At 59.4% G+C, this 230686-nt stretch carries 201 protein-coding genes, 1 tRNA gene and 13 pseudogenes (1 of these 215 cut by a window edge); 71 read left to right on the top strand and 144 right to left on the bottom strand.

From position 1 onward, the window contains the following. The 5 genes in view from J3P95_RS11385 to J3P95_RS11365 are tightly spaced (at most 53 nt apart) and all read right to left on the bottom strand, a layout consistent with a single transcriptional unit that may run on beyond the window. Positions 1–124, bottom strand: partial view of a type III secretion protein gene (locus J3P95_RS11385; protein WP_434577231.1) — the start only. It extends 512 nt beyond the left edge of the window; the window shows 124 of its 636 coding nt (coding positions 1–124); it begins with the start codon at positions 122–124; the stop codon falls past the left edge of the window. Continuing rightward, positions 121–903 carry a type III secretion system inner membrane ring lipoprotein SctJ gene (gene sctJ, locus J3P95_RS11380; RefSeq protein WP_434577233.1) on the bottom strand — a complete coding sequence of 261 codons (783 nt, stop codon included), beginning with the start codon at positions 901–903 and terminating at the stop codon, positions 121–123. The genes J3P95_RS11385 and sctJ overlap by 4 nt, the downstream gene beginning before the upstream one ends. A 3-nt stretch (positions 904–906) precedes the next feature. After that, positions 907–1347: a hypothetical protein gene (locus J3P95_RS11375; RefSeq protein WP_434563130.1), complete on the bottom strand. Its 441-nt coding sequence runs from the start codon at positions 1345–1347 to the stop codon at positions 907–909. 9 nt (positions 1348–1356) lie between these two features. After that, complete coding sequence (locus J3P95_RS11370) at positions 1357–1575, bottom strand: hypothetical protein (RefSeq protein ID WP_434563128.1); 219 nt, start codon at positions 1573–1575, stop codon at positions 1357–1359. A gap of 53 nt (positions 1576–1628) precedes the next feature. Further along, positions 1629–2234, bottom strand: a complete 606-nt coding sequence (locus J3P95_RS11365) for a type III secretion protein (RefSeq protein WP_434577235.1) — start codon at positions 2232–2234, stop codon at positions 1629–1631. A gap of 175 nt (positions 2235–2409) precedes the next feature. On the opposite strand from J3P95_RS11365, the gene J3P95_RS11360 reads away from it, so the two are divergent. Continuing rightward, the gene (locus tag J3P95_RS11360) at positions 2410–3186 is read left to right on the top strand and encodes a tetratricopeptide repeat protein (RefSeq protein ID WP_434577236.1); all 777 of its coding nucleotides are present in this window, start codon (positions 2410–2412) and stop codon (positions 3184–3186) included. 11 nt (positions 3187–3197) lie between these two features. Here J3P95_RS11360 and J3P95_RS11355 read toward each other — a convergent pair whose 3' ends face one another. From J3P95_RS11355 to J3P95_RS11325, 7 genes are all read right to left on the bottom strand, one after another. After that, complete coding sequence (locus tag J3P95_RS11355) at positions 3198–3605, bottom strand: hypothetical protein (RefSeq protein WP_434563122.1); 408 nt, start codon at positions 3603–3605, stop codon at positions 3198–3200. A 13-nt stretch (positions 3606–3618) separates the two neighbouring features. Then, positions 3619–4938 carry a type II and III secretion system protein family protein gene (locus tag J3P95_RS11350; RefSeq protein ID WP_434577238.1) on the bottom strand — a complete coding sequence of 440 codons (1320 nt, stop codon included), beginning with the start codon at positions 4936–4938 and terminating at the stop codon, positions 3619–3621. Next, positions 4935–7076 carry a type III secretion system export apparatus subunit SctV gene (sctV, locus tag J3P95_RS11345; protein ID WP_434581227.1) on the bottom strand — a complete coding sequence of 714 codons (2142 nt, stop codon included), beginning with the start codon at positions 7074–7076 and terminating at the stop codon, positions 4935–4937. Before sctV ends, J3P95_RS11350 begins: the two co-directional genes overlap by 4 nt. Then, a complete protein-coding gene (locus J3P95_RS11340) occupies positions 7076–7426 on the bottom strand; it encodes a tetratricopeptide repeat protein (RefSeq protein ID WP_434563119.1) in 351 nt (116 codons plus the stop codon). Before J3P95_RS11340 ends, sctV begins: the two co-directional genes overlap by 1 nt. Continuing rightward, positions 7426–7785: a hypothetical protein gene (locus J3P95_RS11335; RefSeq protein ID WP_434563117.1), complete on the bottom strand. Its 360-nt coding sequence runs from the start codon at positions 7783–7785 to the stop codon at positions 7426–7428. Before J3P95_RS11335 ends, J3P95_RS11340 begins: the two co-directional genes overlap by 1 nt. Then, positions 7782–8726 (bottom strand): SctD/MshK family protein, encoded by a 945-nt coding sequence (locus J3P95_RS11330; RefSeq protein WP_434577240.1) that lies wholly within the window; start codon positions 8724–8726, stop codon positions 7782–7784. The genes J3P95_RS11335 and J3P95_RS11330 overlap by 4 nt, the downstream gene beginning before the upstream one ends. Before the next feature lie 119 nt (positions 8727–8845). Further along, positions 8846–9010, bottom strand: coding sequence for a hypothetical protein (locus tag J3P95_RS11325; protein ID WP_162835389.1), 165 nt, complete (start codon positions 9008–9010; stop codon positions 8846–8848). Between the two features lie 724 nt (positions 9011–9734). On the opposite strand from J3P95_RS11325, the gene J3P95_RS11320 reads away from it, so the two are divergent. Next, on the top strand, positions 9735–13136 hold the full coding sequence (locus tag J3P95_RS11320; protein ID WP_434577242.1) for a type III effector HrpK domain-containing protein: 3402 nt from the start codon (positions 9735–9737) through the stop codon (positions 13134–13136). A 142-nt stretch (positions 13137–13278) separates the two neighbouring features. Here the strand turns inward: J3P95_RS11320 and J3P95_RS11315 are convergent. The 4 pseudogenes from J3P95_RS11315 to J3P95_RS11300 form a co-directional block, all read right to left on the bottom strand. Then, positions 13279–13620: pseudogene (locus tag J3P95_RS11315) on the bottom strand (ATP-binding protein); the annotation flags it as partial. A gap of 519 nt (positions 13621–14139) precedes the next feature. Then, positions 14140–14475, bottom strand: a pseudogene (locus tag J3P95_RS11310) (response regulator transcription factor); the annotation flags it as partial. 213 nt (positions 14476–14688) lie between these two features. Further along, positions 14689–15078 (bottom strand): annotated as a pseudogene (locus J3P95_RS11305) (sensor histidine kinase); the annotation flags it as partial. A 130-nt stretch (positions 15079–15208) separates the two neighbouring features. Further along, positions 15209–15496, bottom strand: a pseudogene (locus J3P95_RS11300) (ABC transporter substrate-binding protein); the annotation flags it as partial. A 222-nt stretch (positions 15497–15718) separates the two neighbouring features. Here J3P95_RS11300 and J3P95_RS11295 point away from each other — a divergent pair. From J3P95_RS11295 to J3P95_RS11285, 3 genes are all read left to right on the top strand, one after another. Then, the gene (locus J3P95_RS11295) at positions 15719–16243 is read left to right on the top strand and encodes a transporter suffix domain-containing protein (protein WP_434563111.1); all 525 of its coding nucleotides are present in this window, start codon (positions 15719–15721) and stop codon (positions 16241–16243) included. A 70-nt stretch (positions 16244–16313) separates the two neighbouring features. Next, the gene (locus tag J3P95_RS11290; protein ID WP_434577244.1) at positions 16314–17435 is read left to right on the top strand and encodes an HlyD family secretion protein; all 1122 of its coding nucleotides are present in this window, start codon (positions 16314–16316) and stop codon (positions 17433–17435) included. After that, positions 17425–18465: a DUF2955 domain-containing protein gene (locus tag J3P95_RS11285; protein ID WP_434563108.1), complete on the top strand. Its 1041-nt coding sequence runs from the start codon at positions 17425–17427 to the stop codon at positions 18463–18465. The genes J3P95_RS11290 and J3P95_RS11285 overlap by 11 nt, the downstream gene beginning before the upstream one ends. Here J3P95_RS11285 and J3P95_RS11280 read toward each other — a convergent pair. Both J3P95_RS11280 and J3P95_RS11275 read right to left on the bottom strand, forming a co-directional pair. Further along, positions 18462–19784 (bottom strand): APC family permease, encoded by a 1323-nt coding sequence (locus J3P95_RS11280; RefSeq protein WP_434577246.1) that lies wholly within the window; start codon positions 19782–19784, stop codon positions 18462–18464. The two genes, J3P95_RS11285 and J3P95_RS11280, sit on opposite strands and share 4 nt — an antisense overlap. 100 nt (positions 19785–19884) lie before the next feature. Next, positions 19885–21318, bottom strand: a complete 1434-nt coding sequence (locus tag J3P95_RS11275; RefSeq protein ID WP_434577248.1) for an HD domain-containing phosphohydrolase — start codon at positions 21316–21318, stop codon at positions 19885–19887. A 114-nt stretch (positions 21319–21432) separates the two neighbouring features. On the opposite strand from J3P95_RS11275, the gene J3P95_RS11270 reads away from it, so the two are divergent. Together J3P95_RS11270 and J3P95_RS11265 are read left to right on the top strand one after the other, a co-directional pair. Then, entirely contained in the window at positions 21433–22194 is a 762-nt protein-coding gene (locus J3P95_RS11270; protein WP_434577250.1) for an alpha/beta hydrolase, read from the top strand. A gap of 163 nt (positions 22195–22357) precedes the next feature. Further along, complete coding sequence (locus J3P95_RS11265) at positions 22358–23917, top strand: GMC family oxidoreductase (protein WP_434626559.1); 1560 nt, start codon at positions 22358–22360, stop codon at positions 23915–23917. Between the two features lie 3 nt (positions 23918–23920). Here J3P95_RS11265 and J3P95_RS11260 read toward each other — a convergent pair whose 3' ends face one another. Beyond that, positions 23921–24847, bottom strand: coding sequence for a LysR substrate-binding domain-containing protein (locus tag J3P95_RS11260; RefSeq protein WP_434563787.1), 927 nt, complete (start codon positions 24845–24847; stop codon positions 23921–23923). 116 nt (positions 24848–24963) lie between these two features. Here J3P95_RS11260 and J3P95_RS11255 point away from each other — a divergent pair, with 116 nt between their 5' ends. Further along, positions 24964–25740, top strand: coding sequence for an SDR family oxidoreductase (locus J3P95_RS11255; protein ID WP_434563098.1), 777 nt, complete (start codon positions 24964–24966; stop codon positions 25738–25740). A 10-nt stretch (positions 25741–25750) separates the two neighbouring features. On the opposite strand, the gene J3P95_RS11250 is transcribed toward J3P95_RS11255, so the two are convergent. The 6 genes from J3P95_RS11250 to J3P95_RS11225 all read right to left on the bottom strand — a co-directional run bounded on the left by J3P95_RS11250 (position 25751) and on the right by J3P95_RS11225 (position 32734). Beyond that, positions 25751–26050: a hypothetical protein gene (locus tag J3P95_RS11250; protein ID WP_434563096.1), complete on the bottom strand. Its 300-nt coding sequence runs from the start codon at positions 26048–26050 to the stop codon at positions 25751–25753. A 137-nt stretch (positions 26051–26187) separates the two neighbouring features. After that, the gene (locus J3P95_RS11245; protein ID WP_434577254.1) at positions 26188–26538 is read right to left on the bottom strand and encodes a hypothetical protein; all 351 of its coding nucleotides are present in this window, start codon (positions 26536–26538) and stop codon (positions 26188–26190) included. Positions 26539–26650: 112 nt separating this feature from the next. Further along, complete coding sequence (locus tag J3P95_RS11240; protein ID WP_434563093.1) at positions 26651–28291, bottom strand: RopAA-2; 1641 nt, start codon at positions 28289–28291, stop codon at positions 26651–26653. 112 nt (positions 28292–28403) lie between these two features. Beyond that, positions 28404–30056: a N,N-dimethylformamidase beta subunit family domain-containing protein gene (locus J3P95_RS11235; RefSeq protein ID WP_434577256.1), complete on the bottom strand. Its 1653-nt coding sequence runs from the start codon at positions 30054–30056 to the stop codon at positions 28404–28406. A gap of 52 nt (positions 30057–30108) precedes the next feature. Further along, positions 30109–31434: an MFS transporter gene (locus J3P95_RS11230; protein ID WP_434577258.1), complete on the bottom strand. Its 1326-nt coding sequence runs from the start codon at positions 31432–31434 to the stop codon at positions 30109–30111. Positions 31435–31483: 49 nt separating this feature from the next. Further along, on the bottom strand, positions 31484–32734 hold the full coding sequence (locus J3P95_RS11225; protein WP_434577260.1) for an MFS transporter: 1251 nt from the start codon (positions 32732–32734) through the stop codon (positions 31484–31486). A gap of 100 nt (positions 32735–32834) precedes the next feature. Here J3P95_RS11225 and J3P95_RS11220 point away from each other — a divergent pair, with 100 nt between their 5' ends. Beyond that, a complete protein-coding gene (locus J3P95_RS11220) occupies positions 32835–33797 on the top strand; it encodes an AraC family transcriptional regulator (RefSeq protein WP_434563085.1) in 963 nt (320 codons plus the stop codon). Here the strand turns inward: J3P95_RS11220 and J3P95_RS11215 are convergent. Then, entirely contained in the window at positions 33794–34789 is a 996-nt protein-coding gene (locus tag J3P95_RS11215) for an MBL fold metallo-hydrolase (protein WP_434563083.1), read from the bottom strand. The genes J3P95_RS11220 and J3P95_RS11215 overlap by 4 nt on opposite strands. Before the next feature lie 220 nt (positions 34790–35009). On the opposite strand from J3P95_RS11215, the gene J3P95_RS11210 reads away from it, so the two are divergent. Beyond that, the gene (locus J3P95_RS11210; protein ID WP_434563081.1) at positions 35010–35528 is read left to right on the top strand and encodes a YkgB family protein; all 519 of its coding nucleotides are present in this window, start codon (positions 35010–35012) and stop codon (positions 35526–35528) included. A 41-nt stretch (positions 35529–35569) separates the two neighbouring features. On the opposite strand, the gene J3P95_RS11205 is transcribed toward J3P95_RS11210, so the two are convergent. The 4 genes from J3P95_RS11205 to J3P95_RS11190 all read right to left on the bottom strand — a co-directional run bounded on the left by J3P95_RS11205 (position 35570) and on the right by J3P95_RS11190 (position 39867). Next, positions 35570–36082, bottom strand: coding sequence for a MarR family winged helix-turn-helix transcriptional regulator (locus J3P95_RS11205; RefSeq protein WP_434577262.1), 513 nt, complete (start codon positions 36080–36082; stop codon positions 35570–35572). Positions 36083–36130: 48 nt separating this feature from the next. Beyond that, complete coding sequence (locus J3P95_RS11200; protein ID WP_434563077.1) at positions 36131–37375, bottom strand: serine hydrolase domain-containing protein; 1245 nt, start codon at positions 37373–37375, stop codon at positions 36131–36133. 64 nt (positions 37376–37439) lie between these two features. Then, positions 37440–37613: a hypothetical protein gene (locus J3P95_RS11195; RefSeq protein WP_434563075.1), complete on the bottom strand. Its 174-nt coding sequence runs from the start codon at positions 37611–37613 to the stop codon at positions 37440–37442. Positions 37614–37878: 265 nt separating this feature from the next. Next, positions 37879–39867 (bottom strand): M10 family metallopeptidase C-terminal domain-containing protein, encoded by a 1989-nt coding sequence (locus J3P95_RS11190; protein ID WP_434577264.1) that lies wholly within the window; start codon positions 39865–39867, stop codon positions 37879–37881. Between the two features lie 265 nt (positions 39868–40132). Here J3P95_RS11190 and J3P95_RS11185 point away from each other — a divergent pair, with 265 nt between their 5' ends. Beyond that, a complete protein-coding gene (locus J3P95_RS11185; RefSeq protein ID WP_434577266.1) occupies positions 40133–41035 on the top strand; it encodes a bestrophin family protein in 903 nt (300 codons plus the stop codon). A gap of 128 nt (positions 41036–41163) precedes the next feature. Next, complete coding sequence (locus J3P95_RS11180) at positions 41164–41775, top strand: transferase (RefSeq protein ID WP_434563069.1); 612 nt, start codon at positions 41164–41166, stop codon at positions 41773–41775. A gap of 343 nt (positions 41776–42118) precedes the next feature. On the opposite strand, the gene J3P95_RS11175 is transcribed toward J3P95_RS11180, so the two are convergent. Beyond that, entirely contained in the window at positions 42119–42289 is a 171-nt protein-coding gene (locus J3P95_RS11175) for a hypothetical protein (RefSeq protein WP_434577268.1), read from the bottom strand. Between the two features lie 179 nt (positions 42290–42468). Here J3P95_RS11175 and J3P95_RS11170 point away from each other — a divergent pair, with 179 nt between their 5' ends. Continuing rightward, positions 42469–42684, top strand: coding sequence for a hypothetical protein (locus tag J3P95_RS11170; protein WP_434577269.1), 216 nt, complete (start codon positions 42469–42471; stop codon positions 42682–42684). A gap of 40 nt (positions 42685–42724) precedes the next feature. On the opposite strand, the pseudogene J3P95_RS11165 reads toward J3P95_RS11170, so the two are convergent. Next, positions 42725–42883, bottom strand: a pseudogene (locus tag J3P95_RS11165) (transposase); the annotation flags it as partial. Between the two features lie 265 nt (positions 42884–43148). Here J3P95_RS11165 and J3P95_RS11160 point away from each other — a divergent pair. Next, positions 43149–43694 carry a sterol desaturase family protein gene (locus J3P95_RS11160; protein ID WP_434577271.1) on the top strand — a complete coding sequence of 182 codons (546 nt, stop codon included), beginning with the start codon at positions 43149–43151 and terminating at the stop codon, positions 43692–43694. Here J3P95_RS11160 and J3P95_RS11155 read toward each other — a convergent pair. From J3P95_RS11155 to fni, 5 genes are read right to left on the bottom strand one after another with little or no spacing between them, the layout of a single operon-like run. Beyond that, a complete protein-coding gene (locus J3P95_RS11155) occupies positions 43576–44577 on the bottom strand; it encodes a phytoene/squalene synthase family protein (protein ID WP_434577273.1) in 1002 nt (333 codons plus the stop codon). The two genes, J3P95_RS11160 and J3P95_RS11155, sit on opposite strands and share 119 nt — an antisense overlap. Continuing rightward, positions 44574–46064, bottom strand: a complete 1491-nt coding sequence (locus J3P95_RS11150) for a phytoene desaturase (protein ID WP_434577275.1) — start codon at positions 46062–46064, stop codon at positions 44574–44576. Before J3P95_RS11150 ends, J3P95_RS11155 begins: the two co-directional genes overlap by 4 nt. Continuing rightward, on the bottom strand, positions 46061–47239 hold the full coding sequence (gene crtY, locus J3P95_RS11145; RefSeq protein WP_434577277.1) for a lycopene beta-cyclase CrtY: 1179 nt from the start codon (positions 47237–47239) through the stop codon (positions 46061–46063). Before crtY ends, J3P95_RS11150 begins: the two co-directional genes overlap by 4 nt. Continuing rightward, positions 47236–48534, bottom strand: a complete 1299-nt coding sequence (locus J3P95_RS11140; protein ID WP_434577278.1) for a glycosyltransferase — start codon at positions 48532–48534, stop codon at positions 47236–47238. Before J3P95_RS11140 ends, crtY begins: the two co-directional genes overlap by 4 nt. Continuing rightward, positions 48531–49586, bottom strand: a complete 1056-nt coding sequence (gene fni, locus J3P95_RS11135; RefSeq protein WP_434577280.1) for a type 2 isopentenyl-diphosphate Delta-isomerase — start codon at positions 49584–49586, stop codon at positions 48531–48533. Before fni ends, J3P95_RS11140 begins: the two co-directional genes overlap by 4 nt. A 217-nt stretch (positions 49587–49803) precedes the next feature. Between fni and J3P95_RS11130 the strand changes: the two genes are divergently transcribed. Beyond that, positions 49804–50721 carry a polyprenyl synthetase family protein gene (locus J3P95_RS11130; RefSeq protein ID WP_434577282.1) on the top strand — a complete coding sequence of 306 codons (918 nt, stop codon included), beginning with the start codon at positions 49804–49806 and terminating at the stop codon, positions 50719–50721. 3 nt (positions 50722–50724) lie between these two features. On the opposite strand, the gene J3P95_RS11125 is transcribed toward J3P95_RS11130, so the two are convergent. Continuing rightward, a complete protein-coding gene (locus tag J3P95_RS11125) occupies positions 50725–51225 on the bottom strand; it encodes a hypothetical protein (protein ID WP_434577284.1) in 501 nt (166 codons plus the stop codon). A gap of 692 nt (positions 51226–51917) precedes the next feature. Then, positions 51918–52547 (bottom strand): TetR/AcrR family transcriptional regulator, encoded by a 630-nt coding sequence (locus J3P95_RS11120; RefSeq protein ID WP_434577286.1) that lies wholly within the window; start codon positions 52545–52547, stop codon positions 51918–51920. 97 nt (positions 52548–52644) lie between these two features. On the opposite strand from J3P95_RS11120, the gene J3P95_RS11115 reads away from it, so the two are divergent. Beyond that, positions 52645–53373, top strand: a complete 729-nt coding sequence (locus tag J3P95_RS11115; protein WP_434577288.1) for a nitroreductase family protein — start codon at positions 52645–52647, stop codon at positions 53371–53373. A 177-nt stretch (positions 53374–53550) separates the two neighbouring features. Here J3P95_RS11115 and J3P95_RS11110 read toward each other — a convergent pair whose 3' ends face one another. From J3P95_RS11110 to J3P95_RS11090, 5 genes are all read right to left on the bottom strand, one after another. Further along, the gene (locus tag J3P95_RS11110) at positions 53551–54858 is read right to left on the bottom strand and encodes an outer membrane protein transport protein (protein ID WP_434577290.1); all 1308 of its coding nucleotides are present in this window, start codon (positions 54856–54858) and stop codon (positions 53551–53553) included. Between the two features lie 178 nt (positions 54859–55036). Then, positions 55037–56941, bottom strand: coding sequence for an acyl-CoA synthetase (locus tag J3P95_RS11105; RefSeq protein WP_434577292.1), 1905 nt, complete (start codon positions 56939–56941; stop codon positions 55037–55039). Further along, positions 56941–57897 carry a fumarylacetoacetate hydrolase family protein gene (locus tag J3P95_RS11100; protein ID WP_434575557.1) on the bottom strand — a complete coding sequence of 319 codons (957 nt, stop codon included), beginning with the start codon at positions 57895–57897 and terminating at the stop codon, positions 56941–56943. Before J3P95_RS11100 ends, J3P95_RS11105 begins: the two co-directional genes overlap by 1 nt. Before the next feature lie 94 nt (positions 57898–57991). Continuing rightward, positions 57992–59083: a VOC family protein gene (locus tag J3P95_RS11095; protein WP_434577293.1), complete on the bottom strand. Its 1092-nt coding sequence runs from the start codon at positions 59081–59083 to the stop codon at positions 57992–57994. A gap of 84 nt (positions 59084–59167) precedes the next feature. Continuing rightward, positions 59168–59782: a TetR/AcrR family transcriptional regulator gene (locus tag J3P95_RS11090; protein WP_434575553.1), complete on the bottom strand. Its 615-nt coding sequence runs from the start codon at positions 59780–59782 to the stop codon at positions 59168–59170. Between the two features lie 266 nt (positions 59783–60048). Here J3P95_RS11090 and J3P95_RS11085 point away from each other — a divergent pair, with 266 nt between their 5' ends. Then, positions 60049–61284: an NADH:flavin oxidoreductase/NADH oxidase family protein gene (locus J3P95_RS11085; protein ID WP_434575551.1), complete on the top strand. Its 1236-nt coding sequence runs from the start codon at positions 60049–60051 to the stop codon at positions 61282–61284. 16 nt (positions 61285–61300) lie between these two features. On the opposite strand, the gene J3P95_RS11080 is transcribed toward J3P95_RS11085, so the two are convergent. From J3P95_RS11080 to J3P95_RS11070, 3 genes are all read right to left on the bottom strand, one after another. Next, positions 61301–61954, bottom strand: coding sequence for a TetR/AcrR family transcriptional regulator (locus J3P95_RS11080; protein ID WP_434577295.1), 654 nt, complete (start codon positions 61952–61954; stop codon positions 61301–61303). Positions 61955–61956: 2 nt separating this feature from the next. Beyond that, positions 61957–63615 carry a bifunctional 3-(3-hydroxy-phenyl)propionate/3-hydroxycinnamic acid hydroxylase gene (locus J3P95_RS11075; protein ID WP_434577296.1) on the bottom strand — a complete coding sequence of 553 codons (1659 nt, stop codon included), beginning with the start codon at positions 63613–63615 and terminating at the stop codon, positions 61957–61959. Between the two features lie 1581 nt (positions 63616–65196). Next, positions 65197–71034 (bottom strand): DUF3320 domain-containing protein, encoded by a 5838-nt coding sequence (locus J3P95_RS11070; RefSeq protein WP_434577298.1) that lies wholly within the window; start codon positions 71032–71034, stop codon positions 65197–65199. Between the two features lie 367 nt (positions 71035–71401). On the opposite strand from J3P95_RS11070, the gene J3P95_RS11065 reads away from it, so the two are divergent. Next, a complete protein-coding gene (locus J3P95_RS11065) occupies positions 71402–72226 on the top strand; it encodes a DUF6216 family protein (protein ID WP_434577299.1) in 825 nt (274 codons plus the stop codon). Positions 72227–72777: 551 nt separating this feature from the next. Here J3P95_RS11065 and J3P95_RS11060 read toward each other — a convergent pair. The 3 genes and pseudogenes from J3P95_RS11060 to J3P95_RS11050 all read right to left on the bottom strand — a co-directional run bounded on the left by J3P95_RS11060 (position 72778) and on the right by J3P95_RS11050 (position 73530). Next, a complete protein-coding gene (locus J3P95_RS11060) occupies positions 72778–73179 on the bottom strand; it encodes a hypothetical protein (RefSeq protein ID WP_434581329.1) in 402 nt (133 codons plus the stop codon). Positions 73180–73192: 13 nt separating this feature from the next. After that, positions 73193–73246, bottom strand: a pseudogene (locus J3P95_RS11055) (hypothetical protein); the annotation flags it as partial. Continuing rightward, positions 73243–73530, bottom strand: a complete 288-nt coding sequence (locus tag J3P95_RS11050; RefSeq protein WP_434581330.1) for a hypothetical protein — start codon at positions 73528–73530, stop codon at positions 73243–73245. The pseudogene J3P95_RS11055 and the gene J3P95_RS11050, both read right to left, overlap by 4 nt. 253 nt (positions 73531–73783) lie before the next feature. Between J3P95_RS11050 and J3P95_RS11045 the strand changes: the two genes are divergently transcribed. After that, positions 73784–75061, top strand: a complete 1278-nt coding sequence (locus J3P95_RS11045) for a DUF5623 domain-containing protein (RefSeq protein ID WP_434577301.1) — start codon at positions 73784–73786, stop codon at positions 75059–75061. Between the two features lie 265 nt (positions 75062–75326). On the opposite strand, the gene tnpC is transcribed toward J3P95_RS11045, so the two are convergent. The 3 genes from tnpC to tnpA form a co-directional block, all read right to left on the bottom strand. Continuing rightward, positions 75327–76895, bottom strand: a complete 1569-nt coding sequence (gene tnpC, locus J3P95_RS11040; protein WP_434577303.1) for an IS66 family transposase — start codon at positions 76893–76895, stop codon at positions 75327–75329. A 61-nt stretch (positions 76896–76956) separates the two neighbouring features. After that, positions 76957–77292, bottom strand: a complete 336-nt coding sequence (gene tnpB / locus J3P95_RS11035; RefSeq protein WP_434577305.1) for an IS66 family insertion sequence element accessory protein TnpB — start codon at positions 77290–77292, stop codon at positions 76957–76959. After that, positions 77289–77621 (bottom strand): IS66-like element accessory protein TnpA, encoded by a 333-nt coding sequence (gene tnpA, locus J3P95_RS11030; protein ID WP_434577307.1) that lies wholly within the window; start codon positions 77619–77621, stop codon positions 77289–77291. The genes tnpB and tnpA overlap by 4 nt, the downstream gene beginning before the upstream one ends. 63 nt (positions 77622–77684) lie before the next feature. Between tnpA and J3P95_RS11025 the strand changes: the two are divergent. After that, positions 77685–77966 (top strand): annotated as a pseudogene (locus J3P95_RS11025) (transposase domain-containing protein); the annotation flags it as partial. Between the two features lie 259 nt (positions 77967–78225). On the opposite strand, the gene J3P95_RS11020 reads toward J3P95_RS11025, so the two are convergent. Together J3P95_RS11020 and J3P95_RS11015 are read right to left on the bottom strand one after the other, a co-directional pair. Then, the gene (locus J3P95_RS11020) at positions 78226–78939 is read right to left on the bottom strand and encodes an RES family NAD+ phosphorylase (RefSeq protein ID WP_434577309.1); all 714 of its coding nucleotides are present in this window, start codon (positions 78937–78939) and stop codon (positions 78226–78228) included. Further along, positions 78932–79603 (bottom strand): hypothetical protein, encoded by a 672-nt coding sequence (locus J3P95_RS11015; protein ID WP_434577311.1) that lies wholly within the window; start codon positions 79601–79603, stop codon positions 78932–78934. Before J3P95_RS11015 ends, J3P95_RS11020 begins: the two co-directional genes overlap by 8 nt. 152 nt (positions 79604–79755) lie before the next feature. Between J3P95_RS11015 and J3P95_RS11010 the strand changes: the two are divergent. Further along, positions 79756–80031, top strand: a pseudogene (locus J3P95_RS11010) (AAA family ATPase); the annotation flags it as partial. 8 nt (positions 80032–80039) lie between these two features. Here J3P95_RS11010 and J3P95_RS11005 read toward each other — a convergent pair. The 29 genes and pseudogenes from J3P95_RS11005 to J3P95_RS10865 form a co-directional block, all read right to left on the bottom strand. After that, positions 80040–80747 (bottom strand): sigma-70 family RNA polymerase sigma factor, encoded by a 708-nt coding sequence (locus tag J3P95_RS11005; protein ID WP_434577312.1) that lies wholly within the window; start codon positions 80745–80747, stop codon positions 80040–80042. 19 nt (positions 80748–80766) lie between these two features. Then, positions 80767–81489 (bottom strand): flagellar type III secretion system pore protein FliP, encoded by a 723-nt coding sequence (fliP, locus tag J3P95_RS11000; protein ID WP_434577314.1) that lies wholly within the window; start codon positions 81487–81489, stop codon positions 80767–80769. A gap of 10 nt (positions 81490–81499) precedes the next feature. Further along, on the bottom strand, positions 81500–81844 hold the full coding sequence (locus tag J3P95_RS10995) for a hypothetical protein (protein ID WP_434577316.1): 345 nt from the start codon (positions 81842–81844) through the stop codon (positions 81500–81502). Beyond that, positions 81841–82146: a FliM/FliN family flagellar motor switch protein gene (locus tag J3P95_RS10990; RefSeq protein WP_434577318.1), complete on the bottom strand. Its 306-nt coding sequence runs from the start codon at positions 82144–82146 to the stop codon at positions 81841–81843. Before J3P95_RS10990 ends, J3P95_RS10995 begins: the two co-directional genes overlap by 4 nt. Before the next feature lie 14 nt (positions 82147–82160). Beyond that, positions 82161–82898, bottom strand: a complete 738-nt coding sequence (locus tag J3P95_RS10985; protein WP_434577320.1) for a FliM/FliN family flagellar motor C-terminal domain-containing protein — start codon at positions 82896–82898, stop codon at positions 82161–82163. A 3-nt stretch (positions 82899–82901) separates the two neighbouring features. Then, positions 82902–84080, bottom strand: coding sequence for a flagellar basal-body rod protein FlgF (flgF, locus tag J3P95_RS10980; protein ID WP_434577322.1), 1179 nt, complete (start codon positions 84078–84080; stop codon positions 82902–82904). Continuing rightward, positions 84080–84502, bottom strand: a complete 423-nt coding sequence (locus tag J3P95_RS10975) for a flagellar hook assembly protein FlgD (RefSeq protein WP_434577323.1) — start codon at positions 84500–84502, stop codon at positions 84080–84082. Before J3P95_RS10975 ends, flgF begins: the two co-directional genes overlap by 1 nt. After that, positions 84492–85265, bottom strand: coding sequence for a hypothetical protein (locus J3P95_RS10970; protein WP_434577324.1), 774 nt, complete (start codon positions 85263–85265; stop codon positions 84492–84494). Before J3P95_RS10970 ends, J3P95_RS10975 begins: the two co-directional genes overlap by 11 nt. Next, a complete protein-coding gene (locus J3P95_RS10965) occupies positions 85255–85716 on the bottom strand; it encodes a hypothetical protein (RefSeq protein ID WP_434577325.1) in 462 nt (153 codons plus the stop codon). Before J3P95_RS10965 ends, J3P95_RS10970 begins: the two co-directional genes overlap by 11 nt. Further along, positions 85706–87025, bottom strand: coding sequence for a FliI/YscN family ATPase (locus tag J3P95_RS10960; RefSeq protein ID WP_434577327.1), 1320 nt, complete (start codon positions 87023–87025; stop codon positions 85706–85708). Before J3P95_RS10960 ends, J3P95_RS10965 begins: the two co-directional genes overlap by 11 nt. A 10-nt stretch (positions 87026–87035) precedes the next feature. After that, the gene (locus J3P95_RS10955) at positions 87036–87764 is read right to left on the bottom strand and encodes a FliH/SctL family protein (RefSeq protein WP_434577329.1); all 729 of its coding nucleotides are present in this window, start codon (positions 87762–87764) and stop codon (positions 87036–87038) included. Continuing rightward, positions 87751–88200 (bottom strand): hypothetical protein, encoded by a 450-nt coding sequence (locus J3P95_RS10950; RefSeq protein ID WP_434577331.1) that lies wholly within the window; start codon positions 88198–88200, stop codon positions 87751–87753. Before J3P95_RS10950 ends, J3P95_RS10955 begins: the two co-directional genes overlap by 14 nt. Before the next feature lie 4 nt (positions 88201–88204). Then, complete coding sequence (gene fliF / locus J3P95_RS10945; RefSeq protein WP_434577333.1) at positions 88205–89575, bottom strand: flagellar basal-body MS-ring/collar protein FliF; 1371 nt, start codon at positions 89573–89575, stop codon at positions 88205–88207. A 3-nt stretch (positions 89576–89578) separates the two neighbouring features. Then, positions 89579–89884 carry a flagellar hook-basal body complex protein FliE gene (gene fliE, locus J3P95_RS10940; RefSeq protein ID WP_434577335.1) on the bottom strand — a complete coding sequence of 102 codons (306 nt, stop codon included), beginning with the start codon at positions 89882–89884 and terminating at the stop codon, positions 89579–89581. 1 nt (position 89885) lies between these two features. Next, complete coding sequence (locus J3P95_RS10935) at positions 89886–90281, bottom strand: flagellar basal body rod protein FlgC (protein WP_434577337.1); 396 nt, start codon at positions 90279–90281, stop codon at positions 89886–89888. Position 90282: 1 nt separating this feature from the next. Further along, positions 90283–90660 carry a hypothetical protein gene (locus J3P95_RS10930; RefSeq protein ID WP_434577338.1) on the bottom strand — a complete coding sequence of 126 codons (378 nt, stop codon included), beginning with the start codon at positions 90658–90660 and terminating at the stop codon, positions 90283–90285. A gap of 9 nt (positions 90661–90669) precedes the next feature. Then, on the bottom strand, positions 90670–91779 hold the full coding sequence (locus J3P95_RS10925; protein WP_434577340.1) for a flagellar basal body P-ring protein FlgI: 1110 nt from the start codon (positions 91777–91779) through the stop codon (positions 90670–90672). Continuing rightward, positions 91776–92354 (bottom strand): flagellar basal body L-ring protein FlgH, encoded by a 579-nt coding sequence (locus J3P95_RS10920; protein ID WP_434577342.1) that lies wholly within the window; start codon positions 92352–92354, stop codon positions 91776–91778. The genes J3P95_RS10925 and J3P95_RS10920 overlap by 4 nt, the downstream gene beginning before the upstream one ends. After that, complete coding sequence (gene flgA, locus J3P95_RS10915; RefSeq protein WP_434577343.1) at positions 92341–92931, bottom strand: flagellar basal body P-ring formation chaperone FlgA; 591 nt, start codon at positions 92929–92931, stop codon at positions 92341–92343. Before flgA ends, J3P95_RS10920 begins: the two co-directional genes overlap by 14 nt. 115 nt (positions 92932–93046) lie before the next feature. Beyond that, the gene (locus J3P95_RS10910) at positions 93047–93820 is read right to left on the bottom strand and encodes a flagellar hook-basal body protein (protein ID WP_434577344.1); all 774 of its coding nucleotides are present in this window, start codon (positions 93818–93820) and stop codon (positions 93047–93049) included. Positions 93821–93835: 15 nt separating this feature from the next. After that, entirely contained in the window at positions 93836–94546 is a 711-nt protein-coding gene (locus J3P95_RS10905; RefSeq protein WP_434577345.1) for a flagellar hook-basal body protein, read from the bottom strand. Beyond that, positions 94543–96627 (bottom strand): flagellar biosynthesis protein FlhA, encoded by a 2085-nt coding sequence (locus J3P95_RS10900; RefSeq protein WP_434577347.1) that lies wholly within the window; start codon positions 96625–96627, stop codon positions 94543–94545. Before J3P95_RS10900 ends, J3P95_RS10905 begins: the two co-directional genes overlap by 4 nt. Continuing rightward, positions 96624–97697, bottom strand: coding sequence for an EscU/YscU/HrcU family type III secretion system export apparatus switch protein (locus J3P95_RS10895; RefSeq protein ID WP_434577349.1), 1074 nt, complete (start codon positions 97695–97697; stop codon positions 96624–96626). The genes J3P95_RS10900 and J3P95_RS10895 overlap by 4 nt, the downstream gene beginning before the upstream one ends. Continuing rightward, positions 97694–98404 carry a flagellar biosynthetic protein FliR gene (locus J3P95_RS10890; RefSeq protein WP_434626674.1) on the bottom strand — a complete coding sequence of 237 codons (711 nt, stop codon included), beginning with the start codon at positions 98402–98404 and terminating at the stop codon, positions 97694–97696. Before J3P95_RS10890 ends, J3P95_RS10895 begins: the two co-directional genes overlap by 4 nt. A gap of 55 nt (positions 98405–98459) precedes the next feature. Then, entirely contained in the window at positions 98460–98723 is a 264-nt protein-coding gene (locus J3P95_RS10885) for a flagellar biosynthetic protein FliQ (protein WP_434577351.1), read from the bottom strand. A 298-nt stretch (positions 98724–99021) separates the two neighbouring features. Next, positions 99022–99310, bottom strand: a pseudogene (locus J3P95_RS10880) (DUF3077 domain-containing protein). 564 nt (positions 99311–99874) lie between these two features. Beyond that, on the bottom strand, positions 99875–100291 hold the full coding sequence (locus tag J3P95_RS10875; RefSeq protein ID WP_434577353.1) for a hypothetical protein: 417 nt from the start codon (positions 100289–100291) through the stop codon (positions 99875–99877). A gap of 35 nt (positions 100292–100326) precedes the next feature. Beyond that, positions 100327–100668: a hypothetical protein gene (locus J3P95_RS10870; protein ID WP_434577354.1), complete on the bottom strand. Its 342-nt coding sequence runs from the start codon at positions 100666–100668 to the stop codon at positions 100327–100329. Next, entirely contained in the window at positions 100665–112811 is a 12147-nt protein-coding gene (locus J3P95_RS10865; protein ID WP_434577356.1) for a LysM peptidoglycan-binding domain-containing protein, read from the bottom strand. Before J3P95_RS10865 ends, J3P95_RS10870 begins: the two co-directional genes overlap by 4 nt. A 250-nt stretch (positions 112812–113061) precedes the next feature. On the opposite strand from J3P95_RS10865, the gene J3P95_RS10860 reads away from it, so the two are divergent. The 3 genes from J3P95_RS10860 to J3P95_RS10850 are packed head-to-tail and all read left to right on the top strand — an operon-like array spanning position 113062 to position 115189. Continuing rightward, entirely contained in the window at positions 113062–114246 is a 1185-nt protein-coding gene (locus tag J3P95_RS10860; RefSeq protein ID WP_434577358.1) for a tetratricopeptide repeat protein, read from the top strand. A 26-nt stretch (positions 114247–114272) separates the two neighbouring features. Next, positions 114273–114815, top strand: coding sequence for a hypothetical protein (locus J3P95_RS10855; RefSeq protein WP_434577360.1), 543 nt, complete (start codon positions 114273–114275; stop codon positions 114813–114815). Continuing rightward, positions 114815–115189, top strand: a complete 375-nt coding sequence (locus tag J3P95_RS10850) for a hypothetical protein (protein WP_434577362.1) — start codon at positions 114815–114817, stop codon at positions 115187–115189. The genes J3P95_RS10855 and J3P95_RS10850 overlap by 1 nt, the downstream gene beginning before the upstream one ends. 432 nt (positions 115190–115621) lie before the next feature. Here J3P95_RS10850 and J3P95_RS10845 read toward each other — a convergent pair whose 3' ends face one another. From J3P95_RS10845 to J3P95_RS10815, 7 genes are all read right to left on the bottom strand, one after another. Beyond that, positions 115622–122998 (bottom strand): S8 family serine peptidase, encoded by a 7377-nt coding sequence (locus J3P95_RS10845; RefSeq protein WP_434577363.1) that lies wholly within the window; start codon positions 122996–122998, stop codon positions 115622–115624. A 13-nt stretch (positions 122999–123011) separates the two neighbouring features. Next, positions 123012–123692, bottom strand: coding sequence for a hypothetical protein (locus J3P95_RS10840; protein WP_258637275.1), 681 nt, complete (start codon positions 123690–123692; stop codon positions 123012–123014). 46 nt (positions 123693–123738) lie between these two features. Beyond that, entirely contained in the window at positions 123739–124125 is a 387-nt protein-coding gene (locus J3P95_RS10835; RefSeq protein WP_258637273.1) for a hypothetical protein, read from the bottom strand. Between the two features lie 26 nt (positions 124126–124151). Beyond that, positions 124152–125576, bottom strand: a complete 1425-nt coding sequence (locus J3P95_RS10830) for an HlyD family type I secretion periplasmic adaptor subunit (RefSeq protein ID WP_258637271.1) — start codon at positions 125574–125576, stop codon at positions 124152–124154. Between the two features lie 5 nt (positions 125577–125581). Further along, on the bottom strand, positions 125582–127726 hold the full coding sequence (locus tag J3P95_RS10825; RefSeq protein WP_434577366.1) for a type I secretion system permease/ATPase: 2145 nt from the start codon (positions 127724–127726) through the stop codon (positions 125582–125584). Between the two features lie 54 nt (positions 127727–127780). Beyond that, positions 127781–129199, bottom strand: coding sequence for a TolC family outer membrane protein (locus J3P95_RS10820; protein ID WP_258637268.1), 1419 nt, complete (start codon positions 129197–129199; stop codon positions 127781–127783). Between the two features lie 667 nt (positions 129200–129866). Continuing rightward, complete coding sequence (locus tag J3P95_RS10815) at positions 129867–130127, bottom strand: hypothetical protein (protein WP_258637267.1); 261 nt, start codon at positions 130125–130127, stop codon at positions 129867–129869. A 50-nt stretch (positions 130128–130177) separates the two neighbouring features. On the opposite strand from J3P95_RS10815, the gene J3P95_RS10810 reads away from it, so the two are divergent. Then, positions 130178–133408 carry an AAA domain-containing protein gene (locus J3P95_RS10810; protein WP_258637264.1) on the top strand — a complete coding sequence of 1077 codons (3231 nt, stop codon included), beginning with the start codon at positions 130178–130180 and terminating at the stop codon, positions 133406–133408. Between the two features lie 148 nt (positions 133409–133556). Here the strand turns inward: J3P95_RS10810 and J3P95_RS10805 are convergent. From J3P95_RS10805 to J3P95_RS10780, 6 genes and pseudogenes are all read right to left on the bottom strand, one after another. Further along, a pseudogene (locus tag J3P95_RS10805) lies at positions 133557–133820 on the bottom strand (Arm DNA-binding domain-containing protein); the annotation flags it as partial. 224 nt (positions 133821–134044) lie between these two features. After that, positions 134045–134120, bottom strand: a tRNA-Gly gene (locus tag J3P95_RS10800). 62 nt (positions 134121–134182) lie between these two features. Next, positions 134183–134743, bottom strand: a complete 561-nt coding sequence (pgsA, locus tag J3P95_RS10795; protein WP_039589536.1) for a CDP-diacylglycerol--glycerol-3-phosphate 3-phosphatidyltransferase — start codon at positions 134741–134743, stop codon at positions 134183–134185. A 32-nt stretch (positions 134744–134775) separates the two neighbouring features. Then, positions 134776–136599, bottom strand: coding sequence for an excinuclease ABC subunit UvrC (gene uvrC, locus J3P95_RS10790; RefSeq protein WP_434577369.1), 1824 nt, complete (start codon positions 136597–136599; stop codon positions 134776–134778). 2 nt (positions 136600–136601) lie between these two features. Beyond that, positions 136602–137243 (bottom strand): response regulator transcription factor GacA, encoded by a 642-nt coding sequence (gene gacA, locus J3P95_RS10785; protein ID WP_003200277.1) that lies wholly within the window; start codon positions 137241–137243, stop codon positions 136602–136604. Between the two features lie 126 nt (positions 137244–137369). Next, positions 137370–137804 (bottom strand): GNAT family N-acetyltransferase, encoded by a 435-nt coding sequence (locus tag J3P95_RS10780; protein ID WP_434562829.1) that lies wholly within the window; start codon positions 137802–137804, stop codon positions 137370–137372. Positions 137805–138445: 641 nt separating this feature from the next. Here J3P95_RS10780 and J3P95_RS10775 point away from each other — a divergent pair. Beyond that, positions 138446–139516, top strand: a complete 1071-nt coding sequence (locus J3P95_RS10775) for a 3-deoxy-7-phosphoheptulonate synthase (protein ID WP_434577371.1) — start codon at positions 138446–138448, stop codon at positions 139514–139516. Positions 139517–139555: 39 nt separating this feature from the next. On the opposite strand, the gene J3P95_RS10770 is transcribed toward J3P95_RS10775, so the two are convergent. Further along, on the bottom strand, positions 139556–140599 hold the full coding sequence (locus J3P95_RS10770) for a hypothetical protein (protein ID WP_434577373.1): 1044 nt from the start codon (positions 140597–140599) through the stop codon (positions 139556–139558). Between the two features lie 327 nt (positions 140600–140926). Here J3P95_RS10770 and J3P95_RS10765 point away from each other — a divergent pair, with 327 nt between their 5' ends. The 6 genes from J3P95_RS10765 (at position 140927) to J3P95_RS10740 (ending at position 147850) form a co-directional block, all read left to right on the top strand. Beyond that, positions 140927–141811 (top strand): esterase/lipase family protein, encoded by an 885-nt coding sequence (locus J3P95_RS10765; RefSeq protein WP_434577375.1) that lies wholly within the window; start codon positions 140927–140929, stop codon positions 141809–141811. Positions 141812–141885: 74 nt separating this feature from the next. Next, the gene (locus J3P95_RS10760; RefSeq protein ID WP_039758565.1) at positions 141886–142167 is read left to right on the top strand and encodes a peptidylprolyl isomerase; all 282 of its coding nucleotides are present in this window, start codon (positions 141886–141888) and stop codon (positions 142165–142167) included. A 127-nt stretch (positions 142168–142294) separates the two neighbouring features. After that, positions 142295–144163 carry an extracellular solute-binding protein gene (locus J3P95_RS10755; protein ID WP_434581232.1) on the top strand — a complete coding sequence of 623 codons (1869 nt, stop codon included), beginning with the start codon at positions 142295–142297 and terminating at the stop codon, positions 144161–144163. After that, positions 144163–145221 (top strand): microcin C ABC transporter permease YejB, encoded by a 1059-nt coding sequence (locus J3P95_RS10750; RefSeq protein WP_434577377.1) that lies wholly within the window; start codon positions 144163–144165, stop codon positions 145219–145221. The genes J3P95_RS10755 and J3P95_RS10750 overlap by 1 nt, the downstream gene beginning before the upstream one ends. After that, positions 145221–146243 carry an ABC transporter permease gene (locus J3P95_RS10745; RefSeq protein WP_434577378.1) on the top strand — a complete coding sequence of 341 codons (1023 nt, stop codon included), beginning with the start codon at positions 145221–145223 and terminating at the stop codon, positions 146241–146243. Before J3P95_RS10750 ends, J3P95_RS10745 begins: the two co-directional genes overlap by 1 nt. A gap of 26 nt (positions 146244–146269) precedes the next feature. Further along, positions 146270–147850: an ABC transporter ATP-binding protein gene (locus J3P95_RS10740; protein WP_434577380.1), complete on the top strand. Its 1581-nt coding sequence runs from the start codon at positions 146270–146272 to the stop codon at positions 147848–147850. A 5-nt stretch (positions 147851–147855) separates the two neighbouring features. Here J3P95_RS10740 and J3P95_RS10735 read toward each other — a convergent pair. From J3P95_RS10735 to J3P95_RS10725, 3 genes and pseudogenes are all read right to left on the bottom strand, one after another. Then, a pseudogene (locus tag J3P95_RS10735) lies at positions 147856–148305 on the bottom strand (methyl-accepting chemotaxis protein); the annotation flags it as partial. 105 nt (positions 148306–148410) lie between these two features. Continuing rightward, positions 148411–149190: pseudogene (locus J3P95_RS10730) on the bottom strand (PAS domain-containing protein); the annotation flags it as partial. Between the two features lie 137 nt (positions 149191–149327). Further along, entirely contained in the window at positions 149328–149543 is a 216-nt protein-coding gene (locus tag J3P95_RS10725; protein WP_434562815.1) for a TIGR02450 family Trp-rich protein, read from the bottom strand. 168 nt (positions 149544–149711) lie between these two features. On the opposite strand from J3P95_RS10725, the gene J3P95_RS10720 reads away from it, so the two are divergent. The 4 genes from J3P95_RS10720 (at position 149712) to J3P95_RS10705 (ending at position 155729) form a co-directional block, all read left to right on the top strand. After that, positions 149712–151127, top strand: coding sequence for a sigma-54 interaction domain-containing protein (locus J3P95_RS10720; RefSeq protein WP_434562813.1), 1416 nt, complete (start codon positions 149712–149714; stop codon positions 151125–151127). Positions 151128–151420: 293 nt separating this feature from the next. Next, positions 151421–152812 (top strand): GntP family permease, encoded by a 1392-nt coding sequence (locus J3P95_RS10715; protein WP_186609110.1) that lies wholly within the window; start codon positions 151421–151423, stop codon positions 152810–152812. A gap of 7 nt (positions 152813–152819) precedes the next feature. Beyond that, positions 152820–153596: a 3-hydroxybutyrate dehydrogenase gene (locus tag J3P95_RS10710; protein ID WP_434562809.1), complete on the top strand. Its 777-nt coding sequence runs from the start codon at positions 152820–152822 to the stop codon at positions 153594–153596. 177 nt (positions 153597–153773) lie between these two features. Continuing rightward, entirely contained in the window at positions 153774–155729 is a 1956-nt protein-coding gene (locus tag J3P95_RS10705) for an acetoacetate--CoA ligase (RefSeq protein WP_434562807.1), read from the top strand. Positions 155730–155754: 25 nt separating this feature from the next. Here the strand turns inward: J3P95_RS10705 and J3P95_RS10700 are convergent, their stop codons facing one another. Then, entirely contained in the window at positions 155755–156870 is a 1116-nt protein-coding gene (locus tag J3P95_RS10700; protein WP_434562805.1) for a PilT/PilU family type 4a pilus ATPase, read from the bottom strand. Positions 156871–157002: 132 nt separating this feature from the next. On the opposite strand from J3P95_RS10700, the gene J3P95_RS10695 reads away from it, so the two are divergent. Together J3P95_RS10695 and J3P95_RS10690 are read left to right on the top strand one after the other, a co-directional pair. Beyond that, positions 157003–159540, top strand: coding sequence for a PAS domain-containing protein (locus tag J3P95_RS10695; RefSeq protein ID WP_434562803.1), 2538 nt, complete (start codon positions 157003–157005; stop codon positions 159538–159540). A 48-nt stretch (positions 159541–159588) separates the two neighbouring features. Then, positions 159589–159864, top strand: a complete 276-nt coding sequence (locus tag J3P95_RS10690; RefSeq protein ID WP_019690952.1) for a peptidylprolyl isomerase — start codon at positions 159589–159591, stop codon at positions 159862–159864. A 173-nt stretch (positions 159865–160037) separates the two neighbouring features. Here the strand turns inward: J3P95_RS10690 and J3P95_RS10685 are convergent, their stop codons facing one another. The 8 genes from J3P95_RS10685 to J3P95_RS10650 form a co-directional block, all read right to left on the bottom strand. Then, positions 160038–160952 carry a sugar kinase gene (locus J3P95_RS10685; protein WP_434562801.1) on the bottom strand — a complete coding sequence of 305 codons (915 nt, stop codon included), beginning with the start codon at positions 160950–160952 and terminating at the stop codon, positions 160038–160040. Positions 160953–161002: 50 nt separating this feature from the next. Then, positions 161003–162220, bottom strand: coding sequence for an amino acid deaminase (locus J3P95_RS10680; protein ID WP_434562799.1), 1218 nt, complete (start codon positions 162218–162220; stop codon positions 161003–161005). A 29-nt stretch (positions 162221–162249) separates the two neighbouring features. Continuing rightward, complete coding sequence (locus tag J3P95_RS10675; RefSeq protein WP_434562797.1) at positions 162250–163014, bottom strand: IclR family transcriptional regulator; 765 nt, start codon at positions 163012–163014, stop codon at positions 162250–162252. A 165-nt stretch (positions 163015–163179) separates the two neighbouring features. After that, positions 163180–163569: a RidA family protein gene (locus J3P95_RS10670; protein ID WP_434562795.1), complete on the bottom strand. Its 390-nt coding sequence runs from the start codon at positions 163567–163569 to the stop codon at positions 163180–163182. Positions 163570–163593: 24 nt separating this feature from the next. Then, complete coding sequence (locus tag J3P95_RS10665) at positions 163594–164382, bottom strand: amino acid ABC transporter ATP-binding protein (RefSeq protein WP_434577384.1); 789 nt, start codon at positions 164380–164382, stop codon at positions 163594–163596. Beyond that, the gene (locus tag J3P95_RS10660) at positions 164379–165041 is read right to left on the bottom strand and encodes an amino acid ABC transporter permease (protein WP_434577386.1); all 663 of its coding nucleotides are present in this window, start codon (positions 165039–165041) and stop codon (positions 164379–164381) included. Before J3P95_RS10660 ends, J3P95_RS10665 begins: the two co-directional genes overlap by 4 nt. A 9-nt stretch (positions 165042–165050) precedes the next feature. Beyond that, positions 165051–165713: an amino acid ABC transporter permease gene (locus J3P95_RS10655; RefSeq protein WP_186609149.1), complete on the bottom strand. Its 663-nt coding sequence runs from the start codon at positions 165711–165713 to the stop codon at positions 165051–165053. Between the two features lie 54 nt (positions 165714–165767). Beyond that, the gene (locus J3P95_RS10650; RefSeq protein ID WP_434577388.1) at positions 165768–166616 is read right to left on the bottom strand and encodes a transporter substrate-binding domain-containing protein; all 849 of its coding nucleotides are present in this window, start codon (positions 166614–166616) and stop codon (positions 165768–165770) included. A 354-nt stretch (positions 166617–166970) separates the two neighbouring features. Between J3P95_RS10650 and J3P95_RS10645 the strand changes: the two genes are divergently transcribed. Together J3P95_RS10645 and J3P95_RS10640 are read left to right on the top strand one after the other, a co-directional pair. Next, the gene (locus J3P95_RS10645) at positions 166971–167393 is read left to right on the top strand and encodes a thioredoxin family protein (protein ID WP_434577390.1); all 423 of its coding nucleotides are present in this window, start codon (positions 166971–166973) and stop codon (positions 167391–167393) included. Positions 167394–167593: 200 nt separating this feature from the next. Then, a complete protein-coding gene (locus J3P95_RS10640) occupies positions 167594–169042 on the top strand; it encodes an aldehyde dehydrogenase family protein (RefSeq protein ID WP_434577392.1) in 1449 nt (482 codons plus the stop codon). Positions 169043–169047: 5 nt separating this feature from the next. Here J3P95_RS10640 and J3P95_RS10635 read toward each other — a convergent pair whose 3' ends face one another. Further along, on the bottom strand, positions 169048–169440 hold the full coding sequence (locus tag J3P95_RS10635) for a GFA family protein (protein ID WP_434562777.1): 393 nt from the start codon (positions 169438–169440) through the stop codon (positions 169048–169050). A 28-nt stretch (positions 169441–169468) separates the two neighbouring features. Further along, the gene (locus J3P95_RS10630; RefSeq protein WP_434577394.1) at positions 169469–170395 is read right to left on the bottom strand and encodes a LysR substrate-binding domain-containing protein; all 927 of its coding nucleotides are present in this window, start codon (positions 170393–170395) and stop codon (positions 169469–169471) included. A gap of 140 nt (positions 170396–170535) precedes the next feature. On the opposite strand from J3P95_RS10630, the gene J3P95_RS10625 reads away from it, so the two are divergent. Beyond that, a complete protein-coding gene (locus J3P95_RS10625; RefSeq protein WP_186637513.1) occupies positions 170536–170937 on the top strand; it encodes a RidA family protein in 402 nt (133 codons plus the stop codon). A gap of 60 nt (positions 170938–170997) precedes the next feature. Here J3P95_RS10625 and J3P95_RS10620 read toward each other — a convergent pair whose 3' ends face one another. The 4 genes from J3P95_RS10620 to J3P95_RS10605 form a co-directional block, all read right to left on the bottom strand. After that, positions 170998–171477 carry a VOC family protein gene (locus J3P95_RS10620; RefSeq protein WP_434577396.1) on the bottom strand — a complete coding sequence of 160 codons (480 nt, stop codon included), beginning with the start codon at positions 171475–171477 and terminating at the stop codon, positions 170998–171000. A gap of 67 nt (positions 171478–171544) precedes the next feature. Further along, complete coding sequence (locus J3P95_RS10615; protein ID WP_434562771.1) at positions 171545–172846, bottom strand: Nramp family divalent metal transporter; 1302 nt, start codon at positions 172844–172846, stop codon at positions 171545–171547. Positions 172847–172988: 142 nt separating this feature from the next. Continuing rightward, entirely contained in the window at positions 172989–173228 is a 240-nt protein-coding gene (locus J3P95_RS10610) for a hypothetical protein (RefSeq protein ID WP_434562769.1), read from the bottom strand. Continuing rightward, entirely contained in the window at positions 173221–174006 is a 786-nt protein-coding gene (locus tag J3P95_RS10605) for an MlaA family lipoprotein (RefSeq protein WP_434562767.1), read from the bottom strand. The genes J3P95_RS10610 and J3P95_RS10605 overlap by 8 nt, the downstream gene beginning before the upstream one ends. Before the next feature lie 331 nt (positions 174007–174337). On the opposite strand from J3P95_RS10605, the gene J3P95_RS10600 reads away from it, so the two are divergent. The 4 genes from J3P95_RS10600 (at position 174338) to kefC (ending at position 178831) form a co-directional block, all read left to right on the top strand. Further along, entirely contained in the window at positions 174338–175048 is a 711-nt protein-coding gene (locus tag J3P95_RS10600; protein ID WP_434577398.1) for a response regulator, read from the top strand. Next, positions 175045–176391, top strand: coding sequence for a sensor histidine kinase (locus tag J3P95_RS10595; RefSeq protein ID WP_434577400.1), 1347 nt, complete (start codon positions 175045–175047; stop codon positions 176389–176391). The genes J3P95_RS10600 and J3P95_RS10595 overlap by 4 nt, the downstream gene beginning before the upstream one ends. Before the next feature lie 90 nt (positions 176392–176481). Then, entirely contained in the window at positions 176482–177003 is a 522-nt protein-coding gene (gene kefF / locus J3P95_RS10590; protein ID WP_434562761.1) for a glutathione-regulated potassium-efflux system oxidoreductase KefF, read from the top strand. 1 nt (position 177004) lies between these two features. Next, on the top strand, positions 177005–178831 hold the full coding sequence (gene kefC, locus J3P95_RS10585; protein ID WP_434562759.1) for a glutathione-regulated potassium-efflux system protein KefC: 1827 nt from the start codon (positions 177005–177007) through the stop codon (positions 178829–178831). Here the strand turns inward: kefC and J3P95_RS10580 are convergent. Both J3P95_RS10580 and J3P95_RS10575 read right to left on the bottom strand, forming a co-directional pair. After that, entirely contained in the window at positions 178828–180069 is a 1242-nt protein-coding gene (locus tag J3P95_RS10580; protein ID WP_434562757.1) for a cytochrome P450, read from the bottom strand. The genes kefC and J3P95_RS10580 overlap by 4 nt on opposite strands. A gap of 98 nt (positions 180070–180167) precedes the next feature. Then, positions 180168–181031, bottom strand: coding sequence for an aldo/keto reductase family oxidoreductase (locus J3P95_RS10575; RefSeq protein WP_434562755.1), 864 nt, complete (start codon positions 181029–181031; stop codon positions 180168–180170). 100 nt (positions 181032–181131) lie between these two features. Here J3P95_RS10575 and J3P95_RS10570 point away from each other — a divergent pair, with 100 nt between their 5' ends. Next, the gene (locus J3P95_RS10570; protein WP_434577403.1) at positions 181132–182037 is read left to right on the top strand and encodes a LysR family transcriptional regulator; all 906 of its coding nucleotides are present in this window, start codon (positions 181132–181134) and stop codon (positions 182035–182037) included. A gap of 46 nt (positions 182038–182083) precedes the next feature. Here J3P95_RS10570 and J3P95_RS10565 read toward each other — a convergent pair whose 3' ends face one another. From J3P95_RS10565 to J3P95_RS10550, 4 genes are all read right to left on the bottom strand, one after another. Further along, a complete protein-coding gene (locus tag J3P95_RS10565) occupies positions 182084–183850 on the bottom strand; it encodes an ABC transporter ATP-binding protein (RefSeq protein ID WP_434577405.1) in 1767 nt (588 codons plus the stop codon). An 18-nt stretch (positions 183851–183868) separates the two neighbouring features. Beyond that, positions 183869–184975: a beta-glucosidase gene (locus J3P95_RS10560; protein WP_434581236.1), complete on the bottom strand. Its 1107-nt coding sequence runs from the start codon at positions 184973–184975 to the stop codon at positions 183869–183871. 65 nt (positions 184976–185040) lie between these two features. After that, a complete protein-coding gene (gene glf / locus J3P95_RS10555; RefSeq protein ID WP_434562749.1) occupies positions 185041–186213 on the bottom strand; it encodes a UDP-galactopyranose mutase in 1173 nt (390 codons plus the stop codon). Continuing rightward, positions 186201–187355, bottom strand: a complete 1155-nt coding sequence (locus J3P95_RS10550) for a glycosyltransferase family 1 protein (RefSeq protein WP_434577407.1) — start codon at positions 187353–187355, stop codon at positions 186201–186203. Before J3P95_RS10550 ends, glf begins: the two co-directional genes overlap by 13 nt. A gap of 342 nt (positions 187356–187697) precedes the next feature. Here J3P95_RS10550 and galE point away from each other — a divergent pair, with 342 nt between their 5' ends. Continuing rightward, positions 187698–188744 (top strand): UDP-glucose 4-epimerase GalE, encoded by a 1047-nt coding sequence (galE, locus tag J3P95_RS10545; protein WP_434577409.1) that lies wholly within the window; start codon positions 187698–187700, stop codon positions 188742–188744. Between the two features lie 486 nt (positions 188745–189230). Here galE and J3P95_RS10540 read toward each other — a convergent pair whose 3' ends face one another. From J3P95_RS10540 to J3P95_RS10525, 4 genes are all read right to left on the bottom strand, one after another. Next, complete coding sequence (locus tag J3P95_RS10540; protein WP_434563987.1) at positions 189231–189431, bottom strand: nucleoid-structuring protein H-NS; 201 nt, start codon at positions 189429–189431, stop codon at positions 189231–189233. Between the two features lie 123 nt (positions 189432–189554). Further along, positions 189555–189821, bottom strand: a complete 267-nt coding sequence (locus tag J3P95_RS10535) for a hypothetical protein (protein WP_434562743.1) — start codon at positions 189819–189821, stop codon at positions 189555–189557. A gap of 71 nt (positions 189822–189892) precedes the next feature. Beyond that, positions 189893–190618, bottom strand: a complete 726-nt coding sequence (locus J3P95_RS10530; RefSeq protein WP_434577412.1) for a ferritin-like domain-containing protein — start codon at positions 190616–190618, stop codon at positions 189893–189895. Beyond that, positions 190615–191790 (bottom strand): hypothetical protein, encoded by a 1176-nt coding sequence (locus J3P95_RS10525; RefSeq protein WP_434626534.1) that lies wholly within the window; start codon positions 191788–191790, stop codon positions 190615–190617. The genes J3P95_RS10530 and J3P95_RS10525 overlap by 4 nt, the downstream gene beginning before the upstream one ends. A gap of 292 nt (positions 191791–192082) precedes the next feature. Here J3P95_RS10525 and J3P95_RS10520 point away from each other — a divergent pair, with 292 nt between their 5' ends. The 4 genes and pseudogenes from J3P95_RS10520 (at position 192083) to J3P95_RS10505 (ending at position 195591) form a co-directional block, all read left to right on the top strand. Then, positions 192083–192766, top strand: coding sequence for an SOS response-associated peptidase family protein (locus tag J3P95_RS10520; protein ID WP_434562737.1), 684 nt, complete (start codon positions 192083–192085; stop codon positions 192764–192766). 115 nt (positions 192767–192881) lie between these two features. Further along, positions 192882–193262, top strand: a complete 381-nt coding sequence (locus J3P95_RS10515) for a RidA family protein (protein WP_434562735.1) — start codon at positions 192882–192884, stop codon at positions 193260–193262. A 172-nt stretch (positions 193263–193434) separates the two neighbouring features. Continuing rightward, positions 193435–193596, top strand: a pseudogene (locus J3P95_RS10510) (DUF6124 family protein); the annotation flags it as partial. 231 nt (positions 193597–193827) lie between these two features. Further along, a complete protein-coding gene (locus J3P95_RS10505) occupies positions 193828–195591 on the top strand; it encodes an L-lactate permease (RefSeq protein WP_434577415.1) in 1764 nt (587 codons plus the stop codon). 72 nt (positions 195592–195663) lie between these two features. Here the strand turns inward: J3P95_RS10505 and J3P95_RS10500 are convergent, their stop codons facing one another. Further along, positions 195664–195999: a hypothetical protein gene (locus J3P95_RS10500; protein WP_434562731.1), complete on the bottom strand. Its 336-nt coding sequence runs from the start codon at positions 195997–195999 to the stop codon at positions 195664–195666. A 248-nt stretch (positions 196000–196247) separates the two neighbouring features. Here J3P95_RS10500 and J3P95_RS10495 point away from each other — a divergent pair, with 248 nt between their 5' ends. Beyond that, on the top strand, positions 196248–196904 hold the full coding sequence (locus J3P95_RS10495) for a polysaccharide lyase family 7 protein (RefSeq protein WP_434577417.1): 657 nt from the start codon (positions 196248–196250) through the stop codon (positions 196902–196904). 18 nt (positions 196905–196922) lie between these two features. Here J3P95_RS10495 and J3P95_RS10490 read toward each other — a convergent pair whose 3' ends face one another. The 3 genes from J3P95_RS10490 to J3P95_RS10480 all read right to left on the bottom strand — a co-directional run bounded on the left by J3P95_RS10490 (position 196923) and on the right by J3P95_RS10480 (position 200620). Further along, positions 196923–198155 (bottom strand): nucleoside permease, encoded by a 1233-nt coding sequence (locus tag J3P95_RS10490; RefSeq protein WP_434562727.1) that lies wholly within the window; start codon positions 198153–198155, stop codon positions 196923–196925. A 207-nt stretch (positions 198156–198362) separates the two neighbouring features. After that, a complete protein-coding gene (locus J3P95_RS10485; protein WP_434581238.1) occupies positions 198363–199385 on the bottom strand; it encodes a sugar phosphate isomerase/epimerase family protein in 1023 nt (340 codons plus the stop codon). 59 nt (positions 199386–199444) lie between these two features. Then, entirely contained in the window at positions 199445–200620 is a 1176-nt protein-coding gene (locus J3P95_RS10480) for a Gfo/Idh/MocA family protein (RefSeq protein WP_434562725.1), read from the bottom strand. Between the two features lie 175 nt (positions 200621–200795). On the opposite strand from J3P95_RS10480, the gene J3P95_RS10475 reads away from it, so the two are divergent. From J3P95_RS10475 to J3P95_RS10460, 4 genes are all read left to right on the top strand, one after another. Continuing rightward, positions 200796–201806, top strand: coding sequence for a LacI family DNA-binding transcriptional regulator (locus tag J3P95_RS10475; RefSeq protein ID WP_434562723.1), 1011 nt, complete (start codon positions 200796–200798; stop codon positions 201804–201806). Between the two features lie 92 nt (positions 201807–201898). After that, positions 201899–202849, top strand: a complete 951-nt coding sequence (locus tag J3P95_RS10470) for a TAXI family TRAP transporter solute-binding subunit (RefSeq protein WP_434626532.1) — start codon at positions 201899–201901, stop codon at positions 202847–202849. Between the two features lie 79 nt (positions 202850–202928). Next, complete coding sequence (locus J3P95_RS10465; protein WP_434577420.1) at positions 202929–204956, top strand: TRAP transporter permease; 2028 nt, start codon at positions 202929–202931, stop codon at positions 204954–204956. Continuing rightward, entirely contained in the window at positions 204953–205336 is a 384-nt protein-coding gene (locus J3P95_RS10460) for a DUF1850 domain-containing protein (protein WP_434562719.1), read from the top strand. Before J3P95_RS10465 ends, J3P95_RS10460 begins: the two co-directional genes overlap by 4 nt. Before the next feature lie 3 nt (positions 205337–205339). Here J3P95_RS10460 and J3P95_RS10455 read toward each other — a convergent pair whose 3' ends face one another. Next, on the bottom strand, positions 205340–205957 hold the full coding sequence (locus J3P95_RS10455; RefSeq protein ID WP_434581240.1) for a TetR/AcrR family transcriptional regulator: 618 nt from the start codon (positions 205955–205957) through the stop codon (positions 205340–205342). Between the two features lie 161 nt (positions 205958–206118). Here J3P95_RS10455 and J3P95_RS10450 point away from each other — a divergent pair, with 161 nt between their 5' ends. Then, positions 206119–206559, top strand: a complete 441-nt coding sequence (locus tag J3P95_RS10450) for a hotdog fold domain-containing protein (protein WP_434577422.1) — start codon at positions 206119–206121, stop codon at positions 206557–206559. Between the two features lie 47 nt (positions 206560–206606). Here J3P95_RS10450 and J3P95_RS10445 read toward each other — a convergent pair whose 3' ends face one another. Both J3P95_RS10445 and J3P95_RS10440 read right to left on the bottom strand, forming a co-directional pair. Beyond that, positions 206607–207695: an SMP-30/gluconolactonase/LRE family protein gene (locus J3P95_RS10445; protein ID WP_434577424.1), complete on the bottom strand. Its 1089-nt coding sequence runs from the start codon at positions 207693–207695 to the stop codon at positions 206607–206609. 95 nt (positions 207696–207790) lie between these two features. Beyond that, positions 207791–208921 (bottom strand): sensor histidine kinase, encoded by a 1131-nt coding sequence (locus J3P95_RS10440; protein ID WP_434577426.1) that lies wholly within the window; start codon positions 208919–208921, stop codon positions 207791–207793. 300 nt (positions 208922–209221) lie between these two features. Here J3P95_RS10440 and J3P95_RS10435 point away from each other — a divergent pair, with 300 nt between their 5' ends. Then, positions 209222–210184, top strand: coding sequence for an EamA family transporter (locus J3P95_RS10435; RefSeq protein WP_434626528.1), 963 nt, complete (start codon positions 209222–209224; stop codon positions 210182–210184). Positions 210185–210267: 83 nt separating this feature from the next. Here the strand turns inward: J3P95_RS10435 and J3P95_RS10430 are convergent, their stop codons facing one another. The 4 genes from J3P95_RS10430 to ggt form a co-directional block, all read right to left on the bottom strand. After that, entirely contained in the window at positions 210268–210900 is a 633-nt protein-coding gene (locus J3P95_RS10430) for a Vgb family protein (RefSeq protein ID WP_434562711.1), read from the bottom strand. A gap of 33 nt (positions 210901–210933) precedes the next feature. After that, positions 210934–212154 (bottom strand): helix-turn-helix domain-containing protein, encoded by a 1221-nt coding sequence (locus J3P95_RS10425; protein ID WP_434577427.1) that lies wholly within the window; start codon positions 212152–212154, stop codon positions 210934–210936. 176 nt (positions 212155–212330) lie between these two features. Further along, positions 212331–212864, bottom strand: coding sequence for a cysteine hydrolase family protein (locus tag J3P95_RS10420; RefSeq protein WP_434562707.1), 534 nt, complete (start codon positions 212862–212864; stop codon positions 212331–212333). Positions 212865–212882: 18 nt separating this feature from the next. Then, positions 212883–214610, bottom strand: coding sequence for a gamma-glutamyltransferase (gene ggt / locus J3P95_RS10415; RefSeq protein WP_434577428.1), 1728 nt, complete (start codon positions 214608–214610; stop codon positions 212883–212885). Between the two features lie 161 nt (positions 214611–214771). Between ggt and J3P95_RS10410 the strand changes: the two genes are divergently transcribed. Beyond that, a complete protein-coding gene (locus tag J3P95_RS10410; RefSeq protein WP_434562703.1) occupies positions 214772–215200 on the top strand; it encodes a GNAT family N-acetyltransferase in 429 nt (142 codons plus the stop codon). Here J3P95_RS10410 and J3P95_RS10405 read toward each other — a convergent pair. Next, positions 215197–215547 carry a hypothetical protein gene (locus J3P95_RS10405; RefSeq protein WP_434577431.1) on the bottom strand — a complete coding sequence of 117 codons (351 nt, stop codon included), beginning with the start codon at positions 215545–215547 and terminating at the stop codon, positions 215197–215199. The two genes, J3P95_RS10410 and J3P95_RS10405, sit on opposite strands and share 4 nt — an antisense overlap. A gap of 142 nt (positions 215548–215689) precedes the next feature. Here J3P95_RS10405 and J3P95_RS10400 point away from each other — a divergent pair, with 142 nt between their 5' ends. From J3P95_RS10400 to J3P95_RS10365, 8 genes are all read left to right on the top strand, one after another. Then, complete coding sequence (locus J3P95_RS10400; RefSeq protein ID WP_109755533.1) at positions 215690–215950, top strand: hypothetical protein; 261 nt, start codon at positions 215690–215692, stop codon at positions 215948–215950. Between the two features lie 2 nt (positions 215951–215952). Next, positions 215953–216288, top strand: coding sequence for a DUF6388 family protein (locus J3P95_RS10395; RefSeq protein ID WP_434577433.1), 336 nt, complete (start codon positions 215953–215955; stop codon positions 216286–216288). 114 nt (positions 216289–216402) lie between these two features. Next, positions 216403–216795 (top strand): sulfurtransferase complex subunit TusD, encoded by a 393-nt coding sequence (gene tusD, locus J3P95_RS10390; protein ID WP_434577435.1) that lies wholly within the window; start codon positions 216403–216405, stop codon positions 216793–216795. Then, complete coding sequence (gene tusC, locus J3P95_RS10385) at positions 216795–217157, top strand: sulfurtransferase complex subunit TusC (RefSeq protein ID WP_434577436.1); 363 nt, start codon at positions 216795–216797, stop codon at positions 217155–217157. Before tusD ends, tusC begins: the two co-directional genes overlap by 1 nt. Next, a complete protein-coding gene (gene tusB, locus J3P95_RS10380) occupies positions 217157–217450 on the top strand; it encodes a sulfurtransferase complex subunit TusB (protein WP_434577438.1) in 294 nt (97 codons plus the stop codon). Before tusC ends, tusB begins: the two co-directional genes overlap by 1 nt. Beyond that, the gene (locus tag J3P95_RS10375; protein ID WP_434562691.1) at positions 217447–217782 is read left to right on the top strand and encodes a TusE/DsrC/DsvC family sulfur relay protein; all 336 of its coding nucleotides are present in this window, start codon (positions 217447–217449) and stop codon (positions 217780–217782) included. The genes tusB and J3P95_RS10375 overlap by 4 nt, the downstream gene beginning before the upstream one ends. Beyond that, entirely contained in the window at positions 217779–218780 is a 1002-nt protein-coding gene (locus J3P95_RS10370; RefSeq protein ID WP_434562689.1) for a glycosyl transferase family protein, read from the top strand. The genes J3P95_RS10375 and J3P95_RS10370 overlap by 4 nt, the downstream gene beginning before the upstream one ends. Before the next feature lie 88 nt (positions 218781–218868). Then, positions 218869–219864, top strand: a complete 996-nt coding sequence (locus J3P95_RS10365) for a glutathione S-transferase family protein (protein ID WP_434577440.1) — start codon at positions 218869–218871, stop codon at positions 219862–219864. A gap of 43 nt (positions 219865–219907) precedes the next feature. Here the strand turns inward: J3P95_RS10365 and cysG are convergent, their stop codons facing one another. From cysG to J3P95_RS10335, 6 genes are read right to left on the bottom strand one after another with little or no spacing between them, the layout of a single operon-like run. Then, a complete protein-coding gene (cysG, locus tag J3P95_RS10360; RefSeq protein ID WP_434577442.1) occupies positions 219908–221302 on the bottom strand; it encodes a siroheme synthase CysG in 1395 nt (464 codons plus the stop codon). Further along, entirely contained in the window at positions 221303–222583 is a 1281-nt protein-coding gene (gene serS, locus J3P95_RS10355) for a serine--tRNA ligase (RefSeq protein ID WP_434577444.1), read from the bottom strand. A 15-nt stretch (positions 222584–222598) separates the two neighbouring features. Further along, entirely contained in the window at positions 222599–222973 is a 375-nt protein-coding gene (crcB, locus tag J3P95_RS10350) for a fluoride efflux transporter CrcB (RefSeq protein ID WP_434577446.1), read from the bottom strand. Then, on the bottom strand, positions 222970–224295 hold the full coding sequence (locus J3P95_RS10345; protein WP_434577448.1) for a replication-associated recombination protein A: 1326 nt from the start codon (positions 224293–224295) through the stop codon (positions 222970–222972). The genes crcB and J3P95_RS10345 overlap by 4 nt, the downstream gene beginning before the upstream one ends. A 28-nt stretch (positions 224296–224323) precedes the next feature. Beyond that, entirely contained in the window at positions 224324–224947 is a 624-nt protein-coding gene (gene lolA / locus J3P95_RS10340; protein WP_434562679.1) for an outer membrane lipoprotein chaperone LolA, read from the bottom strand. Between the two features lie 58 nt (positions 224948–225005). Then, positions 225006–227411, bottom strand: a complete 2406-nt coding sequence (locus tag J3P95_RS10335) for a DNA translocase FtsK (protein ID WP_434562677.1) — start codon at positions 227409–227411, stop codon at positions 225006–225008. 318 nt (positions 227412–227729) lie between these two features. Here J3P95_RS10335 and trxB point away from each other — a divergent pair, with 318 nt between their 5' ends. From trxB to infA, 4 genes are all read left to right on the top strand, one after another. After that, on the top strand, positions 227730–228689 hold the full coding sequence (gene trxB, locus J3P95_RS10330; RefSeq protein WP_434577451.1) for a thioredoxin-disulfide reductase: 960 nt from the start codon (positions 227730–227732) through the stop codon (positions 228687–228689). 67 nt (positions 228690–228756) lie between these two features. Further along, complete coding sequence (aat, locus tag J3P95_RS10325) at positions 228757–229437, top strand: leucyl/phenylalanyl-tRNA--protein transferase (protein WP_434577453.1); 681 nt, start codon at positions 228757–228759, stop codon at positions 229435–229437. Positions 229438–229494: 57 nt separating this feature from the next. Beyond that, positions 229495–230202, top strand: coding sequence for an arginyltransferase (locus J3P95_RS10320; protein ID WP_186609286.1), 708 nt, complete (start codon positions 229495–229497; stop codon positions 230200–230202). A gap of 158 nt (positions 230203–230360) precedes the next feature. Continuing rightward, positions 230361–230579, top strand: coding sequence for a translation initiation factor IF-1 (gene infA, locus J3P95_RS10315; protein WP_002553999.1), 219 nt, complete (start codon positions 230361–230363; stop codon positions 230577–230579). Positions 230580–230686 lie beyond the last annotated feature (107 nt).

Raw genomic sequence — 230686 nt, 5'->3', positions numbered from 1 at the left:
CCTGCTGTTGAGCGGTTAGCGGCTGCGACCAGCACTCACGCAGATGGCGCGTATTGACGAAGCTCAACGGTTGCTCGAGCAAGGTTTGCCAGGCTTGCTGCTGGGGGCTTGGAGCTGCTGTCATTGCGCGTCTTCCAGCACGTACACCGACTGGGCGCCGCGCCGCTGCCAGTGCTGCCAACCGATAACGCCGGCAAGCCCCAGGGTGCAGAGCAGCAGCAAACCGAAGATCAGCCGCGCCCGGGGCAGATTGTCTTCCAGCATCCACATGCCCAGGAAGCTCGCCAGGCGCGGCTGGGCACCGCTGCGTTGGCCGGCGGCAGCGGCCTTGATGGCCGTCACCGAAACGCCTTCGTAGCTCAGGCCGGAGATCCCGTTGGCGACCAGCGTCTTGATCTGCGGGATCAATTGATTGATATCGGTGGCCGGGTCATAGCGCACCAGCACGGATGCCGAGGAAGGCGATATCACGCGCTTGAGCAAGTCGTTGTCCGGCAACACGACGTGCACCCGAGAGGAGATGATGCCGTCGATTTCCGACACGCTGTGGGACAGTTCTTCGCTCAAGGCGTAGACCATTTGCGCCCGCTCCTGGACCGGCGATGACACCAGGCCATTGCTCTTGAAGACCTGGCCCAGGTTGGAAAACGACTGGCCCGGCAACCCTGCTTCATCGAGCAACGCCATGGCTTGGGCGAAACGTTTTTCGTCCACCACCACCGTCAGTTGGCCGTTTTCCTGCACCTTGCGCGAGGCCGGAACGCCGTCGCGCAACAGGACGGCAACCATGGCATTGGCCTCGCGCTCGCCCAGGTTGGTGTACAGGTCGATATCGCAGGCCTGCAACAATCCAGCAAAGGCAACGACGATCGTCAAACGCAGGGCACGGCAGCGATGGGACATGGCTTATTGACCTTTCAAAAGCGTGTTGGCGGAGCCGGATATCTGCGTTGCACCGCGCACCACCATTTGCGTCTCGATGGAATAGTCGAACATCTTGCCCAGCGAATGGACGATCTGATCGACCTGTTGTTCGCCGACCTTTTTCGGCGGCTGCCCGCTGTTGGCGTGGTTTTGTGCCGACGCCACCGCTGGTGTATTACCCGGCCCCGAGGCAGCGCCGGGCGGTGAGCCATTGGTGAGCGCATCGGCCCGTTCGGAGAAACTGCGCGAGCGGTCGATGAATCCGTTCAGGCGCTCCATCAAGCCTTCGCCGATCTGATGCGGGCTAGCGCCTTGGGGCATGCCCTTGGCATTGCCGGCCATGTGTTCGAAGAGGTTCTGCGAGGTTTGTACGCCTGACGGCGGCAATGCCGCCGTGGCGGGTGCTGCAAGACTTGCGGTCATGGCGGCGGCCTACTCTTCGTCGTCTTCGGACGACTGGGCTTCGTTCAGCATTTCCTGGGCCTTGGGCATGATGATGAACTGCCCGGCGACGGTAACGGCTTGGGTGATCAGGGCTTCGGTGAGTTCGTCATCGCTCATTTCTGCCTTGGATTTGTCCACTGCGGCATTGAACTGCGCTTCCGGCGTCGGGGGAACATGGGTGGTGCTGTCGACAGGGCTGACTGACATCGTATTGCTCCTTACCAGTGGGTTATGGGCTTGCTGTTTTTGCTTTTCGGGTTTCAGTGGCTGGCTTCCAGGGTCACCACGCCCCCACGAAATACGCGCACACCGCGCTCCCGCGCGACGGGGGCAGTGACGTGGCGTTGCTGGTGGTCGACATGCTGCTGGACCATGCCCAGGTACGCCGGTGGTCCCGAGACGAACAGCTCATCGCCATCGGGGCCTGCACGGGACGACAGCTGCTTGCCGTAGACGTCCAGGCTGCCCAGGTAATCTTCAAGCTGCTCAAGGTCGTGCCCCTGGGCCTTGAACAGGCGCGTGGCGTTTTCAGCGTCGGCGCTCAGGTACAGAATGTTGCCGTCGAAGTACCAGCTCAGGCCGTTGACGTTGCACAGCTGCGTCAGGAAATCCCCCGCTGACTCGCCGCGAACCTTGCTGCGAGACTTGCCACGAACCTTGTCCGACATGACCACGATGAGCCCCAGGTTGTGGCCGAACTCCTCCAGCGCGGCGCGCACATCCTGCTCGACCAGCACGTAGGCATACGGCTCGGCGAACCACTGCGGCGCATCGCCGGTCGGCGCGTCTGCGGCGCGTACGCCGGTCGAGGCCAGAACCGCCGTCAGTGCCCAGAAAAACCAGTTTTTGAATGAAGGATTACCCATGACGGCGTCCCCCACATCTGCCGACGGTGGAACGGGAAACACCGCGCACATAACGTTCGCTATTGCGCTTCAACTCGATAAAATGAAGCGCGCGCCGGGTGAGCCGTTTCGGTTGGTCGGCCCCCGCCGCTGATCGAGCCATTGCCCCGCCGTCCTCGAACCAAGAGTCTTTCCCATGCCCAGTCGCTTTGCCCCCACGTTGATCTTGCTTGGCAGCGTCACGCTCGCATCCTGCAGCACCCCGCCCGCCTCCGACGGCAGTTACGAACGCTTTATGGGGCTGGCAGCCGACCTGCAACAACGCGGCGACACCGTGACCGCCGCCGGGCTTTATGAAAAGGCCACGCAGCTGCCGCAGGCGCAAATCGAGGCCTGGCTCAAACTGGGCGAAGCACGACTGGCCAACGGTGATGCGCGAGGCGCCGAGCGCGCCTATCAACAAGCGCTGGAACGCCAACCAGACAGCGCAGCCGCCTTGCTCGGCCTGGGCAGCGCACAACTGCGCCAAGGTAAACTGGACCGCGCGGTGACGGTGCTGACCCAGGCCAGTGCGCAACCCGATCAACCCGAAGCGTTCAACCGGCTGGGCATCGCGCAGATTCTGCGGGGCCAGCCCGACGCGGCCCAGGCGGCGTTCAGCCAGAGCCTCACGATGGCTTCCAACGACCTCGACACCCGTTGCAACCTCGCCCTGGCCTACGCCCTGGGCGGCAAATCGCAACGGGCGCTGGACACTATCCATAGCGTCGTCGAGTCCGCACGCGCCCTGCCCCGTCACCAACGCAACGCGCTGCTGATCAGCGTGCTCGCCGGCCGCGAAAATGACATCCGCACCCTGGACGACATTTCCAACGAAGAGCGCAACAACCTGTTGGTTGAAGCGCGCCGTATCAAGGCCATAAAAGACCCGCAAGCCCAGGCGCGCGAGTTGGGGCTGGTCGATACTCAGTAGGCGAAGGACAGTCATTGGCGCTCCTGCTTGTCGGCCCTTGCCTGCTGCTCGGATTGGCGCCGGCGCAGCTCCTCGCGGTCATAACCGTCAATGTAGACCTGCGCCGCACGCCCCACGGGCGCGGCCATGGTCGGACCGGTCGCCCTGCCCTGGAACAGATCCGAACGCTGCTCGACCATCTGCAAAAGCGTAAGGTTGTTGGCGCAGCCGGGTGGCAATAACGGCACGTGCGCTTCTTCATCGTTGCCCGATTGATCCTCGACCGAAGGCTTCAAGCACTCCACCGGCACCAGTTCGACCCGGCCGTCGGCGCGGGTCAGCGCCTGGTAATCCGGCGAGTAGCTCGCGGGTGTCAGCTGGGTCTTGCAACCCGCCAGCAGCGTCAACGCCAGGCCTATCAGCAGCAGTACACGATTCATGGTTGCTCCCTGTTCAATTCATGTAGAAGCCGAACATCCCGCCGTTGCGCGGCCCCGCCGATGCCGTGGTGGTGTCCGCAGGTCGAGCGTCGAGTGGCGTGGCAAGGGTTCGCCCACGCACCGGTTGCACCAGATACGGCGTGATCAGAATCACCAGTTCGGTTTCATTGCGCTGAAAGCGCTTGGAGCGAAACAGATTGCCGAGGATCGGCATGTCGCCAAGCATGGGGACTTTCTCGACGTCCTGGCTGCTTTCGCGCTGGAACAGCCCGGCGATCGCGAAGGTCTGGCCGCTGCCGACCTCAACCCGCGTATCGGCGCGCCGCACCCTGAACGACGGCACTTGATAACCGCCCACCCTGACCGTACTGGAGGCCATCAGACTGCTCACTTCAGGACGCACCTGCAGGGCAATTCTGTCGTTGGGCAAGACCGTCGGGCTGAACAGCAGCGACACGCCGTATTGCTTGTATTCGATGCCGACCAGATCGCGGTTTACCGGCACCGGCACGGCGACTTCACCCCCGGCCAGGAAACTCGCGGTCTGGCCGGTCATGGCCGTGATGTTCGGCTCGGCAAGGATCTCGAGGATGCCGTTGCTCTGCAGCGCCTCAAGCATCGCGTCGATATTCACATTGCCCGACGCCAGCCCGGCGCTGATCACGTTGGAGCCACCGCTGGCCGCCTCTGCCGCCAGCGCCCCGCCCGTGAGCAGGCCGAAGGAGAACGTGCCGTTGTTGAACAATGCGTTCCAGTTGACGCCGTAGCGCAGCAGTTCCGAGCGCGACACCTCGGCAAACCGCACGCGGATGTTGACCTGCGCCGAGCCCTCGTATGACGCACCGTTGATTGCGCTCTTGAAATCCTGGCCTTCGGTACTCAGCAGCGCGTTCAAGTCAGTGGCCTCGCCCACGCTCTTGACGCTGCCTTTGGCCACGACTCGATTACCGGTTGCCGAGATCTGCGCGCTGCTGCCGGGATGCAGCGCCTTCAACGGGCGACTGATGGCCTGGGTACCGCTGCTGACGGACAGGCTCAACGCCGCCAGTTGCTCGCCATCGGGGCTCAAGGCGATCAGGCTGGTCTGCCCGGGGGCTTTGCCAAACACGTAGATCAACCCGGGCGACACCACCTGCAAATCGGCAATGTCGGGGTCTGCGACGAGCACCGAGTCAACCGGTGCCGTGAAGTTCAAGATGCGCCCTTCGCCGGACGCCAGGTCGAGGTTGCCAGTACTGCCTTCAGCGATGGTCCGCGCGCAGGCGATCACGGGCAGCGTCAACGCTGCAACGGCGGCTATCCAGAAGCCACGAAACTGCATAAAACACGTCATGAGGCGCTCGCCATCGGAGTAATCGGGACGCCGCTGGCTGGGCGTCGATGCGTAATTTCATTCAGGCTGACGGTGCCAAGCGCTTGCAGGTTGTACTCGCCGGCCAGCTCGCGAAACGACAGGACCGCCAGTTCCAGCTCGCCGCGCACCACCAGGCGACGCATGCCACGCCGCAACTCGGGATGCACCAGCAATACCGCCTGGCCTTCTTCAGGCAAGCGCTCACAGGCGTGACGCATTTGTGTCAGCAACGCGCGGTTGGTGTGTTCGGGCCATGAGTCGCCAGGGTTCTCCAGACGCCGCGTGCTCGCGCGCAATTGTTCTTCCAGGCCCGGGGTGAGCACGAAGGCGCTGATGACCCGGTTGCGGTCGGCGAACTGGTGGCTGATCTGGCGTGCCAGCGCGGCGCGCAGTTGTTCGGCCAGATCCGGTGCATCGGTGTGCCGCGCGCCCCATTCGACCATGGCCTCGAGCAACGCGCGCTGATTGCGGATCGAGACACCTTCAGCGACCAGCAAGCGCAGGGCCTCGGCGATGCGTTGCAACGGCACGATGCGCAGCACTTCCTTGACCAACTCGCTGTACAGGCCTTCCATGCGCTCGAGGATCGCTCGGGTCTCCTGGATGCCGAGAAAATCCGCGGCGTAACGGCGCACCGTGCGTTCGACCATGGCACGCAGCACCTCGTCAGGCAGCATGAAACCGATGCCGGCCTCTTGCAGGCTGTCCCGATGATGCCGTTCTATCCAATGCGCCGGCCGACGGCTGAGGGGCGAATCGTGTTCCAGCAGCGCAATGTCGAGCAAGTGCGCATGCACCGGGTCGTCCTTGAGCAACAGGCAGTCGGGGGGCAAGTCGCCTTCGTTGACCGGCACGCCCTCGAGCTCAATGACAACGCGGTTGGCCGGCATCGACGGATCGACATACAGCTCCGGCACGGGCACTTCGATCCCCAGGTCAGCGCGGATGGCATGACACAAGGCTTCAAGTCGCTGGCCCAGCGGCAACTCCGGCGCCGCCAGGCCCAACGCCGAGCCCATGCTGAGCAACAGCCGGCTATCCAGCGGCTTGCCGAGCACCGGGGAGGGTTCGGGCACGGGTGCTTGATCGTCAGCCGCTTCGCTGACAGTTTCAACGGCAGGCACCTCGACCACCCGGCCACGGCGATACATGACGAATGCCGCGCCCCCAAGCACCGCTGCCAGGCCTATGAACACCAGCGCCGGGAAACCTGGCAGCAACGCAACGCCCAGCAGGATCAACGCCGTCAACCCCAGCGCCATGTGACTGGCGCCCAGTTGCTGGAGAATTTCCGTGCCGAGATTGCCTTGGGCGTTGTCACTGTTGACGCGGGTGACCACCGTCCCCGCCGCCACTGAAATCAGCAGCGCCGGAATCTGCGCGATCAGCCCGTCGCCCACCGTCAACAGCGAGTAGGTGTGCGCCGCGTCGCCGAATGACATACCCCGCTCGAGCATGCCGATCAGCATGCCGCCCAGTAGGTTGACCGAGAGAATCACCAGCCCGGCGATCGCATCGCCTTTGACGAATTTCATTGCGCCGTCCATGGCGCCGAACATCTGGCTTTCGCGCTCAAGTCGCGAGCGACGGCGACGGGCTTCGGGCTGATCGATGTCGCCGTTACGCAGATCGTTATCGATGCTCATCTGCTTGCCTGGCATCGCGTCCAAAGTAAAGCGCGCCGCGACCTCGGCCACGCGCTCGGCGCCTTTGGTGATCACCACGAACTGCGCAACTGTGATGATCAAGAACACCACCAGGCCCACCACCACCTGGCCTGCGATGACAAAATCGCCGAAGGCCTTGACGATGTGACCTGCGTTGCCATCCAGCAGAATCAAGCGCGTGGTGGTGATTGACAAGGACAGGCGAAACAGCGTGCTGAGCAGGATCAGTGGTGGTAGCGCGGAGAACTCCACCGAGTGCGAAATATAAAACGCGACGATCAGGATCAGGATGCTCAGCGCAATGTTCATGCCGATCAGCGCGTCGACCAGCCAAGTGGGCAGCGGGATGATCATCATCACGATGGCCATCAGCATGAACGCAACAATGATCACATCGCTGCGCGTGGCGGCGGCGCGTGCCAGGGCATTCAGGTGGTTCATGACCCGCATCATCGAGCGGCCCTGCGGGCGGTCAGATAGCGCTTGAAGCACTGGCGCGCCTCTTCCTTGCGCGCGGCGCCCCACAACGCGCGGCTGCGTAGCAACAACGCGCCCGGCGATTCGCCTTCGGCCGCCACCAACCGGTCCAACGCATTCAATGCGCGGGCCGGCTGGGCGCTGTCGGTGAAGGCCATCGCCAGCCCCCGCAGCAGCATCGGATCGGCCGGCGCTAGATGTGCCGCGACCAGCAGCATCACCAAGCCTTTTTGCGGCTGGCCGCCACGGCGATAGAGCTCGCCCATGCCCTTGAGCAACTCGACGGCATCCTGCTCTTGGCGGCTGAGCATTTCGTGGCGCATCAGGCCTGCACCTCGGCGCGCTGTTGCTCCAGGCTGCGGCGCATGTCGATTTCCTCGCTGATCAGTTCATGGGCCAGGGTCTTCACCTGCGTCTCTGCGTCCAGGCCCGGCAGGACGTTGTGCAGGACGTATTCGAGAATCTCCAGGGAACGGGTGCTGCCGAACAGCTGTGCAGCGATACCGTCGACACTTGAAGACTGCTCGACATCGCCGCGCAATGAGCGACGCGCCAGGACTTCACGCTTGCTCAGGACCGTTTCGAAACGCGCGCCCTGACGCAGGTTCGCCGGTTGGACAGGGTCGGTCGCGGGGGTTTTCCCGGTGGTGGTCGGCAGCAGTGGACGCGGGTCGATTTTCATAGGGTGAAGGTGAACCGTTCTTCGCCCCGGGCGAGAATCACTTGGTCGTTTTCGATGCGCTCCAACGTCCAGTCATCGGCCAGGGCGGCGCCTGGGTACAAGCGCTTGCCACTCTCATTGACGACATAAGGGTTAGTGCCGAACCAGACTGCCTGGAAACGTACCCGTGGCGTGGCGACCTCGGCGCGAGGAGCGACATCGGAATGCAGCACCACTTGCTGGCCAAAGCGACCGTCATAGGCTTGTTGCACGCCCATCCACTGGCTTTTCTGTGCCGGATCGTAGCGGCCCTGCACGTCGAGCTGGCCATCGGATTGGCTGACTTTTATCTGGTTCAGACGGGCTGCCGCCAGTTGTTGCTCAAGCCAGGTCGCGGCTTGCGCTGCCGTTGCGGTGTTCGGCTGTTTTGCCTCGACGGGCGCACTCAGATGGCTGCGCGTCGGCGGCTCCAGGGATGAAACGGGTTGACCACGAAAGGCAAACGCGCCGAGGCATAAGAACATCAACAGCAACGCGATGATCCATTGCGGCGCACGTCGCGAGGCGCGCATGACGGGGTCCACGGGTTTGGATAGATCGCCGGCATCGTTCAGGGTCAGGCGAGCATCGCCGATGCGCACAGCCAGAGGAAAACGCGTGCGGTGGCCGCTGCCGATGGGAATCCTGAGCGCCTGGGCATCACTCCCAATGACGATGACGTCGCCGCCAAGGGCTTCGACCGCCACTTGGCCGTTAGCGAAACGCAGGGCCATGTGTCGCTCAGCAATGCCGGCGTCACTGAGCAACAGATCAGCGCTACCGGCACTGCCAATAATGTAGGCGGCTTTGTCGAGGGAGAGCGTTACCCCTTGATGCAGGCCGTGGGTGATGCTGAGCAGTGGAGCGCTCTTTCCCGCAGCGGATGAACCAGGCGCGGGGGTCAGGGAAATCAGGGCTGTCATATCGGGTTACCCGAGTGGTGCGCGCAGGCAAGGGCGAGTCAGACACCGAAAAACGTAGAGTGAAATGCAGCGTAAGGGCCAGGTAGGCGAGCAGCCTTGCGGCTGCCCGCGCAGCGACGTCAGTTCTGCGGACGTTGCTTGGTCGCATCGAGCTCAGCTTTTTTGGCTGTGGTCAGCTCGGTGATCTTTGCCGACTTCTCGATAGCCATGTTGAACGTGGCTTCCATTTTCGCGATTGCTGCATCTGCGCCGCCGCCGGAGCTTGCTGGAGGGACTTCACTCATGTTGGATCTCCTTGCTTTAGATGGGATGTCTTCAGCCGCAAAGCGGCGTATTCGTACTTCAGGCATCACAGTAAGGAAGCTTTATTACAATTAAACTTCAGCTCACCGCCCTGCACGAATCGATACTACGCAGGTGAAACTAATCGAGGCTGTGAAAACTTGTGAAACCTCGCCCCCATAACTATCAGACCGCTGCGCAATATCATTTAGCCTTCACCGAAAAACATCTGCACAACATATTTCAAAATATTTCCTTGCTACACATTGGAACTTTATATTTATTGGCGGTCGTTTCCGCTTAGTACTGGCTCTTCAATACCAATGGCTGTGTTTTCCCCCATAACCCTCTAGATAGAGCGATCCTTCAGGGTTGCAAAGGTTGTGAAATGTTGTGAAACCTGCGTGTGCCCGCCCTCCTTTGCACATCGTTCTGATAATGTCCCGGTCTCACTGGCGTTCAGCTCGGCGCTACGCGGCGTAACTTTGTCGGCGTTATCAAATGATTGGGACACTGTAACGCGCCTGCCAAGGCTCAGAATTAATATGTGTGCCACGTCACACTATTGATCGTGCTTCGCTGATATTTAATACAGTGAACAAATAATAAACAGCCGTATTCATTGGCCATTGCATCGCGGGGCCATGGCCGGCCAGTTTGCATTTACGCAGTCCCCTGTTCTGAACAAGTGACTGCCTTGATACTCATCAATACAGGAGCCTGACGATGTCTCTCACCGTGACGGATTTGAAAAAACACCCAGTACCAAAACAATCCGAAGCCCAGTGGGGCGACTCGGTTCAGCGCGCCAAGGCCAAGGAAGCCGGTATCGAGTGGCAACTGTCTGAAAACGATCATCGCTCCACACAGGAGATCATCGATGGCAGTCCATTGCTGAAGAACCTGGGCAACCAGAGCGGCGTGAAAGACAAGCTCAAGGAGCGCGTAGGGGATTTCGAAACCGACCGCGATGCGGCCTATCGCGCGACACAGGTGCTCGAACACATTGAGCAGTTGGACGAAGGCGGCAGCCGCGTGGCCGGCAAAGACGTCAACAATGGCAGAGTGGACGGCTTCACCAAGAGCGGCGAAGCCAAGCACGGTACCGAAGCCGGGCGCCTGCAGGACTTCGGCAAATACGGTTTCGAGAACCTCGAGGGTAAGCTGAAAAACGTCGACACGGTTGGCGATGACCCGGCCGTGCGTGAAAAGGCCGATGCACGGGGCATCCAATGGGAAAGGCCGGAGAATGACCAACGCTCCGCGCAGGAGATCATCAACGACAGCCCTTTGTTGAAGAACCTTGGCAACCAAAGTGGCGTCAAGGACATGCTCAAGGAGCAGGTCGGCGACTTCGAGAATGACCCGGACGCCGCCTATCGCGCCAAGCAGGTGCTGGACCACGTTGTACGTTTTGACGAAAGTGGCGAACGCCTGGCGGGCAAGGATGTCAACAACGACAGCATCGATGGCTTCACCAAAAGCGGCGAGGCCAAACACGGCACTGAAGCCGGTCGCCTGCAGGATTTCGGCAAGGGCGGCTTCGACAGCCTCAACGGCAAACTTGAAACTGCCGCCAACGTTGGCAGCGATCCCAAGGCTCGCGAGGCAGGTGAAAAAGCCGGCATCGTCTGGGAGCTTCCGGAGGGCGACAAGCGCTCTGCCAGCGATATCATCGACGCCAATCCCCTGCTTAAGAACCTCGGTAACCAGAGCGGCGTAAAAGATGCCCTCAAGGAACGTGTCGGCGACTTCGAGAATGACCCTGACGCCGCGTTCCGGGCCAGCCAGGTGCTTGACCGCGTCGTAGGCTACGATGAGAGCGGCAAGGTGCTCAGCGGCGGCGACGTTGCCAACAGCAGTGTCGACGGCTTTACCAAAAGCGGCGAAGCCAGGCACGGCACCGAGGCAGGACGCTTGCAGGACTTCGGCAAATTCGGCTTCGAGTCACTGCCCAAGGCCCAGGCCAGCGAAGATATCGCCAGCTACAAGGATTTTCTCAAGGCCAAACCCGACGCCGACGAAGGCTCCAAACAAATCGCCCAGTACGCCGCCATCCTTGAGCAGAAGTACGACTCCATTCGCGGCAAGACCGGCGCGGACGGCACATTGACCGAACAGAACATCAGCGACTACAAGGACGCCAACCCCCAGCTCAGCGGCAAGGAGAAAGAAGCGCTGGAGTTCTGGTCCCAGCCGGGCGCGTTCAAAATGCTCGACACCGCCGGCAATCCGCTGGCCAACAGCGCCGACGGCAAGGTCAGCAAGGCCGACATCCAAGCCTGGCTGAAGAACACCGCCCCGGCGGATGCCCCTGGGCTGACCAGCATGCTGTCGAGCGTGGTATCGGGCAACGTGACCGACAATGTCGACACCAGCAAGCTGGGCCCAGATGTCTTCAAGCACCCCGAAAAATACACGGCAGAGCAAAAAGCCGCCGTGCTGATGGACCTGCAGAATGCGCAAAAACTGGTGATCGACGGCGCCACCGCTGGGATGTGGGGCGACGACTACGGCAAGGTAGCCATTGCCAACGGCTCCGGCGCGTTCTGGGAGCCGGACAAGGTGCTGCAGGACATCAACGACCACATCGCCATCCTCCAGAAGGACAAGCCTACGGCTGAGTTTCTCCAGACCCGTGGCGATAAAGCCATGAAGGAGCTGTTTGATGACAGCCCGGAGCTCAAGGCAGCGGCGACCAAAACCTACGAGGACCAGATCAAATCCGGCAAGGCGCTGGACAAAGCCTGGGACGCCGCTACCAAGGACGGCAAGGTTGATCAACCCAAGGCACTGGCGGACTTCTATGCCACTGCGCGCAGCCTCCAGACGATGTTGGGCATCGACAAGGCCGACGAGATCCAGGCAGGCGTAGGCAAGTCCTCCCACAGTGAAGAATTCAAGGCCTACTACAAAGACTCGCTGGCCTCGGGCGATCGTCTGCGCGAGCTGCTCAAGACCGAAACGCCGGAAGCGGCTGCCGGTGCTTTCAGCATGGAAGTGGCGCTCTACAACGGCGCGCTGGACCCGGAGTTCACCGGCACGCTCGACAAGCAGCTGAACGATAATTTCTCCAGCATCGTTCAGGAAAACGCCTTCAAAGGAGCAACCTTCGATGACCTGAAAGCGGCCTATGGCAAGGATGGCGGCGCAGAGCTCGACGAAGGAAAAGTGCGCAAGCTGATTGATGAGATACGTCGGGAATCACCCGAACTGCTGATGAACAAAGACGGCACCATGACCACGACCGATCAAATCCTCGCGGGTTTTCGCGGCAACTGGGACATGTTCCGCCAGGGCATCAAGTCACTGGACAGCATGAACGCGCTGACCAAATTCGACCCCAGCGGCGATGGCAAAGGCGCGTACAGCAGCGGCGTCCTGCACGGAGTCAGCGGCCTGTTCCTGGCTGGCGTGACTATCTCCCGTGGCGTACAGGGCGCAGGCAAGCTGACCGAAAGGAACATGGTCGATATTGCCACCGGCTCAGTCATGACCGCCACCGTGCTCACCGAAGGCGGCACCAAGGCTTACAAGGAGTACCTGGATACCGCGATCAAGAACGGAGAACAGTCGATCGACGATATGCGGACCGGCAAGCTCCCCAGCGATTTGCTCCAGCAGCTCAAGGACAACGTCAAGGACGGCAAGAACGCCAAGATCATTGCCACCAGGTTCGAGGACAGCGCAAAAGGCCTGGGTGGGCTGGCAGGTATGGCGATGGGTGCCTACGGGATCTTCGACGGCGTGCAGGCGATTCGCCGCGGCGACAAGCTGACCGGTGGTTTCGGCATCACGGCCAGCGCGCTGGGCGCCTTGGCCGGTGCGGCGTCAGCCGTAGAGGGCGGCCTTGGGTTGCTCAGCGCCAGCCTGCCACGGCTGATCCCCTACATGTCCGGTATTGCCGGTGCAGCCGGGGTCCTGGGTGTCCTTGCCGGGGGCGTCGCCGTGCTCGCCGCGCTGATCCCCGGATTGGTCAGGGAGGGCCAGCAGCAGGCCAAGGCTGATGACTTCGCCCAAGTGCTCGGCGGCTCGATCGAGCGCTACGGCATCGACGGTGTCAAAGAAGGCACGATCAGCGACATCCCGACGAAAGATTGGCCGGGCGGCGAAGAATCGATGTCCTGACATCGATCGACTACCGGGGGCGGCAGCGCAACATGCCTCGCGTTGCCGCCTGCGCTGTCTATTCCACCCTTACCCTTGACTGATCCGGCTGACGGGCGCAAACCAGACCGGTCAACACAGTAGAAACCTGCCACTTCGGTGCTCATGACTTATCCAGCGGAACATCAAGAGGCACATCGAGGGTAAAGGTCGCGCCCTGTCCAGCCCCATCGCTGTGCACGCTCAAGCTGCCACCCATTTCCTGCGCGGCGAGCCCGCAGCTGTGCAGGCCGAAACCGTGACTGTCCTTGCGCGTAGTGAAACCATGGGAAAAGATCCGCGCCAGGTGCTCAGGCGCAATCCCGTTGCCGTTGTCGGCCACCGTGATACGCAACATTGGCCCGTCGATGAGAGCGGCGCTGAACGTGATGCACGGGCTGCGATCGATCACACCGCCCAACGCCTGTTTGGCATTACGGATCAAGTTCACCAGAATCAGCAACATCCGGTGCCGGTCCAACGACAGCAGGGGCAAGTCGGCAATTTCCTTGACCACCGCCACCCCCTGGCGCTCCATGGATCCGGCGCTCATGCGCAAGGCATCATCGATCAACGCTGCGACCGGCACGGTCTCGACGATACTGACCGCGACGGCATAGGACTGCTGGGCAGCGACAATGGTTTTGATGTGGTCAATGCCCTTGGTGAGCTGTCCGAGCTCTTCGATGATGCCCTGTTGCTCTGCCGTCACCACCTCCGCCAGCTTGCGCAGGTAGTCAGGCAGCATCTTTCCTTTGTGGTCTTTGGTGAGGAAGTCGCTCAGGTCATGGATGTGTTCGTTCATCAGTTGGGCCACCTTGCCCAGCCCCTGGGCTTTGGAGGTGCGCATCAGGCTGCTGACCAGTTCTGCCGAGACGTTCACGCTGTTGAGAACGTTGCCGACGTTGTGCAGCACCGTGGTGGCGATTTCGGCCATGCCCGCCTGGCGGGATTTTGCCTGCAGTTCGCTTTGCACCTGGCTCATGCGCAGTGCCGCGCGTACGCGAGCCTTGAGCTCCAGCGGCGAAAAGGGTTTGGCGATATAGTCGTCGGCGCCGCTTTCCAGCCCGCAAATGCAGGCATCGCTACCGCCGCGGGCGGTCACCAGGATCACCGGCAAATGGGCAAAACCGGCGCTGGCTTTGATTCTGGCGGTCAGGCCGAAGCCGTCGAGCTTGGGCATCATCACATCCGAGACGATCACATCGACGGGTCGAAGCTGCAGGAGCGCCCAGGCCTGCTCTCCATCCGTTGCGGTGGCGACGATGTAATCGTTTTGCAGAAGCTCACTGAGATAGCTGAGCATTTCCGGGCTGTCGTCCACCACCAGCACTCTGGATCGCAAGGCGTGTTCCGGGTGCTGCTCGTGGTCCGCGCCTTGCGTTGAAGCGCGGTCGTTGCGACTGCCCTGGCGTCCATCGTCAAAACGCAGGTGGCGCTGCTCTATCGTGCTGGTCATGCCCGGTGACGATCGCTCGTGCCTATGGTTGGCTTCGGCCGGCAGGATGTTTTGCTCAACCCCCAGCGCAAGCCGGACAAAGAAGCACGAACCCCGTCCGGGCTCGCTGTTGACGCCGACTTCGCCCCCCATCAGTTCGACCAGATCCTTGACCAGGGCGAGACCGATGCCTGTGCCGCTGTAGTGACGCGTGGCGGAATTGTCGATCTGGGAAAAACGCTGGAACAGCAGCGGCAGTTTGTCCGGCGCGATACCAATGCCCGAGTCCTGCACCGCGAGTTCAAATCGCTCGCCATCAAGTGGCGTCACTGCCAGGTGCACGGTGCCGCCGGCGGGCGTGAACTTGATCGCATTGCTCACCAGGTTGAGCAGAATCTTCTCGAAGTGCCGGGGATCCAGGAACACCGTGCCGAGCGCGGGATCGATGCTGCAGGTCAAGGCGCAGCCTTTGCCCTCGGCGACCATCGCGGCGTCCTCGGCCAGCACCCCTACCGCCTTGTTCAAATCAACCGGGGTAGGACACAACTCAAACTTGCCGGCTTCGGCCTTGGAGAAGTCGAGGATGTCGTTCACCCGATTCATCAGGCGCAGCGCATTGCGTTGGGCGCGTTCGACTTGCCGCCGAATTATTGGCGCTGACCACCGGAGCCTCGCGGATCAAGCCATCCTTTTGCGCCTGGGCCGCAATCTCCTGCCAGTTGCGCACCATCACTTTGCGAAAGTCGCTGCCCGTGTAGGAATTGCTGAAGGCAATGCTATGGCTCGCGGTAGGGCCGCGGGCGATGCCGTCGCCGGCGGCTTGGGCTGGATTGGCAGCGACGATCGCCAGTCCGGTCAAGCAGCCGGCGATGCCCCACAAGATGTTGACCGACTTAGTGTTCATGCCATTCTCACGTGCCTGCAGTGGCCGTGAGCATAGTCTCAAGGTGCCCGCTTCGCCCGGGGCCTGGACGAAGTAATGGGCGAGCGGGCTGATTGCTCTCAGCGGCGCCTTACAGACTCCCATCATGCAGGGTGCCGCTAGTCAACGCATTAGCCGTCCAACTGCTAAGCTTTGCTTCGCTCCAGACCATAACCAATAAAAATTCGAAGAAGGTAACGCAGCATGGCCACGGCACAGCCCCCGGCAACGTCAAATTCCGCGAAATGGCGCTTCAAGGCGGGCATCGCCATTCTTTGCCTGATGCTCGCGTTGTGGTTGTTGGTGCCACTGGCAGCGGCTGCGGATGTACCCCGCTCCACCATCGCGGCGATCACCGGCGCGCTGTTCATCATCAACAAAGTGCTGTTGCTGCTGGCAATCGCGGTGATGGGCAAGGCAGGTTTTCAAGAGCTCAAGCAGAAGGTGTTCGGCTATGTGTCGGGCCTTGTGCCCAGCGTCGAGCAGGAGGTCAGCGTCACCCGCCACCGTATTGGCCTGGTGATGTTCTGCCTGCCGTTGGTGTGTTCTTTTCTTGAACCTTATGTCGATGCCTTAGCACCCGGTCTACGTCCTAATAGCTGGGCGTTGCAACTGCTTGCTGATGCAATGTTGGTGGGCAGCTTCTTCGTCCTGGGGGGCAATTTCTGGGAGAAACTGCGCGCGCTGTTTATCCGCTCCGCACGGGTCACCACCGCCGACGCGATCTGAGGCAACCTCGGGATCGCCGCCCCGGCGCTCTAGCAGTTTTCTTCAATGACCACGACTTGCAGGTACCGATATGCCCGACTCGCCCAGTTCCGTCGAGCCTGAGTTACAAACTGAAGCGCTTCCTGAAAAGCCTCCGCCAGCCAATCCGCTACGGCGCATTGCGCTGGGCGTTGCGGTGTTGATCGCCGTGCTGTTCACCCTCGCCATTTTCATGGAGCGCCGCACGCCCTCGACGTCGCAAGCCGTGGTGCAAGCCTATGTGGTGGAAATGGCTGCCGAAGTGGGTGGCCGTGTGACGGAAATAGCGGTGCTCGACAATGCCCGGGTGAAGGCCGGCCAAGTGCTGTTTCGCATCGACCCGCAACCCTACAGGCTGGTCGTCAGCGAGGCTGAAGCGCGGCTGGAGGAAAGCGGCCAGGCAGTGGGCGCCAGCACCGCCTCGGTGGATGCCGCCCAGGCGCAGTTGGTGTCGGCGCGAGCGCAGCGCGACAACATACGCGAGCAAGCCCGACGGGTGAATCAACTGGTCGAGCGTGGGGTGTTCGCCGCCGCCCGCCAGGATGAAGCGAAAGCCTCGTTGGGCTCCGCCGAGGCGGCCGTGAGCAAAGCCCAGGCCGACCTGGAACGGGCCCGCCAGCAACTCGGGCCCAAAGGCAACGACAACCCGCAATTCAAGCAAGCCCTGGCCTCGCTGGAAAAGGCCCGACTCGACTTGGTGCGTACCGAGGTCATCGCACCCGCCGATGGCGTGATCACCCATCTCCAGCTCGCCGTGGGCCAGGTCGTCAGCGCCGGCCAACCGGCTCTGACCTTCATCGACAGAGGCACGGTATGGGTGTCTGCCGCCTTCAAGGAAAACAGCCTGGAACATGTGCAGGCCGACGATCCGGCGGAGCTGGTCTTCGATGTATTGCCGGGCCGCGTGTTCAAGGGCCGCGTCGAAAGCGTCGGCTGGGGTGTCGCGCAACAAGGTAGCAGCAACTCGGCCCTGCCCTCGGTGCGCAACCAGAGTGGTTGGGTGCGTGACCCGCAGCGTTTTCCGGTACGCCTGTTAGTGGAGGAACCGCACCCGATCGGCCCGCGTTACGGTTCGCAAGTGACAGTGGTGATCTATACCGATGACAATCCCATCACTAACGCGCTGGGGGCCTTCATGACACGCCTGGGCGCCTGGCTGAATTATGTCAATTGATGGGCAAGCGACGCTGGAGGTGCTGCGGATCAAGCGCCAGGGATTGCGTGTCGCCCTGGCAGTGACCGTGGGCTTGTGCACGGGTCTGGTCATGGGCGATATCTTGCCGTTTCTCGCGCCCTTGTTCGCCATCCAGTTTCTCTTGGCCAGCCGCCGCGCGCCAGCGCTGTCCCAAGGGTTGATGACGTTGCTGGTAAGTATGCTGACCGGCGCGCTGCTGGTGTGCATGACCGGTATGTTCGGTGAGCGGCCGTGGGTACTGCTGCCGCTGCTTTGGCTGTTTTATCTCGCCTGTTTTACCGCGCAAGGCCGACAACCTGGCGGCGCGGGACCGGCGCTGATGCTGGTGATCGCCATTGTGGTGCCAATGCTCGATATCGCCCAGAGCGATCTGGGCGAGTCCATTGTGCTTGTACTGGTCAAGGCGGTCGGCCTGGGTTTGCTGCTGACCTGGGGCGCCCATGCGCTGCTGCCTGACCCTGCAGGTGAATATGCCGACCAGGCAATCGCCCAGCCGCGCGAGCTGACGCTGGTGATTCGCCAGGCCTTGGCCAGCGCGGCGATCTTGCTGGCGATGGTTGCGCTGTGCCTGAGCGATCCCCGGCTGGCCACGGCGATAGTCGTACCCATCACGGTGGCCTCGTTGCTTAGCCAGTTCTCCCTGGGCATGAGCAGCCGCACCGCCCTCGGCCTGGTGTTGGTCAACTTGCTGGGCGGGGTGGCGGCGTCCGTGGCCTTCACGCTGTTTGAACTTCGCCCGACCCTGTGGCTGGTGGCGCTGATCCTGTTGCTGGTAAGCCTGCTGTTTGCTGGCAAAGCCGCCATCGGCAACGCCACTGGCAAGATATTCGGCGGTGGGCTGATCACCTTCCTTATTCTGTTCGGGCTCGGTGTGTCGCCATTACCAACAGAAACGCCCCAGCTGTTTTCCACCCGTATCGCCTACGTGCTGTTTGCGGTGGTCTATGCCATCGGCCTGGCCGCGCTGCTGTGGCCAAGCACGCGCGCACTGCAACGCCTCCCCGGCTAGTTCGGTTTTACGACAACAGGCGCGGTCATTCGAGCAAAGATATACAGCAGCATACCCACCAGGATAAGTGCCCCGCCTCGTAGCCAAGTGCCCAGGTCTTGCTGACTCAGCAATACGAGACAAGACACGATAGCCAGCAAGGGTACCCAGGTGGAAATCCGAAAATGCTCCTGCGCAACCTTGTCCTTGCGTAACACCAACACGGCGATGTTGGTGCTGAGGAAAACGAACAATAAAAGCAGAACCACGGTTTGCGCCAACGTCGCCAAAGTCCCCGTAAGCGTCAGTGCGATAGCGACGAGCGTCGTTGCGATAATAGCCGCCCACGGAGTGCGCCTATGCGGCAGCACCCTTCCCAGAAATTCAGGCAATAGCCCGAGATTGGCCATTCCATAAGTGAGTCGACTGGCCATGATCATGGTGAGCAGCGCCCCATTGGCCACTGCAATGAGAGCGATAAACGCAAATATTCGAGGCGAGATGTCAAGCCCGGAGGCCCGAACCACCTCGAGTAACGGGGCTGAGGTGGCGAGCAGTTTCTCCGTCGGCAATACCGAAGAGGCCGCGACCCCAACGGCCATGTAAACGACGCCGGCTGTCATCAGCGCGGCGAACAAGGCACGAGGGTATACCTTGCGAACATCCTTGATCTCTTCCGCAAGATTGGCGGACGTCTCAAAACCCACGAACGAATAGAATGCGAGCAGCGCAGCTCCCAACACGGCGAGCATCGGACTGACCCCAGGCTTGAATTCCAGCGTCCTCCCCAATTCGGCTTCGCCAGAGCTGAAAAAATAACCCGCCGCAATGATCACCAACATCAACCCTGACAGCTCGATCACGGTCATTACCAGATTCGCCCCGAGGGATTCCTTGATTCCTCGCGCATTCAAAAGCGCAATCACCCACAAGAAGATCAGAGCCGCAACGTGGGGCGATACTTCAATGAACGCCGCAAGGTAATCCCCAGCGAAGGCCAGTGAGAGACCCGCAGCACTTGTAACCGCCGCGGCGAGCATGCAAAAACCGATCAGGAAAGATATCAGCGGTGACTTGAAAGCCTTTTCGGCAAACACCGACGCTGCGCCTGCGTGAGGGTACTTCGAGACCAGTTCGGCATACGAACCTGCCGTCAACATTGCGAAGAACAACGCGATCAACAACGGCACCCAGATCGCGCCGCCGACCTCTCCGGCGATGGTACCCGCCAGCGCGTACACGCCAGCGCCCAGCACATCGCCAAGTATGAACAGAAACAGCATCGGCCCCGTGACAGCGCGACGCAAAGAGGTCTTGGAGGGTGACGTATCTGCTTTCATTGAAGGCTCTGCCGAGTGATGTTATTTCGCATAGACATCCGAGCGCCATGCCTTCGCTCAACGTCTGAGCAGTGGAAAAATCCGCAGGGTAAAAGTTCACTTAAATCAACCCTAGCGTCAGGGCTTTGAGGGTCGCCGCGGCACGGGTGGTACATTGAAGTTTACGGAACACGTTTTCCACATGGGTGCGGACCGTGCTTGGACTGATGCCCAATTGACGCGCCACTTCCTTGTTGCTTCCTCCCGTGCTGATGCACCGTAGAATTTCGGTTTCACGCTCGGAAAGCAGGCCACCGCTTGGCCTGCAGGCAGCCATCATCGTGTCCCCGCGCGCCGCCGCGATGACCGCCTGGCAGGCTCGTCGGTCAAAGCGTCCCTGGTCCGCCTCGTCCAGCAACAAGCGGGCGGCATCGTCCTGACTCAAGGACGGCCGCCACGGTCGCTCGCTCAGCAACGCTTGCCAAGCCAGGGCGGCGGCCAGCAAGCGATGTTCGCTTTGCAGCGCGTCACCGTTAAGACTGCGAAAGTAACCACTGCCATCCAGTCGCTCGTAGGCGTGGGCCGCTATCTGGCCCGACACGGTCAACGCCGATATCTGGCTACAGGCTCGCGACGTCCAGTAAGGCACCAACCGCACCTGCTCAAGATCGCCTTCCAATAACGCACCCGGAGTATTCCAGACTCGATTGGGCACCGCTGCGCGGCCAAGCCCATGGATCAGCGCCGCTTGGCCGAGGTCGTCTACTGATGCCTCTGGCAGCCCCGAAAGCCTGGCGGCCTCTTGGACCAGCTCCGAAGAACGTCGCGAATACCCCGACAACCAGGGCAACTTGAGATCGATCACATCGCCGATAAGGGTCAATGGCACCGATGGTGCGGTTTGCCGCGAAGCAGCCACCTGTGGCGTGCGCAATTGAGCGAGCCAATCTTCGGCGTGTCGCAGCATTTCGCCAGCGAGCGCTGCTGGATAGCGTCGATCACGCTTGCTGGAAATCCACTGCAATGCCACTTCCAGACCGTGACTGCGGGACAGGATTTCCAAATCACCGGCGAGCAACACTTGATAAACCACCTCCGGCACCCGTGGATGACGCAGGCCAGACGGCCTTCCTTCGCCGTCGTATTGCTCAAACACATGCCGCAGCCCGTGTTCGACTTCAGTCCTCAAGCCCAATGTATGCGCGATGTCACCGGAGACCTCGCAATGAATCTGCGCCAGCGGCGTGGACCTGCGCATCGCTCGCTGGCCCGCCGCGCTGAGGGTATGCGTCAGCATCGCGTTGCGGCCCTCGACATCATCGCCCAGCAGTTGGGTAAAGCCCTGCGCATTGGCGGTGCACCCTGACCAGCGCAACAAGGCCACCTGGCGTCCGATCTCGGTGTGCTCGCCAGCGCCATTGCACGCTTGCGCGAGCATTTGCACCAATCGGGCGGTGCGGCGGGACTGATCGAAAGGCTGCCCCATGCTCAGGTCGCCCACCATGGACAACGCCAGGATGGCGTCTTCCAATTCGATACAGTCACCTGCCGACATGTCGTTTCCTCAGGGCATCCGATTGAACATTGTTGATGGCCTCGGATAAATGACCGATACCTCAGCCGCCGAGTATCGCTGAAACTGCGCTCACCCCATACAGGAGATCGCATCATGTTCAAACCCAAGGCCCTTGCCCTCTCACTCGCCATGACCTGTTCATTGTTCGGCGGCGCGGTCCATGCCGCGGCACAGCAACCTTCTGTCGTCATCGTCCATGGCGCTTTCGCCGACGGATCCGATTGGGGCAAGGTCGTCCCGCTGCTGCAGGCGGAAGGCATCAAGGTCACCGTAGTACAAAATCCGTTGACCTCGCTGGCGGACGATGTCGCCGCCACACAGCGTGTGCTGAACAACCAGGAGAACGACGTCGTATTGGTCGGCCACTCCTGGGGCGGTACCGTCATCAGCGAGGCTGGCACCGACAAGAAAGTACGCAGCCTGGTGTACGTCGCCGCGTTCGCTCCGGATGCCGGTCAAGCCAGCAAAGACCTCGGCAAGGACTACCCTGCCCCGTCCGGCGTGAAAGACATCGCCGCCGACAAAAATGGTTTCCTGTACATGACCGCCGAGGGCATGGCCACCGGTTTTGCCCAGGATCTTTCCCCAGAGCAAACCGCGGTAATGGCGGCGACGCAAGGACCGATCCGAGCCTCGGCTTTCGATGACAAAACCAGCGCCGCCGCCTGGAAAGGCAAGCCAACCTGGTACGTTGTGGCCAAGGCGGACCGGATGATCCAGCCTGATCTGCAACGCGCTTTTGCCAAGAAGATCGGTGCCAAGGTCACCGAAATCGAAGCCAGCCACGTGCCACAACAATCCCGCCCGGCAGATGTCGCAAAAGTCATCATCCAGGCGGTTCTGAAGAGCCAATAGTTCCAGGCCCCTTCTGCGCTGAGATCGAAGGAAGAGCTGCCGTGCCCAATGGATTGCCACCGGTTTCAGGACAGGTTGGCCGGAAGCTGGGATGCAACGCGCTCCCCCCGCAGCAGTCATCGCATCGGCGATGCAATACCACACCGTCCAAGGAAACCCATCCATGCCTATGAATTGCGAGCTGAAAAAGCGCCCTTTCGATTTTATCGTCTGTGGAGCGGGGACCGCCGGTTCCGTCGTGGCCGGACGGCTGGCCGAGAATCCCGAGGTCGAGGTATTGCTCATCGAGGCCGGAGGCAGCGATGACCACCCCCACGTGCTGGAGCCGGGGAACTGGCCCCTGAACCTTGGTACCGAGCGCGATTGGAACTTCGTGGGTGCCGCAAACCCTCATCTCAACGACAGGAAAATCCCGCTGAATATGGGCCGTGGATTGGGCGGCGGGTCCAGCGTCAATGTCATGTTGTGGGCCCGCGGCCATAAAAACGACTGGGAAGATTTCGCAGCGCACAGTGGTGACCCTGCGTGGAACTACGCATCGGTCCTGAAGATTTATCAACGCGTGGAAGACTATTGGGGCATCTGCGATTCAGTCCCTCGCGGCAAGGGCGGACCGGTGCATGTCGCACCTGTACGAAACGCCCAACCGATTGCGAACGCCATGATCAGTGCGGCTGCCGGAATGGGTGTACCTGTTTTTGACAACCCGAACGGCGCCATGATGGAAAGCCGCGGAGGTGTGGCGCTGAACGATCTCATCGTCAAGGATGGCCGGCGTAATTCCATCTACCGCGCCTACGTTGCGCCGCGCTGTGGCCAGCCCAACCTCACGGTTCTGACTGATACGCTGGTCAGCCGCATGCTATTGAAGGACCAACGCGTCATCGGCGTGGAAACCATCCACAATGGGCAGATCGAGTGCTTTTACGCCATTCACGAAGTCATTCTTTCCCTGGGGGCGATCAACACGCCTAAGGTCCTGATGCAATCGGGAGTGGGGCCGGAGCAAGAATTGCAGCGCCATGGCATTCCTGTCGTCCAGCATCTCCCCGGCGTTGGCGCCAATCATCAAGATCACGTGTCCTTTGCGGTTATTTTCGAATACATGACGCCACAACCGGTGGGTTATGGCGGCTCGGAGGCAACGCTCTACTGGAGCAGCGAGAGTACTTTGCATCTCCCTGACATGTTCCACTGCCAGGTCGAGTTTCCAGTGCCCAGCGCAGAGACCGCATTACTCGGCGTTCCTGCACATGGCTGGACAATGTTCGCCGGCCTTGCCCACCCGGAAAGTCGCGGACAGGTCACGCTCAGCGGCCCGGATGTGACGGATGCCCCCATCATTGAACCCAACACGCTGTCGCATCCCACCGATCGGCGCAACGCGCTGGAAAACATCCGTTTTGTCCAGGAGCTGGGCGCGCAGGCCCCCTTCAAGGGCTTGGTAAAAAATGAAAGCCTGCCTGGAAAACTGAACACCCAATCGCTCGAACACTACGCGCGCAACGCTGCCGTGACTTACTGGCACCAATGCGGTACGGCAAAAATGGGCCAAGACGCGATGTCCGTCGTTGATGGTCAACTGCGCGTCTACGGCATCCAGGGCCTGCGCATTGCCGATGCCTCCATCATGCCGCATGTCACGAGCGGCAATACGATGGCCCCGTGCGTGGTGATCGGCGAGCGGGCCGTGGAGGCTATACGAGCCACTTACAACCTATGAACTTCATGCAGGCGGCCGAAGCCTCTCGTTGCCAACCAGATTGGCACGGGCCAAGTCGGTAAACGCCTTGAGCGCTGCCGAAGGGTTGCGCCGGTTCGGGTAATACAAACACACGTTGTCTCGCGCTGGCGTCCAATCCTCCAGCACCCGTTCAAACTCTCCGTTCTCGATTTCGACTTGAACGTCCTGTTCCATGAAAAAACCCAGGGCCACGGCTGCCCCAACGACCGCCTTGGCAAGGCCTGGCTCGTCCAGCGTGAATGGCCCGTTCACATCCAACCTGATGACCTCCCCGTCGCGTTCCAAATGCCACGGATAAATGGCTCCGTTGGGTAGGCGGATCCGTAAGCATTGATGAGTGAGTAGATCAGCTGGAGTCCGAGGCTGGCCGTGCACCTCAAAGTACGCTGGCGAGCCCACGATGGCGTACCGTTGTGGTCGGCCCAGCGGGACGACAATCATGTCGCTGGGTACCAGATTGGCAGACCGCACGCCGAGGTCGAAGCCGTCAGCAACGATATCCACCAGACGCCCTTCGGTAACCAGATCGATGTGCACCTTCGGGTAACGCCGCGAAAATTCCAGAATCAGCGGCATCAGGGTCGTACGAGCGGCACTTGCAAATGCATTGATGCGCAAGATTCCCGAAGGTCCGACATTGTGCGAGCGCACCGCCTCGAGCGCCGCGCGAACATCCTGTAGCGCCGGCCCGACTTGCTCCATGTACATCCTGCCGGCCTCGGTGAGCGACACGCTGCGTGTCGTGCGATTGAACAGCCGCGTTTCAAGGTTCGACTCCACCTTGGCGATGGTATTGCTCAACGCAGTCGTCGAAACACTCAAGTCGATAGCGGCTTGTCGAAACGAGGCCCGACGCGCCACGGCCGTCACCGCCTCCAACTCGTTAAGTCCAACACGAAGATCCGGCATTTTATTGTCCTGTTTATCGGGATTAGCCATTACGTTTATGCCAGTTGAGCAAACTATCCCGTGAGCGGCAAGATCACCGGGTGTCATCAATTGATTATCAGAGAGGAGATTTCGCTATGAATCTTGATTTGAAAGGCAAGCGCATTCTGGTTACCGGCGGCACCAAGGGCGTCGGCAAAGCGGTGGTTGAGCTGCTGCTCGACGAAGGCGCAAAAGTCCTGACCTCGGCTCGCCAGGCAAACATCGAGATGCCTCCAGACTTTTGCGTTCCGGCTGATTTATCGACCCGGGAGGGTTGTAAGAAATTGGTGGCCGCGACGAGGCGAATATTGGGAGACGTCGACGTCATCATCCACGTACTGGGTGGCTCGTCGGCACCGGGTGGTGGCTTTGCTGCACTGGAGGAGGACCACTGGCAACGCGAGCTCGATCTGAACCTGCTTCCAGCCGTACGTATCGATCGTGCCTTGCTGCCAAGCATGCTCGAACGAAACGAGGGCGTCATCATTCACGTGACCTCCATTCAGAACCGGCTGCCGCTGCCCGAAGCAACGACCGCTTACGCGGCTGCCAAGGCTGCGCTTTCGACTTACAGCAAAAGCCTGTCGAAAGAGGTCTCGCCAAAAGGTGTACGTGTTGTCCGGGTTTCGCCGGGTTGGGTTGAAACCGAGGCGTCGGTCGCCTTGGCCGAGCGCCTGGCGAAAGAAGCCGGTACCGACTATGAAGGTGGCAAGCAGATGATCATGAACGCGTTAGGCGGTATTCCACTCGGCCGGCCCTCCAAACCTGCGGAAGTGGCGAACCTCATTGCCTTCCTGGCTTCGCCTCGCGCGGCCTCCATCACGGGCAGCGAATTTGTCATTGATGGCGGCACCATTCCAACGGCTTCATAAGAGGCAGCGACTATTGATGGGTGTCCGCTTCCTCAGCCGGATAAAATTCGCCCTCCTTCCCGATCTCTTTCAGCCGTTCGCGGGCGAGCAGCTCAATGCTGGCCACGGCGACCTGATCGTCAAGGTTGACCCACTGCAAGCACAGGCTTCGAACATTCTGATCGTGGGTGCCCTCGCTCATCATTTCGTGGGTGAAGACTTGGGCGCCACGCCATAGGCATAGCTGGGTATGAGTCCCGTCGAGCCATATCTCGTTGAATGATCTCAGGTCAGTGGTGGCCAATTGATCCACCGTGATTGTCTTATCCATTGCGCTGTACCTTACTGATCAGCTGATACAGGTAGACTTACAAGCACCGCGGGTCGTTCCCCAGCAGAATCGAGACAAGGGGATGCGCGGGTTCGTCTCGACAATTTCGCGCCGCGTGCTCACCGCGTCGGTCTGCATCAGCCAGCGGCGAACCGCCGATAGATCGCGCGCGCGCCCCAAGACAGCATCACTGCCGGGATCGAAAGCAAGACGCAATACAAAATACCGACTGCCAGTAGCGGCCCCGCTTCCGATGTCATCATCACACATGGAATCTGCCCGAACATTACGATGGGACCGGCCAGCCATCCGCGTTTTTGAAACAGCAGGCCCAGCGTCAATGTCAGCGCCAGGGACGCAGGATATAGAACAGCCCAATAACATTGCGCGTCCCAAGGCTCCTTCACTCCCACCGACCATGACGCCGCCAGCCAGAAGCTCACACTGATGACGCAAGCAACGATCGTCGCCAGCCATGTACTTTTCAATGACGTCCTCTCCTCAAGTTGCACTGCATCACGGCGCCGTGGCCCTTAGACGCCTTGCCAATGTCCGATCCTTGGACATTACGCAAAGACTACACTGAGCGACGAGGACGGCTTATACGATATCGCCATCATCCTGAGCAGGCGGACGCGCGGGCGCTGAGGACGAGGGTTGCGCCTGCGTGGCCGCGAGCGGCTGCATGGGGATGTTCTGACCCTGAGCGGCTTGGCTTTGGGCGGTGGGCGCTGCGCGTTGCCTCAGGGCTCCCATGCCTTTGTCCCAGGCGGAGCCAATGCCGCTAGCGACGCCCATGACTCCATCCGCTGTCGCTTGAGCTGCACTTTTTGTGTGGTGGGTCGCTGAAACAGCTGTCTCCTTGGCGAACCTGGCGCCGGTGAGCGAGGTCTTGACTGCAAGCTCGCCTCCTTTGACCGCCAGCCTGCCAGTTGCATCTGCGGTCCCTTCTACTGCTTTTGGTACATGGGCATCGACCGCAGCAACGGCTTTTTTCGGCACTGATCCACCCAACGAGGCGCCAGCTGCCCACAACCCGAAAGCCACGGTACCCAATACGTTTTTTACCGCCTCCGAGGCTGCGGTAGCCGCCATTTTTCCCAGCTCGCTGGACTTCGCCAGGTTGGCTGTGGCGGTTGTAGCCGCGCCCATTGCAGAAAAACCGCCAATCAGCAGGCCATTTCCTACCACACTGACCGGATCCACTATCTCTTTCAAGGCATCGCCGCTGATGACCGCATTCAGAGCCGTAGCCGCGCCTTCGCCCAGCCGCGCGGAGACCATCTTGACCAGGGCAGTGGCATTGAGATCCTTTAAAGTCTCGAAGTCATCCAGCCATTCGGTATCTTGATCAATAGGCTTATGAGGCTGCCCTTGCGGTACAGCATCCCGACGACCATAGAGCATTGCAGGGTCAGCCAAATGGTTCGTGCGATCGCGGCTGACGTTGTAATGCTCAATTGCGATACCCACGATGATAGCCGTGACCGGCCGTAGGGCGGGTTGCAGGATTGCATCCAGGTCTTCTTTGCCAGCCGCCGTCATGGCAAGCGTTGATGCGTACATTGCGGTATTACGTACGGCAAACCCGGTAAGCCACTTATTGGCTTCGTCGAAAGCATTACGCAATGGACCTTTGTCCAACGCCAGCAGCTTTTGCGCCACTGATGCTTGAAGCGCCGGGTGCAGCGTATCGCTCTCGGGTTTAAGGTAATAACCCGGCTTGAGGCCCGCGATCGTCTTGTTACCGGCAGCATCCGCCATACCGGCATACAAGCATGACATAGCGTTCTCTATAGCCGCTTGGCGTACTGTATTGCCATGCTTGCCTGCTACCTGGAGGATGGACGGTTCGAAATTACCTGCCTCGGTCAGCGCCGCAAAGGGCGTCCCCCCCATCCCCGATTTTATTGACGCAAACAATCTGTCGGCTCTGGCTGCGTTTTTTTCCGCCTTCTCCATGTCATGGACGTTATAGCCCCCTGCCTCCAATCGTTGAGCGCGGTCATCACGAATGGCGTTCAGCTCCGCGTTGCGGGCGCTCGAAGCAGAGGCAGCGGGTCGATCGGAGCCCGCCTCTCTTTCAAGGTGAGCCTCGAAATGGTTTTCAAGCCGCGTTCTCATCGCTGCCCCTGTAGAGCTGAGGCTCGAGGAGCGAGAGGTCTGTTGCGTTGTTTCCTGCTGTATCTCATCAGGTACACGAGCCAGCTCGCGGCTTGCACCTACATTAAGCGTATCCATGGCACTGTTCTCTTAGTGATCGGCAGATAGAAGAATGCAAATGACTCCGGTATGAGCGGCGACATCCTTACGCTTGAGTGGCCGTGCCGGAAAAAGCGTTCCAACTGACGGCCTACGGATTGCGCAAGAAACGATCGAGCACGTTTTTGGTGATCATCACGGTGTAAATGTCTGCCTGCATAAGCCCATGTACCCATTCGCACGTGGCCGCGGTAAAGACCTCACCTCGACCTTTATGGAAGTGCACCACCATGCCCGCCCCGCGGCTATGCAGATCGATGCTGGCCTCGCTAAGGTCGGGCGCCAGGATGGAAGCCCGAAACCGGGCATCGCCATCGCCGAGCATGAACGAATAGGCATCCTCGGATCGGCCGTGTTCGGCATTGGTCGCCCAGCCCATGGCGAGGATTTGCAATCCGCAGGGCGCACCGTCTGTGCCGAGCGGTTCTGGGAGGCCGTCAACAAACGTGTACTCCAAGCCATCCACCTCATAGCCAAAGATGTTGGCCTCGTCTCCGAACATGTCCGCGTACCCCAGGCCCGTGCCCATGAAGGCCCAGTGCCGAGGCCTGAAGACTGTATACCCGCGAGGATTGCGCGGTGCCATTCCTCCAAAGCCGCCATATATCCCCCGCAATGCATTGACCCCAAACGTCCTCGCCCCGGGGTGATCCACTCGCGGATCTTCCCAGGCGCCGGTTAGCCGACGAGGGTCGGTAGCCGCGACTGGATCTAGCGCGCCGGCATCGTACTTGTAGGCGACCTGCCGTTGGCCCTCATCCTCCAAGCGGATCTGCCACATGAAATTGCCAGCGAAGCGCGCGACCTTGCCGCCCTCCTCGACAAAGAAATCGACGTGATCGCGCATTTCCCGCGTCCAGTACTCGTCGTGCCCTGCAAAGACCGCGCAGCGATAGCCCTCAAGCGCATGCGGGTCGTGATGCAAATCGTCCTGGGTCAGGATGTCGACCGTATAGCCTTGCTGTTCGGCCCAAACCACAAACGGTCTTTCGTAGGAGGCCCACCCCGCCAGCGCGTAGTACTTGGCGTAGCCGTTAAGGGATGCCCATTCAATGAATGCGTAACGCGCCGGCCCGGGCTTGCGTTGCCGGGTCGCGTTGACAGAACGCGGCGCATCCTCGGGCAGCCAGACTTGCCCCCGCGCCCAAGGGCGTTGTGCCGACAGCAACGGCGCACGGCCGCGCGGCGTGCCGGGGTGGAGACCGAAGTAATGATTAGCGCCGCCCCAGTCGTTATAAGCGGCCCATGTCGATGTGGCGGCGACAAGCACCAAGGCACCGGCGCGCTTGTGCGCCGTCTTGACGATGAACAGGTGATGACCGAGCACGCTTTCAGCGCTATCGCGTACTTCCACTACATAACCACCCGGCTCGGCATCAGCCGGGATTGACCATTGCCTGAATACCGGCCATTGGCATCCCTGCTCATAGGCGCGTTCGGGCACCGGGTGGAATCGAGCGTCAAGGCTGCCGGTTTCATGCAACGTGCGAGCGATGGCTCCATCACGGTAGATCTTGAGTCTGACTTGCGGGCGGTTCGAAGACAGATACAGGCACACCGAATCGCCCGGGCTGTAGGATCGGCGATCCGAGTAGCACCAAGCAGCCGCCGAGCCCGACTCGGAAGGGACTTCGACCCAGGTCTCGCGCGCGGCCTGACGTGGCCCCGAAGTCTGGTTGACCGTCACGCCGGCGCCCGGTCGTTCACCGCGTGCAGTGGTTTTTTCAAGGTCTGTTGAGTTCATTGAATTGCACTCCTTGGGTCGGCTGATGCTGCGGATCAACAAGCCAACGGATTTAGTCCTGAGAGGCCAACGACGACCGTGAGCCAGCAGCCACTCGAACGCCGGGCGCCTCGATGCGCGCAAGATCGATGCCCGCCGTCTCATCGATAAGAAAACCTGCCAGGACGGTGACCAGGCCCAACCCCATGACGTAGCAGATGTACAGATAGCCAAGGTCGGCGCCGCCGAGATAGCTATGCAGATAGGGTGCGGTGCCGCCAAAGATCGCCACCGACACCGACGACACCAACCCGACGCCTTGCGCCCGCGCCTGGGTTGGCACCTGCTCGGACAGCACTGCGGGGAAAATCGCCGCGATCAGAGACCAGGCGCCTAGCCCCAGGACCTGGGCCAGGAAGAGCGTGTAGGGCTCAGTGGTCACCATGATCGAGATGGGATAGGTCAGCACGATCACGCCCAGGCCCCAGGCGATGACCATGGGCCTGCGACCTACACGATCGGACAACATTCCACAGATCGGCAGCCAGCACACACAGAGGACTTGCGCGAAGAGGCTGGCCACGTAGGCACCCGTGGCGTCCATGCCCTGGGCGATTGCCGTCGAAGCCCCGAACGTGACCCACGCGTAGTAGGTGACATTGGCGGCCGCTGCGAGCATGACGATGTTGCGCGCGACGCGCAGCATCTCGCCCCTGGACAATTTGCGCGGCGGTCGAGCCTGGCCCTGCTGCTCTACGAACACGTGAGACTCCTGCGCACCGCGGCGCAAAAACAGCGCATAGACGCCGAGCAGTCCACCGATGGCGAAGCCGATCCGCCAGCCGTAGTCACCCATGGCCTGCGCACCCAGCAGCCAGGTGAGCAGCGCCGCCACCGCCGTCGCCGCCATCACCCCGAGCGTCACCCCGACGTAGACCGAACTGGACCATAGGCCACGGTGTTTGCTTGGGGCGATCTCGGCGACATAGGTGTATGAAACGCCTGTTTCGCCGCCATGTGCGAGCCCCTGCACAAGCCGGAAAAACAACAGCGCGACCGAGGCATACAGGCCAATGCTCTGGTAGTCAGGGATCATCGCGATGCCGAGGCTGCTGATCGCCAGTAACAACATCGTGGTCACCATGATGGTCCGGCGCCCCAATCGGTCGCTCAGCCGGCCAAACAACCATCCACCGATGGGACGCGCGATAAAACCCACCGCAAACACGGCCAGGGTCGCTAGCATCGCCGAGCGGGCATCGCCCTTGTCGAACAGGTTGCGTGCCAGGTACACCGAAAAGGTTGCGTACAGCGTCCAGTCGAACCACTCGAGCGCATTGCCTATACCTGCCGCGCGCAAGGATCTCAGGCGTCCTTGGTGGGACGTCGCATTGTTCATGTTGTATCTCCGGGTTACGGACAGGATCGGGGCGGCTTTGGGAGGCGGATCAAAGGTGCAGCGCCGGCCTGGCCTGGGCACTGCCAGGGGCAGAAGGAACCCTTACACACAGCGCAATCAGCAACGCGGCCAGCAGCATCAGCACGGCCGCCGCTACGAATACACCTGCACTGCCCCCGAGGCTGAACATCACACCGCCAGCGGCTGCGCCCGTTGCGATGGCCGACTGCACAGACGCCACCACCATGCCCCCGGCGCTTTCAGCCTGATCGGGTACTGCGCTGGCGACCCAGTTCGACCACGCCACCGGCACACCACCAAAGGCCAGGCCCCAGACCGCCAGCAGAACCGCCTGCCCTGGCACCGACGCCGGCAACAGGACCAACGCCAGTGCCGCAACGCCCACCAGCGCGGGCATCAACACCAGGGTGGCCAGCGGATGACGGGGAATCAGCCACCCAGCCAGCAGCGTGCCGACAAAGTTGGCCACACCAAAACCCAGCAGCATCAGCGACAACCCTTGCGGGCCGATGCCGGTGGTGCCCTCGAGGAATGGCCGAATATACGTGAACATCGCAAAGTGGCCGCTGTGCACCAGCACACAACCGAACATCCCGATGGCAATGCCTGGGCGCTGTAACACCTCAAGTACGGTGCGCAGGCGTGCCGGCCTGCGCGGCGCAAGGCGCGGCAGCGTGAACGACTGGAAAGCCAGGGTCACCACGCCTACCGCCGCCGCTGCAAAGAATGCGCTGCGCCAGCCATAGAGTCCGCCCAGGTAGCTGCCCAGCGGAACCGCAACCACCGTCCCGATAGCAATGCCGCTGAAAATAATCGAGAGCGCCCGAGGCAATAACGCACCGGGCACCAAGCGCATCGCCACCGCTGCCGCCATGCTCCAGAACCCACCAAGGGCGATACCGAGCAAGATACGCATCACCAAGAGCACCGCGAAACTGGAGGAAACGGCGACCAAAAGATTGGACGCGATCATCAACGTGGAAAAACCCAGCAGCACCCAGCGACGGTCGACACTGCGGGTCAGGCCTGGGACCAACAGGCCAGCGAACAGTGCCACCACTGCTGTCACCGTGACCGCCTGGCCAGCCAGCGCTTCGGACACACCCAGATCGGTAGCCATCGGCGTCAACAGGCTCGCCGGAAGGTACTCTGCGGTCAGCAATCCGAACACGCCCATTGCCAACGAGAATACGGCCATCCACGCGGGGGCTGCAGGCTCTACATCCAGCCCGGCGCCGGGACGGCTGTCGGGTACGGCATTACACACAAGGTCAGTCATTGCACGGATCTCCAATCTGAATGGCGACCCGCAGTCTAGGCGCGAGGATCTGGATGATCTATGATCGAAAACCTCGATTTTTTGACTGAAACACCTAACGATGCCAACAGATCAGTTTGCTCTCTCCTCGGAACTCATCAATGAGCTGTTGCGCGGCATGCGCCTGCGTGGCGTCGAGTACCGGCGTATCCAAGCCGGTCCAGCCTTCGGCCTGGGCTTCGCTGCCAAACCTGGGCATGCCTGGTTTCACTTCCTGGCGGTCGGCAATGCGGTGCTGCGGATGGAGGACGGGACGACGTATGCGCTGTCTGCCGGCAACGCCGTATTCATCTCCCACGGTGCGGCCCATCAATTGCTTTCCCATACGGACGTGCCTGTTCAGGACATCGACGGTTTAGACGGCGCCCCCCTCGGTGAAACCGTCAGCGCGGTGGATACCGGAACCGATGCCAGCCCCACGCCTGCCACCCTTTTGTTCAGTGGTTGCATGGAGTTTGAATTGAGCAGTATCCATGGCCTGGGCAGCCTGATGCCGGGCCTGATGTTGATTGATGCCGGCGGCCAGCGTTACCCCGGACTGGTGCCTATCCTGACCACCATGGAGCGCGAGGTCAGCGCCGCACGTGTCGGCTTCGCCGGCATCCTCGCGCGACTGGCCGACGTGGTGGCCGCCATGGTCGTTCGCGGCTGGGTGGAGTGCGCCTGCGGTAATGCCTCTGGCCTGGTCGCCGCATTGCGCGATCCACGCTTGGCAAATGCCCTTCTCGCGCTCCATCAACAACCGGGACACGATTGGACCGTTGCGCAGCTGGCGGAGCAATGCAATACCTCGCGCTCAGTCTTCGCGGACCGTTTCCAGATGACCATTGGGATGGCCCCGCTGCGCTACGTCACCGAATTGCGGATGCGGCTTGCGAGCCAGTGGTTGACGCTCGAAAGACTGCCGATTGAGGAGGTGGCGCAGCGCCTGGGCTATACCTCTCAGGCTGCTTTCAGTCGCGCATTCAAGCGCATCACGGGCAAGACGCCTGGATTGAGTCGTCAGTCAGGCCTGCGGTATTAGTCGCGATTGCGATACTGGGCGGGTACCCACTCGTATCTACCGGCTTCGCGCCTGATGTGACCGATACCCGGAAATGGCAAGTGAGCGACTGCTGACAACCGTTGTTCACTCGCGGCTGTTTCGAATTGCTCCAGCCGCTGGGCGCGGGCAGCGTCCTGGTTGACGTCGAAGGTAATAGTCACCTCTGGGCGGGCGAACTGGATGAGACCGACGTGCATGATATCGCCCCAGAAATCGATGCTCTCGCCTTCGCTTACTACTCGAAAGAAGCTGTGGCCCGGTGTATGTCCCGGGGTGGGGATGGCGGTGATGCCTGGGAGGATTTCAGATTCGGCAGCGAATGTCTTCAGCTTGCCTGCACGTTGATAGGGACCAACAGTCTTCAACGCTTCTTCCAGGTACGCCGGCTTCAAACCCTTGTCCAGGTTGGCACGATCCAGGAAGAAGTCGACGTCTGCCTGGCCGACGTGGATGGTCGCATTGGGAAACATCATCTGGCCGCCGCGTGTCAGGCCGCCGGTATGATCGGTATGGATGTGGGTGATCAGGACATCGCTGATCTGAGCCGGCTGGTAACCCGCGGCAGCCAGGCTTTCGGGCAGCTTGCCGCCGACGCTACCGAACAATTCACCAGCGCCGGTATCGACCAGCACCACGTGTGAGCCCGTATCGATGAGGTAGGCATTGATCGACGTCTCCAGCGGGTTGCGAGCAAATCCATGTCGCAGCATTGCGTCTATCTCTTTGGCGCTGAGGCCTCTAAGCAGTGGATGCAGATCCAGCGGCAGCGTCCCGTCGCTAAGGGCAATGACGCGGAATTTGCCTAGGTTGAAGGCATAGACGCCGGCGAGCGCGGGTTTATGTGTCGATGCAGCATCCACGGTCGAGATTTGTGGTGGTTGCGCTGCGGTGGACGGCAGCGAGTAGCTGGCTCCGGTGAACAGAACGGCCGTCAGTATGGACGCGAGATGAAACCGTGTGCGGTTGAGCATAATGCGTGCCTTTTCTAGTGCGACCATTGGTGTCGCTGGGGTAAACGTAGCTCAGGTACCTCGTTCTGCACACCTGACAAAACAGCATCGACAACGCCAAGGATAACGCGCCAACAAGATCTAAAGTGTGGTCCCCATAGCCAAACATTATATGCACGAAGCATACAAAACCCGATCGCTGATATATGCTTCACGCACACATCAGTCATCGGAGAACGTCATGCAGCACATCACGAGCGTCACCAGCCAGACCACCGCCACTGCTAATATTTCGAAGCTCGGGAAGCTAAGCCGGACCATTACCCTATCCGGCGTTGTCCTTCCCCTGCTGATGATTGGCCTTCTCAAGTTCACGCAGATCGAGGTGCAGGCACTCGTCCCCCTGATCAGCGGCACCCCATGGCTTGCCTGGCTTTACCCAGCGTTTGGCGAAACCGGAGCCTCGTACTTATTGGGTGTAGTCGAGATTTTTACTGCACTGCTGCTCATCGCCTCACCCTGGTCGGCTCGGGCTGCTATCGCAGGTGGCTTATTAGCAGCGCTGACCTTCTTCACGACCGTTTCCACGATGTTTGCATTGCCAATATGGGAGGTTGGATCGGGAGGTTTTCCATGGTTGAACTTCCTCGGCACGTTCCTGATAAAAGACGTTGCGTTGTTAGGCGTGAGCCTGGTGATTCTCACAGAGGGCTTGCAGCGTGCTCGCTTTGTCCAATCCGAAAAGAAAGGGGGTCAATAAAATGCGCTATGCCGATTACAAACAGCATGCCCCTAATGGAATCAATGAGCCTGACCCACCGCATCCGCAACCGGACAGTCTTTGCAAGCCGCCGGGTCGCACAGCCTGCAAACGCAATAGGCTTGATCAAGATCACGCACCAAACTGCGTAGTAGTTTTTCAGTTATCCGACCCAGGATTTCACGCTCATTCGGGTCAAGAACCTCCAAAGCGCGAGCAATACGTTCATGGCGTACAGCTAACACCGCAGCACAATTCGTATTTCCTGCGGCAGTAAGGTGGAGCGCAACGGAGCGACGATCGGATTCTGCTTGCCTACGTTCCACAACGCCCTGCGTGACAAGCCTATCGACCAGACGCACAGCCCCAGGATGAGACAGTCCCAAGGCTCGCCTCAAGCGCTCTATAGACAGGCCGGGTTCATGATTGAGCAACGCAATAGCAGCAGCTGCCGGGCCGACTTCAGGCGCCTCGTCTTGAGTGCCTTGATGAATAGAATCGGAAATCGCCAGCGACAGCGCTCCAACTATGTTTTCGAGCTTGATATCTTTCATGGCGCAAATATGTGTGCATCGCGCATAGAACGCAAGAAATTTGCGAATTTACTTCAACGCAGCTACCACGGCATCGAAGAATACCATCGGGTCGATCGGCTCTTTGTCAACCGGCTTGGGCTGGGCACCGAAGGTGACAATCACCACGTTATTGGCGGGGTTGACGTAAATGTTCTGGCCCTGGATACCGACCGCCGAATAGGCGCCGTCTTTCACCGACGGCTCGGTCCACGCCGTCCACCACATGTAACCATAGTCCAGGGACTTGCCGCCTTTGAGGGTGGTCGGCAGCGTCGCCTCCTTGACCCAGCCTTCGGGCAGAATCGACGTGCCATTGATCTTGCCGCCGTTCATGAAAAACAGCCCGAAGCGTCCATAATCGCGCAGCGTGGCGCTGATACCGCTGCCACCGATTTCCACGCCGTCAGGCGAATCGAGCCACCACCGGGCATCGCTCTCCATACCGAACGGCTGCCAGATCTTCTGCGATAGATAATCGGCCAGCGGCATCTTCACAGCGCCACGGACGATCTCGCCGAGTACCTGCGTTTCGCCAGTGCTGTAAGTGTTGGCCGTGCCGGGCTCGGCCGCTCGCGGCAAACTGGCCATCAACGCCATGGCCGAACGCGGTTTCTGCGCTATCTGCGCTTTGAGTAGCGCGCGACGATCGGACGCGGGATCGGTGTAGGTCTCGTTCCACTTCACGCCCGAAGACATCATCAGCACGTTGCGCACGGTCACGCCTTCGTAGGCGCTGCCCTTGAGCTCGGGAACGTAATCCACCACTTGCGCATCAAGGCTCTTGATAAGGCCGTCTTTGATCGCTGCAGCCGCCAGCGTGGAGGTGATGGACTTGGCTATCGACATCGACATCCATCGGGTTTTCTCGGTGTTGCCACGCTGGTAGGTCTCGAAAACGATCTCGCCGTCCTTGAGCACCAGCATCGCCGTGATGCTGTCCAGTGCAACGAAGTCATACAGGTCGTACTTTTTGTCCCCGACAGTGAAGCGAACGTTGGGCAACTGTTTGTCTGACTTCGGCAGCGCATACGGGTGATCGCCGGCTTTAATCCTGTGGGTGGGGAACAGCCGGTCGATGTTGCGGTAGGTACTGACCGCCAGATCAGGGAGCATGGCGCCGTCATAGATCTGCTCCACGGTGCCAATCGGTTCCTGAGCGTGGGGATAATCCTCAGCCCATGCGCCCGAGGTGATACCCGCAGCAAGCAGACCGAGCGAGAGAAGCAGCGTACGACCAGGCGCAGCCGTAGCAAAAATAGCGGATGAGTGCATAACCTATCCTTATTTTGTTGTGCTATTCACGCACGTTACGACACGCGTCCGCTTGAACCATAGCCTACTCATTGCAATTACGCCCGAGCTGATGCTGTATCAGTCTCTTACGAAGATCACCGCTGATGCCGACCTTCAGGAGCTCGCCGTCGTCAGCGATGATCTGATAAAGCCCTGGGGTCGAAGGCACAGCTGTTTCGACATCAGAGAAGCGAATTCCAGGCTGTTGGTGGGACATGATTTTGATCCTTGCGAAATGATAGCGACACCAGACCGACCCGCCTATCAATCATCGCTACGTAGGTGTTAAGTACCCGATCAAGCTGCTTGTATTGGATGAAGCGCACAAACAGGAACGCGGTCATCCAGGAAAAACCACAACGCCCTGAGCGAGGTTGACCGTCTCGTAACCCGCGAGCAGGCCTACAAAGGCAGCATTGAATAAGTGCCATTGAGCAGTCGCAGTTTCATACCCTCGAAGGGTGGCTCAACCCTTGACCGAATCAAGCCAGGGTGTAGTCCGGTGACATACCCAACAGCTGTATTTCCTCAATGCCAGTGTGTGTCGAAGCGAAAATGAACGACTCACTCTGAAACTGATAACTACCCTGCAGCGTGACCTCGAATCTGGCACCTGACTCATCGCTGTCCAGGCTTCTGAGATAGGTAAGCGTGTTATCCGCGTTTGTCTTGACTTGAAGAGTGCCGTTGTGACCGCTCCCAAGGCCGACGAAGCCCAGGGCCGAGACATCTATCCTATCGACGCCTTGTTCGAAGCCAAAAATGCGATCTGCAGAAGTTACCGCGTCCGTCCGGTAACTGTCGCTCACTGAACCGAAGTGGAACGTATCAATGCCACCGCCCCCCGTTAAAAAATCCCGTCCCGCGCCGCCATCAAGCAAGGTATTTCCCAGGCTGCCGGTCAACGTATCGTTCCCTGCCAATCCCATGAGCGTTTCTGTCCAGCCGTGCGCGAAGAGGGAATCGTTGGCGTCGCTTCCACTCAAGAGGCCGGGTGTAAAGAGGAGGTTGTTTGCATCCAGCTGTTGACTGAGGTCGCCATCAAACACAAGCTCGAAGCGCTGGCCGTCGGGATCAGCATCGTAGCTCTTCAGGTAGGTCCGCGTGCCCTCCTCGTTCACCTTCAATGCCAGCGTTCCCCCATGACCATTACCCAACGCCGTAAAACCAAGCGCTGAAAGATCCAGCATATCCTCGTCTGCATTGAAGTCGCGGATTCGATCACTAAAGGCAGTATCAGCGGTTCGGAAGCTGTCCGTCATCGACTGGAAGCGGAACACGTCACCGCCCTCCCCCCCGGTGAGCTGGTCGCGGCCACCACGGCCATCGATCAGATCGTTGCCGGCCCCACCTGAAATTGCATCGTTGTAGGAGTGGGTACCTACTAACAGATTATCCTCTGTACCGCCGGTAAGGTGCCTGTAGCCGTCGTCAGGATTTCCAAAGGTTGTATCAAGGCTGCCATCCGGGTTCAGCCGCATAACGCCAAGATTGGTCCCATCAGCAGAGGTGGAAACTGTCCCGGAAACGAGGATTCGACCGTCAGCAAGCACCACGGCATCTCTTCCACTGATGCCCGGCGCGGCGAAACCGTCGGCCAGCTGCCCACTGCCACCGAAGGTAGTATCGAGACTGCCGTCGGGATTGAGGCGATAAATGCCCGCCCCATTCTCGAAACTGCCGAGGACGAGAACCTTTCCGTCGGCCTGTACGGTGACTCCTGAAGCGGAACCCTTCGAATAGGACGCGATGCCGTCGGCATCAAATTCCCTGTCCAGTGTTCCATCAGCGTTCACACGGACTATGCCTTGAGTGGAAGTCAACAGAACCTTGCCGTCCTGCTGGAGCGTCAATCCGAAGGGAGAATAATTTCCTACGCCAGCAATCTCCAGGCGCCCGTCGCCGCCAAAGCTCAGGTCGATTTCACCGTCTGGCGTAAGGCGCGAAATTTCCGTGTAATTTTCGTCGTCCACAGCAGAAAAACCTACCAGGATGCTACCGTCTGCCAGCACCGCGATTGCATTTTGCGCATCGTCGCCCACTGGGGTAACCACCCTGCCACCTTCGCCAAAGGTTTTATCAAGGGCACCGTCGATATTAAATCGCGATACCGTTGCCTTGGAGCCTGAGTCGATCACAAGGTACTTTCCACCTAACTGCACCGCTGCACCGCCGCCAAACTCGGCAGCACCGCCATACCAATAGCTGACGTAAGGGCCTAAAAAGCTTTTGCCATCGTCACTGAAGCTCGTATCGACAGTGCCATCAGGATTGAACTTACTTAGGGTAGCCCGGTAGTCGCCCGTCCAATAATAATCATCGAAGGAATAGGATGAGCTGTACCCCGCGAACCAGATAGAGCCATCGGCGTCCGCCACTATGCGACCGGGCTCATCTACACCGGTGTAGCCTACGGTAACCAGACCCGTCTTTAGTGGCGAGTCCTGGGGGGAGCGGAGCGAATCTTCCATTGCGCAGTCCTCTTTCGGGATGTTTTAGACGGGATAACTCTAGTCCACATTGATTGACGTTGTGGCTTGATGTTGGTGCCCTTCCATTAAGAGTCGTAGTCGCAGGCGACCCAATTTCAGGATGCCTTTGAGGTGGGCAAACAACATTTCGACCTTTGCGCATACATCGACCAAAATGTCATGCTCCCCGCGCCAACCGAACCTTTGCCCCCAAGCATCGTCCGAGCTTAAGCGTTTAAGCTAACTGCTCGCCACGAGGTTCCGTTTGAAAGCTGCCATCGTCAAAAATTACCGTCTGATCGTCAAGACCATGGGCTATGTGGGCTGGGCGTTGTTCTGGTTGTTGCTCTGGGACATCGCCGTCACGGTGGACTTCATGCTATTTCTCAACGCCAAGCTGAACCTGCCGCTGATGCCGCTGACCTTGCTCGGCTCGGCGTTGGTGGTGTTGATCAGTTTCCGCAACAGCAGTGCTTACAACCGCTGGTGGGAAGCGCGGACGCTGTGGGGGACGATGATCAACAACTCACGCAGCTTCGCCCGTCAGGTGCTGACGCTGCTGGACGACGCCGGCAGCGAGGTGAATCCGGTCAAGTCGACCCTGTTGCGCCGCCACGTCGCTTATGTGAATTGCCTCGCCGCGCATCTGCAAGGCCAGCCTTGCCCCGAAGAGGTGCAGGCGTTTATTCCGGCCGAAGAGTTTGCCCGCAGTGGCACAACCAATAACTTTGCCAACGATATCCTCACCGGCTCGGCGACTCTGCTCGCGCGGGAATACCAGGCCGGGCACCTGGACAGTATTCGCCTGGCGCGTCTGGAGTCGACGCTGGTGGACCTGTCCAACAGCCAGGGCGGCATGGAGCGGATCGCGAATACGCCGCTGCCCTACCCTTATGTGTATTTTCCACGGCTGTTTATCTCGCTGTTCTGCCTGATTGTGCCGGTTGGACTGGTGGAATCCCTGGGCTGGTTCACGCCGCTGGCTTCGACCGTGGTTGGGTTTATGCTGCTGGCAATCGAGCGCATCGGCACCGATCTGCAGAGCCCGTTTCGCCACAGCGAACATCAAATCCAGATGGAAGCGCTGTGCGAAACCATCGAAAAGAACCTGCAGTCGATGCAGCGCGATTCCTTGGGTGATGTGCGCGGGCTTAAAGAGCACGCTTGAGCAATCGGGAACCGGCAGTGCTTGTGAAGGCTCCCGAATGAATCAAAACGCCGGCGCAACATCTGAGTGATAACGCTCAATGGGCGCAAGGCAGGCATAACCAAGCTCACTTTTTCGGAAGATCTTTTATGAAATCACCAAAAGTCGACGATTACATCGCGCAATGGCCATTGCTGGGCATGGGCTCTGCTGCCCCTTGGGCGGTGACTCAGGATTGCGAGAATCGGATCCTGGCATTGCTTGAAGCGCTTGGCGCGGGATACCGGCGTCAAGGCGATATTGCTGTTCATGAAACCGCCGTCATTGAGCAAGGAGCCGTACTGAAGGGCGCAGTGATCGTCGGCGAGGGCTGTTTCGTAGCCGCGGGCGCTTACCTTCGTGGAGGTGTGTATCTCGGGAGAAACTGCATTGTTGGCCCCAGCTGTGAGCTGAAAAGCACCTTCATGCTGGATGGCAGTAAGCTTGCACACTTCAATTTCGTTGGTGACTCATTGATTGGCGAGTCTGTAAATGTTGAAGCCGGTGCGATCATCGCAAATTATCGTAACGAACTGAACGGGGCTGATATAAAAATCCGCCATGAAGATTATGTGATCGAGACAGGAGTCAGCAAATTCGGAGCGCTGGTGGGTGATGGCTGCAAGATTGGCGCAAACGCAGTGATCGCTCCAGGCGCTTTATTGCGGCCAAAAACATATGTTCCTCGTCTTGGGTTGATCGACCAGTTCGCCGCCGATTAATTTGAACGCTCCTCCCCCAACTGATCTAGCTGTTCATCTAAACGTACCGACTCGTGTCCTGTATTTCAGTAGTGCTCGCATGTGCTTCCTTGCCCGTCTAACGGAACGTACCTAAAGGATAGGTATTCGGGCCACGAAGCTATCAAAACGACACTTTAGCCTCTAGCGCATCCGTCCCTTCTGCGGAAATCCACTAAGCCTAGACTCGTCCAATACTACGAAAGCGACCAATGCGAAGACCTCGAACCTCAAGCCGGCGTGTTCTTTCGAGGCACAAGCAGTAGGGTAAGTGCAGAAACAACACAGACCGCCCTGCGCTCTTCGCCGCCCAGTTTGCGTTGTCTCATGCCTGCTGGTTGCGGTCGGCTTGTTGGTCACCGTCGTCATGCCGTCGGAATTCCCATTGATCCCACAGACGCGGGCCGCGCACTGGCCTGACGCACATGGGCGAAATGAAGATCGCGCTCGCCCAGGAGGCGTTGATGCAGCACCGCAGCCAGTGCAGGGCTCTCATCGCTTCGGCTCTACGGCATAATGCCTATTCATTGGCCTAACGGCATCACCACAACCAACACGCGCAAAGGACGTTGCGCCTCGCGCGCAGTTGGGTGGTAGCGGTGGACTACCGTTCATCCGTAAGCACCGCAAGAATGATTTTGTAAGTCCACTGTGGAAGGACATTAGGAGACAGATATGAATAATGACGAACGTCTCCACCACAAGGTCATGCGGTACGCGGAAGCAGAAATTCAGGCCATACTATTGGGTCATGGAGCCACACTATTTCGCTATGATCAGTTGATGGCGATGCTAGGCGGCTACGTGCATTGCAATATCATAAGCCAATCAGAAGCGGACGAAATAAGAGGCGATGCCAGAGTAGCTTTTGATAACTGCCTGTTTCATTGAAGACTGCGCGAGGACGTTACCGCGGTCGTACGCGCCTAAGCGTCAGTGCTTTACTCTTAGGATTAACGCCGGTGCGCTCCTGCTGAAGCTGGTTAACCCAGCGGCGCAACGCGAGCTAGACCACACCAAGTGAGCGGCTGGCTTCGATATGGCTATCGCCTTGATCGAGCACAATGCCTGCGGCTCGCGTTTGAATCACTGAAAGGAACGACGTTGTTTGGTTACCTGACACCTCTAGCTGGCGAGCATTCTCGCCTAAATGGATGTCCGGAATCATTAGATCGCTACACACAGCCTGTTGCCGGCTTGAGTGCAAGCGTGAGGAACCCGCCTGCTTTGCCATGCAGTGGGAAAATGGTCGTGATATCAAGCTGAAATTTACCCTTTACAGGGGCCAGCATCGCGCTGTCAGATGTTAGAACCTTCACCGCCTCGGCGCAGTCCGATGCTGTGTCTTTGCTCAGATGAACCGCCTGATGACAAACGCACTGGTATTTTTCGCGACCCTTATCGGTATGGAGGGTTTTGCGTTTCTTGCGCACAAATATGTGATGCACGGCTGGGGCTGGGGCTGGCACCGATCCCATCATGAACCCCGCACCGGCTGGTTCGAGAGAAACGACCTGTACGCGATCGTGTTCGCGCTGTTCGCCATCGTGCTGATCGCGCTTGGTACACAGGGCATCCGCCCGCTGGAATGGATAGGGGCCGGGATGACGGCTTACGGTTTCTTGTACTTTTTGGCCCATGATGGGCTAGTCCACAAACGCTGGCCGTTGAAATATGTCCCTCGCACCGGTTATCTCAAGCGTCTGTATCAAGCGCACTTGATGCACCATGCGGTGTCGGGCAAGGACCGCTGTGTCTCATTCGGCTTCCTCTATGCCCCAACTACCGCTGCGCTTCGGGCTCAGTTGCGCGATCTGCATGGTGGGCCTCTTCACAAGAATGATCCGGACGTTGCCACAGGCTCGGCAAACGCTCGGGCCAGTGACGCCCGCGAGCAGTAACGGCGCGGTATAGGCCGCTGAGCACCAGCCGCAATTTGTCGACCTTTGAGGTCGACACCCGCGTGTCCCAGGCATGCTCGCCCCGCCTGACGACCTTGATGCCAATCTGCCGATAGACACCCGACGCAGTCGCCACCGCCCACGCAGAACGCCACGGCAGTGCGCTTAATCCCGCCTCGGCACTGGCGTAAAAAGGCTCGGCCATCTGCACCAGCCGTTGCGCGAGAATGGCCAGGCCGGGCCGATACTGAACGTCGGCGAGTGACGCTTCGGGGATCGAAAGCTCATCCAGCCAGTCGCGTGGCAGATAGCACCGGCCGACGGCAGCGTCTTCGACGATATCGCGGGCAATGTTGGTCAGTTGAAACGCCATGCCCAGATCGCAGGCTCGGTCCAATGTCCTCTGGTCGCTGACACCCATGACCTGGGCCATCATCAGCCCGACGACCCCAGCCACGTGATAGCAGTAGTCCAAGGTATCGTTGACGCTCTGATAACGGCGCTGATGTACATCCATCGCAAAACCCGCCAGATGCTCCAGGGCATAGCGCTCCTGAATGCGATGTTTGGCCACCACCTCTCTGAACGCTGCGAAGGCTGGGTGCTGCGCAGGCAACCCGGCGTACACCGCCCGAGTCTGAGCGGTAAGGTCGGCAAGGCGCCGGTCAATGTCAAACTGGCTCAACACGGTCGCCGAATGCCCCGCCTCCTGGCCGTCTATCACGTCATCGCAATGCCGACACCACGCATAAAGCATCACGGCGCTAGCCCGGGTCGAGGGGTCGAACAAACGCGAGGCGGCGGCAAAGCTCTTCGAGCCCACGGCAATGCTGCGTTCGGCGTGCTCCAGCAGGACCCGGTGCTGATCTGCATCGCGACTCATGAATGCAGATCCTCCAGCATCAAACCTGCCGTGGCCTTTGCCGAGCCGATGACACCGGGCACGCCCGCACCGGGATGAGTGCCCGCGCCTACCAGGTACACGTTGCCAAGGCTCGCGTCGCGGTTATGAGGCCGGAACCAGGCACTCTGCCAGAGGACCGGTTCAAGTGAAAACGCCGACCCCAAATGCGCATTCAACTCACTGCGAAAATCATTCGGGTTGAAAATCCGGCTGGTCACCAGATCGTCCCGCAAGCCGGGCATGTAGTGTTTCTCCAGATACGCGAAAATCCGATCCCGGTAGCGTGGGCCTTCCACCTCCCAGTCGATGGGCGCGTTACCCAGATGCGGAACCGGCGAGAGTACGTAGTGGCTGGAGCAACCCGGCGGGGCCAGACTCGGGTCCGTGACGCAGGGAGCGTGCAGGTAGAGCGAGAAATCCTCAGCCAGCTCAACGCCATTGAATATCTCGTGAATCAACGCCCGGTAGCGCGGCCCGAAGCAGACCGTGTGATGCTGAAGCTGGGGTTGCGGCCGCTTGAGGCCGAAATGGATGACGAACAGGGAATTGCTGAAACGCTTGCCTTTGAGGCGCGCGCTTTCCTTGATGCCACGGGCATGGCCGCCCAGCAGTTGCTCATAGGTATGCACCACGTCAGCATTGGAAGCGACGCAGTCCGCTTGCAGCAGGCGACCGTTCTTCAAGCGCACGCCGCTGGCTTTGCCCGCTTGCACCTCGATGCTGGCGACATCGGCATTGAGCTCCACACGCCCGCCGATGTCTTCGAAAAGCCTGACCAGCCCATGCACCAGCGCCCCCGTCCCCCCCTTGGGAAACCACACGCCCCATTCGCGTTCCAGCGCATGGATCAACGTGTAGATCGATGAGGTGGCAAACGGGTTGCCGCCCACCAGCAGGGAGTGAAACGAAAACGCCTGGCGCAGCTTTTCGTCTTCGATAAACTCACAAACCATCGAGTAGACACTGCGCCATGCCTGCAGCCGAGCCAGCTGCGGCCCGGCCTTGATCATGTCCCGAAACGACAGGAACGGCACGGCGCCCAACTTGAGATAACCCTCGCGAAAAACCGCCCTCGAGTACGCCAGAAACCGCTGGTAGCCCTGCACATCCTTGGGATTGAGCCTGCTGATCTGACGGTCCAGCTCGGCCTGATCGTTGGCATAGTCAAACTGCGTACCGTCCTCCCAGCACAAACGATAGAACGGCGAGACCGGCAGCATCTCGACGTAGTCCCGCATGGTTTTGCCTGCCGCTGCAAACAATTCTTCGATGGCCGTAGGGTCGGTAATCACTGTCGGCCCGGCATCGAAAGTAAATCCCTCGTCGTGATACACATAGGCGCGGCCGCCGGGCTTGTCGCGTTTTTCCAGCAAGGTGGTTTGCACACCCGCCGCCTGCAGCCGGATTGCCAGTGCCAGGCCACCAAAGCCGGCGCCGATCACAATCGCACTTTTTCCCTGGGTCATGCTCGATCCTTGTAATGCCGAGGCAGGCAGCGAAGTGCCGCATGCATGGCCTCATTGATGGGAACAGGCGGCTTGCCGATCAGCACCCGGAGCTTGTCTTGCAAAGTGCTGTCGCCCGAATAGAAACGCCTGATCAGCCCCTCGGGCAGCCCGTAAAAACGCTGCATCACCCGCCAGCGGTCCTGGGGTTTGCCTGCCAGGAACAGCATGCGATTAAGCAAACGGTAAAACCCCTGGCGCCGCCACGCCTGCTCGGCGAATGCGCGAATGCCAAGGTATAAGGCGTCCGCTTGCAGGTTCTGTTGGCGGGCGAACCAGTCCGCCAGTTGAACCGCCAGGGGCAACGAATAACCCGTTGTGCAATGGCACAAACCGGCTCGCAAACCGGAACGCGGCTGGCCGGCCGCCTCGCGCCAGAAGCCGGAAAAGTCGCCTGCCAGGGTGATCGGCAACACGCCTTGCTCTTCGCGCAGGCAGCGAGCAATGGTCCATCCGCGATCTTGCACATAATCACGGATATGCTCGCGCAGTTGCTCTGAAGAAAAGCTCTGGCGGTCAACATAGTGGGTGTCCTCCACCAGCACCGTGTCGGCTGAAAACGGCAAGACGTAGACGAAACGATAGCCCTGCCTTTGAGCCAACCGGGCGTCCATGATAATCGGCGCGTCCAGCCCATGAGGGGCCTGTAGCTGCAGCACCTGGCCCAGAAACGCCTGTTGACCCAGCACCAGGTGTTCGCTGTGCCGGACGCCACGCCCGTCAATGACGGCCTTGGCCTGCAACTGCTCGCCGCCCTCCAGCAACAGCGAGGTCGGGGTGACCTGCTCAATCCGCTGTGCCACACGCAACCCTGCCCGCCCCCCTTCGCTGAGCGCGGGTTCGATCACTTGGGCAAAGCGTTCCGAGGTGATGCTGGCGTAACCGCTGTTCAGCCGACGCGAACGCCCCGGGAAATGCACATCGTAGGCGGGCCAGGTTTTCACCACCAAGGGCCTGATCCATTGATGCTGCTCTGGCGTCAAGTCCGAGTCGTGAAAGGACCAGGTATGGTTACCACCGATCCGGGCTTGCTCTTCAACGCAGAGCACCTGTAGCTCAGGGCGCAACTGCTTGAGTCGCCAGGCAATCAACCCATTGGCCAGCCCACCACCGGCAAGGATCAGGTCATAGATCATGCCACCGCCTGCGTCAGCACAGGTTGACCGCTGCGCACCGCCGCCTCGATGATGTCAGCCGCTTTGCGGGTGCCACCGGCGTGCTGCAACTCAGCCGCCATCCGCTGCAAAGGCTCTCGTGGAAGAACAAACAGCCGGGCCAGCCCATCAGCAATGGTGGCGGCACTCGCCCAGCGGTTTAGCTTCAGGCCCAGGCCTCGGTAGCTGACACGCGCCGCCACCCCCGGCTGGTCAAAACCGATGGGCATGACGAGCATCGGCGTAGTGGTGGCAATGGCATCCATCACGGTGTTGAGACCTCCATGGGTCACGACTACATCGGCGTGTTCAAGCACCGCTTGCTGGGGGGCGAACGCAGTGACCCAGGTCGCGCCACCCTCGAGAAGCATGCGTTCCTGGGCCGAATCGAGCCCGCCGCAATGGGCGACCAACAGCTGCGCGTCCAAGCGGCGGCAGGCCTTTGCAATCCGCCGGAACATACCCAGGCGCCCGCCCTGCAAGGTGCCCAGGCTGGCAAAGACGAAGGGTCGATTTTTATCAATCTGCCACTCAAAAGCTTCGCCGCCTGGCGAAGGTTGCCCGGCACTCGAAAAAGGCAGGCGCAACGGTCCGACGGCATGGAAATGCGCGGGCTGCTGCGTACGAGGAAAATCAAATCCTGCAAGGGTCTGGCTGATGTGGGCAAGCGGTGAAAGGCATTCATGCAGCGCATCGCGAGGCTCGATGGCAAGCTGTCGACATGCACCTCGCAACACGTCTCCCAGGGGTCGCATCAGCCAATCGTAAACCTGCTGGCTACCGGCGTACATGCGTAGGCTACGTTCGTCGCTGCCGTAGGCAAACGGCATCACCGGCAGCGGCAAGCCAGGCTCGCGGTTGACCGGCAACGCGCAAGCCACCGAGACATAAGGCAGGCCCAAGGCCTCGGCGACCAGCCCACCGGCAGCTTCCATCTGATCGCAGAGCAGCGCATCGACCTGTCTGTAAGCCAGCGCTGCGGGTAATTCTTTACACAGCATGTCTGTGGTTGCACACATATCGGCAATGACCCGCCGCAAAGTCAGCGGGTTATTCGAGCTGGCCGCGCGCTGCAACGAAGCGTCCAGGCTGCCCGGCGGATGGCTGCCAGCAACCGTCGCATGAAAACCGATACGCGGATCACCCAGCCAACGGCGCGCGTCGGGCTGCTGGAAGAAGGTGACCTGATGCCCACGGTTCAACAGTTCTACCGCCAGCGCCTGAAAGGCCTGGAAGTGGCTATAGAACGCCGGGGACACCACGCCGAAATGGCTCATGAGCGATGAACCGGCGACAGTAATCTGGCTTGACGCAATGCGGCCAGATCTGCCGAGCCTGTGCAGAAACAGGCAATGCGCAGCTGTTTTATGATGATGTTGAAGTGCTCGATGACCGACGCTGTCGATACCGTCGCATTGCGCAGCACTCCCGCCGCCTGCCCCACCAGGTCAGCCCCCAGACACAGCGCCTTGGCTACATCCACGCCATTACGAATGCCGCCGGATGCAATCAGCGTGATGCCGGGCAACGCCTCACGTACGCTGACCAGGCTGGTGGACGTCGATATGCCCCAATCGGCAAAAGCCATCGCCACCTCTCTATCGGCGGGGCTGCTGGCGCGCTCAGCTTCCACCGCCGCCCAACTGGTGCCGCCGGTGCCCGCCACGTCGATCACGCGGACCCCGACATCCGCCAGGGCCACCGCCACCGATGCCGATATGCCCGCCCCGACTTCCTTGACGATCACCGGCACGTCGACACTTTGCACGGTCAATCCGATGGCATCCAGCACACCTCGCCAATCCCGATCACCTTCGGCCTGAACGGCTTCCTGCAACGGGTTCAGATGGATGATCAAAGCGTTCGCCTGCAAGGTCTCCACGGCGCGGCGCGCCAGTTCCTGGCCATCTCTTTCCAAGAGCTGTGCCGCGCCGATATTGCCCAGCAACGGGATATCGGGAGCCAGCCGCCGCAACTCACGGGTCAAGCCCTGATCGTTGCCGCTGCGCAGCCCGACGCGCTGCGAACCTACGCCCATGGCGATACCAAGCTCTTGGGCGGCCTCGGCCAGATGGTGGTTGATCGCTGCAGAACGCTGCGCCCCACCGGTCATGGAGCTGATCAGCAAGGGCGCTCTGAGGGGGATCCCAACCAGCCCGCTGGTGAGGTCAATGCCGTCCAGGTCCAGCTCTGGCAACGCACAGTGCTCGAACTGAAAGGCATCCAGCCCGCTGCCGCCACCCTGTCGTGGGTTATGGCGCACGCCACGGCCATCCAGCACGATATTAAGATGATCATCCTTTCTCCGACTCAGGGGGTGCTCAGTCATGGAAGCTCCAATTCGGTTGAATCATTTTGCGGCGCGCGTGGTCATTGTGTTGAGCCAGGTTGTACAAAATTAGGATGCTAGTACAAGTTACGTACAATAATGACTATAACTGAGGCACTGGTTATTCAAAGTCGTTCAGAGTTTAAGACGCATCACGTGGCCAGCCAGCAAGCTGATCACCCTTCATTGATCACCCTTAAAGCAAAGGTCAAGACCGATGGCAATCGAGCCTGACGCAACCGTCGAATTTGGGTTTACCGAACTCCTGAAAGATGTGCGCGCGGCTATTGAACAGCGTCTGGACCAATTGCTGCCCAGCAGCAGCGACGAGCGGGATCTGGTCGCGCTTGCCATGCGTGACTCCACGCTGGCGCCCGGCAAGCGCATGCGGCCGATTCTGTTGATACTCGCTGCGCAGGGCCTGGGACACGGCGGCGATCAGGCACTGGACCTGGGCTGCGCCGTAGAATTGATCCACGCAGCGTCACTGGTGCTGGACGACATGCCGTGCATGGATAACGCGCGATTACGCCGTGGGCGTCCGACCGTGCATTTGAAGTTTGGCGAAGACGTGGCGATTCTTGCCGCCGTTGCCCTGCTCAGCCGCGCATTCGGGGTTGTTGCCGGAATTAGCGATCTGACCCCGGCGATCCGCATGCAACTGGTGGCGGTCATGGCCAATACCGTAGGCATGCAGGGGCTGGTCAAGGGCCAGTTCAAGGATTTACGTGAAGGCCAGCAAAACCGGGGCCCCGAGGAAATTGCGCTGACCAACAACCTGAAGACGGGGGTATTGTTTAGCGCGATCATGGACATGGCCTGGCTGATCAGTGATGCAAAAGCGAGCACACGCCCGATCCTGCAGAACTTCGCCATGGAGCTAGGTCAGGCGTTCCAGATGTATGACGATCTCAGGGATCATTGCCCGGACAGCGACAAGGATCAAGGCAAGGACGAGGGCAAGTCGACGTTCGTTGCGCTTTACGGCGAGCAGAAAGTCCGCGAACAGCTTAAGGCTCACCTCGTCAACGCCGAAAGCCATTTGCGGGAAGTCTACGGCCCTTCGCCAATGATCATCGGGTATATGCGGATGATCTTCGAAAAAGCGCTGCGACAACGTAGCGCAAGACCGTAGGGCTTACTTGGCCCGCTCGGCAATTGCTTGTTTCAATTTTTCGGCGTCTGCAAAACGCTGCTCACTGACGACCGCGCCATTGTTCAAGGCAAGCCACTGAACGGTATCCCGGTCGCCGCCATAGCGGCTGGCAACCCTGCCGTCCTGGTCCAGCATGATTCTGTATTTGGCCGAACGCATGGCCGGTACTGCCACTATCTTGACCAGTGAAGGCATCTTCTCGATATCCGCCACGTACACAATGTGGTGCGCTTCCAGGTAGCCCTCCGGTTGACCTTCCATCGCCGCATCCAGCAACTCTGCTGCGGACATACTGCGCGCTATCAACAGCACTTGAGCGCTGTCGTTCAAGGTATACGCCTTATCGTTCTGATCCAGCAGGGTCCACTTCACCACGGGTTGGTTTGAATCCTTGGGTTGATTCAGAACTTTTGATTGAGCTGAATCCTGCGCCAACACGTTAAAGCTTAGTAGTACACCGATCAGCAAGATCATACGCCGCATGATTTCGAACCTTATTCAGGGAAAGTCAGGGAGTGAAACGCAGGCGCCATCCTACGCCAGCCCGGCTATGACGCTCCACCGCCTTAACGCTTTTCTTGCCTGACCTGCTCGCAACGCACTGACGCCGAGTGTCTGCCTTACGCCATTGATACAAGATCCGCCGCTGGGGCGCACGCTATGCCAGATGGTGCGGCTCAACGCGCGCCAGATACGCCGCCTCGTCACCCACCGTAATCAGACTCGAAATCAACGCTATGTCTTACCAGCAGAGATACCCACATCTCCCGGCAGTGATGAGCTCTGCATTTGACTAGCATGGTCTTTCTGATCGATGACTCTCTCAGTCTTGTGGAACGAGTGCTCTTCGTCCGCCGCCGAACTCACTGTGACGTTTTCGATGGCAGCCATGGCAATCTTAGAAAGATAGAAGCGGACTAAGGACGGCTGGCTCATCAAGGTAAGAGCAATGTCATCTAGCCGTTAGCCAATATTCGAGAAAGGCAACACGCCGGTCTACTTTAGAAGGGTATCAAGGGCCAAACAGGGGCGCTTCTGGTGGGTGCCCCCTCTTTCCCTGGCCCGCCCAGTCACTCTCCTCTCAAGCTGCTCACCAATTTTCCTGAATAGGAGACTCCGGCGCCAAATCCTAAACTCCTTCCGCCCTCAATGGCCATCGCGTCGCTTCACCCCACCTACAAAATTTCGAGCTGAGTTCTACAAAGGTAATTTTCAAGCAAAGTCACCACCTCCTCGACAAACGTTGGATTGCCAAGCAAGTCAGGCTTATCTGCCGTCACCGTGTGGATTATTGCATGGGCCGCAATTCCCATTAGATAGATTGAGAGCTCTGGATCGGGAACGTTCGTCATAAAGGGCTTCAGCACCTGGGAGAATTGTCTTTGAAGTCCTTCTTGATCCTCTGCCATGTGCCGTACGGTATGGGGCAACTCCTCGTGGATAGCTTTGTGAAGGGCCGGTGCGATTCGATGCTCGGTAACAATCATTTCCACAATTAGGGTAAGCGCATCTCTTAGGGATGGCTGTTGCGGCAGCAAGTTGATTACATCTAGTAAATCTGTACGGGTCGCGGCAGCGTGACGGCGCTGCAATTCAGCTATTACCGCCTCCTTGTTTGGAAAAAATTGGTACAGCGAACCGATATTGACGCCTGCGCGCTCTGCAATTGCGTTCGTCGTCAGACCTTCCCAGCCTACCTTGGTCAAAATGTAAGTAGCAGCTTGAATAATCGCCTCGACGGTCGCGCGGGACCTCGCCTGAGCCGGGATTTTCCTGGGTTTGACAGCCGATTGCCTGTTGCTCATGGAAAGCTCCAGAACGTGAGTTTTTAAAACGTAAGCTTTAACTTACGATTTGAGACATGAAAACACAACGTTTTCACCTTCTCGAGACCTTTAGAACATGAACGCAAAAGACCGTGTATCCCCTTGGGACGCCTTTCAAGCGGCTAATCGCTTTCGCAGGGCGATTCGTAAATTCAAACCGAAGGTAATTCCGGAACCAGAAATCTATGCTCTGCTCGCTGAAGCAGCGTATGCCCCCTCAAGTGGGAACATGCAGCCCTATGAGCTGCATTGGATTCGGGACCCTGTCCTGAAAGCTAGATTAGCTGCTTCCTGCAATGGGCAGAAAGCGGCTGCGTCGGCGGCAGACTTCATCGTGATTGTGGCAAGTCCTGCATTGGGTATGCGCACCGCCAAAGCGCAGTTGAAGCATGTTGAGCGCTCATCGGCGCTGGGACAGGACTCGAAGGCTTACTATCGCAAACAGATAGGGATGTTTAAGAAGATTCTCGGTGTTGGGGCGTCATCTCTGTGGACGCCCCTTGTGCTTCTCGCAGCATTGTTTCGCCCCACTTTATCCCTTGTACCTGTGGGTCATATCGGTGGTCGACAATGGGCGGCGCGCAACGCCATTTTTGCTGCTCAGACGCTCATGCTCGGAGCCGCGGCAAAAGGAATAGATACCTGTCCGATGGAAGGTTTTTCTGCCGCTCAAGTTGCCAAATTGCTTAATCTCCCTCGGGGTTCGGTGGTTCCTCTGGTAATTGCAATGGGCTATCGCGCGGACGATGCGCGGGTTGAAGAGCAGTGGCGCCGCGCTACTGCAGATATCGTGGTTGTGCACTAAGAAGAGCAAGTCGTCATCAGACGCAACAATGCTCGCAATTGATTGGCGCAAACCCTGACCTCATACAAAGGAGCGAGAAGCTGAACAGCCTAGGCCGCTATAGCTCGCGCCGACCGCTTCTACGGATTAGTAGAGTGCCTCGACTAGAACAGCTCTCGCGCTTGCGGTGTTGGCCCGTTAAAAGCGATAGGTCATCTGAGTGACCAAGCCATTCGCACTATTGTCGAATTTGGCTGAATATTCGGGCTGCACTCCAGAAGCGTTGGCTTTATTGACTGATGCGGTGCTTTCCCACACATACCCATAGGCGACATCAATCGTGACGTTAGGGTTCGGTGAGTAGCCTGCCCCCAAAGTGACCGACTTACGGTTACCGACGGGCAGCCGCACGCTTCTGTCTGCGTTATGTGAAGGCGAAGGGTCATAGGCATATCCGGCACGCAATACCCATTGCGGTGTGAGCTGGTAGGAACCGCCAACTGCTGCGGACCAGGTGTCTCGCCAGTTCAATGGTTCGCTCAAGCTCTCCAAGCTGCCAGCATTGCCTGCTCCCGAGACGTTGGTTTCAGTTTCGATTTGTTGTATCCGACTCCAACGCGTCCAGGTCGCTCCTAGGTAACCAGTCCAGCGCTCGTTGAAATGGTGGGTTATGGACGTGTCAACGGATTCGGGAAGCGTAATGTCCAGCTTCGCGTCGTATTTACCATTGAGGCCCAGGAAACCAGGTGAATCGCTGACCGTAGTATGACCCTTGAGGTGGTAGTTGACCTTGGAGTGGTAAGTGATACCCCACGACGTTGCCGGGTTTAGATCAACCAATAATCCTAAGTTATAACCTAGCGCAGTGTCCGTTCCGTCGATTTTAATGGTGGTATCTTTGCCAGCGTTGAAAGCGCCGGTAGCCAAATCGTTCTGGAGTTCGGCATCAAAGCGATTGATGGTGGGGCCACCACCAATCGAAACATATTGATTGATCCGATAAGCAATGGTCGGCTGTAAGGTGACGACTTTGACGTCGCTGTAGGATCCCTGATACCGACCCTGGAAAGTGCTTTCAGAATCATTGACCAGACCAAACGGAACATATAGGCCAAGGCCAACGGAAAGGTCATCACTAATGGGCGTAGAAAGATAGCCAAACGGCACCGGCGCCATGGGTACGAAGTTGCCCTTATTTGTTCCGGAGGCGCCACCCTGGGCATCGCTTATGTCGTTCTTAACATCGAACACGGCGACCCCGCCGCTGACTTCGCTACGTTTAAGCTTCGTCAACCCGGCTGGATTTCCATAAATCGTGCTGGCATCCAGAGCCGAGGATGAACGACCCGCATAAGCTGTCCCGGCGCCACTTGCGCTTTGTTCGTTCACGGTAAGGCCGTTCGCCAAGACGCCGTTGGAAAAACCGATGACCGTAAGTATCAACGTGCTTGTTGTGAGCGTTTTATTGGATAGAGCTAAGCGTTTTTCGACCTTTTTATAGTTCATATTAGGACTGCTCTTGTTGTTGTAGTTGTTGTTTTTGGAATAGCGCACACATAGTTTTTATTTTTTCAGACGTAAAGACACCCGCCGGCCCTTTTTTAAGGCAGCCAAATATCTAGTTAAACCTTCGCTATTTTCGATCAATAACTAAAAAAGGCACTGCTTTATCGCGAACGGCCGATTACTCCGTCCATTCAACTTGAAAGCTGTAGCGGCCTATTCGCGGTTCCAAGGCTTCGCGCTGTAAACCTGCGGAAATGCGAGCGACAATCCCGCGGCGACTGTCCTGCACGATTTGGACCGTGACCTCGGTCAACCCGGCCGTCTGGATCTCTTGAGAAATCACTCGCGAGATCTCACGCTGTTGCAACGCCGGTTTGAAGATTTTGCCAACCGGTGTCAACGGCAGCGACTCCAAAAATTCGATTCGCTTGGGCATGGCGGCACGTTCGCTGATACGCAGGTTGGCGAACTGCATCAAGTCATCTTCGGTGCAGGAGTGCCCTGGGCGCAGTTGCACATAGGCGACCGGTATCTCGCCAGCGTAGGCGTCGGGACTGCCGACGGCCGCTACCAGTTCGACCGACGAGTGTGCCTGCAACACCTCTTCGATTTGCTTGGGATCAATGTTGTGCCCCCCACGAATAATCAATTCTTTCTTGCGACCTGTAAGCCAGAAATAGCCGTCAGCATCCTGGCGACCTAAGTCTCCAGTGTTCAACCAGCGCTGCCCATTGATCTCGATCCATACACCCAGGTTATGACTGGGTTCCAGATAGCCATGGAACACGTTGGGTCCGTGGATGGCGATGACGCCTACTTCTTCCAGATCGGCATCACGCAGGTACTTACCCTGTGCGTCCAGCACGACGGCGCGCATGTCCTGATAGACCAGACGCAGCCCAATGGAGCCCACACGTCGCTCGCCCTGGGGTGGATTGACAGAAGACACGCAAGCGCCCTCGGTGAGGCCATATCCTTCAAGCAGGCGAACGCCAATCCGCCGTTCGAACTCACGAAAAAGCTCGACCGGCATCGGCGCCGCCCCACACAAGGCGTAGCTGAGGCTACTCAGGTCGTTATCGCCTGGATTCTGTTGCAGTAGAGCGGCGTAAAAGGTTGGCACGCCCGAGAAAAAATTCACGCCAAAATGCTCGACCATGTTCCAGAATCGCTCGATGACCTTCGGCCCCCGATATCCTTGGGGCGTGCCTAGGATGACGTGATCCCCTTGGGTCCATGGCATAAGACCAGTGACGAGTTGCCCATTGACGTGAAACAGCGGCAACCCGCAGAAAAGCACTTGGCCACTTTCTCGTGGTTGCATCTGGGCGGCCATTGCCCAAGCATTGAAAACTTCCGAGCCGTGTGTGCGTGCGGCAATTTTCGGCAGGCCTGTAGTGCCTCCCGTACAGAAATACGAAGAAATTTCGTCCTCACTGATTTTTCGGCCGCTTTTTAGCGTGTCGGCTGGTTGGAACATCATCAATGCGCGCAGATCGTTGTGGATGAGCACCTGTTTATGTAGGTCCCGTTCCTGCATGGCCATGGTGCGCAAGGCAGCACCGAACTGGTGGTTGACGTAAGGCTCCATGCTCACCCAGACAACGTGCCTGAGGTCAGGAAGACGATTGAGCTGACCGGCGATTTTCGGCCAGAGGTCACTGCCTGGCATGGGCGCGAGCGTCACGACTACACGGGCATTGGCGGCACGCAACAGATCGGCTATTTGCGAGGCCTCCAACAGCGGATTGATTGCCATGACGATGCCCGCCGACTCTCCTCCCCATATTGTGAAATGAGTTTCAGGCAAATTCGGCAGAACAAACGCTATCACCTCGCCCGGGACAATACCCAGATCATGGAAGGCATTGGCCGCACGGGTGATCTCGGCGAAGAGCTGGGCGTAATTCCACTCATGGGTATGGGTGAAGTCAGCGGCGTCGACAAAAAAACTTAATGCGGAGGCTTGCGGATTACGTTGCGCACAACGCTGCAGCGCTTCATACGTGTTCGGGGCTAGGTCGCGTTCAACGAGCGGTACGGATTCCAATGCATGAATATCGTCGAGGGTTTGGATAGGCATCAGATTTGCTCCACGACACGGTTGCGCTGAATGCCCAGGTCGACCACACCGTCGGCGCTACGAATGCGTGCCTCGACGATATCGCCAGCCTTGAGGTACTGAGTTCGGCTTTCTTGTGCCTTGAGAAACATTTTCCACTTGGTCGCCTCGGGCAATAAGGCCGCGATACGCTGTTTGGCCGGCGACGGTACGGTTAACGCGCAGCCCGCGGGCGTTCCGGTGGCTATCAGGTCACCTGCAGCAAAATCCTGAACGCCTGACAATTCGCTAAGGGTTTCCGCCGGCCCAAACACCAGGTTTGCCGTGGAGTCGCACTGACGGACTTCATCGTTTACCGTCAGGCGCAGTTCCAGATTCCGTAGGTAACCCATTTGTTCGGCGCGTAGCAGGCAGAGGTAAGGACCAACAGGCCCGAACGTGCGGAAACTTTTACCTTTATAGAACTGCATCTGGGGGATCTGAATATCCCGCGCAGAGTAGTCGTTGACGATCACGACGCCAGCGATGAATTGGTGCAGATTATTTTCATCTACCTTGACCCTGGCGCTGATGTCGCTTCGCATGACAAGCCCTAGTTCGATCTCATAATCGAGAAAGCGCACCTCGCGTGGTTTGACAAGATCACTGTGCGCCGGCACCAGGCAGCTGGTCGCCTTGGTGAAAATCATGTTGAATTTCTTCACGTCGGGATCCATCCCGGACTCGATCATGTGTTGCCGGTAATTGGCGCCCTGACAAACGAATTGTTGATTTCGGGTGATGGGAGATAGCAACTCTACTTCTGACTCAGCCAGCTCCGTTGTGCTCAGCCGGGCAAGATCATCAATGTCGTTATGCCGGATAAAGTCGCCGGTGGTTTCAAAATGGCCCGGCACCACGGTGATACGACCCTGGCGTATCACGCCCCAGTGGATGCCATTGCGATATAGGAAGCGAACAACGTTTACAGCAGACATTGGGGGTTACTCCTGGGACTTCGGTAGGTCGGTGCGCTGTGGCATGTGCAGGCTGACTCGCCTTCGAGAGGAATGCGGCGGCTAGGCGACTACCCTAGGCAAACATTCGCAATAGGCTAGCGAGCTTGCGCAAGGTGACATCCGGGCTACGCCTGAGGTTGCGGAACAACATGCGCAGGTTGGGCAGACTCATTCGCGGCCGCGTAAAACGCTTTGGCATGCGTTGCCCCCACTGGGCCATTGCTTTGGCGCTTACAGCATGGACCCCACAAGGTTGAGTCACGGTAAAAACATCCCCATCACAGTAATGCTCATGCTTGTCGCCCCAGGGGTCCTGCCAATAATCGAAGATCTGACTGCCAAGGATATGGCGACCGATGCCCCAGGAGTGGTTCCAGCCCCGCTCCTGTAGCACCCGCTGCCCCATGCCGACCGCATCGGCATCGACAACTTCAAAGGCGCTGTGGCTGTAGGCGGCCATAAACCCCTGGGCTATTGCCAGCGTGTGATGGTCGGCCGGTGTTTCGCCCAGGTCTAGACGCAGAAAGCTGACAACGGGCGAGCCGTCGGATAAGACTTGCACATCGCTTGGGATGAGTCCGAAATGCTCGGTGTACCAGGCACAGGTTGCTTGATAATCGGCCACCTCAATGACAATGTGACCCAGCCTGAGCACTTGTGGCGGCTCGATCGGTGGCCGTTGAGTAGCGTTGATACGAGCGTGTTCCAGCGCCAGATTTAGCGGTAACGCGGCCCTGTGCGGGAGGGTCTGGGCATAGGTCTGGCCGTGGACCGCTTCAACGACGAAGCCGGAAGGATCCGTCAGTCTGACGCATCTCCCCCCGCCGGGATGCGAGAGATTTTCGACTGACGAGGCGCCAGGAACCAGCGCAAGGCGGTTCAGGTCTTCGAGGGTTTGGACGCTCAGTCCGATGCCGATGAAGCGCTCCTGTTTGGCTCGATGAACGCGATAGCAATAAGCCGTAGGTTCAGTCCCGCGCAGATAAAGCGTGCCTTCGGTTTGCTCAAGGACAGTCAAACCGAAGTCCGTCAGAAAGCGCGCGGTCTTGTCCAACGCCGGTCTTTCAAAGATCAAATGCGTCAAGCATTGCGCCTTCACCGTGGGGTTTGGATGGCGGGCGGGCTGCGGTGTTGCCAACAAGGGCACGACGTCTGTGCGGGTCATTATTTTTATTCTCCACAATCTTTTCTTGGGCAAAGCTTTGCCGTCACCCCTTGCCTGAAGGGCTGTCATTCATTGGGAAAAGCGCTAGTCGAGCGTGGGCAGCGCCGGTAACTCCTGAGTTGCCAACATTCGCGCCTCCTCGGGAGGCAGACCTAAGGCCCGAAGCACCAGCTCTGCGTTATCGGCACCGGCGTCACGCCACGTCCGGTGTCCTTCCAACACCAGGAAAATCGAGCCTAGGACACTGCTGGAAATCAGCGTCACGACCCCCACCAATTGCTCCTGCCGGAAGGTGTAGCGACCACCGGCCATACCCCTGAGAAGGTCTGTCATCGCCTGGCTTGCAAACATCTCACGCAAGGAAGCATGGCTGCTGGCGAAGCGGTGCAGGAAAGCTCCCCACTGAGGCTCCTCGTGGGCTCGTCGAATAAAAAAACGAATACCAAAGGCAAGCGCCTGCGCCGGATCGTCAAGGCTGTGAACGCATTTGCGTATACGCTCATGCATCTCTCGGCCAAGGTGGCTGGCGACCGCTTCGAACAGGCTCTCGATGTTTTTGATATTGCTGTACACCGTTCCGCGGGCCACGCCCGCTTCTTGTGCGAGATCAAGAATGTTGATCTGCGTGGTGCCTCTTTCAGCAAACAAGCGAAAGGCTGCTTGATGAATGCGACGTTGGGTCGGATTCAGGGTTTCCATATTCAATCTCCAGTACACCGATGGGTCAATTGAACACTCGTGTTCATTTTTCGTCAACCCCTCTTTGTCCAGTTGCAGCTGTGGAGATTCGAGACTGCCGTGAAATCTCCACGCATCTCTATATTTCTCGTAGGTAAACGCGTGACAGCGTGAATCCCAGATTGACTAAATTGAACACTCATGTTCAATTTGAAGGTGCTCTGCCCTAAAATTTACAAAGTTCAAGAAATGGGGTGGCTGACTACTTATCGACGAAGGTGCTACTCATGATTCGCTCAAAGCTGTTCGAGCCGCTTCGGCTACCCAACGGTGCTGTGATACCCAATCGGATTGCTAAGGCGGCAATGGAAGAGAACCTAGCGGATAGTGACCACGCGCCAGGGGAGGCGTTGATGACGCTATATCGGCGCTGGGCGCAAGGCGGCGCGGGATTGATCATCACTGGTAACGTAATGGTCGACCGGTACGCATTGACGGGTCCTGCAGGTGTGGTGCTGGAAAATGACCGTTATCTGAGTCGGTTCAAGGATTGGGCCGAGACCTGTCGCAGCCGTGGTGCGCAAGCCTGGATGCAAATCAATCATCCCGGCCGCCAATTGCTCGCAGCGATGGGACAACCCGCGCGAGGCCCTTCTGCCGTGGCACTGAACATCCCGGGACTGTCCAAGGCCTTTGCCCAGCCGGAGGCATTGAGCGAGTTGCAAATAGAAATATTGATAGAGCGCTATGCCAATAGCGCGGTGTTGGCCGAAAAAGCCGGCTTCACTGGTGTCCAGGTTCACGCCGCCCACGGTTATCTTTTTAGCCAGTTCCTATCGCCGCTTACTAATCGACGCCTCGACCAGTGGGGCGGCAGCCTGGAAAATCGGGCGCGTATGCTGCTTCTAACCCTTGAGCAAATACGCAGCCGGGTCAAACCGGCATTCTGCATAGCCGTCAAACTCAACTCAGCCGACTTTCAGAGAGGCGGCTTCGGTGCAACCGATGCTGCCAAGGTTGTGCGGATGCTGAACGAGATGGCGGTAGACTTGGTTGAATTATCGGGTGGCAGTTACGAAAGTCCGGCCATGCAAGGCCAGACACGCGACGGCAGCACCCTCGCCCGTGAGGCCTACTTTCTGGAATTCGCCGAGCGCATAGGTGACGTTGCTTGCATGCCGTTGATGGTGACTGGTGGTGTGCGTAGAAAAGCCGTCGCTGAGCGAGTGGTGAGCGGGTCGGTTTCGATGGTAGGAATGGCCACGGCGTTGGCTGTCGAGCCTGAGCTACCGGGCCAGTGGGCGGCGGGGCGAGAATTGGATGTCTCTCCGATTGTTGTACCCTGGAAACACAAGGCATTGGCATCCATGGCAACGGCCGCTTTGGTCAAAAAACAGTTGGGGCTGTTGAGCCAAGGCAGGTCAACCGATCCCAAGGCATCCCCACTCGTGACGCTGCTCTCCAGCCAGTTAAAGGCTCGCCGGCAGACCCGAGTTTATCGGGAGTGGGTTGACCGAGCCTGACCAAGGTCTCGCTATGTCATGGCGGGGCAGGCAACGCTGCCTCGGCAATCTCCTTGGCCTTAGTGGAAGCGGCGCCCAGCGCCTTTAGAATCATCTCGGCAACACGGGCATCATGGCCGACTACGGCCCTGCCCTCCACCACCGCGCGCATTGCTCCGATTGTGCACGACAATACCAGGTCAAAGGCCGTGCTTTCTTCTTCATAAGCAAGCACGCCCTCGGCCAGCCCGGCCCTTAAATCTGTTTGCACATGAATCGCCAGCCTAGAGCGCATAGCACGGTCGAAATGGAAGACTCTCAACAATGCGCTGGCCCATTGAGGGTCATTGGACGCCCGGATAATGAACATCCGGACACCAATTGCCAATCGCTCGGCGCCACTAGGAACGTGTTGACTCAGGCTTGAGACGGCGTCTGAAAATTCAGTCGCCATCGCGATACCTACTGCTTCAACCATCTCGTCGCGGGTTCGGAAGTAGTTATAAATCGTGCCGTTAGAGACGTCTGCTTCTTCGGCAACTTCAAGCAATGCGATCTCGCCCAACTCTTTCCGAGAAAACAGCCGCAGTGCTGCATCCACCAACCCACGACGCGTACGCTCACGCTTTTTATGGCCGCGGGAAAGAGGCGGTTCGGCCGTAGGTGGAGTGGGCTGGGTGGAAGGCGCCATATCTAAGCTCTTATTCCGATGGACATGTGCATGTTAGTGGAAAGATCCTGGATGTTGGAGTCGCGAACAACCCCGAGCACATCGAGGCACTCTTCGACCATCTTTGCAGCCTGATCCCCAGGGCTGTGGTGCATGATGATCCGGTCAGGGCGCACGGCCACCAATGTCCCGGTCTTCGCCAGCGGCAGGAAGGCATTGTTCAGGTCCTCCAAGAACGCTGAGCCCTGTTCTCCTGATTGTCCATGGGAACCAATATGCAGGAAAACGCCTCCCACCGAGGCCCAAAGATCAACATGACGTTGGTCCAGCAAGGTGCGCGGGTCAACGCCAAACCCAACCAATGTGAGTTGATCCCCGAGACTGTCATCGCTTAATTGGAACTGGCGGTTCGCATCCCGAACCCAGGCCTGTGGAAATAGTCCGCCACGGATCAGCTTGTCACCACGGCGATGGCACTGGAACAGGCCAGTCTTGAAAATGTTTTTTGGTTTGATGTCCAACTCTTCAAAAAAACGCCGGGTCGGCGGCGTCCATGACAGCGATCGCATCAGACCATGAATAAAGAAAGCGGCCAGCTTATTGCGAGGCATCACCAGGCGTGCCATCAGTTTCGCCATGTTGATCATTTGCTGTGCATGGGGACGACGTTCCGCGTCGTAGGAGGCCAGAACAGCGCTGGACGCCTGACCGCGAAGCACCCAGGCCAACTTCCACGCAAGGTTGGCAGCATCGCGCAGACCGGTAACCAGACCTTGCCCAACGAAAGGCGGCGTGATGTGAGCCGCATCGCCAACGAGAAATGCCCGCCCTTTCTGGAAGCTCTTGCAGCAACGCGCATGGAAGCGATAGACAGCCTTGCGCTCGATTTGCACTTCTTCGGTGGATGACCAAGGCAACAGCAGCTTGGCAACGTTCTCGGGTTTCTCCATTTCCTCACGCTTTTCCCCGGGTTGCAGCATGAACTCCCATCGCTCCCGTCCACCTGGGCCAGGCATGTGAGGTGTAGGTCGTTGTGGATTGCATAGAAATTCAACATGATTGATCGCCGTGTGATGCCGATTGCAGGCATCGACAATGAGCCAATCCTCCGCATAGGTGCTTCCCTGAAAATCTTGACCTATCAGCGTCCGAACTTTGGAGCTGGCGCCATCTGCTCCTACGAGATACTTGGCTCGAATGGCGTAGGTTTGACCGTCCTCACCGACCACAGAAGCTGTGACACCCTCCTCGTCTTCAATGAAACCTTCTAGCGCCATCCCTCCCATGCTGCTGACTGAGTCGAAAGTGCCATATCGCGCTCGCATCGCGTGCTCGAGATCTGGCTGGTAGAACGTCACAAGCTTCGGATGCCCGTCGAGGCTGCCACTGGTATTGGCTCGAGAAAACTGACCAAGCACCGGTGAATGCATACGGACTTCAGGAATCAGGACCTTCTCGAAGGCGTCCTCGGCCAGGCCAGCCAACTGCAGAATGCGCAGAGCCTCGTTATCCAAGACGATGGCTCTGGGCATGAGTACGACGTCGTGGGTCTTATCCAGTACCAGCGTCCTGACGCCATATCGCCCCAGTAGCGCGGCAAGTGTTGCACCAACCGGGCCATTACCAACCACTAACACATCAACCAAAAGGGGGGGCTGCTTGGGTGGGTTCTTATTGTTCATCTCGAGCTCTTCTTATTGGGGAGAGGCCGACCGCCCGAAGGACATGTCGTGAAGCAGGAACAGGTTATCCTCAAATGACCAAATCCTCAATATTGAGAAATCAATCATTTCTGGCTAGTAACCCGTTCCGCTCGAAGGAGGGTTCGCCGGCAGCAAGGATCGTTGCAAACTGGTGTCACGAGCCATCGTTTTAGGGGACGCCTGAAATAAAACTTCGGACCTGAAGGCGTCGTTGGCGCCCCTAACCGGCTATTAGCCGCCTGTTCCGAAGAGCAGCTAGGCGATGATTAACCATTGTAATGATGACGCGTCGTGTTGCCCGTGGAGGCCGGCAGGGCTCATCTCGCTACGAGCGAGCACGCACCGACCGAGTCGTCGACTCCTTTTGAGCATTTTGCGGACATGCTCGCCCAATGGACTGGTTATGCCTAAAATATCTCCGAAATCTAACATCCGCTCCGACCATGTTGACCTAAGCACGCGCTAGATTGGGAGTGGCGGACTGCATGTACACATTAGTGAGCTTCACCAGGAAAAGCAGGAAAGCAGGAAAGCAGGAAAGCAGGAAAAGCAGGAAAGCAGCGTCAACGCAAACCCAAACCGCCTGCAATCAAGGGCGAGATTCAATCCAAGTTCTCGACCGTGCCCTTCCACCCGCTGCGAATAACGCAGAGACAAACTCACCTACAGTCGGAAGAGTGATTGAAGCTCCGTCTCAATTGATCACGCCCCACACCCTGGTGAGTCAATGGTTAAAACGTGCAATAGCCAGCAAAGCTCAAAGAGGGCTACCTGATTAGGCGAGCCTGATTGGTTTGTGCGCCGCTCAGATCCGTGTAGAGGGTCTGTCGCTGGCCGGAAAACGCTGATACGGGGCTGCTTGCCGCCCAAAAAAAGCAGAAGTACCAGCTCTCGGTGCATTTCGTATTCACGAAAAGCGCAAGGCGATTAAAGTTAGGGAGGGGGTAGTTTTTGGCGCGAGGTTTAGCGTGCCGGACCGCCGTATTGGTAAGGACCATCGTACTAACTCCACTCACAGGATGAAGGAGTGTTGTAAAGTATTCAGAGTGCCCTGCAGCTCTAAAAACTGACTTACCAAGCGTCGAATTGATGTACTAAAAATGTACTAAAAAATCGTGGATATTGATGTATCAGGATGGATTTTACTGGAACAAAAAAAGAGACCGAAGTCTCTTTCTTTGGTTTCTACATACTTCAATGGAAGTGTATAGAAAAATAATTGGAGCGGGAAACGAGACTCGTATCTGGTGTCCGACTCATTGAAATCTAAGGGGTTTCTTTTCTTGCTGGAGCAGGAAAAGACTTGATTCTGGACTTGTTTTAAAAGCACATCAACGGGCAAGAAGGGACATCCAAACCTAAGCGTTGACGACGCTACGCGCCAACCCACATCCTGAGTGTCCGAGCTGGCTTTCATCGGACAGTCCCTGCTCATACGATAACCACCCATCACGCTCTTCCCACCTGATGGCCAACGCCGGAGATTTGCCGCAGGCCCGGCAGGCAGCTATATATTCAACAGAACCGTAGGATTAAACCTTCGTCATGCCGCATTTCCAATCATGCCCCTAGGATGCGCTCCAGCCGTTCCCGTGCCGTAGTCGTCAACCTTTTAACTCTCATCAGCCGAGCAATCTCAAGCGCACGGTCACCAATGCCGACCACTTCCGCAGCGATACGAAGCTCTTCAGCCGCGATTTCCTCGATGGAACGACTATCCGAATCCGACGCAGGCACTCTATAAGTCGACCAATTCGCAATGTCCGATTCGGAATGCCAGACAAACGCCTCGTCTGCCGCCGTAACCTGCACGTGGTGATATTGCTCTGCGAGGTCAAGCACACGATCTCGGATGAGTCGCCCCGATCGCTGAAAGCCGTGGGCACGAGCTACGCGTTGAACCAGTACAGCATCGAGCATGGGAGCCTCCTGGCGCAACACCTCAGCAATGACCTCGCTCAGAACAGACACATAATCCGGCTGGTAAAACTGGGCCGCATCGATCAAGGGCTTAATGCCAGAGAGATCCGCGATGCGATATTCACCACGTTGCGGAGTCACCATAAACCCTGCCGTCGCTGAACGGGCGATGCGAGCCTCCGACGCAGTCGTAGCCTGGGCAACAGGCTCAGAAACTAGCGACTCGCCATTCTCTTCTTCTAACTCCCGTCCTACAGGAAACTCGATGATCGCCGCGACAGTTGGCGAATCAGGAGCCATAGAAGCCTCACGATTGGCCCGTGACTCATCCAACAGACTGTTCAGCGCCGCGTGCAACCGCTGAAGAGCCCCCTCCTTGTCTACCCACCATTCGGTAGACCACAGACGGAGCAAGCTCCACCCAAGTCCGCGCAGGATGGCGCCCCGCACCTTATCCCGGTCCCGGGCGGTAGCTGCGCTGTGATAAGTGGCGCCGTCGCACTCCACTCCTGCCAGATAATCACCTGGACGATCAGGATGGACGATGCCGAGATCGATGCGAAAACGCGAAACGCCTATTTGCGGTACCACTTCCCAGCCCAGTCGACGCAAGCCCTTCGCCACGGCTTCTTCGAAAGGCGAATCGTAGCTGCCCACAGAGCCGTGTACTGCCTCCGCAAGCGCTTTTGGCCCGCGTTGAGCGAACTCGATGAAATGCTTCAGATCCCGAACGGCTCGTGCATTGGTACGGTTAAGGTCGATCATGAAAGGATCGAACGATGAGAACACCAGCATCTCGCGGCGCGAGCGGGTAATGGCTACGTTCAGACGACGCCAACCGCCGTCCTTATTAAGCGGACCAAAGTTCATCGACATGCTCTGAGCTCCCGCCTCGGTGGGGCCGTAACCGATACTCAACATGATCAGATCGCGCTCATCCCCCTGCATGGTTTCAAGATTTTTCACCACCACTGGCTCAGTCTGAGTTTCCTGGAAGAACGGCTCGATTTGGGGATGTTGGGCCCGAGCCACGTCGAGTAGATCGTTGATTAGCTTTTGCTGATCGGAGTTGAGGGTGATGATTCCTATGGTATGGCCCGCCGCAATAAACGCAGGGTCCATCAGCCGTTTAACCGTTTCCGTGACGATAGCCTCTGCCTCGGCCTGGTTATATCTGCCCTTTCCTTTGGCGTAGGTGCCGTCCACTCGGCGCCACTCAACGGCACTGGCGCGCGTCTCTGACGCAGGGAAGGTTATGAGATTGCTGTCGTAGTAACGATGGTTCGAAAAGGCAATCAGGCTTTCATGCCGGCTGCGGTAGTGCCAGCTAAGGCTGTGGCTCGGTACGCCAGCCCCCAGACATTCATCCAGGATGCTTTCCATGTCTTCTTCGGTATCGTCATCGGCAGCGCTAGCGCCGCGGTTGAAGAAATTGGTGGGCGGCATCTGCCGAGGGTCACCTGCAATGACTACCTGCTTGCCCCGGGCAATCGAACCAATGGCGTCCCAGGGGGCGATTTGCGAGGCTTCGTCAAAAATCACCAAATCGAAAGGCGGCAGATCAGCCGGAAGAAATTGAGCGATCGACAACGGGCTCATAAGCATGCACGGTGCTAGACGGTTCAACGCATCGCCCATCTCAATCGCCAATTGGCGAACGGGCTTGTGCCGACGAGATTTTTGCAACTCATGCTTGAGTGTGCCGAAACCGCTGCTTTTGGAGACATCATTCTTGGACGGAATCTGCCCGCACAGTTTGGCACGGATGTAGCGCACGGTCAGTTTTGCCAGTTCGTCGTCAAGTCTACTGAACGCCGCAATGTCACTCATGTGTTCTGCGGCCACGAAGGTGCGCAGCAGTGGCTCTTCGTCGATGCCCTTTCTTGCGAACCAATATGCATATCCAGTCTGGAACGCATTAATAGCGGCCTCAGGCAGCAGACTACCCCGCTCTAGCGCATTGGCGATAGGCGCCAGGCCTGCTTCATCGGCCTGCTCTTTCACCCGGCACCAATCGCACCAAGCTTTAAGCTGCCCCTCTTGGCTAACGATCTGAGTGGAGATATCGCGCAACCCCGCGATAGACGAAATGACGTTGCCCCGTGTAGCAGCTAGCGCACTGAACTGGTTCGATATTTCCTCATACTTGGAATAAGTATGTTGCAGCTCAGCGATCGCGATACCGATATGAGTATCGGGACCAAGCATCTCATTAGCGTCCACAACTACGCGCTGGATCGCAGCGCGCAACGAGATCAGTGCGTCGGGTGATTCAGCTAGTGCACTGATTTTGCGGCGCAACTGCTCGGCCAGCTCAGTCGCTTGCGCGAGTCGGGCCCGGTCGCTGTTGGTACCCTGCCAGCCGGGAACAGACTGCAAGTCCACCGCCAAACCGTCCAGTTGCAGCAGAAGGGCCTGTTGCTGCTCCAGGATTTCCAAGTCGTTGATCGTATCCGGCAGTTCCGTTGCACCGCCGAGAACCGCCAGCCGCTTTGCGACTTTCTTTTTTGCGAGCGATGCGAAAAACCAGAACTTACCCGCGGCCCCATGCCATGCCGCACGAAGCTCCTCAACTGGAACACGACGGCATGCTTCGTCGGCGTAATTTACCGAAAGGCTTTGCTGAAGTACCTGATAGCGATCGACCCAACCAACCGCTCGGTGCGCGGACTCGATACGTACCTGTGCATCCGGAGCAAAGGCAAAGGAAAGGTTTACTCCGTGACACTTACCGAGCAGCGATGCTAATTCCGAGATGTACTGATAATGAATGGCCTCAGTCTTCGGAATAGACGCGTTCATCAGTCCCAGGAGCCGATCACAGGCGTTGTTCAAGGCATCTAGCGCCAACGGTAATTCGCGTGCGCAGGCCGCAATCTGGGACTGCCAGGCATTGGACCACTGCGTCTGCGCCAAACTGCTAAACGCAGGAGAAAGATCTCTGGCTGCCGCGCCATTCAACCCGAGTCGACGAGCAAGATCCTGGAACTCATCGTATTGAGTTGCATCGTGTTCGGCCGCCTCCGACCACTGAAGTTTTGGCGTCGCACTGGTGTGATCACGTATCACCCGGCCGATGGCCAGGTGTAGCGAAAGTCCGTTTGCATGACGTCGATGTAGCACTTCAACCAATTGATTCAAACGTGAGCGCAAAACCTGCAACCGGCCTGCTTCGCGCTCCCAATCTTCTGCTGTCAGAGCATCGCGAACATCCCAGGCACGATCCAGCTGTTTTAGAACCTCCACCTTCGATGCTTTGCTAGAGTGAAGTTCAAGGCAGAACTCCCCCAAGCCCTTTTCCGCCAGTCGTCGATATACCACCTCTAGCGCAGCGCGTTTTTCTGCGACAAACAACACCCTGCGACCCATTGCCAGGTTTTGCGCAATCATGTTGGCAATGGTCTGAGACTTGCCGGTACCGGGTGGTCCATCGAGCACAAAACTGTGGTTGCCTGCTGAAGCGACCACCGCCGACAACTGCGACGAATCGGCCGGCAGCGGAGTAAACAACTGCGCCGGTGTCACGACCATATCCAACTGCTCGGGGCGAGGAAACTCATCGCTACCGATCAAGCCTTCGCCCCCAGGGCTTCGCTCTAGCAAATGTTTGACCATCGTGCTTTGCAAAAGCTGAGCGGAGTGAGTCGCTAGGTCCTTCCACATCAAGTACTTGGCAAATGAGAACGTTCCCATCACCACATCGGGGACCACCTCAAAACCCGGTATATCACGCACGGCGCGGCGCACCATGTTCCAGATGCTAGCGACGTCGATCCCACTTTCATCTGCGGGCAGCTCTCCATCCAATCCTGGGATCACCAATTCGAAGTCGTGGCGCAACAACTCAAGCAACGTCAGGTTGAAACGAGGCTCTTCGTCGAGCATGCTCAGAGTCACCCCCGACAATGCGCTTTTGCGTTCAAGTTTTATTGGCAACAGGACCAATGGCGCGGAGTAGGTTTTGGGATCATCCGCGCTTTTCTTCCACTTCAGAAACCCAATAGCCAAAAACAGCGTATTCGCACCACCTTCCTCGAGATCAGTCCGCGCCTTTCGATAGAGCTCGACCAAGATGGCATCCAACTTAGTCTTTTCCAGGTTCGCTAGTACCTCACCACGATCCAGCGCTTGCCGGGCCACCTCTTCCAAGAGGTTTTCTCTGTTTTGCTGCTCATACAACGCTGGGTCACGACCGCCACTCCTGAGGTCAGGCACCGGGACTACCCGGATACGCTTGCCGCTAGCTAGTAAATCCTCAAGCCCCGCAGGGTCCGCGCACATCAAACGAACACCTTTCGCGCTGTCCGGAAGGTGTAACAAGCGATTGCGCGTAGTGAGATCCAGCAACTTACGCTGCCACAAGATGAGCTTACCTGCGGCACCATTGGTCTCCACAACGATCTCAACGTCGAAGCCTGGCAACGACGGAGCCTCTTCTAACACTTCACCTTGCTGTGGCTGTTGTCCCGATTCTACGGGAACATCGTAAGCCGCTACGCTCGCCGAAAGTGGACGGATCTTTTGCATGCGCGCGCGATGTACGTCAATTGCCATGACGAAGTCGTCATCGCTCAGTTGGCGCTCGGCAGCAGAAACGGCATGGCTAAAACTCGGAAACGGAGATTGCGTAGCTAATGTGGTTTCAAAAACCACGAGTTCCCTAAGATCGAGACGTTTACGAACGGCCGACGCTTCATCGGTCAACAATTGTGAGAATTCCTGAGGCTGTAGCCAGACTCCGGTGAATGCGTGCCCCTTGGTCATGATTACTAGAGGGTTAAGCCCGGCTTGCTCTAATGCCGCGGCAAACAACAGTGCGCTGTCCAAGCACGTGGCAACACCGTTTTCCAGAACCTGACTGGGCGTGCGGATTTTCTGCCCCTGCTGCTCAAAACTCGCCGGAGGCAGCGCATAGCTCAGCTTAAAGCTGCACACACCTGACCAGATAGCAGACGCAAGCTCCCAGGTCCGCGTGCGAGATTTTCCTTCATAGCCATCAATGCTATCTTTTTTTCCTGCACCGCGTAGTACGTCTGACGCCGCCTTCAACAACCGATCGACGGCTGGATCGTTAGGCATACAGAAGGCCGGCAGTAGCTCTGGCATAGCATTGAGGCCACCCCACTCTGCCCGCGCCAAGAGCTCAGTCGGCAAGCGTTCTTCAGCAAGCAGCTCATCGCCCTGGAATAATCGCAATATTACTTCTGCGGCCAAGCTTTCGCTCAAACCAGCCAGGTAATTCGCATTTAGTCTGATATCGCGATCACTAACGGTGAGTCGATCACCAGGACTGACCCGGTCGACGTGCCAAGTACGGGTTTCAACAAACTCAGGATCAGTGGTGAGGGTAAGTACTAAACCCTGCTCAGGCACGTCTCCTCCGTTGCTGATACTAAGTTCACGCAGCAGTGGAACAGCGTTCTGGTGCGAGGCAAAGCCGACTTTTCGGGCGACAACCGCCTCGATCTTCATGCTCATCAACGTCTCCTTGAGCGATACGCCTGCATTCCTGGCAAAGGGAGGGCGGCTGGATATAGGGCCGAGGATACATTGCCTGAAAAGCATTGGCACCGAAAGCGAACGCAAACCGGATTTGAAGCGGGAGCAGATGGTGCTGGAGGCATCGACCTGCATGCACGTTCTGCCCAAACAATATCGGCCAAACACTATCCCGGGATAACGTCGCACGGTAATTCCAACGCAGCTATGATCCTTGGGCTGCCCTAGCAGTGACTACTGGCCTTATCATTTTGTTGCTGATATAGACTTCAGCGCCGGCATGTCCAAGCACCGAAAATAGCTTATGCTTTTCGACAAACCTACTCAGCCATACAGGAGCAACGCATTGTCAGAACCGCTCGCAATTTCTCCATTTCAACTGATCGATGCTGGAATTAAAGTATCCCCATATTTCGGAGCGCTCATCTTGGCGGCGTATGTTCTAGGGAGAACGAATGCGCTCTTCTATGTCGTATACCGTGGCCATCAACTTTTAGGGGGAGCAAAAGACTTTCATAGTAAGTCCGCCCAACGTCACTGGAAAGCGCATGAGGATTTTCAACGATTTAACCTATGGTTCGGCATGAACCTCCGCACATCACGTAACATGACAAAATTCTTGTCTTGGTTAGATCAACACGAGTTAACGATCGAGGAACTCTGCCGTGCACGACGCTATTTCAACGCAAACAAATTAATATTCACGATTCCCACACCGTGGCACCGGTGGACGATGCGCGCTGGCATCTTGGCAGGTATCGCAATACTGACTGCGGTTTGGGCGGTATTTGTCGATGCCAAGCTGGCTTTTTACACCGTAAACAAGACCAAGACTAGCTTCTGGGTTGAGGAGAGCCGAGCCGGGAATTCTACCGGAGAAATTTTTGCATGGTTCTCAGAACCCTGGACAATCAATACAGAGTATTGCCTATTTTCCACAGATACCTCCCCGCTCGCCAATGAATGGGACAAAGAGGTGATCTGCGATCTAGTGCTGGGAAACCACAATCCACAAATAGAGGAAGCAATCAAGTCCCAAAAATTTATCGCTCTAAGCGCCGGCATTCTGGGTGCGGCTTGGTTTATTTTCTTGCTATTCATCATTGACCGCGAACGCAATGCCAAAGTGCTTTTACAAAAGGCGGGCAAGATCAATACATCACTTACATGATAGCCATATACACCTCGGAAGACTGTAACTTGACTTAATTTATCATCAGGACACCCCCCTGACTAAAACTCAAAGCAGGTTTGTTATGGTCTTAATGGTGAACCCAAATGCAGTCGCTCATAAAACGAAGCATGAAAATAACTCCCTCTTGAGGCGCGCAAAGGGGGGGGCAACTTCAGGGCGCAGCTCGGTCATTTGATTCAGCCTTTCCCGGCAATAATGCCAATACCAATCCGCTCTGCCAGATTGAGCACCGTGTCGAACGCAGTCGAGTCCCCGATCAAGCTGCGTGACGCCCCCTGCGGGTGGAGCGTACCGTCAGGAATACGAACTCGACATTATAGTCAGACATATTTTGCCCCACTAAATAGCTGATTGATGAAGCGAGGAAAATCTACGGTACCTGGCAATATACGAATCCGTCGACCACGTCGCGCCGGCTTAAGTACCGTGTACGAGCAAAAGCGCTGCGAATAAGCGAGTTGCAGCTGTGTGATTTCCCGAAAAAGTGTCGGCAACTGCAACTCGAACACGATCGATGAGACTGCGCGCTAGCTGCCAGACGGCGCCGGCATCGGAATATCACCCAGCTGCAGCCCCAGCAGCGTCATGTATTCATAGATGTGCTGATAGCCGGGTTGCGCTTCGTAGTTAGGGCAAGGGGATTGAAGTTCCCCACAGAGCCGCAGCTCCATGTTTGCGCCGCCCATGCCCCATTGCGTGTAGTTCAAGTTATTACGGGTGACGGTATCGATATTGGAGCAAACCATTTCCTTCATTTTTTCATCGATGACGTTGGTGGACTCATAGAGCGTCAAGGAGAAGTCGAGAGAGGTTGCGCACCATGCCATCGGAACGACATCCAGCGTGTTGTAGATGCGTAGCGCATTGCCGGCCATCTGCTGATTGAAATAGCTCGCAAAAAACACCATCGCCGGCCGTAGGCGCAGCAATCGTTTCGCAACGGAAATTGAAGTTCGAAAATTTGTCTTTCAAATAAAGCGCAAGAACCGACATCAAGGCATCGCCGAGGCTATGCCCGACCAACCGGATCGTTGCACCACTGCACTGTTTTGCCAGAAAATCGCAAAGTGTGCCCTGGAAACCGATTGTCGATACCTGATCTTTACACCGTCCGCAGTCCCTTGCGCCAGATGTGCCGGCACTGGGCAGTTCTTGATGAGTTTCTGCAGCGGCACCATTGGAGAATTATCAAGATCGTCTATCTGGTCCTTAAGGGAGTCGGCAAGGGTTCCACTCGTCACCACGACGATGTCGTTGTCGTTTTGCCCGCCGACCAGCACCAATGCTGCCTTTGCATATTCAATCGGCAGAAAAGCAGCATAACGAGTAAAAAGAGAGGTAAAAATTTTCGAGAGCGTTGCTGCTTGAACTCATCGCAAAACCGCTGCTACCATGCGATCGCGCCCCGGCAGGCGTATGACTCCCGTCTTTAAAGCTGGTAACGGCACTGCCTTGCTAAACGACTGACTGTGAATTCGATCGGTCTGTTGTAGCGGAGACGGGTGACGCTGCGTGATAGGCCGGGAGACATTCATGGTTACCCTCGCTATCCCTCCGTCCACTGTCGACGGCATCAAGCGCTTGGCAAAGGCTCTCAAGCGCGAATTTAATGTTACTCACCTCCAAGCCCTCGATGAGGCTGCTCGCAAAGCAGGCTTCCAGAACTTCTTGCACGCCAAACGTGCGATTACCACGATTGCGGCTCAAAACTACATCGCCTATGTGACGGTGTACTGGAATGACGCCAGGTCTGAGGTTCGATCCTCTGGTCGTTACACTGTAGAGGTTCGCCTCACGCGCCCCCTTTCCAAGTTGCTTACCGACGGCCTTCAGACTGGCGGCGCGTATTTGAGTAGATTCAAGCTTGAGGCGCCAGATCACCTCGAAATGCGTACCGATGCTAGCAGCCAGGTCAGTGCGATGCAGTACCTGGATCAAGCCAGTTTTACTCTGCTCTTCATGAACTCAACCGGGCTGGTAAGAGTTTTCCGGAATGGGACCGTTAAGGCCATGAATGACCTGGATAGGGTGCCCAAAGCCGATCACATGACCGGCTGGGAGGATCCACAATCCGGCGATTGGTTACTGCTGGATGAGCCCTACATTTCGCCTACGCCGGGATTCAGGAAGGAGTGGCTGCAGGAGCACGGGCTGTATCAAGTGGCGCCAAGATGGCCGGGACTCTACTACCCGGGCCAAGCCGTCCCATACCTGATTTCACCTAGTCAGGAGCTACTTGCGAAGGTACAGGCCCAGGTCGAGGGACTTCCGAACAGCGCTTACCCCAAGGGGATGCCTCAAGAAATGGCGTACGACTCCAAGTTTATTAGCCCAGCCCGCATCGCCTCCGGAAAACAAAGTAGATCGCGCACAATGCCGTTCACCGGTGTCAGAAACGGAGCGATCGCGTACGGCGGAGCGCCTGGGGTTCGTTCTAGGTGGCGCCCCGCACGGGGCATGCCACTTGAGAAGCACACAGCTATTGGGCCCATCCTACATAAGCTCTGCAATAGTTCTATGCGTACTGCCGGCGTAACTGCCAAGGTTCACGAAAAATTAAACCAGGTGCGATCGCGCCTAGAGGACTGGGCTTTCATGGAGCATCCCGGCGGCATTACGGCAGAGGTCGACGCCAAGCTCTACTACGGACGAGCGATTGACGGATATACCACTCCGCAAGACACTCTCAAGGCCATCGAGACTGTCCGAGACTTGCTCCTTAAAGGTTATGAGGAGTGCAAGCCAAGGGCTCAAATGCTTGCAAAGATTGAGGCCGCTGCCGCGGACCTTCAGAAAAAGGTAAGTCGTTAGGCGTTGGCTGCTCCCGCATGGCCTGCCTTGCTTTAGGGCAGGCCATGGTTTGTCGTAAGAACTGCAAAACAAACCCAGCATTCGTCTCACGGCTACCGACTGCACCAGATTTGTAAGCGAACAGCCAACACACCTTCCGAACTCCCAAATTAAGGGCGATGGTGTCCGCCTATTTTTAAGCGGACGCGATAGCCCTTAATGCGCCAACGAAACTCTTACCCCAAGTCGTTCAAAGGTATGCGTCCGGCCATCACGCCTTGCGTAACTAAACCGGTTGCCACTTATGCGGCAGCAACTGATCGATTTCACTCGCCCGCTGCGTCGGCAGGCGCGTGAGAACATCCTTCAGATACGCGTACGGATCATGACCATTCAGCCGTGCAGACTGGATCAAACTCATGATTGCCGCCGCCCGTTTGCCGCTGCGCAGCGAACCTGCGAAGAGCCAGTTCTTGCGCCCCAGTGCCCACGGACGGATCTGGTTCTCGCACCAATTATTATCAATGGGTACGGCCCCGTCATCGAGGTAGCGCGACAGCGCTGCCCAGCGTTTCAAGCTGTAATCCAGCGCTCTGCTGATAGCCGAGCCTTCAGGCACGAGATCGCGCTGGGCGATCATCCAGGCGTGTAGTGTCTTCATCACCGGCACGGCTTTTTCTTGCCGTATTCGGCAGCGTAAATCCGGCTCCAAGTTGCGGATTTCGCTCTCGATTTCGTACAGCAACTGGATATGGCGCAGCGCTTGCTCGGCGAGCATGCTCTTGTTGGTGGCGTGCAGTTCGAAGAACTTGCGCCGCGCATGGGCCATGCAGCCGATCTCGGTCACGCCGAGTTCGAAGCTGGCCTTATAACCGCCAAAATCATCACACACCAGCTTGCCCCGCCAGTCTTGCAGGAAGTTGCGAGCATGCTCACCGGCGCGGCTGGGGCTGAAGTCATAAACAACCGCTGCCGTTTCGCAGAATTGGCTGGTGGCGTAGGCCCAGACATAAGAGCGGTGGGTTTTCTTGGAACCCGGAGCGAGCATTTGCACCAGCGTTTCATCGGCATGAATGACCTGCTGCCCGAGCACTACGTCGCGCAACGCATCGACTAGAGGCTGTAACTGCACACCTGTCACGCCAACCCATTGAGCCAACGTTGAACGTGGAATCGCCAGGCCCGCTCTACCGAAAATCGATTCCTGACGGTAAAGAGGCAGATGGTCGGCAAACTTCGCGATCATGACGTGGGCCAGCAACCCGGCGGTCGGGATACCCTTGTCGATGACCTGTGCCGGAACAGGTGCCTGGATCAGCGTTTCGCAGTCATCGCAGACCCACTTGCCACGGACATGACGCTCGACGGTAAACACGCCGGGCGTGTAGTCCAGCTTCTCACTGACGTCCTCACCGATGCGCTTGAGTGCACAGCCGCATGGACAGTGGATATTGTCCGGTTCGTGATGGATCAACGTGCGTGGAAATTCTGCCGGCAACGCGGTGCGCTTGGGCTTTTGCTTTTTCTCGGTCGGCGTAGGGGCTGTTTGCAAGGCTTGAAGCTCAGCTTCAATCGCCGCGATATCGGTATCGATCAAGTCGTCGAGCAAGCTGGCCTGCTGCGGATTCAACTGCTCGCTACGCTTGGCAAACTTCAAGCGCTTGAGTTGCGCGATCTCATGGGTCAGTTTCTCGATAACCGTCTGGTCGCGGTTGATCTTCTTGCCCATCGTCTCGACCGTCTTGCCCATCGTCTCGACTTGCTGGTCGAGTGTCTCGACACGCTGTATCAACTGCGCCGCCAAAGCGCGCAGTTGTTCAGGGGTAAGGTGATCGAGATTGGGGAGCGAAGTCATGGTGCCGATTTTGCCAGACCAGGCAATTCGCGGCGATAGACCGATAGGCTAATGGCAGCCGTTAAAGCAGTGTGATCGCACCGCCGGAGCCCGTGCGCTGCCATGGCAGGCCCAACACCAAGGCCTGAAGTTGCTCGGTATCCAACTCTATTTCAGCGCCATGGCGAATGCCTGGCCAGTGGAACTTACCTTGGTTCAACCGGCGAGCAGCCAGCCAGATGCCGAAGCCGTCATGCACCAGAACTTTCATCCAAGTGGCGCGGCGGTTGGCGAACAGATAAGCACAGTGCGGCTTCGCCGCACCGAACACCGCGATCACCCTGGCCAACGCAGTCTCGGTGCCGGCACGCATGTCCATGTGGTCGGTGGCGAGCCAGATGGAATCGATGCGGATCATCGCAGCAGGTCTCGAAGAAAGGTCGCGCAGGCAGCAGCACTTTCGGTTGGCCAGTTCACTTTGACGGTGCCGCGCGGGTGCTGGATTTCAACGCAGATATTCGATGCTGCTGCGTGCGAATTTTCTACGGCCCGCTGCATGGGTAACGGAATGAATGCAGGTTGCAACGCCGTGCTTTTCTGCGCTTGCACCCGAATCCATTTATGGACGAGGTTTGCGTTGAGGCTATGGCTGAGCGCGATGCTGGCAATTGAAGCGCCGGGCTGGGCACACTCTTGAATGACCTGGGCTTTGAAAGACTTTGAATAGGAACGGCGTTGTGGCTGCATGAAATACCCGCTTAAAAGGCTAGAACTGGTGCCCACTTAAATTTAAGTGCACACCATGTCCTGGCCTTGCGGGGCTGGGTAGATGACTTGGCCGGACGGATACCCATAGACAACAATCACATCGAAAATCAGATCCGGCCATGGGCGGTCGGACGCAAGAACTGGTTGTTTGCCGGGTCGTTACGCAGCGGCCAACGAGCGGCCGCGCTGATGAGTTTGATCCAATCGGCCAAACTCAACGGGCATGATGTGTATGCCTATCTGAAGGATGCTCTTACTCGCCTGCCGACGCAGCGGGCGAGTGAGATTGGGGAGTTGTTGCCGCATCGTTGGCAGCCGGCTTAATTGCGCAAGACGGGATGCCTGGACGCTTACCCAGATTTGACATGCATGCCTTGTAGACATGATCGACAGAAAACGATCATGTCCCAAAGCGTGGTGTAGCTCATCGTGGCACTCAAAACCTTTCGTTGAGAATACGGCATCGCGGACGTCGCCCGGCCTGCTGTTTGGGTCAGGTCGTCACGTCCTGCTCACAGCAGAGAATAAGCGTCGCCTGATTGCTGCCATCTCGGAAAACAATAAATCCAGAGGATCGATTCGGTCATTGACTCAGCTTTTCCCCGCGATGATGACGACCCCAATCCGGTCTGCCAGATCTAGCACCGTGTCGAACAAAGTCGAGTCTTCGGTCAGCCTGCGTGACGCCCCTGCGGATGAGCGCACCCTCAGGAATCCGGTCACCGAAGAGAACCACCGCACGTGCCGAATCATCTTGCCGTGACACCCAAGACAGCCCTTGCACATCCGGGTATTGACGGTGGATCGCCTCTGCCCATTTGCGCGTTGCGGGGTATTGATCCTTCTCAGTATCGATCAATTGCTTGCGAGTGACGCCCAATTTACGCAGTGGGACACTGGACAGATCAACCAGCTGCAGCGGCTGGCTAACCTGGACGACAGAGTGCACCTGCCCAGCTAGCTTACCTTTGTCAAAGCTCTTGAAACCAGCCGTGTGGGGAACGTCGTGAAAAATGGTTTCCATCAAGGCGCACTCGACTGTCGTGCCGCCATACAAGGTAGGAATCGCTCGATCCTGATCATCCTGGATCGGACTGAAGCGTGCATTGCCATACACACCGGGATTGAATTGATCCGGTTGATATTTATCCTGATGCACGCGAGGGAGCACGTCGCCTTTAGCAAGAACCGTGAGAGTCACGTGCAGCGTAGCCGCGGAAACCGGGGTGATGGACGCCGCCAAATCCGTGGCAGGTGCAGCCATACTCTTGCTGGACTCGGTACGCTGCTTAGCCATGAGCAATGCCCTGGATTTCATCCAGTGCGGCAGCAATCACTCGATCAGGCGCCGATGTCAGCAGGTCCTGGGGCCTTTTACCACCCAGGAAGCTGTTATCTGACCGGAACCAGTAAGCCAGACCCCAGCCGTCCTTGTGGCCACCGAAAGCCTCAATGACTTTGGCTAACGCCTTGAACGGCCGATAGCCCGCGTCCGGATCCAAGCCGTAACCCGGGAAATAGTCGACCCCACCATGATTGATAGCGAAGATCTGACCTTGCTTTTTCCACTTGTTGGGCTGGGCACTCGGGTTGCGGGTACTCAACTGGGCCACCTGCGCGATATCTGCGGAGGTCAACCAGTCACCGCTCTCCAGCACTGCTTTGCGGGCTTGTACCAGCATCGCCGCTTCCTTGAGCAGGCGAGGCGAAGGCGGCTTACGCGTCACAAACGCCTCGGCCAGGCGCTCCAGTGCCTTCGGGTCCTGACGCTCCTGTAGCACCTCATACATCGAGGAGGCCACATGGGCAAAGTTTTCCGCCAACGCTTCAAATACGCCGGGCTTGATACGATCGAAAGACACGACTAGCACTCGATCCGCATGTGAGCGGCTCAAGCTAGCCCGCGCCTCCTTGGGCGTACCCACTAAGGTGGAGACGCCCGACTGCTCTGTAACGCTCATGGAAAATTTCCTCACCAGTTATCTACGCTATCTAATCCTAGCATATCTTAGATAACCCTAGCTCTGACCTAACAATAAGCACTCTCTCAAAACAACTCTTCGTAGCAGCGCACTGGCAAATGGGCGCATTGAGCAAAACCTGCCCGTACCGTAATGCCCTACTCAATGCTGGCTACACCCGGGTCATCGCCTGGGATCCCGTGTCGGGTTTCCGGGTAGTCGACAAACCCGGTTCCGCCCCTGAAGCCGGCCAGACGTTGCTTCAGAAACTTGACCTGACTCCGGTAAATGGCGTAGCACCCGCAGGTATCGATCTGCTGGGCGCCACCCTGCCACGACTGGTGGGTCGTGCTGGCGAACCTATCGCGCTGATCATCGATTTCGCCTCACACCTGGTGGTTCGCAACGACTCCCTCAGCGCTGCTGAACAGACGAGCTACCATCTGCCCCCTGTCATCAATCTTTCATGGCTAGCCCGGATGTGCTTAAGCGCTTGGGCATGCAATTGTGAGATCCGTGATTTTGAAACTCCCATCAGCTCGCTTATCTCAGTGAAGCTCAAGTGCTGGTGGTAGTGGCCTTCGATGATCTGCCGCTCATTCGCGGATAGAAGCTTTACGCACTCATTGAGCGTGTCGCCTTCCCGCTCCGCTTCGTAGAGGTTCAGTGGGTTATTGTCCTTGGGTTCCTGGTCGATGATTCCCGATTCCAGGAATAGCCCGAACGCCAGGCCAATAGCGACGTTCGCCACCTGCTCCAGGTCGGACTCCAGTCGGCCGTCCTCCGCTCCGGATATGCTCTCCAACCGTTCCCGGTAGTAGCGACGTTGGTCGCTCACATAACACGACAATCCTTTGAGAACGTTGCCTTTTACGTAGGGTTCAGCATAGGACTGGAAACGCGTGTTCAATAACGGATTGAACCGATCGATCGCCTGCAACAGGCCTATCGATGCGAGGTTCACGTAGTCGCCCCACTCCGCAAGCGGATGTGGATATCGGGAATATAAAAGCCCAGTAATCATGCGCAACCATTGGCTGTAGAAGAAGAACAGCCGACTCCTGGCCGAGTCTGTTTTACTGTCCAGCCAGTCGCCCCACAAGGCATGCTCATGATTCCCTTCAGCTTGGGTTTCCGTCTCCATGGAAGGCTCCGCCAATGCCCTATCCGAGGTTGCGCATCAACGTCTGGGCAATTAATCCCCATCCGTCAATCAAGAGGAACAACATGATTTTCAACGGCAGGGAAATCGTGATGGGCGGCACCATGATCATTCCGAGAGACATCAGGATCGATGCCACTACCAGATCGATGATCAAAAAAGGCAGGAAGATCATAAAGCCGATCTGAAACGCGATTTTCAGCTCACTCAACATGAAGGCTGGTATCAGCTTTACCGGTGACAGTCCTTCCGGCCCCTGCGGCAGCGGGTCCTTGGCCAGCTCATAAATCAATCGCAGATCCTCTTCATGAGTCTGCCTGATCATGAAGTCACGAATCGGCACCCAACCTTGCAACGCCGCGCCCTCAAGCCCGACCTTATTGGCGAGGAAAGGCTTGATGCCCGAGTCATAGGCTTTTTCCAAGGTCGGTGCCATGGCGAATAGCGTCAGGAACATCGACAGCACGATCAACACGATATTCGGCGGCGTCTGTTGCAGGCCCAGCGCCTGCCGGGTCAATGACAAAACCACGATATTGCGCGTGAAGGTGGTCAGGGAAATGACCAGGAACGGCAAGAATGACAGAGCCGTCAACAGCACCACGACGCTGACCGGTGACTGGATCTGGTTGATGTACATGCCTCCCCAATCAGAGAAGTCATCCGCTGCTGTCGCGAGCGAAGCAAAGCCACTCAATGCAAGAAAAAGCCAGCGGCGAATCATATCGAACACTTCAAGATTGAGCATCCAATGCGGAAGCTGAAGAAGGTGAAGGCAACACGGTTACCGTGGCCCCGCTAGAAGACTCAGTAACCAAGACTTGCGATGTTTCGGTCTTGAGCAGATAGACCTTGGTCCTGGTCGACAGGCGCAAGGCGCGCACACACTGCAGTTGAGTCTGGCCGGGCAATGCGTCGGCTACTGAGGCATGGCGTCGCGCATACCAGCGCATCAAGAAATAAACCAGCGCCAACAGCAAGGCGGTAATCAGCATTACTTTGATCATCAGAACCAAAGACAATGGATCATCCTGCCGCAGCGCTAACCCAATAGGCTGGGGAACTGTTTCAGGCGTCACAATATTTCCGTCAACTGAATACCGAAATTATCGTCCACAGCGACCAAGTTGCCCCGAGCAACAGGCTTGCCATCCAGGCACAACGATGCCGGTTCATGGACCTGTTCCAATAGCTTTACGATGTCTCCGGACTTCAGGGCAAACAGCTCGTCGACGGTCATGGAGGCGTTGCCGATTTGGACCACCAGTTCAACAACTACATGTTTGATCAAATTCATGTCCCGCTTGATGAGCGGTGACAGATCGTCATTGGCCACGACTCTGGCTTCTTCCAGTTCTATTGCATCTACCGTTGCCGACACGCTTAAGCTCCTGATTATTTAATGGACTTCAATTGCACAGCCAGATGTTCGCGCTGTCTTGCCAGGTAACCTGCAGCCACGACAGTGCCTTGCGCCAGTTGTAACGAAACGGGCTCATTCAACAAGGCGCTGGACAATAAGGTATCGCCGGGATGCAGGTCTTTCATCTCACCAACGGAAAGGCTCACCAAGGGCAGACGCACGGACAGCTTCACACGGGCGTTACCTAGCGCGTGCTTGCGTTCGATCAGCTCCTTGGGCGGTATCGAAAGCTTAAGCGCAACATTGAGCAATGCCGCATCCAGCAATAAACCCACTACAGACTGGCCGACACGAAGTTGCAGCAATACTTGGGCGGCCAACGCATTTGGAGATGGCTGGGAGGGTTCGGCTTCGAGGAGAGAAACCGCAGTGAGCTTGAGTGCAGCAAGCACTGCATTGGTCAATGCCAATTGTGCGCTGCGAAGCAGATGGCCGGCCGTTTCGTCGTCCGGAACCTCACGGGTAAAAGGGCCAAAAAGAATGGACTGCCAATCTCCCGCTAGACGGATCGAACCATTGGCTGACGTCGCACGCTGCCAAACCAGCGAGGAAGACAATTCATCCGCATCGCCAAAGGCCGAACAACTCACCTCGCCGGCATGAAGCTCATCGCCGAAACACCACTGTTCCTGCCAATCCCGGATCACCGGAGGCAACAGCTCACAAGCCGTGCGCAGGCGAGTCGTACCAACGAATCCCAACGTCCTCATGGTTCAGCCCCCTCTCGTTCCGTTGTACAACTGTTCCAGCATTTCGTTGGAGACCGTCATGACTCTTGAACTGGCCTGGTAACCTCGTTGAATGATCAGAATGTCCCCGAACTCTTGCGCGAGATCCACGTTCGATAATTCCAAATAGCCGCCCTGGATTCGCCCGAACTGTTTTTCTCCCGCTCGACCAAACTGCGCTCGCATGGAGGAAGGCGAGTTATAAAGCGAATTGGCACCGGCGATCAGTGCGCTTTCATTGGCGAAATCCGCCAATGCAAGCTGACTCCCATCACGCTTCTCACCGTTGGCGTAGGTGAATTTGAGAATGCCTTTTTCGTCGAACGCGAAAGTGTTCAAACCGGCAATCGCACTACCATCGACCACCCGCGCGCCCAATGTGTGGCTCGGCCCACTGGCCACTTGCGAAGCGAGGTTGAAACTACCCGGCGTGCCGAAATCCAGCAGAATGTTTTGAGTCGCACCATTCGCAGTCAGAGGAACCGACAAGGTATTGAAACCTGAAACGGGCGTGCCATCGGCGCCGAACGCGATGGTTCCAGTCTGCAACTGCGCGCCACTTGAGTCCGACACAGTGACCTTCCAGCTATTGGCGGGTGTCGCTTGTGGCTCGAACTTGGCGCTCAGGGTATGGGTGGCCCCTGTCGCATCAAAAACCTGGATCGAGTTGATTTGGTAGGTCGAATCCGTAGTACCGCTACGAGCCAGTGCGCCGACCATTTCGACACGGGTGGTGGCTTTGGGCGGCAGGGTGCGCTGTCCCTGGATATTGATGTCTCGCAGGTTTCCTGCCGAGTCGATACCCGCCACCCGACGCTGGCTGATGGTGTCGACGAGGTAACCGTCCTTGTCGACCTGGAACTGTCCTGCTCGCGTGTAAGACAAAGCGCCCTGCTCATCACGCAGCACAAAATACCCGGCGCCATTGATGGCTACGTTGGTGTTGTTGCCCGTCTGGCGATTTTCGCCCGGTTTGATACGGACCTCCGTACCGGCAATTCCCGAACCAAAGCTTTGGCCGTCCTGTCCGTTGACCGCGCGGTAGAACGTATCGCTGCCCCTGTAGCCGGGCGTGTTCATGTTTGACACATTGTTGGAAACGTTATCCAACCCTTTGGCGAACGAAAACAGGCCACTCATTCCATTAAAGAAAGCTTGCAGCATCACGCCCCCTGTCTAACCAGTTTGATTTGGGACAAGCGCACGTCCGTCAGGACCGAGCCGTCGGATTGTTTGACGGACAACACCGGCCCGGTCGATGAAAATGCAATGGCGGTCACCGAACCAATTACCGTCCCACCGTTGGTGATGTTGACTTCCACTTGCCGCCCCAGCAGCCCCAACGACTGTGACGTGGCATTCATGGACACCAGGTTATTGGTGTTTTCGTTGGTAACCCGGGTTTGTTCCAGGTTCGCGAACTGCGCCATCTGCGCTAGAAACTCGCGGTTGTTGATCGGTTCCAAAGGGTCTTGGAACGTCAATTCCGTCAAGAACAACTTGATGAAATCTTCCTGCCCCAAACGACTCTGGGCCAACTCCGACGTAGTGGTACTCAACTCACTACCAATCGCTTCAACCGCCATTCTGCTCACCTTTGTAATCAATCGATGGGGACGATGCGCGCCAGACCTCTTCGCCATTCAGCCAAATTTGTTGCGGACGCTCAGGCATCGATGACGCCCGGCGAGACAGCTCACCTATCAACTCATCACGTTCTTCAGACGTGAGTTGATAGTCCCGAACCAACAACTCGAGCCCTTTGCCACGAGGCAGAAACTGAAAATGCCGGTCGGGCCATCTGCCGCCGAAATATCCCAGAAGCTGGCGGCTAACGGAGATATCCGTTTCCTGCTGCTCGATCCGAACAGGTTCTGCTACCTGCGCTCCGGGCGGGTTGATCAAGAACGCGCTGGGTAGAAGCGAAATCGCCGCGGCAATCGGCAAGGAATCCATAGTCGTTGAAGAACCGTATCCATGACCAACTGAAGCAACGCCGGATATGCCCTGCTCTTCCAGAAACATATCGGGAAGGAACGAAAGATGGCGCCCTGCATGTGCGCCCAATACATAAAGCTCCAGCGCACCTCCAGATTTGGAGGGTGATGTTTCGCTGGATTCCATCCGCAGCGTTCGGCCGGCCTCGGCCTGAAGAAACTCAGCGTTGAGCGATCGCTGTCCAGGCATGGCTGGTTCACCACTCTCGTGCGCCGGGCTTTTGTCCGACATCGTTGAACGGTCACGCAAGCCGATTTTGCGCTCGAAATCCCTGTCCTGCGTCTCGCGAACGGAAGTGCGTTGCTGATCGGCCACTGGGTTCCACAGCGAAGCCCCTATCTTAGTAGCCATACCCAACTCCCTGAGCGGCCTGCGCATCGAAAATGTCGATGGCTTCAACCTCTCGACTGTATTTATCAAGCTGTCGCTGTACTTGCTCCTTCGCTTTGCGGATCAAATCTTCATTCGTTCGACATTTGAGGAGTTGCTTCTTGGTTGACTCCACCAGGCGCAATGCTTCAGCGACGGGCTGGTATGCCGCCTCAAGGCGTTGATACGCGCAATGCTGCGCCAGTAGACGTTGTTCGTGCAGGGAAGGATCAAGCGCTACGCCAACGCGCCTCAAAGCCTCAAAGTTCGTCCGGAGGCTTTCGTAGCGAGCCCTCTCTTCGCTTAATACATTCTCGGCTCGCGCCAGCTCACGACAACGGTGGTTGTAGGCCAGCTCAGCTTTTTCCCGCTGCATGGCGCGCAGACGAGAGGCCGCATCCAGTTGCCTTGCCTTTCGCAACTCATTTTGCATCGCTCAATCCCTTCTCCAGCCGCTGGCATAACTGCAGAACGGTTCGCCAAACGCCTGAGGTCGCAAAATGTTCTTGGGGCGTTTGCTGTAGCAGCGCGTCGAATTGAGGCTTGAGCGCGATCATGCTGTCCAGCAGCGGCTGTGCCCCCTTCTCATAGGCGCCCAGCTCAATCAGGTCAACGCTGTTCTGGTAGGCGCCGAGTGCTGAGCGAAGACGCTCAACCTGGCCTTTTTGCTCTTGGGTGTACAACGCTCCAGCGAGCCGGCTGATACTGTGCAAAACGTCGATGGCCGGCCAATGCCCACGCGCAGCGACATGGCGGCTTAACACAATATGGCCGTCGAGGATGGCACGCATATGGTCAGCCACCGGCTCATTCATATCGTCACCCTCGACTAACACGGTATAGACGCCAGTGATAGAGCCCTGCCCGTTCAGCGCACCGGCGCGCTCCATCAGGGGCGGTAACAATGCAAATACCGAGGGTGTGTAGCCTCGACTGCCCATGGGCTCCCCCGTCGAGAGCCCGATCTCACGCTGCGCCAGTGCGAAACGGGTGATCGAGTCCATGATCAGCAGTACATGTTTGCCCTGGGCCCGAAACCACTCGGCGATAGTCGTGGCCGTGTAGGCGGCCTGGCGTCGCAGAACAGCCGGCTGTTCCGCCGCCGCGGCAATCACCACGGCCTTTTTCAGGCCTTCCGGCCCCAAGCTGTCGCGAATGAAGTCCCCTACCTCACGACCACGCTCACCGATCAGGGCAATGACGATGACATCAGCCTCTGCGTACTTGCTCATCATTCCTAGCAATGTACTTTTGCCCACGCCGCTGCCGGCAAAAATCCCAATTCTCTGGCCGCGCCCCAAGGGTGTAAAAACATCGACAGCTTTGACCCCTGTGTCCAGCGTGGTATTAATCGCAGAGCGGTGCAGCGGGTTGATCGGAGCCACGAAACGCGGCATTCGTTTCAGTCCTTCAGGAGCAGGCAAATCATCAAGTGGATTGCAGGTCGCGTCCAAGACACGCCCCAGCAAACCATCCCCCACCGGAACGGTATAAGCAGTCCCACGTGCGTGGACTTCACTGGCCAGGCACAGACCGTCCACCGGACCGTAAGGCATCAACAAGGTCGAGTCGCTGCGCAGGCCAACCACTTCGGCGGCGATGACATCGCCACCGCGCGCGGGATGGATATCCACCAACTCGCCAAGCCGGACGTCCAGGCCGGTCGCATGCAGCACCATGCCCTGGATCGAGCTAAGCCAACCGACACGTCGACAAAGGCGAGCCTGGGCCAGTTGCGCCAACAGCCGACTCTCAAGCCCCTGCCACACGGCCGGCTCCTTGCTCTGTCAACACTGACGCAACGCGGGCCAACTGTGATTGCACGCCAACCTCTAGCTGCCCGCCTTCAAAGTCGATCAAACAATTTCCCGGGGAGGCTTGCGGATCGACCACGAAGGCTTTCAACAATGCCTCATCCGGGGCCAGTCGCAGCAACGTTTCGAAGTCCGCTCGAGCAACGCGGATACGCAGCGGTTCGGCCAATTGGTACTCTTCGATCGCTTGCCTCGCCATGTCGGCGATTAACGATCGCGTATCGTCATGCTGCCCCAACATGCGCGTCACCACCGCCAGCGCGAGCCGTCCCAACGAGGGTTCCATGGTCGATACCAAGTGTTTCTGCTGCGCCCTCAACGCATCGACCAGTTGCGCAAGCTGGAGGCGCTCCGTTTCAAGCGCCGCACGCAAGGAAGCTTCCTTTTTCAGCCACTGCTGTTCTTGCTGGGCCAGGGCTTCAGTCAGCTGTGCCAGAGCTTGTTTACCGGCGTCCGCCAGACCTTGCGCCAGTCCTTTATCGCGGCTCTTGCGCTCTAATTCTGCGAGTTCTAATGCGAATGCCTCACGCAAGGTCGCCCTGATGTCCGGCTCATGCGTCTTATCCGCTCGGGCCTCCCCCTCAAGGCCTGGCAGACGTCGAGCTCCCAGATTCTGCGCAGGTTGACGCAACACCTTGGGCCGCACCGGTGGATTATTGCTGTTCATCGCCCGCCTCCAAATCCAGACGGGCTTTCAAACTTGCCATCAGGGCTGGCGGAAGTACTTGCTTGGTAAATTTGCCATCCCACCGACGAATGTCAGCACTGCTGGTCAAAGTACTCAACAATTCGCGGCGAACAGCAGGAGTTTCCAGCTGGAGCACCAAAGCGCTCCAGAACGGATGTGTCGCTTTTGAAAGTTGCGCTTTGAGCCGTGAATGGTCCGGCATCGCTCGGGTCGCAGGCGGTGCAACCGTCAGCTCGTTCATCATGGCGGCAACGATGGTGGGATCGCTCGTCAAACCCAGATCGTTTATCTCATCGAGCAGCTCTTCGACCTTGCGACGTTCGTCAGGCGTTAACCGAGCGAGAATCCAGGCACGGTCTTCGGTATGAGAACAAGCGAGGCGGATAGCCGCTTTACGAAGGGCGGAGAACTCCATGGCGTCAACGCCCCTCCAGCAGCCAACGGCGTAAATCCACGAGCAGTTGCTCGCGATCGACCGAAGACATACGTGGGGCGACAGGGACGGCTGTTGATTTACGGCGCCCTTTCGCAAAAAGCATTAATAAACCAACCAACAGGATGACCAGCAGTCCGACGCCTCCCCATTCCGTCCAAGGCAGGGCCCCTTCATCGTTGGCAAGCGCAGGCGGCTCCATATTCATCGCTGGATTCGACACCGGTGTCTCGACGACTGTTGTCTTTTCCTGCACAGGCATGTCCGGGATGTAGACCATCACCAGACGGTCGCCCCGTTTTGAATCCAGCCCCAACGCGGCTTCCAGAAGGGCCTGGATGTCCTTCATTTGGGCGTCCGACACCGGTGTGCTAAGCACTATGCCGACGGTGATACGCTCAATCTTGCCCGCCGCGTGTTCGGTTTCGGCCCGCGATTTGCCAACTTCATAATCGATTTCCCGATTGGATTGGGAGCGCTTGCTTGTCGATTCGCCGCTTGAATTCTCGGTGGACTCGGTACGTTTTTCTCGACGCAGCTTGTTCGCGAGCGGTTGCTCGCTGATTGATTTGACTCGGTCAAAATTCATCAAGACCCGCACGGAGACATCGACACCGCGATGGCCGAGGGGACGCGCCAATAATTCCTCTGCCTTGAGCTTGAGTGCCTGCTCGACCTGGGCCGTCAGTTGCAAATGCTCCGGCGCCGCCGATACGCCATCCGCCGCACTGAGCACTTGTCCGTTTTCATTGAGCACCGAGACACGTTCGAGCGTCATGCCCTCGACGGCCGACGACACCAATTGCTGTATGCCCCTGACCCGTTGAGGCAACAACTCGCCCGCGGAACGTAGACGAACGATCACCGACGCCTTGGGCGGCTCTTCAGCTTGTTGGTAAAGGCTGGTTTTCTTGAAGGTAAGATGGACACGAGCATACTCGACTTCCGACATGCTCATGATCGTACGGGCCAACTCACCTTCCATGGCCCGCTGGTAATTGATTTTCTGGCTGAACTCCGACATGCCGTAGTCAGCCTTGTCGAACAGCTCAAAACCGGTACCACCACGCGTCGGGATACCCGCTTCAGCCAGGTACATGCGCGCAGAAGCCGCATGATCGGCGAGGACCTCAATAGCACCCTGTTGCGTGTTGATCCGGTAAGGAACGTGGCGCTGGCTTAACGTCGCCAGAATCTGCGCTTGAGAGGCCTCGTCGGCGTTTTTGTACAACGCGACATAATGTGGCCGGATCACCCACCACGCCGATACCGCGAGCAATCCCACAATCAGCAAAGAGCCTGCCAGGAACACACGGGTACGACCCGCAAGGAACGAAGACACCGGTTGATTCTCCATGGATTAGATCTGCAGCCGGGTGAGTTCCTGGTAGGCATCTACCAGGCGATTGCGTACTTCCACTGCCAATTGCAGCGACAATTTCGCTTGCTCCATGGCCATGACCAGATCGTGAGGCGCGATGTTTTCGCCTACCGCATAGGCCTGCAGCAGCTCGCTGGCTTGCCCGGTTTGTGCGCTCAGTTGCGTGGCGCCGGATTTCAACAGCCCCACAAAATCGTTGCCCTGGGGGCCCATCGCCTGGTCAGCCATGGCAGACGCCGGGGAAAGGTCAGTGGTTAATGCAATAGGCGCAATGGCGGCGGTCATATCACTTTCCAATTTCAAAGGCTTTGAGCGTCATTTCGCGCAAGCTGTTGTAAGAGCGAATATTGGCTTCATAGGCGCGGGTCGCCGATACCAACGTGGCCATTTCCCTGGCGGCTTCGATGTTCGGGTAATGCACCATGCCGTTCTGGTCGGCCATGGGGTGGGACGGTTCATGAACCAGACGGCTGTCGCTACGCGATTGTGCTTGGATAATGGATTGTCGCAGTCCCACTTGGCCGGCAAAGCTGGTTGGGGGCGACACGCTGAGTAACGGTGAACGCTCGCCCGGTCCTATGGCCACGTTGGCAATCGCCAGGTTGTAGCTTGCGACTTCTACCCGTGAACGCTCATAAGCCATGCTGCCACGAACGATCTCGCTGATATTGTCTAACGGCATCTCAGCGCCCTCCCCGGATAGCCAATTGCATCAATGCGAACTGGCGCGATACGCCATCCGCCAATGCCTGATAGCGACCGCTCGCAGCCGACATCTGCGCAACTTCACCGTCCAATGCCAATGGCGAGACCGGCGTATAGCTTTGCAGGTAGGGCGTCAACTCACTGTCCTGCAGCGAACGCAATGCCTGGCCGAACAGCTCAGGGTCATTGTGCAAACCGCGCAGAGCGGCCATGGGTTCGTAGCCGTTGAGACGCATGGCCTTGGCCCCCGGAACGTTTGCCATGGCGATGTTGTGCGCGGCAACCTTCGCCCGCAACTGTTCCAGGCTCATGGCGAAACGAACGGTTTCTACTGCCAGATTCATATCGGCTGACATCAAACTTCCCTATTGAACAATGAGTTCGGCGTGCAAAGCGCCCGCCTGCTTGATGGCTTGCAGCACGGTGATGACTTCCCGCGTACTCAATCGAACCTGATTAAGGGCTTTCACCAGATCCCCAACGGTCGCGCCTTCAGCCAGCTTCACCGGGCCATGCTCTTCTTCGTTGACGGTCAGTTCGGTATCGGGCACGACCACCGTACCGACGCTCGGCCCGGTTCGCGCAACCCAGGACGGCTGCGATACCTGGAACTTGGTGCTGATCACCACGCTCAGTGAGCCCTGGGAAATACTCACCTCGCCCAATCGGACATTGGCGCCCGCCACCACCGTGCCGGTGCGTTCGTTGACCACCACCCGAGCGGCATAATCCGGCGCTACCGAAACGTTCTGTACCCGTGAAATCAACCGAGGCACGGTCATGCCGGCGGTCACGGGCACCTCTACTTTGGCGGCATGCACGACACGCACACCGGGCACGCCCAACTCGCGACTCAAGGCATCGGCGATACGTTGCGCGGTGGTGTAGTCCGGCTCATTGAGAATCAACACCAGGTTTTTCGAAACCTCATCGTTTTCCGAAAAGGCCGAACGCTCGACGCTGGCGCCCCGAGGGATGCGCCCGACGGTTGGATGGTTCTTCTGCACGGAATTCTGGTTGGCCTCGAAGACGTAGCCACCCACCGACATCGGTCCTTGGGCCAGGGCGTAGAGTTTTTCGTCCGGGCCGTACAGGGGGGTCATCAACAAGGTGCCCCCCAGCAGGCTGCGGGCATCGCCCAGGGAAGAAACCTCGACGTCCAGCTTGTCCCCCGACTCGCTGAATGAGCGCAGGTTTCCGGTGACCATCACCGCCGCCGTGTTGCGGGTATTGAGGTCTCCATCGGCGACGTTCACGTTGAAGTTCTTCAGGGTATTGACCAACGATTGGCGAGTGGCCCGATTGCGATCGGTATCGCCGGTGCCGGCCAAACCCACCACCAAGCCGTAGCCAATGATGGAATAGTCCCGCACGCCTTGAATGCGCGTCAGCTCCTTGATCCGCACGTCAGCCAGCGTCGGCTGTAGCCAAAGGACGAGCAGCAGGCCCGAGAGCAGTCGAACAAGCATTTTCATAAGATTCGCAGCCACTTGAGCACCCGGAAAATGATGTTCTGCTTCTGCGCGTCGGTCACCACACCATCACCGACGATGTCGATTTGCGCGTCCGCCAGGCGATAGGAAAGCACCGTGTTGTTGTAGGCGATGTCATCGGGTCGAACCAGACCGGTGATCCGCACCTGCTGCTTCTCATCATTGACCGTTACCCGTTGCTCGCCGCTGACGCGCAACAAGCCCTCGGGCAGTTGTTCAATGATCCGTACCGAAACGTTGGTACGAATCTGTCCGCTGCGGTTGGTCTGGCCATTGCCGCTGGTATCGCCTCGCAAGCCCACGCTCGCCTGATGGTTATTACCGTCCAGCCCCGTGCGCGCGGAAATATCGGTATTGCTGTCGGCTCCGGTACCGGCCGCGCTTTGGGCCGTCGTCGATTCAACCACCAGGACCGTCAGGGTGTCGCCCAGGTGATAGCCACGACGGTCACCGGTCAGGGAACGATAACCATCGGGGTTGATCAGGCTTTGGGCGCAAGCCATTCCGGGCAGCAACAGCATGACAAGCCATGCCGTGCGGGCTTCACTTCTCCACATGAACCTCTCCTTTACCAGCGACCACCGCCAGCAGGCTCGACTCGGCGCCTTCCAGCATCACGGGGACGCGCTCTCCCAGCACACCCGGGCGCAGCGCCTTGCCCTCCGTGCGCAACATCAATCCGGGACCGAAGACCACCACGGTCACCGGAGCATCGCGATGGACCAGAGGCTCGGCCTTGAGATGACGCTTAAGCACCGGCATACCGGCATTGACCGATTGATTCAGCCAATGCCCCGATATCTCCTCAGGTAGGTCGCTTGGTGACAGTTGCGCCGCTGCCAAGTCGACCCTTTCCAGCCGGGGTTGAACATCAGACAAGACCTGATCGGCGCGTCCGTTACGGCCATAGACCCATGCGTCTTTCCAGGCCTGGACTTTGAACCATACCGTCACCACGCTGGGTCGATCATGGCCGCACACCGTGCCACTGAAGGCCACTGGCACCCGACTGCGTATGCCCTGGCTCGATACCTTGATCTGCGGATGTCCCATAACAGGCAGATCACCAATAGGCGAGAGCTGGAGCTCAACCCCTGGCGTCGCCAACTGCGCCTTGAGAAGTTGGGTGGCCATCGTCAAGGCGTGACTTGCCGCTGCAGCATCGCAGCCGACACCAGGCGCCGCGTGAACGTAGCCTGCACATGCCAGCCACAGCCCACATCCGACCCACTTGAAAATCGTCATCGGGTTAACGGCGCAGGTTATTGATGGTTTCCAGAATCTGATCGCTGGCTTGCAGCAATCGCGCATTCATCTGATAGGCACGTTGTGCCAACACCAACCCGCTCATCTCGTCGATCAGATTGACGTTGGACATCTCGACATAGCCTTGCAGCAACACACCCTGACCGTCTCGACCCGGCTCGGCATAAATGGCTTCGCCACTGGCCTGGGTCGGCCGATAGAGGCCATCACTGAGTTTGGACAACGCTTCGGCACTGGCGAACTTGGCCAGTTGTACCTGGCCGACGGTGATGATTTCACCGGTCTCGGTGATGGTCGCCTGAACCTCGCCGTTCTGCTTGATCACCAGGTTGCGGGCGTCTGGCGGTACGCGCAGATCGGCCGTCAACGTCTGCCCATCCGGCATCGCCAGTTGCCCTTCACTGTCGAGATGGAAACGTCCCGCGCGGGTGTACGCCAACTCGCCCGTCGGCAACGCCACTTCGAAGAAGCCATCACCCTGGATGGCCAAGTCCAATGCGTTGCCGCTTTCGCGGATAGTGCCCGGGCTAAAGACCTGGCTCGGCTGCGACGCCTGGATGCCCGCACCCGTCAGCAAGCTCTCGGTCGAGCCTCCGCCATCGTCACGTGTGCCGACCTCACGGACCATGTCATGAAAGTCCACCTGACTGCGCTTGTAGCCAATGGTCTGCATGTTCGCGACGTTGTTCGAAATGCTATCGATCCATGCCTGGTTCGCGGTCAGCCCGGAGCTGGCAATACTTAACGAGTCAATCACAAACACATTCCTTGATCAGTTCTTGCCAATTTGGTTGATACCGCTGTTGAGCATGCTGTCGTAGGCCGACAGCGCTCGCTGCATGGTCTCGACATGCCGCGACACTTCCATCATTTTCACCATGTCGGTGCCCATGGCCGCATTGGAGCGCTCCAATAACCCCTGGTGAACCACGAAGTTCTTGGCTGGGGTGATCGCGGTGCCGGCCGCGTACAGGCCATCCCCAACGGCGAGCATTTGCTGAGGATTGTCGGCGCGGACAATGCTCAGGTGGCCAATCGGTCGATCATCGACACTGACTTCTCCCGCTGCATCGATTTTGAGCACCCCATCCGCCACCTGCAGAGGACCGTCATCCGCCAATACCGGATAACCCGCCTTGCTCACCAGATAACCGGCCTTATCGACTTGGAATCGTCCATCGCGACTTAACAACACGCCGCCCGGCGTTTTCATCGCAAACCAAGCGTCCCCCGACAGCGCGAGATCTGCGACACGCCCGGTGTGTTGCAGTGCTCCGCCGTCGGTGCTGATCCACGTCTGCGCCTGGATGTCATCGAGTCCGCCTGCAACGCCAGGCCCGGCCACCTGCGGCGCCATTACGTTGAAAGTGCGCTCGGCCTTGTAGCCATAAGTGTTAGCATTGGCGACGTTCTGTGAAACGGCTTTCAAGTTATCGACATCACGCTGGATGACCCCAGCCAGTTGCATGATCAGATCGCTCATGGAGACTCCAGACTGGGGAAACCGGGCAGCTCAATCATGCCCGCCGAGGTGACGCGGGCGTGCTGCCCCACTTCATTGACCGACAGCACCGCCATGTGCGGCACGGCTCGCGACATGAAGGCCCGCAAGACCCGTCGCAACGGCGCCGCACATAGCAGCACCGGTTGTTTGTTGCCACTGAGTTGCCGCTCTGCTTCACGGGCGACGGTGGTCACAAAACGCTCCAGTTCCTGGGCCGGCAGCAATGCCGATTGCAGGCCTTCGCGCGGACGCGAGGCGGCCAGCATGTAGCCTTCCAGTTGCGGTGCGATCGTCAACACGTTGAGCTCGCCATTTTTATCCACCAGACGCTCGTACAGGGCCGCGCCCAGGCGCTCGCGCACCCGCTCGACGAGGTCTTCGGCGCTCTTGTTGCTACGCCCGGCATCCACCAGCACTTCGAGAATGGTCTCGAGATTGCGGATGGACACCTGCTCGCGCAGCAACAGTTGCAGCACTCGCTGGATGTCCGAGTAGCTAAGGACCTGAGGCACCAGTTCATCCACCAGGCTGCCCAGGCCCGCACGTTTCTTCTCGATCAACCGCTCGGTCTCGGCACGGGTCAGAAACTCCGGCGCATAGCGGCGGGCCAGTTCGGACAAATGGGTCAGCAACACGGTGTCAGGCTCGACCAGGGTGTAGCCCGCCGTGCGCGCCTGGGCCCGTTGCGCCACTTCGATCCAGAGCGCCTTGAGCCCGTAGGTAGGTTCCTTGGTGGCGCGCCCTTCGAGCACCAGCGTTGCGCCACCGGGGTTGATCGCCAGTAACTTGTCGAACTCCAACTCGCCTGCCGCAATCACCGCGCCCTGTACACAGACCTGGTAGGTGCCGTTGGCCAACTTCTTGTCGGCGTGCACAGTGAGCGAGGGCAAGGCAAAGCCATAATCCTTGGCAAACTGCTTGCGCAGGTTTTCGATGCGCAGGCTCAAGGTACTTGTGGCTGCCAGGACGTGCGCCGCGAGGTCGGCACTCAAACGCAGTTCAAACGCATCAGTATTCATCAACGCGTAGACGTCGCCGAATTCGCTGTCTTGCCCGGTTAGCAAGTCCTGTTGCGAGCCTTCGTCTGCGCTGACCTTGCCCCGCAACTTGCGGTAGGAAAACCACGCCGCCGCGGCAAACGCGCAAAACAGCATCATCAGCGGAATCAAGGGCAGCCCTGGCATCATCGCTAGAAACAGCGTGACCAGCGCCACCACCACCAGGGTCTTGGGATAAGCCGACACCTGTCGCCCCAGCTCCGGCCCCAGTCGCGCATCGGTCGCCGCGCGGGTGATGATGATCCCCGCCGCCACGGCAATAATCAGCGACGGAATCTGCGTCACGATGCCATCGCCCACCGTCAGCAACGTGTAGTGATGCAACGCATCGCCCCAGCTCTGGCCCTTTTGCAAGATGCCCACCGAGAGGCCGCCGATGATGTTGATCGCGATGATCACAATGCCTGCAATCGCATCGCCCTTGACGAACTTGGACGCGCCATCCATCGCCCCGTAGAAGTTCGACTCACGCTCCAACTGGCTGCGTCGACGCTTGGCTTCTTCCTGGTCGATGATGCCCATGTTCAGGTCAGCGTCGATGCTCATCTGTTTACCCGGCAAGGAGTCCAGGGTAAAACGCGCAGCCACCTCGGCCACGCGCTGGGCACCGCTGGTGACCACCACGTATTGCACCACCACCAGGATCAGGAAGATCACAAAGCCGATCACGTAGTTGCCGCCCACGACGTGGGTACCCACGGCAGCGATGACCAGTCCCGCATCGCCATCGGTCAAGATCAGCCGCGTCGCGGAGATATTCAGGGCCAGGCGAAACAATGTGGTCATCAGCAACAGCGAAGGAAAAGTCGAAAAGCTCAACGGTTTGTCGATGTCGAAGGTCACCAGCAACACCAGCAACGCGACGGCAAAGTTGGTCAGTAGCAGCAAGTCCAGCAGCCAAGTGGGAATCGGCGTGAACAACACCAGCAAAATACCGATGACCGCCACGGCCAGTAGCAAATCGCTGCCCTCGGAAAGCATGCGCGACAACAGTGGCTTCATGGCGTGAGCACCTTATTGCCTGGCAGTGCGATGACCCAGCGATAGATACGTGCCACGTCGGCCTGGCTCGAATCCGGAATCGCTGAATCGACCCGCGCCAGGGCATGCAGTGCCCGCGCCAAGGGTGGACGGCGCAGAATAGGGACTTGATGCTTCCTGGCTACATGGCAAATGCGCAGGGCATGAAGACCGCGTCCCATGGCCAGCACCTTGGGCGCGAGCATACTGGACGGCCGGTATTGCAAAGCCACCGCGTAATGGGTCGGGTTGGTGATGATGACATCGGCATCCTTGACCTGGCCCAACGCTGCGGCTTTTTTCAGCAGCGCCTGCTGGATACCTTTGCGCTTGGAGCGAACTTCAGGATCGCCTTCGCGGCGCCGATGTTCGTCCTTCGTTTCCCGACGGCTCATGCGCATCTGCCGCCCGAACTCGCGCCGCGAATACCAGATATCGAACAGCGCGGCCGCCGCCATCACCGCCAGAACCGTAAAGCCCAACTGCATCAATAACTGCTTGCCGGCCTGAGGCAATTCCAGGGGCGATATCGTCGCCATGCCCAACAACTGCGGCATCACACTTTGGAACAGGTAATACAAGACCAACGAGAACAACGCGCCCTTGACCAGCACCTTGATCAACTCGACGAACATGCGTCGCGAAAAGAGTTTCTTGAGGCCCTGGATCGGATGGAGCCGCTTGAAATCAGGCTTCAACGCCGTCATTGAAAACACTGGGCCGCTGAACAGCAGGTTCGTCAGGATCGCCATCAGCACCAACGCGCCAATCAACGGCAACAACCCGTACACCACCTGCCGCAGGCTGTAGCCGCCCTGCTCCCCCAGGTAACCAAAGCCTTGCCCCATTTGCCCGGCGTTGCCCAGCCACCAGTGGGTGTGAGCGGCGATGACACTTGCCAAGGGATAAGCAATGGCCGAAAAAACCATCAGGAACGTCAACAACATGATGAAGGACAACAGATCGGGACTGCGCGGTACCTGCCCTTTCTTACGGGCTTCTTCGAGTTTGTAGGGCGTTGCTTCTTCGCTCTTGTCCTGCTGATCGCTCATTGAACACCTGCTGGTGACAGGGCAAACCGCAAGGCGTTTTCAATCAGCAGCGGCAAGCGCTGGACGATCATCGGCAAGGTCAGGATAAAAATAAACATGCCTATGCCCAACTTGAGGGGCAAGGACAGGAAATAGACATTGGCCTGGGGCATTGAGCGGGACAAGAACGCAAAGGCAACATCGACCAGCCACAAGCCGAGTATTACGGGAACAACAATCATGAACGCCAGCAAAAACTGTTGCGTCATGACCGTCGCCAGAGGCACGGACAACGTCGTCAGCGACACACTACCGGGCGGAACCGCCACCAACAGTTGAGCGAAAACCCTGAACAAATCGTGATGCAGATTGAGCACGAGAAACAACGCGGCCAAAGACCAGGCCAATAAATCGGCCGTCAAGCCGGTCATATTGGAAGTGCCCGGATCGAACACTCCAGCTGCGTTCAAGCCGATTTGAGTGTCGATCAACTTGCCAGCCATATCGACACCGGCATGGGCAGCATGAAAACCGAACGCCATTAGCACACCCAACAGCAACTCGCCCAACACCACCGGCAGCGTGAAGACCGGCGCATGAGCGAGCGTCATGCTGCCGACCAACACGGCGGACAACGCCAGTGCCAAGATCAACCGGACGGTCAACGGAATGCGCGAAAAAAACAGGATCGGCGAAACCACCACTAGCGGAATCAACCTGACCGACACGAGAAGCGCATTGAGGAAGAAGGACGTCAGCACACACTCACACCAAAAAACGCGGCTAGAAGCTAGCGGCCTGAGTTAATGCACTGAGTGCGAATTGTTTGAGGACCGTCAACATCCAGCCACCAAAGACCAGTAACATGGCCACCGTCACGATCAGCTTGGGGATGAAGGTCAGGGTCATTTCTTGGATTTGGGTGGCGACTTGAAGGATGCTGACCAGAAGCCCGACGATCAGGATGGCAAGCAGCAACGGAGCGGCAACCATCGCGGCGGTCAGCAGCGCTTCCTTGAGCGCGTAAAGCATGAAGTCCTGCGTCATCCATAACCCCAACTGAGCTAGATCCCTAGATTCCTAAGGTGCGCTTTGGGCGCGCCATAACATGAATGGCAGATAGCCATGATTTTGCCATGATAGCGATATAGTGCCAGTGGATGCAACAGGATGTTACGTGACAGGGATGAATGGTGGCGGGAGGGGCTTGGATCTCGAGGGAGCCCCCGGAGGGGAACCGGGGACAGGTCACGACTTGAGTTCCTGTAATCGGTCCTCCCCATAATCGTGGCCTGCCCTTTTTTCCCGTTCCGACGAATCGAATGTTCGCTGTCTCGGTACGTCGTTAGCTAGTGGAGTGTTTTGATTCCTCAGGTGTAACCGTCATGACTTTTACTAGATCATCAATCACTGCTTTGCTCATCTCTATTAAATAATGAGCGGCCCAGGCATGGCGATCCGTTTTCCTTTCGAAGGTTGCGTCCTCTGCAAGTCGATAGGCGAGATGCAAGAGATCTGACACTTGTTGCAACGCTTCATTTAACGGAACACCGCCGTTTAACCCGAACAGCGGACGGTCGGAGCAATAGTGGAATGGGTTTAGCCGATAGTTTTGCTGCTGCTTGTTCGGTCATTTTGCTATCTCCATGGACTGGATGCAGCGGGACCGCGATACAAAGCTGCGGAGCAGATAAGGCGGTTTCTTGATCTATCGATATGCATTCGAATAGCTGCCGCATCCATTACCAGGCGAATGGGTGGCAGCTGTGCGCAGGTTGGTAAACCGGGAATCAAGGAAACCGGCACGTCAGAAGACGTCCCACGCACAGCTGCTATAAAACAAAATCACAGGCCTGAAAGCCCGCAATCCTGTCTGTGCACCGTTACGCCTTATTCACCCGGGTTACCAAGCCCGGTCGCTGAATGTGCAGCGACATCCAGAGCGTAACGCGACAGAAAACCTCCGGCGAGAGACTTGGGGTCAGAATAGTGCTTTTGGAGGGATTTTCAGAAGTTTCCTACGCGAGGACCCAATGCTCGGATGAAGCAAGGCTCGGGGAAACGGCGGCCCTTCGGGGCCTGCCAGGCGTTTTCTCCAATTGAGCTTTGAAAGCGCTGGGAAAGCTACTTGCGCTCGACGCATCACTCGGTAAGGGTCACTCCGGCTCTGTCCACGCTTCTCCTTCGTCCTTCTTTCCTTAAGTTTCTACCTGAGCACCCATAACTAAAAAACTCAATCTAAGCTGAAACTGCCCAGGCAGATCCATATTTTTAGCATAGTAACCATGATTAACATCTAACACCCAGATCACACCATTAGATGCCCTCACCCGTAGAGAAAAAGCAAGGACCACAGAAAACTGTTTCACTATTGTTTGTGTACTTGATGTTTCTTTAAGCACCTTAGTCTCAAAGTCAGGCTGCGACTTGAGATGCGCTGATAAAAGCTGAGAACCCCGATCCTGAGTATATAACTCTTCCTCCAAATCAGAAATAATAAACTGTCTAAAGTCGCGCCCCCTCCTTAGCCACTCCATCATGTGAGCACTTTGATCCAGCTGCTCGAAACCAAGCAGTTCTATTTGGCTTGGTGTTTTTCTTGAACCAACAAACATTGCGACCCCCTCAGCAATACTCCCAGAACAGCAAGTTAGATAATACGAGGAACACCTGGCACCCTATCCCCAAAACATTCACCACGAAGAATCATATCGAACACAAGCTCGATTTCATCAGCGACTTGACTAGCATCACCCACACCATTTTTAAGGTATGGAATTTCAGCTCGCAATATCCTTATCGTCCGATGCAACTCATTAAGAATCGACCTAGGAATAAGCTCGCACCCCTTTAGGGTGCGAGCCAATTTTTTAGCACAGAGAACAACTTCTCGAGCAGCCAATAAGTCAATTTGGCGCTCCGCTTGGATAGGCAGAAGAAGCCTTCCAGTCCACTCCCTAAGTCGCTCTTGGTCAATAATTAAATCATTCATGGTATTTTTATCGGCCCAATAATTGCACTGAGTGGAATTTTCTGAAATACGGTTACTTCCTGAGACCATATAGAGCGATGGTATGGAAGCCCCTCTACCCCATTTAGGCGCGGGGCATGTCGCCAAACCTCAACCTGCAACGTATCGAGCTTATTCAGGTCGATTGCAACGATCCCATCCCCATTGTCATATCCTTTAGCCACATCTAAAAGACGGGTCGTAGAAATCCAAGGACTATTAGCTGCCGCCCCGCCAATACCTTCGCCTTCATTTGCAACATGCTCTGAAGCACTCCACAAACCATTAGGGGCTTTGGCAGTCAGTCCTTCTCCGGCTTCAAACGCCGCGACATCCGCAGGAGTCAGGGCGCGATACACAGTATTTGGAGCTGGCGCGCCCAGAATATCAGCTATAGGTACATCGTCATCAATCAATTGAAAATTTGACAAGGTAGAGAAGCGACCACTGCCCCCACTTAAGGCTTCCGAGTGCACCACCCGAGAAAGCGCAAAATCCACCTTATTAGAAAACCAAGCCGACGGCGCAAGCAACCGGCCCGCGAACATTCCGCCTGGAACCGCCGCTGAGGCTGCCAGCACGTCCTGGTTCGCCTGCTCAAAGGTTCGTCCACTCAACTCAGCCCATCCAATAGGAATGGCATTCGCTCCAGCCCAGATACCGTTGACCCCGAGGGCAACACCGTTATGAATAACGGAGTTAAGCCCGTACACCATGTCTAGCGCTCCGTTACCCGTATCGAAACGGGTGGGACTGGTACCCATCAGATCCGTATCGGCATACACCCTAGCTGAGAACAACGTCTCAGCCACATCGAAGACAGCTCGCCGCAGGTTATCAGGCAATATTCCACCGTTTTTTTCAGCTTCACGAGCGAGATGAGTAACCTCCGCACTCGTCAATGTGTCGGGCAATTGCCCGCTATCCAACATCTCTTGAAACTGGTTGGTGGCAAGCGACGCTGAAAAACCATTGGAAGGAATATCGCTGTTCTGTTCTGTATAGCCCGCCTGCTCTCGTCGCTTGAAAGCGCCGTTAACAATTTTTTGCCGCTCACTGTCACCCGATCTCGGACCAAAGAAATTGCCCCCCGGCAGCGAAGCCTCAATCAAACCATTCCCTATCGCATTACCAAAGGCATCTGCCGCTACGTCCGCGTAGTCCAGCTTACCTCCCTTACCAATTAAGGCCTGCACGCTGGAACCGACCTGAGCGCCAATGACCCCGTTAATGAAGTTGGATTTGAAGTTATCGGTAGTCAGGCCCAACCCTTGGCTGATCCGAGCGGTGGCCACCGAAGCCAGCGCCGACGTGGCGATTGATCGCCAGCTGAAGCTGGTATCCAAGCCGACAATTTTGCTGGCTCCGTAGTTGCCAAAAGAATTCAGTACGGCGGCAGTGGCGATTTTTCCATAGCTGCCCACCTGCGCCAGTTGCTGGACGGTTTGCCCGCCCGACACCAACCCACCGACTCCAGCCCCAACGGCAGCACCCAATCCTCCCATGGCGACTTGTCCCCAGGAGAAGCCGTCGGTCACCCCCATGGCATTGCCGGCGAGTTGGGCGGCAGCGCTACCGGCCATGCCGCCCACGAAGGCGGCTCCGAGGCCAGCCCATCCTGCCGCACCGCTGAGGGCAGCAACCCCAGCGCCAGCGATAGTCATACTTCCCGCAGCACCCACCGCGGCCAACGCCGCTCCCGCCGTAAATACCGTCGCGACTACAGCCACCACCACCATGACAACACTCGCCAGACCACCACTCTTCTTTTTCTTTGGTTTGGGTGGCGGGGGTAATTTGGGGCTAGGCGTGGTATTGCCGATCACCTCACTAGCGTCATACGGCTTGAAAGTGGAGGCATTGTTATGATTACTGCTCACCACATTGGGTATTTGTATGCTATCGCCAGGCAGCAAAGGCTTACTGGGGTCCAGGCCATTTGCATCAGCGATCAAATACCACATACCAGGATCGCCCCAGACCGCTTGCGCGATACGTTCAAGGGTATCTCCTTGGGCAAGGATATAAGTACTTGGATTTAATCCGGGATAATCACTGGAAATTGGGACATACGTATCACTGATCTCCGCAGCACTGGCTGTACCAACATTTGCAAGCGCACTGCCATTATAATAAAAATAATTCTGAACTTTTTTGCTCTTATTATAATCTTGGGCAAAATTTGCCGTTATCTGATTTTCGCCGTTAGATGAGAACGTTCGATACCCAACCCCATTAAAAATACTACTCAACGCGCCCTTTGTTGAATACATGTAAGAGGCAATACCGGGCGTCCCTCCCAAGCTCCAGGTGGCAACCGTCTCACTCTCTTTATAAGTATCTGCCAGAAGATATGTTTTACTATATGCGCCGGTGTAATTCACGCCAACGCCATCACTATTATAAACAACATAACGATAGGCTCTTTGATTGCCTACAGCATCTATCATGGCGCTCTCGCCATAAAATGTTGCTTGTGATTTTTTTCGCACCCCGCCTGAGGTCTTATAGTTAACTTGAGAGCTGACTTTACCATCACCCCGATAAGAATAGCTGCTAAAAGCTACTTCACCCCCCCCCTTAAAGGTAACCAGCCCCGTACGATTCGAGCGATCATCGTATGTAGTGGAGAAATCGACACTAATATCTCCTAGAAAAATAGCAAGCTGAGAACTGTTCGCACCCAAGGCGCGACTCACACTTCGGGAGGCTGAGCTAATTATTTGCCCTACATCATTGTAGACGTATTCTTCACGACGAAAATTCTCATTAGTCGAGCTTGAACTTGACCATTGTTCAGAAGCGACCCTACGCCCACTGCCATCGTATGCATTGGAATAGCCTTTTATCTTACCTCCCAACTTACCAGCTACGACCACACCACCAGACAGAAACCCATCCCCTACCAAAACCCTGTCTTCATCATCGAACTTATTCCAAGTTTCGATTACCGTACGCAGTCCCGATTGATTCGTAGCATCCATATATGCGCGACGACGGTTCCCCTGCTCGTCAAAATCATAACGAAGTGAGTCAATTCGCGCTGTACTGCCAACACCTCCATAGTCCCCCCACAAAGTTGTTCCTACCGGAGCCTTTGTTTCTTTCAACCTGGAGCGCTCATCAATCTTATAACGTGTTTCGGCACTAACGTTGACATCCCAGGCCAAAACTAGCGAGCTCTTTGACCGGTGTGAGTCAATCGAACGTACCTTTTCACCGGTTAGATTATATTCGTACCTTGAAATTGCGGAATTTATCTCATCAGTTCCCGACCAATCCACTTTATTTTCTATGGATTTCAGAGCACCGTTAGAGTAATAGCTATAGTTAGCAGCTATAGATATTCCTGTATCCATAACCTCGCCCGAAGCGGACTGATAGGTTGACGGAGATAGTTTCTGGCGAACCTGACCAAAAAAATTATATGAATAGTCGTACTTTCCTCCATAATCCTTGCTACTTACCAGCCTCCCGTACGCCCCCTCATCAAACGTCCACGACAGAGAGTTACCCAGCCCATCAACTTCATTATTCTTCCGGTTAAATTGATTATATTCATAACTTTTTTCGATCTTAGACTCATTACGGGTCTTGACAATATTCCCCCGCTCATCAAACAACGTGTAACGCACATTCCCCGCAATACCCGTGACCGTACTGGATTTATTAGCATTGGCCGTACTAACCAACGTTTCCTCAACCGCCGTACTACCGCTGATTTCTCCAACCAATCGCCCCGCTTGATCGTATTGATTGGCCAGCAGTGTGACAGCCGCCCCATTGCGAATAATCCCATGGCTCAACTGCCGATCCATCGCGTCATAACGATCGACCAGCACCGTGCCCAAGGCATCCTGGGTGGCCACCCGATTCCCATTGCTATCCACTATGTAGTTGCGCGAATAACCCAACGCATCCACGTCGCGAATCAGTTCCCCAGCTTGGTTGTACACATGCTGACGAGCGCGAAGCTCGGTACTGGTCGCTACCCCCGCATAAGGTCCGACCAGGTCCGTTTCCTGGATCAACTGGCCCAAGCCGTCGTAGCGCTTTTCATGAATCAAGCTCGCGCGATAGCTGGTGCCGTTTTCCCGGAGGATGTCGGTGACCGGCAGGGTTTCGGTCAGTTGTTTATTGTTGTGATCGTAGGTGTAGGCGGTGATATAGCCTCGGGCATCGGTACGACTGAGCATGTTGCCCCAGCGATCGTAGGTCTGCCGGATGATCGGGGTCGCCAGGGTCAGGGTGATGTTGTTGAGGGTGTCCGCGTTGAGGTTTGCTTCGAAGGCCGGTAGGTGCTGCTCCAGGGCGCGGCCCAGATTGTCGTAGCGGGTGTAGGTGATACGGTCGTCGGTGGCAATCGCAGCATCACCGATCTGGTTGCTGCGCGTGGCTTTGCCGTTCAGGTCGTAGTCCAGCTTGGCGACGCCTTGGGCGTTCTGTTGCTGAATGACGCGGCCTGCTTGGTCGTATTGATAGCTGGCCTGCAGATAGCCGTTGAGCAATTGACTGGTCACTTCGCCAAAACGGTTATAGAGCGCTGAGGTTGTTGTGCCTTTTTGGGTGCCGTCAGCCGCCGTGTACCAGTCGGTCGTCGAGAGTTGCTGGCCCAGGGCATCGTAAGTGAAGCTGCGCCGCAGGGTTTGGTTGCGCGTCAGAGCCGAGCCACCCACCGTCCAGCCGCTCAGCACAACGCTGGTCTGCAGGCTCTGTTCGGTACGACGCCCCGCCACGTCGACCTTGTAATTTGTAGCAACGCCGTTGGCATCGAGACTTCGTATTTCATAACCATTCGAATCGTAGCGCGTGCGGGTAACCTGGGCCAAACCAGCCTGTACGATACCTGCACTGTCGGTACCTGCCGCGCGGATTTCCCGAATCTGCTGCCCGAAAGCATTGAGCGCATAGGTGATAACCGGGGAAGCCAGGACCGAGCCGGACGCGAATGGATCAACCGCACCGTTTTTCGCCGTGAGCCGCGCGGGCTCAGTGACCTTGCTGACCTGTCCTAATGCGTTGTAGTCAGTGGTGGTGACATTGCCTGCGGCGTCGGTCACCGTGCGGGTGTTGCCCACACCGTCGTAGGTCAGGCGGCTCACCACTAGGTTGCTAACAATGGCGCTGGCCGAGACGACGCCGTTCGCGGCGTTAACGGTCTGTCGCCAGTAGCGCACGCCTTCCTGGGTGACTTGGCTCAAGCGGCCCATCACGTCGTAGTCGTAGCGAGTGCTGCGATCGTTGGCACTGGCTACAGGCGCACTCGGGATCGAGTTTTCATTCCAAGCGCTCAACGCCTTTGCATACTCGACTTGGCGCGTGAGTTTGCCCTGCACGTTGTATTCCATACGCGTGTAATTGCCTAAGGCGTCCACGCTGCCGATGCGGTTGCCAGTCACGTCGTAGTAATGAACGCTGCTTGCCCCCGTCATGACAGTTACGCCGCTAGCATTACGCGCAACTTGCGTTTCCCGGACCAGTTGGCCGAAAGCGTCGTAGCTGTAGAGCGTGGTAGGCGCGACGGTGGTCAAGGTCGAAGTGGCAACGTTGCCCGTGAACGTGTAAAGGCTGACCAGGTTCTGCTGCACTGCGGTCTTGCGTCCGAGGGCGTCGTAGGTGGTGATCAGCGTACGGTCTAGGGTGGCATTCGGCACCAGCGTGGTGGCGGTGAGGTCAGTTCCCAGGTAATAACCCGCAGCTGGCACGGCCAGGGACAACGCATTCACATAGCGAACGGTGCGAGTGACCTGGCCCAGGCCATAGTAGGCATAGGCGGTTACGCCCTTGAGCCCGTCGATGTCGTAACTGACGCGCCCCAGCACATCGTAGACTTTGTAGCTGTCGACGAAATCAGTAGAAACCGCCCCACTGTTGTTGACTCGCACGCGGTTGCGTACCGCGTTGCCAAGGCTGTCGTAGGTAACCTCAGTGCTGACCTGGAAGGTGTTGGCGGTACCATCCGAGGCTTGCTGGTAACGGCCGCTGAGTTTGTTGTACCAGCCTGGACTGGTGATGCGGATCTGCCGGCCGACGGCGTCGTAGGCATAGGCGGTGGTGCGCGCTTCAGTCAGTTCATCCAGGGCTGGATCGGCGGCGACGCTGACTCGCAGGCGGCCCTCGGTGCGGCTGATGACATTGCCCAGGGCATCGTACGTATTGCTGGTGACCAGGTAACGACTCACCGCCGACACCACGCCGGCTTCGGTGATGCTCGCCACGGCGACGGCTGGCGTGATCTCTTCCACCAGACGGTTGAGCGCGTCGTAGTTATAGGTCCAGACGTGGCCGTTTTTGTTGGTCAGGGTTTTGCGGTTGCCTACCGCATCGTAGGTGTAGGACTCGACCTTGCCGGCGGCGTCGGTCACGGTTTTTTGTTGTCCTGCGGCGTCGTAGGTGTAGGTGGTGGTGCGGTCTGCGGCGCTTTCGGGGCGCAGCAGGGTTTGCATCTGTTCGACGCTCAGGGCATCGCTTGCGCCATGAATGTCGTTGACGCCGGCCACGGACCAGTTCGTCTGACCCGCATTGATATTGGCATTGACGTTGAGGACCTGGCCGGTGGCGGTGTCGATCAGCTCCAGCGAATCCACTTCGACCAAGCGGCTGGGATCTCCGCTGCTGTCAACGCCATAGTTGTACAACAGCAGAGGTACCGCGCTGGCGCTGCCCTCGATGAACGTGTTGCGGTTGGCCCCGCCGCTGTTCGGGCTGGTGCCGCTGATGGTCCCTTCGAAGGTCTGCCAACCCATTTCCGGTGTCAGCTTCACTGCCGAAGCTGCGTTATAGGAAAATGTTCCTCCGGACGTGTTGGCGAGTTTGTTGCCCGCACTGTCATACGTCACCACGCCGGCATAAACGAGGCCTTCTCCCGTCACTTGACGCAGCTTGACGCGCACGGTGTAGGTCTTGGCCGGATCGACGGCGATTTTATCCAGCGCTGTAAAAATGCCTGAGTTGCCCTTCAGGGAAAGCGTTGCGCCGTCGTTGCTGCCATACGTTGGCAATTGGACACGCGTGGCGTATTGAACGGTCTGGGTCAGCCGTCCGTTGGCATCATACTTATTCTCGGTAACGCCACCCTGGGCGTCGATCACGTAGCGTTGACGGCCCACCGCGTCGTAGACGAATTGGGTGTGCCGATCATCAATGTCCGGGCGCAGCAGTGCTTGGAGATTTTCGGCGCTGAGAGCGTCGCTTGCGCTATGCACACCGTTGACTGCGGACCAGTTCGCCTGGCCAGCACTAGCGTTGGCATTGACGTTGAGGACCTGGCCGGTCGCGGTATCGATCAGTTCGAGTGAATCCACTTCGACCAAGCGACTGGGATCGCCGCTGCCGTCGACGCCATAGTTGTATAGCAGCAGAGGTACTGCGCTGACGCTCCCCTCAATGAACTTGTTGCGGTTGTCTCCTCCACTGCTGGGACTGGTGCCGCTTATGATGCCTTCGAAGATCCGCCAACCCATCTCAGGCGTCAGCTTCACGGCTACGGCTGCGTTATAGGAATAGGTTCCTCCGGAGGTATTGGCGAGCTTGTTGCCGGCATTGTCGTAACTTACTACGCCGGCGTAGATGCTGCCTTCCCCCGTTATCTGACGCAGCCTGACACGCACGGTGTAGGTCTTGGTCGGATCGATGGCGATTTTGTCCAGCGCGGTCAACCCGCGAGAGTTTCCGGTCAGGGTCAGCGTCCGACCATCGCTACTGCCAACCGTGGGCACCTGGATCGGTTTGGCATAACGTACCGTCTCCACCACCCGTCCATTGGCGTCGTACTTGTTCTCGCTGACATACCCGATGGCGTCGATGGTTGCGCTCACACGACCGGCATTGTCGTAGGCATACCAAGTGCTGTTCCCGGCCGCATCGATCTTGCGCGTGACCTGATCGTTGCCGTTGTAGCTATAGCGGGTGGTCAGGTTCAGTCCAGTCGGGTCTTGGCGTTCACTGATACGCCGGCCCAGCTTGTCGAATGCGTATAGGGTGACCTGCTGGCTGGGGCTGGCCACCGTGCCGCGCATCAGCTGCACTTGCTGGCCCACGCCATCATAACTGTAGCTGGTGGTGAGCTTCAGACCATTGGGATCTTGGGTCACTCTCAGCAACTGGCCTTTACGGTCATAGGCGTAGTCAGTGACGCGTTGCTCGGTTTTCCCTTCCGCGTCGACCACCCGCACCTGGCGACCCTGGCCGTCAAAGCTATAGCGGGTCACGGCGTTGTTGGCATCGGTACGGGTCAGCACGCGGTTGGCGGCGTCGTAGCCGTAGCGGCTGATGCGGCCCAAGGCGTCGGTCACGGTGAGCAGTCGCCCGGCCTCGTCATAGGCATTGGTCGTGGTCCGGTTCAGGGCATCCTGGCTCGTGACGAGTTGACCGTCCTTGTTGTAGCTGTAACGGGTCACCGCCCCGATGCCATTGGTGATCGTCAGAGTCTGGCCATGACGGTTCTTGAGCGTTACCACGCTGACGCCGTCAGGGGTGGTCACCGTCAGGCTGCGCGTGCTGTCGTTGTAGGCGTAGGTGGTGACCTTGCCCAGTGCATCCGTTTGCTTGAGCACTCGACCGAAGGCATCGTATTCGCTGGTCTGGCCTTGGTTGAGTGGATTCTTTAGGGTGATGACCCGACCATTGCTGGCATAGGTGGTGGTACTGACCAGACCCCGACCATCGGTTTGGCTGGTCACACGGCCAAAGGCGTCATAAACAGTGGCGCTGCTACGCGCCAAACCGCCGGTATCGTCGATGCGGCTTATCTGCTCGCCACGCTTGTTGTAGGTGATGCTGCTGACAATCGTGTTCCCCGTGGCGATTGTGCGGGTGACGGATGTCTGGTTGCCGAAGGCGTTATAACTGTAACCGGTCACGTACCCCATGGCATCGGTTGAGGACGTCAGCAGGCCACGGTTGTCATAGCCATACACACGCCGATTGTCATTGGTCGCGTTGCGGATCGCTTGTACCAGTGTCTTCAGTTGCGCATTCAACACACCGCCCGACAGTGCGGCAGTATCCGCCGCGGCCAACCGCCCCGTGAAATCAGTCCGCTCGCGAACGTCGCCGAAGGCGCTATAAACCGTTTCGCTGACCTCGCCCATTGCGTTGACGACGTGAGTCAGGCGCCCGGCCGCGTCATAGTAGGACAACGTCCGGTTACCCAGCGCGTCAGTGGCGCTGGCCACCCGCCCGGCTGAATCATACTGATAGGTCAAACCGTACTGCGCATAGATCGCAGCCACTTCGGCGTCGCTCATGCCGGTCGTTACGCGTGCCGATGCTTCACCGAGCAGCTTGCCAATGGTTTGTCCAAAAGCGTCATAACGGGTGCGGGTGCTGCGCTCTTCGGTGGTGCCCTGGGCTTGGGTTTCACGCACCAGGCGACCCGATGAATCGTACTCGTACGCGGTGATCGTGCCGTCTGTAGCGACGCGCAGGGCCACGCGTCCCTGATCATCAAACGTCGTGGTCGCGGTTTGTGCCGCACCCGCCACCACGCCGCTCTTGATCGTTGCAAAGGTGGTCGCAGCGGAAATTGCGGCGGTGTAGGCCGTGGCATATCGAATGGTTTTCTGGGTATTGCCCGCTTCGTCGTACACCGTTTCAGTGACGAACTGCTTTTCATCGACACTGCCGATCTGCCGACCGGCCGTGTCGTAGAAATACCAACTCGTCAAATCACCCGCCGAAGGTGGACGCAAACTGACGAGGGTGCCGGACGCCCGATTGGCGAGCACTGTCGCGTTCGCGTAACGAATGCTCTGTGTCAGCCGACCTGCGGCGTCATGACGGTCTTCACGCAGATAGCCTTCCGCATCCAATTGACCGATCTGATGTCCGCTGGCGTCATAGAAAAATCGCGTTGTGCGATCGCCGGTCTGCTGCTGGATCAGCCGGCCTTTGCCGTCATAAGTGAAGGCGGTCAGCGTCCCGATGGCATCCGTGCTGGTGCTCAGTCGACCGGCATTGTCGTAACTCAAAACAGTCACGCGATCAGCGGCGACGCTCAGCGGACGAACTTCAGCTACAAGCGTTTTGAGCACCCCGCTACCGTCATACCAGGCCGAAGTATCAACCAGGGTCGCATAGCGTTTTTCCTGCACGCGTTGCCCGGCGGCGTTATAGCTGTACTCAGTCACCGCACCAAGGCCATCCACCAAGGCAGTGACCCGCCCGGCCTCGTCGTAAAACATATAGCTGCGAACGCCTGTCGCGTCCTGGACCATGACTTGCCGGCCGGCATCGTCATAGACATACGAAGTGGAACGCGACGCCAGGCCGGCAGCGGTCTGCGTCAGGCCAAGCAGTTGGCCTCGGTCGTTGTAGGTTTGCGTAAGGGTCATGCCGGCGCTATTGGTCACCGCCACGGTACGGCCGGTACCGTTATAGGCGGTCGTCCGTGTGCCAGCCGAGTCGGTCTGGCTGATCACCCGCCCGAGGCCGTCGTAGACAACCGAGCTGAGGGTAATCTTCCGGCTCCGATCTGCCGCACGTACTACGAGCGTCTGCAGCAACTGACCATGCTGGCTATAAACGTACTCGGTGACGCTGGTGCTGCTCTCCTGGACGCCTGTACCGGCAGCATCGACCGAGCCGTAAGCGACCCGACGGCTCAAATTGCCGCGGTAGTCATAACTCAGCTCGGTAAGGGTCGAACGGGTTCGATCTCGCGAACCGGCCCAGGTCACCAATTGCGACTCGGTCAACACATCCTGCGGTGTGAGCCCAGTCAACATAAACAGGGCATCACCGTAGGCGACTTCCTGAGTTCTCAACCCCTGGGCGTTATACCGATACTCCGTGACCTGGCCACGCCCATCGACCATGAAGCGCACTCGATTATTACTGTCGTAGGCCAATCGGGTGACCTGGGCGGTGCTGGCCGACGGCTCTGCCCAAACCCCGGTGGTGGTGTTCAGGGTCGCTGTCGCGGTGTAGCGAATTTCATTGAGCAACTGGTTATCGGCATTGTAGCTACGCGCAACCGTGGCCCCCGTCGCATCACGCTCCAACAGCACGTTACCGTTCGCATCGTACTGGTAGGTGACGGCGTTGCCGCGCCCATCCGTGACCTTGGTGACATTGCCGTCCGAATCATAGGCATAACGCGTGGACAGGCGCAGCCCATCCACCGCCGGGGTTCGCACTTCGATCAAGCGATCATCGGTATCGTAGTAATAGCTCCACTGCTGGCCTAAGCCATTGAGCACATCCGTACGGTTGCTGGCTATGTCGTAGTTGAAGGTGGTGGTCCCCGAACCGTCGGAAACCGTCTTGACTCGGTATTCGCCATCCCGCAACTGATAAGTGAAGCTGGCCGAGGTGCCGTCGCTTTGGACGACACTGGCGATACGGAAACTGGCGCCATCGTAGGTGTATTCAGTGCGGTAGACGTTGCCGTCGGCAATGCTGTTGTCTTCCGGGCTTAGATCGGTGCTGACATTGATCAGCCGCCCTTGGGCGTCATAGCCGTAATACACCTGCTGAGTCAACGCACCGCCCGCAGCATTGCGCGTGTCGACGCGCTCCAACTTGCCGGACGCGTTGTAATTCAGCACCAGTTCCTGGCCGGAGCTGTCCTTGACCGAATTCAAGCGTCCATTGGCATCGTAGCCGTAAGTGATTTGCGTGCCGTTGGCGTCGGAGACCGACAGCAGCCTGCCATTGTCGTCGTAACGTTCGACGGTCCGTCGAGAGCCGTCAGTCCAGACCATCTGACCGACATCGGCGTCCCAGGTAACGGTGTCATGGGCACCATCACCTTTAGTCGATTGATAGCTACTGCCATTCCATTGATAGACCGTCTGATGACCGTCGCCCGTGGTACGGGTCACCTGGCTGCCGACAGTGTTCACGGTACCGGTCAGTACCAGACTGCGTTCGCCGTCCCAGCGCCAGCCATCGGCATCGCCATCGCTCAAGCCGCCCTGGGTATTGTAGGTACGCGTGTGCAGCAGATCCTGGCCCAGGCCGGAGAGTTGCTCGTCGGTAAAGCGCAGCACCAGGTTGCCGTTGCTGACATTCACCAACGCCTGGCCCCCGGCCTGTCCCAGGTTGCCTTGGCCGCTGCCCCCCAACGAATTCAACGATGCATTGAACAGCCCTAATCCATTACCGGCGACGATGGCAACCATATTCCTATCACTCCCCCGACGAGGCTAAGCCGACCTGCGGCCCAAAGAAATTGGCTGCTCGCCCAACCACCAAGCAGCGCTATTGCTAGTGCTTATGCTCGGCTTTTGAGAAAAGTTTAGGGATGACAAAAAATATTTTATGAAACATCGAAATCAGCTTTAAAGGCATGACAGGCAGCAATTATCAGGGCAATAATCACCCGGCAGATCCGCCTTTTTTATTTACCGATTGCCAACAAAGAAACCATTCATGGCCACTGACAACACGTCTGCCGAACATAATCGCTTGGCGCGCTTGCTCACCTACCTGGGACATGATCCCGCCAACTTGTCGCTTTTGATTGACGCCCTGTCACTCGCGGTTGACCTGGGTGATACCTCATATGGCCAGCAGTTAATTGACCATGTAAAGACCCGAGCCATTGAAGAGCCAAAAGTTCTTGCCCTGGCGGCACACGCCTCATTGCAAGCAGGCCAATACGCCGACGCAGGCGATTTCGGTGACAAAGCAATCGAGGGCGGACTCGATCACTCCGCCGTTATCTTCAATGCCGCCATGGGACACTTCTACAACGGCAATTACGCCTCGACACACGCACTGCTTTCACGCTTGAGCAATGAGCCTGACAGTCCAACGCCATTACTGGTCATGCATGCGCGCGCATTGCATCACCTAGAAGAAACCGAAGAGGCTGAGGTGCTGGCGGCACGGGCCCTGCAGCAAGAGCCTCAAAATACGGAAATACGCGGCTTGCTCGCACTGTTGCAATACGAAAACGACAACTACTCCCCAGCGCTGATTACCGCGCACGAAACACTGGCAGACGACCCCGATCAACTCGACGCCCTAATCGCCTGCGCCTCTGTTCACTTCGAGCAAAACAACATCACCGCTTCTCGCAATGCCTGGCTTCATACAGTCGCGACGCATCCTGATTGCGGTCGGGCCTGGTCCGGGCTCGCTCGCTTGGAATTCAACGAGCTGGAATTCGATGCAGCAGAAGAGCATCTCAAAACGGCAGTCGCGTTCATGCCGGACCATATCGGCACTTGGCATCTTCTGGCATGGGTCTACATCCTGCGCAGGGACAGCGTTCAGGCCCGCCAGGCACTCGACCGCTCTTACGCGCTAGATCGTACATTTGGCGAGACCCATGGCGGACTTGCAATTGTCGATGTCATGGACGGTATGAAGGAACGCGCACTTAAAGGTATTCGCCGCGCACTGAAACTCAATCCGGGTGGCTTGTCAGCACGTTACGCCGAGGCCCTTCTGTTCCAGGAAGCAGGACAGCCAGAAAAGGCCGCCCAGTTAATCGATCAGGTTCTCGACGAAACCAGACCGGGCAGCAGCGACACCGGCCGCATCCTGATGGAAAACTGGCTCCGGACCCACCAAAACAAAGTTTCGGACCGTCATCCGGACCAACATTAAAGTAATCGCTACGGGAAAAGCTCACTATGCTGGACGCATCGGAATATCTGCATTTGGCCATCAACGCCAGCCAGGGCGGTGATCATCACGCAGCATTGAACTATCTGAACACAGCGCTTGAGCTAGAGCCGAAGAATGCAGCCGTTCATTATTTTCGCGCTGCTGAACATGCCGAGCTTGGCCTGATGGAGCGGGCACATGCAGAAATGACTGGCGCGCTTGAGCTTGATCCTGAAATGGATATAGCGCGCTTTCAGCTGGGCTTGCTAAGCCTTCAATTATCGAAGGAAGACGACGCCCGCAACGCGTTCAATTCGCTTTCCACGAAATCGGCAGACATAAGCTTGCGTGAATTTTCCGGAGCCTATCTGGAGCTGCTGAATGAGAATACAGATAACGCGATCAGTCGGTTAACTCATGGCCTTGCGAGTTGTTCCAACGCCGCGTTAAGGGCCGATATGGAACGAGTGCTGACAAGCATTTCGGGCACGCCTGCCCTTAGCTCCTCCGAAGCAACTGAGCCCGCCGTATTCCTCGGTGCCTACCGCGACAATCTTGAGACGCCTTGATGAGTAAAATCGATTCAACTCGCCTGTCCCACGTCTTGGCCGCACTGGCCAAGCCTAAGGACAAGGTGAGATCGAATACAGTAAGCAGCCCAGCAACTATCAAGGCCAATACAGGGATAAAAGATCTCGAGGTTCTACGGGAACGCTTACAGAGTCGGCTTCAGGATCTGAAAAAGAACTCCGAGGCCTTTCGCGACGTGGCGCCCGAAATTACGGTACAAGAGATCCTGCGCTGGGAGTTTGGCGAGAGCATCTTGGAACATCCCGAATTCGGAAGCATATCCAAGAAGGTCGCGCAAACCATGCTGGAAGATCAGGCGATAGGAACAGCCATTTACTCAGTTATTGATGAAATGGTGTCGCCGGGTTATTGAACGCAGAGCGAACTCATCGTCTGGGCTTTTCGAGCCGACCCATTTTTTAGAAAGTTAGGCACAAAAAAAGCGACCCTGAGATCGCTTTTTTGTGTCTCGATGGATTCCAGAAGAATTCCAAAGACAATAACTGGAGCGGGAAACGAGATTCGCATCTGGCGTCCGACCCATTGAAATCTAAGGGGTTTCTTTTCTTGCCGAAGCAGGAAAAGACTTGATTCTGGACTTATCTTCGGGGGTGTATCAATAGCCACGAAATAGCAGAGCTATTCGAATAGTCAGTATCCGACGGTTTCAGGTCCCACAAATTTGACCTGACAGCCCACGACCGAAAATCCGGTGACTGTCAGATCAAGTCTGAGAGTACTCAGCTAATTGATGCCATCGAAATTGCTTAAGAGAGCCATACCTCCGAATATGGCCCCCCTCCCGTTACTGCCAGTTGCTGGCAATCACAGTATCCAACGCCTCTTTGTAATTGTTCGGCAGTGACGTTTGCCCCGCTGCCGGTGGTGCAAACGCGGCCATTGCTCCGACCAGTTGGTCGACCTGATTGTCCAGCAGGACTTTGCCATCGGCGGTTCGGAACTGTTCGACATGCTGAGCCTTTTGCGTACCAGCCTGATCCGAGGATGACCATTTGGAAATCGTCACCTTGTCTGCCGTGCCGATGATACTAACCTCTAGGTCCATGCCGTTTTTACGAAACCACAGCTGATCAGCGGAAATTCCGCTACCGAATTGCAGCACATCGGTATTCGCCGCAGAGTCAAAGTCATCAATGACGTCCTGGCCTCCGTTGCGATCAAATTGGTAAAGGTCGTTGCCCGCGCCGCCGCTCAGCCAGTCATTGCCCATCCCGCCATCCAGGCGGTTATTGCCCCCGTTGCCCGTTAGCTGATTATTCGCGGCGTTACCGGTGGCGTTGATGTTGGCAGTGCCCGTGAGAATCAGATTTTCCAGATCGGGAGACAAGGTAAAGGAGACAGAAGCCTTGACCGTGTCGATACCCTCACCTGACAGCTCCACAATGCGGTCCGCTCCCTCATCGACGATGTAGGTGTCGTTACCCTTTCCACCGACCATGACATCGGACCCAGCGCCACCGTCCAGGATATTGGCAAGTGCGTTGCCCACCAGTCGATTTGCCAATGCATTGCCCGTGCCGTTCGTGCCGGATTCCAGTACCAGCTCCTCGACTTCGTCAGGCAAGACGTAGCTGATGTAAGACTCTACGCGGTCGTAACCTCCGCCACTGACCTCTCGGACAATGTCACCTGCATCATCGACGATATAGGTATCGTCTCCGCTGCGTCCTTCCAGAATCCCTTTCCCATCCCATCCTGCAAGCGTATTGCCGCCAGCGTTGCCCACCAGCGTCCCGTCGCCATCGCGAAAGATGTAGGGGTCGCTATAGGCGCGTTCGGCGAAGATAAAACTGTCCGCGCTCAGCTGATCCGCTGTGACCCCTTTAAGAGTGATGTATGAATTATCTTCTCCCACGGGGCCCAGCCAGACCCGGAGGTATTGCTGTCCGTTTACCATCAGGTCGCTGAAATTCAGCTCCGCAAACGAGCGTAAAGAACTAAACTCTGACAAATCGATTTTTTCGCTGGGGTTCGTAACTTCGAAGTCTTCGATCAGGCCGCCCACCAGCCCGTCCGTGGAGGAATCGTCGACGATGAATCGATCGCTACCCGCGCCACCAGCTACAGCCGCTCCAGTCAGTACAACCCCCTCCACGGTGATTAGTGGCAGTTCGAAGTCCAGTTCACCGGTGTAGTTGTCTCCCCGATCACCTTCGATATACAGCGTGTCGTTTCCTGCACCACCGTTGAGATAATCCATCCCATTGTTGCCCCACAAGACGTCATCACCAGCGCCGCCGTAAACAACATCGTGGCCTGCTCCCCCAAACAGCCTGTCTGCACTGCCAACTGCCGTGTCACTCAAGTCGTTCTCGCCCCTGAGGACGTCATTTCCCTCTCCTCCGTAAAGTGTATCGGTGCCCAAAGTGCCCGCCACGCGTTCGCCGGTGGCGTTTGCCCAATAGATAATTCCGAGGTCAAACTCTGGAAGTACCGTATCACTGCCACCCAGCACCGGTTGTGGTACGGCGACCAGTTCGCCAGTGAGTTCGCGGTCAATCAGCGGCTTCAATGGGGTCGGGTTCGTGACAGTCATGTGCAGCTCCTTGCCTGCAATGATGCCGCCTGTAGCGGGAACCGAGGAAATGCCACCGGAACCGCTGCCAAAAATAAAGTTACCAGGCGACAGTTGAGACGAAGTCACGCCCTTGAGGGTAATAAACGAAGCACCTGTTCCCCCCAGCATCACGCGCAAATAATGTTGGCCGTTTACGGTCAATTCGCTGAATGCAAGATCTGCCATCGAGCCCACGGAATTAATCTGCGAAAGGTCGATTTTTTCGTTGGAATTGGAAAACTCAAAATCCTCAATCAGATTACCTAACAGATCGATGGGAAGCCCTGAGGTCTTTTCGACGACAAAACGATCATTCCCAGCGCCGCCCGCGACGGCAGCCCCGGTCAGTCGGGCTCCGTCCCAAGTGATGATAGGCGAGGTCCAGCCGCCCAGCTCGAAACTGCCCTGATCGCCTTCCAGATAGATGACGTCATCCCCCGCGTCACCGCTGACATAGTCCTGGCCCAAGCCTCCGCGCAGTACATCGTTGCCCGCACCGCCGCGAACTACATCATTACCGGCACCGCCTTCGATGAAATCGTTGGAGCCTCGCGTACCGCCGGTTGTATTGTCGCCAACCAACACGTCGGCACCACTGCCGCCACGAATGATATCGGCGCCAGTGCCGCCAAACACCCGCTGCCCACCTGAGAGGGCGGAATAGTCTTCACCCTGGACAGAGTCAGCCAGACGTATTTCACGACTATTGACGCCGAAGCCATAAGCGCCGTACTTGGTGAGTTCGGCCAAGCTCATTGCGGTATCCAGGATCAAGAAATCTTCGGCGTTCACTTGCGCTGCGTCGACATTCTTCAGCCGAATAGACTGCACACCAGACAAGCTGATCACCGCATCCGCGCCTTGTTGAGTGGTATTGATCAGCCCGTGACCGAAGTCAGAGAAGCCAGACAGCACCAGTTTATCGGTGCCAACCATGAAATCAGTGATGGTCTGGATGGAACCGTTGGCGCGCTCGATCACGAAATAATCGAGATCGGCCCCGCCTGCCAGGGTATTGTTCCCCTTCCCACCCAAAAGTAAATCGCGGCCGGCGCCGCCATACAGCACATCATCGCCACTGCCGCCGACCAACATGTTGCTGGCGTTATTGCCATGAAGTTCATCGGCAAACTCACCACCGATGGCGTTCTCGATCTGCTCGGGGTTCTGAATGGTCAGGTGCGTGCCGGCGAGAGTCGCTTCGCCTTTCGACAGGTTGATATAGCTTTTCTGACCTATCGCTGCTGCGTTGATCGTATCTTTACCGCCATTGGTGTCGTTGAGCGTTCCACGGGTGCCGGATACCCCCAACTGCGCATACTCGTCCGTATAGACATATTGATCATCGTGCGTGTCGATAGCCCCCCACACATTCATGCTCCAGCTGTTTAGGGTACCGGTCGCCCCGGTCACGCTGTCTATGACTTTCAGCGTCCATTCACCCTGTACGGCCTCACCACGCAACAACGCGGTAGAGAAAACATAGTCCAACGTTTTTTCACCGGAAAAATCAGCGTCCCCACGATCATTCGCAGCGCTACCCGGCGCCTTGCCCGGACGATTCATCAGGATCGATTCAGTACCCGATGGCGAGATGAGCTTGAGGATCAGGTCACCCGGATTGTCGTGGGTGAGGTTGACTTTGATTTCAACATGTTCCGCCGAGATGGCCACGTTCCCCAGCGTCAACGAATGGCTTATCCCGGCTTGCTGGCCATCGGTAATTGCCAGATTGAGTACGCCAGACTCCAAAGGCTTGTACAGGCTGAACTCATTGGTCAGTACCTGCTGGGTATGCCAGGTTTCCGCCAGGCGCACGGCAGCGCGGGCATCGACCTCGCCGTAACCGTAGTCATGGCTGACGTGCATACCACCGCCGTTCCATTTCTGGCTACCATTGTCCTGCCAGACGGTTCCCGCATCCGCCACCTTGCGTGCTGACAGCGCAAGGATCTGCTGTACGTCGCGGTAGCCCAGCTCCGGGTTGGCTTCGAGCATCAGTGCGACAATGCCCGACACGATAGGTGCGGCAAAGCTGGTGCCTTGGGACACTCCGTTATCACTACCAAACGTGGAGCCGTTATCGTTCTGCACCAAGCGCGAGGTAGACGTTACGTTGGAGCCTGGTGCGCTAACCAGGATACTGGCGCCAGGGTTGGAGAAGGGCTTGCCCCCCGCCTGCAACGCACCCAGATCGGAGGTGGCGTTGATAGCGCCCACCACGATGCTGCTGCGGGTGTTGCTGGGATTGGAATAATTGGTGTTGCCACCCTTGTCACGATCATTACCACCCGCGGTCACAATGACGGTGCCCAAGCCATCGCGCCCCAGCCCAATGGCCTCACGGTACGCTGCGGGCATCTCCCCTAATGTGGCCGGCGAGAACCTCAAATCAAAGTGTGACTCACTGCCCCAGCTGTGGTTCACCACATCATATTCACGCATGCGTGACATGTTGCTGAAGTCGTCTTTATTGATCCAATAACCGGCAACGGTGGCATCGTATGCTACCCCTACACTGCCCTCGCCGTTGCGCGCGGCGACCATCACACCCGCGACCAATGTGGCATGCTCGCTGAACTTGCCCTCGCTGCCTTCTCCCGCCAGTTGTCCCGGCGTTGCATTGGCCAACCAGTCTTCGTCGATATTGTCTTTCAAGTCGGCATGACGATAGTCGAGCACTTCCTTGGTGGTTCCAAACGGACTGTTGGTCTCGATCTGGGCGATCTTGACGCCTCTGCCCGTGTAGTCCTTCCAGACCGGCAGGATGTTCGCCTGGGAGAGATACCATTGATCGGTAACCAACGGATCACTGGGCAGGTCCGCCGTCCTGAGGTAGACAGCGGCGCGCATAGTCGCGCTTTCGCCCGTGGCCATGTCGACAATGTCGCTAGCCTCATTACCTTTGGCATCGGCCACGGTGTACTTGAAGCCCATGATCCCGGTAAACGTAGCATCAGGAGTAAAAAGCACATCGCCGGCCTGGGTGAGGCTCGCAGTCCCGCCCACCACATCGAACAGGCCGGTGATGTGCAAGGTGTCGTGTTGCCAGTCCAGGTCGTTGCGCAGCAATTGCTCTTGACCGATCAGGTGCGCCCGCGTGCGATCAAAACTGGCACCGGCCTTATTCTGGCTCAGCACATCCTTGACCAACAAAGGATTTTCCATGCCCGCGCTGGTGTCTGTCGGAATCTCCACCAGCTTGAGATTTTTGAAACTGGCCTTCTCGACGCTCTTCAGGAAGTCGGTCCCGTCGCGTCCTGTAACGGTATCGCTGATCCAAACGCCGTCTGCAGCACGGGTAATCCGATAGTCGGCGAAGTCGCCGGACAGCTCGAGGACATCGGTACCCTCGCCACCGTCGATTCGATCATCACCGGCACCGCCTAACAGAATGTCGTCACCGACTCCGCCGCTCAGATTGTCATCGTCCTGGCCGCCATCGATCAAGTCATTCCCAGACCCGCCGTCAATCCGATCAGCGCCGCGATGACCACGCAACACATCGTTGCCTGCACCACCAAACAAAGTGTCATCGCCGTTCTCGCCGGAGAGCGCATCGTTGGCAGAACCGCCAACCAGCACGTCGTCACCATCACCACCACGCATGTAGACGGTGCTGTTGCCGCCGCCAATGAATGCATCATCGCCACGACCGCCCTGAGCGATTTCTATGCTGGCGTCAGCCAAGTTGAGGCTGACACCCTTTTCGCCAATGACTTGGACAATATCAGTGCCGTCGCCACCATGGACGTTAGTCGACAGATCATCGCCGTCGACCAGCAGCACATCGTCGCCTGCACCGCCATAGAAGGTATCGCTGCCCTGACCGCCGGCCAGCCAGTTGGTCTGGGCATCGCCTTGGAGCACATCGTTGCCCAACCCGCCTGTCGCGTTGGCGACACCTTTTTGCGCCACGTCGATGGTTTCACCCGTGGTCGAAGACGACACATACCCTTTGACGGCCGCGACTTGGCCCGAACCCTGAGTCGATACGACCGTGCCGGCCGCGGTAGAGGTAAACGTATGTCCGTTGGGGTTGGCCAGGAAGTTGGCTGCAATGGCTTCCCTCGTCAGGCCATTCTGCACGAAAGTGCCGTGGGCCAGCACTTCGTTGCCATCCCTGACTTCGCCACTTTGAGCTTGGTTATCCAGGTTGATCCGGGTGATCCCCAGGTCGCTGAAGGACTTGAGTTCGCTTGCTTCGCCGGCGTCGAGTGAGCCGTTGCCATTTATGTCATTCCAGCTCTTACCGTCGTGATTGCCATCGACCCAGACCTTCACGCTTGACCAGGACGAGTCCCGTACATCGAATACACCATCGGCATTGCTATCGAGGCTGGCCAATGCGGCAAAACCGTTGGCGAAGCGCTTCTGTCCGGCTTCACCGTTGGTGCCCGCCTTGCCGCCGAAGTATTCGGACAGGGTCTCGCTGATGTTATCGATCTTACCGTTGGCATTGGCATCAAGGACCACAATGCCGTCCTCTGGGTTAACCCAGCCGGTTTCTTCGAGGCTGCCCCCGTCATTATCGGCGTCGAAAAACACCGGCGCGCTCAGGTAATCCGTCAAGCGCACACCGTCGCCGTTCAAGTCCAGCAGCAATGGATCGGTCGGAAGTGTCAAACGCGCACGCGCGTCACCGGAGTTCAACAGTGCCGCCAAGGTGCTGCCGTAGGTCAGGCTTTGGCTGGCGTTGCGCAAGCTGAAATCGAATACATCCTTAGCGGTATTGACGTTGCCTGGGCGGTAACCGTCCGCCAGTATCTGGGTAGCGGCGGCGGTAAAGGTATTGTTGACCCAGTTACCCTGATATTGATTCAGGTTGAGCTTGTTGGGGTCGTAGTTCAGGTTCCAGCCGCCTCCACTGGTGACTAGGCCGTTGGTGACTTGCGCGGCGGCAACGTCATGATCTGTCGCGCTCTTGCGTATAATTTCACCAGAACTATTGACATGCAGATCAAAGGCACTCGCGCTGGCGGGAATGCCAAAGAAAAATTCGTCCATACGACTGGCCATCGCGCTTTCTACAGCTGAACGCGCGGCTGGGCTGGAAAAATTCGATCCGGGAATCGTGGACGAGTCGAAATCAAATGATGCAACAGTGTCATCGATAAACTTCGTGACGTTACCCAGCGCGTCATACCATGCGTTCAGCGAGGGCGACTGGCCATATTCGCGATCACGTGACTCCTTGGTGCTTTTACTGAATAAGGCCAGTGCATATAGAAGCCCGCCCAACGCCACGTCATTGTCTTTACCCTCTCCGGTAAATTCCAGAACGTATTGAAGGCCGCTGATGCCTTTATCCACTGTCTTGTCCTGGACCCCCGTGATGCCTGGAATTTTCAGCAACTTGAAGGCTTCCAGAATATGAACATCCGTTTCGGTGCTGGAACCGTTGTATTTGTCATCGAATATGTAGGCGATCAACCCCATGGATGTGGTCAAGTCGACCAAGGTGTTGTAGCGTGAAACCTTATCCGCAACTCCCGTCGCTTCCAGCGCTTTGTTCAACTGGTCCTTAGTCTTGCTCAACTCATCCAGTGCTTCTGGAAGCGTTTGCGCCGCTCCACTTGCTGCCTGCTGTGCACCTTGTGCCATTTAAAGCTCCTTCTTACTTGATGATTGCGTAAACGCCCGGACGGGATAACAAATACAACCACGCCGCCGACCTTTTTCCTTGAGCCGCCCTGACCAGCAGCGCCATGTGCGCCAGATAACCTCTAGCCATCGATGGGTGCGCTGCAAAATAACGATGACACTCAGGGGTTCTTAACGAGAAAACCAGTCCGCCTGATGCTTCAATTTTTTCCAATTGCTGTTCGGCAAAACGCTTTGCATCCGCCATCGGCAACGTAGAGAGATACTCGTTATTCTTGATAACCACGGATGTTTCATATTTGGCTGGGCAAGGCTGCGCTTGCAGAACGTTGTAACGTGCATACTGCTCAACGGTATTTCTCGCGGCCTGCACATCAGCGGTATTGATCATCAGAAAATTGGCGACGGTCAAACTGGTGGTCACGCACGCGTCGTTCATGTCCTGGCAAAGGTTCAACGCTCGGATGCGGTTGTACATCTGTTCATCTGGCGACAGGTACAGCGACTTTATGTAAAGCGCATCGCTTTCCGACAAGGAAGCCTCTGACGCACGCAGGTTTTCTGCACCGCCGACGAGTTCGACAACCCAATGCACTTTTTGCGACTCGGAAATCAGCCAGAAGCGGCAACCCATCAGTACGGCCACTAGCGTGCAAAACGCCGTGAGCCAGTATATTTTTTTCGTCCCGTGCACATCACACTCCAGCAAATAGAATGTTCAACCACTGAATGCCTATCGTCTATGCCGATAGCGCGTTCCATACCAGCCCAACGATAAGAAAAAAGCCATGCGCTGCGACGGAAATCGCCGAGGTCCAGACTGCCACTTTTTTAAAGCCGTCGTTTTTGGCCAGATATCCGCCGACCATCAGGAGTGCCCCTAACCAACCCAACTGGGAAAACGCAAGAAAGTCGAGCGCCACCACCGACCAATGAACCCAAGGCCGGTCGCCATCCATGATGTAAACGATGTAGCAATAAAGCGTGACAGGGACGCTGCAACCCCAGACAAACAGAGGGCCGGCGAAGCGCTTGTTCATCTTTATCAAACATATGAACAATGCTATCCAACACGGAAAAATCACGACGTCGTACAGTCCGTATAAGAACGCTTTAATTTCGCTCATTGAGTTTCCCTTGTGGACGTTTGTTTTTACCGCTCTCGTAGACTTTCATCGGCGTACTGCTGCAGCGGACTTAGGAAGTAATCGATGACTTTGCGTCGATCGGTCTTGATTTCTACTGTGACAGCCATCCCAGGAGACAACGGCACTCGTTGGCCTCTGACTTGAATAGAATCAGTCAGCAGGCGGACCCGGCTGCTGTAGATCGGCCCCAACTTTTCGTCTTCAATCGCGTCGTTGGACACGCTGATGACTTCACCCTCGACCGTTCCATATTTAGTGAAGGTGAAGGTTTCCACCTTGACTGTCACACTTTGTCCGGCGCGCACGAAGCCAACGTCCTTGTTTTCCAGCATGGCCTCGACTTCGACAGGCTGATCACTCGGCACCACGACCATTAGGGGCTGTGCGGCCGTGACCACCCCGCCGACAGTATGAATAGCCAACTGCTGAACCGTACCGTCGACGGGGGCGGTGAGGCTCATCAAATGATCGCGCTGTTCAGCTTTGCGCAGCTCTTGGGTAAGCGATGCGGCTTTCTGTTCGGATTGCTGTTGCAGATCGAGCATCGCACGACGGGTTTGAGCCAGGATGCTCTGACGGCGCCGTTCGGCTTCCTTGCGGCTGGCATTGAGTTCGATCACACGTGCCTGCTGCACGGCCATATCGCGATTTTGGTCCAGCAGCGCCTGTTGCTTCTCCAGGTAGGCGTGGCGTGGGACGTATTGCTGATCGAGCAACATTTTGTAGTCTTCAGCCAGGCGCCGCGTGATCGGAATTGACTGTTGTAAAGAACTGACAATGGCATTGGCTGATTGAATCTCGGCAGTACGCTGTTCGACTTCGGCATCGACTTGATCCAGGGAGCTGCGCATCTCCAGGTATTGCCCATTCAGCCAGCGTTGCGCTGCCAGGACCTGTTGCGGCTCGGCCTCCAGCATGTAGCCCGCCAGGGATCCTGGCTCCTTGCCGCTACGAATGGACTCAAGCATGGCGCTGGCACGCGCGCTATCAACCTGCGCGGCCAGCACGTCGCTTCTAAAACGTTTTACGTCAGCACCGGACGCACTAGTATCCAACTCCACCAGAACATCACCGGCCTTGACCGACTGACCGTCATAAACATGTATTGCCTTGACTACCGCCACTTCGCTCGGCTGTATGGTCTTGCTCTTGCCGCTGGCGACAACTTTTCCCCGTGCCGTCGCCACGACTTCGATTTCCCCAAGGCAGGCCCATGCCAACGCCAGCACCGCGAAGAACATGATGACCCATTGAATGTAACGCGGCGCCGGATGGCTGGGCTGGTCCTGCAAGGCCAATGCGGCCGGCAAAAACTGCACCTCATGAGCCAGGCGCGAAGGTGCATCAAGCTGTTTACGCTGGCGCCAGGCCCGGCGCCAGGCGAGCCGATACCGCTGCACCAGCTCATGTGTTGCTGAAGGTTCGCTCATGGGCACTATCCCTGCTGCAAACGGTGAAGGCGAGAGTAGTGCCCCGCTTGGTGAGTCAGGAGTTCGCTGTGAGTGCCCTGTTCGACGACCTGCCCGCGATCCATCACCACGATACGATGGGCATCGCGAACAGCGGACAACCGATGTGCAATGATGATCACGGTTCGTCCCTTGCAGATGGCCTGCATGTTGTGTTGGATGACGCGCTCCGACTCATAGTCCAATGCGCTGGTGGCCTCGTCGAATATCAGAATTCTGGGGTTCCCGATCAGCGCCCTTGCGATCGCCACGCGCTGACGCTGTCCGCCCGACAACGAAGCGCCATGTTCCCCAACGACCGTGTCATACCCTTCGGGCAGCTCCAGGATAAAATCGTGTGCACCCGCCATTTTTGCGGCCTGCATAACGGCCTCAAGCGGCGCACCGGGATCAGTCAACGCGATATTTTCTCGGACACTACGGTTGAACAGCATGTTGTCCTGAAGGACCACACCGATCTGTCGACGTAACGAAGAGACATCGGCGAGGGCCAAATCCATGCCGTCCACCATTACACGCCCTCGCTCCGGAACATATAGACGCTGTAACAGGCGCGTAAGGGTGCTTTTGCCCGAGCCGGAGCGCCCCACGACGCCGATAACCTCTCCAGCCCCGATGACTAGACTGACGCTGCGCAGGACTTCTGAACCGTCCGGACGATAGCGGAAGTGCACTTGGTCAAACTCGACGCGGCCCTTGAGGGCCGGCAACGCGCTCCTAGTCGCCTGGGACAATTCAGTACGCGTGTTGAGAATGTCGCCAAGGCGTTGGACAGAAACACCGGTCTGCTGGAAATTGGTCCACAACTGAGCCAGGCGCATGATCGGTTGCGCCACACGCCCCGCCAGCATATTGAATGCGATCAACTGACCCACCGAAAGTTGACCGTCGATCACCAATCGCGCGCCCAGCCATAGCGTTGCGACGGTGACGAGTTTGCCAATCAGAGAAACACTTTCGTTGGCAATGGTCGACAGGGTTTGCGTCTTGAAACTCGCGCTGACATAGGCCGCCAACTGGTTATCCCATCTGCGCGTTATCTGCGGTTCAACGGCTATGGATTTGAGCGTGTCGATACCGTTGACCGTCTCGACCAGGAACGCCTGGTTTTCAGCGCCACGTACAAAACTTTCATTCAGCCGGGCGCGTAACATTGGGGTGATCAGCAGCGAAACCACGATATACAGAGGCAAGGACAGCAGCACCACCAGGGTCAGCCAGCCGCTGTAGAAAAACATCACCGCGATAAACACCACAGAAAACAAGACATCCAGCACCAGCGTAATAGTGTTGCCGGTCAGGAAGCTGCGGATATTTTCAAGCTCACGGACCCGCGCGACCGAATCCCCCACCCTGCGCGCCTGGAAATACGAAAGCGGCAGCGTCACCAAGTGCCGAAACAATTTCGAGCCCAGCTCGACATCAATGCGACTGGCGGTGTGGGCAAATACGTAGCTGCGCAATCCACTCAAAACCGTCTCGAACAGCATAATGCCCAACAGGCCGATGGCGATCACATCCAGCGTCGTAAGGCCGTGATGAACCAGCACCTTGTCCATCACCACCTGAAAGAACAAGGGCGTCAGCAACGAAAATATCTGCAGGACAAAAGACACTAGCAACACTTCGCCGAGCAGTTTTCGATACTTGACGATGGCCGGGATAAACCATGTGAAGTCGAACTTGGATAGCTCAGCGGCCACTGAGGATTGGGAGCGTAACAACACCAATTCGCCCCCCCAACGTGATCGAAGTTGCTGCGAGTTGATCAATTCCGGCCGTTGGGATTTTGGATCGTGAATCAGGATGTTGTTTTGATCAAGACGGGCAATGATAAAAAAGCTGCCATCGTTTGCACACGCGATGGCGGGCAATGGTGTTCTATCCAGCCGCTCGAAAGTAGTGCGAACCGCCTTGGCCTTCAGGTCCAATTGGCGGGCAGCCATAAGTATCTCAGCCTTTGCGAACAGCTGTTCGTCTTCGACATACTCGTGGGAAAGCTGTTCCGGAGAAACCGCAACGTTATGAAAGCGCGCCAGCATGGCGAGACACGCCAGCCCCGTATCAAGCACGGCTGTCTGGTTAGCCGGCTCTGTCCCTTGTTGTTGCATAAGCGCTTCCGTGCAATGGCATTAATGAGCTGAGTTGAATGACGTTATGGACGTCTAAGATCCACCTGACGCTGAGGCTTGTATCAGTTCGGGAGGAAGAAAATCACGTTGCGGCTCATAGTCCGCTTTCAGGTAACCGGCCAGTTCCAGGAGGTCCTCAGCACGCAAGGTGCCTGCGACCCCTTTCAATCGCAGATTATTGAGAATGTAGTCATACCGCGCGTTGTTGTAATCGCGTACCGCCTTGAACAACTGACGCTGAGCATTGAGGACATCGACCGTATTGCGCGTTCCGACATCGGCACCGACTTTAGACGCTTTGAGCGAACGCTGGCTGGAGATGATGGTTTGTTTGCGAGCTTTGATCTGCTCAATGTCGGAGTTGACCGCACGGAAAAAGTTACGTGCATCGAGCACGACCTCTCGACGCTGACTTTCCCTCAGTTCCTCGCTTTGTGTCAGCCGGTCATACGCCTCACGTGACTGCGAATGGGTGCGACCACCACTGAAAATGGGAAGCGTCATTTCCAGCGCTACACTGCTTTGAGCGACTTGGCTGCGATAACCATCCAGACCAAAATCACTGGGATTGCTGTAGCCAAAGCTATCGTTGTCTCCGCGGCGATACGAGGCGACAGCGTCCACGGTGGGCGCATGTCCTGCTTTGCGCTGGTTCAGGCTTTGCTCCGCTGCCCGCACGGCATAGTTGCTCGCCAATAGCGTCAAGTTTTGTCCAACCGCTGCGTCGACCCAAGATTGGGTGTCATTGGGCACCGGTGCAGACACTGGCAGTTGATGCCGCATCCCCTCGATGCTCGCGTAGTTCATATTGGTCAGGCGGATCAACTGCTCAAAAGCATCGTCTACTTTTCGCCGGGCCAATTTGCGATTGGCAAAAGCGTTGTCGTAAGCCGACTCGGCATCCAGGACATCCGTAATACTCGCCAGCCCACCCTTTAGTCGCGCTTGCGCTTGATCAAGCTGCTGCTTGAGCGCGACCTCTTCCGCGACAGAAGCCGCCTGTTCGTCGGTCGCGCGCAGTGTTTCAAAATAGGCTTCAGCCGTTTTGAGAATAAGCTCTTGCTCTTTGGCGGACAGCTCCAGCGCCGCCTGTGCGGTACTCGCCTCCGCTGCTTTGAGCTCAAACCAAAAAGCTGCATTGAATACTGGCTGTTTAAGGTTGGCCTGCACAGTAGTTCCACTGCGCTCACGCAGCAGCTCAGGCTGGGCACGATTTAAGCGAGTGGACTCCACCGTAGTGCCAGCAGTAATGACGGGTAACAGATTGGCTCGGGCTTGCGGCACCGACTCCTGCCGGGCGGCAAAGTCAGCGCGGGCGGCGGCAAGGTCTGAATCATGCAAGACAGCCTGGCGATAAACGCCCATCAAGTCAGCTCGCCCTTCCATGGGCGCAGCCTGCAAAAAGAAAGGTAGCAAGCAGGCGAGAAGAAACACGCCTCGGGTACGGTACATAAACAAATCCTTTTGACGACACCGACAGTAGTCCTACAAAAGATCACCGTCCCAATCCAGGGCGCACAAAATATATGGAGCTTACGTTTAGTGCAACAATATCAAAGGTTTCTTTGTTGACTTGACTTGACCTGCCTGCCCACATCTCCGCCCGCCTGGGCGAGAGCAGTGCAACGACCTGACCGAAAAAGGAACAGCCAAGCTTCATAAATCGAGCTTACAGGGAGACTCTGGCAATTGAAGCGGCTCTGGGGTTTTGATGGGGGTATACCGAGCACGATGGACACAAAGAGATGCCGAAAGCTGAGGTAGCTGATGGCACTAAGGCTCAGCCTTAACCCTTCCTCCAAATCGATAGTCCCCGCTCTTCTCTTTAGGTCGCTCCAAATCCCTTGCCTCCTCCCGGGACTTGGTCAGCATGATGAGAAGGTGACAGCGCTCCTCCAGATAACGTTGCCGGCCGATTTCGATCTGCAAGTCATAACCCAAAATTGGCGGTGAAAAGTAAAGGTGCTTAGCGAGGATTGATCGCCTTTGATCCACGAACGAAGCCTGTCCAACGTAGGCGCCTTAACCCCAATCGAACTCCAACCTTTAAGGGTGTAAAGCTTTATTTCAGCGCTGCCTTCAGGTGTAGGCTCGACAGTGATGATCGCCAAACTGAGCCTCACGCCTTGGGCGACCATACGCTGGGTGATCTGCCCGCTACCGAGTTCTGAATCGAACTCGCTTTCTGTGGTGACCGGAGTCCCAGCGGCGAGTGCTCCAAACAAATTCGACTTGCCTGACGGATGTTGCGGTAAGCAGATTGGGCAGTAACGTTTGTCTGGATCGAGCCATCGTAACTGTCCGAATCAGACATGAGATTGACGGTCTGGCCCACGGTCAGCAGCGCTTCCGCGCGCCGCACGAGGAAGCGATGCTCCATGCCTGATATCCTTCCCATCAGGAATCCAAACCAGCACTTCAAGGACGTCAATGAATCCGCAAAACATCGTGCGCTATTGGCACGCCGTCGAGCTACTGCAACCTCAGGCGGTTCCCAAGCTGAAGAAGCGCGACAGCAACTATCAGCCCTATTTCCAAGACATCCCCGCCTCAGCCCAGATTCTGCCATGGATGCCAGCCAACCCCCTGAGCAGGCGGCCCCTGCCCGACAAACGAGCATGGAGCCACACGCTCTACGCACACATCTACGACAATCTGGATGTATCCCGCCAGTTGGAGGCGCTCTATGGCGCAGACCAAGGCTACAAGGAGCCGCAGCGTCGACAGTCAGCCCTGTTCGCATTGAAATTCAACGGCCAGGGCATGATGGTGATCGACAGCCTGGTGCTGTCTAGCGAGGCGTGGTTTGTCGGCTGCGCCATCAACCATAAGGATTGGACTCGAGGCTTCGACGAAACCCAGGAGTTCCTTCGCGAACAGGCCAACAGCCTGCTTGGGGGCGTGGTCATGGCTGCCGACCTGGCAAGCATGACCGAGCTTATCCGCCAGACCCTTGGGCTCGATGCGTTGTTCGGCGACAAGCCGCGCATGCATCGCTTCCGCTCGGCGCCGATCAATCCGGACAAGCCCGAACAGGAAGACGATCCGCTCAACAGTTTCCTGCTCAGCGACTTGGCCGACGTGGCCGATGCCCTGGCCCACGGCAAGACCAGTGAACCGCTAGCCCGCTATCTGAGCCTGCACGACTCCAGCCAGCGGCTGCATCTCGACCAGCCCCGCGCGGACCTTGCGCTAATCGATCGCCTCGCCCCCTCGCGCTACGCCGTCGGTTGCTGGCCTGCCGAACGGCACCTGGGCCTGGTGCACTCCCAGCAACTGGCGGTCAACAGTCTGCTGCAGACTTTGGGCAACGACACCGGCGTGATGGGCGTCAACGGCCCGCCAGGCACCGGGAAGACAACCCTGCTGCGCGACCTGATCGCCGCCGTGGTGACGCAGCGAGCCGATGTGTTGGCTTCGCTGAGCAAGGCCTCGGAGGCCTTCGTCCAGAATGGCCGCGAATCTGCCAACGATGGCGGACGCGAGCGCTATGCTTATCAACTTGACCCGCGCCTGTTCGGCTTCGAGATGGTGGTAGCCTCCTCCAACAACGGTGCCGTCGAGAACGTAACTCTCGAGTTACCCCAGCGCGACAAAATCGACCCGTCCTGGTTGCCCAATGCCGAATATTTCAGCGAGCTCGCCGGGCTTACCAGCGGCAAGCCTGCCTGGGGCCTGATCTCTGCAGCGTTGGGCAGCAAATCCAAGCGCACCCAGTTTGTCGAACGCTTCTTCTATGGCAAACGTCCTTCTAAAGCGACGAAGTCAGAAAACGAGCCTGCGCCTCTAGACCTGGAACCTCTCGACAGCCAAACCCCGGACGAAGACCTCTACACCGGTGAGCCCATGCTCGACAACCCGGAAGCAGACAACGAGCCGGCGCCCAAAGGCATGCGTGAGTGGCTGAACGAGCAGGCGCAGCAGATGAAGCTGCTCGCGCCCGCCGAAAAAGCTACCCTCTGGCGCGCCGCCGTCAAACAGTACCAAGCCGCCAAGGACGCCGAACAGGCGCTGCGTGCTCAGGTCAGCGACATCCTGGAACGGATCCAGGCCGTGATCAGTGCCAAGGCGCGGATCAGGCAGAAGGAACAGGAGCGTCAGATCCGTCTGACGCAGCGCCACAGCCTCGACGAGGAACAAACCACGCTTGAAACCCGGCAGCTCACGCCCGCCCGTGAGCAACTGCAGCGTGAACTCCAAGCCCTCGAAGCGCACCTTGTTCAAAAGCCCGCCCTGCTCGTCAACCTGTTCAGCCTATGGGGTGCTCATCGCACTTGGTCCGCCCGGCAACGCCTGCTCGACGGCGCCCATGCCCTGGCCCGTGAGGCCTTCGACAGCGTCCAACGCCAACTGCAGCGACTCAGCGCCCAGCTCAGCCAACTCAATCGACAATTGGCCACGGACGAACAGGAGATTAACGAAGCCATACGCCACGCCACCCTGCAAATCGACAAGGCTCGCAGCGTTGCCCAGGCCGGCCAGGCCGAACACCTGCTGATTTGGCTCACGCAAGGCCGGCTCGGCAGAGGCAGCGACATCGAACTGCTCGAACCCTGGATCCTCGAAGGCTGGCGCCAGGCTCGGTCAAAAGTGTTCATCGAAGCGCTCAAGCTACACCGTGCCTTCTTCCAGATCGAAGCCTCGCGCCTGGGCAATAACTTGGCCTTCATCACCAGCCTGCTGACTGGAAGCCGTTATCGTGGCGTGTCCCAAGCCGTGATGCGCTCGGCCTGGGCATCGCTGTTCATGGTGGTGCCGGTGCTCAGTAGCACCTTTGCCTCGTTCGCCCGCTCCTTCGGTAGCCTCGGTTGCGGCGAGATCGGCTGGTTGCTGGTGGACGAAGCTGGCCAGGCCACCCCGCAGGCTGCGGTGGGCGCGCTATGGCGCGCGCGCCGTGCCGTACTGGTCGGTGATCCGCTGCAATTGGAGCCCATCGTCACCGTCTCCGACGCCGTGCTTGAGCACATGCGCACCCGCTATCAGGTAGACGCCCACTGGCTGCCCAACCGTCAGTCCGCCCAAACCCTTGCCGACCATGCCACCCCTTGGGGTCGCATGGCCGGCCCACAAGGCCAAAAATGCTGGGTCGGCCTGCCGCTGGTGGTGCACCGGCGCTGCGACAAGCCAATGTTCGACCTGGCCAACCGCATCGCCTACGATGGCGCAATGGTCTACGGCACCATTGCCCCGTCCCCAGCTAAGGAGACGCCAGCCCGCCTACCCACCGGCTGGGTGCACGCGAGCGGTCGCTCCTCCGGCAATTGGATCGACAACGAAGGGCACGCCCTCGAACATCTGCTCGCGTTGCTAGATGCCGACGGCGTACCACCCGAAAGTATCGCCGTCATCACACCTTTTCAGGACGTGCGCAACCAGCTCAAGGACCGCCTCCCCGAGAAGATCGTACGAGGCACCATCCACACCATGCAGGGCAAGGAAGCCGCAGTCATCATCCTCGTCTTGGGCGGTAACAGCGAAAACGCCGGTGCTCGCAATTGGGTAGTTTCTCAACCCAACCTCCTCAACGTCGCCGCCACCCGAGCCAAGCGTCGGCTGTATGTGATCGGTGATCGCAATGACTGGAGGCAGCGTAATCTCTTCTGCAACGTCATGGACCTGCTGCCCGCCCATCCCCAGATGACTGCCGATACATCCGCATGACAAAAGGCCGCCTTCAGTATTCGAGGCGGCCTGACGATTCAAGAAGCCACTGGTTCTACGTCCAAACAACACTGCTCCCTAGGACTGAAGATCTGCATCACATCGACCTAATAAGGTGCTTTTCCCGGGCCAACAGCTTGGCATTGCACTCAAGGCGTCGCTGATCGCGGGGATCGATACCCTTCGCGACCAGCGCCCTGGCGATATCACGCAGAACGCGAGCATCGCGTAGACCTATTTCAGGATAAGTACCGAGCGAAATACGAGGCTGTTTGCCCGCCCAAGAAAAACGGAAGTGCCAGCTCTTGGTGCCCCTCGTATTCACGAAAAGCGCAAGACCATCAAAATCAGGAAGGGTGTAGTTTTTGGTGCGAGGCTTGGCGTGTCGGACCGCCGTAATGGTAAGGACCATCGTACTAACTCCACTCATAAGAATGAAGGAGTGTTGTACGGTTTTCAGAGGGCCAAGCAGCTCTAAAAACTGATTTACCAAGCGTCGAATTGATGTACTAAAAAGTGTACTAAAAAATCGCGGATGCCAATGTAACAGAATAGACTTTACTGGAACCAAAAAAGAGACCTAAGCCTCTTTTTTTGATCTCTACATACTTCAATGGAAGTCTATAGCAAAATAATTGGAGCGGGAAACGAGACTCGAACTCGCGACCCCGACCTTGGCAAGGTCGTGCTCTACCAACTGAGCTATTCCCGCGTCTTGGTGTGGCGCATTCTATAGAATCGAAACACGCCGTCAACCCTTTGATTCAAAAAAGTTTATTTCGGATCGACGTCAGTCCGCAGGTGCGGCCAGGCGGCGCGCAGGTATTGGACCATTGACCACAGCGTCAGGCCAGCGGACACCAACAGCAATCCGTAACCCAACAGCACCCAGAAGGTGAAGTCCGACGGGTTGGCCAGCAGGATCACCAGGGCCAGCATCTGTGCGGCGGTTTTCCATTTGCCGAGGTTCGATACCGCGACCTGGGCGCGAGCACCCAGCTCGGCCATCCATTCGCGCAGGGCCGATACGACGATTTCCCGCCCGATGATCACTGCCGCTGGCAGGGTCAGCCAGAGGTTGCCGTGTTCCTGCACCAGCAGCACCAGGGCCACCGCGACCATCAGCTTGTCGGCCACCGGGTCGAGGAACGCGCCGAATGGCGTGCTCTGTTCCAGGCGTCGGGCCAGGTAGCCGTCGAGCCAGTCGGTCGCGGCGGCAAAGGCGAAGACCGAGGCGGAGGCCACGTAGCTCCAGTGATACGGTAAATAGAACAGCAATATGAAGATCGGGATGAGCAGGACGCGTAGAACGGTAATCAGGTTTGGGATATTCATCGGCACAACTGGCTACGAGGTTGACGGGCATTCTACTCGCTATGCAGGTTTGCATAAATCGACTCTGCGAGCTTTTTACTGATACCGGGTGCTTTGGCTATCTCCTCGATGCTGGCACGAGACAGTTCCTGCAATCCACCAAAATGTTTCAACAAATCGCGTCGGCGCGTCGGGCCAACCCCTGCCACGCCCTCCAGCGTTGAGGTACGGCGGGTTTTGCCACGACGTGCACGGTGTCCGGTAATGGCGAAGCGGTGAGCTTCGTCGCGGATCTGCTGAATGAGGTGCAGCGCCGGCGAATCCCCTTTCAGGGTGAACTCATGGGCCGCGTCGTTCAGGTACAGCGTCTCGAATCCGGCCTTGCGCGTCGCACCCTTGGCCACGCCGAGCAAGATCAGGTCCGGGACCGACAACTCGTTGAGCACATCGCGGGCCATGGACAGTTGCCCTTTGCCACCGTCCACCAAGAGGATGTCCGGCAACTTGCCCTCCCCGTCCTTCAGCTTGCCGAAGCGCCGCATCAGCGCCTGATGCATGGCTGCATAGTCATCGCCCGGGGTAACGCCCTCGATATTGTAGCGTCGGTAATCCGACTTGATCGGACCTTCCGGACCGAACACCACGCAGGAGGCGACGGTCGCCTCGCCGCTGGAGTGGCTGATGTCGTAGCACTCCAGTCGCTGTGGCGGCTCATCCAGGTTGAGCACGTCAGCCAACGCCTCGAATCGCGCTGCAACGTGCTGGCGATTGGTCAAGCGCGCGCCTAGCGCCTGTTCGGCGTTGGTCACGGCCAGTTGCTGCCAGCGCGCCCGGGTGCCGCGCACGCGGTGGCTGATGGTCAGCTCGCGACCACGGAGCTTATCAATGCCTTCGATCAGCGCGGGGAAATCTTCGTGGACGACGTTGACGATCAACTCGCTGGGCAAGTCGCGCTCCGGGCTGCTGATGTAGTACTGGCCCAGGAACGCCGCCATCACCTCGGACACGTCTTCCTCGATCCCCACTTGGGGAAAGAAATTCTTGCTGCCCAGCACTCGGCCGCCCCGCACGCTGATCAGGTGGACGCAGGCGCCGCCCGGGTTGATAAATGCGGCTACGACATCGACATCACCGCTGCCGCCTTCCATGCTTTGCTGATCCTGCACGCGGCGAAGCAGGCCGATCTGGTCACGCAGTTCCGCGGCGCGCTCGAACTCGAGGTTGACCGAAGCCTCCTCCATGGCCGCCGACAGTTCGTCGGTCAGCGCATTGCTGCGACCTTCCAGGAACATGACCGAGTGACGCACGTCTTCGGCGTAGACATCGGGTTCGACCAGCCCGACACAAGGCGCCTTGCAGCGCTTGATCTGGTGTTGCAGGCACGGCCGGGTGCGGTTCTTGTAATAGCTGTCCTCACACTGGCGGACGAAGAAGGTTTTCTGCAGCAGGCTCAGGCTTTCGCGAATCGCCCCGGCGCTGGGATAAGGACCGAAATAGCGTCCCTTGGCCTTCTTGGCTCCACGATGAATGCTCAGGCGCGGAAACGCCCCGTCGGACAGGAACACGTACGGGTAGGATTTATCATCGCGCAGCAGGATGTTGTACGGCGGACGCCATTCCTTGATCAACGTCTGCTCCAACAGCAACGCCTCGGTTTCATTGGCGGTGATGGTGGTTTCGATTTGCGCGATACGCCCTACCAGGGCGGCAGTCTTCGGCGCCAGGCCGGTCTTGCGGAAATAACTGGCCAGGCGCTTCTTGAGATTCTTGGCCTTGCCGACGTAAAGCAGGCGCGCCTCGCTGTCGAACATGCGGTACACGCCGGGACGGCCGCTACAGGTGGACAGGAAGGCACTTGGATCAAACAGTTCAGTCATTGTCAGGCGCTGGCGTCGACCATGCCATGGCGCACCGCCAGCAGCGTCAACTCGACGTCACTGCTGATCGAAAGCTTCTCGAAGATACGGTAACGGTAGGTATTGACGGTCTTGGGCGACAGGCACAGCTTGTCGGAGATGATTTGGACCTTCTGGCAGCCGACGATCATCAGCGCAATCTGGATTTCTCGTTCGGACAACGCATCGAAGGGCGAATCGTTGGTTGGCTGGAAAGACTTGATTGCCAACTGCTGGGCGATCTGCGGACTGATGTAGCGCTGCCCAGCAAATACCAGGCGGATGGCCTGGACCATCTCGTTCAAACCGGCGCCCTTGGTGAGATAACCCGCGGCGCCCGCCTGCAACAACCGGGTGGGGAACGGATCTTCTTCGCAGACGGTCACCGCAACGACCTTGATATCCGGATGGCTGCGCAGCAGTTTACGCGTGGCCTCAAGGCCGCCGATGCCCGGCATCTTGACGTCCATCAGCACCACGTCGGGTTTCAATTCACGTGCCTTGATCAGGGATTCTTCCCCGGATTCAGCCTGGCCCACTACCTGCAGGCCATCAATGTCAGCCAGCATTCGTGTAATGCCCGTACGGACGAGATCATGGTCGTCGACCACTAACACCCTAATCAAGCAGACACCTCACGATTTGGTCTTATATGGGTTGCCCACACCTTAGCAAAAAAGCGTTCGGCAGACCTAGCGCAAACAGGCAGATAAAAGTTACAACACATCTTCGCTGGCCTGACATCCGAGGATTCAGGCATCGACGTCTCGCTGCATTCTCAAGAAACACTCATCCTCACCGACAATGCGCAGTTTCATACGCTCATAGAGAGCCCTGGCTGGATTATCGTTGAATACCGTCAGGCGCAACGCCGCCCGCCGCTCTAGCCCCACCAGATCCCAAACCTGTCCGATCGCCCAGGTTCCGGCACCCTGCCGGCGAAACGCCTTGTCGATCTGCAGCTCCCGGATATAGAGGGCACGAGCGTCACGGCTGAGGCTGACGAAACCCAGCGCCTGGCCGTCACGCTGGATAATCCAATTCTGGCGAATGACCCAGGCCAGATCGAACGCTTCGTCCTGCCACAGCAAATCATGGCGCAGATAGTAGGGCAGCATGTTGTCGCAAGTCAGTTGTCGGGCGTATTCGATGTCATTGGCCTCGGCCGCACGCCATTCAAAGCTCATGGAAACCTCGTCAAAGTGCTGGCACTGGCAGGCCTTGCCCTGCCCCATGCTGCCTGGCATAAGTCTGTCATAAAGCCAGTCGGCTTCAAGCGCGGTAAATGCTTTCGCATGGCCGATAGAATTTTGTTATTGAACGCCCGCACCACGCTCGGGTAAGCTCGGACCATTCATCGGAGACAGACCATGTTCAACGCCCTTTCACCGCTTAACACCGCCAGCGCCCCGCGCTCGGTTGCGGCTGCCCGGGCGAACAGCGTTCAAACTCCAGTCAGCTTTTATTTTGGGTATTGGTTTAGCCACTGGCGCGCCTGATACCCAACCGGCGGCCATTTTAAACGGGTCGCCTACCAGAGTTTTCCAAACCCCCGGTCGGCCTCCCGACCGGGGGTTTTGTTTTTCCGGCCCCTGACATTCGCGACACCCGACAATTTGAGGATCGAGCCATGAACTACGCCACTTATTACCGTTACGACAGTTTTTCCGCCTGGCGATTTACCAGCCACCGCTCGGGACAGTCTGCCGCCTCCGATCGGTCACCTACCGGTGGCAAGCCAACATTGCCGGCCATTACGGCCAATTGTCGAACACCCCAGTAGGGCCGGCGCGGGAACGACCCCGCTGCTCGCCCAGGAAGCCAGATCATGAATTCGTCCATCGCCGCTTTGCCGCTGTCCACGCTCAACCCTGCCAACGAAGCCCTGACCCTGCGTCTGCCAACCTCGTTGCAACTCAAGCACCAATTACCGCTCAGCACCGCGTTGAGCCATCAAGTGAGCGTCCATCGCCAGGCCATCCGGGCGATCCTTGACGGTGAAGACTCCCGCCTGCTGGTCATCGTCGGCCCCTGCTCGATCCATGACCCGAAATCCGCCCTCGAATACGCCGCCAACCTGGCACGCCTGGCCCATGAAGTGAGCGACAGCATGCTACTGGTCATGCGCGCCTACGTGGAAAAGCCCCGCACCACCGTGGGCTGGAAAGGCCTGGCCTACGATCCTGACCTGGATGGCAGCGACGACATGGCCGCCGGCCTGACCGTGTCCCGGGAGCTGATGCGCGAAATGCTGCAGTTGGGCTTGCCCGTCGCCACCGAACTGTTGCAACCCATGGCCGCCGGTTACTTCGACGACCTGCTCAGTTGGGTCGCCATCGGCGCCCGCACCACCGAATCACAGATTCACCGGGAAATGGCCAGCGGCCTGGGCATGCCGGTCGGCTTCAAGAACGGTACGGACGGCGGGGTCGGCATCGCCTGCGACGCCATGCGTTCGGCTGCACACCCCCACCGGCATTTCGGCGTCGACAGCCAGGGACATCCGGCAATCATCCAGACCCAGGGCAATCCCGACACCCACTTGGTACTGCGCGGCGGCCATGGCGGACCGAACTACGACCCCCAGAGTGTGGCCCGGGTACGCGACGATCTCACGCGCCTCAAGATCCCGGCTCGCATCCTGGTCGATTGCAGCCACGCCAACAGTGGCAAGAATCCGTTGCGTCAGCCCCAGGTGTTTGATGATGTGCTGGAACAACGACTGCAAGGCAACCGCGCCCTGATCGGGATGATGCTGGAAAGCCACCTGTTCGAAGGCTGCCAGCCACTAGGCCCGGCGATGCGCTACGGCGTATCGGTCACCGACGGGTGCCTGGGCTGGGAGTCCACCGAGCAAATGCTGCGCCAGGCGCATCGCAGATTGCGACTGGGGATCTGAGCTTGCGTTGGGAGCCCTCCCTGAAAGGTAGGGCTTTGCTCAACGAACCTGAAAAGTAAGGTCCGGGGATCGCTGACTGACATCATCCAGACGCTCAACCTGATAGAACACGCTCACTGATCTGTTGCGTTGCGCCTGCCAAAACTCAATCGGTACAGTAAAGATCACCGGCTGGCCTGCTGTCGCCTCGGTGATTTCCCGCTCGTAGACAGTGAAGCCGGCCCCGTTACACTGAAACCAGACCCATTCGCCCGCCTCCAGCCCAACCCCGTCGATGACGACCGTCGCCGGGCCCTGGAGCGCGTCGACGTGCAGCCAGTCCTCGCTGAGCTCCTGGACACGGGGCGCTTGCAGGGCGGGACGCAGCAGAGGACCTATCCGGATAGACAACGGCTCGGCACGGCGCACCGAATGCCCGTGCCTGACGACATAGGCCAGGGTCAGCGAGTGCCCGAGGTGAGGAGCAATGAGCGAGTGATCGATCCAGAACGATACCGTACGGCCCACCGCATGGGCCTCGATATCCAGCACATCCCGCCACAACGGCTTGGAATCCCGAATGGCGATGAGGATCAACCGATCTCCTGCCGCCATTTTCGAATAGGGCCGCACTGTCAACGACGTCCCCTCCGGTACCCGTCCCGGGTCAAGACTGCCGCCGACCGCATCATCCGCGATGGGTGGCAACAAGCGCGGTGACACATCGCCAATGTCCAATTGAAGAGACTGTGACACCCAGGCGGCCGGAATTTGTCTGCCGGTTACCAGATAGGAAATGTCCAGCGAGCCTCCTTCTAACTCAGCGATATGGCGTCCGCGCACTACAAAAACGACGTCGTGCCCAACCTGTCGTTCCGTGACAAACCGGCGAACCTCGTGCTGGTAAGGCTCGCCTTCGTTATTGAGTCCATGCCAATACAGCAGCACTTCATCGCCACACGTCATCATCGGGTACGCCTTGACCGTGATGACAGCCTTGCGCCAAGCGGGATCTATTACGCCTCCTCTGGCCTTCGCAAATACGGGCGCCGATGGCCGGCGCGATGGAGGCCTGCTTTTGCCAGCAGGCAATTCAATGGTCATTTTTCCAGACTCCAGTCCTTTGGATAAAGGCGCCGTATCCTGGGAACGGCACCGGAAGCACCATTAGAAACGCTTGTGCCCAAACATACAGTCGGACAAGGCGACACCGGGCGTGGCCTCCTGCGCCAGTACCTGTCGCTCCAAAGGGCAATCGCCATCGGAAGCATCTAGCGATCGTAGGAGCGGTCCGACTTCTCAGGAAAATATCCCGCGTTATTTACTCCACTTTCCGCAGCTAGCAGCGGTTTCGTCCTACACCGCCCAGTGATGGCCTGGATTAGAGTGGCGCGGTAACTCCACGTGAACCTCTTCGAAAAAGGTACGAACATGCAACGGAATGCAACCACCCGCTTTCCCATCCTCTTGGTACATGGTTTGTTTGGGTTCGACAGAATCGGTACGTTCGAACTCTTCCACGACATCAGACAGGCATTGCTTACCGCCGGCGCCCGAGTGTTCATCCCGTACCTGTCGGCCACCCATTCCAGTGAGGCACGCGGCGCACAGTTGCTCGCACAGATTGAACGGGTCCTGGACGGAACCGGCGCGGCCAGGGTCAACCTGATCGGCCACGGCCAGGGTGCGCTGGCCGCCCGCTATGCTGCCGCGCTGGCGCCTGACAGCGTCGCCTCGGTGACCTCGGTCAGCGGGCCCAACCACGGGTCCGAGCTGGCGGATTACTTGCGCAAGGCGCTCACGCCTGGGCGTCTGCCGGAGCATGTGGCTAATCGGGTCGCCACCCTTTTCGCCGATTTCATCTCATTGATCAGCGGCCAGGCGCAGCTCCCGCTGAACGCCATCGCGGCACTGGCAGCGCTCACCACCGAAGGCGTAGGCGCGTTCAATGACAAATACCCCCAGGGTTTGCCCAAGACTTGGGGGGGCAATGGGCCGCAGTTGGTCAACGGCGTTCGCTATTACTCCTGGAGCGGCACGGTGCAAGACGCTGCTGACCCAACCTGCGCTGACGCGCCAGACACCTTGCATGCTTTCTGCCGGGCCTTTTCCGAATACTTCATCACTGAGGCCGGGCAGAACGACGGCATCGTCGGACGGTTCAGCTCGCATTTGGGCAAGGTCATTCGCTCCGACTATCCAATGGACCACCTAGGCGCCATCAACCAGACGGCCAGCGCGGGCCAGCAACAGCTAACCAACTCCACGGAGATCTATATCAAGCACGCCGAACGCCTGCGAATCGTCGGGCTTTGACGCAATTTTGACAACAAGCGCGTACTGATTCCGGTAGGCTGAGCACTTTTAAAGACACTGAAAGGAAGTTTCCCATGGCCAAAGCCACTGCCCGCCACATCCTGGTTTCCAGCGAAGACAAGTGCAACGAACTCAAGGCTCAGATTGAAGGCGGCGCTGATTTCGCCGAAGTTGCCAAGGCCAACTCCTCGTGCCCGTCCAGCCGTCAGGGCGGCGACCTGGGTTCGTTCGGTCCTGGCCAGATGGTCAAGGAATTCGACACCGTGGTGTTCAGCGCCCCGATCAACGTGGTCCAGGGCCCGGTCAAGACCCAGTTCGGCTACCACTTGCTGGAAGTGACCAGCCGCCAGGACTGATCCCGATTGATCTACATGACGGCCCGCCTTACGGTGGGCCGTTATGTTTATGGCTCGAGGGGCTGGCGATCAGCACGCCGCTCGCGTACAAATCGTGGTCATCAATCACCCGGCTTTAAGGCTGACAATGCGACTGGCGTTTCCCTCCTGGCTATTCATCGCGGTGGTCCTGCTGACAGGCGCTGCCAGCGTAAATGCCGCCCCCGAACATGCCCTGACGGTGTATGGCGAGCCGGCCAAGTACGCCGAAGGCTTCAGCCACTTCGCCTATGCCAACCCCCAGGCGCCCAAGGGCGGCACGATGCGCCGCTCAGCCATGGAAATCGGCCACTTCGACCATGTGCTGCCATATATCGACAAAGGCATCGGTGTCAGCCAGGTCGATGGAATGCTTTATTCGCCGCTGGCCCAGCGCTCATTGGACGAGCCCTACACCGTCTACGGGCTGGTCGCCGAGAAGATGGAACGCGCCGAGGATGGTCTGTCCCTGCGCTTCTACCTCAATAGCAAGGCCCGTTTTGCCGATGGCAAGCCCATCACTGCGCAAGACGTGCGCTACAGCTTCGAGCTGCTGATGACCCAGGGCAGCCTGCGCTATCGCACACAATTTGCCGCCGTCAAAGGCGTTGAAGTGGAGTCCGAACGCACCGTTCGCTTCGACTTCAAGAACAACGAAAATCGCACCCTGCCCCTGGACATCGCCACCCTGCCGGTCTTTCCCGAACATTGGTGGAAGACCCGTGATTTTGCCAACGGAGGCGGCTACGAAGCGCCTCTGGGCAGCGGCCCGTACCGCGTAAGCAAAGTCGACTCAGGGCGCAGCATTACCTTCGAGCGCAATGCCGACTGGTGGGGCAAGGACCTGCCGGTCAGCCGCGGGCTCTACAATTTCGACCGCTTCAGTATTGAATACTTCGGCGACACCGACGTCGCCCGGCAGGTCCTGCGCGGCGGCGCCTACGACTATAACCGTGAGTTTTCCGCCACCGGTTTCTCCATCGGTTATGACGGCCCGGCCTTGCACGACGGCCGCTTGCAGAAAGGCCACCTCGCCACCCAAGCGCCCCAGCCGGCCCAAGGCTTCGTGTTCAATCTGCAGCGTCCACAATTCCAGGACCGTCGCGTACGCCAGGCGCTGGCGATGCTCTGGGATTTCGAGTGGAGCAACCGCCAGATGATGCGCAACCTCTACGTGCGTCAACAAAGCTACTTTTCCAACACCGACCTCGCCGCCCGGCAACTGCCCGATGCGGGTGAGCTGGCGATCCTCGAACCGTTGCGCGGCAAAATACCCGATGAGGTGTTTAGCCAGGTATTCCAGGCACCGAAGACCGACGGCAGCGGCGTCATCCGTGACAAGCAACTGCAAGCCTTGACGCTGCTGGAGCAGGCGGGCTGGAAACCCGACGGCGACCGCTTGGTGAATGCTGAAGGCGAGGCCCTGAGTTTCACCTTCCTGGTCACTCAGAACGGTATCGAGCGCTTGCTGCTGCCGTACAAGCGAACCCTGGCGCAGATCGGCATCGACATGAGCATCCGACGCATCGACTCGTCCCAGTACGTCAATCGCCTGATGAGCCGCGACTACGACATGATCATCACCGGCTACCCCGTGAGCACTTCACCGGGCATGGAGCTCTACAATTACTTTGGCTCGACGGCGGCCAACGACCCGGGCGCGAACAACTACATGGTGCTGCAGGACCCCGCCGTCGATGCCCTGATCGACGGCCTGGTCAAGGCCACCACCCAAAGCGACATGCTCCGCCATGCCCACGCGCTGGACCGGGTGCTGCAATGGAATTACTACTGGATCCCCAACTATTATCCGCCGGGCAGTTCGACCGTGTGGTGGAACCGCTTTGGCATGCCCAAAGTCCAGGCGAGCAATGACGAGGCCATCGAAAGCTGGTGGGAAGTCAGCACAACGCCGCTGACCAACGAGCAGATGACCGCCGAACGGATCAAGCGTGGCACACCGGGAGGGCATCATTGATGTGGGGTTATATTGCGCGGCGCCTGCTGCTGATCATCCCCACGCTGGTGATCATCCTGCTGGTGAACTTCGTCATCGTCCAGGCCGCACCGGGCGGGCCCGTGGAACAGGCCATCGCCCACCTGCAAGGCGTCGGTGGCGCCAGTGTCGGCAGTTCGGGCACCGCCGTGACCGGCAGCTCCCGCGCCAGCCGTGGCCTGGACCCGCAACTGATCAAGGACATCGAGAAACAGTACGGTTTCGACAAACCGGCCCATGAACGCCTGTGGCTGATGCTCACCGGTTATGCCCGCCTGGATTTCGGAAAGAGCTTCTTCCGTGGTGCGACGGTCACCGACCTGATCCTGGAAAAAATGCCCGTGACCATCTCCCTCGGGCTCTGGGCGACACTGATCACTTACCTGGTGTCGATTCCCCTGGGCATTCGCAAGGCCGTGCGCCACGGCTCGGCATTCGATATCTGGAGCAGCACCGCGATCATCATCGGCTATGCCATGCCAGCGTTCCTCTTCGCCATGTTCCTGGTCGTCATGTTCGCCGGCGGCACCTCGCTCAACTGGTTCCCGGTGCGCGGGCTGGTGTCGGACAACTTTGAATCGCTGTCGACCCTGGGCAAGATCGCCGATTACTTCTGGCATCTGGTATTGCCGGTCACGTCGCTGGTTATCGGCGGTTTTGCCACCCTGACCATCCTGACCAAAAACTCCTTTCTCAACGAAATTACCCGCCAGTACGTGGTCACCGCCCGGGCCAAGGGCATGAGCGAACGTCGGGTGCTATACGGCCACGTGTTTCGCAATGCGATGTTGCTGGTGGTGTCGGGCATTCCCCAGGCGTTCATCAGCGTATTCTTCGCCGGTTCATTGCTGATCGAGGTGATCTTCTCCCTCGACGGCCTGGGGCGCATGAGCTACGAGGCGGCCGTGTCACGGGACTATCCGGTGGTGTTCGGCTCGCTGTTCATCTTCACGTTGTTCGGCCTGCTGATCAAACTCATCGGCGACCTCTGCTACACACTGGTGGACCCGCGCATCGACTTCGCCGCGAGGAACGCCTGATGTTCAAGCTTTCCCCGTTGGGCCGGCGGCGTTTCGAGCGTTTCAAGAAAAACCGTCGTGGCTGGTGGTCGCTGTGGCTGTTCCTCGGGCTGTTCGCCCTGACCCTGGGCGGTGAACTGATCGCCAACGACAAGCCGCTGGTGGTAAGCCATCAGGGCTCGCTGTATTTCCCGGTATTCAAGCGCTACACCGAACAGCAATTCGGCGGCCAGTTGCCGTTCCAGGCTGACTACCGCAGCAACTACGTGCAGGACCTTATTCACAAGGACGGCGGCTGGCTGCTCTTCCCGCCCATCCCCTTCAGCGCTGACACGCCCAACTACGACCTCAACCAACCGGCCCCCAGCCCGTCGTCGACCGTCAACTGGCTGGGCACCGATGACCAAGCCCGGGACGTGCTGGCGCGGGTGATCTTCGGCGCGCGAGTATCGATCCTGTTCGCCCTGGCCCTCACCACCATCAGCGCCCTGATTGGCATCGCCGCCGGGGCTTTGCAGGGTTACTACGGTGGCTGGGTGGATCTGCTCGGGCAACGCCTGCTGGAAGTCTGGTCCGGACTGCCGGTGCTTTACCTGCTGATCATCCTGTCCGGCTTCGTCGAGCCGAATTTCTGGTGGCTGCTGGGGATCATGGCGCTGTTTTCCTGGCTGGCCCTGGTGGACGTGGTCCGCGCCGAATTCCTGCGCGGGCGCAACCTTGAATACGTGAAAGCCGCAAGGGCCTTGGGCCTGACCGACCGCAAGGTGATCGTGCGGCATATCCTGCCCAACGCCATGAACGCCACCTTGAGTTACCTGCCGTTCATTCTCACCGGGGCGATTTCCACGCTGACAGCGTTGGACTTCCTCGGTTTCGGCATGCCGGCCGGCAGCGCGTCATTGGGTGAGTTGATCGCCCAGGGCAAGCAGAACCTGCAAGCGCCGTGGCTGGGATTGACGGCGTTCTTCACCCTGGCGCTGATCCTGTCCCTGCTGGTGTTCATTGGCGAGGCATTGCGCGATGCCTTTGATCCACGCGCTTGAAAACAGCCATGAAGCGGAACCTTGATATGAGCGACAACCTGATCGAAATCCGCGACCTGAGCGTGGCCTTCAACGACCAGACGGTAGTACGAAACCTGTGCCTGGACATCCGCCCCGGCGAATGCCTGGCCCTGGTGGGCGAGTCAGGCTCGGGCAAATCGGTCACGGCCCATTCGATCCTGCAATTGCTACCCGACACGGGCACGCGCACCACCGGCAGCATTCGCTATCGTGGCCAGGAGCTGGTCGGCGCCGAGGCCAAGACGCTGCGGGAGCTGCGCGGCAACCGGATCGCGATGATTTTCCAGGAGCCGATGACCTCGCTCAATCCACTCCACAGCGTTGAAAAACAGGTCGGCGAAACCCTGATGTTGCACCGGGGCCTGGGTGGCAAGGCCGCACGCCAGCGCATCCTCGAATTGCTCGCCCTCGTCGGTATCCAGAAACCCGCCGAACGGCTAAAGGCCTACCCCCATCAGTTATCCGGAGGCCAGCGCCAACGCGTGATGATCGCAATGGCCCTGGCCTGCGAGCCGGAACTGCTGATTGCCGACGAACCGACCACTGCGCTGGACGTGACGGTACAACGCAAGATTCTGCTGCTGCTCAAATCGTTGCAGCAACGGCTCGGCATGTCCTTGTTACTGATCAGCCACGACCTCAACCTGGTGCGCAGCATCGCCCAGCGCGTATGTGTGATGAAAGCCGGGGAAATCGTCGAGCAAGCGCCTTGCGAAACCCTTTTCTGCGCACCCAGGCATCCTTACAGCTGCGAGCTACTGAACGCTGAACCGGAAGGCGAAGCCCTGCCCCGGGACGAACGCGAAGAGGTTCTGCAGGTGGAGGATCTGCGGGTCAGCTTCCCGCTCGGCGGCGGGCTGCTGCGGCGCAAGGAATATTTACGCGCGGTGGACGGCATCAGCCTGAGCATCCAGCGTGGAAAGACCTTGGGTATCGTCGGCGAATCCGGTTCCGGCAAGTCCACCCTCGGCCAGGCGATCCTGCGATTGATCGAATCCGAAGGCAGCATTCGCTTCCAGGGCCAGGCCTTGGAGCATCTGTCGCAAAAAGAACTGCGGCCGTGGCGCAAGCAGATGCAGGTGGTGTTCCAGGACCCGTTCGGCAGTCTCAGCCCGCGCATGTCGGTGCAACAGATCATCAGCGAAGGACTTGAAGTACACAGCCGCTCCAGCGCCGAGCAGTGCGAAGCCAGCGTCATCCAGGCTCTCAAGGAAGTCGGCCTCGACCCGCAGAGCCGCCACCGCTATCCCCATGAGTTTTCCGGCGGCCAGCGCCAGCGCATCGCCATTGCCCGCGCATTGGTGCTCAAGCCGGCGCTGATGCTGCTGGACGAACCAACCTCGGCCCTGGACCGTACCGTGCAGAAACAAGTGGTCGCCCTGCTCCGCCAGCTCCAGGAAAAACACGGCCTGACGTACCTGTTCATCAGCCACGACCTGGCGGTGGTGCGCGCCCTGGCCCACGACATGATCGTGATCAAGGATGGCAAGGTGGTCGAGCAAGGCGCCAGCCACGATGTGTTCGACTCGCCACAACATCCCTACACCAAGGAGTTATTGGCGGCGGCGCATCCGGGGCAGGCCTGACTCGATCAGGCCTCGCCGCGCTGGTCCATGGCGTGGGCAAACTCGCCAATCACCTCGACCACCTGCTGCGCACCGCGATGGATATCGAGGATGACTGTGCCCGCCTGATTCGCCAGCTTCACGCCCTGCTCTGCCTTGAGCGTACTGGACTGCATGCTGGTCACCGCCTGCTTGGCCAACTCGCGGTTCTTGCCGACAACTTCAGAGATGGCCACGGTGGCCTGGCTGGTGCGGCGGGCAAGGTTGCGCACTTCATCGGCCACCACCGCGAAACCGCGCCCCTGTTCGCCGGCGCGGGCCGCTTCGATTGCCGCATTGAGCGCGAGCAGGTTGGTCTGCTCGGCGATCCCGCGGATGGCATCGACGATGCTGCCGATTTCCTCGGACTGGGCGCTCAAGGCACCGATGCCTAGGGCGACTTGCTGCAACTCATCGGCAATGCTCTGCACCACCGTTACGGTTTGCTGGACCACCGAGGTGCCCAACTGCGTGTGTTCATCGGTCTTGCGGGACGTTTCGAAGGCCAGTCGCGCCGCTTTTGATTCGGTCTGGCGCTGCTCGACCTCGCGGGTGTTGTCCGTGGCGAACTTGACCACCCCATATAAACGACCATTGGCATCGTAGAGCGGGTTGTAGGTCGCTTGCAGCCAGACCGTCGCGCCTCGTTTGTCGACGCGCTGGAAAAGCCCGCTCATGTATTGGCCACGGTTCAGCGCGGCCCAAAAGCCACGATAGGCTTCGTCCTGCACTTCGCTGGGTTTGCAAAACAGGCGGTGATGCTGGCCGAGTACTTCTTCCTGGCGAAACCCCATGACCTTGAGGAAATTTTCGTTGGCCCGCACCACGGTGCCGCTCAGGTCAAACTCGATGACCGCCATTGAGCGGTCTATCGCCTGCATGAAACTGGATTCGGTTTGCGCACGGAGCACACGGTCATTGACGTCGCGCACAACCTGAATAATGCGCTGAACGCCTGCGTCGTCATCGCGCACGGGGGCGTAGCTGGCTTCTACCCACAGCCCGCCGCCATCGCGACGCAGGTGTAAAAACCGAGCTTCGGCGGACTCGCCCTGTACTAACCGTTGCCACAACGCCGCGCTTTCTCGACTCCGTCCATAGGCGGGTTCGCAGAGCATCGAGTGATGCTTGCCCAGGACCTCGTCGAGAGAATAGCCGGTCATTTTCAGAAAAAGCGGGCTGGCGTCGAGCACTTCCCCCTTTGCCGTGAACTCGACGATCGCCATCGAGCCATGAAGCGCCGCCCGCTCCGCTTCAAGCGTTGCCTGCCTGGCCTGGATTTCGTGCAAGGCGTCCTTATGCTTGCGTGAACGAATGAACATGGATACAGCTCCCGGAGGCGTTGAATGCGTGGCAGTGGCGTCTGAAAGCCTTGCCCTTGGCTGGATATTATTAAGCCATCACTCAACAAAACTTGTACAGTTTTTTATTTCTGTACAAGCAACCCCTCAATCGGTAATCAGCTCCAGCCCATTTTCCAACGCTTGCTGTCACACAGTTCGCGCCAATCCATCAGTTCCACGCGCGCGCTGTGAACGGCCTGCAGCTCAACCTGAGTCGGCGCACCCTGCTCATCGCAAAGCAGCTGGATCACGAGAAAATGCTTCTCGCGATTGACCGGCGCGCAAGCCGTCCACTTGGAAAGCTTGAGCTTTTTGGGGTTGAATTTATTCATGGGCCGTTCCAAAACCAATTCATGTACAAGATAAGCCAACTGTACAATTTTATTGGACGCTCAACCACGACGAATCAGAAGAGAGGTTGATCCGCCTTTGTGCCCCGGCATAATGCCGCCGGAAGACCGATTCCGTACCGCAAGCTTCTCCTTCCTGGGAAATGGCCGATGAACCCCACCGAAAGCCTCAAGGATTACAAGCGCGTGCGCACGCTGGCGATCCGCTCGTTGTTCGAGATCATCGAACAGTCCAGCGAAGGCACGGTGATTGTCGACCGCGACGCGAATATCGTCTGGATGAACGAACGCTACGCCCGTCGCTTCGGCTTGAATTCGGCGGCCGAGGCGATCGGTCGTGCCTGCGAAAGTGTGATTCCTTCAAGCTTGCTGCGTGAGGTGGTGCGTACCGGACGGCCGATCCTGCTGGACATGCAGGATACGCCCAAGGAGCCGCTGGTGGTGATGCGCCTACCGATTCACGACAACGCCGGCGCGGTGATCGGTGCCATCGGTTTTGCCCTGTTCGACGAGCTGCACAGCCTGTCGCCGATGCTCAAGCGCTACCTGAGCATGCAGGAAGAACTGGCCTCCACGCGCTCACTGTTGCGGGCACGCCAGACCAAGTACAACTTCGCCCATTTCATCGGCACCAGCGCGGCCAGCCTCGAGGTCAAGCGCCGCGCCCGACGCAGCGCCAGCACTGACTCGCCGGTGCTGCTGCTGGGCGAAACCGGCACGGGTAAAGAGCTGCTGGCCCAGGCGATCCACGGCGCTTCGCCGCGGGCGCACAAGGCGTTCGTCAGTATCAACAGCGCGGCTATCCCGGAGTCGCTGCTCGAAGCCGAATTCTTCGGCACCGCCCCAGGGGCATTCACCGGCGCCGACCGCAAGGGCCGCGCCGGCAAACTGCAAATTGCCCAGGGCGGCACTTTGTTTCTCGACGAAATCGGCGACATGCCGTTGCCGCTGCAAAGCAAACTGCTGCGCGTGCTGCAGGAAAAGGAATACGAACCGGTAGGCTCCAACGAGGTGCTGCAAAGCGATGTCCGGATCATCGCCGCGACATCCACTGACCTTGAGGCGGCAATCAAGCGCGGTGAGTTCCGCGCGGACTTGTATTACCGCCTCAATGTGTTGCCTATCCAAGTGCCGCCGCTGCGCGCACGCCTGGATGACCTGCCGGCCCTGAGCGAAGCGATCCTCGAAGAACTGCGCAGCCAGCACGAACTGAACCACGACGCCCTCGACCTCCTGGGCCAGCACGCCTGGCCGGGCAACATTCGAGAACTGCGCAATGTGCTGGAGCGGGCCGCGCTGCTCAGCGATGACCTGATACTCACTGCCGACGACATTCGCGCCGCCATCGGCACCTTCACGCCAGTGGTGCGCACCGCCAACCCGAGCTTGGAACCATTGCCGCAGGAGACCTTCAGCCAGGCCCGGGCGCGATTCGACCGGCACCTGATCGAAACCACGCTCGCGCAATGCGGTGGCCGGGTTGTCGAGGCGGCCGAGCGCCTGGGGCTGGGAAGGTCGACCTTGTACAAGAAAATGCTGGCGCTGGGGATTGCAGAGTCTCAATAAGGAGACTTTGTATCTCTAAAACAGGACAACCTGGCGAAGCGCTTCGCTGGCGGACTCACTCCCGGAATTATCTAGACGCACGAGCCGAAGATCGTCTCGCCTGAAAGCAAGCCTGCTCGGGAAGTAGCCAACCTCTTCCCTATAAATCTCCAAATAGAGACAAACTATTTGGACTCTTCCATTCCTGACAAATAATTTTTATATATTTCAAATGCTTAGCGATCTGGCACAGATATCGCTATAGCTCGCTCCACAGCATCACCCCACAAAAATAACAATCCAGGAGACACACCATGAGTGTGATCATTGCCTTGGCAGCCCTCACGCTGCTGATGGTTGCCGCCTACCGTGGCTACAGCGTCATCCTCTTTGCCCCGATCGCCGCCCTCGGCGCCGTCCTGCTCACCGATCCATCCGCCGTTGCCCCTGCGTTCACCGGGGTGTTCATGGAGAAAATGGTCGGCTTCATCAAGTTGTATTTCCCGGTGTTCCTGCTTGGCGCCGTGTTTGGCAAGCTGATCGAGCTGTCGGGTTTCTCCCGTTCCATCGTCGCGGCGGCGATTCGCCTGCTGGGGACGCGCCAGGCCATGCTGGTGATCGTGCTGGTCTGCGCGCTGCTGACCTATGGCGGTGTGTCGCTGTTCGTCGTGGTGTTCGCGGTGTACCCATTCGCCGCCGAGATGTTCCGCCAGAGCAATATCCCCAAGCGGTTGATCCCGGCCACCATCGCCCTCGGTGCGTTCTCGTTCACCATGGACGCCCTGCCCGGCACGCCGCAAATCCAGAACATCATCCCCAGCACGTTCTTCAACACCACCGCGTGGGCCGCGCCTTGGCTGGGAGTGATCGGCACGATCTTCGTCTTCAGCTTCGGCATGCTGTTTTTGCAACGCCAGCGCAACAAGGCCCAGCGCGTGGGCGAAGGCTACGGCACCGAGCTGCGCAATGAGCCGGAGACCGCCGAAGACATCAAGCTGCCCAACCCGTGGCTCGCCGTTTCGCCGCTGCTGGCGGTGGGGATCATGAACCTGCTGTTCACCCAGTGGATCCCGCAGTGGTACGGCAAATCCCATAGCCTGGCACTGCCGGGCATGGCGACGCCGGTGACCAGCGACATCGCCAAACTCACCGCCATCTGGGCGGTCCAGGCGGCGCTGCTGGTGGGCATCGTCCTGGTGCTGCTGTTCGGCTTCCGGGCCATTCGCAGCAAGCTGGCCGAAGGCAGCAAGAGTGCGGTCGGCGGTGCGTTGCTCGCGGCCATGAACACCGCGTCGGAATACGGTTTCGGCGCGGTGATTGCATCCTTGCCGGGCTTCCTGGTGTTGGCCGACTGGCTGAAGAACATCCCCAACCCACTGGTCAACGAAGCCGTGACCGTGACGCTGCTGGCGGGTATCACCGGCTCCGCGTCGGGCGGCATGAGCATCGCCTTGGCAGCCATGTCGGAAACCTTCATCAGCGCCGCCAATGCCGCCAACATTCCGCTTGAAGTGCTGCACCGCGTGGCTGCCATGGCCAGCGGCGGCATGGACACCCTGCCGCACAACGGCGCGGTGATCACCTTGCTGGCGGTGACCGGCCTGACCCACCGTGAGGCTTACAAAGATATTTTCTGTATTACGCTGATCAAGACCCTCGCGGTGTTCTTCGTGATCGGTGTGTTCTACGCCACTGGCATTGTGTGAGGTTCCCATGACAACCGCTCTTTCGGGCAAGACTGCCCTGGTCACCGGTTCTACCAGCGGCATCGGCCTGGGCGTCGCCCTCAGCTTGGCCAAGGCCGGCGCCAACCTGATCCTCAACGGCTTTGGCGATGCCTCGGCGGTGATCGCCGAGGTGAAACAGTTCGGCGGCCAGGTCGGTCATCATCCGGCCGACGTCAGCGACCCGGCGCAGATTGCCGACATGCTTGCCTACGCCGAACGCGAGTTCGGCGGCGTGGACATCCTGGTGAACAACGCCGGGATCCAGCACGTGGCCGCCGTGGAAGATTTCCCGGTGGAACGCTGGGATTCGATCATCGCCATCAACCTGTCCTCGGTGTTCCACGCCACCCGCCTGAGCCTGCCGGGCATGCGGGCCAAGGGCTGGGGGCGGATCGTCAATATCGCCTCGGTGCACGGCCAGGTGGGCTCGGTGGGCAAGGCGGCCTACGTCGCCGCCAAGCATGGGGTGATCGGCCTGACCAAAGTGGTTGGTTTGGAAACCGCCACCAGCAACGTTACGTGCAACGCGATCTGCCCGGGCTGGGTGCTGACGCCGCTGGTGCAGAAGCAGATCGACGATCGCATCGCCACCGGCGTCAACCCACAGCAGGCCCAGCATGACCTGCTGGCCGAGAAGCAACCGTCCCTGGCGTTCGTCACCCCGCCGCAACTGGGCGAGCTGGTGCTGTTCCTGTGCAGCGAAGCCGGCAGCCAGGTGCGGGGCGCGGCGTGGAATATCGATGGTGGGTGGTTGGCGCAGTAACCCCGCTGCACCGAGCTTTTGTGGCAAGGGAGCTTGCTCCCGCTGGCCCGGTCCGACGCTTCGGGCGAAGCGGGCCCAAGAGGCGTCTGCTACGCAGCCGAGCGGGAGCAAGCTCCCTCGCCACATCCAGCGCCTTGTGCTGAACTATTTGTAAGCCCCAAAAACAAGAGGCACACCATGTCCGACATCCTTTGGCAACCCGGCCCCGAACGCATCGCCCAGTCGCGCATGAACGCCTTTTGCCAGTTCATCAACCAACGGCACGCTCTGCAACTGAGCGCCTACCCGGCCCTGCACGCCTGGAGCATCGACCAGCGCGAAGCCTTCTGGCAGGCCGTCGTCGACTTCTTCGACATCCGCTTTCACCAGCCACCCACCGAGGTGCTGGTGGAAGGCCCGCAAATGCCCGGCGCCCGTTGGTTTCCGGGGGCGACGTTGAATTTCGCCGAACACTTGCTGCGCCGTCGCGATAACGCCGTGGCGGTGGTTGCCCTGGATGAGAACGGCGATGAAGAACGACTGACCTGGGCCGAACTCGCCGGCCACGTGGCTGGCTTGCAAAAAAGCTTGCAGGCCGCCGGCGTGACCCAAGGCGACCGGGTCGCCGCTTGCATGCCCAACACCTGGCAGACGCTGGTGAGCATGCTCGCCACCACCAGCCTGGGAGCGATCTGGTCGTGCTCATCACCGGATTTCGGCACCCAGGGCGTCGTCGACCGGTTCGGCCAGATCGAGCCCAAGATGCTGATCACCTGCGCCGGTTATCGCTATGCCGGCAAGCTCATCGACCAACGACCGAAGGTCAACGAAATCCTTGAGCGATTGCCGTCCTTGCAGCAATTGATCGTACTGCCTTATGCCCGGCCCGATGCATGCGCCGAGGATTTCAAGACCCAGGCTAACGTGGCGCTGTGGGACGCTTTTTACGAGCCCGGCGGCGAGCCGGAATTCGCCAGTGTGCCGTTCGATCATCCGCTGTACATCCTCTATTCCAGCGGCACCACTGGCGTGCCGAAGTGCATCGTTCACAGCACCGGTGGCGTGCTGCTGCAACACGTCAAGGAACATGGCTTGCACGTCGATCTTGGCCCTGAGGATCGGTTGTTCTACTACACCACGTGCGGCTGGATGATGTGGAACTGGCTGGTGTCGGCCCTGGCCGTGGGCAGCGCGGTGGTGCTCTATGACGGTTCGCCGTTCCACCCCGGCCCCGAACGCCTGCTGGCGCTGATCGACCAACAACGCATCAGCGTGTTCGGCACCAGCCCCAAATACCTGGCGGCCTTGGAAAGCCAAGGTATCAAGCCACGGCTGGCTCATGACCTGAGCAGTCTCCGGACGATCCTGTCCACCGGCTCGGCCCTGGCGCCCCACAGTTACGATTACGTGTACCGCGACTTCAAGGCCGATGTCTGCCTGGCGTCGATGTCGGGCGGCACCGACATCGTGTCGTGTTTCGTCAACGGCAATCCGCTGTCAGCCGTGCGCCGGGGCGAGATGCAGGGCAAGAGCCTGGGCATGGCGGTGCAGGTCTGGAACGAGGCCGGCGAAGCGGTGATCGGCGAAAAAGGCGAACTGGTCTGCACCCGGCATTTTCCGGCCATGCCCATCGGGCTGTGGAATGATCCCCACCAGGAAAAGCTTCGCGCCTCCTATTTCAGCCAGTTTCCGGGCGTGTGGTCCCAGGGCGATTACGCCGAAGAACTGCCCCACGGCGGTTTCCTGATCCACGGGCGTTCCGACGCGGTGCTCAACCCCGGCGGCGTGCGCATTGGCACGGCGGAGATCTACCGGCAAGTGGAAAAAGTCGACGCGGTGTTGGACAGCGTCGCCATCGGCCAGCAATGGCAAGGCGATGTGCGAGTGGTGCTGTTCGTGCGCCTGCGCGATGACGTGACGCTGGATGATGCCTTGGAGCAGAAGATTCGCCAGGTCATCCGAGCCAACACCACGCCACGGCATGTGCCGGCGAAGATCCTCGCGGTCAGCGACATTCCGCGAACCATCAGCGGCAAGGTGGTGGAGTTGGCGGTGCGCAACGTGGTGCATGGCGAGGCGGTGAAGAATACCGACGCACTGGCCAATCCCGAAGCGTTGGAGCAGTTTGGCGGGCGACCGGAGCTTGCGACCTGAGGCCAGGAGCGCGGCGTCCGGCCAATCAATCCATCAGTCCCCACTCCCCCGCCGGCGGATCGGCCGGTGGCGTCGCGCCCGACTCGGCATGCAGCTTCAAGCGCAAACGCAAGTTGTTCGCCGAGTCGGCATTTTTCAGTGCTTGCTCCTCATCAATCGCGCCCTCAACCACCAAGTTGAACAGCGCTTGATCAAAGCTCTGCATCCCCAGCTCCTCTGACTTTTCCATGATCCCCTTGAGTTCGCCAAACTCGTTGCGGCGAATCAGGTCGGCCACCGTCGGCGAACCCAGCATGACCTCCACCGCCGCCCGGCGCTGGCCGGTGCGTGTGCGGACCAGGCGCTGGGAGACGAACGCCTTGAGGTTGTTGCCCAGGTCGTTCAATAGTTGCGGCCGGCGTTCTTCCGGGAAAAAATTGATCACGCGGTCCAGAGCCTGGTTGGCGTTGTGGGCATGCAGGGTGGAAATCACCAGATGACCGGTATCGGCAAAGGCCAGGGCGTGCTCCATGGTTTCCCGGTCGCGAATTTCGCCGATCAGGACCACATCCGGCGCCTGGCGCAGGGTGTTCTTGAGGGCGGCATGGAAGCTGCGGGTGTCGACCCCGACCTCCCGCTGGTTGATGATCGATTTTTTATGCCGATGGATATATTCCACCGGGTCCTCAATGGTGATGATGTGGCCGCTGCTGTTGCGGTTGCGGTAATCGATCAACGCCGCCAGGGACGTCGACTTGCCTGACCCCGTCGCGCCGACGAACAGCATCAGCCCCTGCTTCTGCATGATTGTGTCCAGCAGCACTTTCGGCAGTTTCAGGTCTTCGAAACGTGGGATATCCAACTTGACGTTGCGTATCACCATGGACACGTCATTGCGTTGCTTGAAGATGTTGACCCGGAACCGCCCGACACCGGACAGGGAAATCGCCAAGTTCATTTCCAGTTCTCGATCGAACTCAAGGCGTTGTTCGGCGTCCATCAATGACTCGGCAAGCCCGGCGATGTCGCCGACCTTGAACGCCTGGTTGCCCAGCGGCTTGAGCACACCTTCAAAACGCGCACAGGGCGGTGCGCCGGTGGACATGTAGAGGTCGGAGCCGTCCTGGCTGGCCAGGATTCGTAATAAAGGATCAATTTCCATGGTCAGAAATACTTCCTCTAACATCATTGGACACGCTGACCCGAGCCGGAAAAACCTCAGATCAACCCGCGCTTACCTCTCCAGAGGATAGTAGAAGCCGCAGCATCGACATGACATCCAGGAATTCCCGTGATGAACGCAATACCCGCCAGCAGCGACATACAGCAGGTGATCGCCCGCCTGGACTGGACTTCCAGCCCGCTGGGCGCCATCGAAACCTGGCCGCAGAGCCTGCGCACCGCCGTGGACATCATGCTCCACTCGCCCATGCCGATGGCCGTGCTGTGGGGCCCGCAGCTGGCCCATCTGTACAACGACGCCTACGCCCGGCTGGTCGGCGACAAACATCCCCGGGCATTCGGCCAGCCCACCTACACGGCCTGGCCCGAACTGCGGGAAATGGCCGAAGGGATTTATCACAGCGTGTTACAGGGCCGCATGCGCACCTGCCGCGACCAACAGTGGCGCATGCCGTTCAGCGGGCGACTATGTGATGTCTGGCTGGACTTGACCTACAGCCCGGTGCATGACGAGAGCGGCAGCGTAGCGGGAATCCTGATCACCGCCATCGAGACCAGCGAACGGCGACGCCTGGCCCAGGAATTCGAGCGGCGCTCCGAGGCCAGCCTCAAGGCCCAGCAGGAAAGCGAAGAACGCTTGCAACTGGCCTTGGCGGCCACCGATGCGCTGGGCACCTGGGATTGGGACATCCGCGAAGACCGCTTCATCGCCGACGCGCATTTCGCCCTGCTCCATGGCGTCGATCCGAATCTGTCGCGCCAATTACCCATCAATGCCTACCTCGAAGGCGTGCATCCCGAAGACCGGGCGATGGTCGCGCGCAGCATCAAGCATTGCATCACCCATGGCACCGAATACGCCGAGGAATACCGCCTGCTGCAGCCTGACGGAGAGCTGCGCTGGGTGTTCGTGCGCGGGCGTTGCTACAAGGATCGGCATGGCCGGCCCAAGCGCTTTCTCGGCGCGGCGCTGGACTTGACCGAACGCAAACGCACCGAACACGCCCTGCGCCAGAGCCAGACCGAACTGCAGTTGATCATCAACGCCATGCCGGTGCTGATCAGCTACGTCGATCGCGAAGAACGCTTCCGGCTCAACAACAGCGCCTACCTGAACTGGTATGGGCTGACCCCGCAGGAGCTGTACGGCAAGACCATTCGCGAAGTCATCGGCGAAGAAGCCTACGCGGCCCGCGCCGAACAGATCGCCGGCGCCCTGGCAGGCAAGCCGTGCAGCTTCACCGTTGAATCGGCCCACCGTGACGGCCGGCCGCGCCATGCCTTGATCAACTACCTGCCCCGCCGTGGCGGTGACGGAGCGGTGAACGGTTTCTACATCTTTGTGATCGACGAGACCGACCGCAAGAAAACCGAGGAAGCCCTGCGCAACCTCAACGAAACGCTGGAAGAACGGGTCATTGCCCGCACCCAGCAATTGGCCGAAGCCAACCATCGCCTGCAAAGCGAAATGTTCGAACGCGAGCGTGCCGAGGAAGCGCTGCGCCATGCGCAGAAAATGGAAGCGGTGGGCCAACTGACAGGCGGCATCGCCCATGACTTCAACAACATGCTCACGGGTATTCTCGGCAGCCTGGACCTGATGCAGCGCTACATCGCCTCCGGCCGTGCTGCCGAGATAGGCCGCTTTACCGAAGCGGCCATTTCCTCGGCCAACCGCGCCGCCGCCCTGACCCATCGCCTGCTGGCCTTCTCCCGGCGCCAGTCGCTGGACCGCAAGCCATTGGATGCCAACGCCCTGGTGCATTCACTCGAAGACTTGCTGAGCCGGACCACGGGCGATCACATTGTCCTGCGGCTGCAAATGGCCGGTGAGCTGTGGCCGGTCAGCACCGATGCCAGCCAACTGGAAAATGCCCTGCTCAACCTGGTGATCAACGCCCGGGACGCGATGCCTGACGGCGGCGAATTGACCATCGAAACCGCCAACGTCTACCTCGACGGCCAAGACATCAACACACTGGAACCGGTGAAAGCTGGCGATTACGTGATGATCGCCGTGCGCGACAACGGTAGCGGCATGACGCCTGCGGTGCTGGCCAAGGCCTTCGATCCGTTCTTTACCACCAAGCCCATCGGCCAGGGCACCGGCCTGGGATTGTCGATGATCTACGGATTTGCCCAGCAATCCGGTGGGCACCTGAGCCTGGACAGCGTGCCAGGCCAAGGCACGCGCGTGCAGCTGTACCTCCCGCGGCTGCACGTTGCGCCGCTCGAGCAAGCTACCGAACCGGCGACCACCGACACACCGGCAGCCAACGCCGGCGAAACCGTGCTGCTGGTGGAAGACGAACCGGCGGTGCGCATGTTGGTGCTCGATCTGCTGCACGCCTTGGGCTATACCGCGCTCGAAGCCGAAGAGGCGAAACAGGCCATTGCGTTGCTGGAGTCCAGGCAGCGCATCGATTTGCTGGTGACCGATGTCGGCTTGCCGGGCATGAATGGCCGGCAGTTGGCGGAAGTTGCCCGCCAGCACAGGCCCGACTTGAAAGTATTGTTCATGACCGGTTACGCGCAGAAAGCCACCGAGCGCCAAGGGTTCCTGGACCAAGGCATGGATATGGTCGCCAAGCCGTTCACCCTGGATCTGCTGGCCACCAAAATTCGGGCGATGATCAACCATGGCAAGTGACTTGAGGCATAATCGCCGCCCTTTTGCACCGCTCAGGTCACCGCTGCAATGAAAGCCCAAGCCCGCCATATCCTGGTGAAAACCGCCGAAGAAGCCGAACAGCTCAAGCAACGCATCGCCAAGGGCGAGGCGTTCGACGTCCTGGCGAAGAAATACTCCACCTGCCCCTCCGGCAAGCGCGGCGGTGACCTGGGTGAAGTACGGCCGGGGCAGATGGTCGGTGCCATCGACGCGGTGATTTTCAAGAAGCCGCTGCGAGTGGTGCACGGGCCGATCAAGAGCAAGTTCGGCTATCACCTGGTGCAGGTTTTTTACCGGGATTGAAGCGATCCTGAGCTGCGAACCAACCCGTTTGATCAGGACTGGTGGACACCCGTGGCGAGGGAGCTTGCTCCCGCTGGCCCGGTCCGACGCTTCGGGCGAAGCAGGCCCCTTCTTAGCGGCTGCTGCGCAGCCGAACGGGAGCAAGCTCCCTCGGCACAGAGAAAGTCCGCTGACTAATTGGGAATCAACGCCCCCGGTACCTGGATCACCCGGCTCGCCAACAGGTGCCCGGCCTCGGCCGCCTCCGCCGGGCTGCCACCCAGCAAGCGACTGGCCAGGTAGGCGGCGCTGAACGAGTCACCCGCCGCCGTCGTGTCCACCACCCGCTCGACCCGCTGGGCAGGCACTTCGTAAGACCGACCGTCACAACGGATCAGACAGGCTTCGGCGCCGCGCTTGAGCACCACTTCCGGCGTGCCCAGTTGCGCATACGCGGCAAACACCGCCTCGCTGTCGACGTAGCCGTACAGCGCCTGTTCGTCATCCACCGTCAACAGCGCCAGCTCGACGTAGGGCAACACGCTGCGATAAGCCGCGCGGGCGGCTTCGACCGAGGGCCAAAGCCTGGCCCGGTAATTATTGTCGAACACCACTTGCGCGCCGCGCCGGCGCGCCTCGAGCAGGGTCTCGATGAGTTTGCGCCGCCCCTGCTCGCCGATGACCGCCAGGGTGATGCCGCTGAAATAAAGCACGTCATAGCCAGGCAATGCCGCCAGGATCGGCGCGGCGGCCGGCGTGGTGAAGCACTCGCGCACCGCCGCCTCGTTGCGCCAGTACAGGAAGCGCCGCTCACCGGCCGCATCGGTCTGGATGCAATACAAGCCCGGCAGGCGCCCCGGCAAGCGCTGGACCATGCCCAGGCCAATACCTTCAACCGCCCAGCCCTGGCACATGGCGTCGCTGAAACTGTCATCGCCCAGGGCGGTGACGTAATCCACCGAACCTTTGTCGCCCAAGGCCCGGGCCAGGTACACCGCGGCGTTCAGCGTGTCACCGCCGAAGCTCTGTTGCAGGCTGCCGTCTGCGCGTTCTTGCAGTTCGATCATGCATTCGCCGATCAGCGCAATGCGAGGTGTTGAAGCTGTCATGGATAAATCCTGGTGTTTCGAGGAGGTCTGGGCACGAATCGGTCTGAACGTTAGAAACAGGTTTCCATGCTCTCGACCACCCGCAATCCCTCATCCACCAGGCACGCCACCCGCCATTTGTCGAACGTCAGGCACGGATGGGAGGTACCGAACGCAATGATGTCGCCAACCCGCAACTCGACGCCCGGCGTCACCGTCATGAAGGCATGCTGATCCATCACCGCCGTCACCTTGCAGCCGCTGATGTCGTCCCCAGCCACCGAATCCGAACCGGGCGTGTAGCGCTTGAGCGGCACCGGCAACCCAGCGTCGTAAGCGACGTCGCGCTTGCCCAGGGCAATCACCGCGAAGCCCGGCTCCGGCAACGATTGCACGTGGGCCCAGACTTCCAGGGCCGGGCGCAGGCCTTCGTGCAGGTCGTTGCGCCGCTCCAGTACGCAGCACTGCGCCTCTTTGTAGATGCCATGATCATGGGCCACGTAACTGCCGGGACGCAGCACGCTGAGGAAACGTCCGTGGGCATTGCGCGCTTCGAACGACTCGGCGATCAGGTCATACCAGGCCGAACCCGAGGCGGTAACGATGGGTTTGTCGATGGCAAACGCGCCGCTGTCCTGCAACTGCATCGCCAGTCCCACCAGGGACGCGGCGAACGCACGGATGCCGCTGACGGCGTGGTCGCCGTGGATCACGCCTTCGTAGCCTTCGATACCGGTCAATGCCAGCGCCGGTTGCGCGCCGATGGCCTCTGCCAGGGCCAGCACCTCGGCCTCGGTCCGGCAACCACAACGACCACCGACCACGCCGTATTCGATCATCACGTTCAAGCGCGCACCGCGAGAGGCGAAATAAGCCCCGAGCTCGGCGACGTTGTCTGGATGATCGACCAGGCAGTGAAATTCGAATGCCGAGTCGGCCAGCAGATCGGCGATCAGCGCCATGTTCGGCCGGCCCACCAACTGATTGGCCATCAACACCCGGCGCACGCCATGGGCGTAGGCGGCACGGGTCTGCACCGCCGTGGCGAGGGTCAGGCCCCAGGCGCCGGCTTCGATCTGGCGACGAAACAGCGCCGGGGTCATGCTGGTCTTGCCGTGGGGCGCCAGCTCGGCGCCGCTGTCGCTGACGAACTTTTGCATCCAGCGAATGTTGTGCTCCAGCGCCTCGCGATGCAGCACCAGGGCCGGCAGACTGACATCGTGCAGCAGATGGGCGCCCAGGAGAGCGGCGCCCTTTTCGACGCCGGCATGATCAATGGCAGAAGACATGTTCGAACTCCTCATACAGCCTCGGCTGTCTATTCGTTGATGCGACGGGCCAGGTTGTTGGCGCTTTCGATCAGCACCCGGCGGTAGTCGGCGTAATTGTTCTTGGCGTCGGCCCTTGGGGCGACGATGCACAGGGTCGCAATCGCCACGCCATTGGGGTCTTTGACCGGGGCGGCGAAGCAATGGGTAAAGGTGTCGGCAACGCTGTCGAAGGAGAAAAATCCATCAATGCCGGCCTGGCGGATTTCCTTGAGGAACTGTTCAAGGGGCAGGCGCTCGCCGTCCGGCAGGATGAAGTCGTCGGGATCGATCAGGTCGACGATCTGCTGGTCGCTCAAATGCGCCAGCAGCAGGCGCCCGGACGCGGTCCAGGGGATCGGCGCGTTCTCGCCGACGTCCGACGAAATGCGAAAATGCCGCTCGCCTTCCTTCATCAGCGCGACGGTGTATTTGCGCCCGTTGAGCAGGCACATCTGCGCCGTTTCCCGGGTCTGGCGGACGATTTCCTGCAGGGCCTGATCGGCCTCGCGGCTCAAATCGAAATGCCGCAGGTGCGCCTGCCCGAGAAAATACAACTGGCGGCCCAGGTAGACGTGACCGTCCTTGCCCACCGGCTCAAGGATGCGCCGCTCCAGCAGCGACGCCACCAGTTCGTAGACCGTGGACTTGGGGCTGCCGATGCCGCTGGCGATGTCGTTCGGGCGCAGCGGCTGGCCGATTTCCTTGAGGAAATCGAGAATATCGAACGCCCGATCCAATCCTCTAGCCCGGCGTTTGATGGTGTCTTCGGTCATGTCTGCGGTTCCTGAAATTTCACCCATAATCGCATGTATCTTTATTGTGGCGAGGGAGCTTGCTCCCGCTCGGCTGCGCAGCAGTCGCAAAAAGATGGGCCTGCTGCGCAGGCCAGCGGGAGCAAGCTCCCTCGCCACAAAAGCGAATTCGCCAGAATATCGTGTTCAGGCCTTTTTCTTGTAGGCGATGCAATCAATCTCGACCTTGCAATCGACCATCATGCTCGCCTGTACACAGGCGCGGGCCGGGGCGTGTTCAGGGCTGAAGTATTCGCCGAAGACCTTGTTGAAACTCCAGAAGTCCCGCGGGTCATCCAGCCATACCCCACAGCGCACCACATCCTCCAGGCCGTAGCCGGCCTCTTCGAGAATGGCCACCAGGTTCTTCATGGTCTGGTGCGTCTGCTCGACGATCCCCCCGGCAACGATCTCGCCGTTCACCGCCGGCACCTGGCCGGACACATGCAGCCAGCCATCGGCCTCCACGGCGCGGGCGAATGGCCGTGGCTGGCCACCGCCTGCGGTGCTGCCAGTGCCGTATCGCGTAATGCTCATGGTTATCTCCTTGTTGAATTGAATTTAAAAACGGGTGTTCTTGAGAAATTCCGCCAGGCGTGGCGATTGGGGGCGTTCGAACAGTTCCTTCGGCGGTCCCTGCTCTTCGATGCGGCCCTGGTTCATGAAGACGATTTTGTCGGACACCTCGAAGGCAAAGCGCATTTCGTGGGTCACCAGCAACATGGTCATGCCGTCTTCGGCCAGCCCCTTGATCACGTTCAGTACTTCGCCAACCAGCTCCGGGTCCAGGGCCGAAGTCACTTCGTCGAACAGCATCAGGCTCGGGTTCATCGCGATGGCCCGGGCAATCGCCACGCGCTGCTGCTGGCCGCCGGACAACTGACCGGGAAAATGATCGCGCCGTTCCAGCAGGCCGACCCGCTGGAGCCATTTTTCAGCCAAGGCCACCGCTTCATCCTTGGGCAGTTTTTTCACCTTGAGCAGTCCCAGCGTGACGTTCTGCAGCGCGGTCAAATGGGGGAACAGGTTGAATTGCTGGAAGGCCATGCCGGTCATCGCCCGATGTCGGGCGATGATTTTTTCGGGATGGCGGATACGCTTGCCGGCCACCTCGTCATAACCGATGGACTCGCCGTCGAGCACGATCTGGCCGCCCTGGAATTCTTCCAGCATGTTCACGCAGCGCAACAGCGTGGTCTTGCCCGAACCACTGGAACCGATGAGCGTGACCACGTTGCCGCGCTGCATGCTCAGGTCCACGCCCTTGAGCACTTCCAGCGGGCCGTACTGTTTGCGCAGGCCGCGAATGTCCAGCAGCGGTCGGGCGTTTGAGAGGGATACGTTAGTCATGGCAAGGCCACCCGCTTTTCAATGTGCCGCCCGAGCAATTCGATGGCGTAGTTGATGATGAAAAAGAGAAACCCGGCGAACAGGTAGAACTCCAGAGTCATGAAGGTCCGGGCGATGATCTGCTGGGTGCTAAGCAGCAATTCGGCGACGCCGATCACCGACAACAGGGTCGAGGCCTTGACGATCTCGGTGGAGGAATTGACCCAGGTCGGCAGGATCTGTCGCAACGCCTGGGGCAACAGCACGTAAGCCAGCGCCTGGTAGAACGTCAGACCGATGGCCTGGCTCGCTTCCATCTGCCCACGGGGCAAGGCCTGCAAGGCACCGCGCACGATCTCGGCGACATGCGAACCACAAAATAGCGTCAAGCCCAGGACACCGGCCTGGAACGCGCCGATCTGCCAGCCCAGCGCCGGGGCCATGTAGAAGCAGGCCAGCACCAACACGAACACCGGCGTGCCGCGAATCAGGTCGACGTAGAAACGAAACGGCGCGCGCGTCCAGGCCCGCCCGTAGGTCAGCGCCAGCCCGGCGACGACGCCGATCAAGGTACCCAACACAATCGCCAGCAGCGAACACTGCACACTGGTCAGGAAACCGGCGAGCAAGGTGTCCCGGGCGACCCACAACTCATGCAACCAACTGGGGGATTCGTACATGGAACACTCCTAACGGCGGATCGCCAGGCGCTGCTCGAAATACCGCAGCAGCATGGCGATGAGGTAACAGGCCGCGACATACAGGGCCGTGGTCACCAGCCAAGTTTCAATCACCCGGTAGCTCTCCACGTTGATCTTGCGGGCGTAATAGGTCAGCTCCGGCACGGCAATCGCCGCCGCCAGGGACGTGTCCTTGAACAGCGAAATGAAGTTGTTCGACAGCGCCGGCAGCACATTGCGCAACATCACCGGCACGGTGACGTAGGCCTTCACCTGCCACTCGCCCAGGCCGATCGCCAACCCCGCCTCACGCTGTCCCTTGTGGATGCTCACCAGCCCGCCGCGGAACACTTCGGTCAGGTAGGCCCCGGCGTATAACGAAAGCGTGATGACAAACGATGGCAGCTTGTCCAGGCGAATGCCCAGGCTTGGCAAGGCGAAATAGATCAGCAGGATCAACACCAGGATCGGCGTATTGCGGATCACCGTGACGTACACCGAGGCCAGCACTCGCAGCAGGCGATGCTTGCTCAGCAATGCAAACGCCAGCAGCAGGCCGATCACACAACCGATGGCGATCGACACCAGCGCCAGGGAAAGGCCCAGGCCCAGCCCCGCCAGCAAGGTGTCGAAATCGCGCCAGACGGCGGCAAAGTTCAACTGATAATTCATGGTCGGCAATACCTTAGTCGGAGCGCCTTGATGTGGCGCTCCGGGCTCACAGGGTCATTTGTATTCAACCGGAAAACCAATGGCGGGCGACGGCAACTCGACACCGAACCACTGCTTGAACGACGCCGCATAGGTGGGGAATTCCACGCCGGTCATGGCCTCGTGCAGGGTGGTGTTGACGAAGTTCAACCAGTCCTGGTCGCCGCGCTTGACTGCACAGGCGTAGGTTTGCGGGCTCCAGGCATAGGCCGGGCTGCGGTAGCGCCCAGGGTTCTGCACCATCAGGTATTTGACCGAGGATTGGTCGGTGGCAGCGGCATCGGCGCGGCCGGAGTTCACCGCCTGATACATCAAGTCGACACTGTCGTATTGATCGACCTTGGCCTTGGGCAGCGCCTGGTGCACCAGTTCTTCGGCATAGACGTTCTGCAACACCGCCACGGTGACGTCATCGCCCGCCGCCTTGAGGTCTTCGATCTCCTTGTACCTGCTGTTTGCCGGCAATAGCAGGCCCACCCCTTCGCGGTAGTAAGGCAGGGTGAACGCCACTTGCTGGGCGCGACTGGCGGTGACGGTGATGAACTGGCAACTCATGTCGACCTTGTCCGTCAGCAGGTTGGGAATCCGCGCATCGGACGACTGCACCACGAACTCGACTTTCTCCGGGTCATTGAACAGCCCTTTAGCGAGCATCCGCGCAATGTCGATATCGAACCCCTGCAACTTGCCATCCGCTCCCTGGAAGTGCCACGGCGCGTTGGTGCTGCCGGTGCCCACGATCAATTTCCCGCGTTGCAGTACGCTGTCGAGCTTGCTGTCGGCCGCCTGGGCGACACCCATGGCAGCCGTCGTGGCTGCGAAGAAAAAAACACACGCTTTGAACAAGGAAGGTCGGCGTTGCATGGCAAGCACTCCAAGGTGAGTTTATTCCGCTATACCGGAACGTGGTATGTAACAACGGAATAGACAGCAGAAAGTGTGCCACAGCCTTTCGGCCCTGGGGAGGGATAAATGGAAAGCGAAGGAAATCAGCCAGATAGAAATAATCCACGACTCAGCGGCGTTGCGACGCGAAAGTGCGTTGCTACCCTTGGCTACGGCTGCCGTGTAGCAAGGCCCCATCCCGAAGCGCCGGCGAGTGCCGGGTACACCCGTCGCACCGAAACGGGGCCGTCTAACTGTCAACTCTGACAGTAGCGATGCCGGGGCCTGTTGCTTATCGTTTCAGGCACCGTCTCGATAGCAGGGAAGCCAGCCATGAGTTCGCTCATTACCCACGTCACGACCCAAACGGACTACCGCAACGCCCTCAAGACCTGGCGCCCGGTGATTTTCTATTTCGGCCATCCGCACTGCTACGCCTGCGGCATGGCCGACCCGCTGTTCTGCAAAGTCGCCGAAGCCTTCGTAAACCGCGCCGTGATCTACAAACTGAGCACCGACCAGTCGCCCCGGCATCCACACGTCACCGGGACGCCCACTGTGCTGTTCTATAAAGACGGGAAGTTGCGCCGCAAGCTCAAGGGCATCGGCGACCAGGCCTCACTGGTCCAGGCATTCAACGAACTGGTCGGGCGGACCAGACCCAGGCGCGCGCCGCCGGCGTCCCGTCACGATTTGCGCTGGCTGCATAAACGATTGCAACGCTGTGTACGGTGCGCCGCGGGCCGGTGCTTTTGAGATTACGAGCGCTGCCTCGTTAACGCCATCCACGAAACCGATGTCGCTACATTTTTTGCGAAGTTAGCCTGGCAGATACAGCAGATTGTTCTTTGTCGGGCTCAACAACGGCACATCCCGCCAGGACCGCTTTGTTAGTTTATCGGGAAGAATCACGGCCTGCTTTCGGCTACGTCGTCACTGCTTCAGGAGCCCGTTGGATGACCACCCAAACCTCGAATATTGCACAAACCACCGGGCAGTTTTATATCGATGGACGCTGGCAGTCGCCAGCCCGATCAATGACGCTATCGGTGATCAATCCCGCCACCGAAGAAATCATCGCCGAGGTTGCCCAAGGCTCCTCCCAAGACGTCGACCGCGCCGTCGCGGCGGCTCGCGCGGCGTTTCCCGGTTGGGCCGCGACGCCGGTGGCGGACCGTGCATTGATCGTCGGCAAGATTCACGAGCTGATGCTCGAACGTAAGGAAGCGCTGGCCCAGATGCTGTGCCTGGAGATGGGCGCGGCCATCGGTTTCGCGCGGTCCATGCAGGTGCCATTGGCCGCCGAGCACGTTCGGGTCGCGCGCGATGTGCTGACTTCCTATCGCTTCCAACACGTCGAAAACGGCACGGCCATCGTGCGTGAACCCATCGGTGTCTGCGGCCTGATCACGCCATGGAATTGGCCGCTTTACCAGATCACCGCCAAGGTCGCGCCGGCGATAGCCGCCGGCTGCACCGTGGTGCTCAAGCCCAGCGAACTGTCGCCCTTGAGCGCCCTGTTTTTCGCCCAGTTGGTGCATGACTCGGGCCTCCCCGCCGGCGTATTCAACCTGGTCAATGGCAACGGTGCCGAGGTCGGCACGGCCATGGCGGCACACCCGGACATCGACATGATCTCCATCACCGGCTCCAACCGCGCGGGCGCCTTGGTCGCGCAAGCTGCCGCCGCCACGGTGAAGCGCGTCACCCAGGAGCTGGGCGGCAAGTCGCCGAATATATTGCTGCCCGACGCGGACTTCGCCAAAGCCGTGCCGCCGGGGGTGTTGTCGGCGTTCCGCAACGTCGGCCAGTCGTGCAGCGCACCAACCCGAATGATTGTGCCGCGCAACCGCTTGGCGGAAGTCGAGGCGCTGGCCGCCGCCACCGCCAACGCGATCATCGTCGGTGACCCCTTGTCGGAAGAAACCGTACTGGGTCCGATCGCCAACGAGGCACAGTTCAAGCGCGTGCAGGCCATGATCGAAGCGGGCTTGGCTGAAGGGGCAAAACTGCTCTGCGGCGGTCCGGGGCGCGTAGCGGGTTTCGAGAAAGGCTTCTACACCCGGCCAACGGTGTTCTCCCACGTCAGCACCGGCATGCGCATCGCCCAGGAAGAGATCTTCGGCCCGGTGCTGTGCATCATCCCCTACGACACGGTGGATGAAGCGGTGGCCATCGCCAACGACACCGTCTACGGCCTGGGCGCCCATGTCCAAGGCCAGGACCTCGATCAGGCCCGCGCCGTGGCCGCGCGCATCCGCGCCGGGCAAGTGCTGTTGAACTACCCGGCCTGGAATCCCATGGCGCCATTCGGGGGTTACAAGCGTTCGGGAAACGGACGCGAATATGGGGTGCATGGGTTTGAGGAATATCTGGAAATCAAGGCGATTGTCGGGTTCGAGTGACTGCCCTACTCCTCGAACCGCCCCGTGCCCTCACGATCACGTTCGTAGTGCCGGGCCAGCGCAAACGCCGGCAGCCAGGACTCGCGGCGCACGGTCCAGCTTTCGTAGGTGGGCATCAGTTGGTCGGGCGCATCCAGCGTGCCCAGGTTCAGTTCAATCTCGTCGCCACTGCGGGCGAACAGGGATGAGCCGCAGGTGGGGCAGAAATGGCGCCCGGCATAGTCCCGGGTTGCGCCCGTGATCGTCACCGCGTCCTCGGGGAACACCGCGGCGGCGTAAAACACTGCGCCAAGGTGCTTGCGGCAATCGAGGCAGTGGCAAAGGCCGACCCGGTATGGGCGCCCCGAAGCTTCAATGCGAATGTTGCCGCACAGGCAACCGCCGGTGAATCGGTCCATTGTGCATCTCCTCTGCTATCGAGAATTTTCATGACGTGTGCCGATCAAGAATAGGTGCATGTTGCGCCATCAGCTCGACCACCCAGTCGATGAACACTCGCAACTTGGCGCTGATGTGACGGTTCGGCGGGTAAGCCACGTAGAGCGGCATCGGGTCCAGGCGCCAGCCTGCGAACAGCGGCACCAGCGTACCCTGCGCCTCGTGGAGTCGTGACATGTAGCTGGGCAGCCAGAGTATTCCCAACCCCGCCAGGCCTGCGGCGAGGTAAGCGTTGCCATCGTCGACCGCCACGACGTAACGCCCTTTGATGTGCAGGCGCTCGTCGTGGTTGTGCATGGCGTAAGGCAGCGCTTTGCCGGTGCGTGCCCAGAGGAAACCGACGATGCGGTGCTCGGAATCCTCCAGTTCCCGGGGATGGACGGGCGTGCCCACGCGCGCCAGGTAACTCGGCGCGGCGAAGACGCCGAGGGCCAGGTCGCCGACGCGCCGGGCGATCAGCGACTGATCCGTCAGTTCGCCGCCACGCACCACGCAATCGACGTTTTCATCAATGATGTCGACGATGCGATCGCTCACGCCCATGTCGATCTGGATGTCCGGGTAGCGGGCATGAAAAGCCGGCAGCGCCGGCACCAGGATTATCGCGGCCAGCGGGCTCGGCACATCCACCCGCAGACGCCCTCGAGGCAGCGCCTGAGCGCTGGACAGGCTGGTCTCGGCATCGTCCATGTCAGCCAGCAGGCGAATCGCCCGCTCGTAGAAGACCGCGCCGTCAGCGGTGACATTGACCTTGCGCGTCGTGCGGTTGAGCAACTTGACCCGCAAGCGTGCCTCGAGCTGCTGCACCAGTTGGGTCACGGTGGTCTTGCTCATGTGCAGGGTTTGCGCCGCCTTGGTAAAACTGCCCGCCTCCACCACTCGAACAAACGCCTGCATCGCATCGAAACGATCCATCTTCCCCGCCACCTCCGTCAGATTGTTCGGAATTCACAAACAGTGAGCGCCAAGGTTGCTCGTTTATCGCCCGGGGACAAGCCCCTAGAGTGACGTCAACGATGAATTCGCGTCGTTCCACATGATTTCCGGAGGTCCCCATGACACCGCGTGACGTAGTTTTCCCACCCGGACGCCAGGCGCTATACGAACGCAACCGCTATTCGCCGGCGATTCGTTCCAATGGTTTCCTGTTCGTGTCCGGGCAAGTCGGCAGCACCGAGGATGGCTCGCCCGAGCCCGTGCTGGAAGACCAGGTCCGCCGCGCCTTCAACAATCTCAAGGCGATACTCGCCGCCGCAGATTGCAGCTTTGACGATGTGGTCGATGTCACGGTCTTCATGGTCGACCCGCAGTCGATTTTCGAGCGGGTCTGGAGCGTCGTGCCCGAATTCTGGGGCAACGCGCCGCACCCGACGCTGACGGCCGTAGGCGTGACGTGGCTGTATGGTTTTCAGTTCGAGATCAAGGTGATCGCCAAATTGCCTGAAGGCGACAGGTAACGCGTTGACCTACGCACGACAAAGCAATGCCATCGCGAGCAGGTCCGCGATGGCGAAGCGTCAACCTTTCACCGCTGCCTGGATCGCCGCGATGTCGATCCTGGTCATCGTCATCATGGCTTCGAAGGCACGCTTGGCGGCGGCCTTGTCGGTGCTGGTGACGGCATCGACCAGCACGCGGGGACTGATCTGCCACGACACACCCCATTTGTCCTTGCACCAGCCGCAGGCGCTGGCCTGGCCGCCGTTGTCGATGATCGCGTTCCACAAGCGGTCCGTTTCGGCCTGGTCATCGGTGGCGACCTGGAACGAAAAAGCCTCGTTGTGCTTGAACATCGCGCCGCCGTTGAGCCCGATACAAGGGATGCCGATCACCGTGAAATCCACGGTGATCACATCGCCCTGCTGGCCGGCCGGGTAATCGCCCGGCGCATGATGGATGGCGTTCACTGCGCTGTCGGGAAACGTCCTTGCATAGAACTCCGCCGCTTCCTGCGCAGTGCCGTCGTACCAGAGACAGATCCTGTTTTTATTGTTCATTGCGCTTCTCCGAAAGGGACTGGACGGTAAAGTCTAGCAGCCCCCCGCGAAGGTGAATGACCAGGCCTCAGGTGAACAGATCGACACCCAGTTGGAATGCAACCCACAGCGCCAGGCCAGTGGCAAAGACCAGGGCGATGTTTTCGAACAGGTTGTTGCGGTATTCCTTGCTCAGCAACGACTTCTGGTTGGACATGATCAACAGGCCCAGGGAAATCACCGGCAAGCCAATGATGTTCAGCGCATTGACGCCGATGGTCAGGGTCACGAAGTCCGGCATACCGGGCAGCGACCAGATCAGCGGTGTCACGAGGATGAACAGCATGAACCACTTGTGCATCGGGTCGCGATGGAATTCCTTGCCATAACGCTCGCGACGCTCGGGCTTGACGTGCTGGAAGGCGTCGGTGATGAGCATCGGAAACGCCGTGGTCTTGCCGGAAATACTGGCGAACAACGTGGCGAAGACACCGATGAAGAAGACGTACCAACCGATCGGGCCGAAGAAGATTTCCAGGGCCTTGCCCAAGTCGCCCAGGGTGTTGACCTCAATGCCGTTGGGCCGCAGGATTTCCGCGCCGACGATCCAGATCGCCAGGTTGATGACGATGCCGACGAACACCGCAAACAGCAGGTCGTTACGCTGGATGCGCTTGTGCTCCGGCCCGACCCAACCTTTCTGGCGCATGACGTAGGGGTGGACGAAGTTGGCGATGGAACCCGCCACCGCACCGATCACCGACACCGCCACCAGCAGCGCACCGTGCACGCCTTCATCGGGCGGGATGCTGAAGCCGATGGTGCCTTTGACGATACCGGCGACATCCGGCCCGGACATCACCGCCAGCGCCAGGAACGCCAGGGTCATGATCGCCAGCAGCGCCTTCATCACGCCCTCGATCATCGTGTAGATATTGCGACCGACGAGCATCCACACCGCCAGCACCACCGCCACCGAACAGAGCAGCGCGTAGTCCGTCTTGAGCAGCATGGCCAAGGCCTCGCCGGCGCCCTTGATCATGTAGGCATTCATCAGATGCCCCATGAGCAGCGCATACACCAGCAGGAACCAGGCAAAGAACGGATTGAGTTGCGCGTAGCCTTGCAGGATGGTCATGCCCTGGTTATTGCAGAGCTGGAAGCGCGCGATGATGTTGACGATCAGGTATCGAAGCAGCAGCGACACCGCCAACACCCACATCATGGCGTAGCCGTAGTTTGCGCCGGCCACGGAAGAGGTGATGAGGTCGCCGGCGCCCAGCCAGGACAGTACCGCGATGATACCGGGGCCAAGTAGCTTCAACAGTCGTGTGAAGCGGCCTCGCGCGGGGGCACTGGCCTTGCCTTCTACGGAAGGAATGCTCGACATGGATGGATCTCCGTTATTTTTTTTGTGCGAACGGCGACAGTCCATCATATTTCGTACGACATCGTACAACCAAAATTAAACCGGGAGTATGTAAAAATGTTTCCAGGCCTGAGGTATGGGAAAACGCCACTACGGCAAGCCCTCACGGGACACTCCCCTGCTCGCCATGGTTGATCATCCAGCGAATCATGCTCGCCACCGGCACGCGATAGTGTTGGACCGCGTTCAAACCCGCCTGCTCATGCCGATATCGTTCGACATAGCGGCTGAGCAACACATGACTGCCATCCTCGGCAAGCCGCAGCTCAACTTCGTGGCAATGCAGAGCACCTTGGCCGAGGGTTTTCACCCGACGGCGCAGGACCAGCGCTTCGCTATTCATCCGCGGCCCCTTCTTCCTGGCATTGCGGCTCGTCTTGCACGGAGCCCAGTTTGCCGTCGGCGACGAAGTCGGCGCGCCGTTGCGCGATCGCGTCGCGGAGCGCCACGTAATAATCGGGTTGGGTTTGCAGCTTGTCGGTGAGCGGCAACGCCTCGGCGCGACCATCGACAACACCACCCACGGTCTTGATCGTGCCCAACGTCTCGACGGTATCGCTGTTGCTGCCGAACGGGTCCACGGCGAAGCTCACCACCTTGCCGGTCGCATCGCGCAAATTGCCGGTGCCAAACAACGGCAGCTCGACAATCGGCCCGGGGGCGATGTTCCAGACGCCGAAGGTCTGGCCGAAATCGGCCTCGTGGCGCTCGATGCCCATCTTGCCCGACACGTCGATCAGCCCGACCATGCCCACGGTGGTGTTGATGACAAACCGCCCCAAGGTGGTGACCGAGCGCTGCCCGTTGCCTTGCAACAGATCGTTGATGAACACCTTGGGCTCGCCGAAGTTGGCGACGAAATTGTGCACGCCGGTCTGGACCATGTCCGGCAGTTTGCGATAACCCCGGGCGACGGGGGCCAGCGCGTAATCGTCGAGCGTGCGGTTGAAAGCGAAGATGCCGCGGTTCACCGGCTCGACGGGGTCGTGCACGGCGTAGGGAGCAGGCTGGCAACTGCCTGGCGTTGCCGGGGGCGTGCTGGTGCAACCGCTGGCAAACGCCGCCAGCGCAACGATGACAGTGGATCGAGCAAGCAGCGGCGCGGGTCTGGCGATCGGCATACAGAATTATCTCGGCGAGGAATAAGGAGTGCCTACCCGTTGAAAGCCGAACACCAAACCCGTGGCGAGGGAGCTTGCTCCCGCTGGGTCGCGAAGCGGCCCCCAAAAATCCATGAGCGCTTCGCACTCAAGCGGGAGCAAGCTCCCTCGCCACAGGGTTCAGTGCACAGCTTCATTGGCTGACATCGATGCAAGCCTGCCGCTGTTTTCTTGCCTGAAGATTTCCGCAATGTTGCGCGCCGGTCGCTTTGTTTCCAGATTGAAATATATGACGCAAGCGGCGGATTGACCCTAGTATCGCCTCCTGTATCCCTTGCCCGACGTGACCACTGTGAGCCATCTACTCCTGGTGGACGACGACCTCGAAGTCCTCGCCCTCCTGCGCAAATTCCTCGAACAACATGGTTATAGCGTTGAGGTCGCCGCCGACGGCAACGCCTTGTGGCAAGCGGTGGAACGTCGGCAGCCAGACCTGATCATTCTTGACGTCATGCTCCCCGGCGATAACGGGCTGGTGCTTTGCCAACGGTTAAGGACCGAACACCGGGTCGGCATCGTCATGCTCACCGCCATGGGCGAGTTGAGCGATCGCGTCGTCGGCCTGGAAATGGGCGCCGACGATTACCTGACCAAACCCTTCGACGCGCGGGAGCTGCTGGCCCGGGTGCGCGCCGTCCTGCGGCGTACCGGCGAAGCCAGGGGTAGCCAGGGCGATATCTCCCGGCCGGTGCTGGAATTCGAAGGCTGGCAGCTGGACGTCACTCGCCGCGAGTTGCGCTCCCCCGACAAGGTCATGATCCCGCTGTCTGCCGGGGAATTCGAGCTGCTGCTGGTGTTCGCCGAACACCCGCGCCGCGTACTGACCCGCCAGCAGTTGCTAGATATGGCTCGTGGCGAAACCTTCGATGCGTTTGACCGCAGCATCGATGTCCAGGTCAGCCGACTGCGGCGCAAACTGGAGTCCGACGTTACGGGCCCATCGATGATCCGCACCGTTCGCAACAGCGGCTACCTGTTCAGTCCCCACGTGGTGAAGCGATGATCAGCCAGCGCACCAAAGTGCCTCGGCCACGGGACACGGTCGCACGCTGGATCGCCCTGACCACGATGCTCGCAATGTTGACGCTGCTGGCCCTCAACGAGCTGTTTTCCCTGCTGGCCGGCGCCTGGGCGCGCCCTCCCCTGATGGAAACCGGCCTGATGGAAAAGGCGGCGGCCATCACCCGCATCATCGACTCGGTCGACTCCGGACGACGGCTCGACATTGCCAAGGCCGCCAGCGACCAAGGGCTCAGCGTGCAGTGGTTGCAGCGCCGTGAAGAGGCGCGGTTGCCCATCGTCGACGACCCGGAGTTCAGCGAGGGCTCGGCGTTTTTGCGTCGTCAACTGGGCAGGCCCGACGCCCGCGTAGAAGCCTACGAGCCGGGCGATTGGCCCACCGATGATCCCGCTCGGCGCTACGCCCTGATCATCGAGCTGGCCGACCATACCTGGGTGGACCTTTCCGTGGCCTCACGCAGCTGGGGCCTGGGGGAATGGCAGCGCAACCTGATCATTATCGCGCTGATCCTGCTCTCGACATTGATCGTCGCCCTGATTGCCACGCGGCACCTGGCGACACCGCTGGAACGCTTCGCCGAGGGCGCCAGGCGCTTCGGCGTGGATTTCCGGGCGCCGCCCATCCCGGTCGTCGGCCCCTTCGAGATCCGCCAGGCGATCCTGGCGTTCAATGCCATGCAGGCCCAGCTCAAGCATTTCGTCCAGGACCGCACACAAATGCTCGCGGCCATTTCCCATGATTTGCGGGCACCGTTGACCCGCATGCGCCTGCGCGGGGAATTCATCGAGGACGCCGAACAGCAATCGAGATTATTCAGGGACGTCGATGAAATGCAGGCGATGGTCAACGCGGCATTGGAGTTCTTCCGCGACGAAGCGCGGCTCGAGCACGCCACGGCATTCGACCTGGCAGAACTGCTGCACACTGTCGTCGATGACTTCAGGGACGCAGGTATCGAGGTCTACTTTGAGGGCGCCCAGCGGTTTGTCTATGTAGGCCGGCCCATCGGGATAAAACGTGCGCTGACCAACCTGATCGACAACGCGATCAAATACGGCACCGAGCCCAGCGTCCAGCTCAAGGCCTATACGGACTGCGTCGAGATCCGCGTCCTCGACCGCGGTCCGGGCATCGCGCCGCCATTTCACGAGCAAGTCTTCGCGCCATTCTTTCGCATCGAGGGTTCGCGCAACAAGAACACCGGCGGCGTCGGCCTGGGCCTGTCGGCGGCGCGGGCGACGGTGCTGGAGCATGGCGGCACGCTGACCCTCAGGAATCGGCGCGATGGTGGCCTGGAGGTCAAAGTCACGCTCCCGCTCAATTGACTCCTAGGCGAACAATGCCCTAAACATCACGCGCCTTCCCCGGTAGGATGTCCGGCCTTTGCCTTGGACCCAGTCGCCTGGAATTGCCTGATGATCCTGATCGTTTACGCCCATCCCTACCCCGACCAGTCGCGGGTCAACCAGCAAATGCTCAAGCGCGCGTCCGCCAATCCGCACGTGGTGATACGGTCTCTCTACGACCTCTATCCCAACTTCGACATCGACGTCGAGGCCGAACAGCGCGCCGTCGAACAGGCAGGCCTGGTCGTGCTCCAGCATCCGATGTACTGGTACAGCATGCCGCCCCTGCTGAAATTGTGGATCGATAAGGTGTTTACCCACGGCTGGGCGTACGGCAAAGGCGCAACGGCCCTCACGGACAAAAGCCTGCTCTGGGCGGTGACCACCGGCGGCGAACACGATCATTTCCAGATGGGCGCCTATCCAGGCTTTTGCGTGCTGGCCCAGCCCCTCCAGGCGACCGCACTTTACTGCCACATGCGCTGGTTGGAGCCGGTGGTCGTGCATGGCGCGTATGCCGCCGAATCCGACGCCCAACGCGCACAAATCGAACACTACGGCGAACGCCTGGCCGCCTGGAAGGAAGATTGATATGGAGACCCATAGCCTGATTGAAATGCTGATCTACCTGGCCTCGGCGACGTTGATCGTACCGATTGCCGTACGTTTCGGCCTGGGCCCGGTGTTGGGTTACCTGCTGGCCGGCTGCGTGATCGGTCCGTGGGGGCTGAAGCTGATTACCGACGTAAAGGCCATCCTGGAGTTCGCCGAAATCGGCGTGGTCCTGATGCTGTTCATCATCGGCCTTGAGCTCGATCCCAAACGCCTGTGGGCGTTGCGTCGGATGGTGTTTGGTGGCGGCGCGCTACAGATGCTCGCTTGCGGTGCCGCCATTGCGGCGTTCTGCGCAGCCCTCGGGCTGGGTTGGACGGCCGCTCTGCTGGTGGGCCTGACCCTGAGCCTTTCCTCCACGGCCATCGCCATGCAGGCGATGAGCGAACGCAACCTGACCGCGACCGCCGTGGGCCGCAGCAGCTTTGCCGTGCTGCTGTTCCAGGACATCGCGGCCATTCCGCTGGTCGCCATGATCCCGTTGCTGTCGGCCCACGGCAATACACCGTCGGGCACCGCCCTGGCGTTGTCGATCGTCAAGATCGTCGCCGCCATCAGCGTCGTCGTGCTGCTCGGGCGTTACGTGACGCGACCGCTGCTGCGCTTCGCCGCTCGCTCGGGCCTGCGTGAAATCTTCAGTGCCGTGGCGCTGTTCCTGGTGTTCGGCTTCGGCTTTCTGCTGGAAGAAGCCGGCCTGTCGATGGCCATGGGCGCCTTCCTCGCCGGCGTGCTGCTGGCCAGTTCTGAATACCGCCACGCCTTGGAGAGCGACATCGAACCGTTCAAGGGCCTGCTACTGGGGTTGTTCTTCATCGGCGTCGGCATGTCGATCGATTTCGGCACGCTGATCGATTCACCGCTGAAAGTCATCACCCTGACCCTCGGGTTCATCCTGATCAAGCTGTTGGTGATCAAGACCGTCAGCCGCTTCCTCAACGTCCCCGACGGCCAGCGTTCCTGGCAGGCGGTATTGCTCGGCCAGGGCAGCGAGTTCGCCTTTGTGGTGTTCGGCGCCGCGACGCTGGCCGGCATCCTGACCGATCAGTGGGGCAAGAGCCTGACGCTGGCGGTGGCCCTGTCGATGTGCGTGACGCCGCTGCTGATTCTGCTGCTGGAGCGGATCGAGTCGGCCAGCAAGAAAGACCGCCAGGAATCCGACCTCGTCGACCAGCAGAACCCGCGGGTGATCATTGCCGGCTTCGGCCGTTTCGGACAGATCGCCGGACGTTTGCTGATGTCCTGCGGCGTCGAGGTGGTGGTCCTGGATCACGACCCTGACAACATCGAGACGCTGCGCAAATTCGGCGTGAAAGTGTTCTACGGCGATGCCACGCGCCTCGACCTGTTGCACGCGGCCGGCGCGGCACAGGCGGCGGTGCTGATCAATGCGATCGACGATCAGCAAGACAACCTGACGCTGACCCGGTTGGCCCAGGAGCACTTCCCCACGTTGAAACTGGTCGTCCGCGCGCGGGACATGGGCCACCTGATCAACCTGCGGCAGATGGGTGTCGAGGTTGCCGAGCGGGAAACCTTCGAAAGCGCGCTGGCGTTGGGTCGCCGGGCACTGGTGCAGATGGGTGTCGGCGCTTACGAGGCGCGCGAACGCGCCGATCAGTTCCGCCGCTTGAATCTGCAGATGCTCGAGGAAATCGTCGCCCAACCGGAAGATGACCTCACGTTCCGGCACGACGCCTACCGACGCGCCAACGCGTTGCTCACCGAGATGTTCAACGAAGACCGCGCCCGCCCCGTCGACAGCTGGCCGGAACACCATCGAAACGAGACGGATGAGGCGCGTGGCTAGCCGGTCACCACTGACATCAGCACCGGCTCCCTGGGCAACATGGGCAGGCGTTGAAAATCGACTTCTTTCACCACCAGCCGCCATTGGACATGGCGGCACAGATGTTCGAAAGTTTTCTGCATCAGGGCCAGCGTCAGCGGCTCGCCCGGGCAGCGGTGATAGGTGTAATCCCCGCCGCCCTGGCTGATGACAGAGGTTCTCATGGGGCACCGGCCGAAACGTTCGGGCGCAAAGCTTTCCGGGGTTTTCCAGTGCGCCGGATCACGGTTGGAGCCAAACAGATCGAGCAGCACCCGAGTGCCTTTTTCGAAGCGGTAGCCTCGCCACTCGAAACTCTCGCGCACAAACGCCGCCACCATTGGAAAGAACGCGTAAAAGCGCCGCGTTTCCTCGGCAAAAGCCCAAGCCGCAGCGTCATCGCGAGCAATGCTGGCGCGCCATTGCGGCCGGCGTTCCAACTCGATCAGCCCGAACAACAGAAAGCGCCCCACCGCCACCACTGGACGCAAAATATTTAGCAGCTCCACTGCCGCTATCCGCGGCGGGAGCAACTGGCCCTGCTCATCGCGATGCCATGCGAGTTGTTGCAGCGGGGTCTGCTGCGATGCTGGCGCCGGGTCTTGCCGACAGTTTTCTATCCAGCGCGCCGCCTGGGCCTCGCAGGCCTTGCGCCGCATCCAGGCGGCCGGCATCCGCCAGTCGACGCGGCCGTTGCCATCGATCAGCGAGGCGAGCCGACGGGTCAACCGGTGCATTTGCCGATCACTCATCATTGGCACGCCGGCCCACTCGCAGACCGATCGACACAGCAGCGCCTCGATCCACGGCAGGAATTCGATCGGCTGGTTCGCCGCAAGCTTCGCCGCCGCTTCGCTCAAGTGAGCCTCGTAGAGGCCGACCAGGCGGTTTACGCTTTCCTTGTCCAGCACGTCGAGAAACAGCTGCTTGCGTCGCGCATGAGGTGCGCCATCCAGACCCTGGACGCCGCCAGCGCCCAACAGGATGTTGCGCAGCGGCGCCGGCGTCGACGTGGGGGTCCGGACGAAGCGCCGCGCATCGTAGAACAGCTCCACCGCTTCCAGCCCACTGAGGCACAGCGTGCGCCGTCCCAGCAGTCGGGTCTGGAAAACCGGACTGCCATAGGCGACGCAACGCTTGCGTATGAACGGGTAGCCCTCGCGCAAGAAAGCCAAGGTTGAATCAGCCCAGCGGTGGCCGGGAATAGAAGGGTCTGCCATGACGAAATCCTTGCCTGACAACGATATGTCTGGGACATCGCCCGGCTGGACCCTGTTCGATTTTTCAGGCGAATGGAGACTGCCCGGAGGGGCTGCGGCTAAACCATGGCGTCAAGCTCAGCCAACATAGGCGCCGGAATGTGCAGCTCACTGGCCGAGATATTTTCCCGCAGGTGAGCCACTGACGACGTACCGGGAATCAGCAGGATATTCGGCGCACGTTGCAGCAGCCATGCCAGCGCAACGCACAGCGGCGACGCCTCCAGGCGCGCGGCAACGTTCGACAACGTTTCCGATTGCAGCGGCGTAAAGCCACCCAGTGGGAAGAACGGCACGTAGGCAATGCCCTGGCGGCCCAGGTCGGCGATAAGTTGTTCATCGTCGCGATGGGTCAGGTTGTAGTGATTCTGCACGCAGACCACCTTGGCGATGCCTTGGGCCTCCCTGACTTGCGCTGCCGTGATGTTGCTCAGGCCCAGATGGCGGATCAAGCCTTGGCGCTGCAACTCGGCCAATGCTGTGAAGGACTCTTCAATCGATCCTTCAGCGGGCGCATGCACATCGCCCATGACCCGCAGGTTGACCACGTCCAGCACCTCGACGTCGAGGTTGCGCAGGTTGTCGTGCACCGCACGGGTCAGCTCGGCGGGGCTCTGGGCTGCGTTCCATGACGCATCGGCGCCACGAACAGCACCGACCTTGGTCACGATGACCAGGTCGTCGGCGTAAGGGTGCAGCGCCTCGCGGATCAGTTGGTTGGTGACATGGGGCCCGTAAAAATCGGCGGTATCGATGTGATTGACTCCGGCCGCCAAGGCTTCGCGCAGCACGGCGATGGCCGCCGCCGGGTCCTTGGGCGGTCCGAAGACCTGCGGCCCCGCCAGTTGCATCGCGCCGTAGCCCATGCGGTTGACCGTACGGTTACCCAGTAAAAAAGTCCCTGCCTTGTCTGCCCTGCTCATCGCGTACCCCTTGAATTAGTCTGTGTGAGCCGACTATAGGCGTTGACCACTCCACTGATAATCAGGTGCAATCCGAACGGGTTGTACGACGGAGAGAACAATGGCGACGGACATTCAAGACTTGCTGGCCTTTGTGGCGGTGGTCAATGCGCGGGGATTTCGAGAAGGCGCCCGGCTCAGCGGCAAATCCGCCTCCAGCCTCAGCGACGCGGTACGCCGAATTGAAAGCCGACTCGGCGTGCGCCTGCTCAACCGCACCACCCGCAGCGTGGTGCCGACCGAGGCCGGCGCACGGTTGATGGAACGGATCGTGCCGGCCTTGGGCGAGGTCGAATCCGCGCTGGACGTCGTCAACGATTTTCGCGACCGTCCCTCGGGCACCCTCAGGTTGAATGTCCCCGTCAGCGCCGCCCGGCTGGTGTTGCCTTCAATCGTCGCGCCATTTCTGAAAAGCTATCCCGACATCCGCCTGGAAGTGGTCACCGAAGAGAGCTTCGTCGACATGCTCGCCGCCGGGTGTGACGCGGGTATTCGCTACGACGAGCGTCTTGAACAGGACATGATCGCGATCCCCATCGGTCCCCGCCTCCAACGCTTCGCGACCGCTGCCTCACCGGCGTATCTTGACGCCAGGGGCCGGCCCGAGCATCCACGAGACTTGCTGCAACACGCTTGCCTGGCGGGCAAGTTTCCCAGCGGTGCGTTGCCGCTCTGGGAATATGAGCGCGACGGCGAGACCATCAGCGTCGAACCGAACGGCCCGCTGATCGTGCGCATCGGCGGTGCCATGGACCTCGCGGTGCAGGCTGCGGTGGATGGGCTGGGGATCGTCCACCTGTTCGAGGACTGGCTTCGACCGCACCTGGACAGTGGCGCACTCGAGCCAGTGCTCGAACCCTGGTGGCAGCGCTTTACCGGACCATTCCTCTACTACCCCGGACGCCGTTACCTGCCCTCGCCGCTGAGGGCGTTTGTGGACTTCATCAATGAGAACCGCGGTAGCTGAGGGGGTCGGGGCGCAGGCACGTTTCTGCGCGATCCCTCACAAGCAACTAGCGCTTGCTCAACTCCATTCCCTGGGCCTGCCACAGCGTCTGGAACGGTCCTTCGCGCTGGCGCAGTTCATCGGGCGAACCGTCTTCGACAATTCTTCCGGCCTGAAGGACCAGGATCCGGTCGAACCGCGCGACCGTCGACAGCCGGTGCGCCACCGCCAGCACGGTGCGACCGCGCATCAGGTCGTCCAGGGCCATTTGCACCTTGGCTTCGGATTCCGAATCCAGCGCCGAGGTGGCTTCGTCAAGAATCAGGATCGGCGCGTCCTTGAGGAAGGCCCGCGCCAACCCGAGGCGTTGGCGCTGGCCGCCCGAGAGCATCACGCCACGTTCGCCCACCAAGGTGTTGAACCCTTGCGGCAGGCTGCGGATGAATTCTTCGCAATAGGCATGGCGGGCTGCGTTGATCACCTGCGCCTCGGTGGCATCGGGCTGGCCGTAGGCGATGTTTTCGTAAATGGTCCGATTGAACAACGCCGGCTCCTGCGGCACTACTGCGATCTGGCCGCGCAGGCTGTCCTGGCTGACCGAGCGCACGTCCCGCCCATCGATCAGGATCACCCCGCTACGCACATCGTCCAAGCGTTGGACCAGATTGATCAGCGTCGACTTGCCCGCCCCCGAAGGACCGACGATCCCGACTTTCTGGCCGGCCGGAATGTCGAGGGACAGGTATTTGATTGCGCCACGGCCGTCGGTATAGCTGTAGCTGACGTCGATAAACTGGATGTTGCCGCGCCCAGGCGCCAGCTCCGCCGGGGTGTCGCTGAGGGCGTGAGGTTGGACGATGATGCGCAGGGTTTCGGCGATGACGCCCATCTGCTGCGAGGTGTCCACCAGCGCCAACGCCAAGTCCCGTGAGCCGTGCAAGATGCGAAACGACAAGGCGCTGACCATCACCACATCGCCCGGCGTGATCTGCCCGTCCTGCCACAACAGAATCGACCAACCGAGCATGCCGCCGGCCATGATCGACAAGCAGATGTCATGCAGGACCCGGGCTTTTTCCAGGTAGATCCAGCTACGGCGCTGGGCCTTGGCCTCGACGCCAATCGCCTGCTCCAGTCGGCGCCGTTCGCGGTGGCGGGCAGAGAACGCCTTGATCGTCCAGACATTGGACACCTGATCGACCAGTTCACCACCGACCCGCGCCGACTGCGAAGCGAAATCGATATGCCGGCTGCGCCCACGCAAGCCCATCACGGTGATCAGCGAGGCCACGGCGACCACGGCGCCAATCAAGGCGATGCCCATCGAAAATCGCACGGTAAACAGCACCACCACGGCGCCGATGAAATCAACGCAAGGCGGAATGATTTTCCAGGCGAGGCCACCATAGATCGACCCGGCCGCCGCCCCCGCCGAGGAAATCCGGTTCGCCAGTGCCCCGGCAAAATGCTCGGAAAAATAGCGCATCGGGTGGCCCGTCAGATGATTGAACAGGTCGATCCGCAGGTCCGCGCAACTGGCGACCACGGTGCGGCAACCCAGGTAGCCACCCGACCGCCAGAACAGGTTTTCCACCACGATCAGCGCAATGAACACCGTGAACGGCAGCCACACGTGAGCGGCGGCCCCCCTGCCCTGGGCCATGGCGTCGACTAGCAACTTCATGCCGAACTGCACCGCCACGGCGCAACTCGCAGCGCCGACGATCAATAGGAACAACGTCGCGAAATGCCACGGCCTGAGGGTGACGTACCGCCACAAGAAGGCAATCGCGGTATTGGGCAACGGCAATCCTTGCGAGGGCTGACTGTTCATTTCATTGCCGCTCCCCGTTCATTGCAGCTGCGCAGTCGCCTTGGCTGAGGCAAAACGCGCCTGCAGCTCTTTCATCGCCCTGTGTAACGGATGAATAGACGCGCGGCTGCCCTCGCTGTCGGCATAGCCAAACACACCGGTGGGACAGTAGCGATCATCGTCCCAGCCCGGGTAGTCGAGAAACGGGTACCAGCACACGCCCTCTATCGGCATACCGCGCCCGATGGCCAGCGCCAGTTGCTCACCGATGGCGTGCAGCCAGGGCACGCGGGCAGTGTCTTCGGCCCCGGTTTCCGAGAGCAACAAGGGCCTGCGATAACGTTGGTGGACTTCACTGAGCATGCCCACCAACGGGCGATAATCCGCGCTTCCCTGCTCGATCCGATCACCGTGGAGGAACCACTGATTATGGGGGTAGAAATTCACACCGAGGATATCCAGGTACTCTTCTCGTCCGCCCAGCCCCGGCCAACTTCGACCGGTGAGCAGATCCCAGGCCTCGAACTGGGATTGGCGATACGCCTCGGCGGCCTCGACATCTTCGGCTCTGCGCGATGAGGAAAGCACGTTGATCAGCGGATCGCACTGGACAAACCGCGCCCCGGGAGTCACCTCGCGAATCGCCTCGATGGCCGCGATACTCGCCCGCACCAGCTGGTGCTTGAGTTCCGTGCCCCGACCTTGCGCACCTGGATTGAAATAGGCGACATCCCCGCCGGCCCAACTCCAGAACGAGATTTCATTGATCGGCGAATAGAACGGGATCTCGATTCCTTCGTCGCGCATCAGTCGCGCCACAGCGCCGGCGAACCGGGCAAACCGCTCGACGAAGGCAGGACGCCAGATATCCAGGTCGTCGGGATAGCCGTAATGACACAAGTCCCAGACCACTTGCACATCACAACGTCGGGCCGCGCGCAGCATCGGCAAGAAGCTGCTCCAGTCGTATCGGCCCGGCTGCTGCTCGATCAAATGCCAACGCAGGCCGTCTCTGGCGCAACGAATGCCGAGGTCGGCGAGCTGGCGATAATCCTGTTCTGTCCATCGGTCGTGGCGGGTCGCGGCGAGCATGTCCAACCGACGCCCATCGGCACGCCGTTGGGTCGAGCATTCATAGCCGGCCATCACGAAACTGTTGAAGATTCTTTCCTGCACGCTGCTGCCTCCCTCTGCGCGGGTGAAGCCAGGTATCAACCTGGCTCGACTTCGTGGGCCTTCACCTCGACACCTTCCTGTTCGGCGATGCGCTGATACAACGCGAGCGCCTGGCCGACCACCTGGTCCATGTTGTAGTACTTGTAGGTGCCCAGCCGACCGAGAAAAGTCACTCCCGGCGTTTCGTCAGCCAACGCCTTGTAGCGTTTGTACAGCTCGGCGTTCTCCGCTCGTGGCACTGGGTAATACGGGTCGCCCTCGGCACAGGGAAACTCGTAGGTCACGCTGGTGCGCGGGTGTTGCTGGCCGGTGAGGTGCTTGTATTCGGTGATGCGCGTGTAGGGCACCGCCTCGTCCGGGTAATTGACCACCGCCACCGGCTGGAACTGCTCTTGATCGATGGTTTCATGCTGGAAACGCAACGAGCGGTACGGCAGTCGGCCAAAGCAATGATCGAAGTACTCGTCGATAGGCCCGCAATACACCAGCTCACGATGAGGGATGCGTTCGCGCACGATCCTGAAATCGGTGGACAACAGCACGTCGATGTTCGGATGGTCGAGCATGCGCTCGAACATCCGGGTGTAGCCGTGCAAGGGCATCATCTGGAACTGGTCGTTGAAATACCGATCGTCCGTGTTGGTGCGTGTCGGCACTCGCGAGGTCACCGACTTGTCCAGTTGCGAAGGGTCCAGGCCCCATTGCTTGCGGGTGTAGCCGCGAAAGAACTTCTCGTAGAGTTCGCGCCCGATCTGGTTGATGACCACGTCTTCCGAGGTGCGGATCGAGTCCACAGCTTCTGCCCGTTGCGCCAGGAACGCTTCGGCTTCCTCTTCATCCATGGACAGCCCGAACAGCGTGTTGAGCGTCGTCAGGTTGATGGGAATCGGCACGCGATGCTCATCGACCTGGGCCAGGACCCGATGCTCGTACGGTCGCCATTCGGTGAAGCGCGACAGATAATCGACGATGCGCTGGGCATTGGTGTGGAAGATGTGGGGGCCGTAGCGGTGGACCAACACGCCCGCCTCGTCCAGATGATCATAGGCGTTACCACCGATGTGATCGCGACGATCCACCAGCAGGACGCGCTTGCCCAACCCTTCGGCCAGCCGCTCGGCCAACACGCTGCCAGCGAAACCGGCACCGACGATCAGGTAGTCATACGGCGCGCTGTCTTGGAATGTACCGAGGGTTATCGTTGGCATTCGATCTGCTCCTTCATCTGGGCGCAGGTCTTGTCCCAAGACATGCCGTCCAAGGCCTTGTCGGCGTATTGCGCGATCATCCCTGGCTGGGTCCGCAGGTCCAGCGCGGCCTGGATGGCCTCGATGAAGGCCTGGGGTGTATCGGCAATGGCCACGACGCCGCTTTCGCCGTAGCCGTTGACCACATCGCGAATCGGCGTAGACACCACAGGGCAACCACCCGCCAGGTATTCGGGCGTCTTGGTGGGGCTGATGAACCGGGTGGATTCATTCAGGGCGAACGGCATCAGCGCCACGTCCCAACCCGCCAGATAGGCCGGTAGCTCGTCATATTGCTTGGCGCCCAGGTAATGGATATTCGACAGGCGCGGTAACGTCTGCGGATCGATCTTCACGACAGGCCCGATCAATACGATGTTCCAATCCGGTCGCAGCGCCGCCAGCTCGCCCACCAGCTCGATATCGAAACGCTCATCGATGACGCCGAAGAAACCCAGCCGCGGATGGCCGATATCGGCCTGGTCCGCCGGGTCGGGAATCGGCTGCCGGGCTGCGCCGAAGTGCACCACATCGACGCTGCTGGGCATGGCGTGGACGTTGTCGTGATGTTGCCGCTTGGCCTCCCACAAGCTGTAGCCGCCGGTGAACACCACATCGGCCCTGGCCATTAACCGGCGTTCCATTTCCACCAACGCGGGCGGCGCGAACTTGAATGCCGAGAGCTCGTCCATGCAATCGAAGATCACTACGTTAGGCTCCAGGTGATCGGTGAAGGCCTGGCTCATCGGCGTGAGGTACCAGAGCATCAATTCATTCGGCCAGTGCTCGGCCAGCCAGGCATCGAGCAACTCACGCTGCGCGTCTATCACCTGGGTTTCACCCAGCCCTTCGGGAAGCCTGGGCACCAGCACCGTCACACCCTCAGCCACCGCGTAGGTTTCCAGGTGCGCTGACTGCCGGCCCTCGAATATCGGTTCCTCGAAAAACAGCACGTCGTAGTCCTTGGCCAATCGCGACATCACGTGTTGGGGACGCTGGTAGACAAAGCCCCAGCGCAAGTGCGACAGGCACAGAAGCGTAGGTCGCAAGCCCGTGGCGGCAGCGGCGCCGTGTTGGGGAAGAAGCTGTTCTTGTTGATTCATATGACTTTCCTTTCCTAGAGACCGATGCTGGATCGAGCACAATTCCTGGCGGGACCTGGCACTGACCTGCCTGCCAGACAAGGCCTGAACACATCCCTCACGCGCTGCCTTGTGGACGTTGGAGAAACGCGATTTCGATGCCGTTCCAAATCTTGTTGAAGCCAGCCGACAAAGTGCACACACCGATCAGTCAACTGCTCTGAACTCCTGGCACTCGCCACCACACTCAACAGAACAGGCTGATGTCTCAAACGCGCACCACTGCCGAGAGAGACCGCCGGACAACGCCGAGTGTCTTGCCCAACAGACACCAGGACAGGGATAACCGAGGGGGATCGAGTGATGATTTTGGTGACAGGTGGTGCGGGTTATATAGGTGCTCACGTGGCGGTCGAGTTGATGAACCGGGGTGACGAGGTGGTGATCCTCGACAACCTGTGCAACAGCTCCCGGGCAACAGTGCAGCGCATTGCGGACGTGACGGGCCGTGAACCGTTTTTTGTCCAGGCCGACGTGAGAAGCCGTCGCGCGCTGGACAGGGTATTCAGGGAGTACCCCATCGAGGCCGTCGTCCACTGCGCCGGGCTCAAGGCCGTGGGTGAAAGTGTGCGCGAGCCGCTGAGGTATTTCGACACGAACGTCAGCGGCAGCGTCACGCTGTGCCAGGCCATGGCCGAAGCCGGCGTGTTCAACCTGGTGTTCAGTTCATCGGCGACGGTCTACGGCGATTGCGCCCAGATGCCCATCGCCGAAACCTGCCCGACCGGGCAGCCGACCAATCCGTACGGCCAGTCGAAACTGATGGCCGAGCACGTCATGAGAAGCATGGCGGCGTCCGATGCGCGCTGGTCCGTGGGGCTGCTGCGCTACTTCAATCCCATCGGCGCGCACTTTTCCGGTCAGTTGGGAGAGACGCCCACGCAAACCCCTAACAACCTCTTGCCCTACCTGTTGCAGGTAGCCAATCGCGAGCGCGATGTGCTGCGGATTTTTGGCTCCGACTATCCGACGCCGGACGGCACCGGGATCCGGGACTATGTCCATGTGATGGACTTGGCCGACGGGCATTTGCGGGCCATGGAGTTCTTGCGCGAGCAGACTGGGGTGCATATCTGGAACCTGGGCACCGGGCGCGGTTATTCGGTGTTGGAGGTGGTCAGTGCTTTCGAGCGGGTCACTGGGGTGACGGTGCCGCTGGCTTTCGAACCGCGGCGACCTGGTGATATTGCTCGTTGCTGGGCGGATCCGGGGAAAGCGGCCGGGCAATTGGGTTGGACGGCGCGTCATGGGCTTGAGCGGATGCTGGAAGATGCGTGGCGCTGGCAGTGCTTGAATTTCCCTCGGATCGAGCCGCGGGAGGTGGTTATGCGGAGTATTGAGCAAGGGTGAGTTGATTTGGTTTAGGACGCACGGGTGGGTTTGGATTGGGGGCATATCCGTTTTTTTGGTGATGGCTGCTTATGGTTTCGCCCTTACGGCGAGTCACTTTCGAAAGGCGCGAAAGTAACCAAAGCGCCCCTGCCCCACCACTTGGCACCTCGCCTGGGCTCGGTGTGCCCTCACTCCGGCATTGCTCCGTGGGCCCGCCGCGAAGGGCCATCCATGGTCCAGCGCGGCTATCCCGGCATCCATGCCGGGATGCCCACTGCGCAATGCCTCCGTTCGGCCGTCGTGGTTAACGGGGCGCCGAAATCAACGTCCACCACGAGGCGGCCTGATAGCCGACCTAATTTTTGGTAGGGCCGCGTTCCTCCTGTGGTAGCTTGCTCGCGATGAGGCAGGCACAGACAACATCTTCATCAACTGTGAAACTGCCTTCGCTAGCAACCTCCCACAATTTTGATTGGGCTACGACCGCAAGAACCAGGTCGGCTGTCAGGCCGCCTCGTTGTTGATTTTGATCTGGGGCGCCCCATTAACCACGATGGCCGAACGCAGGCATTGCGCAGTGGGCATCCCGGCATGGATGCCGGGATAGCCGCGCTGGGCCATGGATGGCCCTTCGCGGCGGGCCCACGGAGCAATGCCGGAGTGAGGGCATGCCGAGCCCAGGCGAGGCACCGAGTGGTGGGGCAAAAGCGTTTTGCTTACTTTTGCGCTTCACAAAAGTGAGTCGCTGTAAGAGCGAAACCATAATCAGCCGCTACCAAAAAACCGGATATACACACCAAAACCAGCAGCGAAAATCGGCAAAGAAATTCACCCCCGAGGCAACCGCATCCCCCCCACATTCAAACAATCGCGCTGGTTGCGCGAAAGCATCTCAACCGTCAGCCGATAAGCCTGGTCCGCGGCGTCCTTGAGCAACTGCCAATCCTCCAGGCTGATAAATTCGTGAAGCACCAATTCATCAGCACGCCGAATCAACGTGTTGTAATAATCCTCAGGAAAGTCCAGGCGATACGCATCGTCCTCAAGCAACAATCGCCAGGCTTTCAATTCCATCTCAAGATCAGTTTCACTCACGGGCGGTTGTCCTTTAAAAGTGAGCAAGGCCCACCCCGCAGTGGCAGGGTGGAACCAGGCGTAAAGCAGGATCAGCTCACTTGCGAGAGCAGGTCTTGCTTGATGAAGTTGCGCACCGTCGCCAGGTGCGTTTCTTCTTGTGCCAAGGCGTGGCCGAAGCGCTTGGCAATCAGCGGATGACCGCCCTTCTTCGCCAGCTCGATCAGCAATTCCCAGGCAGCGTTGTCTTCCAGTTCGATGGTCAGGATCGCGCTCATCGATTGCGACACTGTCGTGCGTGGGTCGGTCAATACCTGCAGGACACCCATGGCCTTGACGCCCGCCACGTCCGCGCAGGGCGTCATGGCTGTTGGGTCGCCGCCGAGGGTTTCGATGGCTTCGCGCACGATGTTCATGTGTTCGAGCTCCTCGGCCTGGATCTGTCGCAAGGTCTCCACCAACGTCGGATCGGCTCCCGGCGCGGACGTCGCCTTGGCGACCATCGCTTCATACAAGCGCACGCCGGTGCGCTCGAAGGCCAGGCGCTCGCCCAGTTTATCCAGCAACACTTCCGGCGCCTTGCCGATGGTTTTGTCCAGCGCGGTCTTGACCATGCCTTTGACCGAGCCGGGGGCCGGCACCGAGCCGATCAGGTCGGCCTCGCGAATGGCGCGCTCGCGTTCGGCGGTGTAGTCGCTCATATCGCCGGGCACGTCCGCCGGGAACAGTCGGGTGGCTTCCAGTTGGCGAGCCGTGTCTTCGGGGGACATCTGCGCGCCGGTACGATTCATGCCGATGGTCACTTGACGTTCGCTCATTGTTCTTCTCCCACTGGGTTGAGTTCAGTGCCGGGCTTGAAGGTGTAGCCGGCGGAGGCGACGTTGGCGGGCACGCCTTCGCTGTTGAGTTGGGCACGATAGTCGAGCGAGGCATGACCTTCGCGCTCCTTGGGCACGTAGTCGATGCCGTGGGCACGCAAATCCACTTCGCGCGACAGGGTCTCGCGCACGAAATCACGCTGGCTCTTGAACTCGATCATGCGGGGCAACTGGCCGCCGAGCACTTCAGCAGGGTCGCGTCGTTCGTACTTCTTGAACAGCTCGCAGGCAAGGTTCAAATGGCCCAGTTCGTAGTCGACGAAGCGTTCCCACATTGCCTTGATCCGGGGATTTTCCTCCTGCTCGGCGCAGCTGGCGTAGGTGTAGACCTCCATCGCCTCATGCACCAGCCACTTCTCCATGAAGCTTTCGCTGGGGTCCTGCAGCGAGCCGTATTGGGTAACATGCTGCTCCTCCACCGAGGCAATTTCGGCGTACAACGCGCGCGCCACCGGATCGGCGAACAACGGACCGATGTTCATGTAGTAATCGTGAGTCTGGTATTCCGCCCCGGTAATCAATGCGGCGTGAATCTTGGTGATCAGCGCGGCGTTTTCTTTCTTGTAGTTGTCGCGCAAGTCGTCGCCGGGGGCGCGGTGATGCTCGCTGGTCGGCCGGCCGGGCACGATGTCCGTGTAGCCTTGCAGGATGTTGTTGGCATCCTTGCCTTCCAGCCGATCGAGCATCGCGGCGTAGCGGTAGAGGTGGTCAAAATCCTCCAGCAGGCCAAAGCGATAGGTTTGCGCCTGGTAAGGATCCGGTTCGTTCTGGGCAACGGCGGCAGTCACCTCGATCGCAACCTGCTCATACGCCACGGTGGTTTCAAGAGGCGAATGGTCCGCCGACAGCAACCAGTTGATGGCGGTCATTTGATGCTGCTCGGCACGCCTGACCTGAGCCAAGGGCGATTGCAGTTCCTTGTGAAAACGCCCGCCAAAATGCTTGAGCCGAAGCGCGTCGGATTCAACGCCGTTCATCAGGATCACCCGCACCCGCGTGAACGCATCGTCGTCCAGCTTGCTGATGGGTTTGCCGGCCAGGTCGCGCCAGGTAAAGGTCTGCTTATCGAGGGGAGTCCCTTTGTTATCCAGCAGATTATCGATATGGGTCATGGGTCGATCTCCTTCATCAGAGGCCACGCGATACGCCGCCGATACGCGGCATCGGGTAGCAAAACGAACGACCCTTGGAAAATGCGCGGCTCTGCACCGAGACGATGAGCGGTCGGATAAATGGATGAAATGCCGTTTGATTTTCCGCTCATCCGGTCAGGATCAGGATTTTCGAACCAAGCTTTGACGCCCCGGCTCGGAGGTACATAACACCGCCGCAGCCAACCGATCATGGCTCGGACCAGCGGCTGTCACGGCGGGGTGTTGCCTATGTCTGCCTGGAGTTTTCGTGATGTGTGAATGTTTCGTTCAACCAGTTTCTTCCAAGGATTCCCTGGCGTTTTTTGCCCAGCGGGATACGTTCGGCGCCAGCCACCCCCCAAGCCTGTCGGCTGACTGTCTTCACGCCGCGGCGGAACCCACGCTTCATGACCGACAAACCGTGATCAAGCCGAACATGCAGGTCAGCGCCATCCGCAACCGTGGCGGGCGGTTGGAGTGCATCAAGGTTCGCTGGGGGTGGTCGCCGGTCTGGTCGATGGGCACGATGCCGCCGCTGACCCACCTGCCCCTGCACCTGGTGATGCGCTCCAAAGTGTTTGACCGGATCAAGCACGACGGTCGCGTGCTGGTGGCGGTGGACGGCTGGTACGAAGCGTCGGACACGGCCGCGCAACACCAGGCCAAGCGCCTGAGCTATACGACCTCAAGACAATCGTCGCCAATTTTTCTCGCGGCCCTGGCCCAGGCCAGCGAAAGGCCGAACGGCTGTGACGGACTGGCCTTGGTGACCTACGGCGACACTGCCAATCAACAACAGCGGCTGCTGGCCTTCACGGGCGAGAATGCACTCGAATGGTTGCGCCCCGACCTGGATTGGGAACAGGCGCGGCACATGGCCGCGCATGTAGCGGTCACTGAACCGCAACTGGAACACGTGCTGACCGCCAAGCGGATGGTTCAGGGCCGGCGCTGACGGTTGCCCGATGAAGTGAAGGAAATCGCTAGCGGCGCGGGGATCGACGCTAAACTGGCAGGCCAGTCGCTTTTGCAGCGACTGGCCCCTTTTCTTTTTCGAGCTAGAGACTTTCATGGCGAACCACGACATCACGTTCACCCCAGACCCGGACGCAGACTCGATCTCCTCCGACGTCGCCGGTTTCGGCGGCCTGCTGGTTTCTACCCAGATCCCGACCCGCGCCGACGGCAGCCTGGAGCTGGGCGACATCACCCTGCAGAGCGAGTGCACGTTGCAAGCGCTCAAGACCGCCCTCGAACGCGCCGGCAGCTCCATGGACCGCGTGTTGCACTTGACCATCTACCTCACCGACATGGCCAATCGCGCGGCGTTCAACGAGGTGTACAAACGCTTCTTCGCCAAGCCTTGGCCAGTGCGCGCCGCGGTGGGCGTGGCGGCGCTGGCGGTGGAAGGCATGAAGGTGGAAGTGACAGCGATGGCGGCGAAGGGCTGAGCGCACAATACTTCTGGTCTTGCGAACCACTCTCGTGGCGAGGGAGCTTTGTTAAGGCTGGCTCCCGGTTCAACATCGGTGTTTTGTTGATCCGAACTCCAGCCCAATGGGGCTGTGTTTATTCAGTTGTAGGATCCTTCTGCATCAGGCTACGTCTTCTTGCGCCGTTACCGCCAACCTCAGCGAAACCCTCGCCTCGGCCAATGCCATGGTCACCGACCTGGCCTTCGACCTGGACGGCTCGCGACGACACATTGCCCTGGGCATCCAGCAGCTGATCGAACTGAGCGCAATGCTCGCCAATCGCGCGCTGGATAACGTCGAAGCCCGCTAGCCGCCGTTGCACAGCCCCCTGTGGCGAGGGAGCTTGCTCCCCCTGGACTGCGCAGCAGGCCCAAGTTTTTTGCCAAGGCAGAAACTTTTGGGGCGGCTTCGCCACCCAGCGGGAGCAAGCTCCCTCGCCACAGGGGGGTTGGCAGGCAATCCCTCATCGAATCCCCGCCTATACTTCTCTGCCAATCCCCCCGGGGCCTGCACTTCCAACAATAAAAAGCAGAGGTGGAACATGGTCTGGCAACAAGTCTACGATCCCTTCGGTAATGCGGTGTTGTCGACGCTCCTGGCGGCGGTCCCGGTGGTGGTGATGCTGGCGTCCTTGGCGTTCTTTCATATCAAGGCGCACCTAGCGGCATTGTATGCCCTGGCTTCGGCGTTACTCATTGCGATCTTCGCTTTCGGCATGCCCGCGGACATGGCCGGTTCCGCGGCGTTGTATGGCGCGGCCAACGGGCTGCTACCCATCGGTTGGATCGTGCTCAACATCATCTTCCTGCACCGGCTGACCACCGAGAACGGCTCGTTCAAGGTCTTGCAGGATTCCCTGGCGCGCATCACCGACGACCGGCGTCTGCAGTTGCTGCTGATCGCCTTTTGTTTCGGCGCGTTCTTCGAGGGCGCGGCGGGCTTCGGCACGCCGGTGGCGGTGACCGGGGCGATCCTGATCGGGCTGGGTTTTTCGCCCCTCGCCGCGTCCGGTCTGGCGTTGATCGCCAACACCGCGCCGGTGGCGTTCGGCGCCCTGGGCACGCCAATCATCACGCTGGCCAAGGTGACCGGGCTGGATGAGATGGAGCTGTCGATGATGGTCGGCCGGCAATTGCCCTTCTTCTCGGTCATTGTGCCGTTCTGGCTGATCTGGGCGTTTGCTGGCTGGCTCAAGATGCTGGAGGTCTGGCCGGCAATCCTGGTGGCCGGCGTCAGCTTCGCCATCCCGCAATTCCTGGTGTCGAACTACCACGGGCCGATGTTGGTGGATGTGATCGCCGCGTTGATTTCCATGGCGTGCCTGACCGGGTTTCTCAAGGTCTGGAAACCGGCCACGATCCACACCTCGGCGGCGTTGACCGGTCGGCATGATGACTCCAGGATCGACGCGAGCGAGCAACAGCAACCGGTCGCCACCGGCGCTTTCGGCAGCGACGCCCGTCCCGCCGTGCTGCGCGCGTGGATGCCATGGATCATTCTTACGGTGTTCGTATTTGCCTGGGGCACCCAAGGCTTCAAGAACCTGTTCGATACGCGCCCGGCCATCGATCCCCAGACCCAATCGGCCCGGCTCGATCCCCAGGGCAAGCCGATGCGCGAGGCGAATCCGATCTTCTCGCCGCTAGTGACGTTCGGCACCATCCACCAGCAGATCGAAAAGGTCCCGCCCGTGGTGCCCCAGCCTAAAACCGAGGAAGCGGTCTACAAATTCAACTGGTTCACCGCCACCGGCAGTGGCATCTTCCTGGCGGCGATTCTCGGCGGTTTGCTGATGGGCTATTCCATCCCGCAACTGGCGCGCCACTACCTGCGAACGCTGTGGGTGGTGCGTTATTCGTTGATCACCATCGTGGCGATGCTGGCGTTGGGGTTCCTCACGCGCTATTCGGGCCTGGACGCCACCATGGGCCTGGCCTTCGCCGCGACGGGGATTTTCTACCCGATGTTTGGCACCCTGCTGGGCTGGCTCGGCGTGGCGCTGACTGGTTCGGACACGGCGTCCAACGTGCTGTTCGGCGGTTTGCAAAGGGTGACGGCGGAGCAGTTGGGCATCAGCCCGGTGTTGATGGCCGCTGCGAACAGTTCAGGCGGGGTCATGGGCAAGATGGTCGACGCCCAGTCGATCGTGGTCGCCTCTACCGCAACGCGCTGGTACGGCCACGAAGGGGAAATCCTGCGCTACGTGTTTTTCCACTCGGTGGTGCTGGCGATTCTGGTGGGCGGCTTGGTGACGTTGCAGGCGTATGTCGAGCCGTTCAGTCATATGGTGGTGGGAGGAAAGTAACGGCTTGAACAAGCTTTTATGGCGAGGGAGCTTGCTCCCTCGCCACGGGTAAGCGTACTTACCTGATCGGGCTTACTGAACGTTCTTCAGCTTGACCACATCACCCGACACCGAGGTGGTGTAGCCGGTCAGGACCCAGGCCCAGAACCAGTTTTCCTGGACCTGAGTGTTGATCATGGCGTCGCCGCCCTTGGCCTTGATCGCCGCATCCTGGGCGCGCACGAAGCGGTTGTTCTGGCGGATCGGGATCACGCCAAACAGCAGCAGGCCGGTGGCCTTGGCTTCACTGTGGCCGACCACGGTGTATTGGCTGCTGTCGTACTGCTTGGTTTTCATCGGGGTGCCGGTGCAGCCCGCCAGGGCCAGGCCGAACAATGCGCAGGCAACAACTTTGCTGAATTGATTCATTTGATGCTCCATGGGAAAACGCCCGGGATCCGTCTCTCGGGCGGCGCGTACTCTAAACCGATCAGCAATAAAAAGACACAACGTCATCGCCCCAAGTTACGGGCCTGAAAGGCTCACCGCAGAGCCATCCGTCAGTTGGGCCTCCAGCGAAGCAGACTCCCGTCGATAGCATGAAAACTGTGCCACGGAAGGCAATTTATTGTCTTGACGACCGCCAGATACGGCCGGTCCCGTTGGAGGGTTTCATCATGATTGACGTGACTGTCTGGAGCGTTACCCTGCCGGTGCAAACGCCGGCGCAGGTCGTGGCGACCAAAGCCATGCCCACCTTGAAAAACAAGTATTTCGACAATAACGGCCAGAGGATCATCTTCTGGGCGCCTGTCACCGGCTCCCATACCGGTAACAGCGATTACCCGCGGTCCGAACTGCGGGAAACCAGCAAAGACGGAAAACACCGCAATTGGCGCTACAACAGCGGCACCAACACCCTCAAGGGGGAGTTGTCGGTAAACCAGGTGCCTTCGGAGGGCCGTGTGGTGGTGGCGCAGATTCACGCCAAGAATGCCCCGACGCCGTTATTGAAACTGGTTTACCGCTACGAAAAAGGCATCGGCAACATTGATGTGGAATACCGGGTCAAGCCCAAGGACAAGAAAAGTCCTGTGATCTTCACCGTGCCCAAGGTGCCGTTGAACAAATCCTTCTCGTACACCCTGCAAATGGACAAGCAAGGCCAGCTCACGATGCTGATCGGCAAGAGCGGCAAACAGGTGAAGCTGGACAAGTCCTGGCAAGGCTACGATTTCTACTTCAAGGCCGGCGTCTACACCTTGGATAACAAGGGCAGTACCAGTGAAGGCGGGAAAGTGACCTACACCAAACTGAGCGCCAGCCACAAGTGACTGGCGTTCTTCCCACGCTCAAGCCTTGGACGGCGCAACCACTGCCTGCCGACCGCTAAAGGTCAGCAGGAAACACACGAGCACCACCAGCGCAAAACCGGCCGGGAACAGCCAGATGCTGTTCCAATCGTGGCCGCCCTCTATTACAAAGTGATCGGTCACCTGCCCCGCCACCCAGAAACCGATCAACATTCCTACGCCATAGGTCGCCAGGGTAATCAACCCCTGGGCTGAGCTGCGCAGGTGTTTTGGCGCCTTGGCGTCGGTGTAGATCTGTCCCGTGACAAAAAAGAAGTCGTAGCAGATGCCGTGCAGCGCGATGCCGGTGAACAGCATGAAGGCCAGGTCGCCATTGTTGCCATAGGCAAACAGCACGTAGCGCAGCGCCCAGGCCAACATGCCCACCAACAGCGCCAACTTGATGCCGAAGCGCTGGATGAACAGCGGCAGCAGCAACATGAATAACACCTCGGACACCTGCCCGATGGCCATCTTCGCCGTCGGGTTGGTCATGCCGGTTTCGGCGAGGAACGGGTTGGCATTCTGGTAGTAGAACGCCAAGGGAATGCAAATCAGGATCGACGCGATGAAGAACACCAGGTAGCTGCGGTCCTTGAGCAGCCCCAATGCATCGAGCCCCAGCGATTGCTTGACGCCGCCGGCGCTCGCTTGTTCCTTGAGCGGCGCCGTGCCGGGCAGCGTGAAGCTGTAGAGCCCGAGGACCAGCGAAGCGATGGCCGCCATCAGGAAGGTATTGCGCAGGCCGCCCGCGACAATCGCTTCGCGTGAATCCCAGGCGAATACGAAACTGATCACCACGCCGGCGACGATCCAACCGAGCGTGCCCCAGACCCGAATGCGCGAGAACTCCAGCGCCGGGTCGCGCATCTGCCGGAACGCCACCGAATTGACCAGGGCCAGCGTCGGCATGTAGACCACCATGTACGCCAGCACAAAGGGGTAGAACGCGCTGAAATCCGCCGCCGAATAGAGCTGATACAGCAATACCGCGCCGATCAGGTGCAGCACCGCCAGGATGCGCTCGGCATTGAAGTAGCGGTCGGCGATCAGGCCGATCACGAACGGCGCAATGATCGCGCCCCAGGATTGGGTGGCGAAAGCCATGCCGATCTGCCCGCCGCTGGCGCCCAGGGTGTTGGACAGGAAAGTCCCCAGGGTGACGAACCAGCCGCCCCAGATAAAGAACTGCAGGAACATCATCACGCTCAGGCGTGCATTCATCGTGGTCATGACCGTCACCGTTTTATTGTTGTTCTTGTTGAAACAAAGCCTTGTTCTGCTTATGTGGCCTGCTTTTGTGGCGAGGGAGCTTGCTCCCGCTCGGCTGCGCAGCAGTCGTAAAACCTGCTGGCGCGGTGTTTCTGGAAAACCGCGCCAGCCTATTTGGGTCCGCTTCGCAGCCCAGCGGGAGCAAGCTCCCTCGCCACAGGGGTTATGTCATTGGCGTTGGGGCAACCCCAACAACCGCCGATTGGAATCTTCATCCGCCGAGACACCGGCAAAATCATCGAACGCCTTGCGGGTCTTGCTGATCATGTGCCGCTGGATGAACGCCGCGCCTTGGGCCGCGCCCTGTTGCGAATCCTTCAGGCAGCACTCCCATTCCAGGACCGCCCAGCCGTTGAAGTCGTACTGGGTCAACTTGCTGAAGATCGATTTGAAATCGATCTGGCCATCGCCCAGTGAGCGGAACCGGCCAGGACGATCCACCCAGCCCTGATAACCACCGTAGACCCCGGAGCGGGCGTCGGGGCGGAACTCGGCGTCCTTGACGTGGAACATGCGGATGCGTTCGTGGTAGCGGTCGATGAAGCCCAGATAATCCATCTGTTGCAGCAACAGGTGGCTGGGGTCGTAGAGGATCGCTGCTCGCGGATGGTGATTGACGGCCTCGAGGAAACGCTCGAACGAGGCGCCGTCATGCAAGTCTTCACCGGGGTGGATTTCGTAGCACAGGTCCACGCCGGCCGCGTCGAAGCAGTCGAGGATCGGCAGCCAGCGCCGGGCCAGTTCGGCAAACCCTTGTTCGACCAGGCCCGCCGGTCGCTGCGGCCACGGGTACATATAGGGCCACAATAATGCTCCGGAAAACGTCGCGTGCGCCGTGAGGCCCAGGCGCTGGCTGGCGCGGGCGGCCAGTTTCAGCTGCTCGATGGCCCACTCGGTGCGCGCCTGGGGTTGGCCGCGCAGGTGGGCCGGGGCGAAGTCGTCGAACAGCGCGTCGAACGCCGGGTGCACCGCCACCAGTTGCCCTTGCAAGTGCGTCGAGAGCTCACTGATCTGCACGCCGGCCTGGGCGCAGGTGGCCTTGAGTTCGTCACAATACTCCTGGCTCTCGGCAGCTCGGGCCAAGTCGATGTAGCGGCTGCCCAGGGTCGGTAGTTGAATGGCTTTGTAGCCTTGGGAGGCGGCCCATTGGGCGATGTTGGCCAAGGTGTCGAACGGCGCTTCATCGGCCATGAACTGCGCCAGGAAAATAGCCGGGCCGCGCAGGCCGCCGGGTGTTTCGTCAGGCCTGTTCACAACAGCGATCCTCCAGTTTTCACCGCGGTCCACTTGGCATCGCCATGGTGGTTGAGGATGGCGGCTTCGATAAACGCCATGCCACGCAAGCCGGTTTCGATGCCGCAAACACCAGGCACGTCAGGGCCTTCGACTCGACCACGAATGGCCCGGGCGAAATCGCCATAAAGGTTGGCCATGGCTTCCAGGTAGCCCTCGGGGTGCCCGGCGGGCAAACGCATGCGCCGGCTCGCCGCCTCGCACAGCCAAGGTTGGCCGATGCCGCTACGCAGGATGCGCAAGGGCTGATCGAAGGCGCGATGGATCAGGCTCGCCGGCTCTTCCTGGCGCCATTCCAAGGCGCCTTTGTCGCCATACACGCGGATCTTCAACGGGTTTTCTTCACCGGCGCAGACTTGGCTGGCGATCAACACGCCGCTGGCGCCGCCCTCCATCTTGAGCAACATGGCGGCGTCATCGTCCAATTGCCGACCCGGGAGATGCGTGCCCAACGTGGCGCAAAGCTGTTGGACGCGCTGATCCGCGACGAACTCCGCCAGGGAAAACGCATGGGTGCCAATGTCGCCGATGCAACCGCCCAGCCCGGATTGTCCGGGATCGTCGCGCCACTGCGCCTGTTTGTTGCCTCGGGCGGCGAGATCCTGGCTGAGCCAGCCCTGGGGATACTCGACAAACACTTTGCGCACTTGGCCGATCACGCCCGAGCGCACCATCTCTCGCGCCTGCCAGACCATGGGATAACCCAAGTAGGTGTGGGCAAGACCGTAGAGGCAGCGGCTGCCTTGCAAGTCCTCCTTGAGCGCCAACAATTGCTTGAGGTTCAGCGCTGCGGGTTTTTCGCTGAACACGTGGAAACCGGCTCTCAACGCTTGGCGGGCAATGGGCGCGTGCAGGTGATTGGGCGTGACGATCACCAGCAGTTCCATGCGCTGATCCAGCGGCAGCACGGCTTCGGCGTCAAGCATGTGCTGCCAGTCGTGATAACACCGGGACGCGGTCAGCCCGAGGGCTCCGCCGGTCTCACGGTTATTGTCGGGGTCGCGGCTGAACGCGCCGCACACCAGTTCAAAACCGCCGTCCAGGCCCGCAGCCTGGCGATGGGCCTGGCCAATGAACGCCCCCGCTCCGCCGCCGACGAAGCCCATTCTTATTTTCGGTGCTACAGGATTCATCGTGACTCTCTTCTGTCCGGACTGTAGATGTAACCGGTTACATCATGGCGAGAAATCTAGGCTTGGTTTTGCCGCGTGTCAAACCCCAAGCGACACCGAGAGCGTTTGTCAGGCGTCGAACCTGCGGTAAGCTCGCGGCCATGCCTGCCTCTGCAGGCGCCGAATCGAGGTGATCTTGTCAAATATCCGTGAGGTGGCCCGGCTGGCCGGTGTTTCGGTGGCCACGGTGTCCAGGACACTGAAATCCCCCGAGCGTGTGCTGCCCGAGACCCGGGACAAGGTCAACGCGGCGGTGGCGCAGGCCGGTTATCGGCCGAACCTGATGGCGGTGCAATTTCGCTCCCGGCGCACCGGCAACCTGGTGATCTTGGTCCCGGCAATCGCCAATACCTTTTTCGCCCGGGTCATCAGCGGCGCCCAACAGGCGGCGCAAGCGGCCGGCTATCGATTGCTGCTGTGCGACACTCAGGGCCGGGAAGCCATCGAGCAGGAATTCGCCGCGCTGGTCTACGCCCACCAGGCTGACGGGGTGATCCAACTGCGGGCATGCGACCCGTTCATATCACTCCCTCCCGGCACCGACGCGTTGCCATTGGTCAATGCCTGCGAAGTGGTCAAGGACGCGCCCTACCCGACCATCAGCCTCGACAACCGCAGCGCCGCCCAGGCCATGACCGATCACTTGATCGGGCTCGGCCACCGCCGCATCGGCATTATCAAAGGCCCCCGCAGCAGCCCGTTGACCCTCGACCGCGTGGCCGGTTACCAAGATGCCCTGCGCAACGCCGGCATCGCCATCGACCCTGAGCTGATCTGCCACGGCGACTTCACCCTCAAGGCCGGATACGACGGTGCCGGAACCATGCTCGCATTGGCCGAGCGCCCCAGCGCGCTGTTCTGCGAAAACGATGAGATGGCCATCGGCGCGCTCAAGCGCATCAAGCAAATGGGCCTGCGGGTGCCCGAGGACATTTCCCTGGTGGGCTTCGATGACATCCCGTTCGCCGCGTATTGCGATCCGCCGCTGACCACCATTTCCCAGCCGGCTGAAACCTTTGGTCACAAAGCCGTAGAGATGCTCATCGCCCTGATCGAGCAAACGCCCATCCCACAGCGGCACGTGCTGTTGCCGTTCGAGCTGACCGTGCGCGGCAGCAGCGCAGCGCCAGGCTCCGGCATGGCCTGATCAGGCACATCGGACTTGTCGACTCGCCATCAGGCCCGTTTCGACTACAGTGGAAAGACTCTGCAAAAGCCATAACAAGACGGAGAGTCTCCATGCAAATCAACAAGCGCTTCACCCTCCTGGCCGCCACCGCAGCCTTGATGATCACTACCACCGCTCATGCCGCCCCGGTGTACATCAATATCCTGACCGGAGGCACCAGCGGCGTGTATTACCCGATTGGCGTCGGGCTTTCCCAGATCTATAGCAGCGGCATCAAGGACTCCAAGGCGTCGGTCCAGGCCACCAAGGCTTCGGTGGAGAACCTGAACCTGCTGCAAGCCGGACGCGGGGAGTTGGCGTTTGCCTTGGGCGACTCGGTGGCGGACGCCAAGAATGGCGTGGAAGACGCCGGCTTCAAGGCGCCCTTGACCAAGCTGCGGGCCATCGCGGGCGCCTACCCCAACTACATACAAATCGTCGCCAGCCAGGAATCGGGCATCAAGACCCTGGCCGATCTCAAGGGCAAGACCGTCTCGGTCGGCGCGGCGAAATCCGGCACCGAGCTCAATGCCCGGGCAATTTTCAAGGCAGCGGGCCTGACCTACAGCGATATGAAGGTGCAATACCTACCGTTCGCCGAATCGGTGGACCTGATCAAGAACCGCCAGTTGGATGCCACGCTGCAGTCTTCCGGCCTGGGCATGGCCGCGATTCGGGACTTGGCGTCGACCATGGCGTTGAGCTATGTGTCGATTCCCACCGATGTCGTGGAAAAAATCGGTAATCTGGCCTACCTGAGCGCACAAATCCCGGCCAACACCTACGACGGCCAAACCGACGCCGTGCCCACCGTCGCTATCACCAATATCCTGGTGACCCACGAGGATGTGCCGGACGAAGTGGCCTATCAGATGACCAAGCTGCTCTTTGACAACCTCAATCGCCTGGGCACGTCCCATTCGGCGGCGAAGGACATTTCCCTGAAGAACGCCGCGAAGAACCTGCCGATAGCCCTGCACCCTGGCGCCGAACGCTACTACAAGGAAGTGGGCGCGCTGTAGTCCCCTGGGGCGGCAACGGCGCTGGCCGCCGTTGCCGTGTCGTGTTTCGCACCGGCTACAGACAACAGGCAGGCACCTTATGAGTGAAGACCAGCACGGCATCGCCACGGACCCGCGGGATTGGCCCAGGACGCTGTTCTACGTGGCGTTGCTGTTTTCCGTGTTTCAAATTGTCACGGCGGCATTCTCCCCCGTGTCCAGCATCGTATTGCGGGCGGTACATGTGGGCTTTTTGTTGTGGGTGGTGTTCCTCAGCTACCCGGCCTATGGCAAGCAACGGCCCTGGCAGCCGCTGGCCTGGGCGTTGAGCCTGGCGGGCGTGGCGACGGCGCTCTATCAATGGGTGTTCGAGGCCGACCTGATCCAGCGCTCCGGCGACCTGACGACGGCCGACACGGTGATCGGCGTCATCTTGATCGTATTGGTGTTCGAGGCGGCGCGGCGGGTGATGGGCATCGCCCTGCCGATCGTCTGCGGGTTGTTCCTCGCTTATGGCCTGTTCGGCGAATACCTGCCGGGCGACCTGGCCCATCGCGGCTATGGCCTGGACCAGATCATCAACCAACTGGCGTTCGGTACCGAAGGGCTGTACGGCACGCCGACCTACGTATCGGCCACTTATATTTTCCTGTTCATCCTGTTCGGCGCCTTCCTGGAAAAGGCCGGCATGATCAAGCTGTTTACCGATTTCGCCATGGGCCTGTTCGGCCACAAGCTGGGCGGCCCGGCGAAGGTGTCCGTGGTGTCGTCAGCGTTGATGGGCACCATCACTGGCTCGGGCATCGCCAACGTCGTGACCACCGGCCAATTCACCATCCCGTTGATGAAGCGCTTCGGCTACAAGGCTGCATTCGCCGGCGGTGTAGAAGCGACGGCCAGCATGGGCAGCCAGATCATGCCGCCGGTGATGGGCGCGGTGGCATTCATCATGGCCGAGACTATCAACGTGCCGTTCGTGGAAATTGCCAAGGCGGCCCTGATACCCGCGTGCCTGTATTTCGGCTCGGTGTTCTGGATGGTGCACCTGGAAGCCAAGCGCTCCGATCTCAAGGGCCTGCCCAAGGACCAATGCCCCAGCGCCTGGGGCGCGGTCAAGCAAAGCTGGTATTTGCTGATCCCGCTCGCGGTGCTGGTCTACCTGCTCTTTTCCGGACGCACGCCGCTGTTTTCCGGGATGGTGGGCCTGGCGTTGACGGCTATTGTGATTCTCGGCTCGGCGATCATTCTCAAAGTCTCCAACTATGCCCTGCGCTGCGCATTCTGGATCGCGCTGGGCATTCTTTGCGTCGGTTTTTTCCGGCTGGGCATCGGTGTCGTATTTGCGGTGGTCGGGGTGTTGGTCGTGACCTGCTGGTTCATGAAAGGCACACGGGAAACCCTGGTCATCTGCTTGCATGCCTTGGTCGACGGCGCCCGTCATGCGGTCCCGGTGGGGATCGCCTGCGCCTTGGTCGGCAGCATCATCGCGGTGGTTTCGCTGACGGGCGTGGCGTCTACCTTCGCCGGTTACATCCTGGCCGTCGGCAAGGACAACCTGCTGCTCTCGCTGATCCTGACCATGCTCACCTGTCTGGTATTGGGCATGGGCATCCCGACCATTCCCAACTACATCATCACCAGCTCGATCGCCGCGCCCGCCCTGCTGGAGCTCGGCGTGCCGCTGATCGTGTCGCACATGTTCGTGTTCTATTTCGGCATCCTCGCCGACCTGACGCCGCCGGTGGCCCTGGCCTGTTTCGCCGCCGCCCCCATCGCCAGGGAAAGTGGCCTGAAGATCAGCTTCTGGGCGGTGCGTATCGCCCTCGCCGGCTTCGTCATTCCGTTCATGACGGTCTACAACCCAGCGCTGATGCTGCAAGGCGACAATTTGTGGATGACCGCCTACATGTTGGTCAAGACGCTGCTCGCCGTCGGCCTGTGGGGCATGGCGTCCACCGGTTACCTGCAACAGAAGATGCCTATTTGGGAACGGCTGATGTGTTTCGCCGCCGGTGCCTTGCTGGTGGTGGCGCTGCCGCTGACCGATGAAATCGGTTTTGTCCTGGGCGCCTTGTTGATTAGCCAGCACCTCTGGCGGGCGCGCCGCGTCGGGCGGGCCTTGGCGTGATTGGCTTGTGCCTGGGCCTGTCCGGGGCGGTCTGGGCACAAGTGCAAGTGAGCGACTTTACGCTGGCGTGGAATCACACCATCGAAAAGGTCCGCTGGGAGGAAGATTATCGCGTCACCAAAGCGGGCCTGGTCTTGGGCGAGGCCAGGGTAAAGGGCAACGGCGCCGGCATGGATATTCCGGAGGGCGCCCGGCTGGAAAACGGCAGTTGGCATTTCTTCCGCCAACTGCCGCCGCTGCAACCGTTGAAGCTGGGGCGCACGCCCCAAGCCGGTGATTACCAACTGTGTCACGCCGGCCATTGCCAGCCGATGAGTCATTGGCTGGGACCGCCAAATACCGACCAACCGGCGGTGGAACTCTGGAGCTGCACGCTATAGCCCTCAGGGGCCGACGATCGACCGCCACGCCGCTTGTGCCAGCAATTCCCGGTGGACCTTGGGACTGGTGGGCACGCGCCCGGACAACCAGGCCCGGCAATAACTTTCCGACGCGCCGATAATCAGCGAGAACATCAGCTCGGCCGGATAACGCTTGATCGCCTCGCCCTGCTGCGCTGTGCTCAGCCAATGCCAGAGCTGGCGGTTGCGTGTGGTGTTGCGGCTGGCGAGTTCATCCTTGAACGGCCCCTTTGTCACCGCAAAGCGGGCGTGATACTGGAAACGCGCCCATTCAGGCTGAGCGTCCACCCAATCGACATAACTGTAGATCAGCGCTTGCACGCCCTGCTCGGCGGTCGTCGCCTCGGCCAGGCAGTGCTCGCGCAGGCGCGTCTGATCGTCTAGCGCGGTAAAAAACAGCGCCGCCACCAAGCCTTCCTTGTTGCCGAAATGATGATAGATGGCACCGACGCTGGTCTGGCATTCGTTGCGGATCATTTCAATGGTGGTCGCCTCAATGCCCTGCTCATTGAACAGCGCCAAGGCCTTTCTGAAGATGTCTCGCTTGAGTTCGGCCCTTCTGCCGGGGAAGGCGCGTTCGAGTAGATCTGCTGTTTGCATGCTTGGCATAAACCGGTTCGTTGGAAGATCAGGCACACGTTCTGCCTGGGACGAAGTGCGCGCAGCTTGACAGATTCGCCGACAACAGAATACCGTTCCGTCACAGAATATTATTCTGTAACGGAAAATAATTCCGTAATTTCCTATCAGAGAGGCTTCACATGAACCAGGTTCTCGGCATGTTCAACAGCGCAGGTCCCGATGCATTCAGCAAAATGGCCTGCCAGATGGCGCCCTACTTTTCCACCATCAACCCGCTGGTCACGGCGCTTCGCCCGGGCGCAGCAACGGTGCAGGTGCCGTTTTGCAAGGAAATCACCAACCACTTGGGCACCGTCCATGCCATCGCCATGTGCAATGCCGCCGAGCTGGCCGCCGGCATGATGACCAACGTATCCATTCCCGCGGGCGCCCGCTGGATTCCAAAAGGCATGACCGTGCAGTACCTGGCCAAGGCCAAGAGCGACGTGACCGCGGTAGCGGATGGCGACGCCCTGGACTGGTCGACGGAAGGCGACAAGATCGTGCCGGTGGACATCCATGACGTGGACGGCAAGAAGGTGTTCACGGCGCAGATCACCATGAACGTGAAGTTGGCTTGAAGTGGGGGGCGTCCAGGACGCCCCGCCTCATCGTCGTACCGAGGAAATCAGGCGAACGTCGCGCCCCGGGTGTTCACAAACAACGAATACAAGGAGTGGCTTCCGGCCATGAACAGCCGGTTGCCTTCCCGTCCGCCAAAGCAGACATTGGGGCAGCGCTCCGGTAATGAGATGTGTCCGATGGCCTTGCCTTCAGGGTTGAACACCCGCACGCCGTCGAGTTTTTCCAGGTCAGCCTTGGGGTCGCCGTTGCCGCCCCAACCGCACCAGAGGTTGCCGCCCTCGTCGCACTTGATCCCGTCGATGGCCGCGTAGTCCAACCCTTCGATATGCTTGCGGCGCTCGCCCAGGGTGCCGTCATCCTTGACCGTGATCGCCCAGACCAGGCGATTGGGCTTGGCCCGGCCTTCGACCACGTAGAGGGTTTTTTCATCCGGGGAGAAACACAGGCCGTTGGGCCCGGCCAGGTCGTCGATCACCCGGCTGAGCTTGCCGGTTTCGCCGTCGATGCGGTACACCGCGTGGGGTTGCGCCGGGGTGACTTTGTGCCCTTCGTAATTGTTGCCGGTCTGGAACGGTGGGTCGGTGAACCAGACCGAGCCGTCTCGTTTGCAGACGATGTCATTGGGCGAGTTCAACGGCTTGCCGTCGAAACTGTCGGCCAACACGGTAAGGGTTCCATTGTGTTCGGTGCGGGTGACTCGCCGCCCTTCGCTTGACGTGGTCGAGCCTTCACAGACCAGCAGCCTGCCCTGGCGATCACGGCACATGCCGTTGGAGAAGTTCGAGTTCTCGCGATACACCGACAGCCCACCGGTGACCTCGTCCCAACGCATGATGCGGTTGTTGGGGATGTCGCTGACCAGCAAGTAGCGACCATCGCCGATCCACACCGGCCCTTCCGCCCAGCGCAGGCCGGTGGCGAGCTTTTCCACGCTGGCGTTGAAGAGGCGCAGGTCCATGAAGCTGGGGTCGAGAATGTTCACCAGAGGATCGGGGTAACGCTGGCTCAGCGGCTCGGCCTGGGCGAGCCCGGGCAGCTGTCCGAGCGTCGCGGCGGCGGCCGAGACCACCAGGGATTTTTTCAGGAAAATCCGGCGCCCTTGATCGGCGGTTGCAGGTTGCGAAGCATCCATCGTACGTCTCCGTTAATTTTATTATTGGACGGGACGTTAGTTTTAGCTCGTGATAGGACATCGTACAAGTAAATATCGTGCGTTCAACTGCTTCTTCATTCCGAGTGAAGGGGAATCCGAACGGTGAACGTAGTGCCCCCGCGCACCTTCGAATGGACTTCGATCGTACCCTGGTGCGCCGACACGATCGCCGAGGCGATGTAAAGGCCCAGCCCCAAGCCCGCCGTGGGGCCGTATTGCATATCGCCGCTGCGCAGCTGCCGGACCAACGGATTGAAAATGCTGTCGATGGCGTCCTTTTCGATAGGCTTGCCCTGGTTGTTGATCGCGATGACGGCTTCATCCCCTTCGCAGCTCAACGAAACCGTGATCGGTGCACCCGCTGCGCCATGCTGGACCGCGTTGCCGATCAGGTTGGAAAACACCTGTTCCATCCGCGACGGGTCGAACAGCCCTTCGAGCGCACCGCGGGTCTCGAAGTTGATGGTGCTTTCCGGGTGATAGGCGCGCGCCTCTTCCACCATGCCTTCGCATGCCGCCACCAGGTCACCCTTGAAGCGCTGCACCGGTATGCCTGCCCCCAGCTGGGTGCGCGTGAAATCCAGCAGATCGCCGACAATCTTGTTGGCCCGCTTGACGCTGGTGTAGATGCGCGAAGAAATCTTGGTCGCCTTGGCCGGCAGGTCGCCCGCGCGCAGGAGCACTTCGGAACCGAGCAGGATGGCGCCCAATGGGCTGCGCAGATCATGCCCGAGGATCCCCAGAAACAGATTGCGCGCCGCGTCGACTGCCGCTGAATAGCTGACGACCGACTCTGCCAGGGCTTGGTCCACGGCTTCGTTGAAGCGGATCACATCCGACATCGCCTTCGCTTGATCCAGTTGGGCATGGGGCATCCAGAGCAGCAGCACACTGGTGCGCAGCGCACGGTATTCCGAAACCATCTGTTCGACGGTGAACCCGGACGACTGGCGGATGACCGCGTGGGTTTCAGCGGCGGTTTCGGCCTCTGCCGCCGGAGCGTCGCCCAAGGACTTGGCAATCTGCTCTTCGGGGGTCTGCTGGGTGCGCAGGTCAACGGCGATGGTTCGCAGCATCTGCTCGGCATGGTCGCGCAGCGCCACCGAATCCATGCCAATCGACGCCGGGGTGATAGTCCTGGCGAAATCCTCCCAGGCCTGAAGGATCGGTTCTATGTTGTCGACAATGAAATCAGCCAGGCGCATGGGTTGCTCCGCGAGAAGGTCAAAAGGACCGGTGCCGGAAACAACGCAGCGGTTAGTTGTTTTACAGCAAATCGTTATCGGATGTACGCCCGCGTCTGGAATCGAAAGGCGACGACTGCTTCGCAGCCGAACGCAAGCAAGCTCCCTCGCCACGCAGACTGCGATAGCCCGGAAAACCGAGACTTGTCTGTGTCTGCTTGATCCGGTACAAACACTTCAGAGTTGTACGACAACCTATAACTAAAAATAGACCCCTCCGAGGCATTGCTGCTTCGGCGGCCTGCCTTTGAGATACCTGCCATGACCCGCTCCATCGCTGCATCCGATGCCCCTGCTCCATTCCCGCGCCATATCGCCGTGCTCATTCTGCTCTGCATGGGGTGTGCCTTCGCCGGCAACCATGTGGCCGCGCGGGCGGCCTTCGATGACGGTGCCGGCGTTTTGCTGGCGATCCTGATGCGCTCCGGTGGGACGCTGCTGGTATTGGCGGCGATGGTCTTGTGGCAACGTCAAAGCCTGCGCCTGCCCGCTGGTGCCTGGCGCTGGCAATTCGTCCTCGGGCTGTTGATCGCAGCCCAGAGCCTGTGCCTGTACTCGGCCGTCGCCCGGGTGCCGGTGGCGCTGGCCCTGTTGGTGGGCAACCTGTTTCCGATCTTGCTGGCGCTGCTGACCTGGGCGCTCGGTGGCCCACGCCCCACCGCCCGCACGGCAGCGTTGATGGGGATGATCCTGGTCGGCCTGGTGTTCGTGCTGGAAGTACCGGCGCGATTGTCGTCCCAGGCCGACGTCGGCCCACAGTGGCTGTTGGGCGTTGGCCTGGCATTCTGCGCCGCGTGCGTCTTCGCTTGCGCGTTGTGGATCACCGACCACAAGTTGTCCCAAGTCCGCGGTTCGGTGCGCAGCCTGCTGACGATTTTCATCGTGTTCAGCAGCGTCAACCTCGCAGGGCTGACCGGCGCACTGCCTGGCGGCCTCGACCTGCCAGCCACCAGCACCGGCTGGTTCGCCCTGGCCACCCTGGTGGTGCTTTACGGCACGGGGTTCATCGTGCTGTTCATTTGCGTACCGCGCCTGGACATGCCACGCAACGCCCCGGTGATGAACATCGAACCACTGGCAACCTTGCTGATCGGTTGGCTGGTGCTGGACCAGATGCTCAATCCGGGCCAAGTGTTCGGCGGCGCGATCGTGGTGGCGGGCATTGTGTTGCTTACCTGGCGCAAGGTTGAGCGGGCCAAGGTGGCTGTGGCTGCTCGCGATTGACCCGCACCGTTGAGCGGTCTGAAAAACATTGTGGCGAGGGTGCAAGCTGCCTCGCCACACGGTCTACGAAAAACCTGCCAATTTCACACTGGCCGACGCACCGCCCTCACCTTGCCACTGCCACCCCCGCCACAGAAAAACCGGTCGGCCCCATCGGATTCCAGCCCCGACACGCCGGTCCCCGGCGGCATGGTCACGCTTTCGAGCACTTGCGCGGTCTGCGGATCGATGCGCCGAAGGTCGCTCTCGTCGTTTTCCCAAGTGCCGTGCCAAAGTTCTCCATCGACCCAAGTCACGCCCGTGACGAAGCGGTTGGATTCTATGGTGCGCAGGATCTTCCCGTCGGCCGGGTCGATCTGCAGGATCTTGCGCGCCTTGTACTGGCCGACCCAGAGCGACCCTTCGGCCCACGCCAGTCCCGAATCGTCACCGCTGTTGGGGGCCGGAATCGTCGCCAGTACCTGGCCGGTGTGCGGGTCGATCTTACGGATGCTGTCGCCAGCGATCTGGAAAAGATGTTCACCGTCGAACGCCGTGCCTGCATTGGCTGGGACATCGAGCGACTGCACGGTCTCGCCACTGGCAGGATCAAGGGCGTGCAGCTTCTCGCCTGAAGCAAACCAGACGCGCTCGCCATCATGGCTTACGCCGTGCACGCAATCGACGCCCGGAAAAGGACCGTATTCACGCAGGATTTGTGCTTTTGACTGTTTCATCTCGCTCGCCTCGTCGGTGGGTGTGACTGCATCCTAACGATCGGCTGGCAACGCAGTGAGTAACAATACCGTCGCGAATCCAGGCATCGGCGGCGCGGTCCAGCGACGAGCCCTGGCGCGGCCAATCGATTGCGCCTTGCCGCGGGCGGCCAGGGTTTCCAAGGCCCGTTGCACGCTGCGCTGGCTGGTGTCGAGAACCAACGCCAAGGCCGAACTCGACCACGCTTCACCGTCCGCCAGCAGTGCCAGCACTGCGCCGTGGGGTTGCTCGATGACGCGCGCCAGCACCACGACCTCGTCGGCATGATGCGGCGCCAAGGTAAAGCCGCGCTTCGTTGCGAGCACCCCAGCCATCGGGCGAAGCGCCGTCCGCAGCCGTCCCATTTCAACCCGCAGCCGCGCGCGATGGGACTCGTCCGTCAGTTTCAAGCCAAAGGCCTGGGCCATGAGCGTTTCCCTCGACACGTCGCCGGGCCAGGCTTGGGCCAGCTCTCGCGCCAAGGCAAACAACACCGGGCGCCGTGAAAGGGAAACCTGAATACCCGCGCCATTCACTCCATACCGACACGCGTCCACCACCAGCGCCGCGCTGTCCAGCATCGCTTGAACCTCCTCCAGGATAAGCAAGCGCTCCTGGCCTCGGGCAATCAGGCGCGCCGCAGGCGTTTGGAGGATTTGCCAGGCGCTTTCAATCTCCGCGTTCAGCGCGCCGATGCCCGCTTGCCGTGCCGCTTGCCCAGCCCTTTCGAGAGCGGCACGGGCGATTCGCGTTTTTAGCCGGCGCATGGCAATGCCCGCAGCCACTAGCTCGCAAGCTGCCCGCGATGCGCAAGGCAGGCAGGACAGATCCAGATCAGCAAGCCTGCGCTCGGCCTCATCGAGTCGACCGAGCAACAGCAGGCGGCGGATCTCGATGGCATGGGCGTGCCCTACGTTCGCCCGGTCGCCATGGGCTTGGAGCACCGCCCGCGCGGCGTCGAGGCGCTTCGTCGGCCACGTCAAGTCACGGGACGCCAAGGCAATTTCGCCTTCGGCGACCACGCACCTTGCCCGGGCCACGGCTTCCCTGGGCCCAAAGGCAGCCGCCGCACGACGCATCAAGGTCCTGGCGTTGGCCAGATCCCCCAACTGCGCCATGGCAATGCCACGCAGCGCGAGAGCCGCGGCATCATTGCGCAGCGCGACGCGGTTGAGCGCGGCGACCGGGTCCCCCGCCGCCAATGCTTGTGCTGCTGCGTTGATTTGGTGATCCATAAACGATGGTCTTTGTGGCACTGGCCTTTGTGGCGAGGGAGCTTGCTCCCGCTGGGGGCGCAGCGCCCCGAAAATTTTGCGACCGCTTCGCGCTCGAGCGGGAGCAAGCTCCCTCGCCACACAAGCCTGCCCGCATCCTGAACTGCCCTGCCGGCCCAGACCCAAGTGGATATCGGCTACAGGCGGATCCTGGCCGCCGATATCACATCGATCCGCGAGACCGCACTGCTCAGCCGTCCCAGTTGCTGATTGTGATCGGCAATGATCTGCTCGGCCGGCAGGCTGCCGTTGGCTACCGTGGAATGAGCGTCGGCGGCCAAGACAACCTCATATTCCAATGTATGAGCCTGACGTACGGTGGCATTGATGCAGTGGTCGGTTTTCAGCCCGCAAATCACCACCCGATCAATGCCCCGGGCCTGTAACAGGGCCAGCAGATCGGTCTGGTAGAACGCGTCCGCTGTGGTCTTGCGCACCCGCAGGTCGTCCGCCCCGGTAGCCAGGCCATCAGCCAACTGCCAGGGAGCGGAACCGTAGGCCAGCGATCCCTCCAGCTCTTCATGCTGGACCAGGATTACCGGCAAGCCGACGGCCCGAGCCCTGGCACTGAGGTCGTTGATGGTCCGGATCAGGCGTGGTCTGTCGAAGCATTCTTCTTCGCCGGCACACAGCCCTTCCTGGACGTCGATGATCAGCAATGCGGTATTCATGTGTCCCTCTGCGAACGGTTAGTAGCCCATCGACAGGCCGGTATTGCGGCGCGGGTCGTTGGCGCCGTAGAAGCGATTCTTGCCCACGGGCTTGCCACCCAGCGACGGCGCGCCCACCAGGATCGCAGCAATGTGGTTGGGGTCCTGCGGGCCGGCAAACTTGTGGCCCCAGCTTTCCAGCAGCTTGAGCGTATCGGGGCTGGCGGCGAAGGTTTCCAGGTTGGTTTCTTCCGGCATCCATTGTTGATGGAAGCGCGGCGCATCCACCGCTTCCTGCAGGTTCATGCCGTAGTCGATCACGTTGAGAATGGTCAGCAAGGTGGCGGTGATGATGCGGCTGCCGCCGGGCGTACCGACGACCATTACGGTCTTGCCGTCCTTGGTGACGATGGTCGGGCTCATGGACGACAGCGGTGCCTTGCCCGGCGCGATGGCGTTCGCCTCACCCTGCACCAGGCCGTACATGTTGGGCACGCCGACCTTGGCGGTGAAGTCGTCCATCTCATCGTTGAGGATTACCCCGGTCTTGCTCGCCATCACGCCGGCGCCGAACCAGTCGTTGAGGGTGTACGTGACGGAAACGGCGTTGCCCCATTGATCTACGATCGAATAGTGCGTGGTATTGCTGCCCTCGTGGGGCGCCACGCCGGGTTTGATCTTGTTGGAGTCGCCAGCCTTCTGCGGCTCGATCGCGGCCCGCAGTTTTGCCGCGTAGTTCTTGTCCAGCAGATGATCGATGGGGTTCTGCACGAAGTCCGGATCGCCGAGGTAACTGTTGCGGTCGACGTAGGCGTGACGCATGGCTTCGATCTGGTAGTGCATGCCTTGGGCCGAATGGAACCCCAGGTCTTTCATCGGGTAGCCATCGAGGATGTTCATGATCTGGCACAGCACCACGCCGCCGGAACTGGGCGGTGGAGCGGAAATGATGTGGTAGCCGCGATAATCGCACTCCACCGGCGCCAGCTCGCGGGTCTTGTACTTGTCGAGGTCGGCCTGGGTGATGATGCCCTTGTTGGCCTGGCTGGACGTCACCAGGGCGTCGGCCACCCAGCCTTTGTAAAAGCCGTCGGCGCCCTTGGTAGAAATTTCCCGCAGGGTTTTGGCGAGGTCTTTCTGCACCAATTTCTGCCCGGCCTGCATCGGCTCGCCGTTGTGCAGGAAGATCGCGCCGGAATCGCGCATGTCCTTCTTGAACACCTCGGTGGCGGTTTCCAACAGGTCGACATCGCCCTGTTCCAGGACGAAACCTTCCTCGGCAAACTTGATCGCCGGGGCGATCAGTTCGGCGCGGGGTTTGCTGCCGTATTTCTTCAACGCCAGCTCCATGCCGGACACGGTGCCAGGCACCCCTACCGCCAAATGGCCGCGGGTGCTGAGTTCGGGAACGACGTTGCCGTCCTTGTCCAGGTACATGTCAGCCGTGGCGGCCAGCGGGGCTTTTTCGCGGAAATCGAGGAAGGTCTTGCGGCCATCGGCCATTTGCAGGGTCATGAAACCGCCCCCGCCCAGGTTACCCGCCGCGGGATAGACCACCGCCAGCGCATAGCCCACCGCCACCGCCGCATCCACGGCGTTACCACCATTCTTGAGGACGTCGACGCCGACGTGAGTCGCCAGATGCTGGGCCGTCACCACCATGCCGTTTTCGGCGGCAACCGGGGCTTGGGACGCGGCGTGCACATGGAAACAGCTAAGGGTGAGTGAAGTGGCGATGAGGGTCCGGGCCAGGGATTGGAACTTCATGAGTCGGTCTCTTCTTGTTCTAAGGGTCGGGATCGCTTCAAAAGCATTAGGCAGTATGGCTCGGTTTACCAAATGCGCCTGTCCGCCGACGACCGGGTGACGGCAAAGTACCCTTTGAGATAGGCTCGTGCGCTGCTTTTTATTGAACAAGGACATCGCCCATGACGCTGCGAATCGAACGCACGGACGCCCCCACCGACGCGGAACGCCAGGCCATCCTCGCCCCGCTACGGGCCTACAACACCGCCCAGACCGGCGGAAGCGCCCCTGAATTGGTCGCCTGGTTGGTGCGGGACGAGCACAACGAAATCGTCGGCGGGCTGTATGGCCGGGTGTTCTTTCGTTGGCTCTATATCGAATTGCTGGTGGTGCCGGAACAGGCCCGGGGCCAAGGCACAGGCTCAGAGCTGATGCAGATGGCCGAGACGCTGGCCAGGGAGAAGAACTGCGTGGGTATCTGGCTCGACACTTTCGATTTCCAGGCCCCGGATTTTTACCGCAAGCACGGCTTTACAGAGTGCGGCCAGATCGATGACTACCCGCCGGGACATCAGCGCTTCTTCTTTCAGAAGCGCCTGACCGTCGACTAGAGACACGTCGCCAGCGCGGCCAACCGGCGCTTGGCGACGAAATCGTCGTGCTTGGCGTAGTAATTCAATGCCGTGCCCGTGGCGCTGGCTTGTATATCGACAAATGATTCGGCCGAGCGGGTGTAGACCGTCGAGCCGCCTTTCTTGCCCGGCTGCAGGTAGGCACCAGCATCGACCCCGAACACCGCTTCGTCCTCCCATGCGAACTTCACGCATTGGGCGACATTCTGCTCTGGCTTGTCGGAGGCCAGGGTCTTGTAGGGGGTTTGGGTCCGGGCCTGTTCCATGGCCGAACCTGCGCAGCCGGCCAGCAGGGTTGCGGCCATGGCCACCATCAGCATTCGCATTGCGTTCACTCATTGAAAAAAAAACGGACTGTAGCACTGCCACCCGGGCGTCCGGGCGGCTTTAATCAAATTTACACGCGACAGCGCCCCACGATTCGCGCAACCTGTCGCGCCATTGCCTCCAGCCATCGCGGAACATTCCATGACACCCAACGCCGAGTTCTACAAACCCACCGCCGAATACGCCGACAAACTGATCAGCCAGATCGGCCAGACACCCTCTTGGATCGCCAAGCGAATCGGCGTCACCGACAAGCGAATCCGCTACATTCTGGACGGCGAACGCACCGTCAAGGGCGAAACCACGCCGATCCAGATGACCTACACCGAACAGTTCGCCCTCGAATGCCTGGCGGCAGCGGCCAAGGCCAGCAAGAAGCAATCTTCATCCCCGAAGGAGTGATCATGGCGGCAACCGAACAGCAACACGAACGAGCCCTGGAAATCTTTCTCGACCAGCGCCCCGAGCTGCGCATCGAGCTGGACAACCTCAACCCGCTGCTGGCTCAGGTCAAGGGCGAGACGGCGGCGCAATACCGCGCTGAGCGATTGCACGAAGCGTTCGAAGCCGAGGCCGAGCGCCTGGGCCTGTTTGCCTGGGAGCTGACCTTGCAGCTTACCGCCGCCTCGCCGCAGGAATACCAGGCCCAGCGCCTGGAGGTGCACCGGGAAGTGGCGGAGATGGCGGGGATGGAATGGGCTGAGTATTGCGAGTTGAATGGCCTCAAAAGCCACGGCTGAACCCCTGGTGAGGGAACTTGCTCCCGCGCCACTCGGGTTCATTGATCCGCCGAGCAATCGCCCCACCGCCGATAAAGCTTTATCATGGCCGCAGTTCTACAGATCGGGTCTGTCATGAAGTTCGCCATCGCGCTGTTTTCCGCCGCCCATGCGCCCTCCTCCCGGCGCGCCTTGCTGTTTGCACAGGCCGCGCTGGCCGGTGGGCATGAGATCGTGCGGCTGTTTTTCTACCAGGACGGCGTCTATAACGCCGCCAACAGCATCGTCACCCCCCAGGACGAACAGGACCTGCCCCGGCAATGGCACACGTTTGTCAGCGACAACCAGCTGGACGGTGTCGTGTGCATCGCGGCGGCGTTGCGGCGTGGCGTGCTCAATAACGAGGAAGCCCAGCGCTACCAGCGTTCGGCGGTCAGCGTCGAGGCGCCCTGGGCCTTGTCCGGGCTGGGCCAGTTGCACGATGCAATCCAGGACGCCGACCGCTTGATCTGTTTTGGAGGCGCGTGATGGCCAAGTCTTTATTGCTGATCAGCCGCCAGGCGCCATGGTCCGGCCCTGGCGCCCGGGAAGCGCTGGATATCGTCTTGGCCGGCGGCGCATTCGACCTGCCTATCGGCCTGCTGTTTCTCGATGACGGCGTGTTCCAGCTCGTCGCCGGCCAGGACGCCAAGGCCGTCCAGCAAAAGGACCTGAGTGCCAATTTGCAGGCATTGCCGATGTTTGGCGTCGAAGACCTGTTTATCTGTGCCGAAAGCGCGACACAACGCGGTCTCGCCACCGATGCCCTGGCACTGGCCGACTTGAACGTACTGGGCGCAACGGACATCGCCGCGCTCATTGACCGATACGACCAGGTGATCACCCTCTGATGTCGACTTTGCATGTGTTGTCTCATTCGCCCTTCGGCGATAACCGCCTCGCCAGTTGCTTGCGGCTGCTGGGGAGCCAGGATGCGCTGCTGCTGTGCGGCGACGCGACGTATGCGCTGCAACCTGGCACCGTGCCGTTTGAAACGTTGCAGTCCGGCAGTCGCAAGTTGTTCGTACTCGCGCAAGACGCCCAGGCCCGTGCCCTGCCCGTTCCAGACTGGACCGAAGCCATCGACTACCCGGCCTTTGTGGAGCTGTCGATCCAGCATGACAAGGTCAACAGTTGGCTATGAATGCGTTGACCGTGGGCGAGCGCACCCTCGCGCTGGACAAAGACGGCTACCTTGCCGACCGGCGCGACTGGTCGGCCGACGTCGCCACGGCCCTGGCCGCCGCCGAAGGCATCGAGCTGGGCCCCGAGCACTGGGAAGTGCTCCAATTGCTGCGGGCCTTTTATGATGAATTCCAGCTTTCCCCCGCGACCCGACCGCTGATCAAGTACACCGCGCTGAAACTCGGCGTGCACAAGGGCAACAGTCTGCACCTGAATCGATTGTTCAAAGGCACTCCCGCCAAACTCGCCGCCAAGCTGGCGGGCCTGCCCAAACCGACGAATTGCTTATGACCGACTTTCCAGCGCTGACCCTAGAAACCCCGGTCGAACACCCGTTCGCCCAATTTGTGCGCATCCTTGGCAAAGGCAAGCGCGGCGCGCGCAACCTGACCCGCGAAGAAGCCCGTGAAGCCATGGGCATGGTGCTTGATGAGCAAGTCGAAGAGACCCAGCTCGGCGCATTCCTGATGCTGTTGCGGCACAAGGAAGAAAGCGCCGAAGAAATGGCCGGCTTCACCGAAGCCCTGCGCCAACGCCTGGTAGCGCCGACCTTGGCGGTTGACCTCGACTGGCCGACCTATGCCGGCAAGAAGCGCCACCTGCCCTGGTACCTGCTGGCGGCCAAATGCCTCGGGCAGAACGGCGTGCGAATCTTCATGCACGGCGGCGGCGCCCACACGGCGGGCCGGCTCTACACGGAACAGTTGCTTGGTTTGCTGGATATCCCCTTGTGTCGCGACTGGCAACAGGTGGGCACGGCGCTGGACAACGGCGGCCTGGCGTTCATGCCGCTGGTGGACTGGGCATCGCAAATGCAACGGATGATCGACCTGCGCAACACCCTGGGCCTGCGCTCGCCGATTCACTCCCTGGCGCGAATCCTCAACCCGCTGGGTGCCCGTTGCGGCCTGCAGAGCATTTTCCATCCCGGCTACCAGGCTGTGCATCGCGATGCCAGCGGATTACTCGGTGATACCGCCATCGTGATCAAGGGCGACGGCGGCGAAATCGAAATCAACCCGGACGCCGACAGCCATTTGTACGGCACCACTGGCGGCGCCAGCTGGGACGAAGAATGGCCACGGCTGTCCGAGCAGCGCCACGTCAAACCGGACAACCTCGACCCGCAACACCTGAAAGCCGTCTGGCGCGGCGACGTCGAAGACAGCTATCCGCAACTGGCGCTGATCGCCACCATGGCCCTGGCATTGCGCGGCCTGGGGCTGACTCGCGAAGCGGCTTTCGACCGCGCCCGGCAATATTGGGATGCGCGAAATAGATCGATTTAGCCGATCATCAACGTCCAACCTTTGCGCTTTTAGTTCGAACCTATCGGAATAGACTCGTCTCAAAGCAATATTGAGCGAGGATGTCGAGATGGGTTTGTTAGTTGAAGGCCGCTGGCAAGATCAGTGGTACGAGAGCAAGGACGGCAGTTTCCAGCGTGAGCAGGCGCAACGCCGCCATTGGATCACCGCCGACGGCAGCGCCGGCCCCTCCGGCGAGAGCGGGTTCGCCGCCGAGACCGGGCGTTATCATTTATATGTGTCCCTGGCTTGCCCTTGGGCGCACCGCACGCTGATCTATCGCAAGCTCAAGGGCCTGGAAAATCTGATCGACGTCTCGGTGGTCAGCTACTTGATGCTCGAAAACGGCTGGACCTTCGACCAGGCTCACGGCTCGACGGGCGACAAGCTCGACCACTTCGACTATCTGCATCAGCGCTACACCGCCGATACGCCGGACTACACCGGCCGCGTCACCGTACCCGCGCTGTGGGACAAACAGCAGCAACGCATCGTCAACAACGAATCAGCGGAAATCATCCGCATGTTCAACACAGCCTTCGATGGCTTGACCGGCAACAACCTGGACCTCTACCCAGAACACCTGCGCGGCGATATCGATGCGTTGAACGAGCGCATCTATCCGGCGGTGAACAACGGCGTCTACCGCGCCGGCTTCGCCACCACCCAAGCGGCTTACGAAGAAGCCTTCGACCAGCTGTTCGCCGAACTGGACCGTCTGGAAGCCCTGCTGGACACCCGCCGCTACCTGGCTGGGGAGTACCTGACCGAGGCCGACATCCGCTTGTTCACAACGATGATCCGTTTCGACGCGGTGTACTTCGGCCACTTCAAATGCAACCTGCGGCGCATCGCCGACTATCGGAACCTGTCGAACTGGCTGCGGGAGTTGTACCAATGGCCTGGGATCGCCGAGACCGTGGATTTCAAACATATCCAGCGCCACTACTACGGCAGCCACAAGACCATCAACCCGAATGGGATCGTGCCCAAGGGGCCGAAGCAGGACTTCAGGGTGGCGCATGATCGGGAACGGTTGAGTGGGAAAGGGATTTGGCGAGCTTGAGATCGCTCCCAACGCTCTGCGTGGGGAACGATCAGCGCGGTCTCTAGACCTGACCCTGGGCGCCTTCGAACCACGCCAGTTTCTCGCGCAGTTGCACCACTTCCCCGACAATCACCAGCGTCGGCGCATGGACTTCATGCTCGGCCACCAGGCGTGGCAGATCCGCCAGGGTGCCGGTGAATACCCGCTGGTTCGAAGTCGTGCCTTGCTGGATCAGCGCTGCCGGCGTGTCCGCCGCGCGACCGTGCTTGATCAGCTCCTCGCAAATGACTGGCAGCCCCACCAACCCCATGTAGAACACCAAGGTCTGCGCCGGGGAGACCAGGTCCGCCCACGGCAAGTCGCTGGTGCCGTCCTTGAGATGGCCAGTGATGAAACGCACCGACTGCGCATAGTCGCGATGGGTCAGCGGGATCCCGGCATAGGCCGCGCATCCACTGGCCGCGGTGATGCCTGGGACCACCTGGAACGGGATGCCATGGGCCGCCAGTTCTTCGATTTCTTCGCCGCCGCGGCCGAAGATGAACGGATCGCCCCCCTTCAACCGCACCACGCGCTTGCCTTGCCGGGCCAGATCAACCAATTGCTGGTTGATCTGGTCCTGGGGCACGGCGTGTTCGGAACGGCGCTTGCCGACGTAGATGCGTTCGGCGTCGCGTCGGCACAGTTCCAGGATTGCCGGGGCTACCAGGCGGTCGTAAAGCACCACGTCCGCCTGCTGCATCAGGCGCAAGGCGCGGAAGGTCAGCAGGTCCGGATCGCCCGGCCCGGCGCCCACCAGATAGACTTCGCCCGGCGCGTTCGGCGCCTGGCCGTCGATCTTTTCCCGCAGCAGGCGCTCGGCTTCGCCGCCCTGCCCCGCTAATTGACGGTCGGCGATAGGACCTTGGAACACTTCTTCCCAGAAGGCCCGGCGCTGCTGCACGTCCGGGAACAGCTGCTTGACCTGAGTGCGAAAACGCGCCGCCAGCCCGGCCAGTTGCCCATAGGTCGACGGAATCCAGGTCTCCAGCTTGGCGCGGATCAGCCTCGCCAACACCGGCGCGTCACCACCGCTGGACACCGCGATGACCAAGGGCGAACGGTCGACGATCGCCGGGAAGATCACACTGCACAGCGCCGGTGCGTCCACCACGTTGACCGGCACGCAACGCTTGTGAGCATTGGCCGAGACCTGGGCGTTGAGCGGCTCGTCATCGGTGGCGGCGATGACCAGGCCGCAGCCGTCCAGGTCCGATTCCACGTAACCGCGCAGGATGCATTCACCGCCGCTGCCACTGACCAACTCCCGCAATTGCGGCTCGATGTCGGGCGCAACCACCCGCAGCAACGCACCGGCATCGGCCAACAAGCGAGATTTGCGCAAGGCGATCTCGCCGCCGCCAACCACCAGCACGCGGCTGCCGCGCAGGTTGTGGAACAGTGGCAAATAGTCCATTTAGCCGATGACCTCGATGCCGCCCATGTACGGTTTCAGCACTTGCGGCACACGGATCGAACCGTCGGCCTGCTGGTAGTTTTCCAACACCGCCACCAGCGTACGGCCCACCGCCAGGCCGGAGCCATTGAGGGTGTGGACCAGTTCCGGCTTGCCGGTTTCCGGGTTGCGGAAACGCGCCTGCATGCGGCGGGCCTGGAAGTCGCCGCAATTGGAGCACGACGAAATCTCGCGGTATTTGTCCTGGCTCGGGATCCAGACTTCCAGGTCGTAGGTCTTGACCGCGCTGAAGCCCATGTCGCCCGTGCACAGCGCCAGCGTGCGATACGGCAGTTCCAGCAATTGCAGGACCTTCTCGGCGTTGGCGGTCAGGCTTTCCAGGGCTTCCATGGATCTCGACGGCTCGACGACCTGGACCATCTCGACCTTGTCGAACTGGTGCTGGCGGATCATCCCGCGGGTGTCGCGGCCCGACGCACCGGCTTCGCTACGGAAGCACGGCGTGTGGGCGACGAACTTGATCGGCAGTTGCTTGGCGTCGACGATCTCGCCGGCGACGATGTTGGTCAGCGACACTTCGGCGGTCGGGATCAGGTACAGATCCGCCTCGCCTTCGCGGCTGATCTTGAACAGGTCTTCCTCGAACTTCGGCAACTGGCCGGTGCCCTGCAAGGCAGGCGCCTGGACCAGGTACGGCGTGTAGGCCTCCTCGTAGCCGTGCTCGGTGACGTGCAGGTTGATCATGAACTGCGCGAGTGCGCGATGCAGACGGGCGATCGGCCCGCGCAGCAGGGCGAAACGCGCGCCCGACAACTTTGCCGCGGTCTCGAAGTCCAGCCAGCCGAATTTCTCGCCCAGGGCCACGTGGTCCTGTACCGGGAAATCAAAGGTTTTCGGCGTGCCCCAACGGCGCACTTCGACGTTGCCGTCTTCGTCTTCGCCGACCGGCACCGATTCGTGAGGCAGGTTCGGGATGCCCAGCAGGATCGAATCCAGTTCGGTCTGGATCGCGTCCAGTTCGGTCTTGCCGGCACTCAACTCGTTCGCCATGCGCTCGACATCGGCCATCAGCGGCGCGATGTCTTCGCCGCGCTGCTTGGCCTGGCCGATGGATTTGGAGCGCGCGTTACGTTCAGCCTGCAGGGCTTCGGTGCGGGTCTGGACGGTCTTGCGCTGTTCTTCCAGCGCTTCGATGCGCGCGACATCCAGGGCAAAGCCACGGGATGCCAGGCGGTCCGCTACGTCCTGAAGGTTGCTACGTAACAGTTTGGAATCGAGCATGTCGGTCTCTCGTTATCAAAGTTTGGTCAGGGACAGGCCGGCCCAGGTGGCGAGCAGCCCGCCGAACACGCTGATGGCCGCATAGCCCAGGGCCAGCGGCACCTGCCCGCTTTCCAGCAAGCGCACCGTATCCAGTGAAAAGGATGAAAAAGTCGTCAGGCCGCCAAGAAAGCCGACCATCAACCCCGCACGCACCTCGATGGGCACTTCGGGGCGAATCAGAAACAGGCCGTATAGAACGCCGATCAGCAGACAGCCCACGATATTAACGGCCAGCGTCGCGGTATAGAAGTGCCGCGGCCAATTTGCGTTGACCCAGTTGCCCGTGGCGAAACGCAACAGCGTGCCGGCGAGACCACCGGCGGAAACGGCAAGAATCAAGGGGATCACGGTTTTCTCCGCTGTCGTGGACTCAATCGGTCCAATTGCGCCAAGTGGTTGAGCTTCTCGCCGATCTTCAGCTCCAGGCCACGGGGCACCGGCTGATAGAACCGCTGGGGTTCGAGTTCCTGGGGAAAATAGTCTTCGCCGGCGGCGTAAGCGTCAGGCTCGTCATGGGCGTAACGGTATTCTTCGCCATACCCCAGTTGCTTCATGAGCTTGGTCGGCGCGTTGCGCAGGTGCAATGGGACTTCGAGGGAACCGTGCTCGGCGGCGCTGCGCATCGCCGCCTTGAAGCCCATGTACACGGCGTTGCTTTTCGGTGCACAGGCCAGGTAGGTAATGGCCTGGGCCACGGCGAGTTCGCCTTCCGGGCTGCCGAGCCGTTCCTGCACGTCCCAGGCCGCCAGGCACAGGCTCAGGGCGCGGGGGTCGGCGTTGCCGATGTCTTCGCTGGCCATGCGCACCACGCGTCGGGCCAGGTACAGCGGATCGCAGCCGCCGTCGATCATCCGCGCAAACCAGTACAGCGCGCCGTCCGGGTTGGAGCCGCGCACCGACTTGTGCAGCGCCGAAATCTGGTCGTAGAACGCCTCGCCGCCCTTGTCGAAGCGGCGCCGGGTATCGCCTAGCAGGCTTTGCAGCAGCTCGACGTCGATCTCGCTGTTGTCTTCGGCCAGGTCCGAGGCGTTTTCCAATAAATTGAGCAGGCGCCGGCCATCGCCGTCGGCGGCGCTGAACAGGATCTGGAAGCCTTCATCGCTGAGGCTGAGCTGACGCTTGCCCAGGCCGCGCTCTTCCGTCAACGCGCGATGCACCAGCTTGCGCATCGCCGCCTCATCGAGGCTCTTGAGGACATAGACCCGCGCGCGGGACAGCAAGGCGTTGTTGAGTTCGAACGAAGGGTTCTCCGTGGTCGCGCCGATGAAAATCAGCGTGCCGTCTTCCACATAGGGCAGGAACGCATCCTGCTGCGACTTGTTGAATCGGTGCACTTCGTCGACGAACAGGATAGTGCGCTTGCCGTACTGGCCGGCTTGCTGCTTGGCGATTTCCACCGCCTGGCGGATTTCCTTGACCCCGGCCAGCACCGCCGACACCGTTTCGAAATGCGCGTCCGAGACTTCCGCCAGCAGCCGCGCCAGGGTGGTCTTGCCCACCCCCGGCGGCCCCCAGAAGATCATCGAGTGCAAGGCCCCCTGTTCCAGGGCCTCGCGCAGGGGCTTGCCCCGGGCGAGGACGTGTTCCTGGCCGACATATTCATCCAGATTGGTTGCGCGCAGGCGGGCGGCCAATGGCTGGGCTATCGGGGCGCTTCGAAACAGGTCCATCACTGCTTATGCAACCTCCAGGCCTGGGTTATTCCTGGATCACATCGGCACCCTTGGGGATGTCGAACTTGAACTTGGACGGGGCGATCGGCTGATTGGCCTTGACCCCGGTGAACAGGATGTTGGTGCGCTGGCCGACGCTGTCGATCAGTTGCATGTCGTTGACCAGGCCGTTGCGGAACGACAGGCGCAGGCTGTCGAACAGACTGTCCTTGGTCTTGGGCTTGAGGGTGAAGTCGATCACGCCACCGGCCTCCTTGGAGGTGATCTCGAAACTCTGGCTGATCTCGGAAATGTCACCGGAGAGCAGCAGCGCTGGCGTCTGGGTCAGGCGCTGGTCGAGAGTCTTGATGGTCACCTGTTCCAGGTCCGGGTCCCACAGGGAGACTTTCTTGCCATCCGACACCATCAACTGTTCGGCCGGCGCATCGGTGTGCCAGTAGAACAGGCCCGGACGCTGCAAGGCCATGTCTCCCGCCGTTTCCTGCAATTGAGTACCACTGCCATCAAGGGTCAATTGCGAGAAGCGCGCGGTCAGGGTCTGGGAGCCACCCAACAACTGGGTCAGGCGGGCCACGTCCTTTTCGCCGGCATGGGCCGACAAAGTGGTCACGGCTAATACGGGCAACAGCAGCATGCGAATCAGGCGCATGGGAGTCCTCATGAATTCGTGGGGGGTCGAGCGGCGTGTCACCACGCCGCCCGGGTCATCAGTCGCGCATCGGGCCCGGCGCCAGTACTTCGCGCGAGCCGTTGGTGTTCATCGCCGTCACCACACCGGCCATTTCCATGGCTTCGATCATGCGTGCGGCGCGGTTGTAACCGATCTTCAGCTTGCGCTGTACGGCGGAAATCGAAGCCCGGCGGCTTTCCAGGACGAACTGCACCGCCTCGTCATAAAGCGCGTCGGTTTCGGCGTCGTCATCGCCGCCGCCGCTGCTGCCTTCGAAACCGCTGCCGGCTTCTTCGACACCGGCAAGGATGTCGTCGTTGTATTCAGGCGCACCGCGCAGCTTCCAGGCCTCTACCACGCGGTGCACTTCGTCATCGGAAACAAACGCGCCGTGGACCCGAATCGGCAGGCTGGTACCGGGCGGCATGTAGAGCATGTCGCCGTGGCCCAGCAGTTGTTCGGCGCCGCCCTGGTCGATGATCGTCCGTGAATCGATCTTGCTCGACACCTGGAATGCCATGCGCGTTGGAATGTTGGCCTTGATCAGGCCGGTGATCACATCCACCGATGGCCGCTGGGTCGCGAGGATCAAGTGGATACCGGCCGCACGGGCCTTCTGGGCGATACGGGCGATCAGCTCTTCGACCTTCTTGCCAACGATCATCATCATGTCGGCGAATTCGTCCACCACCACGACGATGGTCGGCAGCTTGTGCAGCAATGGCGCTTCGTCGTGGATGCTTTCGCGGTTGTACAGCGGGTCGGTCAGCGGCGTGCCGGCTTCCTCGGCTTCCTTGACCTTGGCGTTGAAGCCCGACAGGTTGCGCACGCCCATCTTCGCCATCAGCTTGTAGCGGCGCTCCATCTCGGCAACGCTCCAGCGCAGGGCGTTGGCCGCGTCCTTCATGTCCGTGACCACTGGGCAAAGCAGGTGCGGAATGCCTTCGTAGATCGACAATTCAAGCATTTTCGGGTCGATCATGATCAGCTTGGCGTCTTCCGGGCCAGACTTGAACAGGATCGACAGGATCATCGCGTTCACCCCCACCGATTTACCCGAACCGGTGGTACCGGCCACCAGCAGGTGGGGCATCTTCGCCAGGTCGGTGATAACCGGCTTGCCGCCGATGTCATGCCCCAGGGCCAGGGTGACTGGCGATTTGTGGTTGTCATACTCAGGCGTGGACAGCACTTCGGAGAAACGCACGATCTGCCGGTCTTCGTTGGGAATCTCGATGCCCACGGTGGTCTTGCCCGGAATCACCTCCACCACCCGCACGCTGGTCACGGCCAGGGACCGCGCCAGGTCCTTCGCGAGGTTGGCGATGCGGCTGACCTTCACACCGGCCGCCGGCTGGATTTCGTAACGGGTAATCACCGGGCCTGGATGGATCGAATCCACCGAGACCTCGACTCCGAACTCCTTGAGCTTGATTTCCAGCAGGTGCCCAACGGCGGCCAGGGATTCGGGGGAATAATTGAGTTGCTTCTTCTCGGCGGGGTCCAGGATCGAGATCGGCGGCAAGGTGCCTTCCACCGCGCTGTCGACGAACAGCGGCGCCTGTTTTTCCTTCTGCACGCGCTTGCTTTGCTCGGGCGGCTTGGTCGGGGCCATGGTAATGACCGGCGGCACCTGTTTTTCCCGCTCGGACATGTGTTTGCTCAGGGCCTGCTCGCGTTCGATCAGGCGTTCCTTGACCTTGGCCTGCTCGCGTTTGTCCGGCGTCGTCGGGGCCACCACGTCATGGACACGGTCGTCGACCTCGCGCAGTTGCGCCACCAGTTGCTTGCGCTCGTTGCGCGCCGCCCACCAGCGGTTCAGCGCGCCCTGGATCAACTCGATCAGGTCGAGGGTGATCTTGCCGGTGACGTCCATGACCTTGAACCACGACAGGTCGGTGAACACCGTCAGGCCGAACAGGAACAGGGCGATAAAGAGCAAGGTACTGCCTTGGATATTCAGGGCATTCCTGGCCAGGTCGCCGAGGCTTTCCCCTAGCGCGCCGCCCGCCCCAGCCGGCAAGCCGGTGGGTGCATGGAAATGGATATGGGCCAGCGCGGCCCCCGACAGCACGAGGAACACCAGGCCGATCAGGCGCCAGGAGAACAGCCAGCCGCTCCACTGCCACGGCTCATGGCGCTGGCGAAAAATCTGGTAGGTCTTGATCGCCAGCAGCAGCGGGAAAATGTAGGCGAAATAGCCCAGCACCATGAACAGGATGTCGGCGCTGTAGGAACCGGCCGGACCGCCGAAATTCTGCACGTCTTCAATCTTGCTGTTATGGCTCCAGCCCGGATCGTCCTTGCCGTAGGTCAGCAAGGCCATCATCAGGAACAGGCACAAGGCACCGATGGCGATCAACGCACCTTCCTTGAGCCGGTAGTGCAATTGTTGGCGCCAGAGCGGAACGACTGTCTTGGGTGCTGCGGTGGATTTCTTCAAAACGCTTCTTTTCCTGCGCCAATGGCGCGTCCATCTGTTGAATGACTATAAAAAACTGCCCATGACGAGCAGGTAAAAAAGTGAACGTGCACAACCGGTACTACTTTTACCACTGTGACATGCGTCCGGAAAACCGCAGGTGTTGCCGAAGATTTGATCTTTTGCCGCTCCTGCGTTCAAAACTCAAGCATTGTACGGGTTTGTCACGCCCGAGGCATTGCTCGTACGCTCGGCGACAGCATAGCCAGAAACAGGGGTTGATGGGCGCCAATTTGAGCATGCATTCTCTTTTGTGACAAAGGCTTATGAGGTGTTTTTATGAGCGAAGCGAAGCATTCACGCCTGATTATTCTCGGTTCCGGCCCCGCGGGGTACAGCGCAGCGGTCTACGCCGCCCGTGCCAACCTCAAACCTGTCGTCATTACCGGCATACAGGCCGGTGGCCAGCTCACGACTACGGTAGAAGTCGATAACTGGCCCGGCGACGTCGAGGGCCTGACCGGACCGGTGCTGATGGAGCGCATGCAACGGCACGCCGAGCGCTTCGACACGCAGATCGTCTACGACCATATCCATACCGCCAAGTTGCAACAGCGTCCGTTCGAACTGGTCGGCGACAGCGGCACCTACACCTGCGACGCGCTGATTATTGCCACCGGTGCCTCGGCTCAATACCTCGGGCTGCCCTCGGAGGAAACCTTTGCCGGCAAGGGCGTTTCAGCTTGCGCGACCTGCGACGGTTTCTTCTATAAGAACCAGGTAGTGGCGGTGATCGGCGGCGGCAATACCGCGGTGGAAGAAGCCTTGTACCTGTCCAACATCGCCAAGGAAGTGCATTTGGTTCACCGACGGGACAAGCTGCGCTCGGAAAAAATACTCCAGGACAAACTCTTCGAAAAAGCCGCCAGCGGCAACATCCGCCTGCATTGGAACCAGAACCTGGACGAAGTGCTGGGTGACGCCAGCGGCGTGACCGGCGCGCGCCTGCGGCACAGCGAGACGGGGGAAACCAGCACGCTATCCCTGGCCGGCGTGTTCATCGCCATCGGGCATAAACCCAATACCGATCTGTTCCAAGGCCAGTTGAAGATGCGCGACGGCTACCTGATCGTGCGCGGCGGCAGCGAAGGCAACGCCACCGCAACCGATATTGAAGGTGTATTTGCCGCCGGCGACGTGGCCGATCATGTTTACCGCCAGGCTATTACGTCCGCCGGCGCGGGTTGCATGGCCGCTCTGGACGCAGAGAAGTATCTCGATGACATCCCGGCCGTTTGACGGTTAACCTCTAGGGCGGGCTCCGAACAGGGTCCGCTACCCTCCCCTTCTGCAAGTTCGGATAACAATGCTGACTTGGTTACAACGCAACACACTGGATTTTCCACCGCTGGAAAAGGCCATGCGCGACCCCAACGGCCTGCTGGCCGCTGGCGGCGACCTGTCCGCCGATCGGTTGATCCAGGCCTATCGTCACGGCTGCTTTCCCTGGTTCTCGGAGGGCCAGCCGATCCTTTGGTGGTCGCCGGACCCGCGTACCGTGCTGTTTCCCGACGAACTGCACGTCTCGCGCAGCCTGAACAAGCTGTTGCGCAAGCAACGCTACGAAGTGACGTTCGACCGGGATTTCGCCGCGGTCATCAAGGCGTGCGCCGCACCCCGCGATTATGCCGACGGCACTTGGATCACCGACGCCATGCAGACCGCTTATCTGCAATTGCACCAGCGCGGCTTCGCCCACTCGGTGGAAGTCTGGGATCAGGGCGCATTGGTGGGCGGTCTGTACGGCCTGGCGATGGGGCAACTTTTTTTTGGCGAGTCGATGTTCAGCCGGGCCGACAATGCATCGAAATTCGGCTTCGCCACCCTGGTCCAACACCTCAAGGAAGCGGGTTTCGTGCTGATCGACTGCCAGATGCCCACCGAGCACCTGCACAGCCTGGGCGCTCGATCGATTCCGCGCGCAGCGTTCGCCGGTTACCTGAAGGCCAACCTGGATCAGCCCAACCGTGCTTCCTGGGTTTGCTGAGCGATATTCGCGCTCCTGGCTTACACTTCAATTGAAGTTTATTTCCGAGGGTCGATCATGACTGAGTTGGCGCGCTTGAAGTTCTATGCCACTCAACCCCACTCCTGCAGTTATCTGCCTGAGGAGCAGGCCACGACGCTGTTCCTCGACCCTAGCCAGCCCATGGATGTGCACGTCTACGCAGACCTGTCCGAGATGGGTTTTCGTCGCAGTGGCGATCATCTCTATCGGCCCCATTGCCAGCATTGCAACGCGTGCGTTCCCGCGCGCATCCCTGTGGCTCGATTCACGCCCAATCGCCAGCAGAAGCGCATTTTCAAGCGCAACGCCGACCTGCAGGTTCGGCCGGCCAAGCCACAGTTCAGCGAAGAATACTTCGACCTGTACCAGCGTTACATCGAACAGCGCCACGCCGACGGCGACATGTACCCACCCAGCCGGGACCAATTCTCGACCTTCCTGGTACGCGACCTGCCATTTTCGCGGTTCTATGAGTTTCGCCTCGAAGGCAAGTTGATGGCCATCGCCGTCACCGACCTGCTGCCCAACGGGCTGTCCGCGGTGTATACCTTTTACGAGCCCGACGAAGAAAAACGCAGCCTCGGACGCTACGCAATCCTTTGGCAAATCAACGAATGCCGGCGCCTGGGCCTGGAAGCGGTCTACCTGGGCTACTGGATCAAGAACTGCAAAAAAATGAACTACAAGACCCAATATCGGCCCATTGAATTGCTGATCAACCAGCGGTGGGTTGTCTTGAACTAAGGCAGCTCGCGGGTTCTTGCTCGGTCCCGGCGCCAGCCTCATTGATGAACCTCCCAAGAACCCCTTGGCTTGCCCCCCCTTTTTCGGGCACAATGCACGCCGCTTTTGCCTGGCGCAGTTGCACCGGGCCATTCACTGGATACCGAGGGCTTTACTGCATGTCGAAAGAAGACAGCTTCGAAATGGAAGGCACTGTCGTCGACACCCTGCCCAACACCATGTTTCGTGTGGAGTTGGAAAATGGGCACGTCGTAACCGCGCATATCTCCGGCAAGATGCGCAAGAACTACATTCGTATTCTTACCGGTGACAAAGTGCGCGTCGAGCTGACGCCCTATGACTTGAGCAAAGGGCGCATCACTTACCGCGCTCGCTAACAAGTCAATACAAAACGCCCGGCTCATGTCGGGCGTTTTTGTTTGTGGAGCGTGGGAACGATCCCAACACACAGAAAAAAGGCGCCTTTCGGCGCCTTTAGCTTGAT

Origin of the sequence: Pseudomonas sp. Z5-35 (assembly GCF_051131945.1) — a bacterium.
Taxonomy (GTDB): domain Bacteria; phylum Pseudomonadota; class Gammaproteobacteria; order Pseudomonadales; family Pseudomonadaceae; genus Aquipseudomonas; species Aquipseudomonas marvdashtae.
The sequence above is the reverse complement of the archived record's forward strand: the minus strand, read 5'-3'. Positions and strand labels throughout refer to the sequence as shown.

Bases quoted from the DNA above. Each gene is read 5' to 3' on its own strand.
- J3P95_RS10560 (WP_434581236.1), bottom strand. From the start codon at position 184,975: ATGGCCGGCTATGAATGCTCGACCCAACGGCGTGCCGATGGGCGTCGG.
- J3P95_RS10635 (WP_434562777.1), bottom strand. From the start codon at position 169,440: ATGGACCGATTCACCGGCGGTTGCCTGTGCGGCAACATTCGCATTGAA.
- J3P95_RS10815 (WP_258637267.1), bottom strand. From the start codon at position 130,127: ATGGAGCATCGCTTCCTCGTGCGGCGCGCGGAAGCGCTGCTGACCGTG.
- J3P95_RS11285 (WP_434563108.1), top strand. From the start codon at position 17,425: ATGTCAATTGATGGGCAAGCGACGCTGGAGGTGCTGCGGATCAAGCGC.
- J3P95_RS10755 (WP_434581232.1), top strand. From the start codon at position 142,295: ATGCGACTGGCGTTTCCCTCCTGGCTATTCATCGCGGTGGTCCTGCTG.
- fliF (WP_434577333.1), bottom strand. From the start codon at position 89,575: ATGGAGAATCAACCGGTGTCTTCGTTCCTTGCGGGTCGTACCCGTGTG.
- J3P95_RS10925 (WP_434577340.1), bottom strand. From the start codon at position 91,779: ATGAAAATGCTTGTTCGACTGCTCTCGGGCCTGCTGCTCGTCCTTTGG.
- J3P95_RS10830 (WP_258637271.1), bottom strand. From the start codon at position 125,576: ATGAGCGAACCTTCAGCAACACATGAGCTGGTGCAGCGGTATCGGCTC.
- J3P95_RS11115 (WP_434577288.1), top strand. From the start codon at position 52,645: ATGAACGCAAAAGACCGTGTATCCCCTTGGGACGCCTTTCAAGCGGCT.
- J3P95_RS10705 (WP_434562807.1), top strand. From the start codon at position 153,774: ATGTCCGACATCCTTTGGCAACCCGGCCCCGAACGCATCGCCCAGTCG.
- J3P95_RS10625 (WP_186637513.1), top strand. From the start codon at position 170,536: ATGACACCGCGTGACGTAGTTTTCCCACCCGGACGCCAGGCGCTATAC.
- J3P95_RS11095 (WP_434577293.1), bottom strand. From the start codon at position 59,083: ATGACCCGCACAGACGTCGTGCCCTTGTTGGCAACACCGCAGCCCGCC.
- J3P95_RS10920 (WP_434577342.1), bottom strand. From the start codon at position 92,354: ATGTGGAGAAGTGAAGCCCGCACGGCATGGCTTGTCATGCTGTTGCTG.
- J3P95_RS11170 (WP_434577269.1), top strand. From the start codon at position 42,469: ATGAATAATGACGAACGTCTCCACCACAAGGTCATGCGGTACGCGGAA.
- J3P95_RS10370 (WP_434562689.1), top strand. From the start codon at position 217,779: ATGACCGACTTTCCAGCGCTGACCCTAGAAACCCCGGTCGAACACCCG.
- J3P95_RS11280 (WP_434577246.1), bottom strand. From the start codon at position 19,784: ATGAAAGCAGATACGTCACCCTCCAAGACCTCTTTGCGTCGCGCTGTC.
- J3P95_RS10720 (WP_434562813.1), top strand. From the start codon at position 149,712: ATGAACCCCACCGAAAGCCTCAAGGATTACAAGCGCGTGCGCACGCTG.
- tusD (WP_434577435.1), top strand. From the start codon at position 216,403: ATGAAGTTCGCCATCGCGCTGTTTTCCGCCGCCCATGCGCCCTCCTCC.
- J3P95_RS11335 (WP_434563117.1), bottom strand. From the start codon at position 7,785: ATGAAAATCGACCCGCGTCCACTGCTGCCGACCACCACCGGGAAAACC.
- J3P95_RS11230 (WP_434577258.1), bottom strand. From the start codon at position 31,434: ATGAACAATGCGACGTCCCACCAAGGACGCCTGAGATCCTTGCGCGCG.
- J3P95_RS11235 (WP_434577256.1), bottom strand. From the start codon at position 30,056: ATGAACTCAACAGACCTTGAAAAAACCACTGCACGCGGTGAACGACCG.
- J3P95_RS10550 (WP_434577407.1), bottom strand. From the start codon at position 187,355: ATGAATCAACAAGAACAGCTTCTTCCCCAACACGGCGCCGCTGCCGCC.
- J3P95_RS10715 (WP_186609110.1), top strand. From the start codon at position 151,421: ATGAGTGTGATCATTGCCTTGGCAGCCCTCACGCTGCTGATGGTTGCC.
- J3P95_RS10465 (WP_434577420.1), top strand. From the start codon at position 202,929: ATGAGTGAAGACCAGCACGGCATCGCCACGGACCCGCGGGATTGGCCC.
- J3P95_RS11090 (WP_434575553.1), bottom strand. From the start codon at position 59,782: ATGGAAACCCTGAATCCGACCCAACGTCGCATTCATCAAGCAGCCTTT.
- J3P95_RS11240 (WP_434563093.1), bottom strand. From the start codon at position 28,291: ATGGATACGCTTAATGTAGGTGCAAGCCGCGAGCTGGCTCGTGTACCT.
- J3P95_RS11255 (WP_434563098.1), top strand. From the start codon at position 24,964: ATGAATCTTGATTTGAAAGGCAAGCGCATTCTGGTTACCGGCGGCACC.
- fliE (WP_434577335.1), bottom strand. From the start codon at position 89,884: ATGACCGCCGCCATTGCGCCTATTGCATTAACCACTGACCTTTCCCCG.
- tnpB (WP_434577305.1), bottom strand. From the start codon at position 77,292: ATGATCCGCATCGATTCCATCTGGCTCGCCACCGACCACATGGACATG.
- J3P95_RS10375 (WP_434562691.1), top strand. From the start codon at position 217,447: ATGAATGCGTTGACCGTGGGCGAGCGCACCCTCGCGCTGGACAAAGAC.
- J3P95_RS10950 (WP_434577331.1), bottom strand. From the start codon at position 88,200: ATGGAGTTCTCCGCCCTTCGTAAAGCGGCTATCCGCCTCGCTTGTTCT.
- ggt (WP_434577428.1), bottom strand. From the start codon at position 214,610: ATGAAGTTCCAATCCCTGGCCCGGACCCTCATCGCCACTTCACTCACC.
- tusC (WP_434577436.1), top strand. From the start codon at position 216,795: ATGGCCAAGTCTTTATTGCTGATCAGCCGCCAGGCGCCATGGTCCGGC.
- J3P95_RS10405 (WP_434577431.1), bottom strand. From the start codon at position 215,547: ATGCGAATGCTGATGGTGGCCATGGCCGCAACCCTGCTGGCCGGCTGC.
- J3P95_RS11320 (WP_434577242.1), top strand. From the start codon at position 9,735: ATGTCTCTCACCGTGACGGATTTGAAAAAACACCCAGTACCAAAACAA.
- J3P95_RS11070 (WP_434577298.1), bottom strand. From the start codon at position 71,034: ATGAGCATGAAGATCGAGGCGGTTGTCGCCCGAAAAGTCGGCTTTGCC.
- J3P95_RS10670 (WP_434562795.1), bottom strand. From the start codon at position 163,569: ATGAGCATTACGCGATACGGCACTGGCAGCACCGCAGGCGGTGGCCAG.
- J3P95_RS10425 (WP_434577427.1), bottom strand. From the start codon at position 212,154: ATGGATCACCAAATCAACGCAGCAGCACAAGCATTGGCGGCGGGGGAC.
- J3P95_RS10820 (WP_258637268.1), bottom strand. From the start codon at position 129,199: ATGTACCGTACCCGAGGCGTGTTTCTTCTCGCCTGCTTGCTACCTTTC.
- J3P95_RS10935 (WP_434577337.1), bottom strand. From the start codon at position 90,281: ATGCCGTTAGACAATATCAGCGAGATCGTTCGTGGCAGCATGGCTTAT.
- J3P95_RS10400 (WP_109755533.1), top strand. From the start codon at position 215,690: ATGACACCCAACGCCGAGTTCTACAAACCCACCGCCGAATACGCCGAC.
- J3P95_RS11130 (WP_434577282.1), top strand. From the start codon at position 49,804: ATGGCAATCGAGCCTGACGCAACCGTCGAATTTGGGTTTACCGAACTC.
- J3P95_RS11350 (WP_434577238.1), bottom strand. From the start codon at position 4,938: ATGACGTGTTTTATGCAGTTTCGTGGCTTCTGGATAGCCGCCGTTGCA.
- J3P95_RS10515 (WP_434562735.1), top strand. From the start codon at position 192,882: ATGGCGAACCACGACATCACGTTCACCCCAGACCCGGACGCAGACTCG.
- J3P95_RS10850 (WP_434577362.1), top strand. From the start codon at position 114,815: ATGAGTAAAATCGATTCAACTCGCCTGTCCCACGTCTTGGCCGCACTG.
- J3P95_RS11015 (WP_434577311.1), bottom strand. From the start codon at position 79,603: ATGAGCGTTACAGAGCAGTCGGGCGTCTCCACCTTAGTGGGTACGCCC.
- fliP (WP_434577314.1), bottom strand. From the start codon at position 81,489: ATGATTCGCCGCTGGCTTTTTCTTGCATTGAGTGGCTTTGCTTCGCTC.
- J3P95_RS10565 (WP_434577405.1), bottom strand. From the start codon at position 183,850: ATGAACAGTCAGCCCTCGCAAGGATTGCCGTTGCCCAATACCGCGATT.
- J3P95_RS11175 (WP_434577268.1), bottom strand. From the start codon at position 42,289: ATGAGAGCCCTGCACTGGCTGCGGTGCTGCATCAACGCCTCCTGGGCG.
- J3P95_RS11370 (WP_434563128.1), bottom strand. From the start codon at position 1,575: ATGTCAGTCAGCCCTGTCGACAGCACCACCCATGTTCCCCCGACGCCG.
- J3P95_RS10760 (WP_039758565.1), top strand. From the start codon at position 141,886: ATGGCCAAAGCCACTGCCCGCCACATCCTGGTTTCCAGCGAAGACAAG.
- J3P95_RS10485 (WP_434581238.1), bottom strand. From the start codon at position 199,385: ATGGCCGATGAAGCGCCGTTCGACACCTTGGCCAACATCGCCCAATGG.
- J3P95_RS10810 (WP_258637264.1), top strand. From the start codon at position 130,178: ATGAATCCGCAAAACATCGTGCGCTATTGGCACGCCGTCGAGCTACTG.
- J3P95_RS10865 (WP_434577356.1), bottom strand. From the start codon at position 112,811: ATGGTTGCCATCGTCGCCGGTAATGGATTAGGGCTGTTCAATGCATCG.
- J3P95_RS10630 (WP_434577394.1), bottom strand. From the start codon at position 170,395: ATGGATCGTTTCGATGCGATGCAGGCGTTTGTTCGAGTGGTGGAGGCG.
- J3P95_RS10835 (WP_258637273.1), bottom strand. From the start codon at position 124,125: ATGAGCGAAATTAAAGCGTTCTTATACGGACTGTACGACGTCGTGATT.
- J3P95_RS11205 (WP_434577262.1), bottom strand. From the start codon at position 36,082: ATGAAAGATATCAAGCTCGAAAACATAGTTGGAGCGCTGTCGCTGGCG.
- J3P95_RS10680 (WP_434562799.1), bottom strand. From the start codon at position 162,220: ATGTCTTCTGCCATTGATCATGCCGGCGTCGAAAAGGGCGCCGCTCTC.
- tusB (WP_434577438.1), top strand. From the start codon at position 217,157: ATGTCGACTTTGCATGTGTTGTCTCATTCGCCCTTCGGCGATAACCGC.
- J3P95_RS10365 (WP_434577440.1), top strand. From the start codon at position 218,869: ATGGGTTTGTTAGTTGAAGGCCGCTGGCAAGATCAGTGGTACGAGAGC.
- J3P95_RS10965 (WP_434577325.1), bottom strand. From the start codon at position 85,716: ATGCAAAATGAGTTGCGAAAGGCAAGGCAACTGGATGCGGCCTCTCGT.
- J3P95_RS10685 (WP_434562801.1), bottom strand. From the start codon at position 160,952: ATGACAGCTTCAACACCTCGCATTGCGCTGATCGGCGAATGCATGATC.
- J3P95_RS10765 (WP_434577375.1), top strand. From the start codon at position 140,927: ATGCAACGGAATGCAACCACCCGCTTTCCCATCCTCTTGGTACATGGT.
- J3P95_RS10620 (WP_434577396.1), bottom strand. From the start codon at position 171,477: ATGAACAATAAAAACAGGATCTGTCTCTGGTACGACGGCACTGCGCAG.
- J3P95_RS10870 (WP_434577354.1), bottom strand. From the start codon at position 100,668: ATGAATGATTTAATTATTGACCAAGAGCGACTTAGGGAGTGGACTGGA.
- J3P95_RS11220 (WP_434563085.1), top strand. From the start codon at position 32,835: ATGCCAACAGATCAGTTTGCTCTCTCCTCGGAACTCATCAATGAGCTG.
- J3P95_RS11020 (WP_434577309.1), bottom strand. From the start codon at position 78,939: ATGGCTAAGCAGCGTACCGAGTCCAGCAAGAGTATGGCTGCACCTGCC.
- J3P95_RS11105 (WP_434577292.1), bottom strand. From the start codon at position 56,941: ATGCCTATCCAAACCCTCGACGATATTCATGCATTGGAATCCGTACCG.
- J3P95_RS11080 (WP_434577295.1), bottom strand. From the start codon at position 61,954: ATGGCGCCTTCCACCCAGCCCACTCCACCTACGGCCGAACCGCCTCTT.
- flgF (WP_434577322.1), bottom strand. From the start codon at position 84,080: ATGCTGCAAGCTTTCTTTAATGGAATGAGTGGCCTGTTTTCGTTCGCC.
- serS (WP_434577444.1), bottom strand. From the start codon at position 222,583: ATGCTCGATTCCAAACTGTTACGTAGCAACCTTCAGGACGTAGCGGAC.
- J3P95_RS10895 (WP_434577349.1), bottom strand. From the start codon at position 97,697: ATGAGCGATCAGCAGGACAAGAGCGAAGAAGCAACGCCCTACAAACTC.
- J3P95_RS11005 (WP_434577312.1), bottom strand. From the start codon at position 80,747: ATGGAGACGGAAACCCAAGCTGAAGGGAATCATGAGCATGCCTTGTGG.
- fni (WP_434577280.1), bottom strand. From the start codon at position 49,586: ATGACTGAGCACCCCCTGAGTCGGAGAAAGGATGATCATCTTAATATC.
- J3P95_RS10740 (WP_434577380.1), top strand. From the start codon at position 146,270: ATGAGCGACAACCTGATCGAAATCCGCGACCTGAGCGTGGCCTTCAAC.
- J3P95_RS10825 (WP_434577366.1), bottom strand. From the start codon at position 127,726: ATGCAACAACAAGGGACAGAGCCGGCTAACCAGACAGCCGTGCTTGAT.
- pgsA (WP_039589536.1), bottom strand. From the start codon at position 134,743: ATGAATATCCCAAACCTGATTACCGTTCTACGCGTCCTGCTCATCCCG.
- J3P95_RS11340 (WP_434563119.1), bottom strand. From the start codon at position 7,426: ATGCGCCACGAAATGCTCAGCCGCCAAGAGCAGGATGCCGTCGAGTTG.
- J3P95_RS10430 (WP_434562711.1), bottom strand. From the start codon at position 210,900: ATGAAACAGTCAAAAGCACAAATCCTGCGTGAATACGGTCCTTTTCCG.
- sctJ (WP_434577233.1), bottom strand. From the start codon at position 903: ATGTCCCATCGCTGCCGTGCCCTGCGTTTGACGATCGTCGTTGCCTTT.
- J3P95_RS11140 (WP_434577278.1), bottom strand. From the start codon at position 48,534: ATGAGCCATTTCGGCGTGGTGTCCCCGGCGTTCTATAGCCACTTCCAG.
- J3P95_RS10570 (WP_434577403.1), top strand. From the start codon at position 181,132: ATGGCGACGGACATTCAAGACTTGCTGGCCTTTGTGGCGGTGGTCAAT.
- flgA (WP_434577343.1), bottom strand. From the start codon at position 92,931: ATGGCCACCCAACTTCTCAAGGCGCAGTTGGCGACGCCAGGGGTTGAG.
- J3P95_RS10610 (WP_434562769.1), bottom strand. From the start codon at position 173,228: ATGAATAGCGAAGCGCTGGTCCTGCGCCGTCGGGTGAAAACCCTCGGC.
- J3P95_RS10750 (WP_434577377.1), top strand. From the start codon at position 144,163: ATGTGGGGTTATATTGCGCGGCGCCTGCTGCTGATCATCCCCACGCTG.
- J3P95_RS11190 (WP_434577264.1), bottom strand. From the start codon at position 39,867: ATGGAAGATTCGCTCCGCTCCCCCCAGGACTCGCCACTAAAGACGGGT.
- J3P95_RS11150 (WP_434577275.1), bottom strand. From the start codon at position 46,064: ATGACCCAGGGAAAAAGTGCGATTGTGATCGGCGCCGGCTTTGGTGGC.
- crtY (WP_434577277.1), bottom strand. From the start codon at position 47,239: ATGATCTATGACCTGATCCTTGCCGGTGGTGGGCTGGCCAATGGGTTG.
- tnpC (WP_434577303.1), bottom strand. From the start codon at position 76,895: ATGACTTCGCTCCCCAATCTCGATCACCTTACCCCTGAACAACTGCGC.
- J3P95_RS11330 (WP_434577240.1), bottom strand. From the start codon at position 8,726: ATGACAGCCCTGATTTCCCTGACCCCCGCGCCTGGTTCATCCGCTGCG.
- J3P95_RS11075 (WP_434577296.1), bottom strand. From the start codon at position 63,615: ATGAACAATAAGAACCCACCCAAGCAGCCCCCCCTTTTGGTTGATGTG.
- J3P95_RS10490 (WP_434562727.1), bottom strand. From the start codon at position 198,155: ATGACCACGATGAATGCACGCCTGAGCGTGATGATGTTCCTGCAGTTC.
- J3P95_RS11250 (WP_434563096.1), bottom strand. From the start codon at position 26,050: ATGGATAAGACAATCACGGTGGATCAATTGGCCACCACTGACCTGAGA.
- J3P95_RS10675 (WP_434562797.1), bottom strand. From the start codon at position 163,014: ATGACCGAAGACACCATCAAACGCCGGGCTAGAGGATTGGATCGGGCG.
- J3P95_RS11120 (WP_434577286.1), bottom strand. From the start codon at position 52,547: ATGAGCAACAGGCAATCGGCTGTCAAACCCAGGAAAATCCCGGCTCAG.
- J3P95_RS11275 (WP_434577248.1), bottom strand. From the start codon at position 21,318: ATGTCGGCAGGTGACTGTATCGAATTGGAAGACGCCATCCTGGCGTTG.
- kefF (WP_434562761.1), top strand. From the start codon at position 176,482: ATGATCCTGATCGTTTACGCCCATCCCTACCCCGACCAGTCGCGGGTC.
- J3P95_RS10470 (WP_434626532.1), top strand. From the start codon at position 201,899: ATGCAAATCAACAAGCGCTTCACCCTCCTGGCCGCCACCGCAGCCTTG.
- J3P95_RS10900 (WP_434577347.1), bottom strand. From the start codon at position 96,627: ATGAAGCCACTGTTGTCGCGCATGCTTTCCGAGGGCAGCGATTTGCTA.
- lolA (WP_434562679.1), bottom strand. From the start codon at position 224,947: ATGCGCCTGATTCGCATGCTGCTGTTGCCCGTATTAGCCGTGACCACT.
- J3P95_RS10875 (WP_434577353.1), bottom strand. From the start codon at position 100,291: ATGTTTGTTGGTTCAAGAAAAACACCAAGCCAAATAGAACTGCTTGGT.
- J3P95_RS10710 (WP_434562809.1), top strand. From the start codon at position 152,820: ATGACAACCGCTCTTTCGGGCAAGACTGCCCTGGTCACCGGTTCTACC.
- J3P95_RS10770 (WP_434577373.1), bottom strand. From the start codon at position 140,599: ATGACCATTGAATTGCCTGCTGGCAAAAGCAGGCCTCCATCGCGCCGG.
- J3P95_RS10975 (WP_434577323.1), bottom strand. From the start codon at position 84,502: ATGGCGGTTGAAGCGATTGGTAGTGAGTTGAGTACCACTACGTCGGAG.
- J3P95_RS10775 (WP_434577371.1), top strand. From the start codon at position 138,446: ATGAATTCGTCCATCGCCGCTTTGCCGCTGTCCACGCTCAACCCTGCC.
- J3P95_RS10700 (WP_434562805.1), bottom strand. From the start codon at position 156,870: ATGGAAATTGATCCTTTATTACGAATCCTGGCCAGCCAGGACGGCTCC.
- J3P95_RS10615 (WP_434562771.1), bottom strand. From the start codon at position 172,846: ATGTCGAGCATTCCTTCCGTAGAAGGCAAGGCCAGTGCCCCCGCGCGA.
- glf (WP_434562749.1), bottom strand. From the start codon at position 186,213: ATGCCAACGATAACCCTCGGTACATTCCAAGACAGCGCGCCGTATGAC.
- J3P95_RS10445 (WP_434577424.1), bottom strand. From the start codon at position 207,695: ATGGATGCTTCGCAACCTGCAACCGCCGATCAAGGGCGCCGGATTTTC.
- J3P95_RS10395 (WP_434577433.1), top strand. From the start codon at position 215,953: ATGGCGGCAACCGAACAGCAACACGAACGAGCCCTGGAAATCTTTCTC.
- J3P95_RS10930 (WP_434577338.1), bottom strand. From the start codon at position 90,660: ATGTCAGCCGATATGAATCTGGCAGTAGAAACCGTTCGTTTCGCCATG.
- J3P95_RS10505 (WP_434577415.1), top strand. From the start codon at position 193,828: ATGGTCTGGCAACAAGTCTACGATCCCTTCGGTAATGCGGTGTTGTCG.
- J3P95_RS10855 (WP_434577360.1), top strand. From the start codon at position 114,273: ATGCTGGACGCATCGGAATATCTGCATTTGGCCATCAACGCCAGCCAG.
- aat (WP_434577453.1), top strand. From the start codon at position 228,757: ATGCTGACTTGGTTACAACGCAACACACTGGATTTTCCACCGCTGGAA.
- J3P95_RS11270 (WP_434577250.1), top strand. From the start codon at position 21,433: ATGTTCAAACCCAAGGCCCTTGCCCTCTCACTCGCCATGACCTGTTCA.
- J3P95_RS10525 (WP_434626534.1), bottom strand. From the start codon at position 191,790: ATGACCCATATCGATAATCTGCTGGATAACAAAGGGACTCCCCTCGAT.
- J3P95_RS10495 (WP_434577417.1), top strand. From the start codon at position 196,248: ATGATTGACGTGACTGTCTGGAGCGTTACCCTGCCGGTGCAAACGCCG.
- infA (WP_002553999.1), top strand. From the start codon at position 230,361: ATGTCGAAAGAAGACAGCTTCGAAATGGAAGGCACTGTCGTCGACACC.
- J3P95_RS11365 (WP_434577235.1), bottom strand. From the start codon at position 2,234: ATGGGTAATCCTTCATTCAAAAACTGGTTTTTCTGGGCACTGACGGCG.
- trxB (WP_434577451.1), top strand. From the start codon at position 227,730: ATGAGCGAAGCGAAGCATTCACGCCTGATTATTCTCGGTTCCGGCCCC.
- uvrC (WP_434577369.1), bottom strand. From the start codon at position 136,599: ATGACTGAACTGTTTGATCCAAGTGCCTTCCTGTCCACCTGTAGCGGC.
- J3P95_RS11110 (WP_434577290.1), bottom strand. From the start codon at position 54,858: ATGAACTATAAAAAGGTCGAAAAACGCTTAGCTCTATCCAATAAAACG.
- J3P95_RS10645 (WP_434577390.1), top strand. From the start codon at position 166,971: ATGAGTTCGCTCATTACCCACGTCACGACCCAAACGGACTACCGCAAC.
- J3P95_RS10410 (WP_434562703.1), top strand. From the start codon at position 214,772: ATGACGCTGCGAATCGAACGCACGGACGCCCCCACCGACGCGGAACGC.
- J3P95_RS10970 (WP_434577324.1), bottom strand. From the start codon at position 85,265: ATGGCTACTAAGATAGGGGCTTCGCTGTGGAACCCAGTGGCCGATCAG.
- J3P95_RS10580 (WP_434562757.1), bottom strand. From the start codon at position 180,069: ATGGCAGACCCTTCTATTCCCGGCCACCGCTGGGCTGATTCAACCTTG.
- J3P95_RS10690 (WP_019690952.1), top strand. From the start codon at position 159,589: ATGAAAGCCCAAGCCCGCCATATCCTGGTGAAAACCGCCGAAGAAGCC.
- J3P95_RS11290 (WP_434577244.1), top strand. From the start codon at position 16,314: ATGCCCGACTCGCCCAGTTCCGTCGAGCCTGAGTTACAAACTGAAGCG.
- tnpA (WP_434577307.1), bottom strand. From the start codon at position 77,621: ATGCAGCCACAACGCCGTTCCTATTCAAAGTCTTTCAAAGCCCAGGTC.
- J3P95_RS10650 (WP_434577388.1), bottom strand. From the start codon at position 166,616: ATGCAACGCCGACCTTCCTTGTTCAAAGCGTGTGTTTTTTTCTTCGCA.
- J3P95_RS10845 (WP_434577363.1), bottom strand. From the start codon at position 122,998: ATGGCACAAGGTGCACAGCAGGCAGCAAGTGGAGCGGCGCAAACGCTT.
- J3P95_RS10780 (WP_434562829.1), bottom strand. From the start codon at position 137,804: ATGAGCTTTGAATGGCGTGCGGCCGAGGCCAATGACATCGAATACGCC.
- J3P95_RS10655 (WP_186609149.1), bottom strand. From the start codon at position 165,713: ATGAATTATCAGTTGAACTTTGCCGCCGTCTGGCGCGATTTCGACACC.
- J3P95_RS10665 (WP_434577384.1), bottom strand. From the start codon at position 164,382: ATGACTAACGTATCCCTCTCAAACGCCCGACCGCTGCTGGACATTCGC.
- kefC (WP_434562759.1), top strand. From the start codon at position 177,005: ATGGAGACCCATAGCCTGATTGAAATGCTGATCTACCTGGCCTCGGCG.
- J3P95_RS10520 (WP_434562737.1), top strand. From the start codon at position 192,083: ATGTGTGAATGTTTCGTTCAACCAGTTTCTTCCAAGGATTCCCTGGCG.
- J3P95_RS11210 (WP_434563081.1), top strand. From the start codon at position 35,010: ATGCAGCACATCACGAGCGTCACCAGCCAGACCACCGCCACTGCTAAT.
- sctV (WP_434581227.1), bottom strand. From the start codon at position 7,076: ATGCGGGTCATGAACCACCTGAATGCCCTGGCACGCGCCGCCGCCACG.
- J3P95_RS11265 (WP_434626559.1), top strand. From the start codon at position 22,358: ATGCCTATGAATTGCGAGCTGAAAAAGCGCCCTTTCGATTTTATCGTC.
- J3P95_RS11180 (WP_434563069.1), top strand. From the start codon at position 41,164: ATGAAATCACCAAAAGTCGACGATTACATCGCGCAATGGCCATTGCTG.
- J3P95_RS10860 (WP_434577358.1), top strand. From the start codon at position 113,062: ATGGCCACTGACAACACGTCTGCCGAACATAATCGCTTGGCGCGCTTG.
- J3P95_RS11375 (WP_434563130.1), bottom strand. From the start codon at position 1,347: ATGACCGCAAGTCTTGCAGCACCCGCCACGGCGGCATTGCCGCCGTCA.
- J3P95_RS11355 (WP_434563122.1), bottom strand. From the start codon at position 3,605: ATGAATCGTGTACTGCTGCTGATAGGCCTGGCGTTGACGCTGCTGGCG.
- J3P95_RS10745 (WP_434577378.1), top strand. From the start codon at position 145,221: ATGTTCAAGCTTTCCCCGTTGGGCCGGCGGCGTTTCGAGCGTTTCAAG.
- J3P95_RS10905 (WP_434577345.1), bottom strand. From the start codon at position 94,546: ATGAGCGATCTGATCATGCAACTGGCTGGGGTCATCCAGCGTGATGTC.
- J3P95_RS11155 (WP_434577273.1), bottom strand. From the start codon at position 44,577: ATGAGTCGCGATGCAGATCAGCACCGGGTCCTGCTGGAGCACGCCGAA.
- J3P95_RS10660 (WP_434577386.1), bottom strand. From the start codon at position 165,041: ATGTACGAATCCCCCAGTTGGTTGCATGAGTTGTGGGTCGCCCGGGAC.
- J3P95_RS10320 (WP_186609286.1), top strand. From the start codon at position 229,495: ATGACTGAGTTGGCGCGCTTGAAGTTCTATGCCACTCAACCCCACTCC.
- J3P95_RS10695 (WP_434562803.1), top strand. From the start codon at position 157,003: ATGAACGCAATACCCGCCAGCAGCGACATACAGCAGGTGATCGCCCGC.
- J3P95_RS10480 (WP_434562725.1), bottom strand. From the start codon at position 200,620: ATGAATCCTGTAGCACCGAAAATAAGAATGGGCTTCGTCGGCGGCGGA.
- J3P95_RS10440 (WP_434577426.1), bottom strand. From the start codon at position 208,921: ATGCGCCTGGCTGATTTCATTGTCGACAACATAGAACCGATCCTTCAG.
- J3P95_RS11360 (WP_434577236.1), top strand. From the start codon at position 2,410: ATGCCCAGTCGCTTTGCCCCCACGTTGATCTTGCTTGGCAGCGTCACG.
- J3P95_RS11215 (WP_434563083.1), bottom strand. From the start codon at position 34,789: ATGCTCAACCGCACACGGTTTCATCTCGCGTCCATACTGACGGCCGTT.
- J3P95_RS11260 (WP_434563787.1), bottom strand. From the start codon at position 24,847: ATGCCGGATCTTCGTGTTGGACTTAACGAGTTGGAGGCGGTGACGGCC.
- J3P95_RS11200 (WP_434563077.1), bottom strand. From the start codon at position 37,375: ATGCACTCATCCGCTATTTTTGCTACGGCTGCGCCTGGTCGTACGCTG.
- J3P95_RS10420 (WP_434562707.1), bottom strand. From the start codon at position 212,864: ATGAATACCGCATTGCTGATCATCGACGTCCAGGAAGGGCTGTGTGCC.
- J3P95_RS10885 (WP_434577351.1), bottom strand. From the start codon at position 98,723: ATGACGCAGGACTTCATGCTTTACGCGCTCAAGGAAGCGCTGCTGACC.
- J3P95_RS10955 (WP_434577329.1), bottom strand. From the start codon at position 87,764: ATGAACAGCAATAATCCACCGGTGCGGCCCAAGGTGTTGCGTCAACCT.
- J3P95_RS10605 (WP_434562767.1), bottom strand. From the start codon at position 174,006: ATGCCGATCGCCAGACCCGCGCCGCTGCTTGCTCGATCCACTGTCATC.
- J3P95_RS11160 (WP_434577271.1), top strand. From the start codon at position 43,149: ATGAACCGCCTGATGACAAACGCACTGGTATTTTTCGCGACCCTTATC.
- J3P95_RS11195 (WP_434563075.1), bottom strand. From the start codon at position 37,613: ATGTCCCACCAACAGCCTGGAATTCGCTTCTCTGATGTCGAAACAGCT.
- J3P95_RS11100 (WP_434575557.1), bottom strand. From the start codon at position 57,897: ATGTCTGCTGTAAACGTTGTTCGCTTCCTATATCGCAATGGCATCCAC.
- galE (WP_434577409.1), top strand. From the start codon at position 187,698: ATGATTTTGGTGACAGGTGGTGCGGGTTATATAGGTGCTCACGTGGCG.
- J3P95_RS10640 (WP_434577392.1), top strand. From the start codon at position 167,594: ATGACCACCCAAACCTCGAATATTGCACAAACCACCGGGCAGTTTTAT.
- J3P95_RS11325 (WP_162835389.1), bottom strand. From the start codon at position 9,010: ATGAGTGAAGTCCCTCCAGCAAGCTCCGGCGGCGGCGCAGATGCAGCA.
- J3P95_RS11045 (WP_434577301.1), top strand. From the start codon at position 73,784: ATGGTTACCCTCGCTATCCCTCCGTCCACTGTCGACGGCATCAAGCGC.
- cysG (WP_434577442.1), bottom strand. From the start codon at position 221,302: ATGGACTATTTGCCACTGTTCCACAACCTGCGCGGCAGCCGCGTGCTG.
- J3P95_RS10345 (WP_434577448.1), bottom strand. From the start codon at position 224,295: ATGGACCTGTTTCGAAGCGCCCCGATAGCCCAGCCATTGGCCGCCCGC.
- J3P95_RS10530 (WP_434577412.1), bottom strand. From the start codon at position 190,618: ATGAGCGAACGTCAAGTGACCATCGGCATGAATCGTACCGGCGCGCAG.
- J3P95_RS10985 (WP_434577320.1), bottom strand. From the start codon at position 82,898: ATGAGGACGTTGGGATTCGTTGGTACGACTCGCCTGCGCACGGCTTGT.
- J3P95_RS11125 (WP_434577284.1), bottom strand. From the start codon at position 51,225: ATGCGGCGTATGATCTTGCTGATCGGTGTACTACTAAGCTTTAACGTG.
- J3P95_RS10500 (WP_434562731.1), bottom strand. From the start codon at position 195,999: ATGAATCAATTCAGCAAAGTTGTTGCCTGCGCATTGTTCGGCCTGGCC.
- J3P95_RS10595 (WP_434577400.1), top strand. From the start codon at position 175,045: ATGATCAGCCAGCGCACCAAAGTGCCTCGGCCACGGGACACGGTCGCA.
- J3P95_RS11085 (WP_434575551.1), top strand. From the start codon at position 60,049: ATGATTCGCTCAAAGCTGTTCGAGCCGCTTCGGCTACCCAACGGTGCT.
- J3P95_RS10455 (WP_434581240.1), bottom strand. From the start codon at position 205,957: ATGCAAACAGCAGATCTACTCGAACGCGCCTTCCCCGGCAGAAGGGCC.
- J3P95_RS10725 (WP_434562815.1), bottom strand. From the start codon at position 149,543: ATGAATAAATTCAACCCCAAAAAGCTCAAGCTTTCCAAGTGGACGGCT.
- J3P95_RS10435 (WP_434626528.1), top strand. From the start codon at position 209,222: ATGACCCGCTCCATCGCTGCATCCGATGCCCCTGCTCCATTCCCGCGC.
- J3P95_RS10450 (WP_434577422.1), top strand. From the start codon at position 206,119: ATGAACCAGGTTCTCGGCATGTTCAACAGCGCAGGTCCCGATGCATTC.
- J3P95_RS11225 (WP_434577260.1), bottom strand. From the start codon at position 32,734: ATGACTGACCTTGTGTGTAATGCCGTACCCGACAGCCGTCCCGGCGCC.
- J3P95_RS10575 (WP_434562755.1), bottom strand. From the start codon at position 181,031: ATGAGCAGGGCAGACAAGGCAGGGACTTTTTTACTGGGTAACCGTACG.
- J3P95_RS11295 (WP_434563111.1), top strand. From the start codon at position 15,719: ATGGCCACGGCACAGCCCCCGGCAACGTCAAATTCCGCGAAATGGCGC.